Origin of the sequence: Labilibaculum filiforme (assembly GCF_002843315.1) — a bacterium.
In the GTDB taxonomy this organism is placed as follows: Bacteria; Bacteroidota; Bacteroidia; order Bacteroidales; family Marinifilaceae; genus Labilibaculum; species Labilibaculum filiforme.
This window is the reverse complement of record NZ_MVDD01000001.1, coordinates 346,029-576,714: the sequence shown is the minus strand read 5'-3', so window position 1 is coordinate 576,714 and position 230,686 is coordinate 346,029. Positions and strand designations below refer to the sequence as shown.

Below are 230,686 nucleotides of genomic sequence, written 5' to 3'. Positions count from 1 at the left end.
TCCATTTGCCGATCATCAATTTCCAACTCCATCGGGCAAAATAGAATTGTATAGCGAGCAGGCTCCTAACTTGTGGGGCATTGATGCTTTGCCCGATTATGTGCCATTGCCTGTTCAACATGAATTTCCTTTGCAGTTGATATCCCCCAATTCTAAAAATAGAATTCATTCGCAATTTGGAAATTTAGAGGTCATCAAACAATTCGAACCTGAAGCCTATTTGTACGTTCACCCCTTGGATGCAGAGGACAGAGGAATCTCGAATTTAGAGCAGGTAGAAATGTTTAACCATCAAGGAAAGTCGAAAGTAAGAGTGCAGTTCGATTTGGGTTTACGGCAAGGAAATGTGGTGCTTACCAACGGACATTGGGGCATAAATGGTGCCGCTCCGAATTTGTTCACCACAGGAAAAGAAACAGATATTGGGCACGGAACAGCCTTTCACAATACTTGGCTTGAGATAAGAAAAATTAATAGGTAGTAATTAATAAGAGATCAAAGGTTTCTAAAGTTGATAATTGTTTCAAATATCCCGGAGGGATTCAACATAAATAGCCATGGGTGAAACCCGTGGTATTGTAGATGTAAATTAAATCGTCGCAATGGTAAATCTTAATAGTGGTTGTATTGCTGTATGCGACGAAATAGGTGGATCTTTTACAATGAAATGGAAGTAAAATAATATGGAAAAGAACTCATTCATATTTGACGTAAATAAATGTGTTGGCTGTATGGCTTGCGTTGCAGGTTGCAGCATCGAAAACGGCACAGATCTATTGGTGAATTGGCGGGAAGTAAACTGTCACAATAAAATTAAGCATCCTGGTTTACCAGTCTTTCATTTTTCATTGGCCTGCAATCATTGCGAAGATGCACCTTGCATGAAAAATTGTCCGGCACTGGCTTACAGCCGTGATGAAAAAACTGGCGCTATTATTCATCATGCCGAGGCTTGCATTGGTTGTACCTATTGTACTTGGGCTTGTCCGTACGATGCCCCAAAATTTAACGAAAGCACTAAAATTGTTGAGAAATGCAATTTTTGTGTCGATCGAATCTCTGAGGGAAAAAATCCAGCATGTGTAGATGCTTGTCCGGTTGGCGCCTTGTCGTTCGGCCGGGAAGATGTCATTGAGGAGAATTATCTTACTCCTGGTTTTGTAAATATGGGAATCAAACCATCCATTCAGCTAATTCCTTTGCGGGAAGAGCATTCTACTCCGGCAATAGAAAATATAGATGCAGTGGAAATTAGTGCGGAAAAATTAGAAAGTTATCTGCCAAAAATAAAATCGAAAGTCTCGTTAGATAAAGAATGGACACTGGTATTGTTCACCTTGGCCGTTGCCGGATTAGTGAGTTGGCAGGCAGCACATCTATTTGGAATGATAGAAATGCCATTAGTTCCTTTTGCTGTAATTTCGATTTTGGCTATCGCCTTAACCTCTTTGCATATTGGCAAGAAGTGGCGCATGTGGCGATTCATCCTCAACCTAAAAGGCTCTTGGCTAAGTCGTGAGATTTTCTCTTTCTCTGCATTCTTGGGATTAACAGGTTTACAAATCATCACTCAAAACCAGATGCTTGCTTATGTAGCCATGGCCTTTGGAATTTTCAGTCTGATTTCGGTAGATATGGTCTATAAATTCCTCACGCGAAAAGATGAACTTGTGGTTCATTCTGGAATGGTAAGTTTAACAGGAATCCTATTTTTTGCGTGGCTAATCGAAATGCCAATTTTAGTAGAATTGATTCTTCTACTAAAAGGAAGTTTATACATTTGGAGAAAAATAAGTTTGAGAAAGAAAAAGGAGAACTACTTTCCAGTTCTATCCAGCATACGAATTCTTTGTTTGTTAATTCCATATGTTCTTTTGGATTTGCAATTAGCATTGAGCTTGCCGGTTTCTTTAGTCATCTTATTTATTGGTGAAATCATCGATCGATCAGAGTTTTACTATGAATCGGATGTAATCACGCCAGAGAAAGAATTGAATGAATTGCTAAAGGAGAAAGGTAAAAGGGGTAAGGTAAAAGTAATAAAAAGATAGAGTTTGAGAGTTCTCCCTTTTTGATGGGAGATCCCGACAGGGAGAGGGGTGTTTTAAAGTTTCAATACCCCAAACCCCTAAAGGGGCTTAAAAAAGATAAATTGTTACCCAACTGGGATAGTCCCCTTCAGGGGATTTAGGGGTAGTTAGAAATTAATATACGTCAAACCACAATACAATGAAGAAAAAAGAAATCAACGCATCGCACACGCCACTTTACCGCGAAGCTGGCTTTAATTTACAAAACTCAAAACGAGCTCAGGCGGCTTTTTCTGCCGAAGCAGCAAATAATCATGAGCCAGACGACTATATCTATTCCAGATATAGAAACCCAACCGTTGTAGCTACCGAGAAGCAGATTATGGAGTTGGAAGGATGCAATTGGGCTTTGTTGGTAGAAACAGGAATGGCTGCTATTGATGTTGCAGTATCCGTTTTTCAGCAAGGAGCAGCAACTCGTCCTTGGCTGTTTTTTCATGAAATTTATGGAGGCACCAATTCCTTTATCGATACGGTTCTAATCAAAAGAAGAAATTTAGATGTACACCGCTTTTATGCCAAGGAAGGTTTATACGACTTTGTAGAACTCGAGCGAATGCTAAAAGAGATTCAACCAGAATTTTTGTATTTCGAAGCGGTCTCGAATCCAATGCTGATTGTTGCCGATGTAAAACGAATTATGGCTTTGGCCAAGCAGTACAAAGCGAAAATAATTGTCGACAATACTTTTGGAACGCCTTATTTATGGAAACCTTTGATGGATGGTGCCGATTTGGTCATTCATTCGGTAACTAAATATTTGAGCGGACATGGAAATATTACTGCCGGAGTAATTTGTGGTAACGATAAGGAGCTACTGAAAGAAGCCATCGAATATCGCAAATGGGCAGGTCACTTCTTAAGTCCTGATGATGCTTACCGGTTGGGAACACAACTAAAAAGTTTCGAATTACGCTTCGATCAACATTGTAAGAATGCTTTGGAATTGGCGCAGTTTATGGAGCAACATCCTAAAATTGAAACCGTTTTATATCCTGGATTAGAATCTCATCCAACCCGAAAAGAGGCTGTGGCTTTGTTTGCCGATAAAGGCTTTGGTGGAATGATTACCTTCGATATAAAAGGCGTTTCTGATGAGGATAAAAGAGAGAAATGCGATCGCTTTATTGCAGCTTTGGAAGAAACCATTCCATTGGTTCCAACACTGGGCGAAGTTGATACCATTTTACTGCCGGTTGAACCTGTTTGGGGAGCAAAATATCCACTGCCAGGTGTTATTCGATTATCAGTTGGTATCGAAAATATCGAAAAATTAAAAGGCTTAATTGGTGGTGCCTTGGAAAATATTTAATCTGTGAGGATGTCCAAAAAGTAAAATTTCACTCGAAAACGTCATGTTGAGCGAAGTCGAAACATCTGTTTTTCAAAGATAAAAATTCTTCGACAAGCTCAGAATGACAATAAGATTGAACTTTTTGGACATCCTTTTTTTTATGGAGATGTTTTAAGGGTATTGCTGGCTCCGACTCGTCGGGATTAATTGAACTAAACTATCAAACTGTGTATTATCGTCCCTGATAATTTCGTTTTTGCCAAGTGTTATTTTTTATCCTCAAATAACCGCTCCAAATCATCAAACAGAATTGAATCATTTTTTGCAGAATCAGGTAATGTCACTGGTTCTTTGGGGATTATAAGAGGTTTATAATAACCTTTATCAAAATAGATCTGATTCTTAATTTTCGCAATGAAGCGTGAAACGTCAATAATGTCCATTAGTCCGTATGTGAAAAGATTTAATGTGTCTTTTCTATTGTGAATTATTTCAAATCTTAAAGAAGGCTGATGGTCTGGAATAGTATGTTTTTGCAATTTAAAATAAAGGGTTTCAAAATTCAAACTGTCTGACTTATCATACTCGTATATTCGTTTTTCGTAATCAACGTTTCCATCAAAATCATCATTTATTGAAACTTGAATAAATACACTATCATTCTTTTTAGTTATAATGTCTTTCTCATATCGTTCACCATGGCATATACTCAAATTCGAGTAAACAATTATGGTGTCTAATTCCGTCATTAATTCAGAGAATTTTTCAATGTCTCGAACTAAATTAAATGATCTATCATTGGTTTGACTATAAACCAATCCACTTGAAATTGAAACAAATACGAATATGAAAAAAGCTTTCATTTTTGCAATTAATAATTATTGGTAACGTAAGTGTAAAGCACACCAATGCACTTTCCGCCAATGAATCTACAAAACAATAATCCCTAAACAAAAGAAACAAGTTGATTATTTTACATGGCTTTATTTTTTTTGCAAAAAGGAGAGTGATATTCGGAGTATTGCAACTGACTTTGGTATATTTTGGTAGGTAAAAACGAAAATTTAGAATGCCTATCGGGCGAATTGATTCCTGATGGATGCTTCTATACTTCTGTTGCTCGATTTGAGTCTTCTGTTGGTAAAATGGTGCTCCTGTTGCTCGATTTGAGTCTCCTGTTGGTAAAATGTTGCTCCTGTTGCTCGATTTGAGTCTCCTGTTGGTAAAATGTTGCTCCTGTTGCTCGATTTAGGTCTCCTGTTGCTCAATTTGGGTTTCCTGATGCATAAATGACCCTCCTGATGTAAAATCAGTCAGCAGATTTAGGGCTTACAGCACGTTTGCCTTTTATTTATTGATACAAAAAAAGGGTTACGACCCATCGCAACCCATTTTATATATTTTTAATAGCGTGAATTATTCAGCAATTGCTTCGGTATCGTTCATTCTATCGATTAAAGATTGAGGCAGTTTCTTTTTTACTTTGGCACCCAATTCGCGAATGTTTTCAGCTCTTCGAACCATGTTTCCGCTACCATCATATAGTTTTTTCATTGCATCCAGATAGCTTTTCTTCGAGGTCTCCATCTGGTTTCCCAACTTTATCATATCCTCCACAAAACCAACAAATTTGTCGTAAAGCAAACCACCTTGTTTGGCAATTTCCAGCACGTTTCTGTTTTGTTGTTCCTGTTTCCAGATCGAAGCAATAGTTCGTAAAGTTGCCAGCAAAGTCGAAGGACTCACAATTACAATTTTATTGTCCCAAGCATAGTTAAAAAGCTCCTGATCGTACTGAACGGCCATCGCAAACGACGATTCTATTGGCATAAACATCAATACAAAATCCGGAGAGTTTAAAGAACTCGAACTTTGGTAATGCTTTTCGGCCAATTCTTTCACATGAGCTTTCATCGAAACAATGTGTTCCTTTTGGAATTTCTCAGCATCCACGTCCCCAATCGAGTTTACATATCGCTCATAAGCAATCAGCGATACTTTCGAATCTACAATCACATGTTTTTCTTCGGGAAGATGAATAATTACGTCAGGCCGAATGGTTTGTCCTTCGCTGTTTTGCATCACCACCTCACGATCGTATTCCTGTCCTTTGGTTAAACCCGATCGTTCTAAAATTCGTTCTAAAACTACTTCGCCCCAATTTCCTTGTTTTTTTACATCGCCTTTTAAAGCTTTGGTTAGGTTATTGGCTTCATCACTAATTTTCGAATTCAGATCGTAAAGCTTTTTCACCTCTTCCTTCAAACTAATTTTATCGCGCAATTCGCGATCGTAAGTTTCCTCCACCTTTTTTTCAAACGACATTAGTTTCTCCTTAATCGGGCTCATTATATCGCTCATATTCTTCTGGTTCGAAGAAGTAAACTCTTTTGTGTTCTCCTTTAGTATTTTGGTGGCGATGTTTTCAAATTCGGTGGTGAATTTTTTCTGAAGTTCTTCCAGCTCTTGCTTTTGAGTCGTTAATCGTTCTTCCAAATTTTTTCGCTCGGTGGCGGATATAGAAACAGAGCGAGTCATATTTTCATTCTTTAGGCGCTCAACATTCACAGCCTCATTTAAGTCTGTTTTTTCTTTTAGCAGGTTACTGGCACGTTCTTCCAAAACCGAAAGTTGGTGCGAAAGCCCACTTTTTTCGGTAATAAAAGCATTCTCCTGTTTCAATAACTCTTCACGATGAAGCACTGCTTGATGCGCAACCCTTTTTCGCAAAATTAACCAAGCAATAATTAATCCTTTAGCAATTCCGATTGCGATGTATAATATTTCCATTTTTTATATTCTATTTGTAGCAACCCAGTATGCTACATCTTTACATTGGTTTATGAGATGAAGCGTTTTATTCTTTTTTGTCTTCGCGAAAACCCTTTGTGTTCTAAGTGTTTAGTATTTTGTTTTCCTTAGTAGCCAATTTTTGGTTTTTCGTACTCCTTCACTTCCATATTTTCGCCATCAAACACCGCATAGGTAAAATGAGTAACCCAATCGCCGGTATTAATGTATCTGCTTTTTCCATTCAAATCAACATCCGATGGCCAATGCCTGTGCCCAAAAACAAAGTAGTCGAAATGTTCTTTTTTCAGTTCATCCTTAGCAAAAAGCACCAACCATTCTTTGTCCTCTCCACGATAATCATCGGCCTCTACTTTTCCATCTCTAAGTCTGCTGTGTCCCGACCATTTGTGAGCTAACCAAATCGATAAGTTAGGATGAATACGGGCAAAGGACCATTGTAAAAAAGGACTGGTAAATATTTTCTTTAGAATTTTGTAATTTTTATCGAAAGGTCCCAGTCCATCGCCATGTCCAAGAAAGAATTTTTTGCCTTTAATTTCCGTTTTCACGATATCCCGATGAACAATTACGCCAACTTCGGTAGGTAAATAATCGAATACCCAAATGTCGTGATTGCCGGTAAAAAAATGCACAGGAATACCAGAGTCGGTAATTGCTGCAATTTTACCCAATACACGTGTAAATCCTCTTGGCACTGCACGCTTGTATTCAAACCAAAAATCAAAAATATCTCCCATCAGGTAAATGCATTCCGCATCATCTTTAACCCAATCGAGCCACTTTACAAATAGTTTTTCGCGTTCGCGATTGTTTCGTAAAGCAGGAGCTCCCAAATGTACATCCGATGCAAAGTATATTTTTTTCTTTTCGTTCATATCAAATATTCAAGTACTTAAAGTGCCTAAAGTACAAAAGTAACGAAATTTGGTATTTCTACTTAAAGGTACTTTAGGCACTTTAATATTTTAATTTCTTACTTCACGTATTGGGCAATTTTTTCCTCTAAAGCCAATCCGAAAAGGTTTTTTCCAACAATTTCTCCTTTTTGATCCAATAGGTAGTTTGCAGGAACTTGTTGAATGTTGTATAGTCTGGTAGCGTTTACACTACCAGTTTTCAAATCGCAAACATTGGTCCAGTTTAACTGATCTTGTTCTATAGCTCTGGTCCATAGTTTTTCATCCTGATCAACAGAAACCTGATAGATTTCCAATCCTTTTTTGTTGAATTTATCGTAAACCTTTTTCAAGTTAGCATTCTGTTTGCGAGAATTAACATCTTGTGATGCCCAAAAGCTTAATACAATAAATTTTCCTTGTAACGAGCTTAAACTCACTTCTTTTCCATTGGCATTTGGAAGGCTAATATCTGGAAAGTTACTTCCTTTTTCTTGAATCAGTTGAGACATTTTTAGGTTGCCCAAACGTTTTTCAAGATCCTCCAAATTACTTAAAATTGCCTTGGTGTAATCGTGTTCAGGATACAAAGCTTTCATCGATGAGGCAACAATCTTAACAAACTGAATGTCGCCGTTTTCATTCAAAGTAAAAGTCTTATCGTCTAACTTCTGATACAAAGCCATATAGCTCGATAGCGAAGTGGCATTTTTCATGATAAAATCAATAGAAAATTGTCTTTGACTTTGAAGAGTTTCAACATAGCTGGCCAACAAATTTTGTGAAATGCTAGAGTAATCTGCATCGTTTTTCTTTTCTTCCAAATCTTTACGGATTGATTCCAGCTTATCTTTGGTTTCGTTCAGTTTATCATTCAGCTCCTTTACTAATTTCGAGCCTTTTGAGCCTTCAACGATATAATCTTTCCCCATATTTTCGCTTTTGCTATAAACAAGAACGCTTTCGTTAGGCTCTGCTAATAAGGTAATTAATTTACCATTGGAAAGGCGCAATAAATAAAAATCGGGTTTGGTGCTTTCTTCTTTAAATCTAAATCGACCTTCTTCATCTAATGTAATTGAGTCTAATACTTCGGTACCAGAGGTATTTAATCGGTCGAAGTACAATACTTTACCTGCGGCATTATCAATTTTGCCTTCAACTTTAACTAGGTCTTTTTGACTACAAGCCCATAATAATAGAATTGGCAGGGCTAATAATAATTTTTTCATAGGAATAGTTTTCTGTGTTTACGTTCATTGGTTCTATTTGGAAACTAAGCGGGAAATTTACTAATAATTTCCTGTATAATCATTATAATTTCCGGCTCTGCATTAATTTGTTCCCCGCAAAATAGAAGTAGCTTACTTGCCTTATAAAGGCATCTTTTTTGGTCAATCATTTGTCCGAAATTTATTTCGCTGGGCTTAGGCTAAGTTTGTTCTTTAAATTTTCATATTTTTGCAGTAACAAATTAAGAGGTATTCTCAATTGATTAGCGATATTAAGCGATGCGATAGGGGGGAAGGAACGAGAATATTTTAATAAGATAATTTTGCCAGCACATGAAAATATATACGGATTTAAAAAAATTCTCCGCAATTAATCCAGTTGTAACTATTGGTACTTTCGATGGGGTTCACCTTGGACATCGCAAAGTGATTCGTCGCTTGCAGGAATTAGCGCAAAAAGTGAATGGCGAAACGGTAATTTTCACTTTTTATCCTCACCCACGATTGGTGCTAAATCCAGAGGATAATGGCTTGCGATTAATCAACACTTTAGAGGAGAAAAAGGTATTACTCGAAGCTGCTGGTATCGATCATTTGGTCGTTTTTCCGTTTACAAAAGAATTTTCCAAATTAACTTACGTTGAATTTGTTGAGAATATTTTGGTGAAACAATTGGGAATGAAATACCTGGTGGTTGGGTACGATCATCGTTTTGGGCACAACCGAGAAGGAAAATACGAAGACTTAAAGATTTTTGCCGATCAATTAAACTTCAAAATTGAGCGTCAGGATGTGCTCAATATGGATGCTATTAATGTAAGTTCTACGAAAGTTAGAACTTCGATTGCCGAGGGCGATATACAAATGGCGAATAAATATTTGGGGTATCGGTTTTTTATTAAAGGCGATGTTATCAATGGAAAAAAGTTAGGACGTACTATTGGCTTTCCAACCGCAAATATCGATCCACAGGAAAGTTATAAATTGGTACCCAAAGATGGCGTGTATGCTGTAAAAGTAGATGTGGATGACAAACGGTACTTGGGAATGTTGAATATTGGCGTACGACCAACTGTAAATAATCAATTGGATAATCGATCCATAGAAGTTCACATTTTAGATTTTGATAAAGATATTTACTTCAAAAATATCACGATTCATTTTTATCAGCGCATTCGAAACGAACAATTGTTTGCTTCTCTCGATGAGTTAAAAGCACAGTTGGCGAAGGATAAAATTGAGGTTGAGAGGTTGTTGGGTTAAAATATCATCAAATTTTCTTCGAAGTTTTTTAATATACCCCTTCCGAGAGGAGATAAAGGGGGGCTAGCCTTATAGCTGTTTCGTATTATTCATCTTTTTTTTTGTTTTATATTTACTTCTATTCAGGAAGAGAAGTAAAGGGTGAGGTTTTCTAAAAAAAATACTATCCATCAAAATATGACAGATTTTAGAGGGTAAGATCTTATTTCAACTCCCGAATCCTTCCTAAAATCAGGCTTTTAATATGAAAGATCGCAATTTTTCGAGAATGTGGATTTGACATTGAGTCCGGAGATCGGGACCCACTTAGTGAAGTATTCGTTAGAAATAAAAAGCTGTTGGAGCGTAGCGAGTTCTTTTTATTTAGAATACAAGCTATTTGTGGGTGATTGAGGACGTTGTCAATGATTTTTTGTTTACTTTTTCATCCAAGGAAAAAGTAAAAGCCTGTCCGGCTAAAGGACAAGCAAAAATAACAAGGTTCATCCCTTGTTATTGAAAAACTTTAACACTCGAAGCTATTCTAACTTTTATTTCCCAGATTTTTAACCTCCTACGATCTACTTTTTGCTATTCCGACGCAAACGAGAATTGCTTCCAAATATTTTTTACATGCGTTTACTGCCACATTAATATCCCAGGCTTGCATTCGCTGTACTCATTTACCCCAGGCAATCATATTTGAGCTCCCGATAAGGATCGGGACTGAGAAAAAAGTGATCACAAAGGACAATTGTAAAATACTTCCTTTTTCGGTTGACCAAAATTTATATCTGATTTTTAACAAGACCCAAAATAATCTCCTGATCCTTTTTAATCCCCCTTTCGAGAGGCGATAAAGGGGAGTGTGAAATTATTGGATAATATTCTCTTGTTTATCCTGTGAAAGGGCGACTTAAGAATACAAAAAAAAACATAAAATTAACCCCGAAGAAATTCTTCGGGGCTTTATCTGTATTTTTTTTACTTAGTTTTTACGCCTTTTACTGGAATTCGCATTCCGTAGAAAGAGCGGTACACAAAGAACAAACCAATTACTAAGAAAATAACTCCAATGTAAGGAGCGTAGTTCATTTCTCCGGTTTTATCCGACTGAACGATTAATTCAATAGCAATTTCGGCTGCCAACAATCCAAATAAGGTAGAGAATTTAATGATTGGATTTAAAGCAACCGATGAGGTGTCTTTGTAGGGATCACCAACCGTGTCGCCAATAATTGTTGCATCGTGCAAAGGCGTATTTTTTTCTTTTAAATCAACCTCTACCACTTTTTTAGCATTATCCCAAGCGCCACCAGCATTGGCCATATACATGGCCTGAAACAAACCAAAAATTGCGATAGAAATTAGATAGGCTACAAAAAAGTTGGGACTGAAAAAGGCAAATGCTAAGGTTAAGCAGAGTATAACAGCAAAAATATTCCACATTCCTGTTTGTGCATACTGCGTACAAATCTTCACTACATTTTTCGAGTCCTCAATGTCTGCTTCCGTTTTTTCTAAATTGATATTTTCCTTAATGTACTCCACCGCGCGATAAGCTCCAGTAGTTACTGCTTGCATCGATGCGCCCGAGAACCAGAAAATTACTGCACCACCGGTTATCAAACCAAGGATTACCGCTGGATCGGTCAATTGAATTTGCAATAAGGATTCGCCATTGGAAAGAATGGTTCCCTGCAGCAATAGAATAATTGCAAAAACCATGGTAGTTGCACCAATAACTGCAGTTCCAATTAAAACTGGTTTAGCCGTTGCTTTAAATGTATTTCCTGCAGAATCATTTTCTTCCAGATTGTGTTTTCCGGTTTCAAAATTTGGCTCGAATCCAAAATCTTTCAGAATTTCTTCTTTTATATTGGTAATTTTTTCGATCTGCGACAACTCAAAAACCGACTGAGCATTATCGGTTACCGGACCATAACTGTCAACAGCAATGGTTACAGGTCCCATTCCTAAGAAGCCAAAGGCGACCAAACCAAAGGCAAATATGCCCGGATAATCCCCAAATATTGCTATGTCCTGAACGGTATAAAATGCAACAGCCATTAAAGCCATCATTACCATCCCTTTCCAAAAAGCCGAGAAATTACCAGCTACCATTCCCGAAAGAATAGTTAAGGATGCACCACCTTCTCTCGAGGCGGTTACTACCTCCTGAACATGTCGGGAGCTCGAACTGGTAAATGCTTTTGTTAACTCGGGTATGACTGCTGCAGCAAGTGTTCCGCAAGAAATAATTGTGGAAAGTTTCCACCATAATCCATCGGGTAAATCCGATATTAGAAGATTACTAAGTGCATAGGTTACAATAATCGATATCATCGAAGTAATCCATACCAAAGAAGTTAATGGCGCTTCAAAATTAAAATGATCGGCTTGACTGTATCTAGCTTTTGCAATGGCTTGATTTATTAGATATGCGAAAACCGAAGTGAAAATCATGAGTACACGCATAGCAAAAATCCAAACAATAAGAGTGGATGCAAAACCTACATTTGGAATTAATCCAGTTTCTCCAAACATTAAAATAATAAAAGTAATTAATGCAACTCCAGTTACACCATACGTCTCGAAACCATCAGCAGTAGGACCAACGCTATCGCCTGCATTATCTCCAGTACAATCGGCAATTACACCTGGGTTTCTTGGATCATCTTCTCCAATTTTGAATACAATTTTCATTAAATCGGCACCAATATCAGCAATTTTGGTAAAAATACCTCCTGCAATTCGCAGTGCCGAGGCAGCTAATGATTCTCCAATTGCAAATCCTACAAAACAAGCACCTGCACTATCTCCAGGTATAAATAGTAGAATTGCAATCATCATTATTAATTCAATACAAATTAAAAGAAGACCAACACTCATTCCTGCCTGTAAAGGAATAGACATTACCTCGAAAGGCTTTCTTTTTAATGCAGCAAAAGAGGTGCGACTATTTGCGTAAGTATTTATTCTGATACCGAACCAAGCTACTCCATACGAACCTAATATTCCCAGTACAGTCCATAGCAGAATAAGCATGGTTTTGGGAATAGATACGTGAGCCAATCCTATAAAATAGTAGGATATCGCAATTCCGATAATCAGAAAAAGTATGATTAGAAATTTACCTTGTTGCAAAAGGTAAGTTTTACAGGTTTCATAAATAATGTTCGAAACCTTAGCCATCGAATGATGTACGGGAAGATTTTTAATTCTATTAAATTGAACCAGTCCAAATAGTAAACCCAGAATAATAACTACAATGCCATAAAATAGAAGGTTCCAACCATTTACACCACCTAGTCCGTAAAAAATACTCTGATGCAAATCGGGAACAACTAAGTCTGCTTCGCTGGCAAAGCTCGCGAAAGGAGTTAAGAATACCCCGAACACTAGTAGTAATAATGCTTTTTTCATAGGATAGGATTTAGATTAATTAGGTGAATTCCCTATCAAATTATGCATTATTATATAGTAAGTCAAGACTTTACAGATTTAAATCAATTCGGAGTGAACTTTATTATATTTTGATTGTATCCTTATTTTCTTATTTTTAAACTGTGAAACTTAGTGATGTGGTAAAGGATGCTTTTTTAATGAAATCAATTTAGTTGCTAACACTAAGGGTGTTGTTTCCAGAGGAATAACTGCTTCGATACTCTTTTAGTTGATATTCTGCAACCGAATTATTAAAAGGCCATCCGCCGGTTAAAAGACTAAATTTACTTTCACAAACAGGGCATTTGGCATAGGTACCGTCTATTTCGAGATGTTCTTCGGATTCTGGATCGTGAGTGCAGGAGGCATCGAATACAACAAATTGAGACGTGCTGGTTCTTACAACAATAAATCCATGTCCGTTATATCCTGTTGAAGCTCCTATTTCATCAAAGTAAAGGGCATTCCCAACAGAATTTAGTTCACTATAAAAATCCAGATAAATAGTCCCTTTCACGTAAGAATAAGGTATTATCTCATCTACATTCGTATCCTTACTGCACGAACAAAAAGTAGTATTGAACAGGAGGAAAAGAAAAAAATATTGTAAATTTGATTTATTGATTTTCATAGTCGTTTACTTTTTATAACGTAAGTGTTGTCGATATTAGTGTTGGCGACGGCAAAACTAAGTTTTTTTAACCATTCTAATTGTATCCGCATGGACGAAAGTTGGGGGAATATATTATACTATGTTTTTATAGCAATCTTTGTTATTGTTGGTGCGCTCAAAAAAAAGAAGCCGGTGGCTGTTCTTCCTCCCGATGATGGAGAAGTACTGCAGCAAGACCAAACGGAAAATCCGGGAGGATTGGAAACACTTTTTGAGAGCTTGCTGGGCAATGAAATACCTAAACCTTACGTTGAACCTATACAGGAGACAAGTCCCGAACCCGAGGAAACAATGATGCAGGAATATGCACGATTGCAAAAAAAGAAGGAAGAAGCTCGGATGGAGGCAAAGGGAGAGGAAAAAGAATCCGTCTTTTCCGATTTAAAATCGATTTACAATAAAAAAGTTGAGCAGGAGGAGTTGGAGATAGAGGAGGAAGAGGGAATTGATTGGCGACAAGCAATTATTTACAAAGAGATTTTAGATAGAAGGTACACCTAAAGCAAAAAAAAAGAATACTTTTATTGATTCGTGTTATTTGTTGCAGGCTAAGCTTCATTCTATGCGAAATTTGTATATTTGTAGCCGGAAGAGTTTCGAAGTATCGAAATTCTTTTTGTTTTTTAGATCATTGTTGATCAAATTGATTAGAATTATAAGAATTTAAATAGGAGGGAATTATGTCTGGTTATTCATATGTAACAGCCGAAGGACTAAAAAAACTAAGAGCAGATGTGGAATATCTTGAGACGATAGAGCGTCCTAATATTTCCAAACAAATCGGTGAAGCTATCGACAAGGGAGATTTGTCGGAAAATGCGGAATACGATGCTGCAAAAGAAGCACAAGGTTTATTGGAAGCTAAAATTTCACAATTAAGAGGTATTCTTGCAAACAGTCGAGTTATTGACGAGACGAAAATTGATACTTCAAAAGTGCAAATGATGACGAAAGTTACCATTAAGAATCAAAAAAATGGAGCGGTAATGACCTACACTTTGGTGTCCGAAACCGAGGCCGATTTTAAGAAAGGGAAGTTATCAATTAATACGCCAATTGCTAAAGGTTTAATAGGTAAAGTTATTGGTGATGTTGTTGAAATTCAAGTCCCTAATGGTTTAATTCCATTTGAGATTATCGATATTTCCTTGTAATTGCAAACAGTTTAAATACACAAAAATATGGCTTCAATTTTCACAAAAATAGTTAATGGCGAAATTCCTTGCCACAAAATTGCTGAGGATGAAAACTATTTTGCCTTTTTAGATATTAGTCCTTTGGCTTTAGGTCATACACTTGTAATTCCTAAACAAGAGGTGGATTATATTTTCGATTTGGACGATGAGGTTTTATGTGGATTGAATTTATTCGCTAAGCGTGTTGCGAAGGCAATTGAGAAAACTGTTGAGTGCAAAAGAATTGGAATTGCTGTTATTGGCATAGAAGTACCTCATACTCATGTTCATTTAGTACCTATAAATAATGTTGGCGATTTAAATTTTGCGAATCCAAAATTAGAAATCTCTGCCGATAAATTGGCAGAAATTGCCACTGAAATAAGAGGGAATTTTAAATAGATGTAATTCTTACAATTTAGATAGTAGCCACTTTATGAGTGGCTTTTTTTTGTCTTTAATTTTAAATTATTTAACCCTATCCGGGTTTTTTTTCACAAAGTCAGCCCAGGATTTTGGTTTACTGGCAGAGGTAATAGCGTTGGCCTGAAAAAAGTGGCACATTGCAATTGCAATAGCATCGGTTTCATCTAAATTTTGTGGAAATTCTTTCAGATTAAAAAAACGTTGCAGAACGGTTGCTAATTGTTCTTTGGAGGCAAGTCCGGTTCCAGTAATGGCAAGTTTAATTTTTTTCGGGGCATACTCAAAAATAGGAATGTTACGATGTAATGCTGCGGATATCGCAACCCCTTGAGCTCTTCCCAATTTCAACATCGATTGAACATTTTTGCCAAAAAATTGCGATTCAATTGCCAATTCGTCTGGTTTGTATTCATCAATTACCTGCAGTGTGCGTTGAAAAATTTTCTGCAGTTTAATGTAAGGGTCGCTAATTTTTTTGAGATCTAAGACACCAGAAACCAAGATTTGTGGTTTTTTGTCAACAATTCTTATTAGTCCGTAGCCCATTAAATTGGTGCCTGGATCAATTCCCATAATTATTCTGTCGTTACTCAATGGTGTTGGATTTTCGAATAAACTTCTGCAAAACGATACCTAAAATAATAAGTGTTAGACCTGCAAGAGTACTAAGATAGATAGATTCTCCGATAATTAAATGTACAAACAACAAGGAAACAAACGGGCTTAAAAAAACCAGATTGCTGATTTTATCGGTAGAACTTGTAATTTTTAATGCTTTTAACCAGAATACATATGCAATTCCGCATTCTACCACTCCAATATATACAGCAGCTAAAATACTTTTGTTATCTGGAATTTGAAAGTCGGAAAAAAGAAACATACAGATGGAAATGTAAATAAATCCGAATATAAAATTCAGAAAAAGCTTCTCTATTTCTTCTCGGTGGTCGCGAACATTATACAGCCAGAATAAAGCCCAGAACAGTGAACTAGACAGAGCTAGAACTACTCCAAAGGTATCTGGGGTTTGAATAGAGCTAAAAGAGCCTCTGTTAGCAATCACTAAAACACCCGAAAAACTTACTATTATGCATAAGATACTTTGCCATCCGATTTTTTGTTTTAGCAGTGGAATGGAAAGAAGTACCAAGCTGATTGGCCAGATATAATTGAGACTTAAGGCAAATTGAGCCGGTAGTATCGAGTAGGCTTTTAAAAGTACCAGATAGTATAAAAAGGGATTAAAAAAACCTAATCCTGCCGATCGAAGATAGTCATTCGCTTTGCCACGAAAAGCTTTTTGTAGTTGCGATTTGTATAGTAGTATGCTAGCTAGAAAAAGCATTGCCACTCCCGATGAAATTAGCAGAAGATGAAGAAAATCCATGCCATTTAGCGCAATCTTAAATGCGGTAGCCACGGTCGACCAGCAAAGAATTGCAGCTAAGGCGTAAATGTATGCTTTCTTCTGAGCTTCCAATTATTCGAAAATTAAGCTTCTTCCAACAAGGATGAAAAACTCATCACTTGGTTTCTGTATTTTGCTTCGAAAACCGCTTTGGTTCTAGGCTCAAAACTAGTATGATATTTAGAGAATAGTTCCTTATTTTTAAATAAAAGTTGAAGCGAATAGGTCAAACCTTCGCCTTCGGTTACCACCATTACTTTACAAAAATAATTGGAAGAAAAAGTCCCGGTTTCTTTTAGTAAAGGAATAAATTTGGTTTTCATCCATTCACAAAATTCTTTTTCCATCGAATTTTCAATCAAATAGCTTGTATTGTAGATAATCATTGTGCTCAATTTGTGTTTTGGCAAAGGTATTTAAATTTTATTTTCTTTGCTCACTTAATTTTTTCCGCGCCTCAACTGAGTAGATACTGTCTGAATATTCGGTAACAATATTTTTGTAGTTTGCCATTGCTTTGTCAGTTTCATCACGTTTCTCAAACATTTCTCCTTGTATGTATAATGCCTTTGCCGCAAGAATTTCGTAAGGATGTTCTTCTATAATTTTGGACAAAGCCAAAAGTGCTTGTTCAGGCTTATTGGTATGCTTAAAAATTTCGTATTGCAGAAAATAAACTTCGTCAGTAAGCGAATGTCCCGGATGATTTTTAAGCAATTCTTCTAGCTTAAGAATGGCTTGGGAATCTTTTGCCTGATACATCAGAAATTCGGCTTCTGCATAAGTCTTCATTGCAGTATAGCTGGTATCTAAGGTAGTGTTGTCGCTAATTAATTGCGATAGAGCAATAGCATCGTTGGCTATCAATTTCGAGGTACTTCCTTTGAGAGCATCCAGTTGAGCTTTCGCCCATTTTAATTCTCCCATATAGTAGGATACTCTTGCTTTTTTAAATTTTGCTTCGAAGCCAATCGTATTATTTTTGTCCGATTTTTCTATTTGAGAGTACAACAAAATAGCATCCCATTTTTCGTTGGTAAAAAGTTTTATATCCGCTAATTCAAGTTTTAACTCCGATTTATTTTGCTGACTAAGTCCAGAACCAGTCAATGCTTTTTCCAAGACTTCAATAGATTTAGCAGCTTGGTCTAAATAGAAAGAATTGATGTGTGCATATTGAATTAATGCAGAGCTGTTTAAGGAGGAACTATTTGCTTCCGAAAAGAATTTTTTATATTGTTCGGAAAGTTCGGTCCATGAAGTTTTCGGAACTGTACTTTGTTGTTGTAACAGAAGGTATTGTGTTTCCAATGCTCCCAAGCGGGCGTTTAAATAGTTAGGCGAATCGCTTCCTTTATCAACAACATGTTGATAACAGGTAAGTGCGGTTTCAAAATCATCATTTGTTTTTGCTGCAGTGGCTAAATCTAGCAAACGCGAACCATCTTCTTTTCCGATTAAATCGATGGCTCTTGCCTGGGTAAAAGCAGCTTTAAACTGTTTTTTTTGCATAAAATACCATTGCAACAATTCTTTAAAACTTACATTTTCTGTCTCGCTTTGTATTTTTTCTAATAATTGATTTTTTAAGATAGGATCTAAACTTGAATTAATATCCTGAATAAGTGCCGATTGTAAATGGTTTTGCACCAATTTAATTTGGCTTGGATCTACCGAAAGGGCAAGTAGGTATTCCGAAACCATTTTTTCAAAATCTCTTTGAGCCAGAAAAATAGTAGCCATTTCGAGGTGGAAAAGGTGTTCCTGTTGCAGAAGAATTTGTCCTTTTTCGTAAGTTTTTATAGCATATTCGTATTCGCGTTTTCGAACAAAGGCATTCGCAAGATTAGTAATTTCAGTTTTTACAGGAATTAGTTTCTCTAAAACTTCATTGTATTGCGCCACACTTTTAGTATTCTCGCCTGCAGTTTTGTACACAAATCCAAGGTCAATTAAAAAGCTTCGATCGTCTTGATTTTTTTTAATTTCTTTTTTGATGGCTTTTTCGGCTTCCTGATAATCTTCAAGTTGAAGTAAACAATCAATATAATAATTGAAATAAGTTCGCGATCGTGTTAGCTTGTGCAGATTAAAAAATAGGGAAGCGGCAGGTCGGTATTCTTTATCCCGAAAGTAGTTAAAAGCCAATTGACTTTCTGTTTGGATATTGTTTTGCGAATAAGCGTATTCAGATCCTAAAATAGAAAATAGAATAAAAATACTTACAATGAATTTTTTCAAAGCTGTTGAATTAAGAAGTTACCACAGTCAAAAATATAAAAAAAGCCCGGTTGTTTAGAACCAGGCCTTAAAATTAAGTAAATATCTTTTAGTCGATTAGCTCAAAACCAGTGAATGGGACTAATACTTTTGGTATTCTAATTCCTTCAGGAGTTTGATTGTTTTCCAACAAGGCAGCAACAATTCTAGGCAATGCAAGTGCACTTCCGTTTAGAGTATGCGCCAATTCGGGCTTCTTCATATCCTTGCCTTTGTATCGTAATTTTAAACGATTCGATTGATACGCTTCAAAATTAGAAACCGAACTTACTTCCAACCATTTGTCTTGTGCGGCAGAATAAACTTCGAAATCGAAAGTAAGAGCTGCTGTAAAACTAGTATCACCACCACATAAGCGAAGTAATCGATAAGGAAGTCCTAGTTTTTGAATCAAGCTTTCCACGTGTGCTACCATTCCTTCAAGAGCCTCATAAGATTTATCAGGATGCTGAAGTTGAACAATTTCTACTTTATCGAATTGATGAAGGCGATTTAAACCACGTACATCTTTTCCGTACGATCCAGCTTCTCTTCTAAAACAAGCAGAATATGCGGTATTTTTAACCGGAAAATCTTCCTCTTTTAAAATAACATCGCGGTAAATATTCGTTACCGGAACTTCAGCAGTTGGTATTAAATACAAATTATCTTCGGTTACATGATACATTTGACCTTCTTTATCAGGCAATTGTCCAGTTCCGTATCCCGAAGCTTCGTTAACAACCAATGGAGGGATAACTTCTTCGTAGCCAGCTTTTCGGTTTTCATCCAAAAAGAAATTGATTAAAGCTCTCTGAAGAATTGCACCTTTACCTCGGTATAGAGGAAAACCAGCTCCGGTAATTTTATTTCCCAGTTCGAAATCAATAATATTGTACTTCTTCGCTAATTCCCAGTGAGGAATTGCAGCATCGTGCAATTTTGGAAGTTCGCCACAAGTTTTTTCAATTACATTTTCATTTTCACCTTTTCCTGCAGGAACAGATGAATGCGGTGTATTTGGAATTTGAAGCAACAATTCGGTTAATTCTTGAATAGTATTATTCTGAATCGTAGTTAATTCGGCAATAGAATCCTTTAACTCTCCGGTTTTTTCTTTTGCAGCATTGGCCTCTTCAGCTTTTCCATTCTTAAAAAGCATTCCGATTTCTTTCGACAAACCGTTCATTTCAGCCAGAGTGGCGTCTAATTTTACTTGGCTTTCTTTTCTTTTTTCGTCAAGAACGATAATCTTCCCGATAATTTCGTTTGCATCGAAATTCTTGATTTTTAAAGCCTTAATGGCTTCGTCCTTATTCTCCTGTAGGTATTTGAGGCTTAGCATCAGTATCTTTTGTAAATGATTATATCTATAAGTTTCAGGCTATAAAAATAAAAAAATCTCCTGTCTTTATACGAAATAAAGCAGGAGATTTAAATATTTTAAAGCTAAATAATATCTACTCAGCTAAAGGTTCAATAGAAATAAAAGATTTATTATCTCTTTTCTTTTTAAAAACTACAGTTCCATTAATTAGTGCGAAAAGAGTATGGTCTCTACCAATACCTACATTCTCACCTGGATTGTGTTTTGTTCCTCTTTGACGAACAAGGATGTTTCCAGCTTTAGCAAATTGCCCGCCAAAAATCTTAACTCCTAATCGCTTACTTTCCGATTCTCTACCGTTTCTAGAACTACCGGCTCCTTTTTTATGTGCCATTTTGTTATATTTTTAAGGATTAAGCAACAATTTCTTCAATTTGAATTTGTGAAAGGTCCTGACGGTGTCCGTTCAGTTTTCTGTATCCTTTTCTTCTTTTCTTTTTGAATACTTTTACCTTATCACCTCTCATGTGAGATATAACTTTAGCAGTTACTTTTGCTCCTTCAACTGTTGGAGCACCAACTACGATCTCACCATCTTTATCCACTAAAAGTACTTTAGGGAACTCAACTTGTCCACCTTCTTCAGCAGAAAGTCTGTGAACAAAAATCTTTTGGTCTTTTTCAACTTTGAATTGCTGACCAGCGATTTCTACAATTACGTACATTATTTCTAATTTTACGATTTGTTCCAGGGGGTGGGCCATTTTAAACATTAAATTTACCTCTTGGTGAACCCCCGAAGAATTTTATTTCGGATTGCAAAAATAAAAAAGAATAATCGATAAACAAAGTTTTCTTCTTGTAAATGAACTCTTTTGCATATTTTTTTTTCAATTTGACGAAATAACAGCTTTATTTTATCAAATTTAAATGGGATATTCGAAAAGTTTCTCTAACTAGTTTTGGATTTTTTTGGCTATAATATGTATCTTCATAGGTAGGAGAATAGGAAGCCAATTATTGCTATTTTTTTGCGCCCTAAAAAGGAAAGAGATGTAGCAGATTTATTAGTTTTCAGAAGAATTATACTGGTTAAAGAGAGTAAAATAAGCGCGTAAAGTTAATTTTGAGTAATAAGCTCGGCTTATTGTTAATAGTCAATTAAAAACAATTATTATATTTGTTAATTGATAGCTGAAAAAAAGAGGAGTTTTTATGGGGAAGATAAAACTGAATGTTTTAGGATTGTCGTACAGTCAGACACAAACAGGAGCTTATGCACTTGTATTGTCGGAAGAGGATGGAGCTAGAAGAATACCTATAATTATTGGTGGGGTAGAAGCACAATCTATTGCGATTCAATTGGAGGAATTAGAACCTCCTCGTCCGTTAACTCACGATCTTTTTAAAAGTTTTGCAGAAGCCTTTGGAGTGAGTGTGGTCGAAGTAAATATTTATCGGTTAGAAGAGGGTATTTTTTATTCGGAATTGATTTGTGAAAAAGGACCTAGTCGAATTCGTATTGACTCCCGGACATCAGATGCTGTTGCTATAGCTTTACGTTTTAGATGTCCGATTTTTACCACCGAAGAAATAATTGAAAAAGCAGGAATCGTATTAAGTATTGAGGGAGAAGCGGAAGATCCATTGATTTCTAGTCAGCCGGAGAGTGAAGTCTCTAAGCCTGAGAAAAGGAGCCAGTTTACAGAATATTCAGTATCACAACTAGATGGTTTGTTGGAGGATGCAATTCGCGATGAAGATTATGAGAGAGCCTCTTTAATTCGTGATGAAATTGGTCGGAGAGGTGAATAGGTTGAAAAAAAAGTGATCTATAAATAACAAAAAAGGCAAGCGTAGGCTTGCCTTTTTTAGTATACTATCTATAATATTAATGGCTTATTTTGCCAAGTTCTTCAGGTTTGTGTTTGTGCTTAAATAAAATGGCGAAGAAAATAGCGATTACCAATGAGTAGATTGCAAATGAATTCCAAATATCCATCCAAACAAACTTTCCTTCACTATTTGTAAAGAATATACTAATAAGAAGACCACTTAACCAGGAACCAAGAATAGCACCAAATCCATTGGTCATCATCATAAATAAACCTTGAGCACTAGCTCTTGTACTTGCATCGCATTGTGTTTCTACAAATAAAGAACCCGAAATATTGAAGAAATCGAATGCCATACCGTAAATAATACAGGAAAGAATGATCATCCAAAGGCCACCTTCAGGATCACCATATGCGAATAAACCAAAACGAAGTACCCATGCTACCATTGAAATTAACATTACTTTTTTAATTCCAAATTGTTTTAGGAAGAAAGGAATGGCTAGAATAAATAATGTTTCTGAAATTTGAGAAATAGACATGATGATGGTAGAGTAGCGAACTACAAACGAATCGGCATATTGAGGTATTTCCTTAAATTCAGAAAGGAATAGATCTCCGTACATGTTGGTTAATTGCAACGCGGCGCCTAAGAACATCGAGAATACAAAGAACATCGCCATTTTAGAGTTCTTAAATAATTTAAAGGCGTTTAATCCTAATGTTTCGGTTAATGATGCTCCACTTTCACCTTGGTTTTGAGGTTTACATTGCGGCATTGTAAACGAATATACAGCTAAAACTATCGCGGCGAATGCTGCAATGTAGAATTGATGATGAGTAGCTTTAAATCCACTTAAATTAGTTACCCACATAGCTACAATGAAACCGATAGTTCCCCAAACTCGAATAGGAGGAAAAACCTTGATTACATCGTAGTTGTTATTTTTTAAAATGGTATAAGAAATAGAATTCATTAAAGCGATGGTTGGCATGTAACAAATCATTGCGACCAAAACAACCGAAATAAATACAGTGGAATCGTCAACGTAGGGTAATGCTGCCAGTGCAATTCCGCCAAACAAATGAAGAATACCGTATAATTTTTCTGCATTGATCCAGCGATCAGCAATAATACCAGTAAGTGTTGGCATAAACAGGGAGGAAATTCCCATGGTAGAGAAAACGGCACCAAATTCTGTTGGCGACCAATGTTTCGTTCCAAACCAATAATTTGCAATGGTTATCAACCAAGCTCCCCAAACAAAAAATTGCAGGAAGTTCATTACTATCAGACGATTCTTTATGCCCATAACGATGTTATTAAAAATAGGTTAGTATTTGCACAGTCTTACTGCTTATTGGTTGTTTTGTAGTATCAGTATGAGATTTATTTAAAGATTACTGAATAAAGATGAATAGCAGTCCTCTTTTGAAAACCAGAAGTGTCAAAACTAACTAAAAAATTAGATTCTTAAAACTCCAAGATTGCATTTTTATGACAATTACAAGTGAAATGAATAGATTCTATATAGTGTAGTCTTATTATTTTGTGAAGGAATTCGGAAATGTATCTGGAAAGGAGGACTATTAATTAATTGAAAAAAGTATTTTTGTATTTCATCCAAGTTGATTTAAAATGATTCATAAAAGTTCGGTTGAGACTCAAAATCACGTAGCGAAAGCTAAAGTTATTGCTGCCGTTAGGGAATCTATTCCAAAAGCTTACACTACCACAAAATGGCTTTTAAGTATTATGATTCCGGTTTCTTTTGGTGTATTATTACTTAATTACACGGGAATATTGGCTATGGTTTCGGCTTATCTTACTCCTGCATTCGAGTACATGGGTTTACCAGGCGAATCGGCATTTGTCTTGTTAACTAGTATTTTTACGAATATTTATACGGCTATTGCTGTAATTACCAGTTTAGAGTTGGAGGGAAGAGTAGTAACCATTTTGGCGGCGATGTGTTTAGTGGCACATGGTTTTGTTATTGAGACAGCAGTTTTAAAAAAAACCGGTTCATCGATGCTACGAATGATTCTATTAAGATTGCTGGGTAGTTTTGCGCTAGGTTTGTTTTTAAATTGGGCCTTACCGGCAGATTCTTTTCAAGCACATTCTAGTGTTTTGGTTCAGCAGGAAACCTTTACAGCGATGTTTATAACTTGGCTTTGGTCGTCATTGATTCTAAGTGTGAAAGTGATCGTTCTGATTACTTTATTAATGATTTTACAACGGATACTGGAAGTTTTTGGAGTCATAAAATTCTTGTCGCGAGTATTGGCACCTTTGCAGGCAATAATGGGATTGCCGAATTCAACCTCGTTTTCGTGGATTGTTGCCAATACTTTAGGATTAGCTTATGGTTCCGCCATTATGATTGAGCAAGTTGATAAAGGACAGATGACTAAATCGGATGCCGATTTGTTAAATCATCATATTGCTGTATCTCATTCGCAGTTAGAGGATCCACTGCTATTTGCCGCTATTGGCGTACCCTTGGGTTGGTTAATTATTCCTCGTCTGGTTTTAGGAATTATAGTGGTTTGGTTATATCGGTTCGAACTATATATCAGGAAGTCCTTAAATAGTTTTATCTTTAAAAATTAAAATTCGACAATTAGTTATGCAACAATATCTTCACTTATTAGAAAGAGTTCTCGAAGAAGGGAATAAGAAGGAAGACAGAACAGGAACCGGGACAGTAAGTGTTTTTGGACATCAAATGCGCTTCGATTTATCCAAAGGCTTTCCACTTTTAACCACTAAAAAGCTTCATCTTAAATCAATTATTCATGAATTACTTTGGTTTTTAGATGGAGATACCAACGTAAAATACCTTCAGGATAATGGGGTTCGAATTTGGAACGAATGGGCCGATGAAAACGGCGATTTAGGTCATGTTTACGGATACCAGTGGAGATCTTGGCCCAAAAGTAATGGCGAAGCTATCGATCAAATCACGCAAGTGGTGCACGATATTAAAAATAATCCCAATTCAAGAAGGCTAATTGTAAGTGCTTGGAATCCTGCAGACATCGAGAATATGGCTTTACCACCATGTCATGCGTTGTTTCAATTTTACGTAGCTAATGGCAAACTTTCTTGTCAGCTGTACCAGCGCAGTGCCGATATATTTTTGGGAGTTCCCTTTAATATAGCTTCCTATGCTATTTTAACCATGATGATGGCTCAAGTGTGTAATTTAGAGCCAGGTGAATTTGTACATACGCTTGGCGATGCACATATTTATTTGAACCATCTAGATCAGGTAAAATTACAATTGTCAAGAAAACCAAAAGATCTTCCGGTACTGAAAATAAATCCAGAAGTAAAAAGCATATTCGATTTTAAATTTGAGGATTTTAGTCTGGAAAACTACAATCCGCATCCGCATATTAAAGGAGCAATTTCCGTTTAAAACTATAAATTATGAATATATCCATTATTGTTGCCGTTTCTCGAAATCAGGTAATTGGAAAAGATAATCAGTTAATTTGGAAATTATCTGCCGATTTAAAACGTTTCAAAGCCTTAACAACCGGGCATACCATTATTATGGGACGAAAAACTTTCGAATCAATTGGAAAACCATTGCCAAATAGAACTTCAGTAATTATTACCCGTCAAGCGGATTATGCGGTGGAAGGTTGTGTGGTTGCTAATTCCTTAGAGGAAGCTCTTGCAAAATCTGCTGATCAGGAGGAAGTTTTTATAATTGGAGGTGGAACAATTTATAAGGAAGCGATAGCGATGGCTAATAAGGTTTACTATACAAAAGTTCATAAAAATTTTGAGGGAGATACTTTTTTTCCAGTGATGGATACAAAAGAATGGGAGTCAGTGAATCGAAAAGACTGTTTGCCAGATGAAAAAAATGAATTTCCTTATTCGTTTATTGATTACGTAAGAAAATAAAAATATATGAGGCGTTTTATTTTAGGAGTAACATTATCCATTGGTATTTTACTTGTGAATTCATGTTCTACAGGATCCGATCCGGAAGATGTTATTTTGGATGTATTTTCGGTTCCGGCAGAGCTTAGCTTGCAAATTGAAAATTCGTTTAACGATTTGGCCATGGATGTGAATGGTATTGTAATGCATAAATTGGCATTTGAAGGCGATTTTATCACTACAAATGTAGCAACCTGCCTAACGGCTTCGGTTCATCGGAATGCGACGACTTCGGTGCTCGATTCAGTGGTGTTGGATTATGGAACCTCTACCTGTTCGTCGAATGGTGCCGCTTTTAAAGGAAAAGTAGTGGTCGATCCAATTGATGAAACTTTAAAGACGTTTGATATTCGTTTAACCGATTTTTATTCCTATGGGTATAACATATCAGGAACAATATCGTTTCAAATAACTGGAAAAACAGATGGGAATGATTTTAGCATGACAATGGAAAATGCTAAAGTTTTAATTACGGGAACCGATGATGTGGTTTATACGATTTCAGTAGCGAACATTAGTAATGTGTATACTTTTTTAAAGAATGAAGACGGTTCATCTACCTATATTGATGATGTTTTTCAGTTTACAACCAGCCTTACCGGAGAAACTCCCGATGGGGTGACTTTTAACCTGGAAAGTAGCAGCGACTTAATTTATGCTTACTCTTGCAAGAATATTATAGGTGGGAAGGCTTCTTTAACTTTAAGTGATGTTGGCGATGGTGAAGTCAATTTCGGAGGAGGAGATCCTGAATTGGATTGTGATGCGAAAGTAAATTTAAGCGCATCAGGAGCAAATATTACAATTACATTATAAAGAAAAAAGCCGGATATTATCCGGCTTTTTCTATGCGACTTTTAAACGCTTGAGATTTATTTTTTCAAGTTTCTCACTTGCGTATTTTCTGTCAATATCAATTTTTTTCTGATCGCTTGTTGGTAATTCAAACATGGCATCAATCATGATGGCTTCGCAGATAGATCGTAATCCGCGGGCTCCAAGTTTAAATTCCAGGGCTTTATCAACAATATACTCCAAAGCATCATCTTCAAATACTAATTCAATATCGTCTATTTTAAATAGCTTGGTGTATTGTTTTAAAATTGCATTTTTTGGAACCGTAAGAATATTGCGTAATGCTTTTCTGTCCAAAGGCTCCAAGTACGTTAGAACAGGCAAACGTCCAATTATCTCAGGAATCAAACCAAAAGATTTTAAATCTTGTGGAGCAATGTATTGCAATAGATTATCCTGATCAATTTGTTCTTTTTCTTTGTTGGCATTAAATCCAACAATCTGAGTATTTAATCGTTGTGCAATTTTTCTTTGAATACCATCAAAAGCACCACCACAAATAAATAGAATGTTTTTGGTGTTTACAGGTATCATTTTCTGATCTGGATGTTTTCTTCCTCCTTGTGGCGGAACATTCACAACCGATCCTTCCAATAATTTAAGCAAACCTTGCTGAACTCCTTCGCCCGAAACATCTCTGGTAATAGAAGGATTGTCGCTTTTTCTGGCAATTTTATCTATTTCATCAATAAATACAATTCCTTTTTCAGCAGCTGTAATATCGTAATCCGATGCTTGCAGCAATCGTGTTAGGATCGATTCGATATCTTCTCCTACGTAACCAGCTTCGGTTAGTACGGTGGCATCAACAATAGTAAAAGGAACGTGAAGCATTTTGGCAATTGTTCGAGCCAATAAAGTTTTACCTGTCCCGGTTTCACCAACAAGAATAATATTTGATTTTTCAATCTCTATATCCTCGTCGTCTTTTTCTTGAAGCAATCTTTTGTAATGATTATATACTGCAACCGCAAGATATTTTTTTGCATCATCCTGTCCAATTACATATTGATCAAGAAAAGCTTTAATTTCTGTTGGTTTTAATAATTGAATCTCTTTTAGGTTGATATCAGTACGATTCTTTAATTCTTCCTGTACAATAGCGTAGGCTTGTTCGATACAGCTATCGCAGATATGACCGCTGATTCCAGCAATTAGAAGATTTGTATCTTTCTTTTCTCTCCCACAAAACGAGCATTTATCCATGTTTCTTATTTATAATACTAAAAATGCAAAGTTAAGAATTTAAATCTTAACTCTGCATTTTGTTATTCTGATTTCTATTTAGTTAGCTTATTGCTCACGAATAAGTACTTCGTCAATCATTCCGTACTCCTTTGCTTCCGCGGCTGTCATCCAATAGTCACGATCCGAATTTTTCTCTACTTTTTCGTAAGTGTTTCCCGAATGATCGGCAATAATAGTATAAAGTTCTTTTTTCAATTTTAAAATCTCGCGTGCAGTAATTTCGATATCCGAAGCTTGCCCTTGAGCACCACCCATTGGTTGGTGAATCATTACACGAGAGTGTTTAAGTGCCGAACGTTTTCCTTTTGTTCCTGCAGTTAATAGAACAGCTCCCATCGAAGCAGCCATTCCAGTACAAATAGTAGCAACATCACATTTAATGTATTGCATGGTATCGTAAATTCCCAAGCCTGCATGTACCGAACCACCTGGTGTATTGAAATAGATCTGAATGTCTTTCGACGGATCTGTTGATTCTAAAAACAGCAATTGCGCCATAATAATATTGGCAACGTAATCGTCAATAGGAATACCAAGAAAGATAATCCGATCCATCATAAGTCGAGAGAATACATCCATTGATGCAACGTTTAGTTGTCTTTCCTCAATAATAGTAGGAGAGATGTAGCTGTTGCTGATTGATGTATATCGATCTAAGTTTAGGCTGCTTATGCCCATATGCTTTGTAGCAAATTTATTGAATTCATCTTTTGGTATCATAGCAAAGTGATTTTATATTTCGTAGACCTAAATTAGTTAAATTTTCACCATTTGAAAAGAATGGCTTAACAAAATCGGTATTTTAAAGCCAAAAAGAAAACCACGCTTTTTAAAAGCGTGGTTTCGTGTCTTATTAAGCTGTACCCACTTATTCAAACATTTTGTTGAAATCTTCAGTAGTAATCTCTTTTTCGTCCAATTTAATGGTTCCTTTAATGTATTCAACAACTTTATCATCAGCTTTACGCTCATAAATTTTTCTTTGCTCGTCCTGATTTTGCATCATTTGTTGAGCATAGTTGTTTAAGTACTCTTCAGGTACATCCATCATTCCATATTGTTGGAATTGCATTAATGCTTGTTTTTTAGCAAATTCCATTACTTCTTCCTGACTAACTTTTAAGTCATTCTCTTGAATCAATCTGTTTTTGATTAATTGCCATTTGAACTCATCAGCATAGTTTGCAAAATCAGTTTCAACTTGCTCAGCAGTCATTTCTTTGTTTGTAGCAACAATCCAACGTTTCAAGAATACTTCAGGAAGGTCAATTTTTGCTTTTTTCACCAATTTAGCTTTGGCATCAATCAAGAATTTGTAGTCGCTATCGTTCTCTAATTGTTTTTCGATATCTTCTTTAATTTTATTCTTGAATTCTTCTTCTGAAGATACAGTACCTTCACCAAACACTTTATCGAACAATTCTTGATTCAATTCAGCATTAACAAATTTAGTGATTTCGGTAATTGTAAATTGGAAGTCAGCATCTAATGTCTCGGCCTCTTCTTTCGAAATATTTAGCATCGAAGCGATGTCAGATTTGTTCTCAAAAGCTTTCGCTGGATTAAAAACAATTGCATCCTCTTTCTTAGCGCCAACGAATTTTTTCTTAGCATCCTCGTCTTTCATGTATTCTAACGACATGGCAACATTTTCGCTAACAATTCCTTCTTCAGTCAGTTTTCCTTTTGCATCAACCTGAGCAAAGTTCCCTTTCAAAAGTTCTTTTTCCTCTACAACTTCAGTAGGATTGTTTGAGCCAAAACGACGAGAGTGCATATCAACACCACTTTGAATCATTTTTTCGTCAACAATAATTTTGAAGAAGTCGATTTTGTCTTTTTTGCTTAAGTTAAGCGTGTATTCAGGAGTTAAAGCAATGTCGAATGAGAATTCGAATTCAGTGTCTTTTTCCCAATTGATTTCTTTTTGTTCAGTTTCATTTGGAAGAGGCTCGCCCATGATATTTAAATCATTTTCGCGAATATACTTCATTAGCTCTTCGCTAAGAATTTTATTAATTTCATCAGCTAAAACAGGAGTTCCGTACATTTTTTTAATCACACCCATAGGTACTTTACCAGCACGGAAACCATTGATATTTGCTTTTTTACGATAGTCTTTCAACACATTGTTTACTCGGGTCTCGTAATCTTCTTGAACAATCTGTAATTTAATTACAGCATTTAAATCATCAATATTGGTTTTTGTAATGTTCATTTTTTAGCTATTATAGATAAAACCTCTTTAATTGAAAAAAAACCGCCTCACGATCGACACAAATCAGTATCGGAAGTACGGGCGGTTTAAGGTTATTCTTTTTATTGTGCGGATGAAGGGACTCGAACCCCCACGCCTCTCGGCACTAGATCCTAAGTCTAGCGCGGCTACCAATTACGCCACATCCGCGGGTTAATTGCGGTGCAAATATAGAGCTGTTTTTTATAATTTGCAATACCTGTTCGAAAAAAAATGAAGTTTTTTTCAGTAATATTTTAGGTCTTCATTTTATTCGAATTGCGAATTAATTCAATAGTCTTGAAAATGAGCTATTTTATAGGTTTACGAAGCTCGAAGTTCTTTCCTAAATAAACTCTTCTTACATCTTCATCGGCAGCAAGTTCTTCAGCAGTTCCTGATTTTAGAATATTACCTTCGAATAATAGGTAAGCTCTTTCGGTAATTGAAAGTGTTTCCTGCACGTTGTGATCTGTGATTAGAATTCCAATGTTTTTATCCTTTAAATGGCGAACAATTTCTTGGATGTCTTCCACCGCGATTGGATCAACTCCTGCAAATGGTTCATCTAAAAGAATAAATTTTGGTTTTATGGATAGTGCTCTAGCGATTTCGGTACGTCTCCTTTCACCTCCTGATAACTGAATGCCTAAACTTTTTCTGATTTTTTGTAAGCTAAACTCGTTCAGCATTTCTTCCAAGCGTTCTTTTTGGTATTCTTTCGAGAAATCCGACATCTCCAATACGGCCCTAATATTATCTTCTACACTTAGTTTTCGAAATACCGAGGCTTCCTGGGCTAAGTAACCAACGCCCAATTGTGCGCGTTTGTAAACCGGTTCATTAGTAATTTCTCTGTCATCTAAAAAAATTCGTCCGCCGTTTGGTTGAATCAGTCCAACAATCATGTAAAATGAAGTGGTTTTACCTGCGCCGTTAGGACCAAGTAAACCAACAATTTCACCTTGTTTTACTTCAACAGATACTCCTTTAACAACAGTTCTGGTTTTGTATCTTTTTATTAAATTTTCAGCTCTTAAAATCATCTTTATTCAATATGTTTAAGGATCGGAATGGTGCAAATATAGAAAAGATCTATGAGAATTGAACTTTGTACTTAGGTTCAAAACTGGTCAATAATTTCTTCAGATTATTAAAAAGTAAATTGAAACATTGCTCGTATGCCAAAATTTTCAAAATCTTGATAAGGATTGTCTTCCAAGTGATTTAATCTCCACATAGCATCAATTCGAATAAACTTAAATATGTTTTCAATTCCTACACTGGCTTCAAAGTAAGGTTTACTTACATCCGAAAGTCCATTTGGGAAAAGCATTTTAGCATCTGTATTGGCTAAAGAACCATTATTTTTGTCGCTTAGGCTACCAATTAATCCTTTGCCAGAGATAACTGTTCTCCATTTCAATTTTCGGAATAACGGGATTCTGTTCAGGATTAGTCCGTTAAAATGGTGTTCTACGAATAAACTAACGTATTGGTCACTAGCAAATTCGTAATAGTTCATCATGTTAAATGCATAGGGGTCAAAAGCGTATGTTTCATTTCCTTCGTGCATGTGAAGAAGAGGATAGGGAACTTTTCCAAATAGTTTGCCAGCGGTAACCAAATAGTATAAGTTTCCCAAAGGAGGTAGCTCTAAGGTGTGTTCAATGCTTAAATCTATTTTCTGATAATCGTGATCGGCACCCAAAACATCCTTCATGCCCATCGTAAGGTAAAGGTTGAATACAGGAAATGGTCCGCCAAAGTGAATTCTTTCAAATTCACCCATCACAATTTTTTCATTTTTGGTAAATCGGGTTCTTAGCTCCAATTCCGATGATGTAATTCCTGAAATAGGAATATTTCCACTTGCATCAGGAGCATTAAACGGAACATATTCGGTTGGTGTAATATCGCGATATCTAAATTTTAAAGTGTTCGAAAACCCTTGAAACCATTCTTTTTCGTAATGTGTTTCGAGTTGATTGACCATGGTCAATTTATTGTTTGGGTTTCGTTTTAGCAGTGAGGACAGGATATTTCCTTCGGTAAATGCATTGGGACTTTTCCCTAATTGCTGAATATCGTGCTTGTATTGTACCCCAAATGTTTCTCGGGGAAGCTTATTGATCATGTAAAGAAATCCCAGTCCGTACTTTAATTTATTATCCTTGTCGCCATATGCTAAATGACCGTTAAGCATTATTTTGGTACTAAAATCGTTCGAGGTTCTGCCTCCAAACATGAATCGGTTTCCCTCAATTTCGTTAAAACTGTATAGTTTGTAGTAGGGACCGTATTCAAATTTACCTTTCACGTAATAGCCAGTAACAAATGTTTGAATGACATCGATAATGTTTTTATATAAAGGTACATTTTGAATGGAGTCAACCATAGAGTAAATGCCGGCTTCTCTTTGTGATAATTGATAGGGTCGGGCATTGTCCCAATATTCCTTAGGTTGCTTTAGTGCCGTTTCCTCTACAACAACATTATTGTCGAGTTTAATTATTTCCTCCCTAAGTGGCTGATTTATTTTTACATTTTTATAAGAAATTGATTTTCTTCCAAAAAAGCCCATTTGTTTGGTGGAATCTTTTTCGGATATCATGAAATCGACAAAAAGATTTTGTTTTTTCAGGAACCAGGTGCTGTCGTTTAGTTTCTGATATTCGTTGTTGCTTACCAAGTCTTTCACCCAGTTTAGGTTAACGTCCTTAGCAATACGCATTTGCATGTTTTCGATTGCGAAAGTAGTGTCTGCCACCCAAAAATCTCCCACAAAAGTAGGTTCTTGTTTTCTTTTTGGTTTAAAGGATACGTGATAGCACCAATTGCCATCTCTATAAGCACTGTCGGTTAGGTAATACTTGTAGTAACGAAGCCCGCCATCAGCAATAGGACTTACAAAGCCCATATTGAAGAGATCAATAAAATTGTCGTAGATATTTACATTTTGATGAAGCTGACCGGTAAACTGTGCTAAGCTGGCATTGTCGTTAATGCCCGACATTTGTGATGCCTTAATAATTTCTCTTTCCACCTTCGGTTTCTTTTGAAAATGATAGTCGGAAAGTGATTCTGTAATGAAAACGGGTAAGTATGGTTTTCCAGTTATTACAGAAGTGTCGATATAATCAAAGACAAACTGGAATTGTCGCATGATTTTTTTGTCCTTAAAGTTATCTTTAATGTTATTTAAATCCATTTCCATTTTTGTGTAGGATTCGTATTGATACGAATCAAACCGGGAAGGATTATTGGACTCTTTTTTCGCAATAATTTTACGGAGCAATACATGTGCTGGGTTTTCTCCTGGAGTAACAACAATTTCGGCTAAGTCGAAAGCTTCCGATTTTAACTCTACATTAATAGTTTGAAAACTGGCTTTTTGAATTTCAAAGGACTGTTCTTTATATCCCACAAAAGAGATATGTAATAGATCCGATGGAGTTCTTGTCTCCAAAAAATACTGTCCATCAAAATCTGAAGTGGTACCAATGGTAGTTCCTTTAAAAGCAATGTTTACAAATGGAAGCGGTTCCTTTGTCTCCGAATCGATAATTCGCCCTCTAATTTTGGTGGCTTGAGCAAAGCTTGTGTGAGCAAAACCCGAAAATGCAAGAATAGCTGCTAGTAAAAATCCTTTTTTTATAATCTGCATCATTAATATACAATAGTAACTGTCCGGATAAAATAATATTCCAGACAATAGTTAAGTGAAAATACAAATAAACGGTAAAATTGTTTATTCTAAATTTGCTTGTTGATTTTTTTGAACTCGCTTTGATATTTTAATTCCTATTTCGTAAAGCAACATCAGAGGTAAACAAACCAAAACCTGACTAAAGATATCTGGAGGCGTAATGATGGCAGAAAGAATTAGAATTAAAACAACAGAGTGTTTTCTGTATTTTTTTAAAAATTCAGGGGATACCAGTCCGATTTTACTTAAAAAGAAAATAAGTACTGGAAGTTCAAAAATCACGCCAGAGGCTATAACAATTGATGTGATTGATGAGATGTAAGAAGTAAGGTTTATTTGATTCATAACCTGATCACTTATACTGTAAGATCCTAGGAAATGAACCGATAGTGGTGTTATTAGATAGTATCCGAAAAGAACTCCCAATGCAAATAAAAAGGAGGTGTAAAAAATAGATCCTCTTGCATGTTTTTTCTCGTTATCGTATAGAGCAGGCTTAAGAAAACTCCAGAATTCGTAAAATATATAAGGAAAGCTGGCAATTATTCCAATCACTAAAGAAACACTTATGTGTGTTGCAAACTGCCCCGCCATGTTAATGTTGATAACCTGAAAAGGATGTGTGTTAATTTTTAGCGACTCAATTCCTATGTATTCCGCAAAGCGGAAAAACATTCTATTTGTGAAGAATTCAGGGTTTTTAGGAGCAAGAATCAGTACGTTAAAAATAAAATCGTAAAAGATAAATGCAGCAATTGCAAAAACCATAATGGCAATAACCGATCGCATTAAATGCCATCTTAGTTCTTCAAGGTGTTCAAGAAAACTCATTTGATTTTCTTTGTTTGCTGCTTCTTTGTCTGACATGTGTGTTAATTTTCTAATTGCTCCAAGTTAGACAATTCCTTCTTTTAAGATATCATGCAAATGCACCATTCCTACATATTTTTCATTTTCCACTACCGCGAGTTGCGTTATATTATTGTCTTCCATCAGCTGAAAGGCTTTAATAGCAAGGGAATCTGGATCGATGGCCTTAGGCTTTGGCGACATGATATCTCGCGCAGTTAATTTGCTTACATCTTTATTTTGTTCTAACATTCTTCGCAGATCACCATCGGTAATTATTCCAACTAGTTTATTTTCTTTGGTAACTACGGCAGTAGCACCCATTCGTTTGGAGGAAATCTCAATAATAATCGGACGAATGCTTTCGTCTTCGGAAACTTTAGGTGCAAGATCGTTTTTGTAAAGATCGCTAACTCGTAAATATAATTTTTTACCTAGAGCTCCTCCTGGATGATATTTAGCAAAATCCTGACTGGTAAATTGTCGGCATTCGAGTAAGGATACTGCCAAGGCATCTCCAATAACAAGTTGTGCAGTAGTTGAATTTGTTGGAGCTAAGTTGTTTGGGTCTGCTTCTTTTTCTACAACAGCTTTCAAAACATAGTCCGATTCTTTAGCAAGAAAAGAATCCAACCCGGAGACCATTCCAATTAACGTATTTCCCATGTTTTTGATGAGTGGCACTAAAACTTTGATTTCTGGTGTGCTTCCACTTTTAGAAATGCAAATAATAATGTCATCCGGAAGAATCATCCCTAAGTCCCCATGAATGGCGTCGGCAGCATGCATAAATAATGCTGGTGTGCCTGTCGAATTAAGTGTAGCTACTATTTTGTTGGCGATGTTTGCACTTTTGCCAATGCCAGTAATTACAACCCTACCTTTGCTTTTTAGGATTAATTCAACAGTGTTAACAAAATCTCCATCAATGTGCTTTTTTAGCTGACTAATGGTTTTTTCTTCTTCTGCAATGGTATTTATTGCAATTTGCTTAATGTCGTATGTAGCCTTCAAATCTTGTGGTTTTTATTTCGAGTACAAAGCTAATTAAACTCATATAAATGAAAGTTCAATCAGGAGTTAAAATCTGTTAATTGCAGTTTTCGTTTTGAATTGTACTAGTGTTTATCTAAATTTAAAATACAAAAGTATCGAAATTTGTAATACGGGAATGAATGGTGATGTAAAAATTGCTATTTAAAAATTTTAGGTTGCTAAGTAAAATGTTAATTTAGCCGACCGCATATATTTTTGGGAAAAAAGCATATCAAGTAATAAACATGGGAAAGAACTTTGAATTATCAACTAATTTAAAGAAGTATTTTGGATTCGAAAATTTTAAGGGAAATCAAGAACCAGTAATTCAAAATATCTTAAGTGGTAACGACACGTTTGTGTTAATGCCCACAGGTGGGGGAAAGTCATTGTGTTATCAATTGCCTTCATTAATGTTGGAGGGTACAGCAATTGTTATATCCCCATTGATCGCATTGATGAAAAATCAGGTGGATGCAATGAGAAATTTTGGAGATGATGATGGCGTAGCTCATTTTTTGAATTCGTCTCTCTCTAAATCGGCAACCTTAAAAGTAAAAGAAGATGTTCTCGAAGGAAGAACGAAACTTTTATATGTAGCTCCGGAATCTTTAACCAAGGAAAGTAATATTGAGTTTTTGAAACAGGTAAAAATTTCTTTTTATGCTGTAGATGAGGCACATTGTATTTCTGAATGGGGACATGATTTTAGACCGGAATACAGAAAGATTCGCTCTATTGTGAATGAGATTGGGAGTGCACCAATAATTGCACTAACAGCAACGGCAACGCCAAAAGTACAACATGATATTCAAAAGAATTTGGGGATGTTGGATGCGTTGGTTTTTAAATCGTCGTTTAACCGTCCGAATTTATACTACGAAGTTCGTCCAAAGGTAAATGCTACCAAAGAGATAATTAAGTTTATTCGCGCCAATGCTGGCAAATCAGGAATTATATATTGTCTGAGTCGTAAAAAAGTGGAGGAATTAGCCGAAACCCTTCAGGTGAATGGAATTAAAGCTGTTCCTTATCATGCTGGAATGGATTCATCTACTCGTTCGGGCAATCAGGATAAATTTTTGATGGAAGATGTGGATGTTGTGGTGGCAACCATTGCTTTTGGAATGGGGATTGATAAGCCTGATGTGCGATATGTAATTCATTACGATATACCAAAGAGTTTAGAAGGCTACTATCAGGAAACCGGAAGAGCTGGGCGTGATGGCGGAGAAGGTCATTGTCTGACTTTTTATAGCTATAAAGATATTCAAAAGCTGGAGAAATTTATGCAGGGAAAACCTGTGGCCGAACAGGAGATTGGCAGACAGCTTTTATTAGAAACCGTTTCTTTTGCCGAATCGGCAATTTGTCGACGAACCATGTTGCTTCACTATTTTGGTGAAAATCATATCGATACAAATTGTGGTAATTGCGATAACTGTTTGCATCCGAAGAAAGAATTTCAAGGACAAGAATTCGTTATTAAAGCACTAAAGCTAGTTAAGCTGGTGAAGGAACGCTTTAAAATAAATCATTTGGTGAATATATTAACCGGTGAGCAGAATTCTTCTATTAAATCTTATAAGCACGATGAATTGGAAATGTTTGGTTGCGGTAAAGACCGGGATGCTCATTTCTGGAATATGGTTTTTCGCAGGGCCTTGGTTCATTGCTTAATTGAAAAGGATATTGAGCAGTATGGGGTGATTAAATTAAAACCTGAAGGGCGTAAGTTTCTGAAAAATCCAACGCCTTTTATGCTTACGGATGATCATGATTTTGAGGGGGTTGATTTGGAAGCGACGAAAGCTGCGAGTACAGCTACGGTTGATACTTCCTTGTTGGTTATGTTGAAGGACTTAAGAAGAAAGGTTGCTAAGAAAAAAGAGGTTCCTCCTTATGTTGTGTTTCAGGATCCTTCTTTGGAGGAAATGGCAATTCATTACCCAATAACTATCGAGGAATTGTCTCATATACAAGGTGTTGGTGCTGGCAAGGCGAAGCGTTTTGGAAAAGAGTTTGTTGGCTTAATAGCGAAGCATGTTGAAGAGAATGAGGTGGAAAGACCTCAGGATATGGTGGTTCGATCGGTAGTGGATAAATCTAAATTTAAGGTTTATATTATTCAGAGTGTAGATCGAAAAATGGATTTAGAAGATATTGCTGAAGCAAAAGGAATGGGCTTTTCTGATTTACTTGGGGAGATGGAAGCAATTGTATATTCGGGAACGAAACTGAATTTGAACTACTATGTAGATGAAACGATTGATGAAGATCGTCAGGAGGAAATTATGGAGTATTTTGATGAGGCCGAAACAGATAGTATTGAGCTTGCTTTAGAAGAATTGGGTGAAGAGGAGTTTTCGGAAAGTGATATTCGCTTAATGCGAATAGTTTATCATTCTGAAAACGGGTTGTAAATTGTTCATGAAAATAGTGCCAATTTAATTTCAAGATAGACTTTCATTTTATTTGACTTATTTTGATGTTAATTTGTTATCATACAAAGCTTGCCCGAAAGGGTAGGCTTTTTTATTTTATAATAACAGAGCGTTTGAACTCCTTTGTCTCATCAAATAGTTTTCGGTAGGTGTGATGGGTTTTGTAGATAGAAGCGCCAATGTGCTCCATTAAATGACTCATTCGGGGATTGAAATCGCCAATCCAATTCATTTCCAAATTTAAAAATGGAAAATTAGCGTCAAATCCCGATCGGGAAAACTCATAAATCATCGCGGCTTCTATTCCACGCTTTTGAAATTCAGGAATTACTCCAAATATTAATCCCAATGCATTCTTATTTTTTTGAATGTGTTTGTAGTAGATAAAACGAAGCTTTGCATAAAGAGTCATTTTGCCATTTATGTGTTGCAGTAATTCATTTAAATCTGGCAGCATAATGAAAAATCCAATTGGTTCGTTGTTGTGATACGCAAACCACATCAGTTTTTCATGCATTATTGGTTGTAAGGTATGGAATAAATCCCGAGCTTGTTGTTCCGAAATGCCATCAATTCCTGGTATTTCTTTTACCCAAGCTTCGTTGTAGATGTGTACAAAATCAGCAATTAATTTTTCCGAATTATTTTTTTGAAAGTGAACTACTTTGTATTCGCTGTTGTTTAAAAGTCGTTGCGCTTTCCATTTAATGATTTCACTTAAGCTGTCGATGCTAAATTTGGTGCGGTAAGTAAATTGTTTAAAGTAAATCTGGAATCCGTAAGCATCGAAAAATTCCTGATAGTATTTAAAATGATAAGGCATGCAATAAACTGGTCTATGATCTCCGTCTACATGAAGTCCCCACCATTGGTGTCTCTCACCAAAATTAATAGGTCCATCCATGGCTTCAATTTGTTTGTTTTCCAGCCAGTTTTTGCAGGTGTCAAATAATGTGAATGCGGCATGCTTGTTATTGATGCATTCAAAAAAACCAAAGCCTCCAGTTGGTTGCTCGTTTACGTTTTTTGCTTTGTGATCCACAAATGCGGCAACCCTGCCAATGGTTTTGTTGTTTTGATCTTGAAGAATCCAGCGAATACATTCGCCATGCGTAAACATTTTATTCTGTTTCGGATCAAAAACTTTTTCAATGTCCGAGTCAAGAGGTCGAACCCAGTTTTTGCACTTCTTGTAAAGTTGCACGGGGAATTCAATAAATTCTTTTATTGAATGAAGATCGTTAACTTCAATAATGGTAAAATCGATGCTCATCTCAAATTTCAGACTTTATTAATTTTGTATGATTGCGGTTTGCTATCGGTAGAAGAATTACCGATAGAGCACCTAATATAATTATCATTGCTGTTTGTGCGCCATGCACTACAAGAGCAAAACTTTTCGACATGGTTTCGATGTTGGTAACTTCGGGAAGATAAACCAAAAGCGTTCCTATCACCATAAAATGCCAAGCACCAATTCCTCCCTGAACAGGAGCAACCATCCCAAAGCTACCCATCACAAAAACGGTAAGTCCGGCAATGGCAGGAAGATTTGATGTAAATCCGAAACTAAAGAAACAAATGTAAGTCATTAAATAATACATGATCCAAATAAAGACAGTGTGGAAGGCAAAGGTCCATTTGTTGTCTAGTTGCTTTATGGCACGAAACCCATCCATAAAATTAGACAGTGTTTGGTCAATTTTTTTAAATACCAAAGTGTTTTTAAATTTTTTTCTTAAAAGCCATATTAGTATCGAGATGCCTGCAATTACGTACAAGGTGTTGGCCGATGCAAATATATTGGAAAGCTTGCGACTAACTTCGGGATTGTTGGAGAAGAAATGAGATATCACCGAAAATTGCGTTGACAAGGCAATTATTAGAAAAACAATTAGCATGATGATATCCAGCACTCTTTCAAGTACCACAGTTCCTACTAATTTCGAGAAAGAAATTTTTTCATATTTGCTAATTAAGCCACATCTTGAAATTTCGCCCATTCTAGGTAGTGCTAGGTTTGCAAAATAACCAACCATAACTGCAAGAAAAGTATTTATGGTTCGAGGCTTTTTGCCTAAGGATTCAATAAGCATGTTCCAACGGATTGTTCTGCTGATGTGACTTAGTAATCCAAAAAATAGAGAAAGAAGAATCCAGTAGTAGTTAACTTCATTTTTTAAAGTGAAAATTAGCTCAGAAGTATTTTGTCCACGATAAACGTACCAAAAAAGGAAGCAGCTAATTGAAAAGAAGATTAAAAATTTTATGATATGTATAAGCTTTTTCTTCAAAATTGATAATTTTAGAGTTAGGATTTAATAGAAAAAACTAACTAAGGTTAAATTTTCGGCAAGTTAAGCAATGTTTCTAGTATTAAGTCCTAAATTTGCCGAGCGATAAATCAGCTACAAAAATAAGTAAATGTTTGAAATCTCCTTTGAAAAGCCTCTGTTTTTAATTTTTGTTAATGGGAGGTGCTGAATTCAAGGGGGTTAATTGGAAGGATATGGGATACGTTAGGGCTAAGAAGAGTTTGGGGCAACATTTTTTGAAAGATTTAAATATTGCAAAAAAAATAGTTGCAAGTATGGAGGCTGATGGCATTTCTAAAGTGCTTGAAATTGGTCCTGGGATGGGAGTGTTAACCCAATATTTACTTAAGGAAGATCGGTTTGAGACTCATGTAGTCGAAATTGACCGAGAATCGGTAAGCTATTTGAAAGAAAATTTTCCTGAATTATCGGATCGTATAATTGGGGAGGATTTTTTAAAGTATGATTTATCTAGACTATTTTCGGAACCTTTTGCTGTAATAGGAAATTTCCCATACAATATATCTTCTCAAATTTTCTTTAAGGTTTTAGAGAATAGGGATCAAATTCCTGAGGTGGTGGGAATGATTCAAAAAGAAGTGGCGGAAAGAATGGCTGCGGTTCCAGGAAATAAAACCTATGGTATTTTAAGTGTGCTGATGCAGGCTTTCTACAATATCGAATATTTGTTTACGGTTAGCGAAACAGTATTCGATCCCCCTCCTAAAGTTAAATCTGCTGTAATTCGTATGAAGAGAAATACGACAGATAGGCTTGCTTGTGATGAAAAACTATTTTTTCGAGTCGTTAAATCCGGGTTCAATCAACGTCGGAAAACCTTGCGGAATTCTTTGAAATCGGTACTGGGTGATTATAAGCTGGAAGATGATATAATGGCATTGAGACCTGAGCAATTATCTGTAAATCAGTTTGTTTACTTGACCAATAAGGTTGAAGAATTAATACATACGGAATTAAGAGAATAAAAATCACACCTAAAATACATTGATATGCAATTTGAATTGACTCGCGAATACATCGATCAGTTAAAAAGAATTATCGAAGAAAAGGATGAGGCTGGAGCAGTTGGCATGATGGATGGATTGCATCCTGCTGATATCGCCGAAATATATGATGAGTTAAATACAGAGGAAGCTAAGTTTCTGTATTTACTTTTAGATATTGATACTGCCGCCGATGTGTTAGCAGAATTGGAGGAGGATGATCGGGATCGTTTTTTAAAGGTGTTGCCGGTTGAAGTTATAGCCAGACAATTTATAAATAGAATGGATTCTGATGATGCCGCCGATGTGATCGGAGGAATGTCGGATGAGCAAAAAGAGGAAATTTTAGCCCATATTGGGGATATCGAGCAAGCAGGGGATATTGTCGATCTGCTTCATTATGACGAGGATACTGCTGGTGGTTTGATGGCGAAAGAGTTGGTGATGGTGAACGAGAATTGGACCGTTCTAACCTGCCTTAGAGAATTAAGTCGTCAAGCAGAAGATATCGATGAAATTTACTACGTGTATGTTGTTGATGATGATGGTATTTTAAAAGGAACTCTTTCTTTAAAAATCATGATATTAAGTCCAACATCTGCAAAAATCAGTAATATCTACCAACCTGATGTGATGTCGGTGCATACCGATGAGCATGACGAGGAAGTTGCTCGAATTATGGAGAAGTATGACCTTGTAGCAATACCGGTTATTGATAGTATTGGCAGATTAATGGGGCGCATTACCATAGATGATGTGGTAGATGTAATTCGTGATGAAGCCGAGAAAGATTATCAAATGGCATCTGGTCTTACCGAAGATGTAGAGTCGAGTGACTCGGTTTGGATTCAAACAAGAGCTCGTTTGCCTTGGTTGTTAATTGGTTTGATGGGCGGACTTATTAGTGCTTTTGTGATATCAGGACATGAAGGTGATTTGGGTAATTATACTGCAATGGCATTCTTTATTCCTTTGATTACTGCTATGGGTGGAAATGTTGGTGTTCAGTCAGCAGCGATTATTGTGCAAGGGCTTGCGAGTAATTCCTTGGGTTTTGAAAGTACCTTTAGTCGATTGTTAAGAGAATTAATGGGAGCATTTGTGAATGGTATAATTTGTTCGGGATTGGTTTTTCTGGTTAATCTATTTATGGTTGGTCATTCTTTTAGTCTAACAATTAGCGTTTCGGTTGCATTGTTTGCAGTAATTATTTTTGCTTCGGTGTTTGGAACTTTAATTCCATTAACGCTTCATAGAATGAAAATTGATCCGGCTTTGGCAACAGGACCCTTTGTAACTACCTTAAATGATATTGTAGGTCTTTTTATTTACCTTTCAATTGGAGCTTATTTTTTAAGTCTTGTTTAGTCTGTTTTACAAGGCAAAATTGAATTGTAGCGGTAGTTGTAAGAAGGATAAATTCATTTTTTTCTACTCGATGTTGTGTGATATTATGATATAATGAAAAAGTTCAATAAAAATCTTTTTAAGACGGTGGTTTTTTTTAGGTTTTTCTTAACTTTGCAGGAGGTTTTTGCAAGGCTAATAAGTTGCTGTATTTAAAGTATTTATAGCTTTGTTTAAGCCAATTTCATTTTTTAGATGGAAATGAAATTTACACCATTTTATAAAATTACCCAAATAAGAGAATTATGAAGAGAGCGCTTATCAGTGTGTTTGATAAAACGAACGTAGTTGAATTTGCCCGAGAATTAACCAATTTAGGATGGGAAATCATCTCTACTGGAGGAACATCTGCAAAGTTTAAAGCAGAAGGAATTCCCGTGATGGATATTTCTGATTTAACGAAATTTCCAGAATGTTTTGATGGACGAGTAAAAACTTTGCATCCAAATGTGGAAGGTGGAATTTTGGCAATTCGCGATAATGAAAAGCACATCGCTCAAATGAAGGAATTGGGAATTGAGCCAATAGATATTGTTGTTTGCAATTTGTATCCGTTTAAAGAAACAATTTTAAATCCTGAGGCTGGTCACGAAGAAATTATTGAAAATATTGATATAGGGGGTCCAACGATGTTAAGGGCTGCAGCAAAAAATTATAAATTTGTTACTGTAATTACCGATCCTGAAGATTATTCAAAAGTAATTGAAGAATTAAAATCAGCTGGTGATACAAGTATCGAAACAAAAGAATATTTAACTGCAAAGGTGTTTGAGCATACGGCTCATTACGATGCTTTAATTTCTGGTTATTTTAACAAAAAACTGAAAATTACATCGCCTAAAACATTAACGATTACCTACGAAAAGAAACAAGATCTTCGTTACGGAGAGAACCCTCACCAGAATGCGACTTTTTACAGTCAAATTCAGGAAACTGAAGGAACTTTGACCGCAGCTAAGAAAATCCATGGTAAAGAACTATCTTACAACAATATTGGAGATACAGATGGTGCTTTGGAGACATTAAAAGAGTTCGAAGAGCCAACAATTGTTGCGGCAAAGCATGCAAATCCATGTGGAATTGGTAGCGCCAAAACAATATCAGAAGCTTTTCAGAAAGCTTACGATGCCGATCCGGTTTCTATTTTTGGTGGAATTGTAGCTGCCAATCGTGAAATAGATAAGGCAACAGCTGAAATCATGAGCGGTATATTCTTGGAAGTAATTGTTGCACCATCTTTTAGTAAGGAAGCTATTGAGGTTTTAACAGCGAAAAAGAATTTAAGATTGTTGGAATTGCCCGAAATTTTAAAAACAGATTATTCCTCCTTTAAAGGAAAAACAGTTTTAGGCGGTTTCTTAATTCAGGAAATGGATAAGGAATTAATTGGTGAAAAATTAGAGGTGGTTACTGAAAGAGAACCATCCGAAAAAGAAATGGAAGATTTGATGTTTGCATGGAAAACAGTTAAGCATGCAAAATCAAATGGAATTGCCATAGCAAAAAATAAAACTACAAGTGGTGTTGGTCCAGGACAAGTAAGTCGTATTTGGGCCTTAGAGAATGCCATTCGTCAGGGAGGGGATCGAATTGCAGGGAGTGTTTTGGCATCCGATGCATTTTTCCCATTTTCAGATTGTGTAGAGGCAGCTCATGCAGCAGGAATTACAGCGATTATTCAACCTGGAGGTTCGATAAGAGATAAGGATTCTATTGAAGCGGCTAACAAATTTGGAATTGCTATGGTGTTTACAGGAATGAGACATTTTAAGCATTAAAAATAAGATAACAGAGATTTAAACTACCATATGGGATTTTTTTCATTTTTAACTCAGGAGATCGCGATTGACTTGGGAACTGCAAATACAATTATTATCTGTAACGATAAGATTGTTGTTGATGAGCCATCAATTGTAGCTATTGATCGTCGCACCGAGAAAATGGTTGCGATTGGCGAAAAAGCACGCCAGATGCAAGGCAAAACTCACGGAAATCTAAAAACGATTCGTCCGCTAAGAGATGGCGTAATTGCCGACTTTAATGCCGCCGAACAAATGATTCGTGGGATGATCAAAATGATCAACAAAAAGCCTCGTTTGTTTCCACCATCATTGCGAATGGTAATTTGTATTCCTTCGGGAAGTACAGAAGTGGAAATGAGAGCGGTTCGTGACTCTTCAGAGCATGCCGGTGGGCGTGATGTATACATGATTTACGAGCCAATGGCGGCAGCTATCGGAATCGGAATTGATGTGGAAGCTCCTGAAGGAAATATGGTAGTGGATATAGGAGGTGGAACTACAGAAATTGCTGTTATTTCTCTGGGTGGAATTGTAACCAATAAATCGATTCGTATTGCGGGTGATGATTTAACTTCTGATATTCAGGAGTACATGCGGCATCAGCACAATATCAAAATTGGTGAAAGAACTGCTGAAGAAATTAAAATTCAGGTAGGATCGGCTTTGTCTGAATTGGAAGAGCCACCAAATGATTTTCGCGTTCAAGGACCAAATCAGATGACTGCACTACCTATTGAAGTGCCGGTATCTTATCAGGAAATTGCACATTGTTTAGAGAAATCAATCTCGAAAATTGAAATCGCGATCTTAAGTGCATTGGAACAAACACCTCCAGAATTATATGCCGATATTGTAAATAGAGGTATTTATTTAGCTGGTGGAGGAGCCTTGCTTCGAGGATTAGATAAGCGATTAACAGATAAAATAAATATTCCATTTCACATTGCCGAAGATCCTTTAAGGGCTGTAGCTCGTGGTACTGGAATAGCATTAAAAAATGTAGATAAGTTTTCCTTCCTGATGAGATAATCAGGAAGGAAACTTATTTTGGTTTAACAGGATTTTGATTTTTTGAATGAAGAATTTATTACATTTTATCGTAAGATTTCATTTTACGATCCTATTTATTGTAATTGAAATTTTTTGTATGTTATTGTTAGTTAGCTACAATAACTATCAAAAAACCGAATTCCTAAATTCGAGTAATGCGGTTAGTGGAAATTTATACAAGCGGGTTTCATCAACAACTGATTATTTGGCATTAGCAAAAATCAACGAAGATTTAAACAAAGAAAATGCTCGTTTAAAAAATCTTTTAGGTGACTCCTTTAAACTATCTGTTGATTCTTCCTTTCTTTATCATGATTCCATTTATCAACAGCAATATCTTTATCGAACAGCTAAAATCATTAATAATTCCGTAAATAAGCAATTGAATTATATTACTTTAGATAAAGGTAGATTGCACGGTATTCGACCCGAAATGGCAGTGGTTACGGATCATGGTGTAGTTGGTGTGGTAAAAGGTGTTTCTAATAATTTTTCCACCGTAATTTCCTTATTAAATAGTCGAATAAGTGTATCGGCCAAGATTAAGAAGAATAACTATTTTGGTTCTCTTACTTGGGATGGCAAAGATTACAAAACAGCACGATTGTACGAAATTCCAATTCACGTGTCTATTCAAACAGGCGATACAATAGTTACTAGTGGTTACTCTTCCATTTTTCCGGAGGGTTTGTTGCTGGGAACAATACAGGAAATTTTACCAAGTTCAGGAGGTAATTTTCATGAAGTGATAATCGCCTTTACAAATGATTTTAGAAGCATATCGTATGTGAAAGTGATTGGAGATTTGATGAAGTCGGAACGGTTAGAATTGGAAAAGGAGGAAACAGAATGAATCAGATCATAAAAAATACCTTAAGATTTGTGGTTCTTGTGTTTATTCAGGTAGCCATTTTAAATAATATTCAGATTAGTGGATTTTTAAATCCTTACCTGTATGTTTTATTTATATTATTGCTTCCGTTCGAGACACCTAACTGGTTGTTACTAATGTTGGCTTTTTTTCTTGGTTTAAGTGTTGATGTTTTTTCCAACACTCCAGGAATGCATGCTTCTGCTAGTGTTTTTATGGCCTACTTGCGTCCGTATATATTAAATTATTTATCGGTACGAGATGGATATGAACAAGGAACAACTCCAAGTATTCAGCATTATGGATTCGGATGGTTTTTAAAGTATTGTATTCTATTAGTGGTAGCGCATCATAGTTTTTTATTTTTTATAGAAGTATTTTCATTTTCCAATTTTAGTGAAACTATTATTCGAATCATTTTTAGTACATTCTTTACGCTAAGTTTACTCATTACATCACAATTTTTGTTGTTTAAAAAATAGTTTAATTACTACTTAAATGAATAATTTCTCGAACCGAAAATATATTATTGGCGGAATATTCATTCTGGTTGTGCTAATTTTTATTATTCGTTTATTTAACCTTCAAATAATTGACGACACCTATAAATTGTCAGCAGAGAATAACTCTCAACGTCAGGTAACACAATATCCGGCAAGGGGATTAATTTATGACCGTAATGGGAAATTGTTGGTGTACAATCAAGCGGCCTACGATTTAATGTTAATTCCTAAACAACTAGATGTTTTCGATACAACTGACTTTTGCCAATTGTTGGGAATCGAAAAGCTGGAGTTAATTAAAGGAATTGCGAAAGCAAAACGTTATTCTTATCGAAAAGCATCTATTTTTTTAAAACAGTTGTCCTCCGAAAGATATGCTGTTTTGCAGGAGAAGTTATATAAGTATCCAGGCTTTTTTGTTCAAACCAGAACCTTGCGTAAATATCCATTAAACAGCGCCGCTCATGCATTAGGATATTTGAGAGAAGTAACCAATCAGGAAATTAATAGTGACCCTTATTTTCGACAAGGAGACTATATTGGGAAAAGCGGTATAGAGCGGATGTACGAAAAGGAGTTGCGTGGTGAAAAGGGTGTGAAAATTTATTGGGTAGATGTTTTTAACCGAATTAAAGGTTCTTTTCGCGACGGTAAATTTGATAAACAAGCGGTATCAGGTAAAAATTTACACAGTAGTTTGGATATTGATTTGCAACAATATGGTGAATTGCTAATGCAAAATAAAAAAGGTGGAATTGTTGCCATTGAACCTCAAACAGGGGAGATATTAGCAAAAATATCGAGTCCAGGTTACGATCCAGAAATGTTTGTGGGACGAGCAATGAATAAGAATTATCAAATGATGGTTCAGAACGATTCCTTAAAGCCTTTATTTGATCGCACGATGTTGGCGCTTTATCCTCCGGGTTCTATTTTTAAACTCGTTAATGGATTAGTTGCTCTTCAAGAAGGTGTAATTAGTCCTTCTACCCGATTCGAATGTCAGCATGGTTATCATGCTGGTAATTTTACCATGAAATGTCATGCCCATTCTTCTCCACTTGATTTACGACAAGCAGTACAGCAATCTTGTAATGCCTACTTTGCGAATGTATTTCGCTATACTTTAGAGAGTCCTAAGTTTGGATCTGTTCAAAATGGCTATACCAAATGGAGACAACATGTTATCTCTTTTGGGTTTGGAGATAAGTTGGGTGTGGATATTCAAAATGAAAAATCAGGATCCATTCCTACGAATGAATATTATCAGAACAAGTATCGAACCAATTGGAGGGCTTTAAATGCAATTTCGCTTGCAATTGGACAAGGAGAGTTGCAGATTACACCGATGCAAATGGCAAATATGGTTGCGGCAATTGCTAATAAAGGATACTATTATATTCCCCATATTGTTAAAGGCGTTGGGGAAGATAATTATTTGGATAATAAGTATTTAGAGAAACATTATACGACCGTTGATTCTTCTCATTTCACGCCTATAATTGATGGAATGGAGATGGTTGTTTCTGGTGGAGCAGGAAGTACAGGAACATTGGCTGCAGTAAAGGATATTCGGGTGTGTGGTAAAACGGGAACGGTACAAAATTCTGATGAGGCAGACCACTCTGTTTTCGTGGCATTTGCACCACGCGAAAATCCAAAGATTGCTATTGTAGTGTATGTTGAAAATGGCGTATGGGGAGGTAGATATGGAGCACCAATTTCTGGTTTAATGATTGAAAAATATTTAAAAGGAGAGATTGCAGAGAGCAAAAAATGGATCGAAAAAAGGATGCTTGAGGCTGATTTAATCAATCAGGTTGCTGCTCCTAGTCCTGGAGTTGTTGAATAAATAAGAAAGTTGGAATGACAAGAAAGGTAAATTTGTTAAAGAATCTGGATTGGTGGACAATTTTTTTATATGTTCTGCTTGTTTTCTTGGGATGGATAAATATCTACGCTGCCGTTTATAATGAAGAACACCAAAGTATTTTTGATATTAGTCAGAGATATGGAAAACAATTGATGTGGATTGGTGCGGCTTTTTTCCTCGCAATGGTTATTCTGTTAATCGAAGGAAAATTCTTTTCGGCATTTGCTTATCCCACCTATCTACTCATGATTTTTCTTCTAATAGCCGTTCTGATTTTTGGAAGAGAGGTAAATGGAGCACGATCGTGGTTCGAAATTGGTGGTATTCGTTTACAGCCAGCCGAGTTTGCTAAATTTGCTACTTGTTTGGCTATTTCCAGGTACATAAGTCAGTTTAATTTTAAGATTCATAAGTTTAAGTCCTTATTTATATCGGGAGTAATACTATTTACCCCTGCGGTTCTGATTATTTTGCAACGAGATGCTGGTTCTGCCTTGGTATATATTGTTTTTATATTAGTCTTGTATCGCGAAGGTCTTTCGGGAGTGGCCCTGTTCGTTGGAGTTTTAGCAGCGGTATTGTTTATAATTACCTTGCTAATGCCCGAATTATATGTACTCTTAATTATTTTAGCCTTTGCATTTATCTCCTTAAAATTTATTGGAACACGTTGGAAACAAGTTGGAATTGGGGTTACGGCTATTCTTATTGGATTTGCATTGGTTTGGGGAGTAGTTCAGGTGATGGAATTAAAACTATCGGCTTATACGATTTTGAATTTATCAATAGCTTTAAATTTTATTCCCTTCTTATATTATATTTATAAAGAACGTCTTAAGCATGCAATTTGGGTGCTTCTTATTGCAGTGGGAAGTCTGTTTTTTACCTTTTCGGTAAGTTATTTGTTCGAAAATATTTTAGAGTCTCATCAACAGGAACGGATTAACGATTTGTTAGGAATTGAATCGGATCCTTCGGGTGCTGGATATAATGTAGCTCAATCAAAAATTGCGATTGGGTCTGGAGGATTTGCAGGAAAAGGCTTTTTGAATGGAACGCAAACAAAATTTAAGTTTGTGCCAGAGCAAAGTACCGATTTTATTTTTTGTACTGTTGGCGAAGAATGGGGTTTTGTTGGCTCTACAGCTGTTTTAATCTTTCTGATGTCATTAATAATTCGCTTACTGTTTTTGGCGGAACGACAACGATCTCCTTTTAGTAGAATTTATGGATACGGAGTGGCATGCATTCTGTTTTTTCACCTAGCGATTAATGTAGGAATGACTATTGGGCTTGCACCGGTGATAGGAATTCCATTGCCATTTTTTAGTTATGGTGGATCTTCCTTATGGGCATTTACAATTTTGTTGTTTGTTTTTCTTCGTTTAGATGCGAATCGTTTGGAGTTATTACGATAATCTGATGTTCGGTACGAACGTAATCAATAAGATCGGTCATAAACAAATCAAATTCATTTTCAATATCACTATACTGATCGATTAAAGTTTTTATAGCATAATCGGTTTGGGCTGGTAAACTGGTTCTGCGTGCCATAATTTCTAATGCTGCTTGTAATCCATCCATGCTCGAATAGCTTTCTAATCTTCTGCTTTGAATTAAAAAGGGAAGGAATAACTTTACCTTTGCAGGAAGAATTAAAAAGTTTTTCACAAGAATCTCGTGAGATTTATTGACAAAACGGGAAATGGATTGGGTGTGATATTCATCCCATTTGCGAGCTAAAAAATGATCGTAAATCACATCAATAACAACACCGGAGTACCTTTTATATCCTTTTTTAAATCGATTCGAGCTTTGTAAAACGATAGGGTGATGATCGGTGAAGTGATCAATGTTACGATGAAGGAGAATTCCTTTCTGAACCTCTGGAGGATAATCCTGATATTTATTTCCTTTAATAAAGTCACCAATAAAGTTTCCAATCTTCACTTTGTCCGATTCTCCGGAAAGATATTGATGTGCTAAAAAGTTCATGTTTTTGCGGTTCTGGTTTCTCGAAAATAAGGAATAAATGCTATTTCCCATTCTCTTTCTGCTATCTTTTTTTTGCGGTACAGGTACTAGTCTATTTTTAAAAGTAGCGAAAAACCTACTTGTCTGGAGAATGTACTATTATAAATGTTGCTAATTTTACTGTTTACCAATTTGCTAAAGGAAATATGGAGATTAAAATATTGGGTTCGTTTTAGGAAGGCTTTAGTGGATGGCAGATCGTAAGTGTTCTTTCATGGAACAAAGACTGCAGTAAGTTGTGTATCAGTACTTTTTTTTCATGTTGAGTAGCAGGTTTTCTTGAGTTATACCGATATAGGATGTTGGTTTGTTGTATTTCGTTCAACGGTTAAAATTAGTTTGGAAAAGATGGATGGGATAAAAACTAAATAAGTTAGAACAGTTTTAGGACAATGTCAATTTTTATTGTCGTGTTAAGAAACAGACTTAATGACTTCAACTTAAGTGATTTAAACTTAGGTTAAGTCCTTAAAATTTTTAATTTTATGTACTCATACCTATTACTAATTTTAACTTAAGAACAAAAGTTATGGCTAAAAAGAATGTCATTATTATTGGTGCTGCAGGTCGTGATTTTCACAATTTCAACACTTACTTTCGAGACAACTCGGAGTACAATGTAGTTGCTTTTACAGCAGCTCAAATTCCTGATATTGATGGAAGAAAATATCCAAGTGAACTGGCGGGTTCGTTATATCCTTCGGGAATTCCAATTTATGCCGAAGCCGATTTGGTGAAATTGATCAAAGAACATTGTGTAGACGATTGTATTTTCTCCTATTCGGATGTTCCCTACAAACGAGTAATGAATATTAGCGCAATTGTAAATGCGGCAGGTTCCAACTTTAAGTTATTAGGTCCGGGCGATACCATGATAAAAAGTAGTAAGCCCACTATTGCGGTGGTTGCAACTAGAACGGGATGTGGAAAATCTCAAACCTCACGAAAAGTGATTGAAGAGTTAATGGATAAAGGTTTAAAAGTGATAGCAATACGACATCCGATGCCTTACGGCGATTTAGTTGCCCAAAGAGTACAACGTTTTGCAACAGTGGAAGATTTAAAAAAACACAAGTGTACTGTGGAGGAAATGGAAGAGTACGAACCACATGTTACTCGTGGAAATATTATTTATGCGGGAGTAGATTATGAGGCTATTGTTCGCGCAGCAGAGAATGATCCGGATGGTTGTGATGTTATTCTGTGGGATGGAGGAAATAACGACTTCTCTTTTTACAAGCCAGATTTAACCATTACGGTGGCAGATCCGCATCGTCCGGGAGCAGAAGTGAATTACTATCCTGGAGAAGTAAATCTGCGCTTGGCAGATGTAGTGGTAATTAATAAAATGGATTCTGCATCGCCAGAAGGAATTCAAACCGTTCGCGAAAATATCGCTATGGTAAATCCAAAAGCTATTGTTATCGATGGTGCTTCTCCAATTTCGGTTGATCATCCTGAATTGATTCGTGGAAAACGAGTTTTAATTGTAGAAGATGGACCAACTTTAACACATGGGGAAATGAAGATTGGTGCAGGAACTATTGCGGCTAGAAAATTTGGCGCAGCAGAGGAGGTTGATGCGCGACCTTATTTGGTTGGTAAATTGAAAGAAACCTACCAAATTTACCCTAACATTGGGAATATTCTTCCTGCAATGGGCTATTCCGATCAGCAACTGAAAGATTTGGAAACAACTATTAATAATAGCGATTGCGATACCGTTATTATTGGTACTCCTATCGATTTAAATCGAATTATTACAACTAAAAAACCAACTACAAGGGTTTATTATGATTTAGAGGAGATTGGTTATCCAAAATTAGCTCACGTAATCAACCAATTTACGGAAAAACACCATTTGAATAAGGAAATGGCTTAGTTCTGAAACAGATGATTTTTTTTATTGTAAAAGAGTAGACAAGGTCTACTCTTTTTTTGTGCTCTAAACCTATAGGATGTTGAGTTTTTCGTAACTAAATTTCACTAAAAAACACAACCTTATAAACGAAATTGGTGTATACCTTTTTTTAGATGAGTGAACTACTACGTTTTGGCTAACCAGAACTACGAATTTAAAATTAAGACTATTTTGTTTTTATGAATAATTCCATCATTATAGGTTTAATACAGAATATGGCAATTTTGTTGTCATTTAGTATGCTGTACGATTATTTGTGGGTGAGGCGTACCGATTTAAAATCTATATGGGATCAGGTTTTGGCGGGACTTTTGGTGGGTAGTACCGGTATTATTTTAATGCTTTCGTCCTGGGAACTTTTACCAGGCGTTGTTTTTGACACTCGCTCGGTTATTCTTTCTATTTCGGGATTATTTTTTGGAGCTGTTCCTACTATAGTCGCGGTACTAATTACTGGTATCTATCGTTTCATTTTGGGCGGAGAGGGAATGCTTATGGGAATTGCTGTGATAGTAAGTTCAGGACTTATTGGTATTTTCTGGAAACAAATATGGTCTAAAATTGGGTATAAACCTTCTTGGGTAAAATATTTATTACTAGGGGTAAGTGTTCATTTGGCAATGATTGCTTGTACATTATTTTTGCCAGCAGAAAAAGTGATACCAACCCTCCTTAAAATTTCCTGGCCTTTATTAACAATTTATCCACTAGCCAATATGTTATTGGGTTTAGTAATGAACAGGCAGTGGCAAAATAGGGAGAATAAAATTGCCTTAAGCGCAACGCAGGAAAAATATTCTCGTTTGTATGAAAGTATGAACGATGCATTTGTGGTGATGGATTTAAATTTTAATGTGATTGAATTTAATACCGCCTACAAAGAAATGTGGGGTTACACTTCTAATGAATTGATTGGTATGAATTGTCATGCTGTAACTCCTGTCAAATGGCGGGAGTTTGAGAAAAGAATCATGGAGGAGGAGGTACTGGTAAACGGAAGTTCGGAAGTATACGAAAAGGAATGTACTCGGAAAGATGGGACTTTAATTCCTGTGGAACTCCGTATTTATTTATTGAAGGATGAAAACCAACAACCTAAAGGGTTTTGGGCAATGGTTCGCGATATTTCTATGCGGAAAAAGGCTGTTGCTTTAGTGGAAAATGAACGTTCTCATCTAAAAATATTGATAGAAACAGTCCCCGAGATGATTTGGTTGAAAGATCCTAATGGAATTTATTTAACCTGCAATCGTAAATTTGAGCAATTTAACGGAGTACAGGAAAATTCACTAATTGGAAAAACGGATCATGATGTTTACCCGAAAGAGCTTGCTGATTACTATGGGGAAAAGGACAAGGAGGTTTTGATCAGCAAAAAAGTTGTGCGATTTACTACCTGGTCTATTTCTGCAACAACGGGAAGTAGAATATTAACCGAAACCATTAAAACACCAATGTACGATGCCGAAGGTAAATTACTTGGAGTGTTGGGTGTATCTAGAGATATTACAGAGCTAAAGTTGGCCGAAAAAGAGCTGTTAAAAGCAAAAGAGAAGGCGGAGGAAAGCGATAAGTTGAAATCTATTTTCCTGGCTAATATGAGTCACGAAATTCGCACCCCTATGAATGCAATTATGGGCTTCTCGGAATTGTTAGTTAGTACTGATCTCGACGAGGCGGAAAAGTCGCAGTACGTAAATATTATTCAAAATTCGGGAAGTAGACTATTGCAATTGATTGATGATATTGTGGATATTTCTAAATTAGAATTAGATCAGGTAGTAGTACATAGAGCCGAAACTAATTTGCACGATTTATTTATAGGTAGTGTGGAGTTAGCGAAAAGGACCGAGTTGTGGGAGAAAAAAAACAATCTTAATTTGGTTGTAAACTTGCCAGCTAAGGAGGGCAAACTTGCAGTATTTACCGATGTAAATCGTTTTCATCAGATACTCGATAACCTGATAAACAATGCAGTAAAGTTTTCCGAAAACGGTACAATTGAAGTAGGTTACCATTTTAAGAAGTCTGTAACCGAAACGGTTATTGAAGTGTATGTGAAAGACGAAGGTTGCGGGATTCCTAAAAGTAGACACTCTATTATTTTTGATAGTTTTAGACAAGGGGACGAAGAGAGTTTTAACGACGGAACTGGTCTGGGTTTAAGTATTTCGAAAGGACTTGTAGAGCTTCTTGGAGGGAATATTTGGTTCGAATCGGAGGTAGGCAAAGGAAGTACATTTTATTTTACACTGCCATATTCTAAAAATGAAACGATTGATATTAATGATTCTCAGGTGGTAATGCCCCAAAAGTCTTTAGGATTGAAATCGGTTTTGATTGCAGAGGAAGATTACAATTCTTTTCTTTACCTGCAAAAGTTATTTGATGGGACTAATTTTGTGATTTCTCATGCCTCTAATGAAAATATCATGATAAATATGGTGGACAAAGAGAATCCAGATTTACTGATATTGGATGTCAATATTCAAAATAAATCGTCGATAGATTGTTTGGCTTTTGTAAAAGAGAGAAATAGGGATTTAAAAGTAATTGCTCAAACAGCTTTTGCTGTTAAAGGGCAACAGGAGCAATGGATAACTGCCGGTTGCGATGGTTATATTAGCATGCCAATTACCAAAAATGATCTTTTAAGCGAAGTAGCCCGGGTTTTCAATTAAAATTATTTGTTTCGAATATCTCCTACGGTAATCAATACGATGCCAAAAATGATAAAAATTCCACCTAATAGCTGATTACCAGTTGGTAAAATATTCATAAAAAGGAAGGCTCCTAATACAATAAAGAAACTTCGTAAGGTGCAAATTAAGGTAGTGATAGAAGCGTCGACATATTTTAAGGAGGCAAATGTGAGGGTAACTCCCAAAAATGGACCTAAAATAGATCCTATACTGATGTAAAAAAGAGAGCTGGCTGTGTAGTGCGGTAGTTCAAAAGTAAGGAGATTATACAATCCAAATCCCAGAAACAAAAACAAGGACCGAACTACCGTAATTAGGCTAGAGGGAATGGTTTTAATTTCGGATCGGGCAAGCACCAGGCTAACTCCATAAAACAAGGCAAAAACAAGTGCTGCTATACTCGCCGGAGAGGCAAAACTTGCCCAATCGAGGCTGTTATGATAGTTGATTAGGGCAACACCACCAAGAGTTACTACAATGCCCGCCACGGCCAGTAAATTGTACCGTATTTTCAGGAAAACAAATCCAATAAAAATGACAAAGATAGGACTGGTATTTGCAAGAAAGGAAACCACTGCGGGGTTTTCGGTAAGTTTTATCGAGAAAAAAAAGGCTGTCATGGATATTACTTCTGAACAGCCAATTACAAATAAAATGAATTTTGATTTGTTAGCTAGTGTATCAATTTTCTTCCTTTCGGTAAAAAAGTAATAGTACAAGAAGTTGTAGAAAAAGGCAAAGGCAAACCATAGCATGCCAAAGGAGGCCAAACTAACATCTTTCATTGCCAGTTTACTGAAAATATAGATGTTCGAAAAGCTGATGGTGGCCAATAGTGCCAAAGCACTTCCCTTAAATTTATTGCTCCAAATCATTGTTCTAAACTATTTTATTTCTTCACAAATGTATTGAATTTTGGGAAGCATTCGGCGCTATTAAATCCGATAATCCTTTGATTTTGTACTAAACTAAAGCGAAGGTTTAATAAGCAATTGATTCGATAAAATGGGTGGGAGTAGTATCCTGTTATAGAGTAGATTAATGTGGAAAATATTTCTGGTAAGTATAGGCTGGTAAGAATAGATATTGTAACTTGTAGCTAAGAAGTAGCTAATAGGAATACAAATTTATGAATTCAGATTTTAGTTCTACCGGAAAATAGATTTTTGATAATAAATAAGACACCAGAAATACCTAGTTGTAGATGAGTAATATTTACTAAGAAGAAATAATCAGAGTTTAGTAGGGGGAAATAAAGGGGAAGAAAGAGTAGAATGGGAGTAGGCATATTGAAATCCACGAAACGGGTAAAAAGATCTTGTTAGGAAGATGGTTTGTTTTTAGAAGGCAAATAAAATCACCGGAAGGAGAAAATAAAAATACCAGACACATGGGAAAAATGTATAATAAGTATCGTTTGGAGGAACTACCAATTGTGGCAGATCTGCTCTTACAGTTAATGAACAGGGATTTGCACCATTTTGCTTCCTTTTCGGCGGAGTTTAATGAGGATTACCTAAAAAGGGTGCGCGAGGAAGTCTCGAAAACCCAACGACTTACTTCGGTTCAAACAATAACCGCGGAAAAATCGAAGTTGACAAGTGTTCGTTATGCGGTGATGATAAAGATTAGCTATCTTTTAGATCGGGTGGATGCGTACGCTACTCGTGCGGCAGATCAGTTACAAGTGCTTCCTGCCGATTTTGGAGTGCGGGAAGCAAAACAGGAGCTTAAAAGGAAAAATGTGGAAGGAAGTTGGATGCGAATAAAAGAGGTGGAAAAAAATATCGCCACTAATTTAGTTGCGCTTCAAGCTAAGGGATATCCTGCAGAGCTGGGGCTCGAATTACATGAGTTAACTGGTAAAATGACAAGAATGAATTTGCAAAAAGTAGAAATGATTAGTCGCAGAAAACAATTGGTTATTCAGAATCATATTCAATATCAGCGATTATGGCAGTATATTCTCGAAATTTCCGATATCGGAAAATTGGTAATGCGACCAGAGCGCGGAAAAGCAAGTGAGTATCAACTCTGTAATCTGTTAAAGCATATTCGCAAGCCAGTCTTAGTGGAAGGTTCTTCTTCTATACCGGAGTAGAATCAAAAGGAAGATGAGAATTCAGATATTATTAATATATTCGTTTGAATGGAACTAAATTTACTTTTTGCAGCACTCTCCACTTTTGTTTTGAATGTCCCTTTTGGTTACATCCGACAAGGCTTTAAAAAATTCTCGGTAATGTGGTTTGTCTCCATTCATGCACCAATTCCTTTTGTTATTTTATTTCGACATTTATTTGGTTTGGGCTTTCAGCTATATACTTATCCAATTATGGTGAGTGCTTTTTTTTTGGGACAGTTTATTGGGAAAAGAATTCGAATCCGCCGGGATATTAAAAAGAAATTGGAGCGAAAGCTTCGGGCAAAAAGCATAAAAAAAGATCAACCCTAGGTTGATCTTTTTTATAGTACAAGCTAGCAATTACTGCTACAATCTTTCTTTTATTTTCTTAGTTTCCTCTTCGAATCCTGGCTTTTCAAGCAAAGCAAACATGTTACTTTTATAGGCTTCAACACCGGGTTGATCGAAAGGATTTACATCCAGAATATAGCCACTAACGCCACAAGCTATTTCAAAGAAATACAATAGTTCACCCAAAAAGAATTCATTCAATTGAGGCATTTCAATTCTTAAATTGGGAACACCACCATCAACGTGAGCCAATTGAGTTCCTAATTCTGCCATTTTATTTACAGCATCAATTCTTCTTCCTGCTAAAAAGTTCAGCTTATCCAAGTTGTCTTTATCTTCAGGGATAAATACGGTGTGGTTCGGTTTCGCTATGGAAATAACAGTTTCGAATATATTTCGTTGTCCTTCCTGAATGTATTGTCCCATAGAGTGTAAGTCGCTGGTGAAATCAACACTTGCAGGGAAAATACCTTTATTTTCTTTTCCTTCGCTTTCGCCGTAAAGTTGTTTCCACCATTCGGCAACATTGTGCAGTTTAGGATTGTAATTGGCTAAAATTTCAATTCCTTTTCCCTTTGCATAAAGCGCATTACGAGTAGCTGCATATAACAAGGCAGGGTTTTCTTCGAAAGGAGTTGACAAGGCATATTCCTGCATCGATTTAGCACCTTTTACCAATTGCTTGATATCGTTGCCTGCAACAGCAATAGGAAGAAGTCCTACTGGAGTTAATACAGAGAATCGTCCTCCAACATCATCTGGAATAACAAATGTTTTATAGCCTTCCTGAACGGCAAGTGTTCTTAGCGCACCTTTCGAAGCATCGGTAATTGCAATAATTCTTTCACGAGCTTCTTCTTTGCCTACATTTTCTTCCAACAATTCTTTTAACAAGCGAAAAGCAATTGCAGGTTCGGTAGTTGTTCCCGATTTAGAAATTACGCAGATACCAAACTCAAGGTCTTTTAAAATATCCATTAATTCAAACAGATAATCCTCGCTAATGTTTTGTCCGGCATATAATACTAATGGATTTTCGTTATCGATATTCAGTTGATCGAAACTATGAGCCAAAGCGTCGTTTACTGCTTTTGCACCTAGGTACGATCCTCCAATACCAATTACCACTAATACTTCTACTTTTTCTTTTAAGGATAAAGCAGTTGCTTCGATATCATTCAACTCTTCTTCGGTAATTTTAGAAGGTAAATCTACCCATCCAACATAATCATTTCCCTTACCGGTTCCTTCTCGAAGAGCAGTTACATGTTTTTTACTCTCTTCTTTAAATTTGAAAATCTCTTCTTTACTTACAAAGCTTAACGATTTTTCAAAACTCAACTTGATGTGTTCCATTATTTTCAAATTAAGGTGTAAAATCCATACCTGTCAGAACCGATACCCCCTCAGAGCGAAAGACAGAAATGGGTTTAATGTGTATAATTAATTAACGTATCTTAAAATTAAATAATTGCAGCATGTGCTATTTGTGTACATTCTTGCAATGTGTATTTTTTTCTTTTCGAAAAACGAAGTGTTTTCGATAGGCAAATTTACAATAGAAATAGAACTTTAACGTAAATCCTCTGTTAATAATTTAATTTCCATTGCTGGTGATATTTTTTCGTATAGGATATTATAAACAGCCATAGTTATTGGCATGTGAACCATGTATTTATCATTTATTTCCTTAATACAACTTACGGCATAATATCCTTCGGCAATCATGTGCATTTCTAATTGAGCAAATTTTACAGAGTAGCCTTTCCCAATCATGGTTCCAAAGGTTCTGTTTCTACTAAATTGAGAGTAGCAGGTAACCAGTAAATCGCCTAAATAAGCAGAGCTTTTAATATCTCGGGTAATAGGATGAACGGTATCTACAAAACGTTTAATTTCCTGAATTGCGTTGGAGATTAATACGGCTTGAAAATTGTCACCATAACGTAGCCCGTGACAAATACCCGAAGCAATAGCGATAACATTTTTAAGAACAGCAGCATATTCGGTTCCATAAATATCATCCGAAATGCTTGTTTTAATATACGCACATTCCATTTTCAGAGCCAATTCTCTTGCTTTTTTGGTATCCTGAGATGCAATTGTTAGGTAAGATAATCGTTCCAAAGCAACCTCTTCGGCATGACAAGGCCCTGAGATTACTCCGATATTATCGATAGGCACATCGAACTTTTCGTTAAGGAACTCCCCAATAATCATATTCTCATCGGGAACAATACCTTTAATTGCCGAAACAACAAATTTATCCTTAATACTTGCCGTCAAATTTTTGAGTGCATTTTTTAGGAAGGCAGATGGTATTGCAAAAATAATAATGTCAGAATTGTTTACGATTTCATTAATATCCGAAGAGAAATTAATTTTGTCGGTTTCGAATTCGGCACTGGTAATATAACGTGGATTATGTCCCAACTCTTTAAATTGATCAATGGTTTCGGGGTTTCGCATGTACCAATTGATCTCAGAAACATTTTCCATAAGGATTTTTGCAATAGCCGTTGCCCAGCTACCACCTCCAATTATGGCAATTTTTGAGGATTTATTCATGAATTTATGCTTAAGTCAGGTGTGATTAGATAAATATTTCTGTAACTATCAGATCTCTAATTTACTAAATATCGGAGGAAGGGAAAAATTCCCGACCTCCGATATGGAAAATATTATTAGAAGAAGCTTAGGATAACCAAGCAGCTACTTCCTCTTGACTAGGATTTTTTAATCCCATTTTTAGTTTTTTATTCCAGCCACAAATATCTTGGTGAAGTTTTGTCGGCTTCTCCTCTTTTAAATTGGCAACGGTTAAAAATCCAGCTTTACGAATAATTGGCATCCATTCGGGAGCAATTCCTAATGCAACAAATTTTTCATCGCTATCAACAGCAGCTTTCTTTTCCGGTCTCATTTGAGGGAAGAAAAGTACATCCTGAATCGATTGGGCGTTGGTCATTAACATGGTTAAACGATCGATACCAATTCCCATACCCGATGTTGGAGGCATACCATATTCCAAAGCGCGAACAAAGTCCATGTCAATAAACATTGCTTCGTCATCTCCCTTTTCACTTAATTTATTTTGTTCCTGAAAACGCTCCAACTGATCAATTGGATCGTTTAGCTCCGAATAAGCATTACAAAGCTCTTTTCCGTTTACCATTAATTCGAAACGTTCGGTTAACTCAGGATTATCTCTGTGTTTTTTACATAGCGGTGACATTTCAACCGGATAATCAGTAATGAAAGTTGGCTGAATGTAATTTCCTTCACATTTCTCGCCAAAAATTTCATCGATTAATTTTCCTTTTCCCATGGTTTCGTCGGCTTCGATATTCAGTTTTTTACAAACTTCACGAAGTTGAACATCATCCATTCCATTGATATCGATTCCTGTAAATTCAAGAATAGAATCCATCATGGAAATACGTTTATATGGACGTTTGAAATCAATTTCTTTATCGCCAACCATTAATTTGGTTTTTCCATGAAGATCCAGTGCTACTTTCTCAATCATTTCTTCCGTAAAGTCCATCATCCAGTTGTAATCCTTATAGGCAACATAGATTTCCATTACGGTAAATTCAGGATTGTGAGTACGATCCATTCCCTCGTTACGGAAATCTTTCGCAAACTCATAAACACCATCAAATCCTCCAACAATTAGTCTTTTAAGATATAGTTCGTTCGCAATACGCATGTACAAAGGAATATCCAAAGCATTGTGATGTGTTTCGAACGGACGAGCAGAAGCACCACCAGGAATTGCCTGTAAGATTGGAGTTTCTACTTCTAAATAATCTTTGCTGTTGAAAAGCTCACGCATCGAGTTAATGATCTTTGTTCTTTTCAAGAAAACATCTTTAACGCCTGGATTTACAACTAAATCAACATATCGCTGACGGTAACGCATTTCAGGATCGCTGAATGCATCGTATACTTTTCCATCTTTTTCCTTTACAATAGGAAGTGGACGAATCGATTTCGAAAGAATGGTCATTTCGGTTGCATGCACCGAAGTTTCTCCTACCTGAGTAACAAACACGTATCCCTTAATACCAATAAAATCGCCAATATCAGTCAGTTTCTTAAAAACTGTGTTGTATAGAGTTTTATCTTCACCCGGGCAAATATCATCTCTGGTAATGTACACCTGTATTCTTCCTTTTGAATCCTGAAGTTCCAAAAAGGAAGCTTTTCCCATAATTCTTCTACTCATAATTCTACCCGCAATACAAACCTCTTGAAGGTTTTTCTTTTCAGGATCGAAATCTTTCAGAATATCTGAAGAAAAGTTGTTTACATGATATTGTGCTGCAGGAAATGGATTGATACCCATCGACTGCATTTCTTTAAGGGAATTCCTTCTAATGATTTCTTGTTCACTAAGTTCTAACGCATTCATCTTAATCTCAATAAAGTTTATTCGGGTGCAAAGATAATATAATCTGTCCAAATAATTAATTTCAATAGCTTTACTTATCGGATTTATTGCTATTTGCGATGTTAAAAGCCGAAAAGTATGGAGCCACGACTAGCTTTTACATTTTACTGGAGTTCTTAAATCGCACTGAGTTTTACTTTGCGGATAAAATTCTAATTCCGAACCCAAAAGGATGTTATTTGCAATGCCATTGTAAAGCGAAAAATATTTGGTAATATTGCAGGATGTTAATGGTATTTAGATTGAATAAACATAACGAAAGACACATCAAACTAGCAAAAAGATGAGGTTTTTCATGAAAAGTTAAATTGTTTCGAATACCTTTGCGTGAATTTGTTTTTAGAGAAGAATTAATTTTTTTTTGTAGTGTTTGTTGCTGAAAATCAATCGCTTCTTTTTAACGTATTAATCGTTTGTATAGTATTGATATAAATACGGGAAGAAGCTTGAATCATCAGTATAAAATAAAGCGGTAATGAAAATGAATACAAGAAGAAAACCAGATTGGTTGAAAATTCAGTTGCCGAAGGGTGACGATTATGCATATATAAATGGAATTGTAAAAGAGAATGGATTACATACCATTTGTTCGAGCGGAAAATGTCCGAATGTTGGAGAATGTTGGGGCAATGGAACTGCTACTTTTATGATTTTAGGAAATATTTGTACACGAGCCTGTAAATTTTGTAATGTTCCAACAGGAAAGCCTTTAGAAGCAGACTGGAAAGAACCAAAACGTTTGGCCAGATCGATTAAATTGATGAAGCTAAAACATGCTGTGATTACTTCGGTAGATCGCGACGATTTAGAAGATGGTGGATCGGGAATTTGGGCAGAAACAATTAAGTGTATCAAAGAGGTAACTCCAGAAACTACTTTAGAAGTGTTAATTCCCGATTTTAACGGAAAAAAGGAAGATATTCAAAGAGTAATTGATAAGAATCCGGAGGTGATTTCTCATAACTTAGAAACGGTTCGAAGATTAACTCGCGAGGTTAGAAGCAAAGCAAAATACGATCTTAGCTTGCAGGTTTTAAAACAAATTTCGGCTTCGGGTATTGTTGCAAAATCAGGAATAATGCTTGGTTTAGGTGAGAAAGAGGAGGAAATTTATCAGGTAATGGATGATTTGTTGGAAGCAGGAGTTCGTGTAATGACGATTGGTCAGTATTTACAACCTACCAAGAATCATTTGGAAGTGAAGGAATATATTACTCCTGAGGTATTTAAAAAATATGAAACTGTTGGTTTGGAAAAAGGCTTTGCATTTGTAGAAAGTACACCTTTGGTGCGTTCTTCGTATCATGCAGAACGCCATGTAAATGCTTTGAATCTAAAAAGAAGTTTATCAAATGATTAAGACTGTATTTCGCGATCTGGGATCGATAGACTATAAAGAGGCATGGGATTATCAGGAGAATTTGTTTAACGAAGTACTTGCATCGAAACAAGCAAATGCTGATCTTCCTGCCGATCAAAAAAAATTATCGAACAATTACTTACTTTTCTGTGAACATCCGCACGTTTACACTTTAGGAAAAAGCGGAAAAGAGCAAAATATGCTGCTCGATTTGTTGCAGCTACAAGCAAAGGAAGCAACTTTCCATAAAATTAACCGCGGAGGAGATATTACCTATCATGGTCCGGGACAAATTGTTGGTTATCCAATTTTAAATTTGGAAACCTACGATATGGGAATCAAATTGTACATTGAAACATTAGAGCAGGCGGTTATTAATTGTATTGCTGATTATGGAATTGTTGGTACGCGTTTAGAGGGAGCTACCGGAGTTTGGTTAGATGTTGGAAAACCAACGGTTCGAAAGATTTGTGCAATTGGTGTGCGAATTAGCAGATGGGTAAGTATGCATGGTTTTGCATTTAATGTAAATACCGATTTAAAATATTTTGAGTACATCAATCCATGTGGATTTGTTGATAAAGGAGTAACATCCTTAAAAAAAGAATTGGGCAAAGAGCTTGATATAGAAGAAGTAAAACATAATTTGAAGAATCATATCAGCAAACTGTTTGATATGACGCTTGAAATTGACTAATTTAGCTAGCCAAATTCTAGTATATGGAAAAGAGATGGGTAATCAATGAGCCGGGAAATGAAGAAACGGTAAAAACACTAATGGATTCGCTAGGTGTTGATCGTTTAATCGCTGATTTACTGGTGCAACGCGGGATTACTACATTCGACATGGCAAAGAAATTTTTCCGCCCCAGTTTGGAAGATTTGCACGATCCTTTTCTGATGAAAGATATGGATAAAGCTGTGGAAAGATTAGAAATAGCCATCCAGAAGCAGGAGCGAATAATGGTTTATGGAGATTATGATGTGGATGGAACTACATCTGTTTCACTTGTTTATATCTACCTAAGAAAGCATTTCGACTTTATCGATTACTACATTCCAGATCGTTACTCGGAAGGATACGGAGTTTCAACTGCTGGAATTGATTATGCGGCAGAAAATAATTTCAGTTTAATAATTGCCTTAGACTGTGGCATTAAAGCGGTTGGTAAAATTGCTTACGCCAAAGAAAAAGGCATCGATTTTATTGTTTGCGATCATCATACGCCAGGAGAAATTCTACCCGATGCAGTTGCCGTTCTCGATCCTAAAAGATTGGATTGTAACTATCCATGCGATGCATTGTCGGGTTGTGGTGTTGGTTTTAAGCTGATGCAGGGTTTGGCACAAAAAATGAATTGGCCTTTTGAGGATTTAATTCCATTGCTGGATTTACTTGCAGTTAGTATTGCTTCTGATATTGTTCCTATTACCGGTGAAAATAGAGTGCTTACCTATTTTGGTTTGCAACAATTAAATAATTCACCAAGATTGGGTTTAAAAACAATTTTAAATTTAGCTGGTGTTGACAAGGATTTAACGGTAAACGATATTGTTTTTAAAGTTGGACCAAGAATTAATGCGGCTGGCAGAATTCAATCTGGAAATAGAGCGGTACAATTACTCATTGCAGATACCGAGGAATCGGCCATATTAATTGGAGATACCATTGATGTGATGAATGAGGATCGCAAGGAGTTGGATCACAATATTACCGATGAGGCACTAGAGAGAGTTGCGAAAAGCAGTGCTCTTTTAGCTAAAAAAAGCACCGTTCTGTTCGATCGTAGCTGGCACAAAGGTGTTATTGGTATTGTTGCTTCCCGAATGATAGAGAATTATTACAAACCAACGGTAATTCTTACCGAATCGAATGGATTCGCAACTGGTAGTGCGCGTTCGGTAGATGGCTTTGATTTATACAATGCTATTTCGGAGTGCAGCGACTTGTTAGAGAATTTTGGTGGGCACAAATATGCTGCTGGTCTAACTATGAAAATCGAGAATGTTGGCGAGTTTCAAAAACGTTTCGAAGATTATGTAGTGAATAACATTACCGAGGATATGTTGGTTCCTCAGGTGAAGATTGATGCAAATATAAAATTATCGGACATTACACCTAAGTTTTTCCGAATCATTAAGCAGTTTGAACCTTTTGGGCCTAAAAACATGACTCCGGTTTTTGTGAGTGAGCAGGTTCTCGACTACGGTTACAGTCGCCCGGTAGGGAAAAATAAAGAGCATCTTAAGCTTTCGGTTGTCGACGACATTCGCGAAGGAGATGTAAAAGCAGGTATTGCATTTTCGATGGGGAAGTTATTTCCCCGAATTTCAAGTGGTGTGCCATTTGATGTATGTTACTCGCTTCAGGAAAATGAATACATGGGGAAAGTTGAAACTCAATTAATGGTTCGCGACATTAAATTTTAAACAGGTGCTAGTATTCTCATTTTAACCCTGCAGTAATAGTAAACAGATTGTTACAATTCCATTCGTTTGCACTTTTTTTTAGTTTTTTTATTTTTTAGCTGGATGGTTTGATGCACTTGAATTTATTGAGTTTGTATCTAACATTAGTAGGAGGAATCTATCCAAAAATGCCTATTCAAATTTGATCTTCGAGGCATACTTGCTATATTTGCGCCAATTTGTAAAAAATCTAAACCAATTTTATGATCCTATCTCAAGAAACCAGCGCGCCGAACTTTGATAGTCCCGCGAAAAGAATTATTATCGGGATTCAGTTCTTGTTTGTTGCTTTTGGAGCAACAGTCCTCGTCCCTTTATTAGTCGGAATTGACCCATCAGTCGCATTATTTACAGCAGGAATCGGAACCTTGATTTTTCATTTAATCACAAAAGGTAAGGTTCCTGTTTTTTTAGGCAGTAGTTTTGCCTTTATTGCTCCTATTGTAGCTGCTACAGAATTGTATGGTATGCCCGGAGCTCTCTCAGGTCTAATTGCTGTTGGTCTGGTGTATGGCATTGTTTCCGCAGTAATTAAAGTATGGGGATTACGTGTTATCGAAAAAATATTCCCTGCTATTGTAGTTGGTCCAGTTATCATGATTATTGGACTTTCGCTTGCCCCGGTTGCTGTAAATATGGCAAAAACAAACTGGGTAATTTCTTCAGTTTCCTTATTAACTGCCGTAATAATTGTGGTTTATAGTAAAGGAATGATCAAACTAATACCCATTTTTATTGGGATAGTAGTTGGTTATATTCTTTCTGTAATATTGGGTGCGGTTGACTTTCAAGTGATAAATGACGCGGCTTGGTTCGCATTGCCTGATTTTGTTCGTCCAGAATTAAACTGGAGTGCAATATTGTATATGCTTCCGGTTGCATTTGCACCTATTATTGAACACGTTGGCGATATGTATGCTATTGGAGGAGTGGCAAATAAGAAGTTTGTGAAAGATCCTGGTTTGCACAGAACTTTACTTGGTGATGGTATTGCAACAGCTTTCGCTGGATTTTTTGGAGGACCACCGAATACTACTTATTCAGAGGTGACCGGAGCAATTGCATTAACTAAAGTTACCGATCCTCGTGTTCTTCGTATTTCTGCGGTTACAGCAGTGGCGTTTTCTTTAATTGGTAAGGTAAGTGCATTCTTGAAAACCATACCACAAGCCGTTTTGGGTGGAATTATGTTATTGTTATTTGGTATGATAGCCAGTATTGGAATTAAAACCTTGATGGATGCAAAAACCGATTTTTCGAAGACTAGAAATCAAGTTATTATTTCGATTGTTTTAACTGTTGGAATTGGAGGAGCACAAATTTCATACGGAACTTTCTCCTTGGCAGGAATTGGTCTTGCTTCGTTGGTGGGAGTTATTTTGAATCTAATTTTGCCAGATAGATCAAAACCGATTAAAGGAAGTAAGGTAAAATAAATTAGACAACTTTATATTATACATGCAAAGAAAGCCTCAATTGAGGCTTTCTTTTTGTTTAACACTAACTAATACCAAATTAACATCAAAATAAGTATATATAAAATGTTTTTTTCAGCTATATCTTCGTTAAAAAGATGCGCAGTTACTTGGCTATGCTTTACTTTTTGGCCTCATACAGCTAAAAATTAATGCATTTGAAAGTCTATTCTGAAATTAAATTGATGTAATTACCATTTATGCATCAATAATTGATTGGTTTAGTTTCTTTTTCTAAACGAATACCTTCCAAATTCGAAATTGGTAACTTCTCCATTTTGTGTATAATATCCTTTATTGTCGCACATTCCATCGCCAAAGTTGTAGAATATCGTTTCGGTTTCAACTTGAAATTCGGTTTCGCCGGATAAAATGAACTCACACGCACGACTTATTAACAATGGTGTTGATATCTTTGAATTGTATTCTCTATTTTCAGAATTGATTCCGTGACATTCGCCATATATTAAAAATTGATCATCCCAAAGGTCTTCAGGAGTATCATATCCGCTTATCCATTCCTTTGTTTTAGTTCCTGATATACTGTATTTTAATCCATTTTCAGACACTAGTAGAATGCTATCGTAAGAAATTGTAAAGCTAAGTTGCTCATAATCGTTGAAACCATTCGATATGATTTCTATTTTCCCTTCTATTTTAATATCATTAATGCAAAAATCCTCGAAGCGAATATTTTGCCGAGTTCCATTGGTCAGGTATCGTCCTGTAATTTCATTATGGATTTGTCCGCGTTTATGCCTTCCTAAATGATCAACTTGATTGTTAGAGCCGTAGTCGATACTGATGGTTTTTGTTGAGGATCTATATTTTTCATCACCACTTATTTTAATCATAGGGATGGAGTCTTGTTTAGTATTGCTTGCAATATTTGTGTTATTATCAGCAAAGATCACATTTTTTTCTACCTCCGATAATATATCTTCTAAAATGCAATTTACCATGGCATTTTCTTCAATATTCACCGAATTTGTGATTTGCATTTCCATATTCATTTCCTCTTCGGAATTGGAACAGGATATTGTTCCTAGTAAAATAAGAATTCCCCAAATTGTTACTCTCATCGCTCTCATATCTTTCTTTTTTCTTATTCCCATACATATTCTTTAACGAAGAATATGTAATAAAGTTTGGATGAGTGGCTAAAAAACGGTGACGAAAAAGCATTATGGTGATGTTAAGATGTGTCAGGGCTTGTCTTTTTCCAGGAGTTGTTGGCATAAAAAAATCCCTCCTACAAAGTAGGAAGGATAGTAATTATTTTGGAGATATTTTATTACTCACCAATATTGTAAACGTATTTTAAAACAAATATAAAGGCAATACAAATCATGGCAATGTTTAGCTCTTTGTAACGACCAGTTAACACTTTTAAAATAACGTAAGAAAGCATACCGAATGCAATACCTTCTGCGATGCTGTAGGAAAGAGGCATCATAATCATGGTAAGGAAAGCCGGAATAAATTCGGAGTAATCCTCAAAGTTAATTTTGGTAATTGGACTCATCATGAAAATACCGATGATAACAAGAACAGATGAACTTGCTGCAGCAGGAATCATAGTGAATAAAGGAGTGAAGAATAAAGCTAGGAAGAACATGAAAGCTACAACCAATGAAGTCATACCAGTTTTTCCACCTTCAGCAACACCTGCAGCACTTTCCACATAAGTGGTAACAGTTGATGTTCCTAGAACCGCACCAGCAGTAGTTCCAATTGCATCGGCAAAAAGAGCTTGCTTTACACGAGGTACTCTTCCTTCTTCATCCAAAAGATCAGCTTTCGAAGCTACACCTACCAGAGTTCCTACAGTATCGAACATATCCACAAAAAGGAAAACGAATAGGATAGAAACAAATTTCCAGGATAGAATTTCTTCAAATCCCACAAATTGGAAGAAAATAGGCTTAAGAGATGGAGGAAGACTTACTAGAGCACCATCTTTCGGAAGATTTGTGATTTCTAATCCAGGAATTAATCCAACTACAGTGATAATAAGAAGACCAATTAAGATTGCGCCTTTTACTTTGCGAATTAAAAGAACACCAATAACGATAATTCCTAAAATACAAAGTAGTGCACCAGGAGCATGAAGATTACCTAAATGAACAGGTATTCCTTGTCCTTGAACAATAATTGCAACATCTTGATGAGCCAATCCAATAAATGCAATAAATAAACCAATACCTACCGAAATGGCATGTTTGATATTGGTTGGAATAGAATTAATAATGGCTTCGCGGACATTAAAAAATGTAAGCAAAAGGAAGATGATTCCTTCTGCAAATACTGCAGTAAGAGCTAATTGCCAGCTACATCCCATTACACCACACACAGTGAATGCAAAAAATGCATTTAGTCCCATTCCAGGAGCTAAAGCGAAAGGAAGTTTAGCAACCAATGCCATCACTAAAGTGGCAATAACTGCTGATAATGCAGTTGCTGTCATTACGGCACCGTAATCCATACCTGCAACAGATAGAAAATATGGATTTACAGCAAGAATATATGCCATGGTAGCAAAGGTGGTTAAGCCAGCGACAATCTCTGTCTTCATGCTTGAACCTTGCCCGGTAATATTAAAAAACTTATCTAACATGATTGTTTGTTTTTAATTCGGTTTGGATTAAAAATTCCATTTTACAGCAAGAGTAGGACGAACTTCGAAGTCGTCGCCAGCAAAGTTGTTAGAGATTTCAATTTCACTACCAAGGGATAAGTTTTTTGTAGCGTTATACCAAATTTGAGGCTCGGTTAAGAACACGGTGTCGTCCGACAATCCGTTTTCTGTCCAAAGATCAGCAAAACCAGAGAATGTCATTTTTCCGTCTAAAAAGTTAACATACCATGTTCCTGTTACTTGAAAGTTAGCTTCGTCAGCATCTTTAATTGCTTTGTAACCTGCGTAAGCAGAGAATCCCGATTGAGCACCACCTTTAGCATAGTTTAAACCGAAAATCCAAGCATTGTTAATTGTGTATCCAAAGTTCATATCCGGAGTTTCAAAACTTCCAACACCGCCATTGTATTCAATGTGAATTCCGATAGGCATTTTTTCTGTTTTCAATACACGAGCAATCTCAAAATAACCTTGGTTGATTCCATTTTCTGCATCGTAATCAAAATCAACAAAGGTAAAAGTGTTACCCCATTTGTCCATTTTAAACATTTCGAATGTAGATGTGAACTGATCACGGTCTAAATCGCGATGTAATTGGAAGTTTTGTGCGCTAGCCGCGAATGAAACAAGAACCGCGAAGATTACAATTAGTTTTTTCATCTTTGTAAGATTGTTTTAGTAAATAAAATAGGTTGTTTAAAAAATAAAAATGGTTGTTTAATTCTTTATAATATCGTTAAGATGATTGACCACTATGGGGCAACCAGTCTGTTTTAATTTTGTAATAGATTGATGTCCTGCCGCTATTAATATGCATTCACATCCTAATTCTTTGGCCACTTCGTAATCGTGGCTTGTATCTCCCAAAAGACAAACCTCTTTAGGACTTAGCTGGTGATTTTCGATCATTTTTATTCCATTTGCAATTTTCGAGCTGGCAAAAATGTTATCAATACCCGAAATTTCGGAGAAAAACTTGCCAATATTTTCATTGGCAACCGAATTGTTCAGCATATTTTGTTCCATTGCCGATAGAATAAATTGTTGTTTTCCTAAGGATGAAAAATGCGAAAGAAGCTCAATGGCTTCAGGAAAAATGGTAGATTGAGGCAGTAGATTTGTGTAATTTGAAATAAATTCTTTTGCTGTAAGATTCCAATCTTCTTTAGCGAAATCGAATCCTACCGATTCGTAATATTTTTTAACAGGAAATGTAAAAAGTTCTCGATAGCTATCTTCACTTAAAACAGGAAGTTCTCTTTTTGCAAGCATTGTATTAATACATTGCACTCCAATCGAAAGATCATCTAAAAGTGTTCCGTTATAATCCCAAATAATAGCCTTGCTGTTTATCATGCTAACGAAGATTTAGGAGTTGATAGATTGCCAGTTTTGGCATTGGTTACTTTTTGAATATCCTGAGGTTTCACCTTCAGTTGTTTACCTCTTAAGCCTGCGCTAATTAATATGTGATCTAGCTTAAAAGCACTTTCGTCGATAAAAAGGGGGAAATCTTTTTTCATGCCAAGAGGAGAACAACCTCCACGAATATAACCAGTGATTTCCAGAATATCTTTCATGGGAAGCATGGCACATTTTTTATTACCACTAAGTATTGCGAAAGCTTTTAAATCAAGTTCGGATGCTCCGGGAATGCAAGCTATGGTTGTGCCTGTTTTATCTCCGGTAAGGACAAGTGTTTTGTAGATAAATTGAATGTGTTGACCAGTTTTTTCGGCTACACGCTCTGCACCCAATTCTATTGGATCCACGTCGTAGTCGATAATCTCATATTCAATTTTTGCCCGATCTAAAATGCGTGCAGCATTTGTCTTTTTCATCCTTTTGTTTTTTGGCCGGTGCAAGAAAATATTGGTTTTTTTTCTTACCGGATACTACCAGTTTCCCAGATGATACTTTTACTAATAAGGCGCAAAAATAGTAAATTTTTTAAATTTCAAACTTTTAAATCGCTTAGTCTGTGTTTTGAAATACTGACATCTATCAGAAACAAAGGTTTGCGCGATATTTTATTTTTGTTATTTTAATTTGTTAAGAATTAAAATTAGAGGCGCAATTAAAGAATAACTAGTGGGTTAATGCTTTTTGTGTTGTAAAATAGAATAGTTTTTGGCTAAGTTTAAAAAAGATAAGCCGGATGTATCTTTATTTTGTTTTATCTTTCAGAGATAGAAACTCAAATTAAAATATTGTGAAAGTAATCGAATCGCATATTGTTCCGGAAGGTATAAGTGATATTCGTTTGCAGGATTATGCTCCTTCTGTATTCGTTTCCATATCCTCTTATCAGGGAATGAAAAAAGCGATAAAAAGAGGGCGGATTCTGGTAGATGGAGTTCTAGGAAAAACTGCTTTGTGGGTTCAGTCGGGGCAACGAATTGAATTGTGCGATTTGGAGTTGCCACCAGCAAAGGTTTATGAACTGCAGTTAGAGATTGTTTATGAAGATGAGCATATTGCGGTAGTTAATAAACCTGCGGGAATTTCGGTAAGTGGGAATATGTATCGCTCTATTCAAAATGCCTTACCATTTAATTTAAAATTATCGTCCTGTTTGGATGCCTTGCCAGTTTTTCGACCGGTTCATCGTTTAGATAAACCTACTTGCGGTTTGCTATTAATTGCTAAAACATCCCAAGCCATTGGTAATTTGGGAGTGCAATTCGAAAATAGAGAAGTAAATAAGCAATATACTGCCGTGGTTATTGGCAGTTTGCCTGATAAAGGGAAAGTGGATATGCCTGTTGATGGAAAGGATGCCGTTAGTTCTTTTCAGGTAATTCGAAGGAATAATTCAATTCGTAATCAATTTTTAAGCATGGTTCACTTGTTTCCCAAAACAGGACGAACTCATCAGCTAAGAATTCATATGGCAGGCATGGGAACTCCAATTCTGGGAGATAAATTGTATGGTAGCGAAGGGGAGATTCTTCGCAAAAAGGGTTTGTTTCTTTGTGCAACAGCAATTCAATTTCATCATCCATTTACCAACGAGTTGATGGATATTTCAATAGATCCTCCTTATAAGTTTGGACGTTTTATGAAAATGGAAGAAAAACGATGGCTGAAATACAAGGACGATCTTGGTTTGGACTAATACTATTCGTAGAATGCCTCAATACCAGGGTATCCAAACTTTTTCTTGGCCATTTCGGGTGGAAAAATCATGTATTGAACTTCGGCTTCAGAGCAAACTTTTCCAGTTTCATCTAGTATTTCTGCGTGAATGTTCGCAAACTTTTTTTCTTTAGATATTAATCTTGCTCGAACGGTTAGCAATCCATTATCCGTAAAGGCAGTACCTCTAAATTTTGCATTTAAGGCAGTGGTAACGCCACTGGTTGCGCATTTCACAAAAACTACCCAGCAGGCAATTTCGTCGAGAATAGTGGTTTGAATTCCTCCGTGTAATACATTTTTGAAGCCAGCCAAATGTGCTTTTGGATTCCAATTAGAGACTATAAAATCGCCATCCTCGAAGAATTCCATTTGTAAGCCTTGTTCATTTTTTGGAGAGCAACCAAAACAGTTTCCATTTTCGGTTGTTATATACGGATTAATTATTTTTTTCATAGGAAATAGGTTTGGGTTTCGAAAATAAGAAAGGATTCTTAGAAACCGAAATTATTACAAACTTTATAAGCGGATTTTAAGTAGGAATTTAATTTCTGATCTGGTATTTCCAGTTATTTCGGAGTTTCCCGAACCAATACTTGATTGATTGGCATATTTTGTTTGAGCATATTTTACATACAGTTTAAAGTTCCGATTTATTTCCCAATTAAAGTTGATGTAAACTCGATTTCCCTTTCCATAATAAGCAGGTACCGAATAGGCGTAAAGAATGTCGTTTTCGTAGGCGTAGATTCTCGAATTAAATGAATCGGTTTCGAATAAAGCATATCGAAGATTCATGGAAATGGGAAGATTTGTGCAATGATAGATTAAATCTTGATAAAGTAAATATCCATTTTCAGTATTGTTTTCTTTTTGGAACTGCGAAATTTCGATGCGATTTCGAATTTCCCAATTTTCATTCATTTGGGCAGATAAATGAAGTCGGTATTGATTTTTCTTTTGCTTAGCCAGATTTTTAATCACATTGGAGCTATTATTTGTGGGTTTATTCTCCTGCTTGTATCTAAAATAAATCGACACCGAATTGTTTGGTGTAAATTCAAGTTGCGAAAAATATTCATGCCCCTCGCTAGGTGAATTGGCGGTATATCGTAACCAAGGAAATTCAAATTGATCGTAGTATGCTTTTACAGACCATTTTGGGTAGGGATGAAATTCAACTCCCATGTAAAAACCTTCTTCGTTTTGAGTTTTACTTTGCTCTGCAAATGCATTAGAGAATAAAGCGTGATAATCAGGATCGTATTTTCGGTAAGTTAGCTCAAAATTCAGTTGTGGATGAGCCTGTATATTTGCTCCCTGCAAAAAGGCTCTTCCGCCCGATTTACTTTGTGCGATTTCTCCATATAAATGAATGGAACGAAATAAAGTTTCGTAGTAAAGGCTAATGTTTTGATTATTACTTCCTTTAAATCCGTAAAGGTTGTAGGTGGCATCAGTTCCCTTTATTTCGGGTGTGTATTTTGAGTGTAAATAGGAAATTCCCACTTCTATATTTTTAAGATTGGCCGATAAATAGGAGCCGAACAGCGTTTCTTCCAATTGGTGTTTTTTATCGAATTCACTACTGTTTCTATGTAATCCTGTATTTATAATGCTCGATACAAATTCGGAAATCGAGTCCGACTGCAGGCTTCCATCTTTATTTTTTAGGGAAGCGAAAACTGCTAAGTTTATATTTTTAAGAGGCTCTGTAATTACAGATAATCCGCGAAGAAATTGGTTTTCGTCGGTCGATTTATAACCTTTAATTCCTTGAGATTTGTAGGCGTTATGAGTGGTTAAAGCGGATTTCCCACTTCCAAGTCCCGACCATATATTTAAGCCTTGTCCGAATTTAATTTGATAATCCCCTAGATTTAATTGCTTTAGAACTCCTTTGGAATTGTATTGAAGGTAGCCAGAGTAAAAATCGAATCCATTTTTATTTTCATTTTCGAAAAATGGCTCCCCTTTGTCCTTCTCGGATGTAAAACCAAAAAAGAGTTTGTTTTTAGCAGATTGGTATTGGTAGCGGGTGTAATATTTCCATGGATTTCCCAAGTATTTTGAGTTGTTATTTTCTGTAGAATAAGCTAGTTCGTTTTCAATTGTTCTCTCCGATTTTAAAAGTAGAAGGTGTTTTGCTTTTTTTCGTTGGCTTATGCTGTCGTTAGTGATTTGCTGCAGACAAACAAAAGGAGCTATTGTTCTAATAATTTCGGATGAAAAACCGGGTATTACTTGTAATTCGTAAAGACTAAATATTTGTCCAGAACTTGCTCGGTACTGAATAAATTTATCGATCTGATTTTTATTGAGGATAAGTAGCTTGTTGAGTTCTTGCTCGTTAGCACTATTTAGGTTTATTGGATCTATTAGTAGTAGGTTAAGTTCGTCGAGTAAATTCGAATAATCTACTTCTTCTTCATTTTCTTCGGCAATTGCTTCTATCAAATTTTCAATTAAGTCGCTTTGTGTTGTTGTGTTTTGCGATTGACAAATCAGTGCGAAACAAGAAAAAAACGAGAGTGTAATAATTTGTTTGAAGGAATACATAGGAACAAACTAAAAGATGATGTTTATTGCTGCAGAAGGAGTGTAGCCCAATACTGGATGTCGCGAAAAGGAGATATTCGCTTTCAGCATTTTAAAAGAAAATCCCATTCCTAAACTAATCGTATTTGGGTGATTGTATACTCCTGCACGCAGAGATATTGTTTCGCTAATACCATATTCAATTCCAAATTTGGTTCTGGTATCGTAATCCAGATTTTTTTCAATTTCGGAAGTAATAATAGTTTGGTCCGATAATTTCCACGAAAGACCAAGCCGTGCAATGCAGGCTATTTTATCGTCGTAATCAACCGTTGTGAAATTTGTTTGACTAGGGTTAAAAATATGAAAACCAAGCTGTATATCTGGAAATATTTCTGCAAGAATTCCAGCTTCGAAAGTGTATTTATTTTGAGAGCCGAAGGATTGATTTAATTCTTTTTTTATTTGATCGAATTGCAAGCCTGCCCAAAAGTGTTTTCCTAAAGCGCGGGAATAAGCGATTCCAATTTTTGATTCTTTATATAGATTGAAACCAAATTGTTTGTAGGTCATGCTAAAGGTACCTAGTGAAGTGGGGTAGTTAAAATGAAATGCTTTGGTACTTAATTCTTTTACTTCGAAACGATTTTCGTAGTAGGCTCCAAAAGATATTTTATCCAATTTGGCAAGAATTGCCTGATTATGAAAGCCAGCCCATACATCTAATAATGCAACGCTAGAATTTCCCATGGCATGAGATCGTGCTCCGGCTAAATGATTTTCATTGGATGCAAATAAATGAATTGGAAATAAAATAAGGAGTAGTAAATAGGTTTTTTTCATTTAGGGTTTATTATCTAAATCATAAAAAATGAAAATATTTTATAATTGTAATTGCCGGTTTCATTAGGGTTTTGGTATGTTTTTAATTGTAAAGCGAAATGTATTATTGTTGGAAAAAATGTTTTCGAACTATTGGCTTCTAGCTGTTGATTATGTGTTTGTTTGCACATTTACAGTGGTATTTATAATAAACAATAGTACAAAGTTGTTAAATGTAATAAAAAAACCACAATACATGATTATGTATTGTGGTTTTTCACAGTGTTTTTTATTTTGTTTTCTAGTTGGTCTTGAATTCGTATTTGATAGAAGCTAATTCTTCGTTTGCTTTCACCATTTTTTCTTTAAGACTTTCTTTGAAAGCGATTACGTTTTTTTGTAATTCACTATCGCCAATGGCTAGTATTTGACCAGCAAGAATACCTGCATTCATTGCCCCATTAATACCAACAGTTGCAACAGGAATTCCTGGAGGCATTTGTGCAATACTTAATAGTGCATCCATACCATCTAACGATGCGTTAATTGGCACTCCAATTACAGGAATAGGTGTCATTGCTGCAATTACTCCTGGTAAATGTGCAGCCATTCCTGCGCCAGCAATAATTGCTTTTATGCCACGATCGAAAGCACCTTTTGCAAATTTTTCAACTTCTTCAGGTGTTCGGTGAGCAGATAATGCATTAATCTCGAAAGGGATTTTGAAGTCGTTTAAGACTTTGGCGGCTTTTTCCATAACCGGAAGGTCCGAGGTGCTTCCCATTATGATACTTACTTTTGCTTTCATATGGTTTTATTCGTGGATTTGGTAAATAAAATGACAAAAAATTGTACTTTTGCAGCAAAATTTAAGGAATTGTTTTAATTCCAAGCTTGCTTGCATCGCTTACTATTTTTCAAGCGTAAATTTGAAAAAAAAATATGTATGTAACACGGTGGAATTGAAACATTTTTTATTTCTAAATTTTTAAGCGAGACATAATTTTATTTTACGATATTTAGGGCATTGCCTTAAACGCCCGATATTTCAAGGGAAACCTTGTAGGGGGAAAATCGGACAACGAAGACAAAAATTGAATCAATGAAAACTGTAAAACTTCTGGATCGAGAATTTAGAGTGTCTATTCCTGCTAAGGATATCGACCATGTAATTACTCAAATGGCTGAGAAAATGAATAAGGACCTTGCGGGAACAAATCCTTTATTTATTTGTATTTTAAATGGTTCTTTCATGTTCGCATCGGATTTGATGAAACAAATTACTGTTGAAAATGCTCAGATTACATTTATGCGATTGTCCTCGTACGATGGAATGGGAACAACTGGCAAGGTGAAAAAATTAATGGGCTTTACAGAAGACTTAAAAGACAGAACAGTTGTTTTGCTTGAAGATATCGTGGATACAGGAATTACGATCACCAATACGCTGGATCAGATTAAAGATTACGAAGCGAAAGAAGTTTTGATTGCAACCATGTTGTTCAAGCCAGATGCCTTAATTCGTGACGTGAAATTAAATTATGTGGGTATGGAAATACCAAATGATTTTATTGTGGGACGAGGATTAGATTACGATGGAATGGGTAGAAATCTTCCAGATGTATATACTGTAATTGATAAGTAAATGTTGAATATCGTTTTATTTGGACCTCCAGGTTCTGGAAAAGGAACTCAATCGGAGTTGCTTCAGAAAAAATACGGATTAATTCACCTTTCTACGGGTGATGTGTGCAGAGAAGAAATTAAACTTGCAACACCGGAAGGATTAGAAGCAAAAAGATTGATTGATGGAGGAAATTTTTTTCCAGATAAATTGGCGTATCGAATTGTTGAGAAATTTTTAGATAGCAATAGCAATGCAAAAGGTTTTGTGTACGATGGAATGCCTCGTCACGAAGGGCAGATTGACGTGTTTGATGGAATGCTTGCCAAACGAAATAGCCTTGTTGATATTGTTATTGAATTAAAAGTGGAAGAAGAAGAGCTGATTCAACGACTTTTAAAAAGAGGAGAGTCTTCCGGTCGTCCAGACGATGGAGGAAGGGAAGTGATTGAAAAACGCCTTCGGATTTATGAAGATGTTACTGCTCCAATTGCAAAGCGATATAAAGAAAAGGGTGTATATCACTCTATCGATGCAATAGGATCATTAAATGATGTACTTGAAAGAATTAGTTTCTTGCTGGAGAATTGTTTAAAGGAACAATTGGTTCCTGTTGAAGTACAATAGATTAAAAATATATATTATGGCTGGGTCTAATTTTGTTGATTACGTAAAAATATTTTGTCGTTCTGGTGCTGGTGGTGCTGGGTCAACTCACCTTTTCAGGGATAAGTTGACAATGACCGGTGGACCGGATGGTGGTGACGGTGGTCGGGGAGGACATGTGATCATACGTGCAAATAAGCAACTTTGGACTTTGGTGCATTTAAAATATAGTCGCCACGTATTCTCTGGTGATGGTGGTGATGGTAGTCAGAGTAGGAGTACTGGTCGCGAAGGGCAAGATAAGGTGATTGAAGTGCCTTTGGGTACTGTTGCCCGCGATGCCGAAACTGGTGAAGTTATTTTTGACGTTACCGAGGATGGGGAAGAGAAAATTTTAGTAAAAGGTGGCCGCGGTGGTCTGGGGAACTGGAATTTTCGATCGTCGACGAATCAAACACCTCGTTACGCTCAAACCGGAGAAGAAAGAGTGGAAAGGCCTGTAATTCTCGAACTAAAGGTTCTTGCTGATGTTGGTTTGGTTGGTTTTCCTAGTGTGGGTAAATCTACTTTACTTTCTGTAGTATCGGCAGCTAAGCCTAAAATAGCCGATTATCCTTTTACCACATTGGTTCCTAATTTGGGGATTGTGTCTTATCGAGATAATCGCTCTTTTGTGATGGCTGATATTCCTGGTATTATTGAGGGGGCGCATGAAGGTCGTGGTCTTGGATTGCGTTTTTTACGACATATTGAACGAAATTCAGTACTTCTATTTATGGTAGGCGCCGACAGCGACGATATCCATAAAGAATACAAAATTTTATTGAATGAGTTAAAACAGTTTAATCCGGAACTTCTTGATAAACAACGATTGTTAGCAATTACGAAATCCGATATGTTGGATCAGGAACTGATTGATGAAATGAAGCTGGATTTACCAGAAATTCCATATGTATTTATTTCTTCAGTAGCTCAAAAAGGACTTACAGAACTAAAAGATATGCTTTGGAAAGCGATTAACGAGTAGTTTTTGCTTGTTTTCAAATAATTTATAGCCTCTTTCTTCATCTACACATGGGAAAGAGGCTTTTTTTATTCCTTGAATTGCAAATTGTCTTTTGCGCTTAAATACTCTGGTTTTGCTCAATTTTTAGGTGTAAATCGTGTCTGCACAAAGTTGGAGAAGAGGAATGCTGTTAAGTTTTTCAATCTGTTTTTTATTTGTGTTTGTTCTGAATTACTTCCGATAAGAATATCTATTTGTATTGATTTTTAATGAAATAGGAATTGCTGTGTTTCTTGAATCACTGTTGATACTAGGCTATTTCAACAGGCTGTTGATAAACTACTTTATCACGAATGGTTCTTTTAACTATATTTGTAAAAACGCGATTTTTCATGACTGCAAAATATTCTGAAGACTCAATCCGCACATTAGACTGGAAAGAACATATTCGAAAACGCCCCGGAATGTACATCGGGAAGCTTGGCGATGGCTCTTCTCATGATGACGGTATTTACATTTTATTGAAAGAAGTAATTGATAATTCTATTGATGAGTTCGCTATGGGAGTGGGCAAATCGATTGAGGTTAGTATTTCTGACAGGAACGTTACTGTCCGGGATTTTGGGCGAGGAATTCCTTTGGGAAAGGTAATTGATGTTACTTCCAAAATGAATACTGGAGCCAAATACGACTCGGAAGTATTTAAAAAATCAGTTGGACTTAACGGGGTTGGTATAAAAGCTGTAAATGCTTTGTCCGACCAGTTCGTTATTGAATCTTTTCGTGAAGGAGAGGTGAAAAAAGCAATTTTCTCAAGAGGGGTTCTTGTGGAGGACTATGAAATTGAGCCTAGCGAGGAAAAAAATGGTGTGAAAATTGTTTTTCATCCCGATGAGGAGTTGTTTTCAAATTACCGATACATTTCGGAATACGTTGAAACGCTGCTTAAAAATTACGTGTACCTTAATTCGGGACTGTCTATTTATTTTAACGGACAAAGATTTTTCTCAAAAAATGGATTGCTCGATCTTTTGAATGAAAATATGAATTCGGAAGGTTTATACGAGATCATTCATTTAAAAGGAGAGGATATTGAGATTGCAATGACGCATGGCCGACAATATGGAGAGGAATACTATTCCTTCGTAAACGGACAGCATACTACTCAAGGTGGAACTCACCTTGCTGCGTTTCGGGAGGCTTTGGTAAAAGGGGTTCGCGATTTCTTTAAAAAGGATTTTGATACTTCAGATATCAGAACTTCTATTATTGCAGCAATTAGTATAAAGGTACAAGAGCCGGTTTTTGAATCGCAAACGAAAACAAAGTTAGGATCTAAAGATATTGGTCCGGAAGGACCATCGGTACGAAATTTTATCATGGATTTTGTAACTTCTAATTTGGATAATTACCTGCATAAAAATCCAAGTGTTGCAGAGGCTATTCATCAGAAAATTATAGAGTCGGAGAAGGAAAGAAAAGCGATTTCGGGAATTAAGAAAATCGCTAAAGAAAGGGCAAAAACGGCTAACTTGCATAATAAAAAGTTGCGCGATTGTCGCGTTCATTTCGATTCTAAACACGAACAAAAATCCGAAGCTTCTCTGTTTATTACCGAGGGTGATTCTGCGAGTGGTTCTATTACTAAATCTCGTGATGTAAACACTCAAGCTGTTTTTAGTCTAAAAGGAAAACCTTTAAATACATACGGACTAACCAAAAAAATTGTTTACGAGAACGAAGAATTCAATCTGCTGCAAGCAGCCTTAAATATTGAGGATGGTTTGGAAGGCTTACGTTATAATAACGTGATTATTGCTACCGATGCCGATGTGGATGGAATGCATATTCGTTTACTGTTGATTACATTCTTTTTACAGTTTTTTCCCGATATCGTTCGAAGTGGACATTTGTATATTTTACAAACGCCTCTTTTTCGAGTTCGAAATAAGAAAACAACTCACTACTGTTATTCCGATGAGGAAAGAGTGAAGGCAATGAAAAGTTTAGGAGCCAATCCTGAAATTACACGATTTAAAGGTTTGGGGGAAATCTCGCCAAGTGAGTTTAAACACTTTATTGGCAAGGATATTCGACTGGATCCTGTTGTGATGAAAAAAGAGGATTCTGTTTCGGGCATGCTCGAGTTTTATATGGGGAAGAATACACCACAAAGACAAGAGTTTATTATTGGCAATTTGCATGTTGAAAGAGATGATGTCTAAACAAACTTCATCAATTGTTTTTTTTAGAATTAAATAAACCCAAAAACCTCTATGAATAACGACGAGACAAATGATATGGAAATCCCAGAGGAAATGGAGAATGATGTGAATGGTGTACACTCCGAAGCAATGAGGAATGTAACATATCTTTCCGGGATGTATCAAAATTGGTTTCTGGATTATGCATCCTATGTGATTTTAGAACGAGCTGTACCCTACATAAATGATGGACTAAAGCCTGTTCAACGAAGAATTTTGCATGCCATGAAGCAGTTGGATGATGGACGATACAATAAGGTAGCCAATATTATTGGTAACACCATGCAGTATCATCCTCATGGAGACGCATCTATTGGCGATGCTCTGGTTCAACTGGGACAAAAAGAATTGCTGATTGATATGCAGGGAAACTGGGGAAACATTCTTACCGGTGATTCTGCAGCCGCACCAAGATATATTGAAGCACGTTTATCTAAATTTGCTTTAGAGGTTCTATTTAATCCAAAAACTACGAATTGGAAACAATCGTATGATGGACGGAATAAAGAACCAATAACACTTCCGGTTAAATTTCCACTTTTACTGGCACAAGGAGTGGAAGGGATTGCTGTTGGATTAGCATCGAAAATATTACCACATAACTTCAACGAATTATTGGATGCTTGTGTGTCCTATTTAAGTGGGGAGGAGTTTGAACTTTATCCAGATTTCCCTACTGCAGGAATGGTGGAGGTAAGCCGTTATAACGATGGTTTACGTGGTGGTGCAGTTAAGGTGAGAGCCAGAATTGAAAAGTTGGATAACCGAACTTTAAAAATCACCGAAGTTCCATACGGAAAAACAACATCAAGCTTAATTGAATCCATTATCAAGGCAAACGATAAAGGAAAAATTAAGATTAAAAAGATTGATGACAATACTGCCGAATTTGTTGAAATTCAGATTCATTTGGCAAGTGGTATTTCTTCCGATACTACTATTGATGCTTTGTATGCATTTACTGATTGCGAAATTTCTATTTCTCCGAATGCTTGTATTGTTGAGGATGATAAACCTAAGTTTATTGGAATTGCAGAAATTTTGCGACGTGCGGCCGATAATACGGTTGCTTTACTAAAGCTGGAGCTTGAAATACGCAAGGGCGAATTGGAAGAGGCATGGCATTATGCATCTTTGGAACGTATTTTTATCGAAAATAGAATTTACCGCGACATTGAAGAGTGCGAGAGCTGGGAAGAGGTGGTACAAACCATCGATACAGGCTTAAAGCCGTATACAGCAAACTTAATGCGTGCTGTAACTCGTGACGATGTGGTTCGATTAACCGAAATTAAAATTAAAAGAATTTCTAAATTTGATATCAATAAGGCCAAAGATTTTATTCAGTCTATTGAAGATGAGATTGCAGAAATCGAAGTTCATTTGGCGAATATTATTCCTTTCACGATCAAGTACTTTAAATCGATAAAGAAAAAGTTCGGAATGGGTCGCGAAAGAAAAACGGAAATTAGAAGCTTCGAAAATATTGTAGCTACTAAAGTAGTAGTTGCCAACGAAAAATTATACGTTAACCGAGAGGAAGGCTTTATTGGAACAAGCTTGAAAAAAGATGAGTATATCTGCGATTGTTCTGATATTGATGACATTATCGTAATTAGAAAAGATGGTACTTATTTTGTAACCAAGGTAGCTGATAAGTGTTTTGTTGGAAAAAATTTGTTGCATATCGCCGTATTTGGAAAGAACGACAAGAGAACCATTTATAATGTAGCCTATCGGGATGGTAAAGCTGGAAATGCTTACGTAAAACGTTTTTCGGTTACCAGCATTACTCGCGATAAGGAATACGATATTACCAAATCAACCGATGGATCACGAATTTTGTATTTTAGCGCAAATCCAAATGGAGAGGCTGAAATTATTCGGGTGGTTTTAAAACCAAAAGCTCGTTTAAAAAAGACAGCATTTGAATTTGATTTTGCCGAATTGGCGGTGAAGGGGCGTGCTTCTATGGGAAATATTTTGTCGAGAAACGACGTTCATAAAATTACTTTGAAACAAGAAGGTGTTTCCACTTTGGGAGGAAGAAAAATATGGTTCGATCCGGATGTTTTACGTTTAAATACCGATCAACGCGGCGATTTTATTGGAGAATTCACAGGTGATGATAAAATTCTTGTGGTAACAAGAGCCGATGCTTTTCATTTTACCAGCTTCGATTTAAGTAATCATTATCCCGATAACATAAGTATTATAGAGAAATACGATGAAGCAAAAGTTTGGTCTGCCGTATTTTTTGATGCTGATCAGGATTATTACTACTTAAAGCGATTTACCATGGAAGGAAATGGTAAAGAGCTAAGTTTTTTAGGCGAAAATCCGGAAAATAAATTGGTTTGTTTAACTGATGAGCAGTATCCAAGATTCGAAATATCTTATGGTGGTAAAAATGCCGATCGCCCTAAAGAAATAATTGATGGCGATGAGTTTATTGGAGTGAAATCTTACAAAGCTCGAGGGAAACGTTTATCTACTTACGAAATCGCTAAAATAGTAGAAATTGATCCTCTGCCCCGCGAGGAGGAGAATGAAAATAGGGAAGCGGATACGCTTGAAGAAACCGAAGATAACCAAGATTAATTTTCTAAATAAGATTAGGTTCTCGATTTTAAAAGACTACTAATGAAGGTATTTTTAATTGGATATATGGGATGTGGTAAATCACGATGGGGAAAACTTATTGCATCTCATTATGGGTTTCGTTTTGTCGATCTTGATACTTTGATTGAGGAGAGGGAGCAGTTAACTATACCCGATATTTTTGCTAAATATGGGGAGTCGGGTTTTCGGCAACGAGAAAACGAAGCTTTACTATCTATTTCTGAAACAGAAAATTTAATTGTAGCAACTGGTGGAGGAGCTCCTTGTTTTAAAAACAATATGGAGGAAATGAATCGCTTGGGAGCCACCTTATTTATTGAATGTAGTCCGGAATTGCTGCGTGAGCGAATTACTACTTCGGATACCGTGCGTCCATTGGTTAATAATTTATCTCAGGAGGAATTACTCGATTTCATAATAAGGCATCTAACAATTAGAATGCCTTTTTACGAACAATCGCAATACAAAATTATTTCAGGCAATTTAGAATTAGAGGACTTTACCTTAATTCTCGATCCGATTATAAACTTGTAAGCTGAGTAATCTCAAAGTCATTTAAACTACTAAGTGTTTTGTTGGCAATAACAAATTGATTAAGATTATAGGCATTCTTTTCGGGAACTGCGATACACTTCATACTTGCGGCAAGAGCCGAGATAACTCCATTTAAAGAATCTTCGAAAACGACACACTCCGAAGGATGAACTCCAAGTTGTTCTGCTGTCGAAATAAAAACCTGAGGATGAGGTTTGCCGTATTTTTCAAATTCTGCCGAATGAACAACTTCGAAATAATCCTTTAATTGCAGTTTTTCTAAAACAGCTACAATAATTTTCATTTTTGAGGACGAGGCCAAAGCGATCTTATAAGAACTATCCTTAAGTTGTTCCAGTGTATTATGCACACCGGGCAAACAAGCTCCTTTTTCAATTACTAAACGAATAACATTCTCAATAATATCTTCTACTACTTTTTCTTTCGCAACATGATTCCAAGGCGTCATTGCATACATTACCTCCACCACTTCGTCTATTCTTTTTCCCATGAACTGTTCAAATATCTTTTTGTTCACCTTTAGTCCAAGTGACGAGAATACTTTTGTTTCGCTCTCCTGCCAAAATGGTTCCGAATTGATCAACAAACCATCCATATCAAAAATTACTGCTTTAATCATAGTATTATTGTGAATTTAAGTGGCAAAAGTACCAATTTTAAGCGAAGGAGAAAGGAGTGGCTAATGTGCTGTTATTATTTTCTGTTAATATTTGTTAAATCGTTAGTAGTTAAGTTGGATAGATAGCGTTTTTCCTAAATTTGTTACATACAATTTGATTTTTCTTATATGGATATTGTTGTTGAACGTTTAACCAAAAGATACGGTCCTCAAAAGGCTGTAGATAATGTGTCTTTTCGGGTGAAAGCTGGTGAAGTATTGGGTTTTCTGGGTCCTAACGGAGCCGGGAAAACGACGACAATGAAAGCGATTGCCTGTTATATTAAACCTGAAGAAGGAGATATCTTGGTGGGAGGTTATTCTATTCATGAGCATCCCGAAATCATTAAGAAAAATATAGGATATTTGGCTGAAAATAATCCTTTGTATCAGGAAATGAATATTATCGATTTTCTGGAGTTTATTGCTAAAATTCATGGTATTCCAAAATATTTGATTCCAGAACGGATATTGGATATGATTAGAACTTGTGGATTGGAAGGCGAAAAGCACAAATTAATTGGAGAGCTTTCAAAAGGCTATCAGCAAAGGGTTGGATTGGCGCAGGCATTAATTCACGATCCCGATATTTTAATTCTCGATGAGCCCACAACAGGGCTCGATCCCAATCAGATTGTTGAAATACGTGAATTGATAAAACGAATTGGGAAAGAAAAAACCGTTATCCTAAGTTCTCATATCTTAGCGGAAGTAGAGGCTACCTGCGATCGTATTCTAATTATTAATAATGGGCGAATTGTAGTAGATGGAACTGCCGCCGAATTAAGAAAGCAGGCTCAGGGAAATGAAATCTTAAAACTTGGTGTGCAAGGAGGCAATATTGATGCCATTTTTGAATCCTTATTTGAGATTGAAACAATTGATTCTATTGATCTTCTAGATTCTGATAAACAGTTGTTTGAGGTGCAATCCTTACCAAGTACAAGTTCGGTAAAAGCAATATTTGATACTTGTGTTCGAAAGAATTATTATATTACTGAATTGACTCCTACCGAAACGAAGTTGGAGGATATATTTAGAGTCTTAACACTTCACTAGAGGTTTATGAAGCAAATTATACACATTGCAGGTCGAGAACTAAGTACTTTTTTTGATTCTTTAACAGCTTATGTTTTAATCGTTATATTTCTCGGATTTAGCGGGTTTTTCACGTGGATATATGGTGCCGACGTGTTTTTTGTGGGACAAGCGAATCTGAATACTTTTTTTACCGTGGCGTACTGGAGTTTATTTATTTTTATTCCAGCTCTAACCATGCGTTCCATCGCTGGGGAGTTAAAATCAGGCACACTGGAGTTGTTACTTACCAAACCAGTAAGCGATTGGCAATTAATTCTAGGTAAATTTTTATCTACTTTTCTGTTAATTGTAATTGCTTTGGCGCCAACCGTAATTTACTATTTTACTTTGTGGGCAATAGGTCCTGTTGACCATTCTGCAATACTTTTGGGATATATGGGTCTGTTGCTAATGAGTATGGTTTATATCAGCATTGGACTACTCGCATCTTGTGTTGCTTCAAATCCTATTATAGCATCCTTGGTTGCTTTGTCTGTAGGCATCTTTTTTCATATTATTTTTGATGTATTGGCAGCGAATTTTGTTGGGTTTTTAGGGAGTTTTTTTAGTTATTTGAGTCTGTCTACCCATTTTGAATCTATATCCAGAGGAGTGGTTGATTCGAAAGATCTTATTTACTTTTTTTCTATCGCTTTTCTTTGTCTTTTTACTTCTAAAATGATATTATCCAATCGTAATTTGTAAATCCTGGTATATGACTAAAAGAAGAAATATTATATATAGCAGTTTAGTTGTGGCTGGAATCTTAATCATCCTGAATTTTATTTCATCGGTTTTTTTCTTTCGTGCTGATTTTACTGAAGACAAGAGATATACTCTCGATCGTTCCACTAAACGAATTTTAAGAGAGGTAGAAACACCTATTATTATGACTTTGTATGTTTCTGACAATCTTCCTCCAGATGTTAACAGGACCGTTCAGGATCTAAAAAATCTTTTAACCGAGTATAATAATTACAGCAAGAAAAAAATCGACTTCGAATTTATTAATCCGAATACGAATGAGGAGTTAGAGCAGGAAGCTATCGAGGCTGGCATAAATCCTGTGCCATTAGAGGTTCGCGAAAAAGATCAGATTAAAGTGCAGAGAGTTTTTCTGGGAATGTCTATACAGGTTGGTGATAAATCGGAAATTATTCCGTTAATCAAGCCTGGAATAGTGATGGAATATACCCTGTCGACCTTAATTAAACGATTAACTATTAAGGATAAGCCTAAAGTTGGATACATTATTGGCCATGGCGAACCATCTTTAGATAAGCTAGAACAGGCTATGGATGAATTGTCCATATTATACGATGTTAAACCAATTCATTTATTATCGGAGCCAGATCTTTCCGATTATAAATCTTTATTACTGATAGGACCTATGGGAACTATTTCTACCATGCAATTAGCACGTTTGGATGAGTATTTAGCAGCTGGTGGAAATCTATTTATCGCTATCGAGCGAGTAAATGGAATGTTGAATGATGGTATTGGCATATCGGTAAGTACCGGACTGGAAAAATGGTTACAAACAAAAGGTTTATATGTGGATGATTCCTTTATTGTTGATAAGAAATGTGGCACTGTAACCGTTCAGCAACAAGGGTATTTCTCTTATCCGCAACAAATTAACTTTCCTTTTTTACCTGTAATATCAAAGTTTGCAGATCATACCATCACAGATGGCATTGAAGCAGTTGTTTTACAATTTGCTAGTCCAATTACTTTTTTAGGGGATAGCACCTTAACTTATCAACCGCTGGCTTTTACATCCGATATTTCGGGCAAGCTAAAAGCTCCTATTAGTTTTAATATTGGAAGAATATGGCGGGCACAAGATTTTCTTTATCCAGATTTAACGGTGGCAGCTGCAATTAGTGGAAATATGGGGGGCGAGAAAGAGGCTCGAATTTGCGTGGTAGGTGACGGAAATTTCATGGTAAATGGTCAAGGAACAAGTAAAATTGCTATTCAGCGAGATAATATAAACTTTTTAGCGAATGCTGTCGACTGGTTAAGTGATGATACCGGATTGATGTCCTTAAGAACAAAAGGTGTTTCTTCGCGACCTATCAACGAAATCAGCGATGGAAGAGTGTTCTTTTTAAAGTATCTTAATTTTTTACTTCCGCTTGTTATAATAGTTGCATATGGTTTGTTTCGATTCGAAAGAAGGCGCAGAAATCGGGCGAAAAGAATGAAACCTGGTTTTATAAAGTAGATAATTACTTAGGAAAAGAATTTATCCCGGCTTCTGGCAATTCCGGGAAAGAATATACCAGAAGCTTATTAGCATATCAATAAATCGGGATAAATAAATCAGAACGAATCTGATACTATTTACTTGAAGCAATTTAATTATATATTCCTACCTGATCAAAATTATTTTCCCATAACAAGATTAGTTTACTGGCTTTTAAAGATCATTCGTCTATAAAATAGGTGATTACATCCTTTTAAGCTGGAGTAATTTAAATAGGTTATAAATAAAGCGCTCCTTATTTTGTTAATAAATTGTTTAACATTGTTAATAAACTGCAAAAAAAAACGAAGCTAGAGCTTCGTTTTTTTCTTTATGCGTTGAATTGGATTGCTTTAGCTTTTGGGCTGAATCTTTATTTTTTGACCCACTTTAAGACTTCCATCATCCTTTATATTATTGATTCTCATGATATCAGAATTCGATATTCCTGGAAATTTTTTCGCAATAGTCCAAAAGTTATCTCCTCTTTTCACAGTATAATATACAAAAGGTGCGTTACTGTTACTTGTTGAACTAGTTGTACTTACGGTACTGCTTGAGCTTGCAACTGTTTTTCCTAATGTAGCTTGTTTTTCACTGTAACCCATTGTGTTAAAGTTACTATAGTAGGATTCTTTCCCTTTTGGTACATAAATAACTAATTTCTGTCCAACCTTAATTAGATTTCGTCTTACGTTGTTCCAATACCTTACATCCGATGTTCGAACGTGAAACCACGAGGCAATTAGTCCGATGGCATCACCCGATTTTACCTTGTAATATACCTTTGCTTTGTCCTTTGGAGTAACATGGGCAAATTTTTGATACCTGTCGCTTGGATTCACAACCTTATCCTTTATACTAAAATAAAACTCTTTTTTATAGGCAAAGATAGAATCTTGATTGTCGATGAATTTAGCAGAATATTGAAAAGGAACTTTTAAAGCGTAACCATCTTTACTTGCAGGTATGATATCTGCTCGGTATTGAGGGTTTAATTCTCTTAATTGTTCTTTTGATATATTAATTACGTTTGCAACCTGATCGAAATGAAGTTGTTCGTTAATTAATAAGGTGTCGCAAGCAACCGGAAGACTTGATGGTTGCGGAAATAACTGATGTGCTTCGTGATAATTAAAAGTATAAAGAGCAGCTATAAATGCAGGCACATATCCTCTTGTTTCTTTCGGAAGGTGAAAATAAATATCCCAATAATTTCTTTTGCCTCCACTTCTACGAATTGCTTTGTTCACATTTCCAGGTCCACAGTTGTAGGCAGCAATAACCAAATGCCAGTTGCCATAAACTTTGTACATGTCCTTCAAATATTTTACGGCTGCATAGCTTGCTTTTACAGGATCTCTTCGTTCATCTATGAAAGTATTTATGTCGAGCTTGTACATTCGTCCTGTTCCGTACATAAATTGCCACAAACCACTTGCTCCGGCACGCGAAAGTGCTGTTGGATTTAGAGCAGACTCAATAATTGGTAAATATTTTAATTCTTGAGGTAGACCTTCTTTGTCTAGAATTTCTTCGAAAATAGGGAAGTAGTATTCCGACAATCCCAACATCATTTCAACTTGTGATCTTCTTCTTTGCGAATACAATTCAATGTAGTTTCGAACAATTTTGTTGTACGATAAATCGATTAAGGAAGGAATATTCTCCAAACGTTGAATGTAAACAGAGTCAGGGATTGTTTCGGTAGATAGTTCGATTGGAGCTTGATGAGGCTTCTTTGTTTTTAAAGTGTTTTTAGCATACCAAGTATAAACAAGACTATCTAAATTGTTCGAGAAAGTGGTGTTGATCGTGTCGTTTAAATCCCAACGAACATCAACTGGATTAATCTCTAGAAAATCCAATGAGTCTTTTTCAACTTCATCAATTATATTTTCGCTTATTATCGATAAAGTATCAATGTCAGAAAGAACTTCCTGATCAATAGTTGATTCTGCCGTTTCGGTTGGTTCTGAAGCGGATGGCTTAATTGTACTACAAGCGATTGCCGTCCCTAAAAAGATAAGGGGTAAAATATATAATTTTTTTTTCATTCTTAGTCTTGTTAAAATGTGATTTGGCATCTAAAGCCAAGTGAATTGCCCGAAAAGGCAGAATAATTAATTGCAGGTTCTACCTTTATTGTCAAATCGTCGTTTACGTTATAATTGGTAAAATGAGCATCTACTGCTGCATCTATAATATTTAGTACGTAAACTCCTGCCAAAATGATATAGCTAAGGTCTCTATCGTGCTTAAAGGAGTCTTTTTTATTTTGAAGAATAGTTTTAAATTGACTCTGTTGCGATTGCCCCATACTTTCTATATCGTAATTTATAAGGTCGTTATAGCTTCTCGAGCTAGGTTCTTCAATAGGTGTTTCTAAATCGGTATCCTGATATTTCCAATCGTAATATTCGGAGAAATCTTGAAATCCTGATTTGTATTTTTTATAATTCTTGGTATTCCAGTTAATTGCATAAATGGTGGCACCAATACCTGCGTATAAAATTGGAATTTTCCAGTATTTTTTATTGTAGGCTTGTCCTAAACCAGGAAAAATAACCGAGTACATGGTTGCTTTATGGGCAGAACGAACTTTTACAATAGATTCAGCAGAAACTGTATCTGCTTCTATCCGCTGAGAGATTGCATTTTTACTTCCTCCAAGCACGATAAGAGAGATCAGCCCAAGGAAAATAATCAGGCGCAAATTATTCAATGTTTAAATTTTTTAAAGTTTCAACTAGCTTATGATTTCATCTGATCCAAAACAGCAAGGATACGTTCTAAATCATCATCGGATGTAAATGGGATAATGATTTTCCCTTTGCCATTTTTGGCGCGTTTAAGATCCACTTTAGCACTAAAATGATTTGCTAAATGATCTTTTAAAGATTCATACTCCTGAGGCAATGCTACAGCTTTTTCAGGGGTAGGTTTTTCTCCATTTGTGTTGTTGAAATTACGAACCAACTCTTCCACTTTTCGAACTGAAAAGTCATTTTCAACGGTTACTTGAAAAATTTTAAGCTGTGTTTTTGGATCATCAACATTGACCAGTGCACGTGCATGGCCCATAAGTAGTTTTTTCTCGCGAATTCCTTTTTGGATTTCGGCAGGTAGTCTAAGTAATCGTAAATAGTTCGAAATTGTTGAGCGTTTTTTACCAACACGGTCCGACAAACTTTCTTGAGTAAGTTTGCACTCCTCAATTAATCGTTGGTAACTAATTGCAACTTCAATGGAATCAAGATCCTCGCGCTGAATATTTTCAACCAAGGCAAGTTCCAGCATTTTATCATCCTCAGCCATCCTAACGTAGGCTGGAATTTTAGTTAGTCCGGCAATTTTTGCGGCTCTGTAACGTCTTTCTCCGGCAATAAGCTGATAGGAGTTATTATGAATTTTCCGCACAGTAATAGGCTGAACAATTCCTAATTCTTTAATCGATTGAGCTAATTCATTTAAAGCTTCCTCATCAAACTTGGTTCTTGGCTGATAGGGATTTGCTTCAATCTTCGAGATCTCGATTTCGTTACTTAAATCTCTTTCAGGTTTTGCCTGAACATCATCGATATCATTAATTAGTGCTCCTAATCCTCTTCCTAATGCGCTCTTTTTTACCATCTTACTGTTTCAATATTATTCGCTAATGAGTTTTGTTTTCGTGTTTGATTTTGCCAGGTTATTATTTTTCAATATTTCACGAGCCAAATTTAAATAGTTCACTGCTCCAGGCGATTCAGCATCGTAAAGAATTGCAGGTTTTCCGTAACTTGGAGCTTCCCCTAACTTCGTGTTACGCTGAATAATTGTTTCGAAAACCATATCCTGAAAGTGTTTTTTAACTTCACTTACTACTTGATTTGATAAACGTAAACGGCTATCGTACATGGTTAAAAGGAATCCTTCTATCTCTAGGTCAGGATTTAATCGATTCTGAATAATTTTAATGGTATTCAGTAGTTTTCCTAAACCTTCCAATGCAAAATATTCACATTGAACCGGAATGATTATTGAATGAGCGGCGGTTAAGGCATTCACTGTAATTAAACCAAGTGAAGGCGAACAGTCAATTAGTATAAAATCATAATCGGGACTCAATTTCTCAAGTACCTTTAATAAAATGTGCTCACGGTTTGCAAGGTTTAACATCTCAATTTCTGCACCAACTAGGTCGATATGAGAAGGAAGGATATCAAAACCTTCAATTTCACTATGCAGAATGGCTTCTTTGGGGTCAATTCCATCAACAATACATTCGTAAATGCTTTTTTCGATAGTTCGAACATCAAAGCCAATGCCCGAGGTTGAGTTTGCTTGCGGATCAGCATCAACAATTAAAACCTTATACTCCAAAACAGCAAGACTTGAAGCAAGATTTATTGCTGTTGTGGTTTTACCAACTCCTCCTTTTTGGTTTGCCAAAGCAATTATTTTAGCCATAAACAATTCTAATTATAAGGTTTTAAATTACTAAAAATGATCTCGTTCCAAAGATACTATTTTATAGCACATTTAAAATTTTGTAGCGATCTAAAATAGTAACAAAGGCAAGTAAATTATCAACATATTATTAGGCGCAATATCTGCAAGTATAAAGAATTAAAACTCCCTGTGAATGAGCGCTTTTCATAATCGGCAATTCGTTTGTTTAATTTTTACAGCTTATCAATTATCTTGCCGCTTTCTGCCAATAGTTGCTCTTTATTAATTGGAACAACAACAGGTATTTCACAAACAATCCCTCCTGCAAGGTTCGAAATAGCAGCAATTTGCCGAGCATTCATTCCTGTAGCCAAGCATAAAGTAGCAACACTAATTACTGTATCTCCGGCACCCGAAACATCTGCAATTTGTCGGACAACAGCAGGAATATGTTCATAAGTTTTTTCATTACTGATAAAAACTCCTAACTCGGATAAGGTGATGAATAGTTTTTTAATGCCCATTTCGTTCTGAAACTTTTTGGCTTCATCAAATAATCCCTGTATATCCCCTTTTTCAAGAAGAAGGTTCGATCCTTCTACAAACTCCTTAAAATTAGGTTTAAAAAGACTAACATTTTTATAGTCGTTGTAGTGACGTTTTTTAGGATCTACCGAAATTGGAATTGATTTACTATTAGCAAGATTGGTAATTTCTTCAATCAGATTTTTAGTGATTACGCCCTTGTCATAATCTTCAAAAATAATTGCATGAATTACCTGTTTTTCGATTAAACTTTTGATATGATTAATAAATTCTACTTCAATTTCATCTGCCAATTCATGAGTATCTTCTTCATCTACCCGAATAAGGTGTTGGTTGTCGCTTATGAATCTGGTTTTTACGGTTGTTCTGCGTTTATCACTAGCAACAATCCCGTAATTTTCCTCTTGTATTTCTGATAAAAGGTTTAGAAATTCTTTTCCTTTTTCATCTTCGCCAATTACCGAACAAAGAATAGGAGTTGCACCTAAGGATTTAATGTTTAGAGCAACATTGGCAGCTCCTCCTAATCTGCTTTCGCGTTTCACGCAAGAAACGATTGGCACCGGAGCTTCCGGTGATATTCGATCCACTTTTCCCCAAACGTAGGCATCGACCATAACGTCGCCAATAATTAGCACATTTAATTTCGAGAAGGATTCGAATATTTCTTCTAATTCAATTTTATTCACTATTTCTGGGTTTTTGAATTATGCTTGCAAAGATACACAAATTCGCGTGTTCACGAATATTTAGTGCCGTCCTTATGCATTTTTAACACTTAAAAAGTGCTCGTAGTAAAGCAAATTTGACCTTGTTTTCGCAATATTTAGTGAAGCTGTTGAGGGGCACAAGAGCCTTATTCTCTTAAGAAATTAGATATTAACGAGAGGAATGTGTGATTTTTAATGGTAATGAAAGATGATTACATTGGGTCTACGTCGAAATTTATTTGAATAGATTTAAATGCTTCCATTTCTTTTAAATAATTTGCTTGCTGATTTAAAATCCATTTTGCCTTCGAAGGGGAACTTTTCTTTTCTATTTTTAGGAGAATTGTTACAATATGAAAGTTTTGTATTCGGTTAATCACAGGAGCTTGCGGTCCAAGAATACGAATGCCAAAAATTTTGCGCAAAGATTTTGTTAAAACCACTGCAGCCTTATTTACTAAGTTCTGATTTTTGTGTTTTAAAGTAATATTAATTAATCTGTAATAAGGTGGATAAATATATTCTTTTCGTTCGGCCAACTGATTGGAATACATGGAAATATAATCGTTCTCAATTACATTTTTAATAATTGGGTGCTCCGGAGTGTAAGTTTGAATGAGTACTTTTCCTCGTTTCTTTTTACGACCAGCCCGACCCGAAACTTGAGCCATCATTTGGTAGCTACGCTCGTAGGCGCGATAATCCGGATAATTCAGCATTGAGTCGGCATTTAAAATACCAACCAAACTCACATTATCGAAATCGAGACCTTTCGAAACCATTTGTGTACCTACTAAAATATCTAACTCATGATTTTCGAATTTATATATTAACTTTTCGTAGGCCATTTTTTTTCGTGTGGTATCCAGATCCATTCTTGCAATACGCGCATTTGGAAAAAAACCAATTAATTCCTCCTCAATTTTTTCGGTTCCAAAACCTTTATCTTCCATTTCGTTAGAACCACAATGTTCGCAGGTACTTGGTGGATGAACGCTGTGTGCACAATAGTGACAAACCAGTTGGTTGTTGTATCGATGATAAGTAAGGCTAACGGCGCAGTTTGGACAATGAGGAACCCATCCACAGCTTTTACACTCCAGGTAGGGAGAATATCCTCTTCTATTTTGAAATAAAATTATTTGCTCCTTATTTTCTAAGCAAGTCTCCATCATTTGCATTAATTCGGGAGAGAACATCGATTTCATCTGCTTTTTACGTTTGGCTTCTTTTATATCAGCAATAATTATTTCGGGCATTTCCAGGTTTTGGTGGCGTTGCAGTAATTCTACCAAGCCATATTTGCCAGTTTTGGCATTGTAGTAGGTTTCTATTGCTGGTGTAGCCGTTCCCAATAAGGTTTTTGCCTGATGTAAATGTGCTAGATAAATTGAAGCATCTCTGGCATGGTATCGTGGTGCAGGATCGTATTGTTTGTAAGTGTTTTCATGTTCTTCATCAACAATAATTAATCCTAAATTTTGAAAAGGAAGAAATACCGAGGAGCGAACGCCTAAAATTACCTGATAAGCATTTGCTGTATTGTTTTGATGAATATTGTTGTAGATTTCAACGCGTTCGGCATCGTTAAATTTCGAATGGTAAACTCCAACTTTATTTCCAAATACACTTCGTAATCGATTAATAATTTGGGTGGTTAGTGCAATTTCGGGAAGTAGGTAAAGAACTTGTTTGCCTACTTCTAATTGTTCTTGAATTAGATGAATATAAATTTCTGTTTTCCCGCTCGAAGTAACACCATGAAGTAATACGCAGTTCTTTTCTTTAAAATCGCTACGTATTTTACTTATTGCAGTTTCCTGATACTCATTCAGTGCTTTAAGTCCCGAAGTTTCTGTTTCAGACAAATCGATTCGATCCAGTTTTTCCTGATAAATTTCAAGAATATTTTTTTCAACCAAACTTTTTAAAATTGTTCTGGATATATCTGTCGATTTTAGAAGTTCAAAAACGGAAACCTTCAAAGCAATTTCTTCAAAATAATGTTTGGAAAGATTAAGGTAGGAGAGTAGTGTTTCCTGTTGTTTTTTTGCTCTTTTTAAGCTAGTAATAAAGTCGCCTATTTCCGATTCACTATAATCAGATGCCAATCGAACAAATTCTTTCTTTTTTTCCTTGTAAGGATTAATAATTTGTTCTTCGATAGAAACAGCTCCTTTTTCGAGTAATGATTTTACTTGAGGCAAGGTGTTTTTTAATCCAGTAGCCTGATTTAAGGTTGCGATGTTTACATCTTTAGAATGCTTAAGTACATTCAAAATTTGCTCTTCGGTTTTGCTAAGAACTTCCTTGGTGCGGAATTCTTCGTTTGCACTTATTTTGGTCTGACTTTCTAGCTTTAATCCAGCTGGAAGGGCTGCTTTAAAAACATCACCAAGAGTGGATTGGTAATATTGGGCTATCCAATCCCAAAAATTAAATTGAAAGGAATTAATAATTGGATATTCATCCAAACAAGTAAGAATATCTTTGGTAGAATAATCTTTGGGAGGAATATTGTGGATATGTTTAACAATTCCGGTGTAGAATTTTTTGCTGCCGAAAGGAACAACTACCCTTTTTCCAATGGCCACATCAGCTTTTAATTCCTCAGGAATTGAGTAGGTAAAAAGCTGGGCCAATGGAAGTGGCAGTATGATATCTGCAAATTCGGTAGTCTTGTTCATTTTTGTGTGTATTTTGCTCAAAGTTATGAGTTCTAATTAGAATCTCATCATTTGTGCATGAAATCCTAATCGGAAAATACGCCGGAACAAAACCACCTTGCTTATCTCATTTAAATAGAAAGAATATCGTTAAGACTCATTAATGAATCTTTCACTTTCTTTTTGTTTTTAATGGTTTTGTTGAAGGAAACGTGTGATACCTCGCCGTTTACGATTCCTACCATTACACTTTTTTGATCGTCTAATAAAGCTTCAACAGCAGCAACACCCATGGTAGAAGCAGTAACACGGTCGAAAGCAGATGGAGAGCCACCTCTTTGCATGTGTCCTAAAACCGATACACGAATGTCGTATTCAGGATGCTCTTTTCCAATTTCTTTTGCAATGGTATAAGCACCACCCGATTTATCGCCTTCGGCAACAATTACAATACCGCTTGATTTGTGCTCTTTGTACCCTTTTTCAAGGTATTTTTGCAATTCTTGGGTGTGTGTTTCTTTTTCAGGAATTAGAATAGCTTCTGCTCCTGTAGCAATACCGCTTCGTAAAGCAATAAAACCAGCATCACGACCCATTACTTCAATAAAGAATAAACGGTTGTGAGCACTCGCAGTGTCGCGAATTTTATCAACAGCATCAATTACAGTATTAATTGCGGTATCGTAACCAATGGTATAATCGGTACCATACAAATCATTATCAATTGTACCTGGAATACCTACTACTGGAATGTCGTACTCTTGAGTGAAGATACGAGCTCCAGAAAATGTTCCGTCACCACCAATTACAATAAGAGCATCTATTTTGTTGGCAATCATTTGTTCATGTGCCTTTTTTCTGCCTTCAATAGTTCTAAATTCTTCACTTCTTGCCGAACGAAGAATAGTTCCACCTTTTTGAATAATGTTACTAACATCATGAGATTTCATTTTCTTAAAATCGCCATGAATTAATCCTTCATATCCTTGTAATACACCTACAACTTCAACTTTGTTATAGATAGCAGCACGAACAACCGCTCTAATAGCTGCATTCATTCCCGGAGCATCGCCTCCTGAAGTCAAAACTCCAATTTTCTTAATTTTAGACATGCTTAAATCGCTTTTATTTTCAAGTTTTATTTTTTCAATTGTTTCATTCATCAGCCAAGTGGGAGTAGATGTTGCTCCACTTACACCAACCGATTTTGCATTTTCAAACCAATCCATATTCAACTCCTTTGGGCAGGTGATGAAGTAACTGTTTTGGTTTGCTTTTTTACAGACGTCGAATAGTAATTTTCCATTCGAACTTTTTTCACCACTTACAAAAATGACTACATCGTGTTGATTTGCAAACTCTTTTAATAGGGGCACACGATTCGATACTTTTCTGCAAATGGTATCGTTAATTTTAAGACTGCTTTTGCATTCTTTTTTCAGGTATTCTGAAATTTCAGTAAATCCAGTAATGGTTTTTGTTGTTTGTGAAAACAAGACAACCGGTAAATCAAAGTTCACCAATTTAAGATCAGCTGTATTCTCAACAACAATAGCTTTTCCTTCGGTTTGCCCCACCAAACCATTTACCTCGGCATGACCTTTTTTACCGTATATAATAATTTGTCCGTTCGATTTCTGAATCTCGCGGTATGCTTTTTTAATTTTCTTTTGCAAGTTTAGAACTACAGGACAGGAAGCATCAATAATTTCAATATTTTGCTTTTTGGCTGTTTTATAGGAGCTTGGTGGTTCGCCATGGGCTCTAAATAATACTTTTTTGCCGGAAAGTTTCGAAAATTGATCGTGATTAATAGCTTGTAAACCTAGTGCGTTAAGTCGGTCAACTTCAATATTATTGTGAACAATATCACCAATACAAAAGAGAGTATTATCTTCTTTCAATATTTCTTCAGCTTTGTTTATTGCGTTTACAACACCAAAGCAAAACCCGGCATTAGGATCAATTTCAATATTCATTATTTGCACCTATCGGTTGATTACTTAAGCTCATTCATGCGTTTAACAATCCAGTTCAATTGCTCTTCGGGAGTTAAGTGGCTATTGTTTAGTACAATGGCATCACTTGCTTTTCGAAGTGGACTTTCATCGCGATTTTCATCGATAAAATCTCTTTTCGAAACGTTCTCTCTTATTTCATCTAGTGAAATGTTTTCGCCTTTATCTTTTAGTTCTTTATAGCGGCGAATGGCTCTTATCTCTACATCGGCAGTCATAAATATTTTTAGGTCGGCATTTGGAAAAACTACGGTTCCAATATCTCTGCCATCCATAATAACACCACCTTCTTTGCTTAATTCGCGCTGAAAAGCCACCATTTTTTCGCGAACAAATTTAATTTTCGCAATTAAACTCACATTGTTCGAAACATCCATTTTTCGAATTTCATCTTCAACCAATTCTGCATTTAAATAGGTTTCGTGACGTTGTTTTTCAGTATTGTACTGAAATGAGATGTTTACTTGATTGATTAAATGAGCCAACTTGTTCTCATCTACTTTGTCTTTAGAAATTAAGTTGTTTCTCATGGCAAAAAGAGTTACTACTCTGTACATTGCGCCACTATCAATATAAGTGTATTTAATTTTTTTTGCTAAATCCTTAGCAACAGTACTTTTTCCGCATGACGAATGTCCGTCGATCGCTATAATTAGTTTCTTTTCAGGTATATCCATTCTATTTATTGCTCGATTTTTTTGTGCAATTGAGTACAAAAGTATAAAGAAAATCCATCAAAATAGGAGATTTCGATCTAAAATTAGGAGGTGTGGAAGATTATAGTTTGTTGTAAACGATTGCAATGCGCAATTTTCATTGATTTTTTTTAGAAATTAAAGTCGCTTAATCGGGTGCTAATGGAAAAATGATTGCTTGTGCCTGCTAAATGGTACTTTGCGGAGGCAAAGTTTACATGAAAACGAGAAACTTTCACTCCAAATCCCCAGGTGAATCCAACGGTTGAAGTTTTTTCATCTACTTTAAGTTCTGATCTTCGCTGAAAGTTGTATCCCAATCGAATACTAAAGTTTTTGGAGGGTAAAAATTCAGTTCCTAGAATTAGATGTTTTAAAGCTTTGTCGGAAAAGTTGTCTTTGCTCGATTTTGAAAAGGAATCGTCGGTTTTGTTTAGTTCCGATTCGTAGCTTAAGTTGAATTCCTCGAGATGCTTGTAGGTAAGTGCAAAACGAAAAGGTGCGTGTTGAAGTTTGGTGCTGAATCCAACTAAAATTTCATTCGGAAGATCCTCCCGATGAGATCCGTAGTAAGCTTTTATCTGATAACCAAAATTTCGTGCTACTACGGAAGCTCTAAATAGTTTATTGGAGCTGTCGTAAAGTAAGGCCAAATCGGCAGCCAATCCAAAAGAGTTGTATTTTTCGAGCGAGGAATAAATTGGTTTTATGGAAGCTCCTACCCGAATATTTTCATTTATTTGCCGACCGTAACTAACAATCAGGGCATAATCGGAGGCTTTAAAACTTCCGGTTATTTCACCAAATTCATTAGCTTCGGTAAATTCTCCATAATTAACGTAATGTATTGCCAACGAAAAAGTCCCGGGTTTCTTATAGTCTTTTGTGTAGGAGGCATATCCGTAATTAATATCCGAAATGTAATTTACGTAGTTTAAAGCTACTTTTTGATCCAAATCAGCACATAAAGCTGCTGGGTTGTAAAAAGAGTAATCTGCATCAACATCAACCAATGCTATTTGATCTCCTCCTAAAGCTGCAACTCTGGCCGAACTTCCCAAATTTAAAAATTCGTAGATGTTTTCGCCACCGCTTTGGGCTTTCACCGAAAGAGCAACAAGAAGATAACTGAAGATTAGAATTACTGTTCTGTTCATGAAATTAATTCGTTGTACGTGCTAAAGATAAAAATCCGAAGGGAAAGTTTCTTGTTTACAGTTGTTCTTTTTTCTTTTTAAGACGATCGACTACTTCGTAAACTGCCGGACAATAATGAGTGTTTTTAATGGTGAGATCGAGTAATTGATAGAAGCGTTTCCGGTCGGTATGCGGATATTCGCGACAAGCACGAGGTCGATTTTCATAAACCATGCAGTAGTTATCTGCCATCAGGAACGGACAAGGTGTTTCTTTAAAAACATAGTCGTGTTCCTTGTCGAGGTATAAATATTGATGGATGAATTCGGAAGGTTTCATTCGAAACTGTTTTGCCAAACGCTCAATGTCTTTATCGATAACAATTGGGCTAATGCTTTTGCAGCAATTAGCGCATTCCAAACAATCTAGTTCTTCAAAAACTTCATGATGGAGCGTTTGAACGATGGAATCTAATTGTTTAGGTTTCTTTTTTTTCAACTTAGCGAATAATTCCTTGCTTGTAGCTTCGGTGTTTTTTGCATTTTGTTTTAGTTGCTCTAAATCGATTTTTATTTTGTTCATTGTTCTATTCGGGTAGTTAGAAAAAATAGTTTGGTTGCAATAAACGATCAAAATTTTGGTTCATCCTTTCATTAAAAACTAAATTAACACCAAAATTCAAGCTTCACAAATACCTGAATAGTATAGAACAATATTGTACTATAATTTTTAGGGAATTATTGTTTGACGAATTAGTTTTTAAAAATAGAAGTCGAAAATACCGTTATTATTCGAGAAAAAAGTGTTGGTAAATAAAATATACAGTTGGTTTATTTTCTGTACACTTTAAGCAAAACTTTTCATATCCAGATTGGTAAGCCAATATTCAGCACCCTCGGGAGTAGAAAAAACTTTAGCTTTGTATTTATTATTTTCGGATAGAAGTTTAAAGAAAAGGCTTAGTGCCGTTTCTACAGGTTTGTCAACAATGAGAGCATCTACAATGTAGTTGTAGTTTTTTAATGATTCGTTGTTGGCATTCACAATGGTTTCAATATCGTTGTGCCCTAATAACATATTAGCCTGACTGGCATCGGTTAAAATTCTTAAATTTCGGGGATAAGTAGTGTTGTCTTTTGTTGCGTCGATATAATCAAGGATATCTTTGAGCGTGATGTTGCCAATGTATTGAGCTTCTAAAATTCCAGTTTGATGATTGAATTTGGTTTTGATCATTAAAGAGTTGACTTTTTTATGGGATTAAGGATTAATTCGGCATAAAACTATGAATTAAAATTCAAGCCATCTTTTATTAAAAACTAATTTTAGTATATTTTTTATTAAAAAATAGTTGCTAGTTGCTAAGCGAACGATTAGTTTTGTGAAAGTTTAAATAAATTTATGGCAAGAAAGAAAGAATATATTGAAGAAGAAGTGATCGAAAAGGCAATGGTCTTGTTTTGGCGCAATGGTTATGAAATGACCTCGGTTCGGATGTTAGAAAAGGCTATGGGCATTAATCAATTTTCGATGTATTCAAGCTTTGGAAGCAAGCACGGGGTTTTTCTGGAAAGTATTAAGTGCTACTCGAAGAGAATGAGTGCTTTGATCGAAAAATTGAAAGCATCAAATAATGGGGTGGAAGGGATCAAGCAATTTTTCTACGATTCTATTTTATTTTCCAATGAAAAAGAAAATGAAAAGGGATGTTTGATTACTAACACTTCGAATGAATTTGCAGAGAGTGAAGATAAGATGATTAAAGAGCTGATTGTGAAGTTTACCACAAATCTGAAAGGGATTTTTATTGAGAAATTACGTGCGGATACTAGCAAAGATGAAGAAGTTTTGGCACAACAAGGAAATTATTTACTGATTGCTAAACAAGGCTTATCGGTAGCGTCAAGAGTATATGGTCAAAAAGAATTGAATGATTATATTGAAATGACATTTAAGAATTTGTAGTTTTTTTGCGCTATAGCTAAGCAGTAGCTTAGTTTCACTAGAAATAAAGTAATAATTTAAATACGGGAAAATGGATAAATTGAATATTCTTTGGACAACAACTAATGAGGACACGATTACGAATATGATTGCAATGTATTCGATCAATACTTTAAAAAAAGGATTGTGGAACGAAGTTAATATTATTGTTTGGGGAGGATCGGCAAAACTTTTGGGAGAAGATCAAGAGGTGCAAGCGGAAGTTCTTGGAATGATAAAGGGAGGTGTTTCCGTTCAGGCTTGCCAGGCTTGTTGTGAAAAATATGGGGTGAGCGAAAGTTTACGAAATTTGGGAATTGATGTTCGGTTTATGGGAGAACCTTTGACTACTATCATAAAGAATGGGGAAAATTTGTTGACTTTATGAGCAGTAAAAAAAAGATTTGTCGAAAGTGAAAAGAAGTATTTTCGACAAATCTGTTTAGTGCCACTAATGCGTTGGTGATAAGTAATATAACATTGTTATTTGATTCGTTTCGATTGCGTAGTAAAAGATAGTCCTTGTTGTCCCATGGTTGAATTCATAACCCCCTCGAATAATGGCTCAGGACAGTTTTTTGGGATTTTCCATTCGATAATAAAGTTGGAGCCAGTACCTCCTTCGGTATCCATTTCGTCTATTATTATTTCTGTAGTTTGCATTGGTGCTATATAAATCGGAGTATTGAAATAGGTTCTGATTAATTTTCCGTGAGTATCGAAATATTCTACTTTCAGCAAAAAGATAGTATCGGTATCGCTTGTGTTGCGCATGCTTGCCATTGCTGTTAAATTGTGCGTTTTATGCTCCGATTTACTATAAATTTGCGAGTAAATAGAAAGGTATGATTTTCCATATTCTAAGGAATCCATATTGCTTATATCGATGCTTCTTTTTATCCAGTTTTCAGGATTTACCGAGCTCATTTCTTTTTTATTACTGCATCCAAACGTGAATGTAATGACTAGTAAAAAGAGGATGTAATTTTTCATTTTTTTATTGTGTTAAATGGGATACGGTATCTGTATTTGTGGGTATAAGTGTATTCTACTATTTACTTTATCGGACAGAAATATTTCTATTTTTTTTATGGAAAAAGAAGCGTGCATTCGCCCCAATTTGCCTATAAACGAAATTACAAAATACAATTTTGGAAAACAAACTAGTTTTGGAGGTAAGAGATGGAAATAGAAACTTAAATTTTTGGTATAAAAAGCCAAGAAATGAAGAACTTCAATTAATGACAACTACAACTTCATTAATTCCAGCCATTCGACCGCAAAGCAATTACAAGGTGACTTTTGGAGTGATTAAAATTTACATTCCTAATGACGGGGAGCCATTCGATTACGGAAAAGTATATTTATACCGGTATTGGAGAAATGCTTTAGCTTCGTTTGATGAATTAATACAGGATTATAGGGAAAGAAACCCTTATGAAATGAAATGACAAATGGGTAATTTTACCGCTGTTTTCCTGTTTAAAATAAGCCTCTTGAAAATCAAGGGGCTTTGTTCATTTTAATCGGAATGCAAGGGATTTGTATATTAAAGAATATAATTATTTTTTTAATAAAATGCGTAAGGACTTCAAAACTTTAAACAGCTAATAGAAAAAAAAGAACATGAATAAAACATAGGGATAGCCCAATTATCCCAAAAAATATTTTGATGCTAAAAAAGAATAATGTAGTTCGAGTAATATCTTTTTGATCTCTAAAATGGTAAGCCATTTGCGCACCTTTTATATATTCAAACAAATCCACAATAAAATACAAGAAAAAACAAATTAAAGCTATCATTAAAAGTGTCTTTCCATTTAGATTAAAGCTTTGTTCTTTATAAGCAAGTCCAAAAACCGTAGCAATCAAACCGAATATTACTTTTCGTAACTCAGTACTTGCAATTGTTGTATATTCTTTTAGAGTTTCCATAAAATGTGTTCTATTTGAATCATTTTAATTTTATAGTTATAAGTTTTGAATCTTGTTTTCAAAACTACCTGTTATTGCAGGAGATAAGGACGTTAATTGTTTTAATTGTTGAATAATTCCATTTAGAATTAAATTGTTTTCATTATGCTGATACCAGCATTTTAACGTGTTATTTTTAAGAGGATTGCTTGAGAATAAAAAATTATTCATGACTGACTCAATACAGATAGAAGCTTCTATTTCATTTATGCTTTTTTTATCTTGGATTTTCGATAGTAGATAAAAACATGAAAGGAAACCTGAGCTAAAAAGAAGCCATGCATTGATTATTTCATTTGCTTTTTGTTTTTTTGTGCGAGTAAAACTAAGTGGTCCAATTTTTCTTCTAAAATCATAGAATACTATATTGCGATATTGCTTCATACCCACTGCAACGTTTATATCCAGCGGTATATATTGAGTATTGCCGATTCGTTGATTTAGATATGTACTATTGTCGATTGAAATTAACGGGTTTAAAAAATGAATCGAAGATTTAGAATCCGATGGATTCGGATTGGTTATCTTTCTTTTATTTTTTTTCTCTTCAAATCTTATAGTTGATAAGTAATATTGAGAATGGATTTCCTGTTTCAGATCAAAAATATTAACACTTTTTCTAGTTTTTTGATTGATAGGATGTGTTTGTCGAGGATTGTCAAAAAGATATTTAATAGTAATTTTCAAATCAGAACCCAACATTTTTATTATTTCCTCAGTTGACATCCTATTGGATTTCCTTCTGTAAAAATCGAGTACAATATAATACTGTCCAAATGTAGAATTGCCATAAGGAAAGTTTAAAGTTCTTTTTCTAACAGTAAAGCTATGTGTGGATGGCGTATATAGAGAGATTCCTCTTTTTAGTGAACATTCAGTAAACTGATTATTAAAATCCCCTAAACATCTTACAAATGAATTGTTTGTTTGTATTGCAGTCCATTCAGGTTTGTCTGTAACATATCTTTTTTGATTTATATGCAATTTTCTTAAATCTATAAACGGAAACACTAATCTTATTTGCATAACAGTTAGTATTAAAATTTAGATAAATTAAAACGAAAGCGCACGCACGAGGCAATGCGCTTTCTCACCACAATGAAGTGATGCAGCTAATTAGCGTTGCTAAATCTAGATTTTACCGCAACCTTTACTTAAAGTTAAGATCTTTTTAGAATAATTTCAATTTTTTTCTTTCAGTTAAGCAAGGTGTAAATTTGGCATTAAAGGTAGTAAATTGATATTCGTTGAATCTATTCCAAAAAACTACTGTAATCCTCTGGTAGCTCAACATCATTAACCCGAATGTAGTTGTAAATCGCCTTGCTTTCGTGCCCTGTGATAAGGCTTAATTGTTGAATTGTTTCGTGCTTAGAAAGCGATTTACGCAATTCAAGATAGATTTTGGTAATGTAGGTGTGTCGAAATGAATACAGCTTAAAATCTTTGCTAATTTCAAATTTATCTCGAAATCGAGAAAATCTTCTGGTAAAATATTTCCGTTTGTCTTCTTCTGGTAAATCCCAGTTCTCAATTTTATCAGGTTTGAATAAAAATCCTGTTTTTCCCTTTTGCAAATTCGGCTAATTCGTCAATCAATAATTTAGGAATAATTTTGGTTTTGCTTGATTTTGTTTTGGTTTCAAGCGAAATCGTATTTTTTTAAAAATGATATCTAATTCTTGAGTTAATTATAAAGAAAAAACGCAAACAACAGGAGTACTGCTATTTGCGTTTTAATGTAGGGTGAAAGACCGGTTTCGAACCGGCGACCTCTGGAACCACAATCCAGCGCTCTAACCAACTGAGCTACAATCACCATTTTTGCTCTAATGCGGTGCAAATATAGAGAAATCTTTAATTATTCTCCAAGTGTTTTGTGAAAAAAATGTAAAAAAATATTCTGTATTGATTATAAGCTCTACCTTTGCAGGCAGTTAACTAATTTTATAAAAATGGATTTTTTTATCGATAGAAAGGAAACAGAGGATTTGTTTCAGGAAATTTTCAAAAAAATTCAAATTCTTCGTAATGGTGAGACTCATCATGAAATGAAAAAATTTGGATTGAACTACTCAAAATCTTTGGGCGCAACCATTGTAAATTTACGCGAAATAGGGAAAGCGTATCAGCAGGATCATCTTTTAGCGCATAAATTATGGACGAAAGGTTTTCGCGAATCGAAAATTGTAGCAACACTTCTCGAGGAACCTGCAAAAGTGAACAAGGAGCAATTAGAGCGATGGTTTACAGAAATGGATTCGAATGAATTATTGGAACAAGCAAGTATGAATCTTTTTCAATACCTTCCAAATATAAACGAGCTTGCCTTAAATTGGATGAAAAGTGATGTCGCAACAAAGCAAGTGTGTGCTGTAATGGTTGTTGGACGATTGGCAATGGATCAAAAACAGGGAAATGACGATTTGTTTTTGAATTTTATAGAATTACTTCCAGCTAAGTTTACCGACGCGTACTTTTTAAATCAGGTAAAAAGAGCATTGGGAAAGATGGTTAGAAGAGGGGATGTTGTTGGAGATAAGGTAATTGCTGTGGTTTCTGAATTTAAATTGGAGGATGCAGATTGGCGAGATATTTGGGATGATCTTCAATACGAACTAAAGCTGTAAGCTTTTTTTTAAGATATTTTAAGGAGTGATAAGGCTTCTATATCTAGGAAAAGAAAATTAAACAAAGTAAATTTGAAGTCTATTTTAGTTGAATTTAAAAATTAGGTTTTAAAGATTAAGAGGTAATACATATGGGATATACAAAAAGTTCAAATCCTGTTTTAAGCGAAAAGATTTTTTCTGCAACAAGAAGTGAATCATACAGCGAAACAATGACAGTAAACGGAACCATCAATAAGATTGGTTTGTTACTATTTTTTCTGGTTGCAGCAGCTAGTTACACCTGGGGTTTGTATAATGAAGCAATGGATTCTTCGGTAGTTCTTCCTTGGTTAATTGGAGGAGCAATTGTAGGTTTAATACTTGCATTAGTAACAACATTTAAACCTGTTTGGTCTCCCTATACAGCTCCTTTTTATGCTTTAGCAGAGGGAATAATGCTTGGTGGATTGTCGGCAATGATGAATGCATCTTATCCGGGAATTGTAATACAAGCTGTTGGTTTAACTTTTGCTACTTTGTTTGCGATGCTTTTTGCCTATAAAACGGGATTAATTAAAGTAACTGAAAAGTTTAAGATGGGTGTTGTTGCTGCTACCGGTGGTATTTTTATATTTTACATGCTGAATTGGATTTTGGGAATGTTTGGAATAGGTTTCAACTTTGCAAATGATTCTAGCTTATTAAGTATTGGAATTAGCTTATTTGTAGTTGTAATTGCAGCCCTTAATTTGGTTTTAGATTTCGATTTTATTGAAAAAGGAGAGCAATCGGGAGCTCCGAAATATATGGAGTGGTATGGTGCATTTGGACTAATGGTAACATTAGTATGGTTATATGTTGAGTTATTAAGATTGCTTTCGAAGTTGGCCAGACGAAATTAATTTGCATTAAACACCAATATTAGAACTTAAATAAAACCAATCGAGTGAGGATAGTTGAAGTTTTAGATAAAAAGCAACAAAAAGATTTTTTAAATATTGCTAGAGTCATTTATAAAGATGACTCTAATTACGCATGCCCATTAGATCCTGAGATTGAAGGAATATTTAATCCGGAGGAAAATTCTTTTTTTAAGCATGGCGAAGCATGTCGTTGGGTATTACAAAACGAGGATGGAAAAGTAATTGGACGAATTGCTGCCTTCATCAATAAAAATAAAGCTTTTTCGTTCGATCAGCCTACTGGTGGATGTGGCTTTTTTGAGTGTGTGAACGACAAAACTGCAGCATTTACTCTTTTCGATACAGCTAAAGAATGGTTGAAAAATCGTGGTATGGAAGCCATGGATGGACCTGTGAATTTTGGCGAAAATGATAATCATTGGGGACTTTTAGTAGATGGCTTTATGCCTCAGGGTTATGGTATGCCATACCATCAGAAATACTACAGAGAATTTTTTGAGGAATATGGTTTTAAAGTCTTTTTCGAGCAATACAGTTATCATCTGGATATGACGAAACCATTTCCAGAAAGATTTTGGAAAATTGCCGGATGGATTGCTAAAAAGCCAGGATTCACTTTTGAGCATTTTACGTATAAAAACTCCGAAAAATATATTCAGGACTTAATTGCGATTTACAATGAAGCCTGGAAATTTCACGATAACTTTTCGCCAATCGACCCAGAGGATATTCGAAAAATGGTTCGGGATGGGAAAAATATAGTGGAGGAGGAATTCATTTGGTTTGCCTATCACGAAGGAAATCCAATCGCATTTTTTGTGATGATGCCTGATATCAATCAGATATTAATAAAAATGGATGGGAAATTCAATTTCTGGAGCAAATTGAAATTTTTGTACTATTTAAAAAGAAAAACAATTACCCGTGCCCGGATTACGGTAATGGGTGTAGCCCCAAAATATCAAAGGTTTGGTGTGGAGTCGGCTATTTTTTGGCACATGGATAAAGTGATGAAGCGAAAACCGCATTACAAAGAGGTGGAGCTTTCGTGGGTGGGAGATTTTAATCCGAAAATGGTTTCCATTTACGAGTCGGTTGGAGGCGTTAAAAAGAAGACACATTTTACGTATCGACACCTTTTTGATCCGAATAAACCTTTTAAACGGACACCTATTATCCCTCTGGAAAACAGAGGAACTAAGGCGAAAGAGAAAAAAGTTGTGGAAAGTGAAGAATAATTTATTTATTCTTTTGCAAAACAAATTACAATATTTACCTTTGCGACCTATTGGAAGTAGATTATAAGAAACTAAAGGTTATTAAAATGAAACAAGGAATACATCCGGAAAATTACCGTCTTGTAGCTTTTAAAGACATGTCAAACGACACTGTTTTTATTACAAAGTCGACAGCTAGAACTAAAGAAACTATTGAGTTCGAAGGTATTGAGTATCCAGTAATTAAGCTTGAGATCTCTAATACATCTCACCCTTTCTATACAGGTAAGATGACATTAGTAGATACTGCTGGTCGTGTTGATAAGTTCATGAATCGTTACAAAAAACACATGGACGGTCACAAGAAGTAAGATTAAAAAAATCTACCATATTAAGAAAAAGCCTCGATTATTCGAGGCTTTTTTTTATTTTTGATCATACATAAAAATCCTTTGGATTAAAATTACTACTACAATGAATTATATTCTTTTTGATGATGGGGCATGGAATGATTTGCGTCCACTCACATTTACACGTCCGGTAGCTGCAATTCGGGTTGGTATTTTAACTATTCATGAAAAATGGGAGAAATATTTAACCAGTAGCTTAAGTTATTTCACACAAGATTATTTAGCTGCAAAATTTCCTTGTTTAGTTAAAGAACAAAATGTATTGATTAATGGATCGGTTCTTCCCAGCGAGGAATTGAAAGATGCAATTTTGAGTTTGAAAGTTGGAGAATATCTTACAAAGGGAAATATTGTTCTGGCAGCAAACTTTTTGGAGGCCGATGTCGATTTAATCCATAAAGAAGGAATTGTTACAAAGCTTAAGGTGGAGTTTGAACAGGATGTATTTCGAATAGCCATGCCTTACGACATATTTCAAGCTAACGATAAGGCAATTCGCGACGATTTTGAATTGCTTACCAAAGGACGAAAATCGCAACCGATTAGCGATACGGTAAATGTTCTTGGAAAAGAGAATGTATTTATTGAAGAAGGAGCAAAAGTTGAATTTGCGACTCTTAATGCGAAGGAAGGACCAATTTATATTGGCAAAGAGGCAGTAATAATGGAAGGAGTATTGGTTCGGGGGCCGTTGGCAATGTGTGAGCATGCCGAGTTAAAAATGGGAGCCAAGGTTTATGGAGCTACTACTTTAGGTCCTTACTGCAAATGTGGCGGAGAATTAAATAATGTTGTTTTGTTTGGATATTCGAGCAAGGCACACGATGGTTTTTTAGGAAATGCAGTATTAGGAGAATGGTGTAATATTGGTGCAGACACCAATAACTCCAATTTAAAAAATAACTATTCGGAAGTAAAATTGTGGAGCTATACGAGTGAGCACTTCGAAAAAACAGGTCTTCAGTTTTGTGGAACTATCATGGGAGATCACTCTAAGTGCGGCATTAATACCATGTTGAATACGGGAACCGTGATTGGCGTTAGTGCTAATGTGTTCGGAGCCGGATTTCCGCGTAATTTTATTCCATCATTTGCAATAGGTGGTAATCATGGTTTTAAGGAGTATCGCTTAAAAGCGGCCTTTGAAGTTGCCGATTTGGTAATGCAACGAAGAGGTTTGGAATTTAACGAAACGGAAAAAAATATATTACAAAACGTATTTGAGATGACCACTGAATATCGAAAATCGTTTTAAATGAATTGTTAATTATTGTGAAATGAGTTCTTTCTTACAGTTGATAGGACTCATTTTTTTATTTTGGCATAGCTATTGCCAAGTAGATGGTGACCAATTTATTTTGGTGGAAACGGACATTTTGTCATTGAAGCAATGGTAGTTGTTTGTTTCTTGTATAGTGAGTAATGAGAACATGATAAGCGAAATAATGAGTAGAAAGATTGAAATCAATATAAGTGATATCGCATTAACGAATATGATGGATGAAGATTCAGATTTTATTCCAATTATAACAGATGAGGACGAAAATGCACTGGATGAACTAGCGGTTCCTGACAGTTTGCCAATTTTACCTCTTCGTAACACGGTACTATTTCCAGGGGTTGTAATTCCTATTTCGGTGGGAAGAGAAAAATCTTTAAAATTGGTTCGGGAAGTATATAGCAACAAAGGAATGTTGGGTGCGGCTACACAAATAGACTTAAGCGTTGAAGATCCGCATTTCGATGATATTTATAAAATTGGAACCGTTGCTCAAATTATCAAGATTCTGGAAATGCCTGATGGTTCTACCACAGTAATTCTGCAAGGAAAAAAGAGATTTGAGTTACAGGAAATGATTTCGGAAGAGCCTTACCATATTGCTAAGATAAAAACTCTGAAAGATATTCGCCCTGAAGAGGAGGATAACGAATTTAAAGCGTTGATATCTTCGGTGAAAGACATGGCGGTTAAGGTAATTAAACTATCGGCACATATTCCAAACGAGGCTAGTTTTGCAATCAAAAACATCGAAGGATCATCCTTTCTAATTAACTTTATTTCAAGTAATTCTGAGATTAAGCACAATCAAAAACAAAAATTACTCGAGATTGATGAAATTGCTGGCAGAGCAATGAAACTTTTGGAGTTATTGGTTCGGGAAGTGCAGGTTTTAGAGCTCAAGGATGATATTCAGACCAAGGTGAAAACCGATATGGATCAGCAGCAACGGGAATATTTGTTGCATCAGCAAATGAAAACCATTCAGGATGAATTGGGCGGAGGTCCAAACGATCAGGATGTGATGGAGCTGGAAGAAAAAGCACAAAACAAAAAGTGGACGGATGAAGTTGCTACTGTTTTCGAAAAAGAATTAACGAAGCTTCAACGTCTTAATCCTGCGTCAGCAGAATATTCGGTGCAGCTAAACTACTTGGAGGAGTTGCTTGATTTACCTTGGAGTGAATACACCAAAGATAATTTTAATCTGAAAAGAGCACAAAAAATTCTAGATCAGGATCATTTTGGTTTAGAAATAGTAAAAGACCGTATTATTGAACATTTGGCAGTATTAAAATTAAAAGGAGATTTAAAATCACCAATTTTATGTCTGTATGGACCTCCGGGAGTTGGTAAAACATCGCTTGGGAAATCTATTGCAAGAGCTTTGGATCGAAAATATGCCAGAATGTCTTTAGGTGGATTGCACGATGAGTCGGAAATTCGAGGTCACAGAAAAACATATATTGGCGCCATGCCTGGAAGAATTATTCAGGGAATGAAAAAAGCTGGTTCGTCTAATCCTGTGTTTATTTTGGATGAGATTGATAAGGTAAGCAATGATTTTAGAGGAGATCCCTCTTCGGCCTTGCTTGAAGTTCTTGATCCAGAGCAGAATAGTGCTTTTCACGATAATTTTTTGGATGTAGATTACGATTTGTCGAACGTGATGTTTGTAGCTACAGCCAATAATATTGGAGCAATTTCGGCGCCTTTGCGCGATCGTATGGAAATGATTGATGTGAGTGGTTACATTCAGGAGGAAAAGGTACAGATTGCTAAAAGTCACCTGATTCCAAAACAAATGGAGAACCATGGAATTACTGCCGAGAATATTAAAATTTCGAAAGAGGTAATTGCCGAAATCATCGATAAATATACTCGTGAGTCTGGGGTAAGAGCTTTGGATCAACGAATTGCTAAAGTAATGCGACGCATTGCCCGTAAGGTTGCAATGGACGAGGAGTACGATATTAATGTAAAAATGGAGGATCTGAAAGATCTTTTAGGGGCACCAATTTTTAACCGAGACAAATATCAAGGCAACGAATACGCAGGTGTTGTTACTGGTTTGGCATGGACTTCGGTTGGTGGCGAAATTTTATTCATTGAATCCAGTTTATCTGCTGGGAAAGGGAAACTTACCCTAACTGGGAACTTGGGTGATGTAATGAAAGAATCAGCCTTGTTGGCACAAGAATACTTAAGAGCACATTGTGGTGCATTGGGTATTAAAAAGGAAGTTTTTGATGAGTGGAACCTGCATGTACACGTACCCGAAGGTGCAATTCCAAAAGATGGACCATCGGCAGGTGTAACCATGGTAACAGCTATGGCTTCTATTTTTACGCAACGTAAAGTGAAAAAACATTTGGCCATGACTGGCGAGATAACGCTTCGCGGAAAAGTATTGCCAGTAGGAGGAATTAAGGAGAAAATTCTTGCTGCAAAAAGAGCTGGAATCAAGGAGATTATTCTTTGTAATCAGAATAAAAAGGATATTGAAGAAATTAAGGAGGTTTATTTGAAAGGACTTAAATTCCATTTTGTGGATGAAGTTATGGAAGTTTTAGATATTGCCTTGATGAAACAAAAGGTAGATAATCCTATAAAATTCTAAATAGTAATAAATTAGAAAAAGGCTTTCGAAAGAAAGCCTTTTTTTGTTTGGGTTCTTTGATACCATAAAATTTCTTACTTTTAAACTGTAATGCATTAATTCTTCGTGCTTGTAATTTAAGATACAAAACGGGCAAAATTATCGTATCCCTATGAATGGAAAAGGAAAATATTTTATTGTAGCTCTTGGTTTAATTCTACTAGGCCTATTGTTTTGGTATTTCAGTAATATTGTAACCTATGTATTGATTTCGGTTGTTCTTTCTTTTATAGGACGTCCGGTTGTCGATTTTTTAAATGGTTTAAAGTTTCGAAAATGGCATTTTCCAACGGTATTATCGGCGGCCATCACCCTCATTCTTTTGTGGATGGTTATGATTTTATTTTTTCGAACCTTTATACCAATGGTAGCATCGCAGGCACAGGAACTATCTAATATTGATGTGAATGCAGCGGTAAAAAGTTTAGAGGAACCAGTACAAAAAATAGAAGCTTTTGTCGTGAAATATTCCGCTAATGGCGAGAGTTTCGATCTGAAAGCAGTTATGGTAAAGAATATTTCCTCTTTTGTGAAAGTTTCCGATGTGTCGGATATTTTTGGTTCGCTGATTGGAACTTTAGGCAATGCTTTTATTGCTTTATTTTCGATCTCGTTCATTACTTTTTTCTTTTTAAAAGATAGTAGCTTATTTACCGACGGAGTTGTGCTGATGGTTCCGGCTCGTAACGAAGATGGGGTTCGACATGTATTGGAGCGGATTAAGAATTTGTTGATGCGCTATTTTGTAGGATTGTTTTTCGAAATAATACTGGTTGGCTTCATGATTACTATTGGCCTTACCATTGTTGGTTTGCCTTTTAGTACGGCAGTTGTAATTGGTTTATTTGCCGGAGTTATGAATGTGATTCCTTATATCGGACCAATTATTGGTGCTTGTTTTGGTTTAATTATTGGTATTGCTACCAACTTAGATGCTGATTTTTATACAGGAGTTGTTCCAATTTTAGGTTATATGGCAATTGTTTTTGCAGCCGTTCAGGTGATTGATAACATTTTGTTTCAACCTTTAATTTATTCTAATAGTGTAAATGCTCATCCTCTTGAAATATTTATTGTAATTATTATGGCAGGAAGTATGGCTGGTATTTTAGGAATGATGTTGGCAATTCCTGCATATACCATCATGCGTGTTATTGCAAAAGAGTTTTTCAATAAATATCGTTTTGTGAAAAAGTTAACCGAGAAAATATAATTTGGACGCAGATTGCGCAGAAATTTAAGATTTAAAAAGCTTTAGTGCCGTTTTAGTAGGCGTATAAAATGATTAAAAATAAAAAAAGCTTGATTCAGTTTTGAATCAAGCTTTTTTGTATCTAACAGAAGTCTTTCTATTTACTAGAAGCCTCGAAATGTGCTTTTAAAATTTTCAGTTCTTCTTCAAAACCTAATTTTTCTCCTTTGTACAGTTTCATAATTCGCTCATCAACAGCAACTAACTGTTGTGGTAATTCAAGGTGTTGGTTGGTAAAAATCATTTCCATGTCTGGATTTTGTGTTTGAATAACTTCTACAATATCCATAATCGATTTGTTGTATTCCACCAAATTATAAACTCCTGAATCTAATTTACCACCTAAAAGATTGGCTAAAATACTGCTTGTTTTCTCCAACGAAATAAAAGGGCGTTTTTGGTTTCCACTTCCGTGAATAGAAATACGACCCACAAAATGAGAATCGAAAAGTAAGCTGTTCAGAATTCCTTTCATATTCATGCTTACACCGTAACCAAAAACATTTCCTAAGCGAATAATTTGAGTATTTACCTTCGACATAATTCGTTCAACATGTTGCTCGCCTCGTAAAGTAGAGCTTCCTAATGAGGTAGTTGGCTCGGGAATAGAGCAGATATCAAATTCGTTATCGGAATAACCGTAAACAGCAGTCGAGCTAACGTATACCAATTGTTTTACATTACTTTCTTCAATAGCGTAAACCAGTTCGGCCGTTCCCCAGTTGTTCACTTGTTCGTGTAAATGATGAAGTTTATCGTTGTCCGAATTTTCAGCAGCAAGATGGTAAACCACATCTACACCTTTTATAATTTTATCAAGAGTTCTGGAATCCAAAAGTTCACCTTTAACAAATGTGAGTTTGCCAGGTTTTATTTGGGAGTGTAAAAACAGATTGAAGTTCGCCTGATGTAAATTATCCAAAACAATAATCTCTTTTACTTCAGGATTCTGATTCAATTTTATGCATAATTCGGTGCCAATATAACCTGCACCACCTGTAATTAGGACTCTCATTGTATCTGTGTTTTAATTTCGAGTTATTGCAATTTTTATTTATCTTTTTTAATCACCAAATCGGTATTTAAACCACATTCGGTTTTTTTCATCCCAAACCATCGTGCCGATCGATCATCACCTAAGGTCATTTTTCGGGTACAAGGCTCACAACCAATACTATCGTAACCTTTCGCTTCTAGCGGATGGCGAGGAAGATTGTGCTCTTTAATGTACTTATAAATTTCGGGTTTGGTCCAGTCTAGCATCGGATGAAAACGAATTACACCATGAGGAGCATCCTGTTCAATTTCCATGGCTTTACGCACTGCCGATTGATCGGCGCGAACACCATTAATCCAAACGTCGTGATCCGCCAAAACACCATCCAAAGGTTGCACCTTATTTAGGAAACAACAGTAATCGGGATCCGAAGTGAATAGAAAATTTCCTTTCGCATCTTTTTGTTGTGCTTTTGGAACAGACGATTTTGCATCGACGATGTTCAAACCAAATTCTTTTGCAATTTGATCTTTAAACTGAATTGTTTCAGGGAATAAAAATCCGGTATTAATAAAATATACCGGTATTGTATTGTCTATTCGGCTGATAATATGAAGTAAAACAAGACTATGCGATTGAAAAGAGGATGTGGTAAACATCGTTTTTCCTTCGGCTTTGTATTGCTCTAGTTTCTTTTTTATGCTTTCAAAATCCATTGTAATAATCCTTTTGCCTTACGAATACGAAGGCGTTTAAATGTGTATGTAAAGGATGGTAAAGATACTAATAAATATTCCAATCTGTGGAGATTTTTGCATGGGAGAGAAAGTGTTGAAGACAGGAAAAATAGGAGCTTGTGAAATATGGTTTAGTACAAGCGAGCAATTACTTTTATCAAAGTAAAATGTGAAATACAATTTACTATTTGACGAATTTAAAATATTTGATGTTTAGTGCTAATGTTAATATAATTGTATTGTTAACTTATTTGGTAAATTTGCAGGGGCATCCTTTTTGTCTTAAATTCACTTATTCAGAGGTTTGGTTTTTGAAGTGACAAAATAAGTCCGTTTTGTTTTTGTTCAGAAAGTGTAAGTTTTCTTATTGGTTTTTTAACATGCCTTATAGTTATTAATATGATTAAAAAAATTCTACTCTATTTTTTTGTAGTTATTCTGTTTTCGGAAGCTGAACTTAAGGCGGATGTTCAGAAAAACGAATTTCACGATTTAGATAGTTTAAAAACAGCTATTAATGAATTGATGAGTGTGGAGGGGAAAATGGAACAATCCGATAGTGTAATTGGATTTGTGGCTGATAATCGAAAAATTTTGAAAAGTGAATACCCAGTTTATTTGTTTCGATTGCTTCACAAAATAGAGGCCGATAAGGATACAATTGGTTTGTCGGAAATTTTTTATCGAATTGGAGTCAATCACCGATACACACATGGTTACGATTCTGCTAAATATTACTACCAAAAGGCGTTGCCATTCGCTCATAAACTGAAAGATTATTACAAATTAGGAAGAATATATAATGAGTTAGGAGTGGTTTGTCGGAAAACAGATCGAAACCAAGAAGCGGTTAATTACTTTGTTTCTTCAATAAATACAACAAAATATAGCAATAATTTTTATGGGAAGGCAATTGCCGAAAACGGAATTGGAAATATCTATCTGGTACAAAAAGAATACAAAAAAGCCTTATCCTATTTTCAGGAATCTTTAAAATATGGATTGAGTAGCGATAATAAGTACCATTTAGAGATTAGCTATGGCAATGTAGGGGAGTCTTATTTATACTTGCAAGAGCCCGATTCGGCTAACTTGTATATTAATAAGTCGTTAGAATTGGCGAGATTTCGTGGCAATCCAATTGGGGTAGGAATTTGCTATCAACTTTTAGGACAGGTAAAAATGTCTCAAAATGATTATGGCGAAGCTTATAAGTACTATGAAACGGCACTGAAATTACAACGGAAAAAAAACGATAAGAGATATTTAAGTACCATTTTAATTCAACACGGCGATGTTTGTTCCAAATTGAAGAAATATCAGGAAGCAGAGAAGAATTTATTGGAGGGAAGAGAATTATCGGAGGAACTGCATTCGGTAGACAATTTAATTCTAGCAAATAAAGTATTGTACGAGGTTTATTACGCTACCGGAAGATATAAGGAAGCAAGTGATGCATTGTTATTGAATAAGAATTTTACCGATTCATTGTACAATAGTGAGGCCGTACGAGTAATGAACGATTTGGAATTTAAATATCAGTCGGAAAACAAAACCCAGCAAATAGATCTTTTAAATACAAGAAATCAATTAATTGGGGATTCTAAAAAAATGCAACGAAATCAGTTTGGAGTTTTGTTATTACTCTTTGGTGGATTGGCCGCATTTTTCTATTATTTATATCAGAATAAGCAAAAGGTTACTAGGGAGTTACAAGGAATTAATCAGATGAAATCGAAATTTTTCAGTAGTATTTCTCATGAATTCCGTACGCCTTTAACCTTAATAAAAGGACCGGTAGAAAAGCATTTAAGTCGACCACACTGTAAAGAAGAGCAAGAAGAAATGCGACTTATTTTGCGGAATTCAGACCGTTTGCTTTCCTTGGTTGATCAGCTTTTAAACCTTTCGAAAATTGATGCCGGTCATTTCGAAATTTCTGCGAAGGAGGGAGATTTATCTAATCTTCTTAAAGGAATTTCAAACGCTTTTAATTATCAGGCTTCCGAGAAGGGAATCAATTATCAATTGGAGATTAATGAATCGGGCATTGTTTGGTTCGATCAAAATATTGTAGAGATAATTGTTACCAATTTGCTTTCCAATGCATTTAAGTTTGTACCTGGAAATGGCGAGGTAGAAATGAAGCTTTATGCATTCGAAAATTATTGCAAAATAACGGTGAGCAATTCTGGTTGTAGTTTAACAAGTAAGGAGTTATCTCATATTTTTGATCGTTTTTACCGTGCCGGAGAAAATGAAACGCAAGGAACAGGAATTGGGCTTTCGTTGGTAAAAGAGCTTTGTACTTTATACCGAGCACCTATTGCGGTTAGTTGCAGCAAAAGTAAACTAATAGAGTTTGATTTAGTATTGCCTACCACGAAAACACATTTTAAGACCGATGAAATTTCTCTTGAGCCAATGATGAAGGAGGAAAAATCAGCGAATGAATTAAAATCGGAATTGATTTGTGAGGAGGAAATGGAGGAAAAATTGACAGACTTACCCGTATTGTTGATTGTTGAGGACAATCCAGACATGCGAAAATACATCAAAACCTATTTTGTTCATCAGTATAAAATTTTGGAAGCCGAAGATGGCGAAGAAGGAATAAAAGTGGCGATGGAGACCATTCCTGATTTAATTATTTCGGATGTGATGATGCCCAAACTTAGTGGTGTTGAACTATGCACCTGTTTAAAAGAGGATGTAAAAACCAAGCACATTCCTATTGTTCTTTTAACTGCAAAAGTTGGCGACGATAATGAATTGGATGGTCTTAAAGCTGGAGCAGATGATTATATTGTGAAACCATTTAATGCACAGGCTTTAATTGTTAAGGTGGAACGCTTAATTGCTACCAGAAAAGAGATGCAGGAAAAGTATCGAAACGAGTTGGTAATTAATCCTTTAAACATTGTATTTCCATCCGAAGAAGAAAAATTTGCCAGAACCTTACAGCAAGTTTTGGAGGATCAATTAGCGAATCCCGATTTTAGTGTAGATCAGTTTTGCGAACTGGCGTTAATGAGTAGAACCCAACTTCACCGAAAACTAAAAGCATTAACCGGACTGTCGGCTACCGCTTTTATTCGAACTCAAAGGGTAAAAGTAGCAGCGGAAATGTTAGTACAGCCAGATGTAACTATTAGTGATGTCTGTTTTGCCACCGGATTTAACGACACCTCCTATTTTTCCAAATGTTTTAAAGAGATTCAAGGCTGCACTCCTTCTGAATATGTGAAATCACATAGCGAAACCTGTATTTAGCTACGGTAATCGAGCTTCTAGGCTCTATTTTCCACAAATATTTTAACACTAAGTGCGCTTGAATCCAGCAAGGAATCAAAAGCTTAAATAAAAAGGTTAAAACATTATTGATTACTATATGCTATGCTGTAAATTGTTGAGACAAAACAAGCATCAATAGCTTATCGTATTAGAATCTCTCCTTTTATAAAAAAAAGATGCAACAATTATGTGCCCTTTGATAGTATATCTTCTGCCATTATTCAAGCCAAATTTCAAATTTTAGAATAGCCTCTTTTTAAATGAAAAAAGTAAAATTTTTCGAAAAAAGATGTTTTTGCGAATTTTTTTATGCGATAATTCAAGCTTGTTAACTATCAAAATTACTTTTCTTAGTATTGTTAATTGCCACCAAATTAATGCATTAGGATATATTTGGAACATTTGTTTTACCTACTGGAACATTTGTAGTACTCTAATTTCTTTTTTTTCCACTTTTCCCATTCAACTTCTTCCTGTTTTAAAAATTTATTAAAATATTCAATAGTGCAAGAGCCCTATGTATAGGAGTTATTAGAGCTTTTTGATACTTGGATCTTATTGATGAATCATGTGCTGTTGAAACCTGTTTTGCATTTCGTTTTCGGGATTATTTGACGAATTAAATCTTTGTAATAAGATAAATTAAAAACTCGTAAGTTGTTATTAGACAGAGCGTAAAACATTTGTTTTTATTTTTGGAACATACATCCTATTTATGGCTTTGCTAAGAACCTACATTTACAATATAATCGAAACAAAAAAATTGAAGACGTGAAATTAGCCATTTAGAACTTTTCTGCACGAGTAAATAATAAACTGGCGAATTACATACAGCAACAACTTAAAATTATAAAGACATGAAAAAGTTAATATTCATAACATTATTGATGTCACTTTGCATCGCTTTAGTAGATGCTCAAGTAGTGGAGCCAGAAAAAGTAGTAAAGAAACAAGGAACTCGCCGAGCTAATAATAAAATAGAGCAAGGTGTTGATAAAGGCTTCGATAAATTAGAAGAAGGCTTAGGTAGCTTGTTTGGGAAGAAAAAGAAAAAGAAGAAAGAATCGAATGAGGAAGCTAGCACTTCGCAAGAAAACAATCAAGAAGTAAATCAGAATAATAATAGCAATAGTAATGAGCGAGCAGAAGTTAAAGATAAAGTTACTCATACGCCAAATGTAGTTTGGAATAAATTCGATTTTGTTCCTGGTGATGTTGTCATCTTTGAAGATAGTCCTGCAGTAACAGAAGAGAATGGCGAATTTCCTAGTCGTTGGGATTTAGTTGGAGGAAATGTTGAAATCGCTCAGGTAGATGGTGAAAATGTGATCTACTCTATAGAACACGGAACAATTGTTCCTTATTTAAAGAATTCGAAAGAGGATTATTTGCCAGAGGTTTTTACCATAGAGTTCGATGCATTTTTTAGTGCAGGTTCTTCAGGAAGATACTTTATTCGATTTTTTGATCATAAAAATCAGAGAAATAGTGGTCATGAAACATTGTATGTGTATGTAAACAGCTTAACCCTAGGTTCGAGTTCGGCTAATTATCCAGGGAAAAGCGCTGGTAATCATGATGCAGTTGGCGGTTGGCGTCACATTTCCATTGCTTTTACAAAAGGAAAGATGAAAGCTTATATGGATGACACTCGTTTAATTAATGTTCCGCATTACGAAGCGAATCCATCAGGATTAACGATTGAAATGGAGAAGTACTCATCGTCTGATTACGAGAAATACTTAAAGAATATTCGCATTGCAAAAGGTGGAGTGAAGTATTACGACCGTGTATTGCAAGATGGTAAGATTATTTGTAATGGCATTCGCTTCGATGTAAACAAAGCAAGTTTAAAGCCTGAATCCATGGGACAAATTAATGAGATTTTTGAATTGTTGCAGAAACAGCCAAGCTTAAACTTTAGTGTCGAAGGTCATACCGATAGCGATGGCGATGATTCCTTTAATATGACTTTGTCGAAAGAAAGAGCCGAGGTAGTAATGAAGAAATTAGTTCAAATGGGAATTTCATCGAACCGACTAAGTTCTACTGGTTTTGGAGAAAGTAAACCAATTGATAACAACAGCACTGCAGAGGGAAAAGCAAACAATCGAAGAGTCGAGTTTGTGAAAACAGAAGGAAATACGGCATCTGCAACTACCAATACGTCAAGTAATTCAGTTTTTAATTCTTTAGATCGTCAGGCGATCGATAACAAAATGAATTCTTTAAGCAACGGAAATATTCCAGTATCCAATCAATCAGGAATTCTTTTGAAAAATGGGACTACTATTATTTACGGTACATCGGATGGATATTTGGGTAAAATGGAGGTTTTAGATGTGGATGAAAATGACAACTACAAACTAACAGTTCGATACATAACCTACAATAATGATGGTTCTGTACACAGCAAATCGGATCGTTTGGAAATTGGTGGAACTTACACTTGCGATTTGGACAAAGGAAGTACCGAGGGAATGATAAGCTCAGAAGAAGACTTTTGGTTGAGTAGACCGGGAGCTAAAGAAACAACAATTGTAGAGAGGGAAAATACTGGATTTTACGTAGTTCCCAATTAATAAAAAGAAGTTAAGACACATTATTAACAGTTAATAAATAGAATGATGAAAAACATAGCAAAGTACCTAGGCATATTACTTTTTCTTACCGGATTTGTTTCCTGCGATAAGGATGATGATTTAACAAGTAAAGACATTAAAAGATACGGAGTAGAAACTGGAATTATACAGTTTGCAAGCTCAATTTCGGGTCCATATGTAAACGGATCGGGTACCAGTGATTTGTATTTCAAAAATTTTGGAGCTCTTGAAATTCGTTTTGAGGATAAATCGGAAACACTTACTATCATTAATGCACAAGGATTAGAGGAATCAACAACTACCAATGCTCGTAGTGCCTATAAAATTGATAATGAGAAAATTTACGTGGTGGATTATAGTAAAAGTATTATTTACACCAAAGAAGATCCTTTAATCGATTACATGCGTCAGAATAATCTGGATGCTATGGTAGCTGGACGAGAAGCTATGGTAAATGCTGGCAGTGTACAATTAGATAATGAAGAAGTGCTTGGTTACGATTGCGAAGTTTGGGAGCTTTTAGGTATTAAACAGTGGATTTACAAAGGCTTAACTCTAAAATCGGTAAGTAGCCTAGCAGGAATTACCATTATTGAAGAAGCTACAAGTATAAAATTCGAGGTTTCGGTAGCCAATAGCTATTTCGAGCTTCCTAATTTTCCTCACAAAGACATAAATGATCTGTAATAAAATGATCAAGTAATACGAGAGTATTTGTATTCATTATCACAAAAAATAAAGGTATGAAACAGGTTGTAGTCATCATCATTTGTCTTTTCACCAGTAGTGTTTTGTTCGCTCAAACAAAAGAGAAGACCAACGAAGGAGATAAGATTCAGGAAGCTTACATAAAGGCAAACAAAAAGTCGATTGATACTGCCAAGCCAATGATTGATTTTTTTCTAAAATACGATGAAAAGGATAGTTTACATGCTCCCAATCAAGTTGATTTTGATCAGATGTTGAACGAGATGGGCCTTATGGATGAGATTAAAAATGATAAGAGCGGATTGACAAAAGAGGATGCTTTTCAGTTCATCAATGCTTATATCAATGCCGATGATAATATTGGGAAAGAAAAACCTGCTCAGCCAAATTCTAATACCGAAAGTGAGTTACAAAAGGAGCTTAAAAAGGCCGAAGAGCTTTTAGAAAATGCGATGCCAGAGATGGAGAAGTGGATGAAGGAAGCTGAAAAGGAAGCTGAAAAAATGAATTTGAATCCGAATATTATTTCTTACGACGATTTTAGAAAAAGAGCCAAAGAAAAGCAACCAGACTTAAGCGAGAGTGAAATTAGGGACGCTTACAATGAAATGATAAAATCTTTTGAGTAAAGCAAACTAAACTTTAAGAAAATGAAAAAGTTAACATTTTTATTGCTGGCAATAGTTGTATTGATTTTTACTGCAGGAGCTCAAAAAATTGAGGGTTCGTGGTTAGTTACAAAAATAGTGGTGGGAGATAAAGTGGATGAGCCATTATTTGTAATAGACTACAACGCAGAAGGGCTTATTATGACTCAAGGAATTAACGTAGGAACCTGGACGCATAATCAAAAAGAAGAGAAGTTGATTATGGAATCGAGTATGGATAAAGATTTTGGAGGTGACTGTAAGATTACAAATTTAGATCAGAAGGAATTAAGTTTCGAAAAGAACGGCGAAAAATGGTTTTTATCTCGATTAAATATGGATGAAATAGCCAAGGGTAATTCAGAATCGGGCTTAATAGGTTCATGGGAATTTGCCGATGATACCAATGATGAGGTGACAAGAATCCTAAAGTTTGAAGCTCCAGATCAATTTACTTTTATCGAGAAAGAACCAGGAGTGCAATCCAAAAGTGGCGGCATGTGGATATATAATCAAAAAGAGAAAAGCTTGTTGCTGATTGGTCGAATTGGACAAATTAGTGGTAAAAACAGAATCTTTAAACTTAGTGATAAAGAATTTCTTTTAGAAAATGCCGGAGTAGAAATAGTCTTGCATAAATCAGAGGCTACTTCTCAAAAAATTGAAAGATTAACTTTTACCGAAGCCGATTTTTTCGATGAAAATGGAGATTACAAGTATGATGGGGAAGAGAACAAATTGCCTTGGACCGATCCTTTCGAAATGTTGATGTCTTTAGTGAATACAAGTCAATTGGAATATAATTTTTCGACATTGGTAGAGGGCACAGAAGTTTTTGAGACTAAGAAATTGACTGCCGATGTATCTGCCAATAAAGACGAACAAATTTTAAGTATCGATTTTATATTTTATGGATATGACCGATATAATCTTCCAGACGATGCAGAATTACCTCCCAATGTTTTTGATTTTAATTATGGAAGTAAATTATATCCATTACAAGATAATTCGTTTCGGGTAATTGGAAATGAAGAAATAAATACGGCTTCGGGAACCTACGAATGCACAGTTGTTGAGTCTGTTGGTTCTCGTGAAGAGTGCTACAAGTTGTGGATGATTACGAATAGACCAGGAGTATATGCCAAAATAATTGAAGACCGGAGCGGACGTTTTGGACATTACTATATCTATGAATTAAATAACATAATAGAAACAAATTAAGCTATGAAACGTCCATGTCAAAGCAATTTTAACACACAGGGAAATGATTATCCCAACATGGTAAGTTCCATATGGCAACTAAAAAACAAATTATAATCATATGAAAAAAACCACACTAATTTTATTCGCGATTACCATAGGATTCGCATCATGCGATAAAGTAAATGATTTGAAAACTAAAGACTTTTACGATATCGAATTGTCAAAAACAACACAGATTACGGTAAATACTGCTGACCAAGGTAGTATGAAAGTTGCGACAGCTTATCCGTTTTCAGAGACAATTAATCTCGATTTTGCATCTATCAGTGAAATTAAAGACTATTTGAACAAGCTCGAGGCTGTTGATGTAACGGCTGTAAATTGTAAAATAACCGATTTAACTGGAGGAGAGGTAAACTCATTAACCATTAGCGTACCTGATTTAAATTTCGATTTCGACATTCCTACAGTTTCAGAGAACCAATCTCTTTTCGTGAATTTCACAACTGTACAGTTAGAGGCAATAGCAAATACATTGTTATTGAATAAAACATTAAAACTTATTCTTACTGGCACAGTTACCGAACAACCAGTTAGTTTCAATATTGAAACAACAGCTTTGGTAGATGTGGAAGTAAAAGTTCTATAACCTTAATTAAATATTTTTAAAAACTAGTAAAACGAAACAAAATGAAAAACAAAGTAATTTTATTATTCGCAACCGTACTTTCTGTATGTTTTAGTCTAACAACACAAGCACAAGACTCAAAAATTATGGCCGGTGCAGGTCTTAAGTATGCAACAGATATCAGTACTATGGGTATTGAAGCTAAAGGGGTTTATTTAGCAAGCGACACTTGGGAAATTGCTCCCGCTTTCACCTATTATTTTAAGAAAAATAATGTGAATTGGTCAACATTAGATTTTGATGCACATTATGTGTTTTCTAGTGATGATAAAAGCACTTTTTATGCCATTGGAGGTTTAAACGTAACCTTTTGGAAATGGGATTTTGATGGTGCTGATTCATATGGCGATGAGTATGGTGAGTATTCCGATTTTATTGGAGATCTTATTACTGATGTAGACGATTCAGGCAACGATGTTGGTTTTAATATTGGTGTAGGTAGTCGTTTTGCATTATCCGATAAAATGTATTTCAATGCAGATTTAAAATACACAATTGGTAACACAGGTTACTTGTCTGCAGGAGTAGGTTTACTATATCATTTCTAGAAAAATATGTAACTACATACATTTAGTTAGGACTTCCTGTTTGGGCATTCAACCGATTCACTTTACAACCGTTCAACCATAGTAACACAAGTCCCAAACAGGAATTATTTCTAATTAAATAAGTGCGATGTATCTTTTGTTTAACCTGTTTATAGCATGTGCTTTTAACACAAATCCAAAAACTTATGAAACAAATATTTTTCATCCTAACATGTCTGATGATGGTGCAGGTAACTACAGCACAACAAAGGACTCAAAAATATGCCATTAAATCGGGGCATGTTGAATATCAGTTAAGTGGAAATACAACTGGCACCAAGTCTGTTTGGTGGGACAACTATGGGAACTCATCTTTTACAGAAACTAAATCGCTTAGTGTTACAAAAGTGTTTGGAATTAAAAGTGAAACTAAAACGCATACCATCTCAATTAATAAAGATGGCCAATTTTGGAATGCTAATTTAATTGAAAAAACAGGACAAAAAGGAACGATACCTTTTCAGGATATTACTGAAAATATGACCGAAGCAGAAAAGAAAAAGATGGGAAAAGACATTCTGGAATCATTAGGTGGTGAAATTGTTGGCACCGAGAATGTTTTGGGTAATCAATGTGAAGTAGTGAAGTTGATGGGCGCCACTTGTTGGGTATACGAAGGTGTTACCCTAAAATCGGAAGCCAAAATGTTAGGAATAGAAGCGAAAGAAACTGCTGTTAAGTTTGAAAAAAACAGTTCGGTATCGAGCTCCAAATTTATTCCTCCTACCTCTATTAAATACGTAGATCAGGATCAATATCAACAACAAATGTTTGGTGGCTTGAGCGAAGGATTTAGTGAGGCTGGTTATGAGGATGACGATGAGGATGTAGAGGATTTAATTCCGGTAAAGTATCCTTATGATAAGTTTCAGAAAATTGCAAATTCCTTTCACTCTAATAATTACCGAAAAATGATGGTAATGAATACCCAGGGAACCTATAGTGCCATGTTTATGAAAGGAATGAGTGAAAATTTAGCAGTTGCGGCTACATCACGAAAAAACGGCGATTTTTCGCAACAACAAAATCTGGAAGTATTTACGCATAGCGGGAAAAAATGTTTTTACGGTAAAATGGACGACGAAGATGGTATTTCTTTGATTGTTGATATTCCAACTTACGATACTTATATCATTCTTGTATCCAGCTCTGTTCAATCAAAATCGGAAATGCTTCAGCTAATGGATGCGTTTAATTTTTAAAAAACAGAAATTATGGAAAACAAACAAAGTTCACCCATTGCAACACTCATTTTTGCGGCTGTATTTATTATTGGTGGTTGGTTTTTTTACGAAAATATAAGTCAAACTTTAGTCGAAGAAGCAAATGCTTCTAAGTCTTGGCCAACTGTACAAGGTACAGTTACTTCGGCAACTATTCACACCTCGATAAGTGATGGTACGAAAATGTACAATTCCGATATTATTTACACTTATCTGGTGGAAGGAAAAGAATATTTAGGAACTCGAATCTCTACCACTGATGGAAGTACTAGTAATTCTTCGAGTGTTAAAAAAGAGATTCAGAAATATGCGGAAGGCCGTACGGTTACCGTGCATTACGATCCTGAATTTCCCGACGCTTCTTTACTTGAAGCTGGTCCAAATATTTTCACCTATTTAATTAGTTATGGCCCCTTACTTTTTTGTTTGATAGGAGTGCTTATGTTACTACAATTTGTGAAAAAAATCGCCCTATTGGTATTAGCTCTAATTGTTGGGGTTCGGGGTTAAATAATGACTAATAAATTAAAAATTATGAAATCACACGAAATAGACTATACAATTAAAGGACATGATATTCAATTGGTAGAAATTGAATTAGATCCAAACGAAACAGTAATTGCCGAGGCAGGTGCCATGTTGTATATGAAAGAAGGAATTGAGTTTCATGCGAAGATGGGCGATGGTTCTGAACCAGACAAAGGTCTTTTTGGGAAACTACTATCGGCGGCCTCCAGAAAAATTACCGGGGAGTCTATATTTATTACCCATTTTACCCATCGGGGAACGGGAAAAAGTCAGGTTGCTTTTGCGGCACCATATCCTGGAACCATTGTACCATTAGATTTGGAACAATTGGGAGGAAGTGTAATTGTGCAGCGCGATGCGTTTTTGTGTGCCGCATTGGGCACAAAAATTAGTATGCATTTTAATCGAAAGCTAGGAGCTGGATTCTTTGGTGGCGAAGGGTTTATTTTACAGAAATTACAAGGCGATGGTAATGCTTTTATTCATGCTGGCGGAACACTTATCGAACATGAATTAAATGGTGAGACTTTACGCGTTGACACTGGTTGCGTGGTTGGTTTTCAGGAAGGAATTGATTTTAGTATCCAACAAGCTGGTAATTTAAAATCTATGGTTTTTGGAGGAGAAGGTTTGTTTTTAGCTACCCTTCAGGGAACAGGAAAAGTATGGTTGCAATCCATGCCAATTAGTAAGCTAATCAATCAGTTATCAACAGGAGGCTCCAACAGTAAAAAAGAAGGTAGTAATGGGATTTTACAGAGTTTACTAGAGTCGTAATTAATAATCCTGATATCATGATAAATATTGAATATTTAATCGACAGAATAAAACTGATTCTTATTCAGCCCAAGCTAGCATGGGAAACCATTGGTAAGGAGCAAATAAATCGGAAAGATTTTTTACTGTCCTACGTGCTCCCTTTAGTTCTAATTCCTAGCATAGCATCTTTTATTGGTTATGGATTAATAGGCATGGGAAGCTATTTCAAAGTAGCCTCTCTTAGTTGGGGTTTACATCAAGCAATTCTTGCTTTTGTAGGAGCTTTTACAGGTGTTTTTGTAAGTGCTTTCTGTATTCATAAGTTGGCAGCTACCTTTAATACCGAGCTGAGTTTTACAAATGCAATTAAACTGGTAGCTTATTCTTATACGCCAATTTGGCTTGCAGGAGTTTTTTACATTCTTCCTAGTCTTTCTATTCTGGGCCTTATTGCGGGCATATATTCTTTGTATATTTTATACATCGGTTTTGTTCCCATAACAAAGGTAAGTGAAGAAAAAAAGACCAGCTACTTTATTTTAAGTCTAATTCTAGTAATCGGAGTATCTATTTTGGCCACCTTTCTTATTGGCGTTGTATTACTTTCGGCGGGCTTAGCTACTTATTAAAAAAAATCCGGAGGTGACAGCCTCCGGAAGTACATAATTAAAAAGGAATTAAACATCAAGTAAGATCTCTTTAATTCCATATTATTAATCATTTCAAATTTACAAAAAAAATGAAAACGAGTAAACTTTATTTTTTCGCAATCGCTTTTATAGCGCTAAGTATTTCTATGGTTTCATGTAGTGGCGATGATGGTGAAGCTGGATTATTGGGTCCAAAAGGGGATCAAGGAGAGCAAGGGATTGCCGGACCAGTTGGACCAGCAGGAGATGATGGAAGCATAATTTATAGTGGCGAGGGTATGCCTGCAGCTACTGTTGGTGCAGTTAGTGATTACTATCTGGATATTGCAACAGGAATGTTGTACGGACCCAAAGTAAATGCGGATAATTGGACCGATACAGATGGATTTTCGTTAATGGGAGCTGCTGGAACCAATGGTACTAACGGAACAGATGGAGCTGACGGAGCTGACGGTATTAACGGAACCAATGGTACTGATGGAACTAATGGAACTAATGGAACCAATGGAACCAATGGATCAAAAATTCTTTCTGGCGAAGGTGCACCAGGGAATACGATCGGAAATACTGGTGACTTTTATTTGGATAAAACAAGCAGTGTGCTTTACGGTCCTGCAGTAACGGATGACGAAGGGGATACCACTTGGGGATTAGGTTTAGAGCTAAAAGGTGCCGATGGAAATGCAAATGTACTAAGCTTCAAATTGACTGTATCGAATGAAGATTGGACAGAACATCAGAATGGAAATACTTATGAATACAAGTGGATCGATTTCAAACTTGAGTTTCCTGCTTTAACGAAAGATATTTACGACAATGGTTTCGTTTTGGTATATACTTCAATTGGTACTAGAACCTATCAACTTCCATGGTCTAGTCTAACTACAAAGCAAAACTTACTAACTAGAAATTACAATATCCAGTATACTGGTGATGTTTATAGTTTAGAATTTGTAAATACCTTAGAAGCACGAAACGATGTAACAGAACTATTAACTTTAGGTCAATACAATTATAAAATAATTGTTGTTTCGGGTCAAGCTGCAGTTCAATTAAAAGCAAATAAAGACAATCCAATTGAGTTTCAAAGATTGGTGAACGAACTTTAAGGAGAAAGAAAATTAGCAAAAATAGTTACGAGCATTCTTAAGTAGAATGCTCGTTTTTTGAGACGTAGGATTTAAAAAATAAGTAGTTAAAAAAAGATTTATTGCAGTTCTGCTTATTTTACTATTTTTATTCTTATAAAAGGGAAGCACTAGGCACTAGGCATTAGTCTTTATATTCAATAAATATCCACTAAAATATGTTATGCCTAGATAAAAGAAAAGAGCAAATCCTACAAATAAAAATAAGAATGCGAAGGTATTTCTATTGAAACGTTGGGTTTTGTTTAGAGATTTATATTCTTTTTCTAATCCCCATTTAGAAATTGCCTTTTTTGCTTTTCTTTCAATGTAAAAGGAAACTCCCAACATTACAATTTCTAGTCCAATGAATATAGGAGTAAAAGCTTTAAACTTATAATCAATTAGGCCTATAATGAGGTATAAGCCTGCGGATATAAATGCAAATGGAGTCGTGAAAATATGTAATGTTGCAGGTATTATTTATTGTGGCATTTTTTCATTCACCCATCTTTTGGCAAAACTGTAGTTTGCGGATAACAAATATTTAAATAGAAATTTCATTATTTTACTAAATATCCTTCTGTGAACTTAATAGTTAAATAGAAAAATAAAGCAAAATTTCCCCAGAAAAACAGAAATGCCAAAGTGTTTCTATTTTGGCGTTGAGCTTTATTTAAGTTTTTGTATTCTTTTTTAATCCCCCATCTTTCAATAGAATTTTTTGCTTTTTTTTCTATGTAAAGGGAAACACTAAGCATTACAATTGCTAACCCAATGAAAATTGGACTGTATGAATTAAACTTGTAATTAATAGATCCAATAAAGACAAAATATAAGCCTGCAGATATAAAAGCAAAAGGAGTTGTAAAGGTATGAAGAGCAGTAGGAATTACTCGTTTGGGTAAATTTTTATTAACGATCCATTTGGCAGCGCAATAATTGGCGGCGAGTAATGGTTTAAATAGAATTTTCATCATCAGTCTTTAAAATTTAGAGGTTTCATAAATTGTGGAGCTACATATGTATTGTCAATTCGGACTTCATTAAATAGAGGTGACAGTTCTGTAGGATAGCTTTCTATTGCTTGATTATTCCATAAACCAGACTCTCTGCCCATGAGGTCATCAATTCCTCCACTGATATCAAAAATAAGATCAAGTAGGCCATAAATTGCAATGCCTACAACAATAGGTGCTGAACCAACAGAAACTGCAATAATACTTACTCCTAATATACAGCCGTTCACAGCAGTATGCGCATCCCAAGTGTCTGTAAGAACTTCATATCCGATTGTGCCTGCTGTTAAAGTATTACCTAAAGGACCTAAGAATTTTGTGTTTTTTGAAAGTTTTTGTACTCCCTGAAATATTTTTCCTGATTTTCCTAATTTAGGGGCAATTTTTGACAGTTTGTAAGCATATCTTCGTGTAGTAGGTTTAGAGGCCAGGCCTAAGCAACTATTTAAATTGCTAAGGTTATTAACCCCTTTGTCGGTTATCCCGTATGTTTGTTCTCCCAATTGCATCCAATCCAGTTCTTCATCATTTAGTCTTAGGTTTTCACCTTTAACCAAAAGTTGTTCGTTGTCTACTAATGGTTTGTTGCCTTGGTATTGCTGGTAAGTTTCACTCGAGGTATAAGTAGCAGTATCGCCATTGTGACTAATTGTTACATTGAAGGAAGCCTGAACAGTACCTGCATAACTATCTGTTCTTGCATCGAAACGGATGTTGGCATCATTAGGAACCAGCACCCATTTATCGCCTACAAATACCTCCTTGTGATTAAATTTATGATTAGAGATTTTCACGAATTTGGTAAAATTGATAGAGTCTTGAGCATGATTTTCTTTGTCGAGTTCTTCTTCTGCTATTTGGTTTAAAAGCCTAGCTAGCTCACCGCTTCTTGCTTGTAAGGTGAATTCAAGATTTTGTCCAAATCCAGTAGGGTTTGGGTCATATTGAGAATTGTTTTGGTTTGCTCTCCAAGCAGTGTCGGCGGCTGTTTGCACGAACTGTTGCAGTTGATTTAATTTTTCAGACATGGTTTATTACCTATAATGGGAATTCTGTAGTAATAATAATTTTAAGTTTTATTGTTAATGAAAAACGAATTTATGAAAAATACAGATGTAAATCAATCAATGTGATATTTTTCACCTATTAAAGTTTATTTAGGTGTTTTTGATTGCATAATCATCTTCTAAACGACCTAAGAGCTTAAGTTTAAGCTTTTTCTCAAAAAAAAATCTGCAACATTTATTCTTTTCAAATTTATTTCTGAATTACATCTTTGCCACTTTTTTTTTAATAATCAGCTATCCTTAGAAAACAGTAATAAAAGATAAGTGAGTCTGTAACTATTCTTACTTCCATTTATATTTCATTATGTGAATGAATATGATTTCTTGGTTTAAATTATTATATTTGGTAGAGAGCGAGGAAGTTACGAAAAAAAGTTAGCTCGACTGCCTTAAGGATTGTAGGGATAGATAGTATTAAATTGGGAAGATAAGGTTTCGTATTTTGATTTGTATTTTCATTATAGGCGATATATATAACCTTAATCTGTACTAAATACCTAATTCTATGAGTAAACCCTACGGATTTTTTTATGCCCTGATTATACTTTTTCTGTTTATTTGTCCTCCTGCGCTTCTTGCAATTGAAGCAGATAGCTCGCATATTGCTGAAACAGAAGATCATCATTTCAACTATTTTTTAAATTCTGAGAAAAGAGGCGAGCGCTTGTTTAAAGGCCTAACCAGAATTAAAACAGATCTTACAGCCTGTGTGTCGTGCCACAATATTGACTATATCGATACGCTGAACTGGAATCCTTCCGCAACAGATATTTCAAAAACTTTTGCCGATAAATCAATAGCAGAATTCAAAGCTGTATTGATGGATCCATTAGGGAAAAAGATGGAAGCATCGCACGTGGGATATTCCTATTCCGATGAGGAGCTAGGTTATATTAAAGCCTATCTTTCTCAGTTAAAGCAAGAAACAATTTATACTACAAAGCCGAAAATCAACAATATATTAGTGTTCGTTTTTTTTGGCGTACTAATTACCATGGCTTTAATCGATTTAGTTTTCACCAAGAAAATTAAGTACAAACTCATTCCCATATTAATTTTTGCATTCGCCTTTGGCTATCAGATAAATATGCTTGCCGATGGAGCAATGGCTTTAGGTCGCAAGCAGAATTATCAACCAGCACAACCCATTAAGTTTTCGCATAAAATTCATGCTACCGATAATAAAATTGATTGTAGGTATTGCCATACAACTGCTGACGAAAGTAAATCGGCTGGAATTCCGCATGTAAATTTATGTATGAATTGTCATGTAATTGTGCGGGAAGGAACTAATTCAGGAAGATTTGAAATCAATAAAATACATGCAGCAATAGAAAATAATACCTCGGTGGAATGGGTTCGAATTCATCAGTTGCCCGATCATGTTTTCTTTAGTCACGCCCAGCATGCCAATGTAGGAAAAAGAGAATGCCAGGAATGTCATGGCCTTGTAGAGGAAATGCATGTAATTAAACAGGTGGAAGATTTATCGATGGGCTGGTGTTTGGATTGTCATGATAAAACTGCCGTTGATTTTCAAGCTAACGGATACTATTCCAGCGGATTTAAAAACTTACAGGAAGAATTGGCAACTGGGCTGAAAGATACTGTTCGAGTTACCGATATTGGAGGAAGGGAATGTGCCCGATGCCATTATTAGAATGGTGAAAGCCGATTTTTACCCGATTGCATTACGTTGTACCTATTGATAACCTTTTATCTATGAAGAAACATTGGAAGAGTCTTGCCGAACGTAAAAATGGATCAGATACCCCCGAGAAGCAAAGTTTGCCGAAAGGAAATCTGGAACAAATACTCGATATATTCGATAATGGGAATGAAAAAACGCAATCGAACCGTCGCGATTTTTTAAAGCTTTGTGGATATAGCCTTGCTATTGGTACTGTTTTGGCAAGTTGCGAGAATTCGGTTCAAAAGGCTATTCCCTATTTAATTAAACCCGAAGAAATCACTCCAGGAAAAGCAAACTATTATGCATCATCCTATGTAAATGGAAGTGAATATTGTAGCATTTTAATTAAAACGCGCGAAGGTCGACCTATAAAAATAGAGGGGAACGATTTATCCTCAGTTACTTATGGCGGAACTAGTGCAAGAGTTCAAGCTTCCATTTTAGAATTATACGATACCAGTCGCTATAAAAATCCGTCGAAAGACGAGCAAAAAATTTCGTGGGAGGAGTTGGATCAAGACATTCTTCAGCAATTAAATCACTTAAAAGAAAATAACGAGTCTGCGGTTTTGCTAACGCCTACAATATACAGTCCTAGCACAAAAGCAGTTATTAATTCCTTTTTAATAAGTTTTCCCAATGTTAATTGGGTACAATACGATAATCGATCTGCCACAGCATGTATTAAAGCGAACGAACTGTGTTTTGGGAAAGCAGGAATTTGCGATTACCGCTTCGATTATGCAGATTTAATTGTGAGTTTCGATGCCGATTTTTTAGGCAACTGGCTGATGCCGGTGGAACACATTCGTCAGTACACCAAAAAGCGGAAGTTGAGCGATGGAAACACGAGCATGTCACGGCACATTCAGTTCGAGTCGCGCATGTCCTTAACCGGAAGTAATGCCGATTATCGAATTCCTGTGAAACCTTCCGAGCAAGCCATGTTGGTTGCTCAATTGTACAATGAAATTTTAAAATTAAAAGGGATTGAATCCTATTCTATTTCGGTTGCTTCTGACGATATTCGGGAATTGGCTAAAAATCTTTGGGAAAATAGAGGGAAATCTTTAGTTGTAGCCGGTGAAAATGATGTAAACCTACAGATCTTAATTAATGCGATTAATTACGAATTAGAAAATTATGGAACAAGCTTGCGAATTGATAAGCAAATACTGACCAAGCAAGCAATCGATTCGGATATGGAGCAACTACTTTCCGATTTAACTACTGGTAAAACAAAAGCCCTAATTTCTTATGGGGTTAATCCGGTTTACGATTATTTTAAAGGAGAAGATTTTGGCAGGGCAATTAAAAAGTTGTCATTTTCGGTATCCTTGGATATGGCTCCAAATGAAACAAGTACTTTGTTTAAATATATTGCTCCAGATAATCATTTTATCGAAAGTTGGAACGATTTAGAACCTAAAACCAGTAGGTACAGTTTAATGCAACCAGGAATTCGGCCTTTATTTGATACCCGACAATTTCAAACTAGTTTATTAGCATGGTCGGGTCAGGAAACCGACTATTTGCAATTCATTAAAAAACATTGGGAAGAGGAATTGTATCCGCTTCAAACAAGCTATCCAAATTTCACCAGTTTTTGGAACAATAGTTTGCAACAAGGAGTCTTTGAAGCCCAAACTAAATCAGTTTTCGATACCAAATTTAAATTGAATGGCCTTGGTGAATTGATTGATACTATTGCAAATACGCCAAAATCTTCTGGTTTTGAACTTCAGGTATACGAAAGTGTTGCCATGGGCGATGGAAAAATGGCAAACAATCCTTGGATTCAGGAACTTCCTGATCCGGTAACGAAAATTTGTTGGGACAATTACCTGACCGTTTCGCCAAAACAAGCCGAAGAAATGGACTTGGAGACTGGTGACCTTGTAGCGTTGAATTCTGGAGTAAAATTGCCAGTTTATGTTTTACCCGGACAAGCTTACAATACGGTAGCTGTTGCTTTAGGTTATGGAAGAACTAATTGTGGGGTGGTTGGTAAAAATGTGGGTGTTAATGTTTCCAAACTATCTCGATTAAAAAATAATTGTCGTGTTGATTTTTCAACGGGGATTGAAATCAGCAAAACCGAAGAGAAGTACGAATTGGCAATGACTCAAACTCATCATTCTATGGAGGGAAGAGCAATTGTTCGAGAAGCTTCATTGGGAGACTATTTAAACGATCCGGCGGCTGGAAATGAAGCGAATCATGCCTACGAAAATGCGGGTATTTATAAGAAACCAAATTTCCCAAATCATCATTGGGGATTAGTGGTCGATTTGAATTCTTGTGTTGGTTGTGGAGCCTGTTCTATTGCCTGTCAGGCAGAAAATAATGTTCCGGTAGTAGGTAAAAAAGAGGTGATTCGTGCGCACGAAATGGCATGGATTCGTATCGACCGGTATTTTTCGGGGACCGATTTTAATCCAAGCGTAACCTTTCAGCCGGTAATGTGTCAGCATTGCGATAATGCACCTTGCGAGAATGTTTGTCCGGTAGCGGCCACTACACACAGCAGCGAAGGTTTGAATCAAATGGCCTATAATCGATGTATTGGAACACGTTATTGCGGCAATAACTGTCCGTATAAAGTGCGTCGTTTCAATTGGTTCGATTATACCAAAGCAGATTCTATTCCAAATAATTTGCACGATGTTGCCGAGATGACCATTGATTTAAAACGAATGGTTTTAAATCCAGATGTTACTGTTCGGGCGAAAGGAGTGATTGAGAAATGTTCCATGTGCGTACAGCGAATTCAGGAAGGAAAATTGAATGCGAAAATAGATGGTCGAAAGCTTCGCGACGGCGAAATTAAAACCGCTTGTCAGCAAGCTTGCCCTTCTGGTGCCATTATATTCGGCGATCTGAATGATAAAGACAGTCAGATTGCTAAAGAAACTTTGAGCAAGAGAAATTACCATTTGTTGGAAGAGATTCATACACTGCCATCGGTAAGTTATCTCACAAAGATTAGAAATACAAAAACGAACAATTCATAAAACCACGCTTATGTATGTGTCGCCAATTCGTGAACCATTAATCACGGGAAAAAAAACGTATAAACAGATTACTGATGAGATTTCTGCTCCAATAGAGGGAAAAGCAGGGAAGGCTTGGTACGCTGGAATAACTATTACGCTATCAGCATTGTTTCTTGGCTTAGCCATGATGGGATGGACCATTTGGCAGGGAATTGGAACCTGGGGATTGAATAAAACCATCGGATGGGGTTGGGGAATTACCAATTTTGTATGGTGGGTAGGTATTGGTCATGCGGGTACATTTATTTCGGCTATTTTATTGCTGTTTCGGCAAAAATGGAGAACGAGTATCAATCGTTCGGCCGAGGCAATGACTCTTTTCGCGGTGATGTGTGCCGGATTGTTCCCATTGATTCATATGGGACGACCCTTACTGGGTTTCTTTGTGTTTCCGTATCCAAATACGCGTGGTCTTTGGGTAAATTTTAACTCGCCGCTTTTGTGGGATGTATTTGCAATTAGCACCTATTTTAGTGTTTCTCTTTTATTTTGGTACGTTGGTTTAATTCCTGATATAGGAACCATTCGCGATAAAGTAAAATCAAAATTTAAAAAAGCCATTTACGGATTTCTAAGTTTCGGATGGACCGGATCTGCCAGACATTGGAGCAGACATGAAACCATGAGTTTAATATTGGCAGGATTAGCCGCTCCACTTGTATTATCGGTTCATAGTATTGTAAGTTCCGATTTTGCAACATCGGTAATTCCAGGTTGGCACACCACCATATTTCCGCCCTATTTTGTTTCCGGAGCCATATTTTCAGGTTTTGCGATGGTGCTAACCTTGTTAATTATTACCCGAAAAGTATTAAATCTGGAAAGCTATATTACGGTTGGGCATGTAGAGTCGATGAATAAAATTATTATCGCAACTGGTTCTATTGTTGGTATTGCCTATATCACCGAATTGTTTATTGCTTGGTATTCGGGTGTTGAATACGAGCAGTATGCTTTTTTAAATCGGGCAACCGGACCGTATTGGTGGGCGTATGCTATCATGATGACATGTAATGTGATCTCTCCACAATTGCTTTGGTTCAAAAAGTTGAGAAGAAATCTGGCATTTACTTTTGTACTTTCCATTTTCATCAACATTGGAATGTGGTTCGAACGATTTGTAATCATCGTTACCTCTTTGCATCGCGATTACTTGCCTTCCAGCTGGTCGATGTACGAACCTACTATTGTAGAGGTGGGAATATTTATCGGAACCTTAGGTTTATTTTTCACTTGTTTCCTCTTGTTTATTCGGGTATTTCCGGTAATCGCAATTGCCGAGGTAAAGACAGTAATGAAGAATTCAGGAGAGAAACTTGCAAACAGGGATAAAAACGAATAATCATGAAACGTCCATATATAAAGCTTTCTACACACACGAGAATGACTATTTGGCGAGTTCTCCCGATAAATTCGGGACAGGCTATGTGGCAAAAACTTAAAATTATAAACAGATGAAAAGATATATTTCAGCTTATTTTGAAGATGAGGAGAATCTTCTTCGTGCTACCAAGGAATTGAGAGCTAAAGATGTATCCATTCAGGATGTATTGACGCCTTTTCCGGTTCATGGATTGGATACCGCCTTGGGGTACAAACGATCCAATTTGCCAACGGTAGCTTTTATTTGCGGAGCAATTGGTTTGGCCATAGCTTTTGGTTTTCAAACCTGGGCTTTCACGGTCGATTATCCTTTGTTTATTGGTGGAAAACCTCATTTTTCCATTCCTTCATTTATTCCAATCACTTTTGAATTAACGGTTTTATTCGCCGCATTTGGAATGGCAATTGCATTTTTTATTCGCTCGAAACTTGGTCCTGGTGCGAATAATATAATTCATGATGAAAGAAGTACCAACGATCGTTTTGTGATTATAGTAGATTTGGATGAGGCCGGAAATCAGGATGCAATAGTGAAAAGTATTTTGGAAAAAGAAGAGGCACTGAACATACAAGTTAAGGAGATTGAATCGTAAACCACATAAACCATATGGTGATGGACAATAATTATACTTTTACCCGGAAAACTCAAATTTCGTTATTTGTAATAGGAGGACTCGGAATTCTATTGCTTCTGTTGGGCTATTTACTAGAAGCGCCTAATAGTCAAAGATTTTGGACAAATTTCTTGATTAACAACCTGTTTTTTCTATTTATAGCTTTGTTTGGAGGTGTTTTTCAGGCATTACACAAAATAGCCTATTCGGGTTGGCATACCGCTTTACAACGTATTCCCGAAGCTTTGGCCTCCTTTCTTCCCATTGCCGCTATCTTAATGTTTCTTTTGTATTTTGGGATGCACGATATTTATCATTGGTCGCACGAGGGATTGTACGATCCCATACTAGAGGGAAAAGCAGCCTATTTAAACGTTCCATTTTTCTTTATTAGAATGGCTGTCTATTTTGCAATTTGGATTTGGCTAACCCGATTATTGCGTAAAAATTCTCTACAGCAGGATTTATCTACCGATATAAAGTATTATAAAAAGGGAAAGTTATTGGCTGCTTTATTCATGGTCTTTTTTGCAGTTTCAAGTTCTACCATGAGCTGGGATTGGCTGATGTCTATCGATGCGCATTGGTATAGTACTCTTTACGGATGGTTTGTTTTTATTGGTCTTTTTGTGAGTGGTATCGCTACCATTATTCTTTTCATTAGTTTTTTGAAGTGGAAAGGCTATTTGGAATTTATTAACAAAGAACACATTCATGATATGGGAAAATACCTGTTTGCATTCAGCATTTTTTGGATGTATTTATGGTTTTCCCAGTACCTACTTATTTGGTACAGTCATATTCCCGAAGAAACAGCCTATTTTGCGCCACGCTTAAACGATCATACCGTTCTATTCTTCACCATTTTGGTGCTTAATTTCGTTCTTCCATTTCTGGGATTAATGACTCGGAATTCAAAACGAAATTTAAAATGGTTATCGCTTATGGCGGTGGTGGTGTTAATTGGACAATGGTTGAATTTATATCTTTTGGTGATTCCCGGAACAATCGGAAAATCTGCAACAATTGGATTCACCGAAATTGGATTTGTATGCTTGTATTTGGGCGGTTTTTTATTCGTCGTTTTTTCTTCTTTGGCCAAAGCACCTTTATTAAGTAAAAATGATCCTTTACTCGAAGAAAGTTTTCATTACGAGACCTAATTCCTTACCAAAAAAAAGAAATTGTTATGCAAAAAATCATTTCATATTGTATTGTTTTGTTGGTAGTTGTACTGGTGTTTGGATCTTGCGATAAAGATCGAAATCATCCGGGCTATTCTTATTTTCCAGATATGGCAGAATCGCGTGCCTTTGAACCTTATTCTGCGAATCCAAATTTCGAAGATGGATTGAGTTTGCGCTTACCAGCTGAGGGAACTATTCCTCGGGAGATGATTCCCTATCATTTCGAAAAAACTCCTGAAGAAAGAATTTGGGCAGGAGAAAACATTTTTAGTCCTGTAGAAATGAGCTCCGACGATGTAAAAAGAGGAAAAGAGCTCTTCGAGATTTATTGCATTAATTGTCACGGAGAGAATGGCGATGGCCAGGGATTTTTATTTACAAGTGGTAAATACCCATTTCCACCTAAAAGTTTGGTTACCGATGTAATGAAAGCAACTCCTCGAGGCGAAATTTTTCACGTAATATCGGTTGGTTTTGGAGTTATGGGTGCTCACGGTGCTCAAGTGAAACAATCCGACAGATGGAAAATTATTGAGTACATAAAAATGGATCTGCAAAAGCAAAAGTAGAGCTTGCCCTATACGTAGACTTTCTAAGTCATTGGTTTTTAGGAGCTACTTTTAGATAGAAGCTTTAGAACTCGAATTACTTTGTCTGAATCTTTTTTGTCTACGAAAATATGGTCGTGATAATAACCAGCGATTACATTGCAACTTAGCGGGGATTCTTGTACTCAATATTATATTTGTCAAATACTTTAGTTAAGGAGGGAATTCCACCTATTACTGCCATATTTCCTTCTTGCCCCGAAACGATTCCAACCAAATATCCATTTTTGTCTATCACGGGCGAACCACTTTTTCCTGCTGGATATGTATCTGTGCCTAGTGGTTTACTATAGAAATAATCGCCTAAATTTTTGAAACATTGCAATTTTAATAAAGCAGGCTTGCTATTATCTTTTTGGTTCATTCCCCATCCAACAGCATAAACAATCTCGTTGTTTTCAACTGGTGTATATCTAATTTTTAATGGATACAATTGACGATTCTGTTCTTCTAACTCAAAAATAATCCAATCACGAACTTTGAGCGTGTTAAACTGACCAATCTGTTCGTTTGGGTTCTTATTTATGAGGTGTTTTACGCTCACCGTTTTTTCTTTCTGATTTTTGGGGTACATCTTCCAATAATTAAATGTATAACCCAAATCAATACTATTCAATCCAAGTTGCTTCTCAAATACAATAAATAAATGTTTACACGAAACGCCAATGGTATCAAATTCAGTAGTTACGAGAAATGAGTTGGCAAGATCGGAATAGATTGTATCAGCAAAACTAATTTCATTACTTAATGCAAAATCAGGCCATGAAGAAAAAGGTTTTTCTACCCAAGATTCCTTAACAGACTGAGTGGAATGCTTGCACCCTAACAATAATATGCAACTAATTATTACTAATGCTAAATTCTTCATTATTTAGTTTTTATTAGTGGATAATAAATTATTGTTCGTTTCGATAGCCTACCGCCAGCTGTGAGATGTTTATAAACCATTGAACAAAGCAATTCGGATTTAAATATAGTGGTTTTAAGCATGGCTAAAAATTGAAAGTCCTTTAAATAGAAGGTGCAAATTAATAGATATATGGCTAGCTATTTATTATTGTATCTATTGCAGTCTGGCTTTAGTCCACTGAAATTAAATTATTCCAAGGATGATGTTTTTTGTATTTATTGAGTTTTCAAAACATCATTTTTTGCTTTCACTAAATAGTTATAGAGTGAAAACTCAAGTTTTCGTGCTTTCACTAAATAGTTATAGAGTGAAAACTCAAGTTTTCGTGCTTTCACTAAATAGTCATGGGGTGAAAACTCAAGTTTTCAGGCTTTCACTAAATAGTTATAGAGTGAAAACTCAAGTTTTCATGCTTTCACTAAATAGTTATAGAGCAAAAACTCAAGTTTTAGTACTTTCACTTAATGGGTAAAAGAAAAAAAACATCTTTAGTAACAAAGATGTTTTGTAAGGTAGTTCAGTTCAATCCATTTTACTCCTCAACAGTATAGCCAATAGTCTCAATTTGCTTGGCAATTTCTTCGCGCTTCACTTTATCTTTCACTACTTTAATTGTTACTTTACTGTTAGTATGCGAAGCTTCTACCTCTGCAACTCCATCCATTTGTTTTAACCCATTTTTTATGGTGTTTTCGCAACCCGTGCAGGTCATTCCGCTTACGGTAAGTTCTATGTTTTCATATTCAACAACTTGTGTTGATTCAGCTTTTGAATCGCCATCTGCTTTTTTTGTATTCGATTGGCAGGAAACAAAACAAGCGCTTACGAATAGTACGAAGAGAATTTTTTTCATGTTAATTTGGTTTAGTTGAAGTGTAAATGGGATAATTATAAATATCGCGATTTAAATTATTCTTTAGTAGTTGTTAAAAGCGGCTTAAAAATAAAGTTGATCGATACTAATTAGGATCATGATCATCAGGAAATAGAGATTTAATTGTAAAAATAATTTTCGAATGGTAATTCTATCGTAGTTCTTTAAAAGGATAAAACTGTTCGGAATAATCCATAAGGACATGGCCAGTAAGGACCAAATTAGGATTTTTGAGGAGAGCACATCAAATATGGGAAGCAGTAAAGCAACCATAATTGTTGCCAGCATCCAAATTAGTGTAATGTTATGAATTTGTTTTACGCTAAACACATCGGTAAGGACTTTAAAACCACCTTTTTTGTAATCCTCACCATAGAGGAGTAATAGCAACCAAAAATGCGGTATTTGTCCTATAAAAAAGAAAAAGGAAAGCGCTAATATTGGCCAATCAAGAAAAGCTCCGCCAGCAGCTACGTAACCAATTACCGGAGGAAAAGCACCACTCAATGCTCCCGGAACCACGGCAAATGCCGAAACCTGTTTTAAAGGAGTATATACCAAGTTGTACCAAAAAATGGAGAAAATGGCCAAATACAAACTCTCCGAGTTTCCTCCTAAAACCAGTAAGCCACAACCCGAAAGTAAGAAGAATACGCTCCATTTTACAGCTTCCGAAATACTTATTTTCCCCGAAGGAATAGGTCGAAACTTGGTACGATTCATTAAAGCATCTTTTTTGTGCTCCTGAATATGATTTAAAGCAGAAGCTCCTGCAACAATCAATAGAATGCCTAACACTACATAAGCCATGTCTAACGAAAATTCAGGAGAACACAACAAATATCCTGTGAAGCAGGAAATTGCTATTGGGATTGCTATTTTAATTTTTCCCAATTCGAATAGCGTTGTTAATTTTGAGGATATTTTCATGCTTTAAAATTCGTTTTTAATCTCTCAGAGTCTTCATGAATTCTATTATTTCACCTATATCGTCCTCGGTTAGTTCATTTTTGTAGGAAAGCATTAGTCCTTTGCTGTAACCATCAACGATATCATCATTAGGATTGTAAATAGAGTTTAGAACATAGGCACTATCCACAATTTGTTCGCGGGTTTGTCCTTTGGAGGTAACCATTTCGGTTTTGCCAAATAACCCCTTCCAACTAGGTCCTACTAGTTTCGATCCGTCTATAGAATGGCAAGCCAGACAACCATTTTTCTTTACAATGCGTAATCCTAAAGCACCCGGTCTGTCGGAAATAAGAGTAACTGTTTTTGTTGTATCAATATACCAAGCATCAAATTTGTCTTGAGGCATAACAATTACCGAGGTTTGCATGGAAGAGTGCTGTAGTCCGCAATATTCTGTACAGAACAAATCATATTCACCCTCTCGGCCAGGAATAAACCACATCATTTGTTCTTTTCCAGGAACTAAATCCTGTTTTAATCGAAAGGAAGGGATGTATAAACTATGCAGTACATCCAATGCCACTAAATCTAATTTCACCGCACGATCTAAAGGAACGTAGAGTGTATCTGTTTTTTTGCCATTCTCGTATTCAAATTGCCAATTCCACATTCTACCAATGCTCTTAATTACGAACGCATCATCAGGCACTTCTTTCATGGGTTTGTAGCCCATCCAACCGTAATAGAACATTACCATTACCAGAATAGTTGGAATCACAGTCCATAAAATTTCCAGCGGAACACTTCCGTGGATTTGGGTAGCTTTTGGATTTCTTTCTTTTCGATATCGAAACACAAAGTAGATCATTGTTGCTGTGATGGCGATGAGGAAAAAGAAAATTATCCCCAATATCACCTCGAAAGAGGTATCTACACCTTTCACAAAATTAGAAGCATCGGGTATCGTGGTAGAAGTCATAAGCTATCGGTATAAATAATCTAAGAACGTAATGAAAATAACACTGGCAAGTAGAATAAATACACTAGCTACCATAATGCCATAGAACTTATTATCGAATTTTAAATGCATAAAAATCAGCAATACTAAAACACACTTAATGCTTGCTAACAGTAACGCGCCTGCAACTGTGTATGGTCCTAAATTGATACTGGTTATAGCTACCGAAGCAAAGGTCATAAAGAGCAAAGCGATCAAAACGATTACATATGTTTTGTATTTTACAATGTGCGTATGTTGTTCTTTTTCCATAACAGTACAATTAAGTGATTAGGTAGAATAGTGGGAAAAGGAAAATCCAAATTAAATCGACTAAGTGCCAATACAATCCGCTATTTTCTAGAATTGTAAAATTGTCGTGTTGAACTTCGTCTTTAACTACCATTCTCATTACGTAGGCAATAAATGCAACACCAATTACAATGTGCAATGCGTGCAATCCAGTCATTGCGTAATACAAACCAAAAAACAGAATTTCTCCTTGGCTGGCTTCCATCAGTGTGGGACTTCCCGGATAAATTCCATGTGCAATTTTTCCGCTCCATTCAAAATACTTATTCACCATAAAAACAAGGGCTAAAAAAATGGTAATGCCCATTAACAGCAAGGTGAGTTTTTTGTTTTTGTATTGTATGGCACTAATCGACATGGCAATAGTCATACTGCTAACCAACAGAATTACAGTGTTCACAGTTCCAATAAACGTATCTAACTCTTCGGCAGCCAAATGAAAGGCTGCAGGGTTTAGGTATCGGTATACAGAATAGACAATAAAAAGTCCTCCAAAAAGAAGCAGCTCCGTAAATATGAAGATCCACATGCCTGTTTTGGCACCTTCATCGTCTCGGTGTTCATCAATGTGTGCGGAATTATTCATAGTCGTATGGTAGTTTGGTTACTACTGGAATTTCGGCGAAATTTTCTAATGTTGGAGGACTGGCAACGGTCCATTCCAATGTTTTTCCTTTCCATGGATCGGCTTCTGCAATTTCTCCTTTACGAGCCGAGCGAACTAAGTTGGTGATAATGATTACCAAGCCGGCAATCATCAGCATAGCTCCAAAAGAGGATACAATATTTGGACCGTGAAATTCTTCTACATAATCGTAATATCTACGAGGCATACCAATCATTCCTAAATAAAACATGGGAAGATAAAGCGTATTGAAACCTGTAAAGAAAACCGCCAAGCCGATATTTGCCCAGCCTTTATCATACATTCTTCCGAACATTTTAGGATACCAATAATGCAAAGCACCAAAAAAGGCATATCCGGTACCACCGAAAACTATAAAGTGAAAGTGAGCAACTACAAATGCCGTATCATGCAAATGAACGTTGGCCGATAAGGCTCCAAGTACCATTCCCGATAATCCTCCAATCATGAAAACGAAAAGGAAGCACAAAGCCCATAAAAATGGCGTTTGAATATCGATGGATGCTTTATGAAGGGTAGCTACCCAATTGAATATTTTAATGGCGCTGGGAATAGCAACCAGGAAGGTGAGAATGGAAAAAGTATACAAGGCTGTACCACTCATTCCGGATGTAAACATATGATGTCCCCAAACAAAGTAGCCTACAAATGCGATTGCAAGTGTCGATACCACAATTGCTTTGTATCCAAATATGGTTTTTCGGGCGAATGTTGGAATAATTTCGGAAATTACTCCCATAGCAGGTAAAATCATGATATAAACAGCGGGGTGGGAGTAGATCCAGAATAAATGCTGGTATAAAATAGGATCGCCACCCAAAGCAGGATCGAAAAATCCGATTTGCATGGTTCGTTCCAAAACAATCATTAAAAGAGTAACCCCGACAATTGGAGTCGCCAATACTTGAATCCAGCTGGTGCCATATAAAGCCCAAGGGAAAAGAGGCATTTTCATCCAAGTCATTCCTGGAGCTCTCATTCGATGCATGGTTACAATAAAGTTGATGCCAGTGGCAATGGATGAAAATCCTAGAATAAATGCTCCGGTTACTGCCGGAAGCATATTGGTTCCGGTTCTAAAACTATAAGGAGCATAAAAAGTCCATCCGGTATCTGGTGGTCCATCGCCAAAAAACTGAGCCGAAAGCGCAACAGCGGCTCCTAAAATATAAATCCACCACGATAAAAGGTTTAGTTTCGGAAATGCCACATCTTTGGCTCCAATCATTAAGGGGAGAAAGAAATTTCCAAACACAGCAGGTAATCCTGGCACTACAATTAAAAAGATCATGGTAATGCCGTGAAGGGTAAAAAAGCTGTTGTAAGTTTGGGCATCCATAATGGTTTTTCCCGGGGCAATTAACTCTATTTTCATTAATAACCCAAGAATAGCAGCGATACTAAAAAGCACCAGCATACTATATAAATACAACAAACCAATTCTTTTATGATCTGTTGAGAAAATCCATGCAAATATCCCTTTGTATCGTCCCTGATATTCAAGGTAATTTGGCTCATGGTTTCGAATTACGGTATCAGACATAAGTATAGTGTTAATTTTTTAGCTTAATAAGAACCACAGATTTCACGGATTTTCACAAATAACCTTATCCCACTAAAGGATAAAACGTTTGTATTGCAAACTGTTAGTCCCAAAATTTATTAGTAGTCCAATTCTTTTCTTTGTAGCCTTCAGATAGTTTAATATTTGAGCGGCGTGGATATCTTCTAGAGTTTTTACAGCTTTTAATTCTATAATAATTTCATCAAAACATAAAAAATCGGCCAAATAATATTTGCTTAATAAATTTCCTTTGTAGGAAATATCTATTTGGGATTCTCTTATATAAGGAATTGAATTTGATCGCAATTCTAATTCAAGAGCTTCTTGATAAACTGCTTCTAAAAAACCAAATCCTAGTTCAGAATGAACTGTCATGCAAGAGCCAATGATCTTAAAACATTCATTTTTATATAGGAAGTTATTCTTGTTCATATTTTTAGATTACTGATTTGTGTAAATTTGTGAAATTCGTGGTTTAGTTACTGTGGTTTCTTTCTAGGCTTCTTAAATATTAATAACAGGAATACGATCAGTCCCATTACTAATATAATGGTGCCGGTTACCTTAGTTACATTTAATACGTAGGCTTGTCCTACGGGATCGTAGGAGTAACAATATTGAAGTATTTTGTTGATCGTTGGTCCGGTCTGACCTTTAGAGGCTTCCATTATGGCCAGTTTGAATTCAAATGGTAAAAAGTAGGTGCCATTTAAGTAGCGAGTAATTTTGGCCTCAGGACTAGTTACAATTACCGTAGCGGCATGAGTAAATTCATTTCCTACTCGTTTGTATCTAAAGCCCATTGCTTTTGTGGCCAATGCAATGTTTAAACTATCGCCGGTGAAGAATTTCCATCCTTCCTGAGTATTTTTTCCTTTTATGAGTGATTTGTAGTTATTTTTCTTTTTAACTGCAAGATCGTAGGTTTCGGAAGGATCAAAACTAATGGTAATTACTTGGTAATCTTTTCCGATTTCCAAATCACTTTTTTGAATTACATCAGCCAAACCATCCATTAGGGGGCTACAAATTCCGGGGCAACGGAAATAGACAAAAACAATTGCGGTAGGCTTGTCAATCTGATCTTTTAAAAAGACCAATTCACCAGCTTCATTGGTAAGTTGTATGTTTTGAGGGATTGTGTCATCCAAATGTTCAATTACGCCAACTTCAAGGTCGTAATATAAATCTTTAGCATCTTGGCCAAATAGGAAAGTTGTATTCAGAATAAGCAGAAAACAAACGATTAGTTTTTTTTTCATAAATGATCCTCCATAGTTTAAGGGTTAGGGAGAGAAATGGGGCAATTATGTGATAATCATTACTCTGATCTATATAAATATATAAAAATATTTGATTGGTTCTTATGGTTAATTGCCTTTTTTTGCGATAGTTAGCTATTTAGACTGCTGAATAATTTTGATAATATGCTGTGTGTTTACTATTTTTACTAGATCTAAAAAAGAATAAGAACCATGAGTAGACTGAACGTAATATTTCTAATAATTTCCTTTTTTATGCTCTCTTGCGGAGGATCTGAAAAGAAAACGGTAAAGAAAGAGCCAGTGAGTACCGAAATATCGGTGAGTGATATGGAGAAAGGAGCTCAATTGTACCGATCTAAATGTATGAATTGCCATATGACAACAGGCGGAGGAATCGAAAAATTTTATCCTCCATTGGCCAATTCCGATTACCTGCAGAAAAATATTGAAGAGTCCTTAAAAATGGTAAAATTCGGGAGTAATAAACCCATTAAAGTGAATGGGGTTAAATACAATAGTTTAATGCCAGCTTCGGGTTTAACCGATAAGGAACTCGTAGTGGTCTTTAATTATATCCTAAATTCCTGGGGCAACGATTACGGTCAGGTTTCTTTGGAGCAGGTAGAGGCTGTAAAAAGATAAATAGGCTTTTGGCTCTGATAATTTGGTATTCCGAGAAAACCGATAGGAGCCAAAAGCTTCTTTACATCTAATGCCTTAGTGCACATCCGATTTTACTCGATAATACTCTTTGCGAAGTCGTTTTACACTGATAATTTTTATACTTTCCTCTCCGGTTGTTTCGCTAATTTTTTTAACAGCAAGTTTACTCTTTTTCTGATGGTCGGGGTAATGACATGCTTTGTATTTTTTACCGCTATTGCAGTAACACTTGTCGTTACGTTCAATTCTCACATAGTAAAAGCTATCATCATCTCCAGTGTTGAAAAATGTCAACAAATTGTTCAGGATTTTTTTCATAGTGTTCGAATATCTTAAGTTTAAACTTTGACTTGCTTTAAGTTACAAGATATCCTGATTGGAAACAATAAAAATAATTTGTCTGACAAGGTGTTTGTATTTAGCTAAATTAGAGCACTACTTTTTGAATTCCGGTGGGTTTTAATGACAGCAATCTGGTTTAGGTTTCGTCACATCTACCTGTTCGGTTGGCACGTGCATTGCTTTTTCGGGCGGACTAAGGAAGGGGATTCCTAGGCTCAAGCCACGAAGCACGAACAGAATACCAATAAATACAATGGCATAAGGAATTAAACGGGTAATTTTCTTTCTTAATTCTAAAGTGATTAAGTTACCAATAAGCGAAATGGCCAACATCATAGGAAGAGTTCCTAAGCCAAAAATGAACATGAAAAGTGCACCTCCGGGAGCCGATCCGGTAGCAATAGCAGCTGCAATTGCAACATAAACTAAGCCACAGGGAAGCAATCCGTTTAACAGTCCGATTAAAAACAGGGAGCTATAGCTACGTTGAGTAAATAATTTTCCGAGAGAGAGTTTTACTTTGCCTACAAAAGAGAAGATGCCTTTTTCAGCGTTGAAACGATTCTTGTAAATAGAGGGAGTGATTACGGATAAAATCATGATAGCACCCATAATAACCGAAACCCATTGCTGAAAGCCACTCATCACCAAGCCACGACCAAGTAAGCCAAATATGGCTCCCATCATGGCATAGGTAAGTGCTCTACCAATATTGTAGATTAGTCCGCCCGTAATTCTTGCCAACCACGAACTTGTTTTTAAGGGAATTGCCAACGCAATTGGGCCACACATTCCCACACAGTGAAAACTGCCCATAAGTCCTAATACTAATGCTGATAGATATACCATTGATTTTGTATTTTTATGCCTCTTTCTTTTTCCTCTGCTTTAGGAGAAGGGGATAGGAGCAGAGCTATTTTATTTATTTAAATAAACACTTTCTTCTTTATAGTATCCGATACCATTGTGTTCCCAATCTATTTTAATGGTGTACATTCCTTTTAAAAGTTGTTTGGTATCTAGTTCCTGCAAACCGTTTTCGTCAATTTCAATGTCTGTTTTAATATCGGATTCATAATCCGCCGGACGATAAAAAATAATTTCACCTTTCACCTGATTGTGCATATTAGCAGGAAATTGAATTTGAAGTTTTCCATTCTCTTGAATAATTTGAATGTTCTCCTTCAATTCTTTTGCATTCTTAAGCTTATTAATTTGTTGCTGATATTCTACCTCTTTTGGGTAGTAATCTTTCGATACTAAATTGATTTTTTGTGTGGTGCTAAATCCAACAAAAATTAGGATTCCGATAACATATATCGATGCTCCAATTGCTAATTTTGTCCCCCAGCTCATCTTTTTCATCTTTATTTTTTTACTTTATGCTTGTGACTTTTACTTTAGTTTGGTCCTACAAAAGTTAGTTTTACTTCTTCTATCAATCGATCATCGGCATATACGCCAATGGTTATTGGAATATTATCGCTTGTGATTTCTTTTTGAGGTAAAATTGCAAAAAATACGCCTTCTTTTATCGAACTTGCTTTTGCTTTTAATTCGTCGCCAATCACTTTAATATCACCTTCGTGATTCATAATTTTAAAATGAATAGGAAGCTCATTAGCAGTTTTGTTTACAAGTTTAAAACTGTACATATTACTAATTCCACCCTCTTGTGGTTGATATAGTAGGCCGGGAGTACGTAATATAATGGCTTCTAAATCGCTTCTCGAGCTAAAAAGTACTGCCACAATTCCTAATAGAACGCAAAGAACTACTGTGTAGGCAATTTTTCGCGTTGGCCATTTTTGTTTTTTGCCTTCGGCGATATTTTTTTCCGAATCGAAACGAATTAATCCCTTTGGTTTCCCGATCCATTCCATTACCGAATTACATTCATCGATACATGCAGTACAATTGATGCACTCCAACTGAGTACCATCACGAACATCAATTCCTGTCGGACAAACATCAACACATTGATAACAGTCTATGCAATCTCCTTTACCATCGGCAAGTCGATCTTCACCAGCTTCCAAGGGTGCTCTTTCTTCTCCTCGTTTATAGTCGTAAGCAACTACAATCGAATTAGAATCTAAAAGTACCCCTTGCAATCTTCCGTAAGGACAAATCATGGTGCAAACCTGTTCTCGTAATTTAGTAAATACAAAGAACATGACACTTGAAAATAACACGGCAATTGTAAAACCAACACTGTGTTCCGAAATGGGAGCCTTCATAATCTCCAATAATTGGTCAATGCCAATAATGTAGGATAAGAAAGCGTTCGTTATGGAAAAACAAATCGCGTAAAAAAGGATTAGTTTCAAGCTCTTTTTCCAGAATTTAGTGAAATTCATCGCCTGAGAATCCAGTTTTCGTTGTTGGCTTGGATTTCCTTCAATTAAATATTCAATTTTCCGAAAAATAAATTCTAAAAATATAGTTTGCGGACAAGCCCAACCGCACCAAATACGTCCGTAACTAACCGTAAATAGTACCACAAACACAAAAAGAGTGATCATGGAATAGAGAAAAAGATGAAAATCCTGAGGCCAGAATTGAACGCCAAATAAAATGAATTTTCGTTCCAGAATATTCAGCAGAATAAAAGGCTCTCCATTTATTTTCACAAAAGGAATTGCAAACAATAAGAATAGTAAGGTATAACTAACAATATTCCTATAATTGTATAATTTTCCTTTCGGTTTTTGTGCGTAAACCCATCTGCGTTTTCCAGTTTCATTCAAAGTTGCAAGCTGATCACGATAGCCTGTATAAGGATTTTTGGGAGCCATTGTTATTTTATTTATGGATTAGTCTCCAACTTCAAACTAAATTATTTGAAGCTTGTTATAGTAGCTTGAAACTTTACTATTATTCCACCAATTCACCTTGAGCTTCTTTTGCGTTTGGCGGATTTGTTCCCACAAGACTCATGGTATAGCTGGAAACCTGCAGCATTTGTTCTGGCGATAATTGATTTTGCCATGCTAACATGCCTTTCATTGGTTTTCCTACTTTAATAATGTGGTATACTTCTTTAAGACTACCACCGTTCAACCAGTACTTATCGGTAAGATTCGGACCAATTGCGTTTCCTTCTCCTAAAGTTCCGTGGCAAGCAATGCAATTTTTATCGTAAAGTTCTTTCCCTTTGTCTAAATCGGCCTTTGCGGTCATCAGCACAAGAGCATTTTCATCAAAAGCAGTTTTTGGTTTGTTTGCTTCGGCAAGAGCCATTTCTTTATTGTATTCGGCAATTTGTAAATCGTCGCCAAAAACATGATAACGGAACATGTAAACAGCCGCAAAAATTATTGTGATATAAAATAAATAGCGCCACCAAGTTGGCATCGGGTTATTTAATTCTCTAATTCCATCGTAATCGTGATCGCTGATTAGATGCTCATGTTCTTCTAAGAATTTATCTTTTTTTTCCATTTTATCTTGAATTTGGGGCCTGTTTATTCTTTTGCTTTAGACGATGGTAGCGCTCTATCCTCGTCAAGAGCATAACTTTCCATTTCTGTAAAGTAATCTTTGTTACTTTTTTTGAAAGTCCACCAAAGCATTCCTGCAAAAAACAGGAAGAAAATCAGTAGGGAGATGCTTGGAAAAAAGCCAACATCTGCAATGCCCTGTAGGTAATGACTAACTATTTTCATATGATTCTAATTTTAAGTTTTTGCCATATGGAACTTACCATGCTGGGATAATCATCTCCCTGTGTGTAGAAAGCTTTATACATGGACGTTTCATATGATTATTATTTGATTTTTAGTTGCCATATGGAACTTACCATGTTGGGATAATCATTTCCCTGTGTGTTAAAATTGCTTTGACATGGACGTTTCATATGATTCTAATTTTAGATGAGATAGGAGGTGAAATTACTTTGAAAGTAGGTTTTCTCCCATCTCCTATCTAGTTTTCTACTGAAATATCTCTACCTAAACGTTGCAGGTAAGCTATAACGGCTAGTATTTCTTTATCACTTGCTACTTCAACGCCTGAATTTTTAAGATCAGCAGCAATTTCTTCTGCTTGTTTCTGTAAATCTTCGTTGGCAATTAAATCGTAACCCTCTGGATATGGAACACCTAAAGTAGTCATAGCTCTAATTTTAGCCGGAGTAGATGAAATGTCCAATACATCTTTTATCAGCCAAGGATATGCTGGCATAATAGATTGAGCATTCATTTTTTGAGGATCCAACATGTGATTGAAATGCCAAACATTTGTTTTGTACATTTTTCCACCAGGCACACCTTCGCGAGCCAAATCGGGTCCAGTTCGTTTCGATCCCCATACGTGCGGATGATCGTAAACCGATTCGCCAGCTTTTGAATACTCTCCATAGCGTTCGGTTTCCGATCGGAATGGACGCACCATTTGCGTGTGACAGGTATTACATCCTTCGCGGATATAGATATCTCTTCCTTGCAATTCAAGTGGAGTATATGGTTTCACACTTTCGATAGTAGGTATATTCGACTTAATTAAATAAGTAGGAATAATTTCGAATGCTCCACCAATTAAGATGGCAACAGTAGCTAAAACCATAAATTGAACAGGTTTTCTCTCTAACCAACGGTGTAAACCTTCACTCTTACCACGTTTTGCATCGGTAACAATTGCCGGAGCCGAAGCTTCCTCATTATCAACGCATTTACCAGCAGATGCAGTTTTTAATAGGTTATAAACCATTAAGATCAGTCCAGAGAAATAAAGAAGGCCTCCTAAAACTCTAGCATGATACATTGGTAGTATTTGAGTTACCGTTTCCAAGAAGTTAGGATAAGCTAATAATCCATCTGGAGTAAATTCTTTCCACATAAGGGTTTGAACAATGGCTCCCCAATATAGTGGCAAGGCATAAAAGATCATTCCTAAAGTACCAAACCAGAAGTGAGTATTGGCTAATTTTTCGGAATATAGTTTGGTATTCCACATTTTTGGGAATAAATAGTATAACATTCCAAAAGTAAGGAATCCATTCCAACCTAAGGCTCCAATGTGAACGTGAGCAATGGTCCAGTCGGTATAGTGAGTTAATGAGTTTACCCATTTAAGCGACATCATTGGTCCTTCGAAAGTTGACATTCCGTAACAGGTAACAGCAACCACCATAAATTTAAGAGTTGCGCTGTCGCGAACTTTATCCCAAGCACCGCGAAGGGTTAATAATCCATTAAACATTCCTCCCCACGACGGAGCTAAAAGCATAATGGAGAAAGCAACTCCTAAAGATTGTGCCCAATCAGGTAAAGCCGTATAAAGCAGGTGATGAGGTCCGGCCCAAATGTAAAGGAAAATCAAAGCCCAAAAGTGAATTATAGATAGTCGGTAGGAATATACCGGACGATTAGCTGCTTTTGGCAAAAAGTAGTACATCAATCCTAAGTAGGGTGTAGTTAGGAAGAAAGCGACCGCATTATGACCATACCACCACTGCACCAAGGCATCTTGAACACCAGCATAAACAGGATAAGATTGAATCCAGCTATAGGGTAAAGCAATGGAATTACCAATATGAAGAACGGCAACCGTTACAAAAGTCGCGATATAAAACCATATGGCAACATAAAGGTGATCGGCTCTTCTTCTTAAAATGGTTCCAAACATATTCCATCCAAACACAACCCAAATAATGGTAAGGGCAATATCTATAGGCCATTCCAGTTCAGCATACTCTTTACTGGTAGTGAATCCTAAAACAAAAGTAACTGCAGCCGATACAATTATGGCTTGCCAACCCCAAAAATGAATCCAACTAAGTCTGTCGTTAAACATTCTGGCTTTAAGCAAGCGTTGCAGGGAATAATAAACTGCAGTAAAAATACCATTACCAACAAAAGCAAAAATTACGGCATTGGTATGAACTGGGCGAATTCTACCAAAAGAAGTATAAGCCAGGTCGAAATTAAAAATTGGGAATGCCAATTGCAGCGCAGCCAAAAGCCCTACCAACATTCCCACTACTCCCCAAAGAATGGTTGCGTAGGCGAAAAATTTCACGATTTTGTTATCGTACGAAAAATGTTGTGTTTCCATTAAATTAAGATTTATGGTTTTTCTTAGTTGTTTCCTTTTCTATTTGTTCTTTTTTTTCTTCTTTCTGTGATTCTTTTTCCTGATCGTCGAACAATATTCGAACCGAGGGAGAATACGAATCATCATATTGTCCTTTTCTCACGGCCCAAAGGAATGCGATAAGAAATCCTCCGGCTACAAGCATGCTCACACCAATTAAAACGAACAATACACTCATTTACTTTTAATTTAGTTGAACCGTTTTTTTTAAGGAAGCAGTTGTTTTGCTTGCTTCAATATTCGATTCGGGTTTATTATTAATCTCTTTCGATTGAGCAATGTAGTTGGTTGTAAACGTAGCAAATGCCACCACCGAAATGGAACTGATTGGCATTAGTAAGGCCGCAACAATAGGCGATAAAATTCCTTGCACGGCGAAATACAATCCAAATATATTGTACAGAAAAGAGAGGATGAAACTTAGTTTTACTATTAAAACACTTCGTTTGGATACTTTTAGAAAATGTTGCAATTGTTGAAATTTGGAAGCCTCCAAAATGGCATCGCATGCGGGCGAAAAATGGTAAATATCATCTGCAATTGAAATTCCAACATCACTAGCTTTTAAAGCTCCAGCATCGTTTAAGCCATCTCCAATCATTAAAACACGTTTGTTTTCCTTTTTTAAATTGCTGATGTATTCTAACTTATCGTTTGGCGATTGGTTGAATCGAATGGTTGATTTGGCAGGGAATATTTGTTTTAGATTTTCCATTTCAGAATCATTATCTCCCGAAAGAATGTGCAAATCGAATTTTGGAGCCAAGTCATCTATTAATTCAGACAAACCAGTTCGGTATTGATTACTTAAGGAAAAATATCCTTTTACCTTACCATCTACCGAAAGGTAAACTTCAGTGCTTAAGGAGCTGCTTTCTGTTTTTCCTTCTCGGATAAATTTTGCCGAACCTAATTTAATTTGGCGTCCGTTTATAGTCCCCGAAATTCCCATTGAGGGCAGTTCTGCATAGTCAACCACAGTTTCGGGAGGTATATTTTTGTAAAATTCATACAAACTAGAGCTCAAAACATGGGTGGAATGCCTGGTTAACGATTTTACAGCAACTTTATCTTCCTCCTTTAATGTATCTCCATGAAAATTCACCTTCACCTCGTCGGCTTGGGTTATTGTTCCTGTTTTATCAAAAACAATGGTAGTGATGTAGTTTAGTTTTTCGACTACGGCTGCACTTTTTAAGTAAATACCCATTCTTCCCATTAAGCGCATGGTGTTTCCTAAAGCGAAAGGAGCCGAAAGAGCTAAGGCACACGGACAAGCAACAATTAAAACCGATGTAAAAGCAAAAACAGCTTTGCTTGAATCATTCAATAGCCAATAAATTCCTGCAAACATGCCAATGGCAATAATCACAATGGTAAAATATTTACTAATCTGGTCGATTAAAGAGTTTAGTTTGGTGCCGGAAGCCTCTCCACCTTCAAATTGATTCCATAATTGGGTTAAACGACTTTGAACCACATCTTTTTCGATGGTGATTTCGATAGCGCTTCCCATTTGTTTTCCTCCAGCAAATAAGGAATCACCAGATTCTTTAAAAACAGGTTTCGATTCTCCGGTAACGAAACTGTAATCAATTTGAGCCTCGCCTTTCATTAAAATCCCATCGGCAGGAATCAATTCCTGATTACGAATTAATAGAATATCTCCTTTTTGCAGTTTTTCAATCGGCGTGCTGATTTCCACTCCATTTTCTAGTTTGCTTACAGCAACCGGGAAATAGGATCGATAATCTCGTTCGAACGAGAGCGCTTGGTACGTTCTGTTTTGATACCATTTTCCTACTAAAAGAAAAAAGATTAATCCCGTAAGGGAATCCATGTAGCCAGAACCGCTACCTGTAAATATTTCAATACTGCTTTGAATAAAAAGCATGAGTATTCCCATCGAAATAGGAACATCGATATTAATAAATTTGTGTTTTATTGCCTTGGCGGCAGATAACAGATAATCACTTCCGCTGTAAAAGAAAACCGGTAGCACAAGAAGGAAATTCATCATGCCAAAGAATTCCTTAAAATGGGTTTCCAGATATTCATGTCCGGGTACGTATTCGGGTAAGCTTAGTAGCATGATGTTCCCAAAACAAAATCCAGCAATGCCAATTTTATAAAGAAGCGATTTATTTACTTCTACATTTTGCTTTTCCTGAAGTTTATCGAGTGTAATTTCGGGTACATAGTGAATAGAGGAAAGTAGTTCCGCCAATTCTTTAATGGATATTTCGTCGGAATTAAAGGTGATAGCTACTTCCTTTTTTACGAAGTTAACCATCGATTTAATAACTCCTTTATTTAAAATATTGAGATGTTCCAACAGCCAAATACACGAACTACAATGGATGCTTGGAATATAAAAACTTACTTTTCGGATATTTCCTTCGGCAAAATCATACAGTTGGTCTGCAATTTCTTGATCGTCTAAAAAAGCAAATTTTTCCTTGTATTTTCCGGCGTCGATCTTAATTCCAGGATTGGATTCAAAATCGTAGTAGGTACAAAGTTCATTTTCGTGCAGAATTTGGTATACAGTAGAGCAACCGTTGCAACAAAATGGTTTATCATCCCAAATTACGGGATGTGAACCACAGTCGTCGCCACAGTGTACACAAATGTGATTTTTTGTTTCTTCCTGCATTTTAACCATCTTGCAAACCTTACAGTCTTAGATTATTTAATATGAAATCCGATTCAACGCTTATTTATATTGTTGCTGGAATTACGGCTCTTCATTTTTTAGTTGGGATAGGATACCTGCTTTATAAGCTAGGACGACCATCGAAAAAAAAGAAAGAGAATAATTCTGAGTAGTACTACTCTTTGTTTTTTGCCATTTTAGGCAATTGAATAAGTTGAAATAGTACCAAAAAGATAACTCCCCAAATACTAATTACTCCGCCAACATAGCTTAAAATAATCCATATTGGAGCATTTGCTCTGGTTCCCCACATGGCTCTTTCATCCAAAGGGTTTACCGGATCGGTTGGTAATCCAATGCTGGAAATTCTATCTACACTTACTTCACCATAGTAGGCGTCATCAGTTACTTTAACCAATAAGTTTACATGACCTTCGCGATCGCCTGGTAAATCGGCGGGAAATTGAATAGTCACGTTTCCTTTTTCGTTGGTGTAAGCATCGTCGCCCGAGATATCTAAATAGCCAAAGCTTCTTTTCACTTTTATACTTAGTTCAATACCTTGTAAGGCTACTCGATCTCCTTTTTCGGTAACACCGCTAAGATTTGCGTTTATTTTTTTCTCTTCGTTGTTGATATCTAAAACCAGATTTACATCGCTTACTTCAGGATTTACTACTTCGGCAACTTGCTTACTTTCTTTTTTATTTTTATCGAAGGATCGCAGATAGGTAATTACCATCCATTTATCTTCGTCGCTTAAGGTTTTTTCGAAAGTAGGCATTGCCCCTTGTCCTTTGTTTATTTTGTAATAGATTTCTCCATCGCCTTGTATTAAAAATGCCTGCGATCCCAAGTCGGAAGGAGCAACGGGTTGTAAAGGCAACATGTTTCCCATACCCGCATCGCCATGGCAGGATTTACAGTTAATGTTATAAATCTTTTTTCCTGAGCTGATATTTTTAGTGCTAGCCTCGTAAGGATTTTGCTTATTTTTAGCCGATGCAGGAACATTCCAATCTTGCCCCTTAGCAACAGAAGCTGTGAACACAAAAAGGAGAAACAAACTGGCAATTATTTTGATAGTATTCTTCATTGTTTGTATGTTTTTAGGCTTCAATTTTGTATTTAATTCCTTTATTATCTGCGGTTTCGCATATCGGTACAACCGGAAATATTTTGGCTAAAACGGTGATAATTAAAAGAGCAAGAGCAAAACTAAATACAGTAACAGAAATTTCAATTGCCGAAGGAGAGTAGTTTACAAAATTCTCAGGTACATTTTGAATTGGTAAATGAGGATGAAGTAATGTTGGGATAACAATTACATATCTCTTAACCCAGGCTCCAGCTAAAATGAATAAAGATATAATCATGATAGGGAGAGGTTTACGGAATTTTTTAGTCACTAATAGTATAATTGGAATAATATTACCCAATAGTTGCGACGACCAGAACATGATCGCCCAATGCCCTGTAAATAATTCTTTTAAATGAATATCATCGCCGGTTTTCATTTTGTACCCAGGCACTAAAAATTCATTTAAGTTAAAGTAAAGGTAAACCAAACAAACAGCTACCATTAATTTGCCCATTTTATCAAAGTGCAAATCGGTAATGTAATCTTGTAATTTATAGTTTACTCTAAAGAAATACATTCCTACAATTAATGCCGCGGCACCAGCAACAAATGCACCAGCAACAAAGTAAGGACCAAGAATTGTAGTATCCCATCCATTTCGTAATGTCGATGCAAAAAGCCATGATGTTACCGTATGAATTGCCAAACCAACCGGAACAATAAGAATCATTAATGTTCGAATCATTTTGTGCAAATGCTTGTGCTGACTAGGTGTGTTAATGTATCCGAAAGAAAGAATGTTGTATACTTTTTTAAGAATGGGTGATGTTTTCTTGAGTTCCTTCTTGCAGATTGCCAAATCAGGAATCATTGGTAATATCAGTAATAAAAGACTGATGGTTAGGTAGGTGGTGATTACGGTCACATCCCATAAAATCGGGGATTGAAATCGACCATGAATCATCACATTAATAACCCTGTCGGGGCGTCCCATATCCATAACAATTACCAAACCAGCTACAGCAACAAAAGCAACAGCTATTATTTCCGCAATTCGTGATATGGGAGTGATCCAATCGATTCGGAGCAAACCCAGAATCGATGATATTAACATACCCACTAAACTAACAGCAACAAAAAACACAAAGTTGGCAATGTATAGTCCCCAGGATACATAATCGCGCATTCCGGTAACTCCTAACCCATCACGCAATTGCACATAGTACGCCCAGGCGCAAACACTTAGCACAGTTAATAGGAAAGCAATCCAAAGTTCTAATCCTTTGTGATTTTGCATGGGACGTAGAATGTCTTTTTTTATCTTTTCAAACGAAAGATTCGTTTCTTTCTGTTCTGGTAAGTCATTCATAAGATTAAATTATTTAGGCAAATAAAATCGGTTTATTTATTCTTTTAATGATAGTAGAAATACTGGTTTTAATGAAGATTCTCTTCGTTTAAAAGATCACCGTTAAACTCAAAAGCTCTATTTTTAGGAGGCAGGTAGTAAACACGAGGTTTTGTTCCTAATTCGGGCATTAAAGTATATCCTGCGTTTTCTTCAATCAGTTTCGAAAAGCGAACTGTTTCGTGAGTGGTACCATTGGTAACGGCATCTTCATTCTGATCGCCAAAATAGTATACCCCATTCGGACAAGAGGAAACACAAGAAGGAAGTTTGTCTTCTCGAAGTCTATCGGCACTAAATAAACATTTGCTTATTGTTCCTTTCTTTTGAGGAACATTAGCTTCAATATTGTAGGTAAGGTCTTTATATTTTTCAGGATCCTTAGGTTCGGTCCATTGGAAAATACGAGCGGAGTAGGGACAGGCAGCAATACAAAATCTACAACCAATACATCTCTCATTGTCAATAAGAACAATTCCATCCTGACGTTTAAAGGTAGCATCTACAGGGCAAACCTTGGTACATGGCGGATTGTCGCAATGCTGACATGGTTTAGGCATAAAGTAAGGAGCAGTATGTTCTGCATCCTGCATTTGAAGAACATTAATATGATGCTGGTCTGGTCTAAGTTGGTGATGATTTTGACAAGCATCCATACATTTTCTAGCATTTCTACATTTACTAAGGTCAATAACCATTACAAACGACTTTCCAGCTATCCCTTCACGACCCCTTTTTTGTAATTCGGTAAGAGGTTCGGTTACTGTTGGGCGCAATTGATCTTTATCAACTTGAACTAGTTGTCCGTCTTGTGTTAACAGATTTACAGTTTCTCTAGGTTCTTGAGCTGCAGCTTTCGCGGCACCAAGAAGAGAAAATCCACTAACAACACCTGCTGCACCAATTGAAATTCCAACACTCTTCAGGAATTTTCGTCTGCTGTTGTTTGATGTTTCTTCTTTCATTATGCAATTAGGTTAGTTTTCTGTTTGTGTACATCTATTTTGTTGTATGGAAAGCAATTAAAACAGCAGGTAAAAATAGTTTTTAAAAAGATTCTAAATAAAGATTGTAAACTTCTGTATTTATTGTTCTTAGGCTGTAATAGTTTAATTCTTTTATGTTTCACATACGATTGCGTATTAATTCAAATATAATTAAATAATTTCATTTGTAAAGACCTATCCTATTGCGAATCTACTAAGCTGATTCAATTATTTTTTTGTCTGTTGAACGAGTTTTGGATTGTTAATGAGTTGATAACGTGAACTATAAAATGTGCAATTTAAATTTTTAAGCTTTTAGGAGATAAAATATAGGAATTAATAATAAGGACTTGTATCTTATTAGATACCTTTAAAATCAATGAGTTTGAAGCTGTTTTATCTTTAGGAGTTATTTTAACTAATTGTAAATTAAATGTTTATTGATTTTTTAGATCAGCTTATAAAATCTATCTATAAGCAATTTTGTTAATGCTTCTTAAATAAGTTTACCTTTGATTTGTATTTTGATAAGTAGAAAAAGACATATTGGTCTTTTATTATTTTCAAAAAGTTAGAGGGATTCACTAAAAAAAAGTTCTTGGCGCAATGAATAATGTACTATCTAAACTAATAGAATTGCCAAAAAAGGTGTGGCGGTTTTATTATGAGGGTTTCCGAAATCAAGCGAAATGGGGGCGCCAGCTCTGGCTCGTTATTTTGATTAAATTATTTATTATGTTCTTCGTTTTGAAACTTTTTTTCTTTCCGAATTTTTTAAACACTAAATATACGAACGATCAGGAGCGTAGCGACTATGTGATTGATCAATTAACTAATCCTAAAAATCAATTAAAATGATTGAAAATTTTGATCTTTCATTAGTCGATTGGTCCAGGGCACAGTTTGCACTTACTGCAATGTATCACTGGATTTTTGTTCCCTTAACCTTAGGAATGGCTTTTATTATCGCGATAATGGAAACCATTTATGTGAAAACCAACAATCCGGAATGGAAAAAGATTACTAAGTTCTGGATGACTCTTTTTGGAATCAATTTCGCCATTGGTGTAGCTACCGGAATAATACTCGAATTTGAGTTTGGAACGAACTGGTCTAATTATTCCTGGTTTGTAGGTGATATATTTGGTGCACCGCTTGCTATCGAAGGAATTATGGCCTTCTTCCTGGAATCAACCTTTATAGCGGTGATGTTTTTTGGGTGGAACAAGGTTAGTAAAAGGTTTCACCTGCTTTCTACCTGGTTGGTTGCGGTTGGCTCTAACTTATCTGCATTGTGGATTTTGGTTGCCAATGGCTGGATGCAAAATCCGGTAGGAATGAAATTTAATCCGGAAACGGCACGTAATGAAATGGATAACTTTTGGGAGGTTTTGTTTTCTCCTACAGCAATAAATAAATTTTTGCACACTATTTCGTCGGCATATGTATTGGGTGCTGTTTTTGTAATTGGAGTTAGTGCTTGGTACCTGTTAAAAAAGAAAGAGGTAGTTTTTGCGAAGAAAAGTATTGTAGTAGCAGCTGTTTTTGGTTTGCTTACTTCCTTATTTACAGTAATGACTGGTGATAATTCGGCTCGGGAAATTGTTCGCGACCAACCAATGAAGTTTGCCGCTATTGAAGGACTTTATAATGGTTCAAGAGGTGCGGGTTTGGTAGCTTTGGGTTTTATGTCGACTACCGAAAGCGATGAAGCGAACGAGAATATGAAGGATTTTAGTTTTAAAATTGAAATTCCTAACATGCTTTCTTATATGGCATATTTAGATGGAAATGCATTTGTGCCCGGGGTACACGATATTGTTAATGGATATACCGATAACAATGGGGAAGTTCATCCTCCCGTTAGTGTGAAAATGGAAATGGGACGCAAAGCAATTGCAGCTTTAAAAGCGTTTAAACAAGCAAAGAAAACGAATGATGAATTGGGGCAAGAAGAAGCTCAAAAAGAACTCGAAGCTAATTTTAAATATTTCGGGTATGGCTATTTTAATGATCCTTACGATACGGTTCCGCCTATTTCCATGTCTTTTTATAGCTTTCATATAATGGTTGGTTTGGGAATGTATTTTATTCTACTGTTTGTTTTGTGTTTGGTATTTATTTACAAGGAAAGTGTAGTAAATAAAAAATGGTTTCTACGTCTTGCTATTTGGAGTATTCCCTTAGCATATATTGCATCGGAATGTGGTTGGATTGTTGCAGAAATGGGACGTCAGCCATGGGTAATTCAGGATTTGATGCCTACAATGGCAGCAGTTTCGAATATTGATAGTATGTCGGTAAAAATTACATTCTTCTTATTTTTAGTAGTATTTACCGGACTGTTAATTGCAGAAATTAAAATCATGTTAAAGCAAATTAAAATCGGACCTAATCATGGAGGAAATTAATCATGTTTGAAAATTTATCGCATTTAGCATTACAACAATATTGGTGGATTATTGATTCTTTATTAGGTAGTTTACTTGTGTTTTTGATGTTTGTTCAGGGAGGTCAGACCTTAATCTATCGAATAGGAAAATCCGAATTGGAAAGAACGATGGTAATTAATGCCTTAGGACGAAAGTGGGAGTTTACTTTCACTACCTTGGTAACCTTTGGTGGCGCTATGTTTGCCTCTTTTCCTCTGTTTTATTCCACTTCATTTGGAGGGGCCTATTGGGTGTGGATGGCAATACTTTTTTGTTTTATTATTCAGGCTGTTGCTTACGAATTTAGAAGTAAACCTAATAATGTTTGGGGAGCTAAAACATTCGAAGCTTTCTTGTTTATTAACGGATTATTCGGAACCATATTAATTGGAACTGCCGTAGGAACCTTTTTTAACGGAGCTGAATTTACAGTGAATGATTTTAATCAATCGAAATGGGCAACGCCATACGGCGGATTGGAAGCTGTGCTTACTATTCACAATGTTGCTTTAGGATTAACAGTTTTCTTTTTGGCAAGAGTATTGGGTAGTTTGTATTTCATGAATAGCATTGAAGAGGATACAATTTATGCTCGCTCGAAAAAGCAATTGATGATTTCTGGAATTCCATTTTTGGTGTTTTTTCTATTTTTTGTTATTCGCTTGCTCTTGATGGATGGATTTGCAGTAGATCCACAAACAAGTATTGTGAGTATGGAGCCTTATAAATATCTTCATAACCTAATGGATATGCCAGTTGTGGCTGTTTTATTTTTGTTAGGCGTAGTTGGTGTATTGTACGGATTGGCGAAATCTTATTTGCTCGAAAAATATACGAAGGGAATCTGGTTTGCAGGTGCAGGAACGGTTTTAGTTGTTTTTTCTCTATTTATTTTAGCCGGATTAAATAACACTTCATTTTATCCTTCAATAGCTGATTTACAATCCTCTTTAACCATTCAAAATGCATCTTCGTCGCATTACACATTAAGTGCAATGGGGTATGTATCTTTAATGGTTCCGTTTGTTATCGCTTACATTGTTTGGACTTGGAGAGCAATTAATAGTAAAAAGATTGATGCTCAGGAAATAAGTGCCGAAGATCATTTGTATTAATTAAAATTGTAAGACATGTATACATCCTCGATAATATGGCTATTAACCTGGCCACTTTTAATTTTTATTTGTTATAAAACCATACGGTTTACCCTTAAGAAATTGAAAGCTCAAATAGAAAAGGAATAGTATTTCTTTCATTGGCATCCATCTTAGGATGCCAATTGTGTTTCAACACATTTTACGATGTCATTTAAAAGTGTATTTTTGTGCGATTAATATCAGATATGATATTAAATAGCCTAAAATGAAGTTATGAGCGGATTGGAGAATTGCAAACCAATGAGTAGTTGGTTCAAGAGATTGGATACAAGACCGATAGTGATAAGTGGACCTTCAGTGGTAACGTCCGAAGAGCAATTGTTGGCTACTGCTAGAGAACTAAAAAATGTCGATCAGGTAAAAATATTTAAGGCTGGCGCCTGGAAACCTCAAACCACAGCCAAATCGTTTGGCGATAGAGGTTTGGATATTTTGCAATGGCTGAATCAGGTGAAGCAGGAAACTGGTTTACTTACAATGGTTGAAGTGGCTTCCCCCAAACACGTAGAAATGTGCTTACGGCATAATGTGGATATTTTATGGATTGGTGCGAGAACAACATCTAACCCATTTTCAGTTCAGGAATTGGCTAGTGCCTTGCAAGGAATGAGTGTTCCTGTAATGGTGAAAAACCCAATAAATCCGGATATCAATTTATGGATAGAGGCTTTGGAAACAATTAATAAAGCAGGAATATCGCGGTTGGCAGCTATTCATCGTGGGTTTTATCCGTTCGAAAAAACAAGACTTCGTAATATTCCGAAATGGGAAATTCCTATTGAATTAAAATCTCGATTTCATAATTTACCAATCATTTGTGACCCTAGCCATATTGCAGGAGCGATTAAATATATTCCAGAAATGGCGCAAAAAGCGATGGACTTAAATATGGATGGTTTAATGATGGAGAGTTATTCTAAAACGGGTGACGCACTAATTAATCAAGAACTACAATTATGTCCTGCTGATGTAAATCAAGTTTTAAGAAGCTTGGTATGCCGTTTGCCTTCTATTGATGATGTAGAAGAAAATTTGTTGGAAAAATATCGGAATCAAATTGATTCGGTAGATTCTCAGTTGATAGAACTGCTTGCGCAGCGAATGAATATAGTAGAAGGAATTGGAGAGTATAAAGCAGAGAAGAACATGACAATTCTTCAGCTTCAGCGATGGGAAAAGGTTCGGGAAAGAGGAATTGAATTAGGTACCTCTTTGGGTTTATCGGAAACCTTCCTAACACAATTATTACGTATGATTCATAAGGAAGCTATCTCCAAACAAAACGAGGTGATGAACCGGAAATAGGATCATCTTTAAAAAATATAAAAGGCTAAAATGAGGACTTCATTTTAGCCTTTTTTTGTGGTAAAAAAAGGGATGGTTCTTTGTAATAATTCTATATAAGATATTTTAAAGTGTATAAGGAATAAATTCATTTACGATATAAATGTATTTTGTTAACTTGACATGCCTAATTGTATGTCTATGAAAAAATTACAAGTTTTACTATTACTAACTGTCTTTCCTTTTTTATTAAGTGATTTAAGTGCAAAAGGAGTTCGGTTTGGTAAAATATCTAAGGAAGAGTTCGCACTAGAGAAATGTTCTTTTGAAAAGGAAGCAAACGCAGTTATTCTTAGCAGAACCTGTACTGTTGAGCTGAATTATTCTGTAATTCAATATTTTTATCATGTTCGGATTAAAATATTGAAAGAGGGTGGATTTGATCAAGCCAATATTAAATTGCCTTATTATCGGAAAGATAATTTGGAAAGTATTTCTGGTGTTAAAGGACAAACAATTAATTTGAATGATCTTGGTAAATCCGAAGTTAGTGAGGTTTCGAATAAATCTATATTCGATGTAGATGTTGATGAGGATTATGGAGAAGTACGATTTACAATGCCTAATGTGAAGGTTGGATCCATAATTGAATACAAATACACAACAAACTCACATTTCTATTCTTATTTGGACACTTGGTACTTTCAGGATGAAATACCGACTTTATATAGTTCGTTAAAAGTGAATATGCCAGAATCATTTCGATACAATATGGTGATGTTTGGAAGTAGAATACAAGCAAAATATCCCCAGTCTACGAATAATGAATGGATCATGACGGATATGCCATCAATAAAAGAGGAATCGTATATTAATAATTATCACGATTTTGTAGAGCAGTTGCGTTTTCAGTTAGCTGGGTATTTTACTCGGGAAAAAAATTCTAAGATAGGTACACCTATATTTGTTAACTCAATGACTACCTATGAACAACTTGCTAAGGAATATATCGAAAAAGTAGCCTTTTTAAGTCGCACAAATTTTGCAAAGAAGCAATTGGAAACTTTTTTAAATGGGAATGAAAATGAGTGGGAGAAGCTAGAGAAGATTTATGATTTTGTAAGAACTACTATAAAATGGAACGGAAAATATAGAATCTTTCCTGAAAATACTCCTCCAAATGTACTGGAAGGAAAAGTGGGCACAAATGCTGAAGTCAACTATTTTCTTATTTTGTTGTTGCAAGAGGCAGGTTTTGAATGTTATCCTGCTTTAGCTAGATCAAATACCCGGGGATTAATTCAAAAAACCTATCCCTTACTTAGTCAGTTCGATCAAGTACTTGCTTTTGTTGAGTTATATGGCAAGCAAATTTTATTGAATGCTACCTCCCCTTATCGGCCGTTCAATTTAGTTGCCGAAAATGACTTGAATCATTTTACATTTGTATTAAAAAGCGAAAAGCCTTTTTGGACTAAAATAGTACCAAATGACAGAAATACTCGTGACATAATGATGACTTATAATTATTCGGATTTAGAAAAGCCTGTTTGTAAACTTGGCGTGCGGGAAATGGGTTATTTTGCTTCCGAAAGTCGAAAGGAATTAGCTGAAAATGGAGTTGAATCGTGGATGTTGAATATCTTTGATTTGGAGAAATTTAACTTTCAAAAGGATTCTCTGTCCTTAACGAATGAGGATGATATAAGTGCTTCATTACAAATGGAATGTAATCTTAATTTAGAGAGTGGCTTACCTACAGATAATGATTATATCTATGTTAATTTATTTAACGCAAAAGATCTAAAACATCCTTTTCTGCAAGAAACAAGGCAATATCGAATCGACTATAATTATCCAAGAGCTACAACTTTTACAGTGAAGTTAATATTACCAGAGGAGTTTCAGTTTGAAGATTTCCCAAAAGGGAAGAAAATAAAGTTGCCTAATGATGGTGGCGAATTCACTCTCGTATCTAAAGGTATTGGTAAGGAACTTAGCCTTCGTTCCACTTTTTCAATAAACACCACTTCCTTTTCAAAAGAATATTATGGGAATTTACGTCAGTTTTATAGTGAAATGATAAAGACTATGGAAACGCAGGTTGTAATAAAAAAAGTAAAAAATATCTCAGAGAAATGAATCAAATAATTACAGAAACGGATGTAAAGGAAAGTCAGTTTGAATCTGAAGTAAAAATGGCTTATCCCAGCATTCAGCAAGGATGGGGAATTCTTGGATTATTTCTTTTAATTGTAATAGTCTATAGCATTCCCTTGGGAATATTGCAAATCATGGGAATTGAAATGGAAGGAGATTTATTATCCTTACTAAATTATGTAGTACCATTGCTTATTTTAATTTTTGTTACCAGAATAAGGTGGAAAAAAAATCCGCTCAATAAAGGGGTTTTAGCTTTAAATTCCTTCCCTATAGCTCTAATACCGATAGTAGTTGTAATGACCCTGGCATTTATGCTTGTAAATATGGAAATTACCAGTTGGGTTCCCATGCCTGAATGGTTGGTGGAGATGTTTAAAAATGCAATTAAACCAAATATTTATGGGTTTTTAACGGTTGCTATTGCTGCGCCAATTCTGGAAGAAGTGTTAATGCGTGGAATTGTTCTCGATGGTTTGCTACGAAATTATAAGCCTTGGAAAGCAATTTTATGGTCTTCCATCTTTTTTGGTGTTTTGCACTTAAATCCGTGGCAATTCGTAGTCGGATTATTAGTTGGCTTTGCACTTGGGTATTTGTACTGGAAAACCAAATCGCTCTATTTGTGTATTTTTATTCATTTTATAAATAACAGCATTAGTTTTTATTTAATGATGCGTTATCCGGATATGTCGAACATCTCCGATTTATATGAATTTGGAATCATAAGTCGAGTATCTATTTTTGCTCTTGCAATATTTATAATTTGGCAATCGTATCGGTTTTTCGAATCCTATTTTAAAGATCAAGTACCAAAAGAAAACTAGTTTCTGGCAATAGAAAAAGGCTAAGAATTGTACATGCAATCTTAGCCTTTTTTTTAATATCTAAAAGCTAAAGTCTTATTCCTTAGTTGTTAAATTTTCGATAAAGGAGAAAATAATATAAACAAAAAGAATCATTGGAATTACTAACCATTTAAAAAGTATTGCTAAAATAGCAAGTGTGAGTAGGAATAAATAGCGGATTTTATTTTCTTTCCAGGCAAGGCTCTTAATTTTTAGAGAAAACATAGGAACTTCGGTTACCAATAGGTATGAGCTAACTAAAATAGCACCAATAAGTACGTATTCGTTCGATAAGCACTCCTCAATAAATGGATAGTTGCCATAAAATAAAACTAGAGGAAGTGATGCCCAAAACATTGCATTTGCTGGAGTAGGTACGCCAATAAACGAAGAAGTCTGTCGGGTATCAATATTAAATTTGGCTAATCGTAAGGCTGAAAATATGGGAATAATAAATGCTGATAATAAAATTGCTATTTGTGAATAATTTAGCTCAGTAAGCACAATATCTGCCGAAGCACTGCCTAAAACAGCACTTTTTAAATAAGCCAAAGCAATAACTCCAGGAGCAAAACCAAAACTAAGCATATCGGCAAGAGAATCAAGATCTTTACCGATTGGTGAGTATGCTTTGAGTACTCGAGCAACTAAGCCGTCAAAAAAGTCAAACAGAGCGGCTAAAAGAATCAGAAAAGCCGCAGGAACTAAGTAGCCTTCCATTGCCATAAGGCTTGCAGTACATCCTGATAATAGGTTTAAACAAGTAATTGAATTGGGAATGTGTTTGATAATTCCTTTTGCTTCGGACATAAAATTCGTTTTTTGTATAGTAAGCCACAAAAATAATGGTTTTTTTTGAAACTTATGATTTCTCGTGACAGTATGCACAAGTTTAAAAAAAGCATACTATTTTTACCTTTCTATGAAAATTACCTATTTGCCCAGAATTATTGCATTTTTTATTTGCTTATGTGTTGCTGGTTCCGTGTTTGGTCAGACTTCGGCTCCAACATATAGTAATGAATTTCTGTCTATTGGAGTTGGTGCAAGATCTTTTGGAATGGGAAACGCAACCATTGCTTCGCAAAATAATGTGGAAGCTTCGTATTGGAATCCTGCTAATTTAGTCGATTTAAAGACAAAGTTTGATGTTTCGGTGATGCATGCTGAATATTTTGGAGGATTGTCGGCCTACGATTATTTAGGTTTTGGTATGAAAATTAATGAAAAAAGTGCTGTTGGCCTTAGTTTGTTCCGTTATGGCGTTGATGATATTCCGAACACACTCGAATTAATCGATAAAGATGGGAATATTCGTTACGATTTGGTGACAACTTTCTCGGCAGCCGATTACGCATTTCTTTTTTCTTACTCCCGAAAAACTCGTATTGAAGGATTGAGCGTTGGAGGAAATGTGAAAATTATTTACCGACACACGGGCGATTTTGCTTCGGCTTACGGATTTGGATTCGACCTTGCCGGAACATACCGAAAAGGGAAATGGCGAATGGGAGCTGTTCTAAGAGATGCCACTAGCACCTTTAATGCATGGGTGTTTAAAACCGGCGATTTGGAAGAGGTGTTTGAGTTAACGGGTAACGAAATACCTGAAAATTCTACCGAAATTACTTTGCCAAGATTAATTCTTGCAGTGAGTCGGGAGTTTACTGTTTCAGACAAATTTTCGGTTGTAACTGAGTTCGACATGGATATGACTTTCGACGGACAAAGAAATGTTTTAATTCAGGGAGATCCAATTAGTATCGATCCTCATCTTGGTTGGGAAGTTTCCTATAAGCAGTTTCTATTTCTACGTGCCGGAGTTAGTAATTTTCAGGAAGAAACGGATTTCGATCAAACTAAGTCATGGACCTTTCAGCCCAATTTAGGATTAGGCATTTGTTATAAAAATTTCCGGTTAGATTATGCCTTAACAGATATTGGTGATCAATCCATTGCAAAATATTCCAACGTATTTTCATTGTCCTACGCTTTCGAATAAAGCTTTTGCGCTGTTCTTTGCTGGTAAGGGGAAAAAACTTTTTTTTTTCATTTGTAAATGATAAACAATTATTATTTTCACTTGGTAATATAGTATTGTATGAAAAATTGGAAAGATCTTATAATTGCTCATCGCGGAGAATCTTTTGATGCTCCAGAAAATACACTGGCAGCAATCAATTTAGCTTGGGAGCGTGGAGCTTCTTCTGTCGAGATTGATATTCATATGACCAAGGATAAGCAGATTGTGGTGATTCACGATGAGGATACTGCACGGGTTTCCAATCGAAAAATGATTATTAAAAAATCTTTTTTTAAGGAGCTAAAAATGTTGGATACAGGTTCCTATAAAGATACAAAGTGGAGCGAAGAGCATATTTCCTCCTTACAGGAGGTATTAAAAACGGTACCTGAACATGGGAAACTGATTATCGAAATAAAAAGTAATTCAGATTTATTGAACCACTTAAAAAGTGATTTGGAGGCATCGAAGCTTCAAAACTCACAAATAGAAATTATTGCTTTTGAGAGTAGTACGCTTGCAAAAGCAAAAAAAATAATGCCCGAATATAGAATGCTATGGTTGTTGGATCTCGATTATTATTTGCCATGGTGGTTAATTTGGACCTCTAAAAAACGGCTGATTAAAAAGGTGAAAAAACTAAAGTTGGATGGAGTAGATGTTTGGGCGGGGAAAATGCTGACAAAAAAATTCATTAAAGCATTTCAAAATGCGGGCTTGCTAGTTTACACTTGGACTGTTAATAGTCCGCAAAAGGTTGAAATGCTAATTAGTTTTGGAATTGATGGGGTTACTACCGACCGTGCCGCATGGATCACGAAACAAGTAAATAAAAATTTACACAGTAAATAGGAAGAGTTAGTAATGGCAAATGTTATCATTCAAATTCATGGTTTAGGCAATAAACCACCAAAAGACTTACTGGAGCGTTGGTGGGAGCGTGCCATGATTGAAGGTCTAAAAAAGAATAATTACAAAGCTGATTTACCAAAACATGAAATGGTTTATTGGGCGGATATTTTGCATGATAAGCCCTTAAATCAGTTCGAAAAGGATAAAGAGAGTCCTTACTACCTCGACGAAATTTATGCAAAACCTAGTAAAGAGCCAGTAAGAGAGAATCATGATACAAGAAAAAAGATCATTGGTTTTTTAAATCGACAGCTAAACCGAATTTTTCTGAACGAAGATTTTACCTTAAACTATTCTTTCATTACAGATTCTATTTTAAGTAATTATTTTCAGGATTTAGAGAAGTATTATAAGGAAGAAAAACTCGAAGAACTAACAACAAGCACAAAAACAAAAGACCTGATAAGAGAAAGGCTGTTAAGAGTATTGGAGAAATATAAGTGCGATGATATTTTATTAATTGCGCATTCAATGGGGTCAATTATTGCTTTTGATGTGCTAACGTTTTTAGCCGAACACCTAAAAATTCATACCTTAATTACCATAGGTTCTCCTTTAGGTCTGCCAATTGTTGTTGGGAAAATTGCTGCCGAGCAAAGGCAAAAATTAAACGGGCAAAGTTTCATGGCTACACCTCCCTCGGTGGTGAAGTATTGGTATAATTTTTCTGATATTCTAGACAAGGTTGCGCTTAATTACCAATTAGCCGATGATTTTTCCGAGAATAAGTTTGGAGTGAAACCAATTGATTTCTTAGTGGTAAATAATTACGAAATAAATGGAGTTGCCAATCCTCATAAATCCTATGGTTATTTGCGATCTCCCGAATTTGCTAAAATATTAAACGAGTTTATTATTTCGGAACGCATCACATTTAAAGAAAAAATGAGCCGAAGAACGCATCAGTACCTTCGAATGACCAAGTTGAAACTATCCATTCAGAAGAGAAAATTTAAGTCATTCTTTCGCCAAAAAAGATAGTATGCAGTAGCTTGTTTTTTTTTGGTGTAGTTTACTAATCCTTCTCAATATTCATCGAAATAGTACAAAATGTTGCTTAAGGGCGTTGGTAGGTAGCTCGAGGGAGTGTAAATGTAGCTTAAGGGAGTTTGTATGTTGGTAAAGGGAATGCAAATGTAAGTCTTGAGAGTTGAAATGTAGCTCGCGGGAATCTGAATGTAGCTTAAGGGAGTGAGAATGTATTACAAGGGATTAATTCGAATGCTTCTAGTATGAAATTATTTGAATATTGATTCAGTACAAGTTGCTACTGTTTACTCATAATTTATTCAATTATGTCAGTCGTTTGTCTTTTAATTAATTAGATTTATCTTGTAAAGAAGTTTAATGGAAAACTGCACTTAATATTTAAACATCATGAAATACCTGGTAGTGAGTCTTTTGATTTTAATTGGGACCCTTTCAGTTTTTGCCCAAAAGGATATTATTGTTCTACATCCTGCCATTGGCGATACTATCGATTTAGCCGAGAAACAAACCTATTTATTGTTTGCCGATATTGAAGATTCTTCTTTCGAATCAGGTCAAATTATAAAACTAGACGATAAATATTTCTTAAAAGTGTATTATCAATCCGAGGAGGAGTTAGTTGAGGTCGATCGGTCGAAATTGGAAGAGTATCATATCAACATTCAAAAGTTATTGGCTTACTATAATTATTTGGAGAATCCCGATAAATTAAAAGTAGCACCTCTTGTAGTTGTAAATGAAAAAGATACTTGTGCCCTAGAAATGGATATTGAATATTTGAGTCCGAAAATGAAGAAAAAGTTGAGAAAGGATTCCTATCGATATCAAGTTTTAAAATCAGATGCTGAACGAATAGGCTATTGGGGTGATGATCAGGAAAATTATATCAAGACCGGGAGTCATTTTTTGATTTACGCATCAGATAAGAAAAAGAAATAATTAAAAATTGTACGCTATGGAATTCGTAAAGACAGTGCTTCTCAATACATTGATTCTTTTTGGGACCCTTTCAGTTTTTGCCCAAAAGGATATTATTGTTCTACATCCTGCCATTGGCGACACTATCGATTTAGCCGAGAAACAAACTTATTTATTGTTTGCCGATATTGAAGATTCTTCTTTCGAATCAGGTCAAATTATAAAACTAGACGATAAATATTTCTTAAAAGTGTATTATCAATCCGAGGAGGAGTTAGTTGAGGTCGATCGGTCGAAATTGGAAGAGTATCATACCAACATTCAAAAGTTATTGGCTTACTATACTTATTTGGAGAATCCCGATAAATTAAAAGTAGCACCTCTTGTAGTTGTAAATGAAAAAGATACTTGTGCCCTAGAAATGGATATTGAATATTTGAGTCCGAAAATGCGAAAGAAGTTAAAATATGATTCATCTCAGTATCAGAATAAAAAATCAACTGCCGAAGAAATGGAGTTCTGGGTAACGAGCAAAAGTAATTATATTCACACTTCCGGGTATTTTGAAATTCTCGATTCAAAAGGGAAGTAATAGGATAGGAGTTATTTAGAAATCAGTGATTCAGAAATTTGTATGTGAATTTTTCTCAGCACTATACTATAGCTTTGTTGAAGAGATGTATATATTCCCTCTGGGGGATAAACGGCTAATGCATGTTTAATTTTAATGCTACAACTCCTACAGAGTAAAAATAATGCGGTTGATATTGTATTTCTACAATACCTAATGCTCTACGAGCAATTTTGTGACTTATAATTTGAATGAGAAAGGTATTTTCTTAATGTAAATACTATTGCAGAAGAAAATAGAGGGCGTTTTTTTACAGCCTAGCGCTAATTGTATTGTAGAAAAAGATAGCGAAGGTGTAATTATTCTCTTTAAGGGGATAAACTCCTACTGCTGAATGGAAAATTTAAAATTGCCCATTCTAGCGAATTTGCATTTTTATACCGCGTAGCGGTTATTGTATTGTAGAAAAATATAAGGTAGATATAAATATTCCCCGTAGGGGATAAACAATAAAAATATGAAACCAGGAAGTTATACCCAATTGTATGTTCAATTAATTTTTGCTGTCAAATTTCGTGATTCTTGTTTGCGTAAAAATATTCGGGAAAGAGTTTTTGCTTATATATCTGGTATTATTCGAGAAATGAATCACAAATCAATTATTGTTGGTGGAGTGGAAGATCATATTCATATTTTAATTGGCGTAAATGCAAATAAATCTATTTCCGAAACGGTTCATGAAATTAAACGAACATCATCCTTATTTATTAATAAGGAGAAATTATGTATGGGCAAATTTGCTTGGCAAGAGGGATATGGTGCTTTTTCTTATAGTCGGTCACAATTAAATTCGGTATACAATTATATTCTTAATCAGGAAGAGCATCATCATAAAAATAGTTTTAGAAAGGAGTATATACAATTCCTCAAGAAATTTGAAATAGAATTTGATGAAAAGTTCCTTTTTGAATTTCACGATTAGCCACAACTCCTACGGAGTATAAATTAAGATATTCTAATTATGTTACAAAACCTAATGCTCTACGAGCAATTTTAAAGTTGTCCATTCTAGCGAATTTGCATTTCTATACCGCGTAACGGTTATTGTTTTTTAGAAAAAGAGGTTTTAAATATTTCTGAATAAGAAAAAACAAAACCCAAAGGACTCAATTCTTTGGGTTTTGTTTTTTATCCGTGTATTCCTAAAATCTGTCCGCCATCAACGCTAATAGTTTGGCCGGTAATATATCCCGACGAAGGGGAGAGCAGCCATGTGGCCAACTGACCTAAATCTTCTGGGTTACCCATTCGTTTCATTCGGATGCCCGCGGTAATTTTGTCTTTTGCTTCTTGAGAAGTAATATTTTCCTGCTCGGCTTTTTTGTCTGATAGTCGCTTAATTGCTGGGGTTTCATGATATCCTGGTCCAATAATATTTAGTGTAACTCCCGATTCAGCGATCTCCTGCGATAAGGTTTTAACAAAACCAACAACCGAAAGGCGAAGCGAGGTGCTTAGTACCAAATTATCGATAGGTTGTTTCACCGATGCGCTTTCCAGAAAAACCATTCTGCCATATTTCTCTTTCATCATAAGTGGAACTAAAGCTTGTGTTAATTCCACTTTCCATCGCAATAGCTGATGATAGGCATTATCCCAATCGTCAAGTTTTGTTTCTAAGGTTTTCATTGCTGGTGGTCCACCTGCATTTATAAAAGCACCAGAGAGCTTTCTGTTGCCAATTTTCTGCAATAATAAGTATATGCTTTCCGATTGAGTAATATCCCCGCAAAAGCTTTCCATCTGTATTGGGTTGGCTTTTTGTAATTGGTCTAACTTCTCTTGTCCGCGAGCAATCGCAATTACTTTTGCTCCATCGGCAAGTAAATTTTTTAAAACGGCATTTCCAAATCCCGATGTCGCCCCGCAAACTACAAATAGCTGATTTTTAATATGTAAATCCATAAGCTTACTATTTTAACCGATAGGCAGTTACCCGATTGTTGTGAAAGGTAGGAACTAAAATAATTTTCTGTTCGGGAATATAGCCTAAGTCGGCAGCATTAATTTGTTGCTCGGCCGAGCTTAGTAACTTTTTAATTTTTCCCGATTCAATGATCTGTACGTTACCAATCCAATCTGAAATGATCCAAGTGTTTTCATCAGTATTTAGTAAGCCATCTATACTTCCTGTGTTATCAACAAGAGTGTTAATTAATTTTGTATCGGTCTCAATTTTCAGAATTTTGTTGAGAACACCGGCACAAAGAAAGTCATCTTTAAAAGTGAGGCCATTTATACGTTCGAGTTGTACATCTTTTAGCCAGATATCAAACTTGCCATTTTTTAAACGATAAATACTAGAGGCTCTAGCGTCTGAAACGTAAATAGTTCCCGTTTTAGGATTTACAGTAACATCATTCAGAAAAATAGCTGTTGGGGCAGGATATTTCTTAACAATTTCACCCTTACTAATATCTATTACTACCAAATCGTTTATGTCGCTTACAAAAAGGAAGTTGCCATATTTTGCCATTCCTTTTGGGGCATCGAGTCCAGTAACCCATTTGTGTGTAATAATTTCACCTTTTAAGTTGAGTTTGGAAATGTAACCATTTCCGTCCTGACCGCTGGGGAAGCCTTTAATATTAGAAACATAGATGCAATTATTTGTGGCATCGTAAAAAGCCGATTCGGGAATTTCGAGCGTATTCTCACTTTCCCACACAAATTCAAGTTCCGAGCTCAAAAATACAGGAACATCTGTTTGTTGCCCAAAACTTGGCATAGCTTGTATGCAAATGAGAGCAATTGCAATAAATCGAATAATTTTTGTCATGATATTGGGTTAAAAGTTCGCAGACATGAAGTTACGACTTTTTACAGATCAGACCTGAAAAATTATTGATTATAACTAGAAAGTACGCTTAAATTTAATCGGAGAAACGACCAATGATTGTTTGCGAACCAGTTACTTTCTGGTTTAATTTTACATCAATTTTTGTTCCTAAAGGAAGATATAAATCAACTCTAGAGCCAAATTTAATGAATCCTTCCTGCTCACATTGAATTACTTTTTCGCCAACAACCGAATAGGAAACGATACGACGAGCTACTGCACCAGCAATTTGTCGCATTAAGATGGTAATTTTATCATCTTTTTCAATAACGATCGTTGTTCTTTCGTTTTCGGTAGATGATTTTGGCAACCACGCTTTTAAAAATAAGCCACTATGGTGTTTGCAATATTTGATGATTCCTTGTACTGGATACCAGTTAATGTGCACGTTTAATGGCGACATGAAGATAGAAACCTGAAGTCTTTTATCTTTAAAATATTCCGATTCTTCAGTTTCTTCTATAACAACCACTTTTCCATCTGCAGGAGCAATAATCAAATTATCTCCAACTACAGGAATTCGTTTTGGAACTCTGAAGAAGGAAACCACCAATAAGAAAAAAGCGATGGTTGCAACTAAAAATATATCGAGTAAAAGACCAGAACCAATCGTAAAATAAATTAGAGCATCTATGGCTGTAAGTAGTAAAAAAAACACTGCAATGATTCCGTATCCTTCCTTGTGAATTGTCATGTTTTGAATTTAAATTTTTGCAAATTTAATGAAAAAATTCCTTGATTACTTGCAAGAATACAAAAACCATTGGTGATACAAGTAAAATTGCATCAAAACGATCGAGTATTCCTCCATGTCCAGGGAGTATATTTCCCGAATCTTTAACTTGAATACTTCGCTTAAATAGAGATTCCACTAAATCGCCAATGGAACCGAAAAATACTACAGTTACACCAATTACTAAACTCTGAATTAGACTTAGGTCATTAAAGAAACTGGAGTAAAGCCATGCAACAACAAGGGTTATAATTGCTCCTCCAATACTTCCTTCCCAAGACTTTTTAGGCGAGATTCGTTCAAATAGTCGGTGTTTCCCAAAATTAACTCCAACCAAATATGCTCCTGTATCATTTGCCCAAATCATAACAAATACACCCAGAACAATTTCGTAATGAAATTGCTGATCATTAAATGGAAAAGCAAGATAATTTAGTAGAGAGAAGGGGAGTGCCACATAGATTATACCCAATAAAGTAAAAGCAATATTTGCAAATGGATTTTCTTTTTTTCGGTACAATTCAATAATAGGAATCATTACCAGTAGCACACCTAACAAAAGGAAAATACTTGTATTGTTAAAATAATTTGCGACAAAACAGCCTAAAAATAGTGTGCCAGAAGCAAGCATACCTGTAATTAATTGTGGTGAGCTATTTGCTTTTTTTGCCAGTTTATAAAATTCAAACACTCCCATTAGGGTAATTGCAAGAAATACGGCTAAAAAACCAATTGGGTGAAGGCTTATTCCTGCAAGTAAAACAATTGCAAAAACGGCTGCTGATAATGTTCTTATAATAAAATTCCCCACTTGATATATTTTAATAGTTGAATCTGTTTTTTACCTGCAGATTTTGCTTTCGTAGTTATTTGTTTTCAAAAATAGTATTTTTTCAGCACTTCTGACAATTGGGTTGTTATTCCCCTGTCTTTATTAAGTGAACTGAAAAAGTGCTATAAATAAAAAAGCTAAATCACTGAGTTTCCTCAATAATTTAGCGATTATATTTATTGTGATAAGGACTGGTTAAACAGCCTGATTTTCATTGTCTTCAATCTTGTTTTCGACCTCCGGATTTGGACTTACTTTTTTTGCAGTTAAACCTTCAGGTTCACCAAATTTTCTTGGTCCAAAAATAGCTTCCAAATCTTCACTAAAGATAACTTCACGTTCCAAAAGTAATTCTGCAAGCTTTTTGTGTTCTGCCATATTGTCAAGAAGCACTTGCTTGGCTCTTTTGTAACTATTCTCGATTAAGATCTTTACTTCCGAATCAATTAGCTCTGCTGTCTTTTCGCTGTATGGTTTCGAGAAACCATAATCCGATTGTCCCGACGAGTCGTAATAACTAACATTTCCTACTTTATCACTCATTCCGAAAATGGAAACCATGGCAATTGCTTGTTTGGTTACTTTTTCCAAATCGTTTTGTGCACCAGTTGAAACTTTGGCAAAAGTAATTTCTTCTGCAGCACGTCCACCTAAGGTAGAACACATTTCGTCGAGCATTTGCTCTTTAGTAGTAATGCTTCTCTCTTCTGGCAAATACCAAGCTGCACCCAGCGCTTTTCCTCGAGGAACAATAGTTACCTTTACTAATGGATGAGCATGTTCCAACATCCATGAAATGGTAGCATGACCAGCTTCGTGGTAGGCAATGGTTTTCTTTTCCTGAAGAGATATAATTTTATTTTTCTTTTCTAATCCACCAATAATACGATCGATGGCATCTAAGAAATCTTGTTTTTCAATAATTTCCTTTTTCTTTCTTGCAGCAATCAGAGCCGATTCGTTACATACATTTGCAATATCAGCACCCGAGAATCCCGGAGTTTGTTTCGCTAAAAATTCTTTGTCCAAATTTGGATCTAATTTTAATGGACGTAAGTGAACACCAAATATTTCTCTACGCTCGTTTAAATCAGGTAGTTCAACATGAATCTGACGATCGAAACGACCAGCACGCATCAAAGCACGGTCTAGGATATCAGCACGGTTGGTTGCGGCTAAAATAATTACACCTGAATTGGTGTCGAAACCATCCATTTCAGTTAGTAACTGATTTAAAGTATTCTCACGCTCGTCGTTCGAACCCATGTTAGGATTTTTACCACGCGCTCTACCAATTGCATCAATCTCATCGATAAATACAATACAAGGCGATTTTTCTTTTGCTTGTTTAAACAAATCACGAACGCGACTTGCTCCAACACCAACAAACATTTCCACAAAATCGGAACCCGACATGCTAAAGAAAGGAACGTTGGCTTCACCAGCAACTGCTTTTGCCAGCAATGTTTTACCAGTTCCCGGAGGTCCTACTAATAGTGCTCCTTTAGGAATTTTACCTCCTAGTTTGGTATATCTTTGTGGATGTTTTAGAAATTCTACAATTTCTTCAACTTCCTGTTTTGCTTCCGCTAAACCAGCAACATCCTTAAAGTTAACATTGATATTAGATTCTTTGTCGAAAACTTTTGCTTTCGATTTACCAACGTTAAAGATGTTACCACCTCCACCAGCTCCGCCCGAACCTTTGCTCATTCTTCGGAATACATAAAACCATATTCCAATAATTAAGGCAAACGGTAAAATCCAGCCAATAAAATCGCCAAAATAATTTTCCTGAGTGGTGTATTCCGGTTCAATTCTGTTCATATCAGAAACACCTTCCTGAGCCTCGTTTAATTGATCTGCAAATTGCTCAATAGAACCAATTGGGAACGTGTAATGAGGTCCTGCTTTCGAAGGAGAATCAAAACTACTTTCGAAAAGAGCTGGATATTTGTCCAGACTTTCCGATTTCAGGAAAACATTTACTTCAAGAAGATTACGAACTACAACAATTCGTTCCACATCCGAGTTGCGAATCATTTCGTTTTTCACCTTTTGCCAACTAGTTTCCTGTGCTTTTTGGCCAATGTTTAAAAGATTAAGAGCAATAAAAGCTACGGCAATTAATCCGTAAACCCAGTATGCATTAAATTTTGGCGGTTTTAACATACTGTTGCCATTCTTACCTTTTTGGTAAGGAGATTTATTTTGGTCATTATTTTCTGTCATTCTTTTTAGTTAAAGGTTATAGAATCGGCTAAGCGTTCTGAATTTTAGTAACAGCAGCATCTGCCCATAAGCTTTCAAGTCGATAAAAATCTCTGTATTCTTTCTGAAAAATATGAACTACAACATCAGCATAATCCAATAAAATCCATTGAGAATTTTGATATCCTTCCACTCTCCATAATTTTTCATTGATTTTTTCTCTCACGTATTCTTCTGCCGAAGCGGCGATTCCGTTTACATGAGTGGACGATGTTCCATGGCAAATAAGGAAATACTTACAAACCGAACTATCAATATTTCTTAGATCAATTTTAACAATATCAACTGCTTTATTTTTTTGTAATCCCTCAATTAAGGATTCAACAAGTTCTTCTGTTGTATTCCTTTGTTTTTCTGTCATTCGTAATATTTTAATTACAAAGATAATTTTTTTTCAAATGAATAAAATCGTTTTTTAAATTGATTTTAAATTGGACTAATATTTATTTAATTTTATAGTAGTCAGTTAATTATCTTTGTTGTTTTTTCGTTTTGTTTCCTCTTATTTCCTAAAAATTGTTTTTTTCGTTTTATTATATCTATAGTCTGCAATAAGGATATAGCTAAAGCAAAGTTTCACATTTTCTTTCATTATGCAAGGTAATGATTAATTTTACCAAAGATTAGCAAATTATCAATTGTTAACAGAACACCTTATATCTAGTCGAAATTAATAATTTTCATTTATGAATCGATGTTTATTTTCTCCCCAGCTATTAATACGCAAAAATGAAATACATTCTACTAACAATTTTGCTTTAGAGCTGATAAAAACTCAAAAACCGTCAGGTGGAACTGTCGTTTTGACATTAAGTCAGACAAAAGGCCGCGGACAGCGCACTAATGTTTGGGAAAGTGAATTAGGCAAAAACCTTACCATAAGTATCATTCTTACTCCAGAATTTCTACCAATTGCGCGTCAATTTCAAATTTCCTTGGTTATTTCCTTAGGGGTTTACGATTATTTGCGTAACTATTTAAAGAAGGTCAATATTAAATGGCCAAATGATATTTATGTTGAAGATGAGAAGATTGCAGGTATTTTAATCGAACATTCTATTATGGGATCGGTCTTAAGTCATAGTATTTGTGGTTTGGGTTTAAATATAAATCAAGTAAAATTTGTATCCGATGCACCAAATCCAACTTCATTGGCAATTTGTACCGGTAAAGAGTACGATTTGGATCAGGAACTGACAAAATTGTTGAACTGTATCGAAAATCGGTATTTTCAGTTGGAAGACAACAAATCAGACCAATTAGAAAAGGATTACCTGAACGCTTTGTATTGGATGAAGGAGAAGCATCAGTTTTCGGATGAAAATGGTCAATTTGAAGGAGAAATTATTGGGATTACCGAATATGGGCAACTACGAATAAAAGCGATGGATGAAGAGCGAATCTATAATTTTAAAGAGGTGAGCTTTATTCATTAGCTCACCTCTTGGTTCCTATTTTTTATAGTTGTATCGATATTTTAAGACTAATATTTCTTCCAGGATTATAGAAGTTTAATTGTTTTAGACTCGATAAGTGATCGGTATATACTTCATTAAAAAGATTGTTGGCACTCAATAGTACGCTTGCTTGATAATTGCCAAGTTTAAGATCGGTACCCGTCTGAATTCCAATTAAATTATAGGCAGCTGTTTTACTTTCGAATTTAGCCGGATCATTTTGTTCTAAGGCATGTTTCCAGTTGAAACTGATAAAAGGAGATTCGAAGGTTTTATTGCCTTTTGCAAAAAAGCGAACCGATGTCTGTAGTTTATGTTGTGGAATAAATGGCAAACGTTCTCCATTATCCTGTTTTGCAATCACCATTGAGTAATCGGTATGAAATTTTATAAAAGAAGCTGGAGCTACATTTATTGCCAATTCTCCACCATATAATTTGGCATTTTGCTGGGCATATGAATATACAAAACCAGTTCCTTCTGGAGCAGGTTCATCGCTTGGTGCCAAATAGATATAATCGTAAACTTTATTGTAGAAAACCGAAAAGTCGATGTTGTGATTTTGAGAATGGTAATGAACTCCCAAATCGGATTCTAAACTTCTTTGGGCATCAAGATTAGCATTTCCCTCCTCAAAACGGTTTCCGTGTAAGCCATGTTGTGTTAGTTCCGCCAAGTTTGGTGCGCGATACCCACTTGCAAAATTGGTTCGCATTAGTAGCTTTTCGGATAAATGAAATGTTGCTCCAAGCGATGCGTTTAGGTTATCGAATTGTTGGTTAATGTGCACCATTTCTTCTTCTTCATGTTCTTCCTCTTCATGTTCTTCGGGTTCTGCATGCGAATGACCGCCTGCTTCCTGTTCCGGAACGTATAAGGATCGATGATCATATCTTAGTCCCAATTGAACATTTACCGTATTAATTTCCTTTTTTAATAGGGCAAATGCCGAAAAATCGTCGATTTGAGCATCAGGAATAATATGGTTTGGTGCCTCATGATTGGTATTGGATTGATGCATTCCTTGAATTCCTACTAAAAATTCGCTGGTTTCAGAACTAGGGAAATACAATTTACTGTCATAAGTGAACGTGTTTAAGTCCATGTCTACTAAGCGAAAAACCGATGATTCTGGATTCCCGTTCAATCTTCTTTGGTTGAACTGATAAGCAGCATTCACTTCTAATTTATAGTTGCCAATAAATAAACGGTTTCTCGATGAAATTAAATGATGAGTCAGGTTTTGATACCATTGTCTATTTTTACGATCCCCGGCATTTACTAAATTGATGGACTCTTCATTAGTCATACCAAGTTTGGGTTGTAAATAATCATAGTAAATTTTAAAGCTTCCAACATCTTTAGTGATCCCTATTCCCAATTGTAGTCCATTGGAAGTAAAACGTGTATTGGGAACGTATTCGCCATTTCCATCTTTGTAATCTTTATGTGATTGTTGATTGGCACGAAGCATCCAAAACCAATTTTTTTGGGAAGCTTTTACGCCAACACTATTTGCAAATCCTTGTGTAACACTGTGGTACTCGCTAGTAATATCCGCTTTAAGCGTATTGGCAGGAGCAGGTTTTTCGTGAAGCATATTAATTACACCACCCATGGCATCCGATCCGTAAAGCAAGGAGGCAGGGCCTTTAATTACTTCGAAGTGGTCTGCTCCCTGATCATTAATTAAAAAAGGATGATCGGTAGAGAATTGGAAATTCTCCAGACGAACTCCATTGTTTAAAACAAGAATGTTGTTTAAGGATAAACCACGAATAACCGGAGTACTAACTCCCGGACTCCTGGAAATCACATCAACACCAGGTATACTGGCTAATTTTTCACCCAAGGAAGGGGTCGAAAGTTTTTTTAGATCTTCTTTTGCGAGTACCGAAATTTTAATTGCATTATCGTGTTGCGCAGAAGGAAAACCTCCCGAAACAACTACATCTTGCGTAGTAACCGAAGTAAAAGGCAAGTTGATATTTAGTTCCGAGTTTTCTTTTGTTATTGCTACTGTATTAATCGAACTTTCGTATCCAATGAAAGAAAATTGTATGGTGATTTTACCCGTAGGTAAATTTTCGAGCAAGTAGTATCCATCAGAATCGCTAACGGTTCCTTTTTGTAACTCGGGAATAAAAATACTTACACCGGGAAGAGCTATTCCATTCTCCGAATCGTGTATTTTTCCAGAAAGTTGATTGTTTTTTATTTCACCTAAGGCATAGGTGTATTGTGGCAATAGTAATAAAATTGCCAAGATATATCGTATCATAAAAACTCAGAGTTATATTGATTTATGTGATAAAATTTAAATTACATAGACTTAGTCGATGAGTTTAAAAAAACTTATCGACAGCTAATTACTGATTGCTATTCAATCAGTTAATAAATTGTATGAGACATAAATGGAGGAGCTCTAAGGCTATAATAAAGTGGGGTTTCTTGAAATATTTTTTGGATGGACTCCAGAACAGGAATTTCGAAATTGAAAATCGCAATGGCAGGAATACAAACAATAGTTGCTGGAGAAAAGAAAAAATAATCGAATTCCTGAATTTCACAAACATTCTCTACATCAGAGGTGTTGTGTGAGCACAGGTGTCCGTGATGCTCGTGGTTGGGAAACATCATGTGTTCTGCTTTTATTAAAATAGGCAGAACGAAAGCTATGCTTAATAGCCAAGCAAGAATTCTATTTTTCTTATTTAGAATCATTAAACGCAAAGCTATCTAAAAAAATGGATAACCAAAAAAAAGCTGTTGAAATTTTCAACAGCTGTGCAAGTAAATTTGTTATTCTATATTTTGAAGCATATTGTAAGGAATTTGGGTAAGGCCATCGGCCAGTTGATCAATTCCTTTCTCTAATTTCTTTTTCAACATCATTTTCATCATTGCATTTAGCTCAGCATGAACGGTTAATCGAATTCGAGTATCGTAAGCATCTTTTTCTACCAGCTGAATCCAAATGTAAAATTCGAAAGGACTTCTGCCATATCCTGTCATTTTTAGAACTTTATTTTCTTCCTTTTCTACAAATTCTAAACCTGCCTCACCAAAACCTTTTATCACGAAAGTGCAGTTGTTTTCGGTAGCTTCCCAATGCTCGATGTAATCTTTAAAATTTACTTTTTTCTTTGCCTGAGCTTCTATTTGTTCCTGAATTTGTGGATTGTTAGCTGCTAATTCGAATACTTTGGCAATTTTTCTGAAATCCGAAAAGAAACCATACACATCAGTTACTGTATGTGGAATCTTTTTTACTTCACTAATAATTTTTGTTGTCGACATTTGTCCCTTCCTCCTTTAGCGTGCAAAAGAGGGTATTCGCATGGGAATACTCTCTTTCGACTATTATTTTTTTATAAAAATGCGGCACTATTTTTTCCAGTTGGCCGGATCTTTTCTCCATTCTTTTAGTTGATCAACATCTTCTGCTTTCACGTAGCCAATTTCCTGAGCACGGTCAATCATTACGTTGTAATTACTCAATGTGTCTAATTTACAGTTTGCAACGGTAAAATTATCTGTTGCTGTTTGAAAACCGTAAGTGAAAATAGCCAGCATGCCCAACACTTCGCAATTAGCTTCGCGTAGTGCTTCTACAGCTTTTAAACTACTTCCTCCGGTCGAAATTAAATCCTCAATCACAACCACTTTTTGTCCGGCTTTAATTTCACCTTCAATTAGGTTGGTCATTCCGTGGGCTTTCGCCGATGAACGAATATAAACCATTGGTAAATTCATTTCTTCGGCCACTAAAGCACCTAAAGCAATGGCTCCAGTTGCAACACCAGCAATAACTTCCACATCAGGGTATTTCGCCAATACTGCTTCTGCAAAAGCTTTTTTAATGTAAGTTCTTACTTCTGGATAGGAAAGTGTTTTGCGGTTGTCACAATAAATTGGTGATTTCCATCCCGAAGCCCAAGTAAATGGGTTTGTTGGTTCTAGTTTTATTGCTTTAATTTGCAACAAATATTCAGCAACTTGTTTAGCAGTATCTTGCATTCTTTCAATGGATTTATGGATTGTTAAATGAATTCAAAAAGCGGAAATTCAGTTGATTGTATTTTCCCAAATCATTTTAAAATTCTAGCGCAAATGTATAAAGTATTTTTCAAAGATCGAACCATTTTTTTAGGAGATAAGAACGAGAGTGTAAATTTTGAAGGAATGGTTTATGCTTGGATAGAAGGGGAGTCGTTAGAAGGTCTCGTTCTTCAGTTTGATGAAGATGAAAGTAAGGAAGCCATTTTTATTGTTGCTGAAGAGGTGGAACTACTTTTTAAACATTTTACTACCTGTTTTAAATATATCGAAGCCGCTGGTGGAAAAGTATTCAATTCTAAAAACGAAATGCTGGCGATATACCGACTCGAAAAATGGGATTTACCTAAAGGAAAGGTTGAGAAAGGGGAATTGATTCGGCATGCTGCGCTTCGAGAAGTAGAGGAGGAGTGTGGGGTTACTAAGCTGATTATTGAAAAAGAGTTAAATTCTACCTATCATACCTATTGGTTGAAAGGGAAACACATTCTAAAGCAAACTTACTGGTATAAAATGAGTTATGCAGGCTCGGAAAGTTTGATTCCCCAAACCGAAGAAGACATACAGGAAGCAAGGTGGCTTTCGCTAGATAAGCTTGAGGAATTTAAAGCAAATACTTACGCTTCTATTTTAGATGTGATAAACGAGCAATAAGATCCTTTTATCCATTTTTAATAATCAATTCTAAACTTTCAGGTTTTAGAATATGAACGTGCTTATCTTTCACGGAAATAATGGCGTCGGTATGAAATTTTGCTAATGTATTTATAGTGCTTTCTTTTGAGCAACCTGCTAAAGAGGCAAGACCAATTCTCGTAACTGGTAAAGTAAATGTGGCACTTTTATAAATCTCGCTTAATTCAATTAGTATTAATGCGATAGAACCTTCAACGTTTTTGGTTCCCAATCTACTGGTTCGATGAACCATACTGTTTGTATTTAAAGACATATGTCGAATTAGCTTTAGTGCAAATTCTCCATTTTCCTTTATTAGGCTTAAAAAAATATCCATGTTTATCATCTTTATTTCGGTTTCTTCAAGAGCTACAGCCGAAAAATCTAGATTTTTACATGCAAAACTGCATACCATTCCAATAAATGAACCTTCGCCCAGAAGTTTTATGGTAGAAATTTTTGAATCATTTGTTACATCGAGTTTTGCGAGACCTTTCTCAATATATAGAATGTGAGATGCTACAAAACCTTGCTTTATAATAGTTTCGCCTTTGCTAAATTGAAGTAAGGTGGTGTAATTTTCCACCATTAATTTCTGATCAGAAGTTAAGGCGTTAAAGCAATCTTGCGCACTAACATGCTCTTCGTTAGTGTGATGCCTATCGGTTTGGTATTCTAATTTCACGAACAGATATTTTTTTGTTTAAAAGTACGTCTAAATTCAATGATTAATTACACCAAATATAATGAATCTATACTTCGAAAAAACTTTTAATCTCCTGCAAACTTGTTGCATTTTTAAACCATTACAATTTTTAAAATATTAAAATCAGAAAATAAATGGCAGATTTAAAGTTTAGAGTAAGTGCACATAGCGAAAATCCGACCAAAACTGTGGTGAAGGCACGAGGATTTGAAATAATTATTGATGAACCAGCCGATCTTGGAGGTACAAATGCAGGAGCGAATCCGGTAGAATATATTCTGGCAGCTTTTTGTGGTTGCGTTAATGTAATGGCACATGTAGTTGCGAAAGAAATGAGCATTGAATTGCGATCGCTTAAAATTAAAATGGCAGGAAATTTGAATCCTAATCGTCTTTTTGGTACTTCGTTTGATGAAAGAGCTGGTTACAAAGGAATTGATGTAGCTGTAATGCCAGATTGTGATGCTAGTGAGGAACAATTAGCAAAATGGTTGGAGGCAATTGAAGATAGATGTCCTGTTTCTGATAATTTAAGAAACATTACTCCGGTAAATTTAAAATTGAAATTAAAAAAGGCAACTGTCGCTTAGAGCGGGAAAGAATCACTTCCACTACATTTTATAAAGTAGTGGAAGTTTTCTAGTACTTATTTTCGGGAGGAATTTCTCACCGCATCTCGGGCAATTTTGATAAACTCCAATTGAATATTTTCTTTCGGTCCCTGCGCCGGAGCTTTAACTATTTTACCCTCGGGATTTATAAGAATATAGGTTGGAAAGGCTTTAATATTATACTCTCCAAGTAAATGTTGTTGATCGCCAATATGAACGATTGGCCAATCAATTGATTTTTTTGAAGTGAATTCAAGGTATTTGCTTACTTCCCAATCGCAGGCAATGCTTAAAAATTCGACGTGTTCACCAAACTGTTTTTTTAGTTTTGCTATTTCTTTAAAATCTTGTAAACAAGGATAGCTTTCGGTGTTGCAAAAATTCAGATATAAGTATTTGCCTTTGTAATTTGCTAATTTAAATTTGCCAATAGAAAAATCGGGAGCAAGGTAATTGCTTTGTAAATGGGTAATTTTGCGAATGTAATTTTCGCATAAGTCTTGATTGTATTGGTTGGTGCTATGCTCTTTTAATTGGGTTAGAATTTCGATGGTTTTGTTTTGGCTATAAAATTTTCGAGTGAACGCATCAAATACCGAGGTGGCAATAATTAACTCCCTAAATTGGATGTTTTTATAGGCTGGATAATTTCGCATCAATTCATAAATTTGGCGATACGTGTCTTCAGATTTTAAAGCAAGAGAAAGTTCAGAGGTTTCCACTTGACTAAAATATCCGGTAAGAAAATTACCATATTGTTTTTTATATAGACTTGTATAGGCAGAATTGTTGAGTTTGATTTCCTTGTTTTCAAAATATTTCTCTTCAATTTTCGAGAATAAGTTAGGATAAGCTAAGTAATCCAAAAATCCCAAACGATAGGTTAAATAATCTTGAAAAAACGGATTGCTTATCTCATTATATTCTAATCTTACTTCTTCCGAAAATGCAATTCCTACTGAGTTCTCCTTTTTTCGGTAAATCTTATGAAAGTTCTGATTTATAAAAGGATCGATCTTGTCGTCTAATGTGCGAATAGCAATATTAAGATCTTTAGTGTCTACATTCGCAACCCCAATAAGAAGTTCATCTAATTCAAAAAATGGGTTTAATTTCTGAACCGGACTTAGGTCTTTTTTGGGAGGTAATTTAATTTCATACTCTTTTCCAGGCTCTAAATAAAGGTAGCCTTTGTAAACGCCAAGAGGTAGAAATACTAAAGTAACTTCATTAATATCTAAATTGATTGAAAAGGAGCCATCCGCAGGAACCGTAAAATCGGTTAAGGTTTTTTCGGAGTAGGTAAATACATCAGTGTGGTATTTAATTTCAATTTTCGATCCAGCGTAAGTTTTGTTTGTACCATAAATTCGAACGGTATCGGCCAACGAAAGGTTTATTGAGATAAAGCTTAAAAATAATAGTAGAAATATTTTCATTGGAAAAATGCTAGTGATGGTTTTAGTTGATAATTTTTAGGGCAATGTCTACGTACTTTGGAATATCTAGAGTAATTGGCCCCTGTTTTATGTCGTCTTTGTGTTTTCCAAAACGGACAATAACTGCATTTTTTTCAGCAATACTATATATGTATTGGCCACGATGACCTCTCATGTAAGGAATATTCATATTCGAATAGGGAAGAATCCAATATTGAAGTCCGTAGAAATTTAAAGCTTCTGTTTTTTCTTCGTTTAAAAGATAAGAAGCAGCTTTTGTAGCTTCTGCGATATATTCTTCCGATACCAATTGAACTCCATTCCAGCTTCCTTTATTCAAAACTAATTGTCCGAAACGAGCAGCATCCCGGGCATTGGTGTTAAAGCAACAAAACGATTTTTCATCACCATCTTGTTTGTCTAAACTCCACAAAGCAGGTTGTACAGCCTGCATTGGTTTCCAAAGCATGCGTTCTGCATATTTAGCAATAGTTTCGCCAGTTGCTTCTTCTACAATAAATGCTAAAAGTTGAGTGTTTCCGCTTTGATACCTGAAACGAACACCTGGCTTTTCAGTTAAATGCTGACTGGTGGTAACTTTTCGTAGATCTTTTCCATAGTAGGCTTTTGTTGTAATGGATGTAGGACTGCTATATGCTTCGTCCCAATCTAATCCAGAGCTCATGTTTAGTAAATTTTTAATAGTTATATCGCCACGTTCGTCTTGCGAAAACTCTTTCAAATATTTTCCGATAGGATCATTAACAGAGCTAATTTTTCCTTGATCGATAGCGATACCAATGAGTAAACTAACAATACTTTTTGTTGCTGAAAAAATATTGGAGAGGGATTCCGTTCCGTAATCGTCCCAATATTCTTCGTATAAAACAGTACCGTTTTGTATCACCAAAAAAGCTACGGTTTCATGATCTTCTAGATATTCACGATCTTCCGAATCAAGAATGTATTCATTATATTCAGCATCTTCCTGCCAATCGTTCCCATTTTCGACGGCAACCTCCTTATTTTCAAAGATGGTATAGTCATCAAGATCGGCATACCAATAAAGTAAACTGGTTCTCAAGTAATTGGGAGCAAGAAACATCCATGCACTTGCTAAAACCAAAATAAAGACAAGTATTTTGACAAATTTTGACATTAGGTTAAAGGTTTAGTTTGTAAGCTTCTGGGTCATCTACCTTAGGTAAAAATTGGGCAACATCTCCACCATGACGAATAATATCTCTTACAATGGTAGAGGTAATTGGAGTATGTTCAGGGGTTGTTAATAAAAATATCGATTCTAATTCGTAAACCATTTTTTTATTGATTTGGGCAATGGCTCTTTCATATTCAAAATCGGCTGCAGTTCTCAGTCCGCGTAAAATAAATTTTGCATTTTTTGCTTGGCAATAATTCACAGTTAATCCGCTAAACGATTCTACTTCAATTTTTGGATTGTTGTGAAATGCTTCCTTAATCCATTGAATTCGTTTTTCGATTGGAAAAAACTGTTTTTTTTCAGAATTGTATCCGATGGATATAATTATTTTGTCAAATAAAGGTAAAGCTCGGGTAACAATTGATTCGTGACCTACTGTAAAAGGGTCGAATGAACCCGGGAATATTGCAATGCGTTCCATTAAATTAATTTTAAGTACTAAACAAAAATAGTAAGAATAATTGTAATGACTTTTGCTTTGGTTAAGAGTTTATTTTTAGAATTAAATCATTAAAATAGCTTGAGGCTTTTAGCAGATGAGATTCAAACCAGGAAAACATTTCCCCATCAACTAATTCTATTTTTGTATTGGGCAGTAAGCTCTGAATTTCAGGAATATGTTGCTGGCTAAAAGAAAAAGGTTCCGACGAAAGAAAAATTAAATCGGGATTTATTGCTTGAATTTCTTCTGGACTTAATTGAGGATATCTTGAATCATCATTTTCAATTGCGTTGGTAAATCCGCATTTTTCCAACATCGAATTGATAAATGTATCTCTACCTGCTACCATAAAGGGGTTTTTCCAGATTAAGTAGAGTACTCTTTGTTTTTTGTTTAGAATTGGTAATTGTGCAAAATTAGATTGAATGCGATTAGCAATTTCAAATGCTTTGGGTTCAGCACCAACCATTTTACCAACATTTAGAATGTTTTTAAGAGCTTCGTCGTAGTTGCGCACTTTGCATACATAAACAGCATACTCATCCATTAATAATTCTATCTGATTTTTGCTATTTTCTTCTTCGTTTGCAATAATTAAATCAGGAGCAAGTAGGTGAATCTTATCAAAGTATAAATCTTTTGGTCCTCCTAAATTTGGAAGTTTTGCAATTTTATCTGCCGGATATTTACAAAATTTTGTTTTGGAAATAAGTTGCTTACCAATTCCTAGATCGAAGAGGAATTCGGTAGTAGAAGGAACCGTTGATATAATTCTTTTAGGAGGGAAAGGAATTGTTATTTCCTTGCCTAAGTCATCTGTAATTGTAATATAATTATCCATTATTTAATATTTATTTCTTTATAAGAACTTACAAAGAGAATATTTCCCATGTCTTCGAAACCTGTAAATAATTTAGTTCCTTCTTTTTCTACTTCTTCATGATTAAAACCTAGAATACACAAATCTGCATCCATAGAATTTTGCATGATTACCTGCTTTTTATTGGTGTGGTCGGCATTTATTAGTTGCACATTACTTGGTGAAATAGGTAATCGTCCTGATTTAATTAAAACAAGTAATTTTTCTTTCTGGATGTCCATTTGATCTTCGGGGTAAACAGCGAAGATTTTTATTGTGCCTTTCTTCCAATCGGGATGCCCTTGAATTATGTAAGCCAATAAAATCATTAGGTTGGCATTCTCTAAATCTTCGGCCCCTATCCAAACATGCACTTCGCGATGGTATCCAAAACCTTTATAGGAGGTGTTTAGAATACAAACGTCGAAATGAGTCGATTTAATTAAGTTGTAATTATCTATTACATAGTTTAATCGGCTGGGTTTTGTTCTCGAAAATTCGAATAGAATGGTATTATAACCAGTACCTGATATTCCAGAAAGCTGCATAACTTGTGCAATCGCCGAGGTCATCGAAGGGCTGATAATTGTATCGAGATATACTCTGTTTTTGCTTCCCGATGCTAAGTTAATCAGGCGGTTCATTACTTTTTTCGATTCAAGATTAGTTTCTTCGTTTAAATACCCCTCCAAATAATGAATATAAGTGCCAAATCCGTATTTGTACGAAATCCAGCGGAGTAAATCAAAAGCAGAACGACGCTTAAAGGAATCTTCGGAAATACAAATAGCAAAAGGTCTCCAACTTAATTCTCGATCTCCTTTTTCGGCACGTTGTGCAAATATTTGTAGGTAGCGACTTAGCTGAAAAACAACTCCTTTAAATAATTTTGCGAGTCCTTTTTGTTCTTTCGAGCTTTGGTTAATTCCATAGTAAATGCCACCCATTATCAGTAAAGATAAAATAGCATAGGTCATGTTCATTTGAAACATGATCCAGATTGAAAGAATTGCTCCTAGTAAGGACAAATACCATTTGGAGCGAAAGGTTGGTCGGTAGGATGGATCTGCTGCAAAATGTTCTAAAAAAGAGATCATGCAAATGGCACCATAGGTAACCATAAAGAACATGGATATAATTTGAGCTACAAAATTTACATCGCCAATAAAAACAAATACAAAAGCAATAATTATTGAAATAACGGATGCATTAATTGGCTCATTATTCTTTTTGTTTTCAGTTTTTAGCCATTTATTTAATCCTTGCTGTGGGAATATATCATCCAAGCCAATGGCTTGCAAAGTACGCGGTGCTACCATAATAGAGCCTAAAGCAGATGATATGGAAGCTGCAGCTAAGCCAATAGGAATAATAGGACCCCAAACTGCAATTTTACGCATAATAAGCTGGTCGCTGGCTAAATCTTCAGGACTAGCAGATACGGTAAATTTATAGGCGGCAAACAAGTAAATGATGAGTCCTACAATGGTCGCCCAAATGGTTCCTTGAGGAATTGATTTTCGTGGGTTTTTTAAATCGCCAGATAGTCCTAGTCCTGCCGCTAATCCCGTAAATGCGGGAAAAATGATGGTGAAAACATAGAAGAAACTCTTTGGGTTTTCAATCGTAGCGTCCAAAATTATTTCTTTGGGAGCAGTATCGGGAGCACCAAGAAAAAATAGGACCAAAGCGACTCCTAAAATTCCAGCAACAATATATAGTGCTTTCATTCCCAAATTTGCTCCTCGGCTAAGAAATAATCCAGAAAGAAGAGCCATTGTTGGAATACTTATTGCTCTTTTGTCGTAAATAAGTAAGCCGTAATTGTCTGCGATCCATTGTATAAGTGGATCGAAAGCTTCAGCGAATGCTATTACATAGAAGGCAACAGAAATAGCTTGCGATAGATATAAAGTTATGCCAATGGCGGCTCCGATATTTAATCCGAACGATCGGGATATTATGTAGTAAGCTCCACCTCCTAAAACTTTTTGATTGGTGGCTATTTCGGCTACAGCCATTGCCGTTGGAATGGTAATTAGGTGTCCCAAAATAATGATTCCGATAACTCCAATAAAACCAACATTTCCTACTGCCCAACCAAAACGGAGGAATAGAATAGCTCCTAAAATAGTGGATATTGCAGTAAGAAAAACGGGGAAGGTGCCGAAATTAGCTTTAGACTTTAGTAAATTATCTGGCATAGAGAGTTAGTGTTTATTTCTATTATCAAACTCCTAAATATAGTTAATCAGAACTAAAATATACTCTTTAAGGCATTGAAACAAACTTTGCAAGTTCCGATACTAACAACTTGGTATCAAAAGCATCCTGATGATAAATAATTTGTCCTTTGTTATTTACAAGAAAGGCGTGAAATTGGCGGTTGAGATATTTAATAAGATCAACACTATTGTCAATGCTTTCTATTTCGGTGTATTGATGGGAAGAATCGGCAATAGGTCGCCACTGTTTCCAATCCTTTGTTCCAACTACAGGAATAAGATTGTAGGAGGAGTTTCGAATGATACTAACCAGTTCGATTCCATTCTCTTTACAAATAGTTTGTAAAGTATCCAATGCCTGATATTGTATTTCATTTTTATCTGGTGTCCATGCTCTCCAAATATAAAATAGGTGGTATTTATTTTTTTGTGCTTCAAAATGGTACGCTTTTTCATTTATAGTGGTGGAATTAAGCGCAGGGAATTCCTGTTTAATGAAAATTTGTTCAATCATTTCCACGCGCAGGTTTAAATTTTTCACATAAATACCATTAGGGTTTGCCATGTTAAGCGTTTTTAAGTATTCTTTTACATCATCAAGGCTACATTTGGCGCCAAAATACTCCTGAAATATTAAATAAGATACTACTGGAGAAGATGCGTAATTGTGAAAATATTCTTTCTTGAATTTATTAAGTCTTTTGTATTCGGCAAGAAATGTTTTCTTTTTAATTGAATCGGAATATACTTCGGGAAGTTCAAGATCATTGGCTATTTTTAATTTTTCCTGATTGTTTTTCTGAAGCTTATTTTGAAAATCTTCGTATCTATTTTGTGCTTCGGAACCAGTAAGTTTTTTTATCAGAAAATCGTGTTTAAACTCGTCCTGATGAGCTAATAAATTCATGGAAGAGGGAGAAATGAAAATTTTTGCCCGTCTATTTTTCGATAATCCGAGCTGTGCAACAAATGCATGATCGGTTTTTCCAGAGAATTGAAACTCTCCGTTTTTTGTTGTTACAGAGTCTAGCAGAATTACATTTTCGCCAGTTTCCTGATAAAGAAAGAGTGTTTCCTCCTGAATCCCACCAATCATTCCTTTAAGAACAAATTCTTTTTCTTGTGAGTAAACATTTAAAATACAGATAGAAATGAGGAGATATGCAACAAATATTTTTTTCATGTAAAAATCGTTTTATTTAAATATTACTATAAGTAATCAGACTTTGTATCTTCAATTTTTGCAAAAGGAGCAACTGCACGATTGTAAATTCCTTGAACATACGCAATTGCCATTCCGTAATTAGTAACTGGTATGCCAGCATCAATAGCAGGTTGAAGTCGATTGCCCAATTGTTTTGGGGTAATCATGCAACCACCACACTGAATTAAAAGTGCATAATCGGTAATATCACCAGGAATTTCATCTAAACCGGCGGTGACTATAAATTCCAGTTTTTTACCGGTAAAGTTAGAAATCCAGCGAGGAATTTTCACTCTTCCAATATCATCGCACGAACTGTGATGCGTACAACTTTCTAATAGTAGCACTTTATCGCCATCCAAAAGTTCAGAAATTTTTGGAGTTCCTTTTAAATACGCATTAAAATTTCCTTTAAAATGCGCCAGCATGATACTAAAGCTGGTGAAAGGAATATCGGAAGGAATGGAGGCTCCAGCTTTTAAAAATACCTGACTATCGGTAACAACCAAATTTGGTGTTATTCCTGTTTTTCGTAAAAAAGCATCTACTTCTCGTTCTTTTAAAACAATACAAACTGCGTCATTATCCAGAATATCTCTTATTGCCTGAACCTGTGGCAAAATCATTCTACCTTCAGGAGCTTCAATATCAATTGGAGTAATTAAAAGAACAATATCTCCGTAAGAGATTAAATCTCCCAAAAGGGAAGGAGTAGTGTATGCCGATTCGGGAATTGTTGTTTTTATGCTTTTAACGATTGGCTCGATATTGGCGTTGTTATTGGAAAAATGAAGAATGTCTTTTGAACCGTGTTGTTTTAGTAAGTCAGCAGTTTGTAGCTTTAAAATTTCAATATCTTCTTTGCTGTGTACGGTTATAAAGGGAACATTTTGTTTGTTGAAGAGATCGATAAGGCCCAATTCAAAATTGCCAAAGGTATTTTTGGTGATTACTAAAATGGCAAGATCGATTATTTTTATGGTTTGATTCGTTTTGTTAATTCGTTTCTGGCCCAACTCGCCAGTATCATCAATTCCTGCTGTATCAATTAAAATTACAGGACCAAATCCGGTAATTTCGAACGTTTTTTTTACCGGATCCGTAGTAGTGCCTGCAACATCCGAAACAATTGCAATATCTTGTCCGGCCAGGAAATTGATTAAGGTACTTTTCCCATTATTTCTTCTTCCAAAAATTCCAATATGAGGACGTCTTTCTCTTCCCATGTTTACTGTGCATTGTTTAAAGTTTCTCCAATCTGAAAACCCATTTTCAGCAGTTCTTCCGGTAATAGTAGTTGGTTCAGTAGTTTTTCGCTAAGCAAATTTAGTTTAGCATTTGCTTCACGAATGGATATTTGGTTGTTTTTCATTTCTTTAGCCAGCTTTGCGGCCTGATGATAACCAATATATGGTGATAAGGCAGTAGCTATCGAAGGATTTTTTAGGATAGTTTCGTCAATAGGATTGGTTTTTATTTCTAATTCGCGAAATAGATTCTTAACCAAGCTAGTATTTGCAGCAATAAGTAGTTTAATGCTGTCAAGCAAAGCATGTCCAATGGAAGGCAAATAAGCATTTAGTTCCAAACAGCCTTGTCCCGATAAGTTACTAATCATTAAATCGTTAGCGTATACTTTGTGGGCAACACTAATTACAAATTCACTTATTACCGGATTAATTTTTCCGGGCATTATGGAGCTTCCAACTTGTTTTTGAGGCAAATATACTTCACGATTCACAAATAAATCGGATCCTAGTAAACGAAGATCAGAAACCATTTTCTCCAAATTAACTGCATGTGCTTTAAGAGTGGCATGCACCTCAACAAAAGAATCCTGATTCGCAGTTGCATCCGATAGATTCTCCGATCGGGTAATTGGCAAACCGGTTAACTTCTGAAGATTTGGAACCACTTCCATAATAAAAAATCGAGGAATAGATAATCCAGTTCCAATGGCACCACCTCCTAAATTTACCTCTTTAATTCGCTCGAAACATTTCGAAACTCTCCACCAATCTCTCGAAAGGGCATTGTTATAGGTACTGAATAATTTATCGTAAGAAGATGGAACCGCTGCTTGCATTTGCGTGTAGCCTTGGCGCAATACATTTCTGTATTTACTCTCCGTTTTTTCCACTTCCATTCGAAGGCTGTTGATTGCTTCTTCCAAATCTTGCAGCAGACGAATACTTGCTACTTTTAAAGAAGTGGGAATTACATCGTTGGTAGATTGAAATACATTCGCGTGTTCAAAAGGATCTATATGTTGATAGGAGCCGATAGGTTTTCCAATTTTTTGAAGCGTGCGGTTGGTAATTATCTCGTTTACATTCATGTTGATACTGGTTCCGGCACCACCTTGAATTGCAGGGATAATAAAATGTTCGAAATGTTTTCCTTCATTAATTTCAATTGCAACCTGTTCTAATTCGCTAATTAATTGCGAGTCGATTAATTGAAATGGAAATTGTTTATTAGGAAATTTGTTTTGAATAGCTTGTAAAAAGCTAGTATAGGTTTGATAACAAGCTTGCTTTACAGCGCCTATGGCCATAAACCATTCTTGGTGAAAAGCAGTTTTATCAGGAAAATTTTCTTTGGCCCGAAGAGAATGAATTCCCCAAAGAGCATCTTTTGGAATTTCCCTTTGTCCAATAAAATCAGATTCGGTTCTCATGTTCAGCTGGAAGATTTGGTATAGGATTTTACATCCTCTACCGAAATTCTTTCTTGGCCTAGAATGATCAATCGTTCAATTATATTCCTGAATTCACGTATGTTTCCTGTATAGTTGATTTTTTGCAATTCGCTAATTGCATCGTCATCAATGCTTTTTTGTGGCACACCCATTTCTCCGCAAATGGTATCGATAAAATGATTTGCCAACATGGGTATGTCGTCGGTTCTATCGTTTAAGGGTGGCACGTATATTAAAATTACACTTAAACGGTGGTATAAATCTTCGCGGAAATTATTATTCTCAATTTCATGCGCTAAATTTTTATTCGTTGCAGCAATTACTCGAACATTTACCTTAATTTCTTTGTCGCCACCAACGCGGGTAATTCTATTTTCCTGTAAGGCACGCAAAACTTTTGCCTGCGCCGATAAGCTCATGTCACCAATTTCATCTAAAAAAAGAGTACCGCCATCAGCCAATTCAAATTTTCCTTTTCGTTGCTTAATGGCCGAAGTAAAGGATCCTTTTTCGTGACCGAAAAGCTCACTTTCTATTAATTCGGAAGGAATGGCGGCACAGTTTACTTCAATAAACGGGCATTTTGAGCGGTTACTTTGTTCATGAATTCGATGAGCAACAAGCTCTTTACCAGTTCCATTCGGTCCGGTTATTAAAACACGAGCATCGGTTGGAGCAACCTTATCAATCATATTATTAACCGATTCCAAAACTTCCGAAGAACCGATCATTTCATATTTCTTACTGACTTTTCGTTTCAGAACTTTTGTTTCTGTAATCAGTTTCGATTTGTCCATGGCATTGCGAATCGTGATCAAAATACGATTCAAATCCAAAGGTTTTTCAATAAAATCAAAAGCGCCTTTTTTAATAGAATCTACTGCGGTATCGATATTTCCATGTCCCGAAATCATAATGACCGGAGTATCCAATCCAAGTTCTTGAGTTTTTTCAAGAACTTCAATTCCATCCATTTTTGGCATTTTTATATCACATAAAATAACATCAAATTCATCTGATTTGGCCAATTCGATTCCTTCTAGGCCATTTTCGGCAAGACTAATTTCATAATCTTCGTAACTCAATATTTCTTTTAAAGTGTTACGAATACTTTTCTCGTCGTCGATGATCAGAATTTTTGACATGCTTATTTTTTTGATTCCATTGTTTTACCAGTGCCTACCAAGCTGCTATTTTTCTCAATATATTCAAAAAGAGCTCCTTCTTTTAATGCAAATGAAGATTGAAACAATTTACTAATTCCTGATTCTTTTACCAGATAATTAATGAAGATACTGGCTATTACAATTAATTCTACACGCACGGGATCCATTCCTGGCATTTGTTCTCTTTCTTCCAAAGTCGAGGCCAAAAATAACTGGTGTAGTTTAAAAAAGTCTTTTAGTTTAATTTCAAAATGGGTAGTTGGAAAACCATTAATTTCGGGCACGTTAGCAACCAATACTTGTTTAATAGTATCGAATGAACCAGACGAACCAATTAATGTTTTTACGGAATGAATATCTAGAGCTTCAAATAAATCCGCCATCTGAGATTTTAGATACTCTTCAATTTCCTTCACCATATTTTTATTGATAGGATTGGCAGGATTGAATTTCTCCAATAATCTGGTCATTCCTAACGGATAACTGTTTTTCCAAAATACTTTTTGATTATTGGCAATAATTATTTCGTTACTACCACCTCCAATATCAAGTATTGCAACTGGTTCGTGATTTAATTCGATAGCTTTTTTAGTTCCTAAAAAGATTAAATCGGCTTCTCGTTCTCCTGTAATGATATCAATACAGATATTGTATTTTTCTTCAATTAATTTTACAAAAGCATCCCCATTTTCGGCCGATCTAATTGCAGAGGTGGCGAATGCAAGGGTTTTAGATACCTCAAACTGATTCGATATTTCTGTTATTGAATCAAGGGCACTCTTAGCTCTTTCAATTGCTTCATCGGTAATTATATTATTATTGATGCCGCCTTTCCCTATTTTTGTTGCATATTTTGAACGATTCAGAATTTTTGGAATTCCAGTTTCATCCCACTCTGCAACAAGCAAATTAAATGTATTCGTTCCTAAATCTATTACAGAAATTCGCATGAATTACTATTTGGTTGTGTTAATTGTCTGATTGATTAGTCTTTCCTAAAAAAACTATTTAACTTTTTTAGGCTTCAATTCGAAACCGAAGATAGTAAAAACTTTGTTCTCGGGTTGTGTTTTTTGATAGCGAAGTTACGATGAATAAGTTTTTTTAACGTTTTAGCTACTTCCAAAAATTGTGTCGTTTCGCTTTTAGTGAAAAATGCCTCATAAAATGAGGCATTTACAACGTTTAGTAGCTATTCACCATTAATTATGATATCGTAGCCATTTCCAAATTTCTTTGTAGGAAACTTTTTTACCATACATTAAAATTCCGGTTCTATATATTTTTGCAGCTATCCAGGTTACTAAAAGAAAAGTTCCAATCAGTAGAAACATAGATAGGAGTAATTCCCATAATGGAACTCCGTAAGGAATTCTAACGAGCATTACAATTGGCGATGTTAATGGAATAATAGATCCCCAAAAGGCAAGACTTCCTTCCGGATTTTTTGCAACGGCAAAACCGATATACATAGCCATAATTAAAGGAATGGTAATGGGTATCATGAATTGTTGTGTTTCGGTTTCGTTATCAACGGCACTACCAACAGCAGCAAATAAGGCCGAGTAAAGTAAATATCCGCCAAGAAAAAAGAACACGAAAGCTCCTAAAATACCTGCAACATATGCAAAGTCGAATGTGCCTAATAGCTCTTGTGCCATTTTAAGTTGATCCGGATTTAAGGTCGCTGCACCTTCAGGTAGTTCGGAAAGAGTTTTAGCTTGTTGTAAGGATTCCATATCAACACCTGGCAGAACAACAGCCATTCCAACAGCAATAAGTACACCTGATAATATTACCCACATAATAAATTGGGTTAATCCAACCATGGCCACACCAACAATTTTTCCCATCATTAATTGAAATGGTTTTACCGACGAAATAATAACCTCGACAATTCGATTGCTTTTTTCCTCAATAACTCCACGCATTACCTGCACCCCATACATGAAAATAAACATGTAAATAATAAAGCTAGATATGAATCCAATAGCCATTGCTATTTCTGTAGAGCTTTGTTTTATTTCGCCATCTTCGCCAAATTTGATGGTTTTCATGGAAATTGGCGTTTTGGTTGCTGCTAATTTTTGTTCCAGATCGGGCATATTGGCTAAGGCAATTATTTCGGATCTCTTTAAGTTTTCGATATGATCTCTTAATTGCGAACCTGTTTCCGATTTAACCTCAATTGTAACTTGCTTAAAAGAAAATAGTTCAGCCATTTTGATTTCCATAATATTTTTTGGAATTACAAGAATAGCATAATAATTTTTCTCGTCCATTTGAGCTTTAGCTTCTTCAAAACTGGTGTTTTCCAGATATTTATAAGTAGTAAAGTCATGGCTGGCAACTGGTTCAACTAATTCCGACTCATTAATAACTGCAATAGTTCTGCTTTCGGTATCGTCTTTCAGCATCATCCATATCATGAATGCATAAATACCAGCGATTAATACAGGCGTAAGAAAAGTTAAAATAAGGAATGATCTTTTCTTTACTCGGGAAAGATATTCTCTTTGTATGATGATGAAAATTTTATTCATTTTTCTAGTTGTTTCGGGTTAGATTTTTTTGTTTTCATTCACTACTCGAATAAATATATCATTCATATTCGGAATGATCTCGGTAAAGGAAACGATATTTAAATAGGGGAGCACCTGCTTTAACAATTCATTGGAAGTAGAGCCGTTATTTAATTTCACTTTTATGGTATTGTATTCCGTCCCTTTTTCCTGATCAATTATTTCAAAATCAGGATTTAAAATTTGTTCTAGTTTGTCAAATTCGCCAGTGTAGGTTAATTGATAGGTGTTGGTTCTGTATTTCTTTTTAATTTGATCCACAGGACCGTCAAGAATTTTTTCCGATTTATTGATTAATGCTATATGATCGCAAATTTCTTCCACCGAACCCATATTGTGAGTCGAAAAAATAATGGTTGCTCCTTTGTCGCGAAGTTCTAGAATTTCTTTTTTTAGAAGATTCGCATTAATAGGATCGAAACCACTAAAAGGTTCATCGAAAATAAGCAGTTCGGGCTCGTGAAGAATGGTAACAATAAATTGAATTTTTTGCTGCATTCCTTTCGAAAGTTCTTCTACTTTTTTGTCCCACCACTGTAAAATGTCAAATTTATCGAACCAAACTTTTAACTTTTTGGTGGCTTCCTTTTGACTCATTCCTTTAAGTTGCGCCAAATAAACGGCTTGTTCGCCAACTTTCATTTTTTTGTACAAGCCTCGTTCTTCAGGAAGGTAACCAATTCGTTTTACGTCGCTTGGTTTTAGCGGAGTGCCGTTAAAAAACACTTCTCCTGAGTCGGGACCGGTAATTTGATTGATTATTCGGATTAGGGTTGTTTTTCCTGCACCATTTGGTCCAAGCAGACCAAAAATACTTCCTTTTTGAACAGAGATACTTACTTTATTTAAAGCTTTATGTCCTGCGTATTGTTTAACGATGTCTTTTGCTTCGAAAAATGCCATGTATATTTTGGTTTGGTGACACTAAAATTTCAATTGGAATCTAAAGTAGTCAATTTCGATAAATCCAACAGATAAAATCGATGTAAAGAAGATTCAACCTGTTATTATTTTAGTTTTATGCGATATAAATAAGAAGGATAAGTAATTATAGAACAGTTGAGTTAAATTTCATAAAGTTACTTTGTGTTTAACGTATAACTTTCTCTTTTCAGATTACCATCTTCCTTCTTTTATTGACATACGTTCCTGTTTGGGAAGAAAGTTTTGGATTATATAGGGGAATTTGTTTTTCGAATTCCTCGTGTGTACAGATACAAAAAGAGATCATCCGCTTGTGGATGATCTCTTTCTATATCAATATTATATTAACTTCTTAATCGAAAAAGTTTTTCACTTTTTTGAAAAAGCTTTTTTCCTGAGCGCTGGGCTTTGGAGTAAAACTTTCAGAAGCTTGTAATTTTTCTAAGATTTTCTTTTCGTCTTTAGAAACACTATTTGGAACCCAAACATTAATTTTAACCAGTAAATCTCCACGGCCATAACCATTAATATCTGGCAAACCTTTTCCACGTAAACGAAGAATTTTTCCTGGTTGAGTTCCTGCATCAATCTTCACTTTCACTTTGTTTTCGATGGTAGGAATTTCAACGGCAGTTCCTAAAATAGAATCAGGAATACTAACGAATAAATTGTATAGTAAATCGTTCTCATCGCGAACTAAATCGGGATGTTCTTCTTCATGAACAAGAATCAATAAATCGCCATTTACTCCTCCTCTACGGGCAGCATTGCCTCTTCCACTAACCGATAGTTGCATTCCTTCGGCTACTCCTGCAGGAATATTGATGGTGATTACTTCTTCGTCCTGAACAATTCCTTCACCAGCGCAACTGGTACATTTATTAGTGATAATTTTTCCTTCTCCGCCACAGGTTGGACAAGTAGATGCAGTTTGCATCTGACCCAAAATTGTATTTTGAATACGGGTTACCTGGCCAGAACCATGACAAGTAGAACAGGAGGAAAACGACGATCCGTCTTTTGCTCCAGAACCACTACAGGATTTACACTCAACATACTTTTTAACTTTAATTTTCTTCTCAACACCTTCCGAAATTTCTTTCAGGCTAAGTTTCACTTTCACCCTTAAGTTGCTGCCACGGTTTACGCGTCGTGAGCTACGACCGCCACCGCCAAATCCGCCCCCAAAGAAGGAGCCGCCACCGCCACCACCAAAAATGTCGCCAAAATGAGAGAAAATATCTTCCATGTTCATTCCGCCACCGCCGAATCCACCTCCAGCAGAGCCACTCATTCCCGAATGACCAAATTGATCGTATCGCTGACGTTTTTCAGCATTACTTAAAACTTCATAAGCTTCAGCAGCTTCTTTAAAACTCTCTTCAGCTTCTTTATTATCCGGATTTTTGTCCGGATGAAACTGAATCGCCTTTTTACGATATGCTTTTTTTAATTCGGCTTCCGAGGCTGACTTGGAAACTCCTAACACTTCATAATAATCTCTTTTCGACATCTTTTTCTCCGCTTAGATTTTGAATTTTTTATTCTCCAACAACAACTTTGGCAAAACGAATTACCTTATCGTGAAGGAAATATCCTTTTTCAACACAGTCAACAACTTTTCCTTTTAACTCCTCGCTTGGAGCAGGAATTTTAGTAATTGCTTCGTGGATGTCGGTATCAAAAGCCTCATTAACAGCTTCTATTTCTTTTATTCCGTTTTGAGAAACAAATTCCTTGAAATTACCGTAAATTAAATGAACACCATCTTTTATCGCATCAATGTCTTTTGCTGCATCGATAGATTGTAGAGCGCGTTCGAAGTTATCCATTACAGGAAGAATGTTGATAAGAATTTTTTCTCCGCCCGATTTGGTCAGTTCCATCTTTTCTTTTAACGTTCTTTTACGATAGTTGTCAAATTCGGCTGACAAACGTACATACTTGTCATTAATATCCTGAAGTTTGATTCCCAATTCCTCCAGTTCGTCTGCTTTCTTTTCCTTTGCCGATTTCTTGCTTTTCTTCGAATCTTTATTTTCTTCGACCCCTGAATCTTCTTTCTCAGTAGCTGTGTCTACTACTTGATCTTCAGTAGTTTCTATGTCTTTTTCGTTCAATTCTTCTTTTTTTGATTTGCTTTTATCTTTTGTCATTTTTCAATGATTTTTATCGTTCTAATTTTTATTACTCGCGAATAAATACAAATAGTCTGCCAATCTGCTGTATTCCGACAAATTGACACAAAGATAGAATTTGTAATTATAAATATTCTTTTTTTCTTTTATTAGGTAAAACGATGGGTATAGGAGGAATAAGTTGTTACGATGAATACGCCCGTTTGATAGCTTATATCTTGTTGTGCGACAATATTTAAGTAGATTTTAAATTTTCTAATAAAAAACTTAAATTTATTGAAACGTCATAAATGGAAGAAAAGGTACTTTACTGAAAAATTGTCGGAATGGGGATCGAATTTGATAATAAGGATTTTTGTATTCGAGTATATGCGAATGTAGCTTATCTCAAAGTAAGAGGAATGCAAAATGAGAAAGCTGCTCTTTTTTTCGCGGATGCAATAGATCATGTGTTGGATGGATATTCGTACAAAGATTTTGCTTCGGTTTGTGATTTAAGCGAACTAATTATTTCGTCGCCTAAAGTTGCTAAAATAATAAATGGAGCTATTCGAAAAATTACTTTTCAAGTAGACTATAAATATAATGCTGTTGTTATTCATCCAAAGTTTGGACAAATTATTAAAGCTTATCTTTTTTCTTTTTATTTACGAGATACAAATTTAAAAACAAACATATTTCGTGATGAGGATAAAGCTATTCGGTGGATTGAAAAAAAAGGTTTTAATGTAGTGGAAATGCGAGAGTTTTTAGGGAAATAAGGAAAAAAACGCCATTCACTTCTGTCATGAATGGCGTTTTTCTATTAATTGTGATATTTACTTTTTTTGATAGTACTGAAGAATTAGTTCTAATTTTTCACCTCTTAGGTTTTTCGCTAAAATAATTCCATCTCCATCAATTAAAAAGTTAGATGGAATCGAGCGAATTCCAAACTTGTTGGAAGTAGGCGAGTGCCATCCTTTTAATTCACTAACGTGATAATCCCAACTTAATTTATCCTTGGCTACCGCAGCTTTCCAATTGGCTTGTTTTGTGTCAAGCGAAAAACTATAAATAGTAAAACCTTTGCCATTTTTAAAGTTTTGGTTTTTAAATTTATCGTACGCTTCAACCATTCTTGGGTTTTCTGCACGACAAGGAGGACACCACGAAGCCCAAAAATCAACTAAAACCAATTTTCCTTCTAGCGAACTTAATTTTATGTCGTTTCCAGCTATCGATTTTGCTACAATATTTGGTAGTTTATCTCCAATTTCATAACCTTCTTTTACCGCTTTTCCATTAGCAGGATTTGCAGCTCCGGCAAAAGTGGAAAGGGAGATAAAAAAAGAAAATAATATCACGCCTAATTTTATTTTTTTCATAACTCAAATTTTAAACTTTTACTAACAATTTCTATTCCACTAAATTAATGAGTTCTCCTTGTTTATAGTGTTAATAAATAGTTAATTGCTAATTCTTTTAATACTTGCACCAATTGCATTTAATCGCAGGTCAATGTTTTCGTAACCTCTGTCGATTTGATCGATGTTGTGAATGGTACTTTTTCCATCTGCCGAAAGAGCAGCAATTAGCAGCGCAACCCCAGCTCTAATATCTGGAGAAACCATGGTGGTTGGTCGCAGTCCTTGACTTTGATTCAAGCCAATAACTGTTGCTCTATGTGGATCGCAAAGTATTATTTGAGCTCCCATATCAATTAGTTTATCCGTAAAGAATAAACGGCTTTCGAACATTTTTTGATGAATTAATACACTGCCTTTCGCTTGAGTGGCAACTACCAGAAACACACTGAGTAAATCGGGGGTTAGTCCTGGCCAGGGTGCATCTGCAACAGTTAGAATGGAACCGTCGATAAATGTTTCAATTTCATAATTTTCGTGTCGGGGAATATAAATATCGTCGCCTCTTAGCTCCATTTTCACTCCCAGGCGTTTAAATGCTGAAGGAATCATCCCCAGTTCGTTGTAGGCAACATTTTTTATTGTAATTTCTGATTTCGTCATTACTGCAAGTCCAATAAAACTTCCAATTTCAATCATGTCTGGAAGTACTCTGTGCTCACATCCTCCTAAATAGCTAACGCCTTCAATCGATAAAAGATTCGAGCCAACACCACTTATTTTAGCACCCATGGATAGTAGCATTTTACACAGTTGCTGAATGTAAGGTTCGCAGGCTGCATTGTATATGGTTGTTGTCCCTTTAGCCATTACTGCCGCCATAATAATATTTGCAGTTCCAGTAACTGAGGCTTCATCAAGTAGTAAATAGCAACCTTTTAGTTCGCTTGCTTCAACGCGATAAAAATTTTCATTGGGATTAAAATTGAATTTGGCACCAAGCTTTTGAAATCCTAAAAAGTGAGTGTCGAGACGGCGTCTTCCAATTTTATCTCCTCCTGGGCGTGGGATATATCCTTTTCCAAATCGAGCCAATAAAGGACCAATTATCATGATAGATCCTCGTAAAGAAGATCCCTTGCTTGCAAATTCAGGCGAATTTAAATAGTCAAGATTAATATTTTTAGCTTCGAAAGAATAGGTATTTGTAGATTCTTGACTAACGTTTACACCAAGTTCTGATAGTAATTCAATTAATTTATTAACATCTAGAATGTTTGGTATGTTATGTATGGTTACTTTTTCGGGAGTTAAAAGAGTGGCACATAAAATCTGAAGAGCTTCATTTTTTGCTCCTTGTGGGGTTAATTCTCCCTTTAACGATTTACCGCCTATAATTTCGAAAGTGCTCATTGGTAATTGTATTTGGTGTGTTTTTAAGGTTTAAAGATAATTATAAAAAGCATTTGGGAAAGTGAAATGAGATTGGTTTTGGCATAAAAAAAACCGGTAAGGAACCGGTTTTTTTATTTATATTCTTGGTTTTTTGAACTTTCGATGCTCGTTTTTATTATCGTTTCGATTATCAGTTCTTGGATTTTTTTTCTTTTTCACTTTCTGAACGAATTCTCGCTCTCTAACTTCTGCTAATTTTAAATGCTCCGGAATTTCGAGTTTCCCTTTCGATAAAGCAACCAAATCTTTGAATATTTTTTCGTCGGGCACACTATCCTTGTTCCAGTTAAGAAAGGATTTTTTCATGTGATTAGCGATCATTATTAGAAGCGCGTCCTTTTCTTTTTGATCCTCAATTTCGATAGCTTTAGCAATTAATGCTTCTACGGTACGTCCATAATGGCGATACTTTATTCTCTTATTATTATAAGGTAATCGATCTGGTTTTTCGGCTAACTTTTCTCTTGTTGGAGCTTCGTAAGGGGAATCGATGTCTAATTTAAAATCAGACATAATAGCGATATGATCCCACAGTTTGTGTCTAAAATCACTTACATCCCTAAGATGAGGATACATATTTCCCATAATGGCAATAATACTTTTTACCACATGGTTTCTCTCTGCCTTGTCTTCAACAGTTAAGGCAAAATCTACCATTTTGTGAACGTTCCGTCCATATTCAGGAAGAATAAGATGTTTCCTGCTTGAATTATAATCCATTTATTTTGTTGTTGTATTAATCTGGTAATAACTTTTTTTTATACGATAGGTAATTTGGCAAACTAATAAGAATGCAAAGCAATAGCACAAAAAAATGAAGATTGTTATAAGTACTATTGAAGAATCTAAGATTTCATCGGTTTTACTAAACGAAGTAGAAATGAAGCTTTAATGAATTGTTTATAACGATTTAAACAATTACAGAAAATCTTAGAACTCAAGGCAAATGTAACAGATTTCTTCTTTCAATACAAATAGTTAGCGCATTTATCCAACAATTTTAAGTTTTGCGAATTTTAATAGTAGTTGTTTTTGACCTACATTCTGAAAAAATACTGTTGCTTTAATATTTGGTTTACTTCCTTCTATTTGCAAAACTTTTCCTTTGCCAAAGCGTTGGTGCTCTACAATCATTCCCGATTGTATTTGTTCTGGCTTTGAAGGAATAAAGTTCGGATCGTTATCTTGACTACCTGTATTGTTACGTGTAATCGCCTGACTTAGTTTTGGTTTTGAAGAAAAACTTTGTTTTGCTTCGAATTTTCGTGGGCGATTTACGATTTCCGAGTCGGTGCGACTTTGGAGGTTCTCGTTTCTTGCACCAGAAAATTCTGGTTCCCTTTCATATTGAAGGTCTACATATTTCTCATCAATTTCTTCAATAAAACGACTTGGCCGGGGATAACTGATGTTTCCCCACTTGTATCTCGATTTAGCAAAGGAAAGAGTGACTTTTGTTTCAGCTCTGGTTATGGCAACATAAAAAAGTCTGCGTTCTTCTTCTAATTCCTGTTGAGTGCTGGTTGCCATTTGCGAAGGAAATAGATCTTCTTCTAATCCAACAATGTGTAGGTGCGAAAATTCCAAACCCTTTGCCGAGTGAATAGTCATTAAGGTTACTTTGTTTCGATCTTCATCATTGTCCTTGTCTTGATCGGTTAAAAGTGCAACATCTTCCAGATAGTTGGCTAATTGTAACTCATTTCCTTCTTCTAAAGAGTTTTGTGTAAATTCCTGAATACCATTCAACAGTTCCTGAATGTTTTCATGTCGGGAAACTCCTTCCGGAGATCGGTCATTGTAAAGTTCTTGCACAATACCTGTTGTTTTAGCAATATAGTTTGCTAAATCAATAGCCGAGTCGGTCTCTTGTCTTTTCTGAAAATCACTTATTAAAGTAGCAAATCTCATCAGTTTCGAAATGGTTCCAGAGTTAATGCCATATGGTCTTTGATTGAGACCACAAATTACTTCCCAAATACTGCATTCGTTTTGGGTTGCCGCATCTTGCAGTTTGCTAACTGTAGTATCCCCAATTCCCCTTTTCGGATAATTAATCACTCTCTTAATTGCTTCTTCATCATTCGGGTTTACCGTCATGCGGAAATAAGAAAGTAGGTCTTTAATTTCTTTTCTCTGATAAAAAGAAAGTCCTCCGTATATTTTATAGGGTAAATTTAATTTACGTAAGGACTCTTCAAAAATTCTCGACTGTGCATTGGTTCGGTATAGAATCGCAAAATCTTGATATTGAAGATGCTCACGCATTCGTTCTTCGAAAATAGCATTAGCAACAATGTAACCTTCTTCGTGATCGGTAAGTGCTTTTACAACTCTTATTTTTTCACCTTCTTCGTTTTCCGAAAAAGATACTTTTTTTATTTGCTCACGGTTTTTGTGAATAACACTATTTGCAGCATTAACAATATTTTGTGTCGAGCGATAATTTTGTTCTAGTTTATAAAGCTTGTAATTTGGATAATCGTTTTTGAAATTTAGTATGTTCTCAATTTTGGCACCACGAAAAGAGTAAATACTTTGAGCATCATCGCCAACCACACATACGTTTTTATGGTTTTCGGCAAGTTTTTTAACAATTAAGTATTGGGAGTAGTTAGTATCTTGGTACTCATCAACCAAAATGTATTTAAATTTATTTTGGTACTTGGCTAAAATGTCAGGTTTACTTTTAAAAAGGATGTTGGTTTGCAATAAAAGATCATCAAAATCCATCGCATTAGCCTGACGGCACCGTTGACTGTACTTTTTATAAATTTCAAAGATTAGCGGTCGACGATTACTCGAATCTATTTTTTGAATATTCGCGTTTTGAGCATACGCATTTGCCGTAACTAAATTATTTTTTGCAGAGGATATTCGATTCAATACTTCATTTGCTTTGTAAACTTTATCGTCTAATTGCATTTCTCGAATAATAGCTCGAAGTAAGTTTCGAGAATCCTGAGTGTCGTAAATGGTAAAGTTCGAATCAAAACCCAAATGTTCCGCTTCGTATCGTAATATTTTCGAAAATATAGAGTGAAAAGTTCCCATCCACAAGGATTGCGACTGTTGTAGATCAACTAGGTTGCCAATTCGCTCCTTCATCTCACGTGCGGCTTTATTGGTAAACGTTAATGCCAAAATAGAGTAGGCAGGAATTTTTTGATTTAGTAGATGAGCAATTCGATAGGTTAAAACCCTTGTTTTTCCCGATCCAGCTCCGGCAATCACCAAAGATGCTCCATTAATATTCTCAACGGCTTCTCTTTGTACCGGATTTAACTCATTTAAATATTCCATTTTTTCCCTTTCCAATTATTTCGAGGCTCAAAAATAATAATTGAACCGTAATTTCTGTCTTTTTTTTTAATATTAGTCCACAATTAATTCCTTAAAAAGCATTTAATGTGAAGTAAATCAGTAGGATGTTATGATCTTCGCAAGTTGGTTAAATTATTCTTTTATTGTTGCAGATTCTTTCTCTGTACGAATTTAACAAATAAAGATAATTGTTTAAGGTATAGAAAAAACGGCTTAATTTTTTTAATATTGTAATTCCAGATATATCATAAAACTATTCCATCATATAATATGAGAATCAAATCCATTTTATTATCATCGAGAACGCTTAATCGTATTTCACTGTTAGTGATATTAGCCTTGTTCTCTAATGTTGCTTTTTCACAGATTACAGCTGCAAAAGCATCTTTTCGAACACTAACAAATTATACCACAACAGTCAATGATTCTTTATATGTGTTTTGCGACAATATAGGAACAGGTATTGGGGAGTTAAAAGCAGCATCAAATGATGGAACATCGGGTTGGAATTTCACATGGACAAAGTGGGACTCTGGCACATCTGATTTTACAATACCTGTGAGTGTAGAGAATAATCAAGGGGAATCAACTTTGACTAATCTTTCTAACGGACTGTATAGAGTTGTTGTTGAAAAAGGATCGGAATCTTATACCGACCAAGCTTGGGTGTTGAATAATTCTAATACAAAGCCGAGTACTTTGGTAGTTTTAAATTGTGTAGGTGTTAATATTCGTTCATCCTTCACCCCAAACAGTTTGCAGTATACGAATATTGATTCTAAAGCACTTGTTAATGTTTTATCAGAAAATGATATTGTTTTTTGGTTGCAACGTAATAGTGAAAATGAATTTCAGAAGGCAACTTATGTTGGTGGCGAGGTGAGCTTTTTCGATTTAGAAGCATTCGAGGGCGAGTCAACATATTCTATTCGTGTTATCGATCAATACGGCTGTGTTTTTATTTCTGATAATGTTAGCACTGTAACTTATAAGGTTGAAGCAGCATTTTCTGTCGATCCAATGACTGGTGAAGCTCCTTTGGAGGTTCAATTCACGAATAAATCGGTAAATGCTGAGGATTTTGAGTGGTTTATTTATCAGGACTACGATCGTATTGTCGACGCTGTTTCGGTGGAAGATAGTTTATTGGTGGATGGAATCATTACAGATGAGGATCCACTTGCTTATACCTATATACATCCAGGAAACTATTTTGTGAAACTGATTGCATCCTCAAATAAAGGACCTGAAACCTGTTTTGAAGAATTCAATTTTAAAACAGAAGGAACACCAATCGTAGTAGATACTTCCCTAGTGCAGGTTCCTAATGTTTTTACACCGAATGGTGATGGTAGAAACGATGTATTTAGAGTAAAATCTCAATCTTTAAAATCTTTTCATGCTGTTCTTCTAAATAGATGGGGACGGGTGGTATACGAATGGAGAAATCCAGACGAAGGATGGAATGGGAAAGTAAATGGGAAATGGGCAACTCCGGGTACTTATTATTATGTGATTACTGCAACTGGAAGAGAGGAGCAAAAAAAGAAATATACGAAGAAAGGCTCTTTTATGCTGATCAGAAAATAAATGTATAGGAATGTAAAATGAAAGGCCTCTTAATAAATAGGAGGCCTTTTCGTTGTTATGCTTCAGCAGTTTCTTCTTGGTATGCTGCTAAAAGTTCAACCTGAACTTCGTTAGGAACTTTTTCGTAAGAGTCAAACTTCATGGTAAATTGAGCTCTACCTCTTGTTAATGAACTTAAGGTAGTCGAGTACTTATTCATTTCTTTCAAAGGTACTTTAGCCATAATTTTTTGGAATCCCTTTTCGGCTTCCATTCCCATTATCATAGCTCTACGAGATTGGAGATCACTCATTACATCACCCATTCGATCTTCAGGAACTAATACTTCAATATTATAGATTGGTTCTAAAATTTTTGGGCCGGCATTTTTAAAGGCTGCACTAAAGGCATGGCGACCTGCTAGTCTAAATGAAATTTCATTGGAATCTACTGCATGCATTTTCCCATCATAAACAACCACTCGAATATCTCTGGCATAAGATCCGGTGAGTGGTCCTTCATCCATCTTTTCCATAATTCCTTTCTGGATAGCTGGAAGAAATCGTGTATCAATAGCTCCACCAACAATACAGTTGCAGAAAACTAATTTACCTCCCCAACTCAATTTGGTAATCTCGGTACCTCGCAGGTTCACCTTCATGTCTTTGCCGTCAATTTTATACATTACCGGATCTGGCATGTCTTCGTAATATGGCTCAATAATCATGTGTACCTCACCGAATTGTCCAGAGCCTCCAGATTGTTTTTTATGACGATAATCTGCCTGTGCAAGTTTAGTGATCGTCTCGCGATAAGGAATTTTAGGAGTAAGGAATTCTATTTCTATATGATCGTTGTGGCTAAGCCTCCACTTAAGTGTATTCATATGAAATTCACCCTGTCCGTGCAGTATGATTTGTTTTAGTTCTTTTGAATATTCTATTAGTATGGTAGGATCTTCCTCATGCATTCTATGTAAAAGTTCGCCTAATTTTTCATCGTCAGCATCATCTTTAGCTCTAACGGCAGTTCTGTATTTTGGATCCGGGAATTGGATGTCTTTATATACGAAATCACAATCTTTGCAATTCAAAGTATGATTGTTTTTTGTGTTTTTTAATTTTACGGTGGCGCCAATATCTCCAGCAACTAGTTCATTAACTCTTTCTCGGTTTCTCCCGGCAATAACATATAACTGAGATACTCGTTCTTTAATATGATTATTAATGTTAGTTAAATCGTCTCCTTCCTTAATTTTACCCGATATAACTTTAAAGTAACTTACTTCTCCAATGTGTGGTTCAATAGATGTTTTAAAAACGAACACCGAAGTTGGAGCATTAGGGTCGCATTTTGCTTCTCTTCCACTAATTGTTGGTATGGCAGGCATTTCTGTTACAAAAGGAACAATGTTTCCAATAAATTCCATTAAACGACGTACCCCCATATCCTTTTTTGCAGAAACACAGAAAACAGGAAAGAAATCACAAGCGATCATTCCTTTTTTCATCCCAGTTCTCATTTCATCTTCTGTTAAAGTCCCTTTTTCAAAATAAAGTTCCATTAGGGCTTCGTCATTCTCTGCAGCAGATTCAACCAAGTCGTTATGTAATTGGTTTGCTTTGTCAATTTCTGTGTCTGGTATATCTAGTATTTCTGGCTTTCCTCCATCAGGTCCCCATTGATACATTTTCATTTTAAGTACATCAATAAGAGCATTAAAATTTACGCCAACGTTTACGGGATATTGTACAATTGAAATTTTATTTCCAAAATTTGTTTTCGCTGATTCAATGCAAAGTTCAAAATTTGCTTTGTCATGATCCAGTTGATTCACTACAAAAATCAAAGGTTTTTTTAAAGCAGCAGCTCTACGACCGATAATCTCAGTTCCTACCTCAACGCCGTTTAAAGCATTAATCAGCATAAGTCCGGTGTCCACCACATTTAATGCAGAAATTACTCCTCCCGAAAAATCATCTGCTCCAGGAGTATCTATAAAATTAATTTTCTTTCCTAACCATTCTGTGTAGAGAACTGTTGAAAATACAGAATTCTTATATTCGTGTTCCACAGCATTGTAATCAGAAACGGTGCTATTATCTTCCACGTTTCCGCGTCTTGTAATAACACCGCCTTCATATAGCATAGCTTCAGCCAGGGTAGTTTTACCCGAGCCGGCATTGCCAATGAGGGCGATGTTTTTAATTTCATTTGATTGATACACTTTCATAATGGTATTTTTTTTGGGTTTAAAAAAAATGTATTTGTCTTTTTCGAAGTTGAAAAACTTCTTTTTGGTTATAAGGTTTTCTAAATTAATTAACTTTTTAGTTAGATGCAATATACATAAAGAAATCCTTCGTTTAAAAAAAATAACAATTGCAAAATGCCATTCTTATACCCTGATTTTACTGAAAGACATGAATCTTTTTTTAATAAACTGAAATAGCTTATTTTTTTGATAGAGAATAACTTGTCTTTATAAAAGGCTTTTCCTACCTTTGTGCCCTGATTTCAAGGGGTTTTGTAAAATTACATGTCTGAATGGCAGATTTTATAAAATAAATAATACCTTTGCAAACCAAATTGTTAAAAGTATTTAATTAAAAAAGTAATTGTTAATATGCCTACAATTCAACAGTTAGTTAGAAAAGGAAGAACCAAGCTTATCGATAAAAGCAAGGCTCCGGCATTGGATTCTTGTCCACAAAGGAGAGGGGTTTGTGTTCGTGTGTATACGACTACACCTAAGAAGCCTAACTCGGCTATGCGTAAAGTAGCCCGTGTTAGATTGACTAACGGAAAAGAAGTGAATGCTTACATTCCAGGAGAAGGTCACAACTTACAGGAACACTCGATCGTATTGATTAGAGGTGGTCGTGTAAAAGATCTTCCAGGGGTAAGATATCACCTTGTTCGTGGTGCTCTGGATGCTTCAGGGGTAGAAGGTCGTAAACAACGTCGTTCTAAGTATGGTACTAAGAGACCAAAAGCTAAAAAGTAATTAATTCTAGTTTTTAAAACTGTGAGTTAATGTTTATGTGTTGTTCTCTATTAAGTTGAGTAAATGATCGTGAGATTTTTGAAGACTGAAAAAGGCAGCTACAACGGATAACTCGTAAACTAAGAGAAAATGAGAAAGTCAAGACCAAAAAAAAGGATTTTATTGCCAGATCCAAAGTTTAATGATGTTCTGGTAACAAGATTCGTAAATGACTTAATGATTGACGGAAAGAAAAATCTTTCTTTTAAAGTATTTTACGATGCTTTAGATATCGTTAAGGCTAAAACAGAAAAGCTTGAGAAATCTCCATTGGAGATTTGGAAAAAAGCTTTAGAAAATATTACTCCAGCTGTTGAGGTGAAAAGCCGACGTGTAGGTGGAGCAACTTTTCAAGTTCCTACCGAAATTCGTCCTGAAAGAAAAGTATCAATCGCTATTAAAAGTATGATTCTTTTTGCTCGCAAAAGATCTGGTAAATCTATGGCTGAAAAATTGTCTGCGGAAATTCTTGGTGGATATAATGAAGAAGGTGGAGCTTTCAAAAAGAAAGAAGATACACATAGAATGGCTGAAGCTAACCGTGCTTTTGCTCACTTTAGATTTTAATAACTGTTAAGCGATTCTTAAAGAATATGGCAAAGAGAGATTTAAAATACACCAGAAATATTGGTATCATGGCGCACATCGACGCCGGTAAAACAACTACAACAGAACGTATTTTGTATTATACCGGAGTTTCTCACAAAATTGGTGAGGTGCATGATGGTGCTGCTACAATGGACTGGATGGAGCAAGAGCAAGAAAGAGGTATTACAATTACTTCTGCTGCAACTACCTGTTTTTGGAATTACGATAGCGAAAAGTATCAGGTAAATATTATCGATACTCCAGGTCACGTTGACTTTACTGTAGAGGTAGAGCGTTCTTTACGTGTGTTGGATGGTGCTGTTGCATGTTTCTGTGCAGTTGGTGGTGTTGAGGCACAATCAGAAACAGTTTGGAGACAAGCTGATAAATATAAAGTTCCACGTATGGGATTTGTAAATAAAATGGACCGTTCAGGTGCAGATTTTTACAAAGCTGTTCGTGAAGTAAGAGAGAAATTAGGAGCGAATCCAATTCCTGTTCAAATTCCTATTGGAACTGAAGAGAGTTTTAGAGGTGTGGTTGATTTGATCGCAATGAAAGCTGTTATTTGGTACGATGATGAGAATGGAACTAATTATACATTAGAGGATATTCCTGATTACTTGGTGGAAGAAGCTAATGAGTGGAGAGAGACACTTGTAGAGGCTGTTGCAGTACATGATGAGGATATGATGGAGCGTTTCTTCGAAGATCCGGAATCTATTACTGAGCAGGAGCTTTTAAATGTGATTCGTAAAGCTACTATTGCAATGGATATTGTTCCTATGCTTTGTGGTTCCGCATTTAAGAATAAAGGTGTTCAACGTTTATTGGATGCAGTTATTACTTTCCTTCCATCTCCGTTAGATGTTGAAGCTATTGTTGGTAAGATTCCTGGAACAGATGATGCTATTTCAAGACAGCCTTCTGTTGAAGAGCCTTTAGCTGCTTTAGCATTTAAAATTGCTACCGATCCATTCGTAGGTCGTTTAGCTTTTACTCGTTTGTATTCAGGTTCAATTGATGCAGGGTCTTACGTTTATAATGTTAGAACAGGTAATAAAGAACGTATCTCACGTTTGTACCAGATGCACTCAAATAAGCAAAATGCAATTGATCGTGTAGAAGCAGGTGACATTTGTGCTTGTGTTGGTTTCAAGGATATTAGAACTGGTGACACATTGTGTCAAAAAGAAACCGCAATCGAACTAGAGTCGATGGATTTCCCAGAACCAGTAATCGGTATTGCTATTGAGCCTTTAACACAAAAAGATTTGGATAAAATGGGTATGGCATTGGCTAAATTAGCTGAAGAAGATCCAACATTCCATGTGAAAACAGATGAAGAATCAGGACAAACAGTAATCTCTGGTATGGGTGAACTTCACTTAGATATCATTGTTGACCGTTTGAAACGTGAATTCAAGGTTGAGTGTAACCAAGGTGCGCCTCAGGTTGCATACAAAGAAGCTATTACTGGTACAGTAAATCACCGTCAGGTATTTAAGAAGCAGTCTGGTGGACGTGGTAAATTTGCTGATATTATCTTCAATTTATCTCCAGTAGATGCTGATTTCGCAGGAGAAGGGTTACAATTTGTTGATAAGGTAAAAGGTGGTAATATTCCTAAGGAATTTATTCCATCTGTACAGAAAGGTTTCAAAGAAGCAATGAAGAATGGTGTATTAGCAGGTTATACTGTTGATTCATTAAAAGTTGAGTTGCTTGACGGATCTTTCCATCCAGTGGATTCGGATCAACTTTCTTTTGAATTGGCTGCTAAGCAAGGTTACAGAGAAGCTTGTGGAAAAGCAAAACCAGTACTTCTTGAGCCAATCATGAAAATTGAAGTTATCACTCCTGAAGAGTACATGGGAGATATTATTGGTGACTTGAATAAACGTCGTGGTCAGATTGAAGGAATGGAATCTAAGCATGGTGCACGTGTTGTAAATGCCATGGTACCATTATCAGAGCAATTTGGATACGTTACTGTATTGAGAACCTTATCCTCTGGTCGAGCAAATTCTTCAATGGAATTTGATCATTTTGCTGAGGTGCCAAAAGGTATTGCAAAAGAAGTGGTTGAGAAAGCCAAGGGTAAAGTTGAATTACTATAGTTTTATCGTATAACATTAAATAATATGAGCCAAAAAATTAGAATTAAACTGAAATCTTACGATCACAACTTGGTTGATAACTCAGCTGAGAAAATCGTTAAGACAGTTAAGGCTACAGGTGCAGTAGTAAGTGGTCCTATTCCACTTCCAACTCACAAAAGAATTTTTACCGTTCTTCGTTCAACTTTCGTGAACAAGAAATCAAGAGAGCAGTTTCAACTTTCTTCATTTAAACGTTTAATTGATATTTACAGTTCTACTGCAAGTACAATTGATGCTCTAATGAAACTAGAGTTGCCTAGTGGAGTAGAAGTAGAGATTAAAGTTTGATAAGCTGTTAGATTTATTTTTTAAAAAATAAAGAAAAATGCCAGGATTAATTGGAAAAAAAATCGGAATGACTTCCGTTTACAGTGCCGAGGGAAAAAATATTCCATGCACTGTCATTGAGGCAGGTCCATGTGTTGTAACTCAGATCAAAACTATTGAGGTTGACGGTTACGAAGCACTTCAGTTGGCTTTCGACGAAAAGAAAGAAAAGCGAACAACGAAGGCGCTAGATGGGCACTTTAAAAAGGCAAATACAACCCCTAAGAAAAAACTTGTTGAATTCAGCGATTTTGAGGCTGAGTACAAGTTAGGAGATGTTATTACAATTGATATTATTGGTGAATCTACTTTCGTAGATATTACAGGAATATCAAAAGGTAAAGGTTTTCAAGGGGTAGTGAAACGTCATGGTTTTGGCGGAGTAGGAGGACAAACACACGGTCAACATAACCGTTTGCGTGCTCCAGGTTCTATTGGTGCTGCATCGTATCCAGCTAGAGTATTTAAGGGCATGAGAATGGCCGGACGTACAGGCGGAGACACTGTGAAGGTGGAAAACCTTCAAGTTCTTAAGGTAATTCCTGAGAACAATTTATTATTAGTTAAAGGATCTCTTCCAGGGTCTAAAGGTTCATATGTAATTATTGAAAAGTAATGGAATTAGCTATTTTAAATACATCTGGAGAAGATACAGGCAGAAAAATTGAGTTGAATGACTTGGTTTTTGCAATTGAACCAAACGAACATGCTATTTACCTAGACGTTAAGCAATATTTAGCGAATCAACGTCAGGGAACTCACAAATCGAAAGAAAGAGCTGAGATCTCAGGTAGTACTAGAAAGATTAAGAAGCAAAAAGGTACTGGTACAGCTCGTGCGGGTAGCATTAAATCGCCTGTGTTCAGAGGAGGAGGACGAGTATTCGGTCCCCGTCCAAGAAACTATAGTTTCAAATTGAATAAAAAATTGAAGCAATTAGCTCGTCGTTCAGCTTTAAGTTTAAAAGCTCAAAATGATGGTTTGTTAATTATCGAAGATTTCAATTTTGAAGCTGTGAAGACAAAAAGTTTTGTTGAACTTCAAAAAAACCTGAAAGTATCTGATAAAAAAGTGCTTTTGGTTTTAACCGAAGATAATAAAAACATATATTTGTCTTCTCGTAATTTGAAGAATGTTGAAGTTGTACGTGTTTCTGATCTTGCAACTTACGATATTATGAAAGCTTCAACTTTGTTATTTGTAGAGAGCTCAGTAAAAGGGCTCGATGAAATGTTTAAACTAAATTAAGTTTAAAAGATGGAAATTTTAATCAAACCGATCGTTACCGAGAAGATGACAGCCCAAAGCGAAAAATTAAATTGCTTTGGATTTGTCGTGGATCGCAGAGCGAAGAAGATCGAAATTAAAAAGGCGGTAGAGTCAATGTACAACGTTAAAGTAGCGGCTATCAATACCATGAATTATCAAGGTAAAAAGAAAAGTCGTTTTACTAAAGCTGGTGCCATTGAAGGTAGAACTGCTTCTTTTAAGAAAGCGATCGTTACTTTAGTTGAAGGGGATAAAATAGATTTTTATAGCAATATTTAATTAGAAAATGGCTGTACGTAAATTAAGACCTGTAACTCCTGGTCAAAGGCATAAGATTCTTAATACCTTTGAGCAGGTTACTACAGACAAACCTGAAAAATCATTGTTAAGACCAATGAAAAAAACTGGTGGTAGAAATAACTCCGGTAAGATGACAATGAGATATATAGGTGGTGGTCACAAAAGAAGATATCGAGTTATTGATTTCAAAAGAGACAAAGATGGCGTTCCAGCCAAAGTGGTTTCGATTGAGTACGATCCAAACCGTACTGCACGCATAGCTTTGCTAGTGTACGCAGATGGTGAGAAACGTTACATCGTCGCACCAAACGGATTGGAAGTCGGGCAATCTTTGCTTTCTGGAAATAAAATATCTCCTGAAATCGGAAATTCAATGCCATTATCTGATATCCCATTAGGTACAATAATTCATAATATTGAATTAAGACCCTCTCAAGGTGCAGTAATGGCTCGTAGCGCTGGTGCATATGCTCAACTCGTAGCACGAGATGGCAAATATGCATCTATCAAATTGCCTTCTAGTGAAGTTAGAATGATTCTTGTAACCTGTAAGGCTACCATCGGAACCGTTTCTAATACTGACCATGCGTTAGAAAGAAGTGGTAAAGCTGGACGTACTCGTTGGTTGGGAAGAAGACCTAGAGTTCGTGGTGTGGTAATGAATCCAGTTGATCACCCAATGGGTGGTGGTGAAGGTAAATCTTCAGGTGGACATCCACGTTCTAGAACAGGTGTTTTAGCAAAAGGTTTCAAAACTAGAGCTAAAAAGAATGCTTCTAATAAGTATATTGTTGAAAGAAGGAAAAAATAATTTGATAATTAGATTGTTATGAGTCGTTCATTAAAAAAAGGACCTTTTATCGATTTCAAGCTGGAAAAACGAGTATTGGGACAAAACGAATCAGGGAAAAAAACAGTTGTTAAAACCTGGTCAAGACGTTCAATGATCTCTCCAGATTTCGTAGGTCATACGATCGCCGTGCACAACGGAAACAAATTCATTCCTGTTTATGTTACTGAAAACATGGTAGGACATAAATTAGGTGAATTTGCGCCAACTCGTACTTTTAGAGGACATGCTGACAAGAAAAAAAGATAAGCATGTTATTGGTTTTAATTAACATTTTGAATTTGTAAAAATGGGTGCAAGAAAAAGAATAAAAGCAAACCAAATAAAGGAGGAAAACAAGAGCAAAGCATTTGCTAGCTTGAGAAATGTTCCTACTTCACCTCGCAAAATGAGACTTGTTACCGATATGGTAAGAGGTATGGAGGTGAACCGAGCTTTAGATGTACTTCGTTTCAGTCCGAAGGAGGCATCAAACCGCGTAGAAAAACTATTGCTTTCAGCTATTGCCAATTGGCAAGCTAAGAATGAAGGGCAAAGAATTGAGGAGAGCGCATTGTACGTGAAAGAAATTAGCGTAGATTCAGCGAGAATCCTTAAACGTCTTAGACCTGCCCCTCAGGGAAGAGCACATAGAATTAAGAAAAGATCAAATCATGTAACTATATTGTTGGGCAGCAAAACAGCTGAAGCCGATAGTACTAAACAATAGTTAGAATGGGACAAAAAGTAAATCCAATTGGAAATAGACTAGGAATCATCAAAGGATGGGATTCTAACTGGTTTGGCGGAAAAAACTACGGCGATAAGCTTGTTGAAGATACCAAAATTAGAAAGTACCTTAATGCTCGTTTAGCAAAGGCAAGTATTTCTAAAATCATTATCGAAAGAACTCTAAAATTAATCACTATTACTGTGAACACTGCACGTCCGGGTATTATTATCGGAAAAGGTGGTCAGGAAGTTGATAAATTGAAAGAAGAGTTGAAGAAGATTACTGACAAAGAAGTACAAATTAACATCTTTGAAATTAAGCGTCCGGAAATGGATGCGGTAATCGTTGCTAATAATATTGCTCGTCAAATTGAAGGTCGTATCGCCTACCGACGCGCAATTAAAATGGCTATTGCTTCTACTATGAGAATGGGTGCAGAGGGAATTAAAATACAGATTTCTGGTCGTTTGAACGGTGCTGAAATGGCTCGTTCTGAAATGTACAAAGAAGGACGTACCCCACTACACACCTTAAGAGCTGATATCGATTATTGTTTAGCCGAAGCTTTAACAACCTACGGTTTACTAGGTATCAAAGTTTGGATCTGTAAAGGTGAAGTTTACGGTAAACGTGACTTAACCCCAAACGCAGGAATGCGCGATGGTAGAGCTCCAAAAGGAAAAGGTGGTTTTAATAGAAGAAAAAAGAAGTAGTCTTTAAATTTTAAAGAATTAGTACGATGTTACAACCAAAAAGGACAAAATTTAGGAGACAACAAAAGGGACGAATCAAAGGCAATGCCGGTCGCGGTACTGAATTAGCATTTGGATCTTTTGGGATCAAATCACTTGAAACTAAGTGGATCACTGGTCGTCAAATTGAAGCTGCTCGTGTGGCAGTAACCCGATATATGCAAAGACAAGGTCAAATCTGGATCAGAATTTTCCCAGATAAGCCAATCACTAAGAAACCTGCAGAGGTTCGTATGGGTAAAGGAAAAGGTTCACCAGAAGGATTCGTTGCTCCTGTATCACCAGGAAGAATGTTATTCGAATGTGAAGGAGTACCTTTCGCAGTAGCAAAAGAAGCTTTACGCTTAGCAGCTCAAAAATTACCTGTAACTACCAAATTTGTCGTAAGACGTGATTATGTTGAAAATTCAATTGATTAGTCATGAAGAATTCAGAAATTAAAGAGTTAACAACACAAGAAATAGTAGAAAAAGTAGATGCTGAAAGATCTACATTAACTCGATTCAAGCTAAATCACGCTATTTCACCTTTGGAAAATCCTTTGCAAATAAAGGTAACCCGACGTAACATTGCTCGACTTGTAACGGAGTTGCGTCACAGGCAATTAACTGATAAGTAAAAAGTGATGGAAAGAAATCTTAGAAAAGAACGTATCGGGGTTGTGGTAAGCAATAAAATGGAGAAATCCATAACTATTGTAGTGCATACCAAAGAAAAGCACCCAATTTACGGAAAGTTTGTGAACAAGTCGAAGAAATTCACTGCTCACGACGAAGAAAACACCTGTAATGAAGGTGATACCGTAAAAATCATGGAAACCCGACCTATTAGTAAAAATAAGAGTTGGAGATTAGTTGAAATTATTGAAAGAGCTAAGTAAACATGATACAAACAGAAAGTAGACTAATAGTTGCTGATAACAGCGGAGCCAAAGAAGTTCTTTGTATCCGTGTGTTAGGCGGTACTAAAAAGCGTTATGCTTCGATTGGGGACAAAATTGTTGTTACCGTAAAGAATGCTATAGCCGGTTCCGATATGAAAAAAGGAACAGTAACAAAAGCGGTTGTTGTTCGCACCAAAAAAGAGATTAGAAGACCAGACGGATCCTATATTCGCTTCGATGATAACGCATGTGTATTATTGAATACAGCTGGTGAAATGAGAGGAACCCGTATTTTTGGACCTGTTGCAAGAGAATTGCGCGATACTGATATGAAGATCGTTTCTCTGGCACCAGAAGTTTTATAATCTTTGAAAACCTAGAACAATGCGAAAAAAGTTACATATTAAAAAAGGTGATACCGTTATTGTAAACTCAGGGGAATCTAAAGGTATGGAAGGTAAAGTATTAGAAGTATTAGTAGATAAGCAACGAGCAATTGTTGAAGGAGCTAATATGATTTCTAAACATACTAAACCTAATGCTGAAAATCCTCAGGGCGGTATTGTTAAAAAAGAGGCAGGAATTCACATTTCTAATTTGAATGTGAAAGATGCTTCCACCGGAAAGGCTACCCGTGTTGGTAGACGTTTGGGTGATGACAATAAATTAGTTAGATACTCTAAAAAGTCAGGGGAGGAGATTAAGTAATGAGCTATATACCTACTCTTAAAAAACAATATTCAGAGGAAGTAGTTCCTGCTTTAATGAAGGAATTCAACTACAAATCTGTAATGCAAGCACCTAAATTAACGAAGATAGTAATTAATCAGGGTGTTGGTTCGGCTATTGCTGACAAGAAAATATTAGAATTTTCGGTAAACGAAATGACTTCTATCACTGGTCAGAAGGCAGTTCAAACTCTTTCTTCGAAAGATATTTCGAACTTCAAACTGCGTAAAGGAATGCCAGTTGGTACAACTGTTACTTTGCGTCGTGAGCATATGTACGAATTTCTTGAGAAATTAGTACGTGTTGCTTTGCCTCGTATCCGTGACTTTAAAGGTATTAACGGTAAATTAGATGGTAGAGGAAACTATACCTTAGGTATCGAAGAGCAAATCATTTTCCCAGAGATTATTTTGGATGAAGTAAACAAAATAATGGGTATGAATATCACCTTCGTTACTACAGCAAATACCGATGAGGAAGCGTTTGCTTTATTAAAGGAGTTTGGTTTACCATTTAAAAATTTAAAAAAATAAGACGATGGCTAAAGAATCAATGAAAGCTCGCGAAGTGAAGCGTCAAAAGCTTGTTGAAAAATACGCAGCAAAAAGAGCTAAACTTAAGGAGGAAGGCGATTACATCGGACTTAGTCGTTTGCCAAAAAACTCTTCTCCTGTAAGATTGCATAACAGATGTAAACTTACTGGTCGTCCTAAAGGATACATGAGACAATTCGGTATTAGTCGTATCACTTTTCGTGAAATGGCTTCTTCTGGATTAATTCCAGGTATTAAGAAGGCAAGTTGGTAAGCAGATTAGTTTGTAAAAACAATTTTGTTAAATATTGTCCCGAGCAATCGGGATCAATTTAATTTTTTTAAAATGACAGATCCAATAGCAGATTTTCTTACACGTCTAAGAAACGGGATTATGGCCAATCACAAAGTGGTTGACGTTCCTGCGTCTAACGTGAAAAAAGAAATGACAAAAATTCTTAAGGATAAAGGTTATATCCTTAATTACAAGTTTGTTGATGACGGAATTCAAGGCACAATTAAAATAGCTTTGAAATACAATCCAGAGACAAAAATTTCCGCAATCAAAAATCTTAAAAGGGTAAGTAAGCCAGGTTTGAGAAAATATTGTGGAGCAGCTGAATTACCACGTGTACTAAACGGTTTGGGAATAGCAATTCTCTCTACTTCGCAAGGAGTTATGACTGATAAGGAAGCTCGTCAGAAAAACGTTGGTGGCGAAATATTGTGTTACGTTTATTAATAAAGGAGGATAGAAATGTCACGAATTGGAAAATTACCTATCAATTTGCCTGCAGGAGTAAGCGTCACGGTGAATAAAGATAATTCAGTAACAGTTAAAGGGCCTAAAGGTGAATTAACACAACAAATTGATGCTGACATCAAGGTATCTGTTGAAGAAAATACAGTTGTATTAGAGCGTCCGTCTGAACAAAAAAGACATAAAGCCATGCATGGTTTGTACCGCTCTTTGATGAACAACATGGTATTTGGTGTTGCTGAAGGATATAAAACACAGCAAGAACTTGTAGGTGTGGGATTCCGTGCTACTTCCAACGGTCAAATTTTGGAATTAGCTTTAGGTTATTCTCACCTTATCCATATGGAAATTGCTCCAGAGGTAAAAGTAACTGCAGTAACTGAAAAGCGTGCCAACCCGATCATTACATTAGAAAGTTGTGATAAACAACTTATTGGTCAGGTAGCAGCTAAAATCAGATCATTCAGAAAACCTGAGCCATATAAAGGTAAAGGTGTTAAATTTGTTGGTGAACAGCTAAGAAGAAAAGCTGGTAAATCTGCGGGTAAATAATTTCTAAAAAAGTAAATTATGGCTTTAACTAAGCAAGATAGAAGACTTAGAATTAAAAGAAGAATTCGTAAGTCAATTGCTGGAACTGCTGAAAGACCTAGAATGTCAGTTTTTCGCTCTAACAAGCAGATTTCAGTACAAATTATTGATGATTTATCAGGACAAACTATAGTTGCAACTTCCTCTTTGATAAAAGAAATCACTGAGAAAACTACAACTAAGCTTGAACAAGCTGAGCTAGTGGGTAAAGCAATCGCTGAAAAAGCAGTTGCAGCCGGAATTACTAGTGTTGTATTCGATAGAAATGGTTATCTATACCATGGTAGAATTAAATCTTTAGCGGACGCTGCTCGTAATAGTGGCCTTAAATTTTAATAATTATGGCAGATAATAAGAACATTAAAACTAGCGATGCAGATCTTAAAGATAGGCTTGTAGCTATTAATCGTGTTACTAAAGTAACAAAAGGGGGTAGAACCTTCAGTTTTTCTGCAATTGTAGTTGTAGGAAACGAAAACGGATTAGTAGGTTGGGGACTTGGTAAAGCAAACGAAGTAACTACTGCTATTTCAAAAGGTGTTGATGCAGCAAAGAAAAATTTGATTAAAGTACCTGTTTATAAAGGAACTATTCCTCACGAACAGCTTTCAAGATTTGGCGGAGCAGAGGTTTTCATTAAGCCTGCTTCTCATGGTACCGGAGTAAAAGCCGGTGGTGCGATGCGTGCTGTATTGGAAAGTGTTGGGGTAACAGATGTACTTGCTAAATCAAAAGGTTCATCAAACCCACATAACCTTGTAAAAGCAACAATTGGTGCATTAGCTGAATTAAGAGATGCTCATACAGTTGCTGAACACAGAGGTGTATCATTAGATAAAGTGTTTAACGGTTAAGATAAAAGGAAATGGCTAAGATTAAAATTACTCAGGTAAAGAGCAAAATTGGAAGCACTGATCGCCAAAAGAAAACCTTGGAAGCATTGGGATTAAACAAGATCAATGCAACTGTTGAACATGAAGCTACACCACAAATTAAAGGTATGGTGGCTAAAGTACAACACCTTGTTTCCGTTGAAGAATAATCATTGTTAATATTTAGTATTAAATAGATATGGACTTAAGTAACTTAAAACCCGCAGAAGGATCAACTAAGACTTCAAAAAGAATTGGTCGCGGACAAGGATCTGGTAGAGGTGGTACTTCAACCAGAGGACATAAGGGTGCGAAGTCAAGATCTGGATACTCTAAAAAAGTTGGATTCGAAGGTGGTCAAATGCCTTTGCAACGAAGAGTTCCTAAGTTTGGATTTAAGAACGTTAATAGAAAAGAATATAAAGCTATTAATGTTGAAGTTTTACAAGCCTTAGCAGAAAAGAATAACATTACTACAATCGACAAAGAAGTATTGATAGCAGCAGGTATGGTGTCAAAAAACGACAATGTTAAGATTTTAGGACATGGAACTATTACTGCGAAGCTAGAAGTAAAAGCTCACGCATTCTCAAAA

219 protein-coding genes and 2 tRNA genes (2 of these 221 only partly in view) are annotated in these 230,686 nt (G+C 35.8%); 110 read left to right on the top strand and 111 right to left on the bottom strand.

The features are described 5' to 3' along the window. The 3 genes from BZG02_RS02580 to BZG02_RS02570 form a co-directional block, all read left to right on the top strand. Positions 1–481: the 3' end of a molybdopterin-containing oxidoreductase family protein gene (locus BZG02_RS02580; protein ID WP_101259840.1), read on the top strand. It extends 1,550 nt beyond the left edge of the window; only the last 481 of its 2,031 coding nucleotides appear in the window; its start codon lies off the left edge, out of view; its stop codon occupies positions 479–481. Between the two features lie 202 nt (positions 482–683). Further along, positions 684–2,051, top strand: a complete 1,368-nt coding sequence (locus BZG02_RS02575) for a 4Fe-4S dicluster domain-containing protein (protein ID WP_101259839.1) — start codon at positions 684–686, stop codon at positions 2,049–2,051. Between the two features lie 178 nt (positions 2,052–2,229). Next, a complete protein-coding gene (locus BZG02_RS02570) occupies positions 2,230–3,402 on the top strand; it encodes a trans-sulfuration enzyme family protein (RefSeq protein ID WP_101259838.1) in 1,173 nt (390 codons plus the stop codon). A 248-nt stretch (positions 3,403–3,650) separates the two neighbouring features. Here the strand turns inward: BZG02_RS02570 and BZG02_RS02565 are convergent, their stop codons facing one another. From BZG02_RS02565 to BZG02_RS02550, 4 genes are all read right to left on the bottom strand, one after another. After that, entirely contained in the window at positions 3,651–4,247 is a 597-nt protein-coding gene (locus BZG02_RS02565; protein ID WP_101259837.1) for a hypothetical protein, read from the bottom strand. Between the two features lie 553 nt (positions 4,248–4,800). Beyond that, entirely contained in the window at positions 4,801–6,174 is a 1,374-nt protein-coding gene (locus BZG02_RS02560; protein ID WP_101259836.1) for a DNA recombination protein RmuC, read from the bottom strand. Positions 6,175–6,302: 128 nt separating this feature from the next. Then, positions 6,303–7,073 carry a UDP-2,3-diacylglucosamine diphosphatase gene (locus BZG02_RS02555; protein WP_101259835.1) on the bottom strand — a complete coding sequence of 257 codons (771 nt, stop codon included), beginning with the start codon at positions 7,071–7,073 and terminating at the stop codon, positions 6,303–6,305. Positions 7,074–7,171: 98 nt separating this feature from the next. Next, complete coding sequence (locus BZG02_RS02550; RefSeq protein ID WP_101259834.1) at positions 7,172–8,326, bottom strand: TlpA disulfide reductase family protein; 1,155 nt, start codon at positions 8,324–8,326, stop codon at positions 7,172–7,174. A 333-nt stretch (positions 8,327–8,659) separates the two neighbouring features. On the opposite strand from BZG02_RS02550, the gene BZG02_RS02545 reads away from it, so the two are divergent. Continuing rightward, the gene (locus tag BZG02_RS02545) at positions 8,660–9,589 is read left to right on the top strand and encodes a bifunctional riboflavin kinase/FAD synthetase (protein ID WP_101259833.1); all 930 of its coding nucleotides are present in this window, start codon (positions 8,660–8,662) and stop codon (positions 9,587–9,589) included. A 963-nt stretch (positions 9,590–10,552) separates the two neighbouring features. On the opposite strand, the gene BZG02_RS02540 is transcribed toward BZG02_RS02545, so the two are convergent. Then, a complete protein-coding gene (locus tag BZG02_RS02540) occupies positions 10,553–12,994 on the bottom strand; it encodes a sodium-translocating pyrophosphatase (protein ID WP_101259832.1) in 2,442 nt (813 codons plus the stop codon). A 190-nt stretch (positions 12,995–13,184) separates the two neighbouring features. Next, positions 13,185–13,646: a Rieske (2Fe-2S) protein gene (locus tag BZG02_RS02535; protein WP_101259831.1), complete on the bottom strand. Its 462-nt coding sequence runs from the start codon at positions 13,644–13,646 to the stop codon at positions 13,185–13,187. A 90-nt stretch (positions 13,647–13,736) separates the two neighbouring features. Between BZG02_RS02535 and BZG02_RS02530 the strand changes: the two genes are divergently transcribed. From BZG02_RS02530 to BZG02_RS02520, 3 genes are all read left to right on the top strand, one after another. Next, positions 13,737–14,189, top strand: coding sequence for a hypothetical protein (locus BZG02_RS02530; RefSeq protein WP_101259830.1), 453 nt, complete (start codon positions 13,737–13,739; stop codon positions 14,187–14,189). 179 nt (positions 14,190–14,368) lie between these two features. Continuing rightward, entirely contained in the window at positions 14,369–14,842 is a 474-nt protein-coding gene (gene greA, locus BZG02_RS02525; RefSeq protein ID WP_101259829.1) for a transcription elongation factor GreA, read from the top strand. Positions 14,843–14,869: 27 nt separating this feature from the next. After that, positions 14,870–15,265, top strand: coding sequence for an HIT family protein (locus BZG02_RS02520; protein ID WP_101259828.1), 396 nt, complete (start codon positions 14,870–14,872; stop codon positions 15,263–15,265). A 66-nt stretch (positions 15,266–15,331) separates the two neighbouring features. Here the strand turns inward: BZG02_RS02520 and ruvC are convergent, their stop codons facing one another. From ruvC to rplU, 7 genes are all read right to left on the bottom strand, one after another. Further along, entirely contained in the window at positions 15,332–15,883 is a 552-nt protein-coding gene (gene ruvC / locus BZG02_RS02515) for a crossover junction endodeoxyribonuclease RuvC (protein ID WP_245868047.1), read from the bottom strand. Next, positions 15,876–16,769 (bottom strand): DMT family transporter, encoded by an 894-nt coding sequence (locus BZG02_RS02510; protein WP_101259826.1) that lies wholly within the window; start codon positions 16,767–16,769, stop codon positions 15,876–15,878. The genes ruvC and BZG02_RS02510 overlap by 8 nt, the downstream gene beginning before the upstream one ends. A gap of 11 nt (positions 16,770–16,780) precedes the next feature. Next, positions 16,781–17,083: a DUF4286 family protein gene (locus BZG02_RS02505; protein WP_101259825.1), complete on the bottom strand. Its 303-nt coding sequence runs from the start codon at positions 17,081–17,083 to the stop codon at positions 16,781–16,783. 37 nt (positions 17,084–17,120) lie between these two features. Next, positions 17,121–18,938, bottom strand: a complete 1,818-nt coding sequence (locus BZG02_RS02500) for a tetratricopeptide repeat protein (protein ID WP_101259824.1) — start codon at positions 18,936–18,938, stop codon at positions 17,121–17,123. Between the two features lie 88 nt (positions 18,939–19,026). Next, positions 19,027–20,301 (bottom strand): serine--tRNA ligase, encoded by a 1,275-nt coding sequence (gene serS / locus BZG02_RS02495; RefSeq protein WP_101259823.1) that lies wholly within the window; start codon positions 20,299–20,301, stop codon positions 19,027–19,029. A gap of 115 nt (positions 20,302–20,416) precedes the next feature. Next, entirely contained in the window at positions 20,417–20,677 is a 261-nt protein-coding gene (gene rpmA / locus BZG02_RS02490; protein WP_101259822.1) for a 50S ribosomal protein L27, read from the bottom strand. A 19-nt stretch (positions 20,678–20,696) separates the two neighbouring features. Further along, on the bottom strand, positions 20,697–21,008 hold the full coding sequence (gene rplU, locus BZG02_RS02485; RefSeq protein WP_101259882.1) for a 50S ribosomal protein L21: 312 nt from the start codon (positions 21,006–21,008) through the stop codon (positions 20,697–20,699). Positions 21,009–21,498: 490 nt separating this feature from the next. On the opposite strand from rplU, the gene BZG02_RS02480 reads away from it, so the two are divergent. Next, the gene (locus tag BZG02_RS02480; RefSeq protein ID WP_101259821.1) at positions 21,499–22,098 is read left to right on the top strand and encodes a bifunctional nuclease family protein; all 600 of its coding nucleotides are present in this window, start codon (positions 21,499–21,501) and stop codon (positions 22,096–22,098) included. 76 nt (positions 22,099–22,174) lie between these two features. Here BZG02_RS02480 and BZG02_RS02475 read toward each other — a convergent pair whose 3' ends face one another. Beyond that, entirely contained in the window at positions 22,175–23,431 is a 1,257-nt protein-coding gene (locus tag BZG02_RS02475; RefSeq protein ID WP_101259820.1) for a nucleoside permease, read from the bottom strand. 326 nt (positions 23,432–23,757) lie between these two features. Between BZG02_RS02475 and BZG02_RS02470 the strand changes: the two genes are divergently transcribed. The 4 genes from BZG02_RS02470 to BZG02_RS02455 are packed head-to-tail and all read left to right on the top strand — an operon-like array spanning position 23,758 to position 26,898. Continuing rightward, a complete protein-coding gene (locus tag BZG02_RS02470) occupies positions 23,758–24,735 on the top strand; it encodes a nucleoside recognition domain-containing protein (RefSeq protein ID WP_101259819.1) in 978 nt (325 codons plus the stop codon). 16 nt (positions 24,736–24,751) lie between these two features. Further along, positions 24,752–25,546, top strand: coding sequence for a thymidylate synthase (locus tag BZG02_RS02465; protein WP_101259818.1), 795 nt, complete (start codon positions 24,752–24,754; stop codon positions 25,544–25,546). Between the two features lie 11 nt (positions 25,547–25,557). After that, on the top strand, positions 25,558–26,043 hold the full coding sequence (locus tag BZG02_RS02460) for a dihydrofolate reductase (protein WP_101259817.1): 486 nt from the start codon (positions 25,558–25,560) through the stop codon (positions 26,041–26,043). Positions 26,044–26,049: 6 nt separating this feature from the next. Beyond that, positions 26,050–26,898 carry a hypothetical protein gene (locus BZG02_RS02455; RefSeq protein WP_101259816.1) on the top strand — a complete coding sequence of 283 codons (849 nt, stop codon included), beginning with the start codon at positions 26,050–26,052 and terminating at the stop codon, positions 26,896–26,898. Positions 26,899–26,928: 30 nt separating this feature from the next. Here BZG02_RS02455 and clpX read toward each other — a convergent pair whose 3' ends face one another. The 8 genes from clpX to BZG02_RS02415 form a co-directional block, all read right to left on the bottom strand. Then, a complete protein-coding gene (gene clpX, locus BZG02_RS02450; RefSeq protein WP_101259815.1) occupies positions 26,929–28,143 on the bottom strand; it encodes an ATP-dependent Clp protease ATP-binding subunit ClpX in 1,215 nt (404 codons plus the stop codon). Between the two features lie 87 nt (positions 28,144–28,230). After that, on the bottom strand, positions 28,231–28,905 hold the full coding sequence (gene clpP, locus BZG02_RS02445) for an ATP-dependent Clp endopeptidase proteolytic subunit ClpP (protein ID WP_101259814.1): 675 nt from the start codon (positions 28,903–28,905) through the stop codon (positions 28,231–28,233). A 148-nt stretch (positions 28,906–29,053) separates the two neighbouring features. After that, a complete protein-coding gene (gene tig, locus BZG02_RS02440) occupies positions 29,054–30,403 on the bottom strand; it encodes a trigger factor (RefSeq protein ID WP_101259813.1) in 1,350 nt (449 codons plus the stop codon). A gap of 107 nt (positions 30,404–30,510) precedes the next feature. Continuing rightward, positions 30,511–30,592, bottom strand: a tRNA-Leu gene (locus BZG02_RS02435). A gap of 140 nt (positions 30,593–30,732) precedes the next feature. Continuing rightward, a complete protein-coding gene (gene lptB, locus BZG02_RS02430) occupies positions 30,733–31,467 on the bottom strand; it encodes an LPS export ABC transporter ATP-binding protein (RefSeq protein ID WP_101259812.1) in 735 nt (244 codons plus the stop codon). A 107-nt stretch (positions 31,468–31,574) separates the two neighbouring features. After that, positions 31,575–34,091 carry a DUF5686 and carboxypeptidase-like regulatory domain-containing protein gene (locus BZG02_RS02425; protein WP_101259811.1) on the bottom strand — a complete coding sequence of 839 codons (2,517 nt, stop codon included), beginning with the start codon at positions 34,089–34,091 and terminating at the stop codon, positions 31,575–31,577. 81 nt (positions 34,092–34,172) lie between these two features. After that, positions 34,173–34,997: a twin-arginine translocase subunit TatC gene (tatC, locus tag BZG02_RS02420; RefSeq protein ID WP_101259810.1), complete on the bottom strand. Its 825-nt coding sequence runs from the start codon at positions 34,995–34,997 to the stop codon at positions 34,173–34,175. A 27-nt stretch (positions 34,998–35,024) separates the two neighbouring features. After that, a complete protein-coding gene (locus BZG02_RS02415; protein ID WP_101259809.1) occupies positions 35,025–35,993 on the bottom strand; it encodes a KpsF/GutQ family sugar-phosphate isomerase in 969 nt (322 codons plus the stop codon). A gap of 266 nt (positions 35,994–36,259) precedes the next feature. Here BZG02_RS02415 and recQ point away from each other — a divergent pair, with 266 nt between their 5' ends. Then, positions 36,260–38,437, top strand: coding sequence for a DNA helicase RecQ (recQ, locus tag BZG02_RS02410; RefSeq protein ID WP_101259808.1), 2,178 nt, complete (start codon positions 36,260–36,262; stop codon positions 38,435–38,437). Positions 38,438–38,549: 112 nt separating this feature from the next. Here the strand turns inward: recQ and BZG02_RS02405 are convergent, their stop codons facing one another. Next, a complete protein-coding gene (locus tag BZG02_RS02405) occupies positions 38,550–39,731 on the bottom strand; it encodes a hypothetical protein (RefSeq protein ID WP_101259807.1) in 1,182 nt (393 codons plus the stop codon). Position 39,732: 1 nt separating this feature from the next. Beyond that, positions 39,733–40,752 carry a lysylphosphatidylglycerol synthase transmembrane domain-containing protein gene (locus BZG02_RS02400; RefSeq protein WP_101259806.1) on the bottom strand — a complete coding sequence of 340 codons (1,020 nt, stop codon included), beginning with the start codon at positions 40,750–40,752 and terminating at the stop codon, positions 39,733–39,735. 215 nt (positions 40,753–40,967) lie between these two features. Here BZG02_RS02400 and rsmA point away from each other — a divergent pair, with 215 nt between their 5' ends. The 8 genes from rsmA to rodA all read left to right on the top strand — a co-directional run bounded on the left by rsmA (position 40,968) and on the right by rodA (position 50,701). Beyond that, complete coding sequence (rsmA, locus tag BZG02_RS02395; protein ID WP_101259881.1) at positions 40,968–41,759, top strand: 16S rRNA (adenine(1518)-N(6)/adenine(1519)-N(6))-dimethyltransferase RsmA; 792 nt, start codon at positions 40,968–40,970, stop codon at positions 41,757–41,759. 24 nt (positions 41,760–41,783) lie between these two features. Continuing rightward, positions 41,784–43,145 carry a magnesium transporter gene (gene mgtE / locus BZG02_RS02390; RefSeq protein ID WP_101259805.1) on the top strand — a complete coding sequence of 454 codons (1,362 nt, stop codon included), beginning with the start codon at positions 41,784–41,786 and terminating at the stop codon, positions 43,143–43,145. Between the two features lie 284 nt (positions 43,146–43,429). Beyond that, entirely contained in the window at positions 43,430–44,962 is a 1,533-nt protein-coding gene (gene purH / locus BZG02_RS02385; protein WP_180335598.1) for a bifunctional phosphoribosylaminoimidazolecarboxamide formyltransferase/IMP cyclohydrolase, read from the top strand. Between the two features lie 30 nt (positions 44,963–44,992). Next, on the top strand, positions 44,993–46,015 hold the full coding sequence (locus BZG02_RS02380; protein ID WP_101259803.1) for a rod shape-determining protein: 1,023 nt from the start codon (positions 44,993–44,995) through the stop codon (positions 46,013–46,015). A 46-nt stretch (positions 46,016–46,061) separates the two neighbouring features. Further along, on the top strand, positions 46,062–46,889 hold the full coding sequence (gene mreC, locus BZG02_RS02375) for a rod shape-determining protein MreC (protein ID WP_101259802.1): 828 nt from the start codon (positions 46,062–46,064) through the stop codon (positions 46,887–46,889). Further along, on the top strand, positions 46,886–47,389 hold the full coding sequence (mreD, locus tag BZG02_RS02370; RefSeq protein WP_101259801.1) for a rod shape-determining protein MreD: 504 nt from the start codon (positions 46,886–46,888) through the stop codon (positions 47,387–47,389). Before mreC ends, mreD begins: the two co-directional genes overlap by 4 nt. A gap of 16 nt (positions 47,390–47,405) precedes the next feature. Further along, positions 47,406–49,262: a penicillin-binding protein 2 gene (gene mrdA, locus BZG02_RS02365; protein ID WP_101259800.1), complete on the top strand. Its 1,857-nt coding sequence runs from the start codon at positions 47,406–47,408 to the stop codon at positions 49,260–49,262. 14 nt (positions 49,263–49,276) lie between these two features. Then, the gene (gene rodA / locus BZG02_RS02360; RefSeq protein WP_101259799.1) at positions 49,277–50,701 is read left to right on the top strand and encodes a rod shape-determining protein RodA; all 1,425 of its coding nucleotides are present in this window, start codon (positions 49,277–49,279) and stop codon (positions 50,699–50,701) included. Here the strand turns inward: rodA and BZG02_RS02355 are convergent. Next, complete coding sequence (locus BZG02_RS02355; RefSeq protein WP_180335597.1) at positions 50,640–51,278, bottom strand: acyl carrier protein phosphodiesterase; 639 nt, start codon at positions 51,276–51,278, stop codon at positions 50,640–50,642. The two genes, rodA and BZG02_RS02355, sit on opposite strands and share 62 nt — an antisense overlap. A gap of 568 nt (positions 51,279–51,846) precedes the next feature. On the opposite strand from BZG02_RS02355, the gene BZG02_RS02350 reads away from it, so the two are divergent. Both BZG02_RS02350 and BZG02_RS02345 read left to right on the top strand, forming a co-directional pair. After that, positions 51,847–53,199, top strand: coding sequence for a cyclic 2,3-diphosphoglycerate synthase (locus BZG02_RS02350; RefSeq protein ID WP_101259797.1), 1,353 nt, complete (start codon positions 51,847–51,849; stop codon positions 53,197–53,199). Between the two features lie 218 nt (positions 53,200–53,417). After that, entirely contained in the window at positions 53,418–55,919 is a 2,502-nt protein-coding gene (locus BZG02_RS02345) for a PAS domain S-box protein (protein WP_101259796.1), read from the top strand. A gap of 2 nt (positions 55,920–55,921) precedes the next feature. On the opposite strand, the gene BZG02_RS02340 is transcribed toward BZG02_RS02345, so the two are convergent. Next, positions 55,922–56,815, bottom strand: coding sequence for a DMT family transporter (locus BZG02_RS02340; RefSeq protein ID WP_101259795.1), 894 nt, complete (start codon positions 56,813–56,815; stop codon positions 55,922–55,924). A gap of 515 nt (positions 56,816–57,330) precedes the next feature. Here BZG02_RS02340 and BZG02_RS02335 point away from each other — a divergent pair. Next, a complete protein-coding gene (locus BZG02_RS02335; RefSeq protein WP_101259794.1) occupies positions 57,331–58,041 on the top strand; it encodes a hypothetical protein in 711 nt (236 codons plus the stop codon). Between the two features lie 48 nt (positions 58,042–58,089). Further along, positions 58,090–58,395, top strand: a complete 306-nt coding sequence (locus BZG02_RS02330; protein WP_180335596.1) for a hypothetical protein — start codon at positions 58,090–58,092, stop codon at positions 58,393–58,395. A 36-nt stretch (positions 58,396–58,431) separates the two neighbouring features. Here BZG02_RS02330 and BZG02_RS02325 read toward each other — a convergent pair whose 3' ends face one another. From BZG02_RS02325 to lysS, 3 genes are all read right to left on the bottom strand, one after another. Beyond that, complete coding sequence (locus BZG02_RS02325; protein ID WP_101259793.1) at positions 58,432–59,772, bottom strand: glucose-6-phosphate isomerase; 1,341 nt, start codon at positions 59,770–59,772, stop codon at positions 58,432–58,434. A 216-nt stretch (positions 59,773–59,988) separates the two neighbouring features. Continuing rightward, a complete protein-coding gene (locus tag BZG02_RS02320) occupies positions 59,989–60,984 on the bottom strand; it encodes an NAD(P)H-dependent glycerol-3-phosphate dehydrogenase (protein WP_101259792.1) in 996 nt (331 codons plus the stop codon). A 127-nt stretch (positions 60,985–61,111) separates the two neighbouring features. Further along, positions 61,112–62,833 carry a lysine--tRNA ligase gene (gene lysS / locus BZG02_RS02315; protein WP_101259791.1) on the bottom strand — a complete coding sequence of 574 codons (1,722 nt, stop codon included), beginning with the start codon at positions 62,831–62,833 and terminating at the stop codon, positions 61,112–61,114. 514 nt (positions 62,834–63,347) lie between these two features. Here lysS and lipA point away from each other — a divergent pair. The 4 genes from lipA (at position 63,348) to BZG02_RS02295 (ending at position 68,137) form a co-directional block, all read left to right on the top strand. Then, positions 63,348–64,232 carry a lipoyl synthase gene (gene lipA / locus BZG02_RS02310; RefSeq protein WP_101259790.1) on the top strand — a complete coding sequence of 295 codons (885 nt, stop codon included), beginning with the start codon at positions 63,348–63,350 and terminating at the stop codon, positions 64,230–64,232. Further along, entirely contained in the window at positions 64,225–64,929 is a 705-nt protein-coding gene (gene lipB / locus BZG02_RS02305; RefSeq protein ID WP_101259789.1) for a lipoyl(octanoyl) transferase LipB, read from the top strand. The genes lipA and lipB overlap by 8 nt, the downstream gene beginning before the upstream one ends. 23 nt (positions 64,930–64,952) lie before the next feature. Beyond that, positions 64,953–66,662, top strand: coding sequence for a single-stranded-DNA-specific exonuclease RecJ (gene recJ, locus BZG02_RS02300; protein WP_101259788.1), 1,710 nt, complete (start codon positions 64,953–64,955; stop codon positions 66,660–66,662). Between the two features lie 242 nt (positions 66,663–66,904). Then, positions 66,905–68,137 carry a uracil-xanthine permease family protein gene (locus BZG02_RS02295; RefSeq protein ID WP_101259787.1) on the top strand — a complete coding sequence of 411 codons (1,233 nt, stop codon included), beginning with the start codon at positions 66,905–66,907 and terminating at the stop codon, positions 68,135–68,137. Positions 68,138–68,397: 260 nt separating this feature from the next. Here BZG02_RS02295 and BZG02_RS02290 read toward each other — a convergent pair whose 3' ends face one another. The 5 genes from BZG02_RS02290 to ybaK all read right to left on the bottom strand — a co-directional run bounded on the left by BZG02_RS02290 (position 68,398) and on the right by ybaK (position 72,655). After that, positions 68,398–69,291: a hypothetical protein gene (locus BZG02_RS02290; protein ID WP_101259786.1), complete on the bottom strand. Its 894-nt coding sequence runs from the start codon at positions 69,289–69,291 to the stop codon at positions 68,398–68,400. 179 nt (positions 69,292–69,470) lie between these two features. Beyond that, complete coding sequence (locus BZG02_RS02285) at positions 69,471–70,793, bottom strand: NCS2 family permease (protein WP_101259785.1); 1,323 nt, start codon at positions 70,791–70,793, stop codon at positions 69,471–69,473. Between the two features lie 27 nt (positions 70,794–70,820). Further along, the gene (locus tag BZG02_RS02280; RefSeq protein ID WP_101259784.1) at positions 70,821–71,474 is read right to left on the bottom strand and encodes a DUF5020 family protein; all 654 of its coding nucleotides are present in this window, start codon (positions 71,472–71,474) and stop codon (positions 70,821–70,823) included. A gap of 57 nt (positions 71,475–71,531) precedes the next feature. After that, the gene (locus BZG02_RS02275) at positions 71,532–72,170 is read right to left on the bottom strand and encodes an HAD family hydrolase (RefSeq protein ID WP_101259783.1); all 639 of its coding nucleotides are present in this window, start codon (positions 72,168–72,170) and stop codon (positions 71,532–71,534) included. Next, positions 72,167–72,655 (bottom strand): Cys-tRNA(Pro) deacylase, encoded by a 489-nt coding sequence (ybaK, locus tag BZG02_RS02270; protein WP_101259782.1) that lies wholly within the window; start codon positions 72,653–72,655, stop codon positions 72,167–72,169. The genes BZG02_RS02275 and ybaK overlap by 4 nt, the downstream gene beginning before the upstream one ends. Positions 72,656–73,026: 371 nt before the next feature. Here ybaK and BZG02_RS02265 point away from each other — a divergent pair, with 371 nt between their 5' ends. Next, the gene (locus tag BZG02_RS02265; protein ID WP_101259781.1) at positions 73,027–73,932 is read left to right on the top strand and encodes an RluA family pseudouridine synthase; all 906 of its coding nucleotides are present in this window, start codon (positions 73,027–73,029) and stop codon (positions 73,930–73,932) included. Between the two features lie 2 nt (positions 73,933–73,934). Here the strand turns inward: BZG02_RS02265 and BZG02_RS02260 are convergent, their stop codons facing one another. From BZG02_RS02260 to purE, 4 genes are all read right to left on the bottom strand, one after another. Continuing rightward, positions 73,935–74,408, bottom strand: coding sequence for a PaaI family thioesterase (locus BZG02_RS02260; RefSeq protein ID WP_101259780.1), 474 nt, complete (start codon positions 74,406–74,408; stop codon positions 73,935–73,937). Between the two features lie 63 nt (positions 74,409–74,471). Then, positions 74,472–76,511 (bottom strand): ComEA family DNA-binding protein, encoded by a 2,040-nt coding sequence (locus tag BZG02_RS02255; RefSeq protein WP_101259779.1) that lies wholly within the window; start codon positions 76,509–76,511, stop codon positions 74,472–74,474. Positions 76,512–76,520: 9 nt separating this feature from the next. Then, positions 76,521–77,333 (bottom strand): PorV/PorQ family protein, encoded by an 813-nt coding sequence (locus tag BZG02_RS02250; protein ID WP_101259778.1) that lies wholly within the window; start codon positions 77,331–77,333, stop codon positions 76,521–76,523. 280 nt (positions 77,334–77,613) lie between these two features. Further along, on the bottom strand, positions 77,614–78,120 hold the full coding sequence (purE, locus tag BZG02_RS02245; protein ID WP_101259777.1) for a 5-(carboxyamino)imidazole ribonucleotide mutase: 507 nt from the start codon (positions 78,118–78,120) through the stop codon (positions 77,614–77,616). A 294-nt stretch (positions 78,121–78,414) separates the two neighbouring features. Between purE and BZG02_RS02240 the strand changes: the two genes are divergently transcribed. From BZG02_RS02240 to BZG02_RS02215, 6 genes are all read left to right on the top strand, one after another. Then, positions 78,415–78,957 (top strand): phosphoribosyltransferase, encoded by a 543-nt coding sequence (locus BZG02_RS02240; RefSeq protein ID WP_101259776.1) that lies wholly within the window; start codon positions 78,415–78,417, stop codon positions 78,955–78,957. Continuing rightward, the gene (locus BZG02_RS02235; protein ID WP_101259775.1) at positions 78,958–79,563 is read left to right on the top strand and encodes an adenylate kinase; all 606 of its coding nucleotides are present in this window, start codon (positions 78,958–78,960) and stop codon (positions 79,561–79,563) included. Positions 79,564–79,579: 16 nt separating this feature from the next. Then, the gene (gene obgE, locus BZG02_RS02230; RefSeq protein ID WP_101259774.1) at positions 79,580–80,569 is read left to right on the top strand and encodes a GTPase ObgE; all 990 of its coding nucleotides are present in this window, start codon (positions 79,580–79,582) and stop codon (positions 80,567–80,569) included. 371 nt (positions 80,570–80,940) lie between these two features. Beyond that, entirely contained in the window at positions 80,941–82,773 is a 1,833-nt protein-coding gene (locus tag BZG02_RS02225) for a DNA topoisomerase IV subunit B (RefSeq protein WP_101259773.1), read from the top strand. A 51-nt stretch (positions 82,774–82,824) separates the two neighbouring features. Beyond that, entirely contained in the window at positions 82,825–85,413 is a 2,589-nt protein-coding gene (locus BZG02_RS02220; RefSeq protein ID WP_101259772.1) for a DNA gyrase/topoisomerase IV subunit A, read from the top strand. Positions 85,414–85,455: 42 nt separating this feature from the next. After that, complete coding sequence (locus BZG02_RS02215; protein ID WP_101259771.1) at positions 85,456–85,968, top strand: shikimate kinase; 513 nt, start codon at positions 85,456–85,458, stop codon at positions 85,966–85,968. On the opposite strand, the gene hxpB is transcribed toward BZG02_RS02215, so the two are convergent. Next, complete coding sequence (gene hxpB, locus BZG02_RS02210) at positions 85,955–86,608, bottom strand: hexitol phosphatase HxpB (RefSeq protein WP_101259770.1); 654 nt, start codon at positions 86,606–86,608, stop codon at positions 85,955–85,957. The genes BZG02_RS02215 and hxpB overlap by 14 nt on opposite strands. Before the next feature lie 168 nt (positions 86,609–86,776). Between hxpB and BZG02_RS02205 the strand changes: the two genes are divergently transcribed. Genes BZG02_RS02205 through BZG02_RS02195 form a run of 3 tightly spaced genes read left to right on the top strand, consistent with a single transcriptional unit; the run spans position 86,777 to position 89,957 of the window. Further along, positions 86,777–87,706, top strand: a complete 930-nt coding sequence (locus BZG02_RS02205) for an ATP-binding cassette domain-containing protein (protein ID WP_101259769.1) — start codon at positions 86,777–86,779, stop codon at positions 87,704–87,706. A gap of 6 nt (positions 87,707–87,712) precedes the next feature. Continuing rightward, the gene (locus BZG02_RS02200; RefSeq protein WP_101259768.1) at positions 87,713–88,432 is read left to right on the top strand and encodes an ABC transporter permease subunit; all 720 of its coding nucleotides are present in this window, start codon (positions 87,713–87,715) and stop codon (positions 88,430–88,432) included. Between the two features lie 10 nt (positions 88,433–88,442). Then, complete coding sequence (locus BZG02_RS02195; RefSeq protein WP_101259767.1) at positions 88,443–89,957, top strand: GldG family protein; 1,515 nt, start codon at positions 88,443–88,445, stop codon at positions 89,955–89,957. Positions 89,958–90,331: 374 nt separating this feature from the next. On the opposite strand, the gene BZG02_RS02190 is transcribed toward BZG02_RS02195, so the two are convergent. The 11 genes from BZG02_RS02190 to BZG02_RS02140 form a co-directional block, all read right to left on the bottom strand. Then, positions 90,332–92,035: a lytic transglycosylase domain-containing protein gene (locus BZG02_RS02190; protein ID WP_101259766.1), complete on the bottom strand. Its 1,704-nt coding sequence runs from the start codon at positions 92,033–92,035 to the stop codon at positions 90,332–90,334. Positions 92,036–92,046: 11 nt separating this feature from the next. Further along, positions 92,047–92,703, bottom strand: a complete 657-nt coding sequence (locus BZG02_RS02185) for a DUF5683 domain-containing protein (protein ID WP_101259765.1) — start codon at positions 92,701–92,703, stop codon at positions 92,047–92,049. 29 nt (positions 92,704–92,732) lie between these two features. Further along, the gene (locus BZG02_RS02180) at positions 92,733–93,611 is read right to left on the bottom strand and encodes a ParB/RepB/Spo0J family partition protein (RefSeq protein WP_101259764.1); all 879 of its coding nucleotides are present in this window, start codon (positions 93,609–93,611) and stop codon (positions 92,733–92,735) included. A gap of 15 nt (positions 93,612–93,626) precedes the next feature. Continuing rightward, the gene (locus tag BZG02_RS02175) at positions 93,627–94,430 is read right to left on the bottom strand and encodes a ParA family protein (RefSeq protein WP_101259763.1); all 804 of its coding nucleotides are present in this window, start codon (positions 94,428–94,430) and stop codon (positions 93,627–93,629) included. A 215-nt stretch (positions 94,431–94,645) separates the two neighbouring features. Beyond that, positions 94,646–95,647, bottom strand: coding sequence for a bifunctional heptose 7-phosphate kinase/heptose 1-phosphate adenyltransferase (locus BZG02_RS02170; protein WP_101259762.1), 1,002 nt, complete (start codon positions 95,645–95,647; stop codon positions 94,646–94,648). Positions 95,648–95,880: 233 nt separating this feature from the next. After that, entirely contained in the window at positions 95,881–98,355 is a 2,475-nt protein-coding gene (gene priA / locus BZG02_RS02165; protein ID WP_101259761.1) for a replication restart helicase PriA, read from the bottom strand. 110 nt (positions 98,356–98,465) lie between these two features. Then, positions 98,466–100,313, bottom strand: a complete 1,848-nt coding sequence (gene pfkA / locus BZG02_RS21180) for a 6-phosphofructokinase (protein ID WP_101259760.1) — start codon at positions 100,311–100,313, stop codon at positions 98,466–98,468. Between the two features lie 20 nt (positions 100,314–100,333). Next, a complete protein-coding gene (cmk, locus tag BZG02_RS02155) occupies positions 100,334–101,029 on the bottom strand; it encodes a (d)CMP kinase (protein ID WP_101259759.1) in 696 nt (231 codons plus the stop codon). Positions 101,030–101,178: 149 nt separating this feature from the next. After that, positions 101,179–102,204 carry a type IX secretion system protein PorQ gene (gene porQ, locus BZG02_RS02150; protein ID WP_101259758.1) on the bottom strand — a complete coding sequence of 342 codons (1,026 nt, stop codon included), beginning with the start codon at positions 102,202–102,204 and terminating at the stop codon, positions 101,179–101,181. A 55-nt stretch (positions 102,205–102,259) separates the two neighbouring features. After that, the gene (locus tag BZG02_RS02145) at positions 102,260–102,766 is read right to left on the bottom strand and encodes a YkgJ family cysteine cluster protein (protein ID WP_245868046.1); all 507 of its coding nucleotides are present in this window, start codon (positions 102,764–102,766) and stop codon (positions 102,260–102,262) included. Positions 102,767–103,030: 264 nt separating this feature from the next. Further along, a complete protein-coding gene (locus tag BZG02_RS02140) occupies positions 103,031–103,420 on the bottom strand; it encodes a hypothetical protein (protein ID WP_101259757.1) in 390 nt (129 codons plus the stop codon). A gap of 165 nt (positions 103,421–103,585) precedes the next feature. Between BZG02_RS02140 and BZG02_RS02135 the strand changes: the two genes are divergently transcribed. Together BZG02_RS02135 and BZG02_RS02130 are read left to right on the top strand one after the other, a co-directional pair. Continuing rightward, complete coding sequence (locus BZG02_RS02135; RefSeq protein WP_101259756.1) at positions 103,586–104,149, top strand: TetR/AcrR family transcriptional regulator; 564 nt, start codon at positions 103,586–103,588, stop codon at positions 104,147–104,149. 70 nt (positions 104,150–104,219) lie between these two features. Then, positions 104,220–104,555, top strand: coding sequence for a DsrE family protein (locus tag BZG02_RS02130; protein ID WP_101259755.1), 336 nt, complete (start codon positions 104,220–104,222; stop codon positions 104,553–104,555). A 95-nt stretch (positions 104,556–104,650) separates the two neighbouring features. On the opposite strand, the gene BZG02_RS02125 is transcribed toward BZG02_RS02130, so the two are convergent. Further along, a complete protein-coding gene (locus BZG02_RS02125; RefSeq protein WP_101259754.1) occupies positions 104,651–105,160 on the bottom strand; it encodes a DUF3124 domain-containing protein in 510 nt (169 codons plus the stop codon). 158 nt (positions 105,161–105,318) lie between these two features. Here BZG02_RS02125 and BZG02_RS02120 point away from each other — a divergent pair, with 158 nt between their 5' ends. After that, entirely contained in the window at positions 105,319–105,618 is a 300-nt protein-coding gene (locus BZG02_RS02120; protein WP_101259753.1) for a hypothetical protein, read from the top strand. A gap of 148 nt (positions 105,619–105,766) precedes the next feature. Here BZG02_RS02120 and BZG02_RS02115 read toward each other — a convergent pair whose 3' ends face one another. The 4 genes from BZG02_RS02115 to BZG02_RS02100 all read right to left on the bottom strand — a co-directional run bounded on the left by BZG02_RS02115 (position 105,767) and on the right by BZG02_RS02100 (position 107,961). Next, positions 105,767–106,102: a hypothetical protein gene (locus BZG02_RS02115; RefSeq protein WP_101259752.1), complete on the bottom strand. Its 336-nt coding sequence runs from the start codon at positions 106,100–106,102 to the stop codon at positions 105,767–105,769. Between the two features lie 36 nt (positions 106,103–106,138). Beyond that, complete coding sequence (locus tag BZG02_RS02110) at positions 106,139–107,167, bottom strand: hypothetical protein (protein ID WP_101259751.1); 1,029 nt, start codon at positions 107,165–107,167, stop codon at positions 106,139–106,141. A gap of 227 nt (positions 107,168–107,394) precedes the next feature. Continuing rightward, positions 107,395–107,718: a site-specific integrase gene (locus BZG02_RS02105; protein ID WP_101259750.1), complete on the bottom strand. Its 324-nt coding sequence runs from the start codon at positions 107,716–107,718 to the stop codon at positions 107,395–107,397. A 167-nt stretch (positions 107,719–107,885) separates the two neighbouring features. Beyond that, positions 107,886–107,961 (bottom strand) — tRNA-His (locus BZG02_RS02100). Between the two features lie 135 nt (positions 107,962–108,096). Between BZG02_RS02100 and BZG02_RS02095 the strand changes: the two genes are divergently transcribed. The 7 genes from BZG02_RS02095 (at position 108,097) to BZG02_RS02065 (ending at position 116,454) form a co-directional block, all read left to right on the top strand. Further along, entirely contained in the window at positions 108,097–108,771 is a 675-nt protein-coding gene (locus tag BZG02_RS02095) for a DNA alkylation repair protein (RefSeq protein ID WP_101259749.1), read from the top strand. A 131-nt stretch (positions 108,772–108,902) separates the two neighbouring features. Further along, a complete protein-coding gene (locus BZG02_RS02090) occupies positions 108,903–109,655 on the top strand; it encodes a Bax inhibitor-1/YccA family protein (protein ID WP_101259748.1) in 753 nt (250 codons plus the stop codon). Between the two features lie 44 nt (positions 109,656–109,699). Continuing rightward, complete coding sequence (locus tag BZG02_RS02085; protein ID WP_180335595.1) at positions 109,700–110,914, top strand: N-acetyltransferase; 1,215 nt, start codon at positions 109,700–109,702, stop codon at positions 110,912–110,914. A gap of 86 nt (positions 110,915–111,000) precedes the next feature. Then, positions 111,001–111,264, top strand: a complete 264-nt coding sequence (locus BZG02_RS02080; protein WP_101259747.1) for a type B 50S ribosomal protein L31 — start codon at positions 111,001–111,003, stop codon at positions 111,262–111,264. A 103-nt stretch (positions 111,265–111,367) separates the two neighbouring features. Then, positions 111,368–112,558, top strand: coding sequence for a GlmU family protein (locus BZG02_RS02075; protein WP_101259746.1), 1,191 nt, complete (start codon positions 111,368–111,370; stop codon positions 112,556–112,558). A 190-nt stretch (positions 112,559–112,748) separates the two neighbouring features. Continuing rightward, positions 112,749–115,202: an endopeptidase La gene (lon, locus tag BZG02_RS02070; RefSeq protein WP_101259745.1), complete on the top strand. Its 2,454-nt coding sequence runs from the start codon at positions 112,749–112,751 to the stop codon at positions 115,200–115,202. A gap of 151 nt (positions 115,203–115,353) precedes the next feature. Next, the gene (locus tag BZG02_RS02065) at positions 115,354–116,454 is read left to right on the top strand and encodes an AI-2E family transporter (RefSeq protein WP_101259744.1); all 1,101 of its coding nucleotides are present in this window, start codon (positions 115,354–115,356) and stop codon (positions 116,452–116,454) included. A 136-nt stretch (positions 116,455–116,590) separates the two neighbouring features. Here BZG02_RS02065 and BZG02_RS02060 read toward each other — a convergent pair whose 3' ends face one another. Together BZG02_RS02060 and BZG02_RS02055 are read right to left on the bottom strand one after the other, a co-directional pair. Beyond that, positions 116,591–117,508 carry an NAD-dependent epimerase/dehydratase family protein gene (locus BZG02_RS02060; protein ID WP_101259743.1) on the bottom strand — a complete coding sequence of 306 codons (918 nt, stop codon included), beginning with the start codon at positions 117,506–117,508 and terminating at the stop codon, positions 116,591–116,593. Positions 117,509–117,543: 35 nt separating this feature from the next. Continuing rightward, positions 117,544–118,206, bottom strand: coding sequence for a phosphoadenylyl-sulfate reductase (locus tag BZG02_RS02055; protein ID WP_101259742.1), 663 nt, complete (start codon positions 118,204–118,206; stop codon positions 117,544–117,546). 420 nt (positions 118,207–118,626) lie between these two features. Here BZG02_RS02055 and BZG02_RS02050 point away from each other — a divergent pair, with 420 nt between their 5' ends. From BZG02_RS02050 to BZG02_RS01990, 12 genes are all read left to right on the top strand, one after another. Beyond that, positions 118,627–121,500, top strand: a complete 2,874-nt coding sequence (locus tag BZG02_RS02050) for a tetratricopeptide repeat protein (protein ID WP_101259741.1) — start codon at positions 118,627–118,629, stop codon at positions 121,498–121,500. An 878-nt stretch (positions 121,501–122,378) separates the two neighbouring features. Then, positions 122,379–124,103 (top strand): OmpA family protein, encoded by a 1,725-nt coding sequence (locus BZG02_RS02040; RefSeq protein WP_101259739.1) that lies wholly within the window; start codon positions 122,379–122,381, stop codon positions 124,101–124,103. Between the two features lie 45 nt (positions 124,104–124,148). Further along, positions 124,149–124,811, top strand: coding sequence for a hypothetical protein (locus tag BZG02_RS02035; protein WP_180335594.1), 663 nt, complete (start codon positions 124,149–124,151; stop codon positions 124,809–124,811). A gap of 56 nt (positions 124,812–124,867) precedes the next feature. Next, on the top strand, positions 124,868–125,461 hold the full coding sequence (locus BZG02_RS02030) for a hypothetical protein (RefSeq protein ID WP_101259737.1): 594 nt from the start codon (positions 124,868–124,870) through the stop codon (positions 125,459–125,461). A gap of 21 nt (positions 125,462–125,482) precedes the next feature. Then, complete coding sequence (locus BZG02_RS02025; RefSeq protein ID WP_101259736.1) at positions 125,483–126,700, top strand: hypothetical protein; 1,218 nt, start codon at positions 125,483–125,485, stop codon at positions 126,698–126,700. A 100-nt stretch (positions 126,701–126,800) separates the two neighbouring features. Continuing rightward, entirely contained in the window at positions 126,801–127,331 is a 531-nt protein-coding gene (locus BZG02_RS02020; protein WP_101259735.1) for a hypothetical protein, read from the top strand. Positions 127,332–127,372: 41 nt separating this feature from the next. Continuing rightward, positions 127,373–127,918 (top strand): outer membrane beta-barrel protein, encoded by a 546-nt coding sequence (locus BZG02_RS02015; protein WP_101259734.1) that lies wholly within the window; start codon positions 127,373–127,375, stop codon positions 127,916–127,918. A gap of 185 nt (positions 127,919–128,103) precedes the next feature. After that, a complete protein-coding gene (locus tag BZG02_RS02010; RefSeq protein WP_143470406.1) occupies positions 128,104–129,159 on the top strand; it encodes a hypothetical protein in 1,056 nt (351 codons plus the stop codon). Positions 129,160–129,171: 12 nt separating this feature from the next. Beyond that, on the top strand, positions 129,172–129,690 hold the full coding sequence (locus BZG02_RS02005; RefSeq protein WP_101259732.1) for a DUF3592 domain-containing protein: 519 nt from the start codon (positions 129,172–129,174) through the stop codon (positions 129,688–129,690). A gap of 24 nt (positions 129,691–129,714) precedes the next feature. After that, positions 129,715–130,485, top strand: a complete 771-nt coding sequence (locus BZG02_RS02000) for a TIGR00266 family protein (protein ID WP_180335593.1) — start codon at positions 129,715–129,717, stop codon at positions 130,483–130,485. A gap of 17 nt (positions 130,486–130,502) precedes the next feature. After that, a complete protein-coding gene (locus BZG02_RS01995; protein WP_101259731.1) occupies positions 130,503–131,096 on the top strand; it encodes a Yip1 family protein in 594 nt (197 codons plus the stop codon). Between the two features lie 110 nt (positions 131,097–131,206). After that, entirely contained in the window at positions 131,207–132,226 is a 1,020-nt protein-coding gene (locus BZG02_RS01990) for a collagen-like domain-containing protein (RefSeq protein WP_101259730.1), read from the top strand. A gap of 581 nt (positions 132,227–132,807) precedes the next feature. Here the strand turns inward: BZG02_RS01990 and BZG02_RS01980 are convergent. After that, on the bottom strand, positions 132,808–133,224 hold the full coding sequence (locus BZG02_RS01980; RefSeq protein ID WP_101259728.1) for a hypothetical protein: 417 nt from the start codon (positions 133,222–133,224) through the stop codon (positions 132,808–132,810). Further along, complete coding sequence (locus BZG02_RS01975) at positions 133,224–134,291, bottom strand: hypothetical protein (RefSeq protein WP_101259727.1); 1,068 nt, start codon at positions 134,289–134,291, stop codon at positions 133,224–133,226. Before BZG02_RS01975 ends, BZG02_RS01980 begins: the two co-directional genes overlap by 1 nt. 544 nt (positions 134,292–134,835) lie before the next feature. Between BZG02_RS01975 and BZG02_RS01970 the strand changes: the two genes are divergently transcribed. The 6 genes from BZG02_RS01970 to BZG02_RS01945 all read left to right on the top strand — a co-directional run bounded on the left by BZG02_RS01970 (position 134,836) and on the right by BZG02_RS01945 (position 142,832). Further along, positions 134,836–135,990 carry a cytochrome c3 family protein gene (locus BZG02_RS01970; protein WP_101259726.1) on the top strand — a complete coding sequence of 385 codons (1,155 nt, stop codon included), beginning with the start codon at positions 134,836–134,838 and terminating at the stop codon, positions 135,988–135,990. Positions 135,991–136,052: 62 nt separating this feature from the next. Beyond that, positions 136,053–139,037 carry a Fe-S-cluster-containing hydrogenase gene (locus BZG02_RS01965; RefSeq protein WP_101259725.1) on the top strand — a complete coding sequence of 995 codons (2,985 nt, stop codon included), beginning with the start codon at positions 136,053–136,055 and terminating at the stop codon, positions 139,035–139,037. 10 nt (positions 139,038–139,047) lie between these two features. Then, positions 139,048–140,421 carry an NrfD/PsrC family molybdoenzyme membrane anchor subunit gene (gene nrfD, locus BZG02_RS01960; RefSeq protein ID WP_101259724.1) on the top strand — a complete coding sequence of 458 codons (1,374 nt, stop codon included), beginning with the start codon at positions 139,048–139,050 and terminating at the stop codon, positions 140,419–140,421. Positions 140,422–140,533: 112 nt separating this feature from the next. After that, entirely contained in the window at positions 140,534–141,055 is a 522-nt protein-coding gene (locus BZG02_RS01955) for a DUF3341 domain-containing protein (protein ID WP_101259723.1), read from the top strand. A 20-nt stretch (positions 141,056–141,075) separates the two neighbouring features. Then, on the top strand, positions 141,076–142,239 hold the full coding sequence (locus BZG02_RS01950) for a quinol:cytochrome C oxidoreductase (RefSeq protein ID WP_101259722.1): 1,164 nt from the start codon (positions 141,076–141,078) through the stop codon (positions 142,237–142,239). 26 nt (positions 142,240–142,265) lie between these two features. After that, positions 142,266–142,832, top strand: coding sequence for a c-type cytochrome (locus BZG02_RS01945; protein WP_101259721.1), 567 nt, complete (start codon positions 142,266–142,268; stop codon positions 142,830–142,832). A gap of 145 nt (positions 142,833–142,977) precedes the next feature. Here the strand turns inward: BZG02_RS01945 and BZG02_RS01935 are convergent, their stop codons facing one another. From BZG02_RS01935 to BZG02_RS01890, 9 genes are all read right to left on the bottom strand, one after another. Further along, positions 142,978–143,739 (bottom strand): trypsin-like peptidase domain-containing protein, encoded by a 762-nt coding sequence (locus tag BZG02_RS01935; protein ID WP_101259720.1) that lies wholly within the window; start codon positions 143,737–143,739, stop codon positions 142,978–142,980. A 574-nt stretch (positions 143,740–144,313) separates the two neighbouring features. Further along, entirely contained in the window at positions 144,314–144,634 is a 321-nt protein-coding gene (locus BZG02_RS01925; RefSeq protein ID WP_101259718.1) for a cation transporter, read from the bottom strand. An 84-nt stretch (positions 144,635–144,718) separates the two neighbouring features. Next, the gene (locus tag BZG02_RS01920; protein ID WP_101259717.1) at positions 144,719–145,585 is read right to left on the bottom strand and encodes a protoheme IX farnesyltransferase; all 867 of its coding nucleotides are present in this window, start codon (positions 145,583–145,585) and stop codon (positions 144,719–144,721) included. 16 nt (positions 145,586–145,601) lie between these two features. Next, positions 145,602–146,546: a cytochrome c oxidase subunit II gene (gene coxB, locus BZG02_RS01915; RefSeq protein WP_101259716.1), complete on the bottom strand. Its 945-nt coding sequence runs from the start codon at positions 146,544–146,546 to the stop codon at positions 145,602–145,604. A 3-nt stretch (positions 146,547–146,549) separates the two neighbouring features. Continuing rightward, positions 146,550–146,837 (bottom strand): cytochrome C oxidase subunit IV family protein, encoded by a 288-nt coding sequence (locus BZG02_RS01910; RefSeq protein WP_101259715.1) that lies wholly within the window; start codon positions 146,835–146,837, stop codon positions 146,550–146,552. A gap of 10 nt (positions 146,838–146,847) precedes the next feature. Next, a complete protein-coding gene (locus BZG02_RS01905; protein WP_101259714.1) occupies positions 146,848–147,462 on the bottom strand; it encodes a cytochrome c oxidase subunit 3 family protein in 615 nt (204 codons plus the stop codon). Continuing rightward, complete coding sequence (locus BZG02_RS01900; RefSeq protein WP_101259713.1) at positions 147,455–149,065, bottom strand: cytochrome c oxidase subunit I; 1,611 nt, start codon at positions 149,063–149,065, stop codon at positions 147,455–147,457. The genes BZG02_RS01905 and BZG02_RS01900 overlap by 8 nt, the downstream gene beginning before the upstream one ends. Positions 149,066–149,137: 72 nt before the next feature. Then, positions 149,138–149,518: a GxxExxY protein gene (locus BZG02_RS01895; RefSeq protein WP_101259712.1), complete on the bottom strand. Its 381-nt coding sequence runs from the start codon at positions 149,516–149,518 to the stop codon at positions 149,138–149,140. A 47-nt stretch (positions 149,519–149,565) separates the two neighbouring features. After that, positions 149,566–150,348, bottom strand: a complete 783-nt coding sequence (locus tag BZG02_RS01890) for an SCO family protein (RefSeq protein ID WP_101259711.1) — start codon at positions 150,346–150,348, stop codon at positions 149,566–149,568. A gap of 213 nt (positions 150,349–150,561) precedes the next feature. On the opposite strand from BZG02_RS01890, the gene BZG02_RS01885 reads away from it, so the two are divergent. After that, positions 150,562–150,993 carry a c-type cytochrome gene (locus BZG02_RS01885; RefSeq protein WP_101259710.1) on the top strand — a complete coding sequence of 144 codons (432 nt, stop codon included), beginning with the start codon at positions 150,562–150,564 and terminating at the stop codon, positions 150,991–150,993. Positions 150,994–151,068: 75 nt separating this feature from the next. Here BZG02_RS01885 and BZG02_RS01880 read toward each other — a convergent pair whose 3' ends face one another. From BZG02_RS01880 to BZG02_RS01840, 9 genes are all read right to left on the bottom strand, one after another. Next, on the bottom strand, positions 151,069–151,332 hold the full coding sequence (locus BZG02_RS01880; RefSeq protein WP_101259709.1) for an SEC-C metal-binding domain-containing protein: 264 nt from the start codon (positions 151,330–151,332) through the stop codon (positions 151,069–151,071). A gap of 141 nt (positions 151,333–151,473) precedes the next feature. After that, positions 151,474–152,205, bottom strand: a complete 732-nt coding sequence (locus BZG02_RS01875) for a sulfite exporter TauE/SafE family protein (RefSeq protein ID WP_101259708.1) — start codon at positions 152,203–152,205, stop codon at positions 151,474–151,476. Between the two features lie 69 nt (positions 152,206–152,274). Further along, complete coding sequence (locus BZG02_RS01870; protein WP_101259707.1) at positions 152,275–152,721, bottom strand: FixH family protein; 447 nt, start codon at positions 152,719–152,721, stop codon at positions 152,275–152,277. A gap of 35 nt (positions 152,722–152,756) precedes the next feature. After that, the gene (ccoG, locus tag BZG02_RS01865) at positions 152,757–154,154 is read right to left on the bottom strand and encodes a cytochrome c oxidase accessory protein CcoG (RefSeq protein ID WP_101259706.1); all 1,398 of its coding nucleotides are present in this window, start codon (positions 154,152–154,154) and stop codon (positions 152,757–152,759) included. A gap of 79 nt (positions 154,155–154,233) precedes the next feature. Further along, complete coding sequence (locus BZG02_RS01860; RefSeq protein WP_101259705.1) at positions 154,234–154,800, bottom strand: cbb3-type cytochrome c oxidase N-terminal domain-containing protein; 567 nt, start codon at positions 154,798–154,800, stop codon at positions 154,234–154,236. 23 nt (positions 154,801–154,823) lie between these two features. Further along, positions 154,824–155,024, bottom strand: a complete 201-nt coding sequence (locus BZG02_RS01855) for a cbb3-type cytochrome oxidase subunit 3 (protein WP_101259704.1) — start codon at positions 155,022–155,024, stop codon at positions 154,824–154,826. A 259-nt stretch (positions 155,025–155,283) separates the two neighbouring features. Continuing rightward, a complete protein-coding gene (gene ccoN, locus BZG02_RS01850) occupies positions 155,284–157,413 on the bottom strand; it encodes a cytochrome-c oxidase, cbb3-type subunit I (RefSeq protein WP_101259703.1) in 2,130 nt (709 codons plus the stop codon). Between the two features lie 4 nt (positions 157,414–157,417). After that, the gene (ccoS, locus tag BZG02_RS01845) at positions 157,418–157,630 is read right to left on the bottom strand and encodes a cbb3-type cytochrome oxidase assembly protein CcoS (protein ID WP_101259702.1); all 213 of its coding nucleotides are present in this window, start codon (positions 157,628–157,630) and stop codon (positions 157,418–157,420) included. Positions 157,631–157,636: 6 nt separating this feature from the next. After that, positions 157,637–160,108, bottom strand: coding sequence for a heavy metal translocating P-type ATPase (locus BZG02_RS01840; protein WP_101259878.1), 2,472 nt, complete (start codon positions 160,106–160,108; stop codon positions 157,637–157,639). Between the two features lie 41 nt (positions 160,109–160,149). Here BZG02_RS01840 and BZG02_RS21175 point away from each other — a divergent pair, with 41 nt between their 5' ends. Continuing rightward, entirely contained in the window at positions 160,150–160,281 is a 132-nt protein-coding gene (locus tag BZG02_RS21175; protein WP_281253624.1) for a hypothetical protein, read from the top strand. A 2-nt stretch (positions 160,282–160,283) separates the two neighbouring features. Here BZG02_RS21175 and BZG02_RS01835 read toward each other — a convergent pair whose 3' ends face one another. From BZG02_RS01835 to BZG02_RS01825, 3 genes are all read right to left on the bottom strand, one after another. Then, positions 160,284–161,204, bottom strand: a complete 921-nt coding sequence (locus BZG02_RS01835) for a c-type cytochrome (protein ID WP_101259701.1) — start codon at positions 161,202–161,204, stop codon at positions 160,284–160,286. 13 nt (positions 161,205–161,217) lie between these two features. After that, complete coding sequence (gene nrfD / locus BZG02_RS01830; RefSeq protein WP_101259700.1) at positions 161,218–162,558, bottom strand: NrfD/PsrC family molybdoenzyme membrane anchor subunit; 1,341 nt, start codon at positions 162,556–162,558, stop codon at positions 161,218–161,220. 68 nt (positions 162,559–162,626) lie between these two features. Continuing rightward, positions 162,627–163,562 carry a 4Fe-4S dicluster domain-containing protein gene (locus tag BZG02_RS01825; RefSeq protein WP_101259699.1) on the bottom strand — a complete coding sequence of 312 codons (936 nt, stop codon included), beginning with the start codon at positions 163,560–163,562 and terminating at the stop codon, positions 162,627–162,629. A 627-nt stretch (positions 163,563–164,189) separates the two neighbouring features. Between BZG02_RS01825 and BZG02_RS01820 the strand changes: the two genes are divergently transcribed. From BZG02_RS01820 to BZG02_RS01795, 6 genes are all read left to right on the top strand, one after another. Further along, positions 164,190–164,441: a DUF4492 domain-containing protein gene (locus tag BZG02_RS01820; RefSeq protein WP_101259698.1), complete on the top strand. Its 252-nt coding sequence runs from the start codon at positions 164,190–164,192 to the stop codon at positions 164,439–164,441. After that, positions 164,438–165,994, top strand: coding sequence for a cytochrome ubiquinol oxidase subunit I (locus tag BZG02_RS01815; protein ID WP_101259697.1), 1,557 nt, complete (start codon positions 164,438–164,440; stop codon positions 165,992–165,994). The genes BZG02_RS01820 and BZG02_RS01815 overlap by 4 nt, the downstream gene beginning before the upstream one ends. A 2-nt stretch (positions 165,995–165,996) precedes the next feature. Continuing rightward, the gene (gene cydB / locus BZG02_RS01810; RefSeq protein WP_101259696.1) at positions 165,997–167,130 is read left to right on the top strand and encodes a cytochrome d ubiquinol oxidase subunit II; all 1,134 of its coding nucleotides are present in this window, start codon (positions 165,997–165,999) and stop codon (positions 167,128–167,130) included. 255 nt (positions 167,131–167,385) lie between these two features. Beyond that, positions 167,386–168,477, top strand: coding sequence for a chorismate mutase (locus BZG02_RS01805; protein ID WP_218972115.1), 1,092 nt, complete (start codon positions 167,386–167,388; stop codon positions 168,475–168,477). A 180-nt stretch (positions 168,478–168,657) separates the two neighbouring features. Beyond that, positions 168,658–170,598 carry a DUF3857 domain-containing protein gene (locus BZG02_RS01800; RefSeq protein ID WP_180335592.1) on the top strand — a complete coding sequence of 647 codons (1,941 nt, stop codon included), beginning with the start codon at positions 168,658–168,660 and terminating at the stop codon, positions 170,596–170,598. Then, on the top strand, positions 170,595–171,443 hold the full coding sequence (locus tag BZG02_RS01795) for a CPBP family intramembrane glutamic endopeptidase (protein WP_101259694.1): 849 nt from the start codon (positions 170,595–170,597) through the stop codon (positions 171,441–171,443). The genes BZG02_RS01800 and BZG02_RS01795 overlap by 4 nt, the downstream gene beginning before the upstream one ends. A gap of 75 nt (positions 171,444–171,518) precedes the next feature. Here the strand turns inward: BZG02_RS01795 and BZG02_RS01790 are convergent, their stop codons facing one another. Continuing rightward, the gene (locus BZG02_RS01790; protein ID WP_101259693.1) at positions 171,519–172,274 is read right to left on the bottom strand and encodes a CDP-alcohol phosphatidyltransferase family protein; all 756 of its coding nucleotides are present in this window, start codon (positions 172,272–172,274) and stop codon (positions 171,519–171,521) included. A 112-nt stretch (positions 172,275–172,386) separates the two neighbouring features. On the opposite strand from BZG02_RS01790, the gene BZG02_RS01785 reads away from it, so the two are divergent. From BZG02_RS01785 to tnpA, 6 genes are all read left to right on the top strand, one after another. Further along, positions 172,387–173,466 carry a putative type IX sorting system protein PorV2 gene (locus tag BZG02_RS01785; protein WP_143470405.1) on the top strand — a complete coding sequence of 360 codons (1,080 nt, stop codon included), beginning with the start codon at positions 172,387–172,389 and terminating at the stop codon, positions 173,464–173,466. Positions 173,467–173,565: 99 nt separating this feature from the next. Next, entirely contained in the window at positions 173,566–174,339 is a 774-nt protein-coding gene (locus tag BZG02_RS01780) for a glycerophosphodiester phosphodiesterase family protein (RefSeq protein ID WP_101259692.1), read from the top strand. A gap of 12 nt (positions 174,340–174,351) precedes the next feature. Further along, the gene (locus BZG02_RS01775; RefSeq protein ID WP_101259691.1) at positions 174,352–175,380 is read left to right on the top strand and encodes an esterase/lipase family protein; all 1,029 of its coding nucleotides are present in this window, start codon (positions 174,352–174,354) and stop codon (positions 175,378–175,380) included. A gap of 396 nt (positions 175,381–175,776) precedes the next feature. Further along, complete coding sequence (locus BZG02_RS01770) at positions 175,777–176,328, top strand: hypothetical protein (RefSeq protein WP_101259690.1); 552 nt, start codon at positions 175,777–175,779, stop codon at positions 176,326–176,328. Positions 176,329–176,344: 16 nt separating this feature from the next. Next, complete coding sequence (locus BZG02_RS01765) at positions 176,345–176,899, top strand: hypothetical protein (protein WP_101259689.1); 555 nt, start codon at positions 176,345–176,347, stop codon at positions 176,897–176,899. 496 nt (positions 176,900–177,395) lie between these two features. After that, positions 177,396–177,860 (top strand): IS200/IS605 family transposase, encoded by a 465-nt coding sequence (gene tnpA / locus BZG02_RS01760; protein ID WP_101259688.1) that lies wholly within the window; start codon positions 177,396–177,398, stop codon positions 177,858–177,860. Between the two features lie 206 nt (positions 177,861–178,066). Here the strand turns inward: tnpA and BZG02_RS01755 are convergent, their stop codons facing one another. The 6 genes from BZG02_RS01755 to rsfS all read right to left on the bottom strand — a co-directional run bounded on the left by BZG02_RS01755 (position 178,067) and on the right by rsfS (position 183,974). Continuing rightward, a complete protein-coding gene (locus BZG02_RS01755; RefSeq protein ID WP_101259687.1) occupies positions 178,067–178,843 on the bottom strand; it encodes an SDR family oxidoreductase in 777 nt (258 codons plus the stop codon). 7 nt (positions 178,844–178,850) lie between these two features. Further along, complete coding sequence (locus BZG02_RS01750; RefSeq protein ID WP_101259686.1) at positions 178,851–179,717, bottom strand: NHL repeat-containing protein; 867 nt, start codon at positions 179,715–179,717, stop codon at positions 178,851–178,853. 94 nt (positions 179,718–179,811) lie between these two features. Beyond that, on the bottom strand, positions 179,812–180,471 hold the full coding sequence (locus BZG02_RS01745; protein ID WP_101259685.1) for a phosphatidylserine decarboxylase family protein: 660 nt from the start codon (positions 180,469–180,471) through the stop codon (positions 179,812–179,814). Between the two features lie 25 nt (positions 180,472–180,496). Further along, a complete protein-coding gene (locus BZG02_RS01740; protein ID WP_180335591.1) occupies positions 180,497–181,321 on the bottom strand; it encodes a phosphatidate cytidylyltransferase in 825 nt (274 codons plus the stop codon). Between the two features lie 216 nt (positions 181,322–181,537). Continuing rightward, on the bottom strand, positions 181,538–183,574 hold the full coding sequence (gene ftsH / locus BZG02_RS01735) for an ATP-dependent zinc metalloprotease FtsH (RefSeq protein WP_101259683.1): 2,037 nt from the start codon (positions 183,572–183,574) through the stop codon (positions 181,538–181,540). A 28-nt stretch (positions 183,575–183,602) separates the two neighbouring features. Continuing rightward, entirely contained in the window at positions 183,603–183,974 is a 372-nt protein-coding gene (gene rsfS / locus BZG02_RS01730; protein ID WP_101259682.1) for a ribosome silencing factor, read from the bottom strand. 325 nt (positions 183,975–184,299) lie between these two features. On the opposite strand from rsfS, the gene BZG02_RS01725 reads away from it, so the two are divergent. Further along, positions 184,300–185,049 carry a biotin--[acetyl-CoA-carboxylase] ligase gene (locus BZG02_RS01725; RefSeq protein ID WP_101259681.1) on the top strand — a complete coding sequence of 250 codons (750 nt, stop codon included), beginning with the start codon at positions 184,300–184,302 and terminating at the stop codon, positions 185,047–185,049. A gap of 22 nt (positions 185,050–185,071) precedes the next feature. Here the strand turns inward: BZG02_RS01725 and BZG02_RS01720 are convergent, their stop codons facing one another. The 4 genes from BZG02_RS01720 to pyrE form a co-directional block, all read right to left on the bottom strand. Continuing rightward, complete coding sequence (locus BZG02_RS01720; protein ID WP_101259680.1) at positions 185,072–187,351, bottom strand: TonB-dependent receptor; 2,280 nt, start codon at positions 187,349–187,351, stop codon at positions 185,072–185,074. A 110-nt stretch (positions 187,352–187,461) separates the two neighbouring features. Next, entirely contained in the window at positions 187,462–187,710 is a 249-nt protein-coding gene (locus tag BZG02_RS01715; RefSeq protein ID WP_143470404.1) for a hypothetical protein, read from the bottom strand. 162 nt (positions 187,711–187,872) lie between these two features. Continuing rightward, complete coding sequence (locus tag BZG02_RS01710) at positions 187,873–188,370, bottom strand: hypothetical protein (RefSeq protein ID WP_101259678.1); 498 nt, start codon at positions 188,368–188,370, stop codon at positions 187,873–187,875. Positions 188,371–188,457: 87 nt separating this feature from the next. Continuing rightward, a complete protein-coding gene (pyrE, locus tag BZG02_RS01705; protein WP_101259677.1) occupies positions 188,458–189,090 on the bottom strand; it encodes an orotate phosphoribosyltransferase in 633 nt (210 codons plus the stop codon). 93 nt (positions 189,091–189,183) lie between these two features. On the opposite strand from pyrE, the gene BZG02_RS01700 reads away from it, so the two are divergent. After that, positions 189,184–189,783 (top strand): NUDIX hydrolase, encoded by a 600-nt coding sequence (locus BZG02_RS01700; RefSeq protein ID WP_180335590.1) that lies wholly within the window; start codon positions 189,184–189,186, stop codon positions 189,781–189,783. A gap of 7 nt (positions 189,784–189,790) precedes the next feature. Here BZG02_RS01700 and BZG02_RS01695 read toward each other — a convergent pair whose 3' ends face one another. Continuing rightward, positions 189,791–190,489 carry a Crp/Fnr family transcriptional regulator gene (locus BZG02_RS01695; protein WP_101259675.1) on the bottom strand — a complete coding sequence of 233 codons (699 nt, stop codon included), beginning with the start codon at positions 190,487–190,489 and terminating at the stop codon, positions 189,791–189,793. A gap of 155 nt (positions 190,490–190,644) precedes the next feature. On the opposite strand from BZG02_RS01695, the gene BZG02_RS01690 reads away from it, so the two are divergent. Then, on the top strand, positions 190,645–191,100 hold the full coding sequence (locus BZG02_RS01690) for an OsmC family protein (RefSeq protein ID WP_101259674.1): 456 nt from the start codon (positions 190,645–190,647) through the stop codon (positions 191,098–191,100). A gap of 56 nt (positions 191,101–191,156) precedes the next feature. Here BZG02_RS01690 and BZG02_RS01685 read toward each other — a convergent pair whose 3' ends face one another. The 14 genes from BZG02_RS01685 to BZG02_RS01620 all read right to left on the bottom strand — a co-directional run bounded on the left by BZG02_RS01685 (position 191,157) and on the right by BZG02_RS01620 (position 208,041). Next, positions 191,157–192,560, bottom strand: a complete 1,404-nt coding sequence (locus BZG02_RS01685; RefSeq protein ID WP_101259673.1) for a TlpA family protein disulfide reductase — start codon at positions 192,558–192,560, stop codon at positions 191,157–191,159. A gap of 22 nt (positions 192,561–192,582) precedes the next feature. After that, the gene (locus BZG02_RS01680) at positions 192,583–193,719 is read right to left on the bottom strand and encodes a serine hydrolase domain-containing protein (RefSeq protein WP_101259672.1); all 1,137 of its coding nucleotides are present in this window, start codon (positions 193,717–193,719) and stop codon (positions 192,583–192,585) included. Between the two features lie 4 nt (positions 193,720–193,723). Continuing rightward, positions 193,724–194,203: a pantetheine-phosphate adenylyltransferase gene (coaD, locus tag BZG02_RS01675; RefSeq protein ID WP_101259671.1), complete on the bottom strand. Its 480-nt coding sequence runs from the start codon at positions 194,201–194,203 to the stop codon at positions 193,724–193,726. A gap of 61 nt (positions 194,204–194,264) precedes the next feature. Further along, positions 194,265–195,065: an ABC transporter substrate-binding protein gene (locus tag BZG02_RS01670; RefSeq protein WP_101259670.1), complete on the bottom strand. Its 801-nt coding sequence runs from the start codon at positions 195,063–195,065 to the stop codon at positions 194,265–194,267. After that, a complete protein-coding gene (locus BZG02_RS01665) occupies positions 195,065–197,287 on the bottom strand; it encodes an APC family permease (protein ID WP_101259669.1) in 2,223 nt (740 codons plus the stop codon). Before BZG02_RS01665 ends, BZG02_RS01670 begins: the two co-directional genes overlap by 1 nt. A gap of 67 nt (positions 197,288–197,354) precedes the next feature. Beyond that, complete coding sequence (locus tag BZG02_RS01660; RefSeq protein ID WP_101259668.1) at positions 197,355–198,491, bottom strand: DUF4369 domain-containing protein; 1,137 nt, start codon at positions 198,489–198,491, stop codon at positions 197,355–197,357. 26 nt (positions 198,492–198,517) lie between these two features. Beyond that, on the bottom strand, positions 198,518–199,738 hold the full coding sequence (hydF, locus tag BZG02_RS01655; protein WP_101259667.1) for a [FeFe] hydrogenase H-cluster maturation GTPase HydF: 1,221 nt from the start codon (positions 199,736–199,738) through the stop codon (positions 198,518–198,520). Positions 199,739–199,740: 2 nt separating this feature from the next. Continuing rightward, on the bottom strand, positions 199,741–201,192 hold the full coding sequence (locus BZG02_RS01650) for a lyase family protein (RefSeq protein ID WP_101259666.1): 1,452 nt from the start codon (positions 201,190–201,192) through the stop codon (positions 199,741–199,743). Between the two features lie 2 nt (positions 201,193–201,194). After that, on the bottom strand, positions 201,195–202,358 hold the full coding sequence (locus tag BZG02_RS01645; RefSeq protein ID WP_101259665.1) for a sigma-54-dependent transcriptional regulator: 1,164 nt from the start codon (positions 202,356–202,358) through the stop codon (positions 201,195–201,197). A 2-nt stretch (positions 202,359–202,360) separates the two neighbouring features. Further along, positions 202,361–203,329 carry a Ppx/GppA phosphatase family protein gene (locus BZG02_RS01640; RefSeq protein WP_101259664.1) on the bottom strand — a complete coding sequence of 323 codons (969 nt, stop codon included), beginning with the start codon at positions 203,327–203,329 and terminating at the stop codon, positions 202,361–202,363. 252 nt (positions 203,330–203,581) lie between these two features. Further along, positions 203,582–204,922: an ABC transporter permease gene (locus BZG02_RS01635; RefSeq protein ID WP_101259663.1), complete on the bottom strand. Its 1,341-nt coding sequence runs from the start codon at positions 204,920–204,922 to the stop codon at positions 203,582–203,584. Between the two features lie 18 nt (positions 204,923–204,940). After that, complete coding sequence (locus tag BZG02_RS01630) at positions 204,941–205,864, bottom strand: ABC transporter ATP-binding protein (RefSeq protein WP_101259662.1); 924 nt, start codon at positions 205,862–205,864, stop codon at positions 204,941–204,943. Positions 205,865–206,237: 373 nt separating this feature from the next. Then, positions 206,238–207,398 carry a molecular chaperone DnaJ gene (dnaJ, locus tag BZG02_RS01625; protein ID WP_101259661.1) on the bottom strand — a complete coding sequence of 387 codons (1,161 nt, stop codon included), beginning with the start codon at positions 207,396–207,398 and terminating at the stop codon, positions 206,238–206,240. Between the two features lie 28 nt (positions 207,399–207,426). Continuing rightward, a complete protein-coding gene (locus tag BZG02_RS01620) occupies positions 207,427–208,041 on the bottom strand; it encodes a nucleotide exchange factor GrpE (protein ID WP_101259660.1) in 615 nt (204 codons plus the stop codon). Between the two features lie 308 nt (positions 208,042–208,349). On the opposite strand from BZG02_RS01620, the gene BZG02_RS01615 reads away from it, so the two are divergent. Continuing rightward, positions 208,350–208,784, top strand: coding sequence for a hypothetical protein (locus tag BZG02_RS01615; RefSeq protein WP_101259659.1), 435 nt, complete (start codon positions 208,350–208,352; stop codon positions 208,782–208,784). Between the two features lie 57 nt (positions 208,785–208,841). Here BZG02_RS01615 and BZG02_RS01610 read toward each other — a convergent pair whose 3' ends face one another. The 4 genes from BZG02_RS01610 to BZG02_RS01595 all read right to left on the bottom strand — a co-directional run bounded on the left by BZG02_RS01610 (position 208,842) and on the right by BZG02_RS01595 (position 214,127). After that, a complete protein-coding gene (locus BZG02_RS01610; RefSeq protein WP_218972114.1) occupies positions 208,842–209,390 on the bottom strand; it encodes a TlpA family protein disulfide reductase in 549 nt (182 codons plus the stop codon). Positions 209,391–209,471: 81 nt separating this feature from the next. After that, positions 209,472–210,782: a UDP-N-acetylglucosamine 1-carboxyvinyltransferase gene (murA, locus tag BZG02_RS01605; protein ID WP_101259658.1), complete on the bottom strand. Its 1,311-nt coding sequence runs from the start codon at positions 210,780–210,782 to the stop codon at positions 209,472–209,474. Between the two features lie 117 nt (positions 210,783–210,899). Beyond that, positions 210,900–211,544, bottom strand: coding sequence for a DUF4290 domain-containing protein (locus BZG02_RS01600; RefSeq protein ID WP_101259657.1), 645 nt, complete (start codon positions 211,542–211,544; stop codon positions 210,900–210,902). 267 nt (positions 211,545–211,811) lie between these two features. Next, positions 211,812–214,127, bottom strand: coding sequence for an ATP-dependent helicase (locus BZG02_RS01595; RefSeq protein WP_101259656.1), 2,316 nt, complete (start codon positions 214,125–214,127; stop codon positions 211,812–211,814). A gap of 291 nt (positions 214,128–214,418) precedes the next feature. Here BZG02_RS01595 and BZG02_RS01590 point away from each other — a divergent pair, with 291 nt between their 5' ends. After that, positions 214,419–215,738, top strand: coding sequence for a T9SS type B sorting domain-containing protein (locus BZG02_RS01590; RefSeq protein ID WP_101259655.1), 1,320 nt, complete (start codon positions 214,419–214,421; stop codon positions 215,736–215,738). A gap of 55 nt (positions 215,739–215,793) precedes the next feature. Here BZG02_RS01590 and BZG02_RS01585 read toward each other — a convergent pair whose 3' ends face one another. Next, entirely contained in the window at positions 215,794–217,950 is a 2,157-nt protein-coding gene (locus BZG02_RS01585; RefSeq protein WP_101259874.1) for an elongation factor G, read from the bottom strand. Positions 217,951–218,343: 393 nt separating this feature from the next. Here BZG02_RS01585 and rpsL point away from each other — a divergent pair, with 393 nt between their 5' ends. From rpsL to rplO, 24 genes are all read left to right on the top strand, one after another. Then, positions 218,344–218,724, top strand: coding sequence for a 30S ribosomal protein S12 (gene rpsL, locus BZG02_RS01580; protein WP_101259654.1), 381 nt, complete (start codon positions 218,344–218,346; stop codon positions 218,722–218,724). 129 nt (positions 218,725–218,853) lie between these two features. Continuing rightward, complete coding sequence (gene rpsG, locus BZG02_RS01575) at positions 218,854–219,330, top strand: 30S ribosomal protein S7 (RefSeq protein WP_101259653.1); 477 nt, start codon at positions 218,854–218,856, stop codon at positions 219,328–219,330. 26 nt (positions 219,331–219,356) lie between these two features. Further along, the gene (fusA, locus tag BZG02_RS01570; RefSeq protein WP_101259652.1) at positions 219,357–221,471 is read left to right on the top strand and encodes an elongation factor G; all 2,115 of its coding nucleotides are present in this window, start codon (positions 219,357–219,359) and stop codon (positions 221,469–221,471) included. 24 nt (positions 221,472–221,495) lie between these two features. After that, positions 221,496–221,801: a 30S ribosomal protein S10 gene (rpsJ, locus tag BZG02_RS01565; protein ID WP_096428449.1), complete on the top strand. Its 306-nt coding sequence runs from the start codon at positions 221,496–221,498 to the stop codon at positions 221,799–221,801. Positions 221,802–221,838: 37 nt separating this feature from the next. Further along, positions 221,839–222,456 carry a 50S ribosomal protein L3 gene (rplC, locus tag BZG02_RS01560; protein ID WP_101259651.1) on the top strand — a complete coding sequence of 206 codons (618 nt, stop codon included), beginning with the start codon at positions 221,839–221,841 and terminating at the stop codon, positions 222,454–222,456. Continuing rightward, positions 222,456–223,088 (top strand): 50S ribosomal protein L4, encoded by a 633-nt coding sequence (rplD, locus tag BZG02_RS01555; RefSeq protein ID WP_101259650.1) that lies wholly within the window; start codon positions 222,456–222,458, stop codon positions 223,086–223,088. Before rplC ends, rplD begins: the two co-directional genes overlap by 1 nt. A gap of 9 nt (positions 223,089–223,097) precedes the next feature. Next, positions 223,098–223,388 carry a 50S ribosomal protein L23 gene (rplW, locus tag BZG02_RS01550; RefSeq protein ID WP_101259649.1) on the top strand — a complete coding sequence of 97 codons (291 nt, stop codon included), beginning with the start codon at positions 223,098–223,100 and terminating at the stop codon, positions 223,386–223,388. A gap of 7 nt (positions 223,389–223,395) precedes the next feature. After that, positions 223,396–224,220, top strand: coding sequence for a 50S ribosomal protein L2 (rplB, locus tag BZG02_RS01545; RefSeq protein ID WP_101259648.1), 825 nt, complete (start codon positions 223,396–223,398; stop codon positions 224,218–224,220). Positions 224,221–224,238: 18 nt separating this feature from the next. Next, positions 224,239–224,508 (top strand): 30S ribosomal protein S19, encoded by a 270-nt coding sequence (rpsS, locus tag BZG02_RS01540; RefSeq protein WP_101259647.1) that lies wholly within the window; start codon positions 224,239–224,241, stop codon positions 224,506–224,508. Positions 224,509–224,548: 40 nt separating this feature from the next. Further along, on the top strand, positions 224,549–224,968 hold the full coding sequence (rplV, locus tag BZG02_RS01535) for a 50S ribosomal protein L22 (protein WP_101259646.1): 420 nt from the start codon (positions 224,549–224,551) through the stop codon (positions 224,966–224,968). A 5-nt stretch (positions 224,969–224,973) separates the two neighbouring features. Beyond that, a complete protein-coding gene (gene rpsC, locus BZG02_RS01530; protein WP_101259645.1) occupies positions 224,974–225,684 on the top strand; it encodes a 30S ribosomal protein S3 in 711 nt (236 codons plus the stop codon). Between the two features lie 26 nt (positions 225,685–225,710). Beyond that, positions 225,711–226,142, top strand: coding sequence for a 50S ribosomal protein L16 (rplP, locus tag BZG02_RS01525; protein ID WP_101259644.1), 432 nt, complete (start codon positions 225,711–225,713; stop codon positions 226,140–226,142). Between the two features lie 2 nt (positions 226,143–226,144). Then, positions 226,145–226,342 (top strand): 50S ribosomal protein L29, encoded by a 198-nt coding sequence (rpmC, locus tag BZG02_RS01520; RefSeq protein WP_101259643.1) that lies wholly within the window; start codon positions 226,145–226,147, stop codon positions 226,340–226,342. A gap of 6 nt (positions 226,343–226,348) precedes the next feature. Continuing rightward, on the top strand, positions 226,349–226,603 hold the full coding sequence (rpsQ, locus tag BZG02_RS01515; protein WP_101259642.1) for a 30S ribosomal protein S17: 255 nt from the start codon (positions 226,349–226,351) through the stop codon (positions 226,601–226,603). Positions 226,604–226,605: 2 nt separating this feature from the next. Further along, complete coding sequence (gene rplN, locus BZG02_RS01510) at positions 226,606–226,971, top strand: 50S ribosomal protein L14 (RefSeq protein ID WP_101259641.1); 366 nt, start codon at positions 226,606–226,608, stop codon at positions 226,969–226,971. A gap of 19 nt (positions 226,972–226,990) precedes the next feature. After that, complete coding sequence (gene rplX / locus BZG02_RS01505) at positions 226,991–227,314, top strand: 50S ribosomal protein L24 (protein ID WP_101259640.1); 324 nt, start codon at positions 226,991–226,993, stop codon at positions 227,312–227,314. Further along, a complete protein-coding gene (gene rplE, locus BZG02_RS01500; protein WP_101259639.1) occupies positions 227,314–227,868 on the top strand; it encodes a 50S ribosomal protein L5 in 555 nt (184 codons plus the stop codon). The genes rplX and rplE overlap by 1 nt, the downstream gene beginning before the upstream one ends. 4 nt (positions 227,869–227,872) lie before the next feature. After that, the gene (rpsN, locus tag BZG02_RS01495) at positions 227,873–228,142 is read left to right on the top strand and encodes a 30S ribosomal protein S14 (RefSeq protein WP_101259638.1); all 270 of its coding nucleotides are present in this window, start codon (positions 227,873–227,875) and stop codon (positions 228,140–228,142) included. A gap of 72 nt (positions 228,143–228,214) precedes the next feature. Next, positions 228,215–228,610 carry a 30S ribosomal protein S8 gene (gene rpsH / locus BZG02_RS01490; RefSeq protein ID WP_101259637.1) on the top strand — a complete coding sequence of 132 codons (396 nt, stop codon included), beginning with the start codon at positions 228,215–228,217 and terminating at the stop codon, positions 228,608–228,610. A gap of 15 nt (positions 228,611–228,625) precedes the next feature. Continuing rightward, on the top strand, positions 228,626–229,180 hold the full coding sequence (rplF, locus tag BZG02_RS01485) for a 50S ribosomal protein L6 (RefSeq protein WP_101259636.1): 555 nt from the start codon (positions 228,626–228,628) through the stop codon (positions 229,178–229,180). A gap of 18 nt (positions 229,181–229,198) precedes the next feature. After that, positions 229,199–229,555, top strand: coding sequence for a 50S ribosomal protein L18 (rplR, locus tag BZG02_RS01480; RefSeq protein WP_101259635.1), 357 nt, complete (start codon positions 229,199–229,201; stop codon positions 229,553–229,555). Between the two features lie 5 nt (positions 229,556–229,560). After that, entirely contained in the window at positions 229,561–230,073 is a 513-nt protein-coding gene (gene rpsE / locus BZG02_RS01475) for a 30S ribosomal protein S5 (protein WP_101259634.1), read from the top strand. Positions 230,074–230,084: 11 nt separating this feature from the next. Next, entirely contained in the window at positions 230,085–230,261 is a 177-nt protein-coding gene (rpmD, locus tag BZG02_RS01470) for a 50S ribosomal protein L30 (RefSeq protein WP_101259633.1), read from the top strand. A gap of 29 nt (positions 230,262–230,290) precedes the next feature. Beyond that, positions 230,291–230,686, top strand: partial view of a 50S ribosomal protein L15 gene (gene rplO, locus BZG02_RS01465; protein WP_101259632.1) — the 5' portion only. Its footprint extends 51 nt past the window's final position; only the first 396 of its 447 coding nucleotides appear in the window; the start codon lies at positions 230,291–230,293; its stop codon lies off the right edge, out of view.

What these genes read in the sequence shown, in the direction of transcription:
- BZG02_RS02575 (WP_101259839.1), top strand. Translation starts at nt 684, where the DNA reads ATGGAAAAGAACTCATTCATATTTGACGTAAATAAATGTGTTGGCTGT.
- BZG02_RS02570 (WP_101259838.1), top strand. Translation starts at nt 2,230, where the DNA reads ATGAAGAAAAAAGAAATCAACGCATCGCACACGCCACTTTACCGCGAA.
- BZG02_RS02565 (WP_101259837.1), bottom strand. Translation starts at nt 4,247, where the DNA reads ATGAAAGCTTTTTTCATATTCGTATTTGTTTCAATTTCAAGTGGATTG.
- BZG02_RS02560 (WP_101259836.1), bottom strand. Translation starts at nt 6,174, where the DNA reads ATGGAAATATTATACATCGCAATCGGAATTGCTAAAGGATTAATTATT.
- BZG02_RS02555 (WP_101259835.1), bottom strand. Translation starts at nt 7,073, where the DNA reads ATGAACGAAAAGAAAAAAATATACTTTGCATCGGATGTACATTTGGGA.
- BZG02_RS02550 (WP_101259834.1), bottom strand. Translation starts at nt 8,326, where the DNA reads ATGAAAAAATTATTATTAGCCCTGCCAATTCTATTATTATGGGCTTGT.
- BZG02_RS02545 (WP_101259833.1), top strand. Translation starts at nt 8,660, where the DNA reads ATGAAAATATATACGGATTTAAAAAAATTCTCCGCAATTAATCCAGTT.
- BZG02_RS02540 (WP_101259832.1), bottom strand. Translation starts at nt 12,994, where the DNA reads ATGAAAAAAGCATTATTACTACTAGTGTTCGGGGTATTCTTAACTCCT.
- BZG02_RS02535 (WP_101259831.1), bottom strand. Translation starts at nt 13,646, where the DNA reads ATGAAAATCAATAAATCAAATTTACAATATTTTTTTCTTTTCCTCCTG.
- BZG02_RS02530 (WP_101259830.1), top strand. Translation starts at nt 13,737, where the DNA reads ATGGACGAAAGTTGGGGGAATATATTATACTATGTTTTTATAGCAATC.
- greA (WP_101259829.1), top strand. Translation starts at nt 14,369, where the DNA reads ATGTCTGGTTATTCATATGTAACAGCCGAAGGACTAAAAAAACTAAGA.
- BZG02_RS02520 (WP_101259828.1), top strand. Translation starts at nt 14,870, where the DNA reads ATGGCTTCAATTTTCACAAAAATAGTTAATGGCGAAATTCCTTGCCAC.
- BZG02_RS02505 (WP_101259825.1), bottom strand. Translation starts at nt 17,083, where the DNA reads ATGATTATCTACAATACAAGCTATTTGATTGAAAATTCGATGGAAAAA.
- serS (WP_101259823.1), bottom strand. Translation starts at nt 20,301, where the DNA reads ATGCTAAGCCTCAAATACCTACAGGAGAATAAGGACGAAGCCATTAAG.
- rpmA (WP_101259822.1), bottom strand. Translation starts at nt 20,677, where the DNA reads ATGGCACATAAAAAAGGAGCCGGTAGTTCTAGAAACGGTAGAGAATCG.
- rplU (WP_101259882.1), bottom strand. Translation starts at nt 21,008, where the DNA reads ATGTACGTAATTGTAGAAATCGCTGGTCAGCAATTCAAAGTTGAAAAA.
- BZG02_RS02480 (WP_101259821.1), top strand. Translation starts at nt 21,499, where the DNA reads ATGGGGAAGATAAAACTGAATGTTTTAGGATTGTCGTACAGTCAGACA.
- BZG02_RS02475 (WP_101259820.1), bottom strand. Translation starts at nt 23,431, where the DNA reads ATGGGCATAAAGAATCGTCTGATAGTAATGAACTTCCTGCAATTTTTT.
- BZG02_RS02470 (WP_101259819.1), top strand. Translation starts at nt 23,758, where the DNA reads ATGATTCATAAAAGTTCGGTTGAGACTCAAAATCACGTAGCGAAAGCT.
- BZG02_RS02465 (WP_101259818.1), top strand. Translation starts at nt 24,752, where the DNA reads ATGCAACAATATCTTCACTTATTAGAAAGAGTTCTCGAAGAAGGGAAT.
- BZG02_RS02460 (WP_101259817.1), top strand. Translation starts at nt 25,558, where the DNA reads ATGAATATATCCATTATTGTTGCCGTTTCTCGAAATCAGGTAATTGGA.
- BZG02_RS02455 (WP_101259816.1), top strand. Translation starts at nt 26,050, where the DNA reads ATGAGGCGTTTTATTTTAGGAGTAACATTATCCATTGGTATTTTACTT.
- clpX (WP_101259815.1), bottom strand. Translation starts at nt 28,143, where the DNA reads ATGGATAAATGCTCGTTTTGTGGGAGAGAAAAGAAAGATACAAATCTT.
- clpP (WP_101259814.1), bottom strand. Translation starts at nt 28,905, where the DNA reads ATGATACCAAAAGATGAATTCAATAAATTTGCTACAAAGCATATGGGC.
- tig (WP_101259813.1), bottom strand. Translation starts at nt 30,403, where the DNA reads ATGAACATTACAAAAACCAATATTGATGATTTAAATGCTGTAATTAAA.
- lptB (WP_101259812.1), bottom strand. Translation starts at nt 31,467, where the DNA reads ATGATTTTAAGAGCTGAAAATTTAATAAAAAGATACAAAACCAGAACT.
- BZG02_RS02425 (WP_101259811.1), bottom strand. Translation starts at nt 34,091, where the DNA reads ATGATGCAGATTATAAAAAAAGGATTTTTACTAGCAGCTATTCTTGCA.
- tatC (WP_101259810.1), bottom strand. Translation starts at nt 34,997, where the DNA reads ATGTCAGACAAAGAAGCAGCAAACAAAGAAAATCAAATGAGTTTTCTT.
- recQ (WP_101259808.1), top strand. Translation starts at nt 36,260, where the DNA reads ATGGGAAAGAACTTTGAATTATCAACTAATTTAAAGAAGTATTTTGGA.
- BZG02_RS02405 (WP_101259807.1), bottom strand. Translation starts at nt 39,731, where the DNA reads ATGAGCATCGATTTTACCATTATTGAAGTTAACGATCTTCATTCAATA.
- rsmA (WP_101259881.1), top strand. Translation starts at nt 40,968, where the DNA reads ATGGGATACGTTAGGGCTAAGAAGAGTTTGGGGCAACATTTTTTGAAA.
- mgtE (WP_101259805.1), top strand. Translation starts at nt 41,784, where the DNA reads ATGCAATTTGAATTGACTCGCGAATACATCGATCAGTTAAAAAGAATT.
- purH (WP_180335598.1), top strand. Translation starts at nt 43,430, where the DNA reads ATGAAGAGAGCGCTTATCAGTGTGTTTGATAAAACGAACGTAGTTGAA.
- BZG02_RS02380 (WP_101259803.1), top strand. Translation starts at nt 44,993, where the DNA reads ATGGGATTTTTTTCATTTTTAACTCAGGAGATCGCGATTGACTTGGGA.
- mreC (WP_101259802.1), top strand. Translation starts at nt 46,062, where the DNA reads ATGAAGAATTTATTACATTTTATCGTAAGATTTCATTTTACGATCCTA.
- mreD (WP_101259801.1), top strand. Translation starts at nt 46,886, where the DNA reads ATGAATCAGATCATAAAAAATACCTTAAGATTTGTGGTTCTTGTGTTT.
- mrdA (WP_101259800.1), top strand. Translation starts at nt 47,406, where the DNA reads ATGAATAATTTCTCGAACCGAAAATATATTATTGGCGGAATATTCATT.
- rodA (WP_101259799.1), top strand. Translation starts at nt 49,277, where the DNA reads ATGACAAGAAAGGTAAATTTGTTAAAGAATCTGGATTGGTGGACAATT.
- BZG02_RS02355 (WP_180335597.1), bottom strand. Translation starts at nt 51,278, where the DNA reads ATGAACTTTTTAGCACATCAATATCTTTCCGGAGAATCGGACAAAGTG.
- BZG02_RS02350 (WP_101259797.1), top strand. Translation starts at nt 51,847, where the DNA reads ATGGCTAAAAAGAATGTCATTATTATTGGTGCTGCAGGTCGTGATTTT.
- BZG02_RS02345 (WP_101259796.1), top strand. Translation starts at nt 53,418, where the DNA reads ATGAATAATTCCATCATTATAGGTTTAATACAGAATATGGCAATTTTG.
- BZG02_RS02340 (WP_101259795.1), bottom strand. Translation starts at nt 56,815, where the DNA reads ATGATTTGGAGCAATAAATTTAAGGGAAGTGCTTTGGCACTATTGGCC.
- BZG02_RS02335 (WP_101259794.1), top strand. Translation starts at nt 57,331, where the DNA reads ATGGGAAAAATGTATAATAAGTATCGTTTGGAGGAACTACCAATTGTG.
- BZG02_RS02330 (WP_180335596.1), top strand. Translation starts at nt 58,090, where the DNA reads ATGGAACTAAATTTACTTTTTGCAGCACTCTCCACTTTTGTTTTGAAT.
- BZG02_RS02325 (WP_101259793.1), bottom strand. Translation starts at nt 59,772, where the DNA reads ATGGAACACATCAAGTTGAGTTTTGAAAAATCGTTAAGCTTTGTAAGT.
- BZG02_RS02320 (WP_101259792.1), bottom strand. Translation starts at nt 60,984, where the DNA reads ATGAATAAATCCTCAAAAATTGCCATAATTGGAGGTGGTAGCTGGGCA.
- lysS (WP_101259791.1), bottom strand. Translation starts at nt 62,833, where the DNA reads ATGAATGCGTTAGAACTTAGTGAACAAGAAATCATTAGAAGGAATTCC.
- lipA (WP_101259790.1), top strand. Translation starts at nt 63,348, where the DNA reads ATGAAAATGAATACAAGAAGAAAACCAGATTGGTTGAAAATTCAGTTG.
- lipB (WP_101259789.1), top strand. Translation starts at nt 64,225, where the DNA reads ATGATTAAGACTGTATTTCGCGATCTGGGATCGATAGACTATAAAGAG.
- recJ (WP_101259788.1), top strand. Translation starts at nt 64,953, where the DNA reads ATGGAAAAGAGATGGGTAATCAATGAGCCGGGAAATGAAGAAACGGTA.
- BZG02_RS02295 (WP_101259787.1), top strand. Translation starts at nt 66,905, where the DNA reads ATGATCCTATCTCAAGAAACCAGCGCGCCGAACTTTGATAGTCCCGCG.
- BZG02_RS02290 (WP_101259786.1), bottom strand. Translation starts at nt 69,291, where the DNA reads ATGGGAATAAGAAAAAAGAAAGATATGAGAGCGATGAGAGTAACAATT.
- BZG02_RS02285 (WP_101259785.1), bottom strand. Translation starts at nt 70,793, where the DNA reads ATGTTAGATAAGTTTTTTAATATTACCGGGCAAGGTTCAAGCATGAAG.
- BZG02_RS02280 (WP_101259784.1), bottom strand. Translation starts at nt 71,474, where the DNA reads ATGAAAAAACTAATTGTAATCTTCGCGGTTCTTGTTTCATTCGCGGCT.
- BZG02_RS02275 (WP_101259783.1), bottom strand. Translation starts at nt 72,170, where the DNA reads ATGATAAACAGCAAGGCTATTATTTGGGATTATAACGGAACACTTTTA.
- ybaK (WP_101259782.1), bottom strand. Translation starts at nt 72,655, where the DNA reads ATGAAAAAGACAAATGCTGCACGCATTTTAGATCGGGCAAAAATTGAA.
- BZG02_RS02260 (WP_101259780.1), bottom strand. Translation starts at nt 74,408, where the DNA reads ATGAAAAAAATAATTAATCCGTATATAACAACCGAAAATGGAAACTGT.
- BZG02_RS02255 (WP_101259779.1), bottom strand. Translation starts at nt 76,511, where the DNA reads ATGTATTCCTTCAAACAAATTATTACACTCTCGTTTTTTTCTTGTTTC.
- BZG02_RS02250 (WP_101259778.1), bottom strand. Translation starts at nt 77,333, where the DNA reads ATGAAAAAAACCTATTTACTACTCCTTATTTTATTTCCAATTCATTTA.
- purE (WP_101259777.1), bottom strand. Translation starts at nt 78,120, where the DNA reads ATGAAAGCAAAAGTAAGTATCATAATGGGAAGCACCTCGGACCTTCCG.
- BZG02_RS02240 (WP_101259776.1), top strand. Translation starts at nt 78,415, where the DNA reads ATGAAAACTGTAAAACTTCTGGATCGAGAATTTAGAGTGTCTATTCCT.
- BZG02_RS02235 (WP_101259775.1), top strand. Translation starts at nt 78,958, where the DNA reads ATGTTGAATATCGTTTTATTTGGACCTCCAGGTTCTGGAAAAGGAACT.
- obgE (WP_101259774.1), top strand. Translation starts at nt 79,580, where the DNA reads ATGGCTGGGTCTAATTTTGTTGATTACGTAAAAATATTTTGTCGTTCT.
- BZG02_RS02225 (WP_101259773.1), top strand. Translation starts at nt 80,941, where the DNA reads ATGACTGCAAAATATTCTGAAGACTCAATCCGCACATTAGACTGGAAA.
- BZG02_RS02220 (WP_101259772.1), top strand. Translation starts at nt 82,825, where the DNA reads ATGAATAACGACGAGACAAATGATATGGAAATCCCAGAGGAAATGGAG.
- BZG02_RS02215 (WP_101259771.1), top strand. Translation starts at nt 85,456, where the DNA reads ATGAAGGTATTTTTAATTGGATATATGGGATGTGGTAAATCACGATGG.
- hxpB (WP_101259770.1), bottom strand. Translation starts at nt 86,608, where the DNA reads ATGATTAAAGCAGTAATTTTTGATATGGATGGTTTGTTGATCAATTCG.
- BZG02_RS02205 (WP_101259769.1), top strand. Translation starts at nt 86,777, where the DNA reads ATGGATATTGTTGTTGAACGTTTAACCAAAAGATACGGTCCTCAAAAG.
- BZG02_RS02200 (WP_101259768.1), top strand. Translation starts at nt 87,713, where the DNA reads ATGAAGCAAATTATACACATTGCAGGTCGAGAACTAAGTACTTTTTTT.
- BZG02_RS02195 (WP_101259767.1), top strand. Translation starts at nt 88,443, where the DNA reads ATGACTAAAAGAAGAAATATTATATATAGCAGTTTAGTTGTGGCTGGA.
- BZG02_RS02190 (WP_101259766.1), bottom strand. Translation starts at nt 92,035, where the DNA reads ATGAAAAAAAAATTATATATTTTACCCCTTATCTTTTTAGGGACGGCA.
- BZG02_RS02180 (WP_101259764.1), bottom strand. Translation starts at nt 93,611, where the DNA reads ATGGTAAAAAAGAGCGCATTAGGAAGAGGATTAGGAGCACTAATTAAT.
- BZG02_RS02175 (WP_101259763.1), bottom strand. Translation starts at nt 94,430, where the DNA reads ATGGCTAAAATAATTGCTTTGGCAAACCAAAAAGGAGGAGTTGGTAAA.
- priA (WP_101259761.1), bottom strand. Translation starts at nt 98,355, where the DNA reads ATGAACAAGACTACCGAATTTGCAGATATCATACTGCCACTTCCATTG.
- pfkA (WP_101259760.1), bottom strand. Translation starts at nt 100,313, where the DNA reads ATGAATATTGAAATTGATCCTAATGCCGGGTTTTGCTTTGGTGTTGTA.
- cmk (WP_101259759.1), bottom strand. Translation starts at nt 101,029, where the DNA reads ATGGATATACCTGAAAAGAAACTAATTATAGCGATCGACGGACATTCG.
- porQ (WP_101259758.1), bottom strand. Translation starts at nt 102,204, where the DNA reads ATGAACAGAACAGTAATTCTAATCTTCAGTTATCTTCTTGTTGCTCTT.
- BZG02_RS02145 (WP_245868046.1), bottom strand. Translation starts at nt 102,766, where the DNA reads ATGAACAAAATAAAAATCGATTTAGAGCAACTAAAACAAAATGCAAAA.
- BZG02_RS02140 (WP_101259757.1), bottom strand. Translation starts at nt 103,420, where the DNA reads ATGATCAAAACCAAATTCAATCATCAAACTGGAATTTTAGAAGCTCAA.
- BZG02_RS02135 (WP_101259756.1), top strand. Translation starts at nt 103,586, where the DNA reads ATGGCAAGAAAGAAAGAATATATTGAAGAAGAAGTGATCGAAAAGGCA.
- BZG02_RS02130 (WP_101259755.1), top strand. Translation starts at nt 104,220, where the DNA reads ATGGATAAATTGAATATTCTTTGGACAACAACTAATGAGGACACGATT.
- BZG02_RS02125 (WP_101259754.1), bottom strand. Translation starts at nt 105,160, where the DNA reads ATGAAAAATTACATCCTCTTTTTACTAGTCATTACATTCACGTTTGGA.
- BZG02_RS02115 (WP_101259752.1), bottom strand. Translation starts at nt 106,102, where the DNA reads ATGGAAACTCTAAAAGAATATACAACAATTGCAAGTACTGAGTTACGA.
- BZG02_RS02110 (WP_101259751.1), bottom strand. Translation starts at nt 107,167, where the DNA reads ATGCAAATAAGATTAGTGTTTCCGTTTATAGATTTAAGAAAATTGCAT.
- BZG02_RS02095 (WP_101259749.1), top strand. Translation starts at nt 108,097, where the DNA reads ATGGATTTTTTTATCGATAGAAAGGAAACAGAGGATTTGTTTCAGGAA.
- BZG02_RS02090 (WP_101259748.1), top strand. Translation starts at nt 108,903, where the DNA reads ATGGGATATACAAAAAGTTCAAATCCTGTTTTAAGCGAAAAGATTTTT.
- BZG02_RS02080 (WP_101259747.1), top strand. Translation starts at nt 111,001, where the DNA reads ATGAAACAAGGAATACATCCGGAAAATTACCGTCTTGTAGCTTTTAAA.
- BZG02_RS02075 (WP_101259746.1), top strand. Translation starts at nt 111,368, where the DNA reads ATGAATTATATTCTTTTTGATGATGGGGCATGGAATGATTTGCGTCCA.
- lon (WP_101259745.1), top strand. Translation starts at nt 112,749, where the DNA reads ATGAGTAGAAAGATTGAAATCAATATAAGTGATATCGCATTAACGAAT.
- BZG02_RS02065 (WP_101259744.1), top strand. Translation starts at nt 115,354, where the DNA reads ATGAATGGAAAAGGAAAATATTTTATTGTAGCTCTTGGTTTAATTCTA.
- BZG02_RS02060 (WP_101259743.1), bottom strand. Translation starts at nt 117,508, where the DNA reads ATGAGAGTCCTAATTACAGGTGGTGCAGGTTATATTGGCACCGAATTA.
- BZG02_RS02055 (WP_101259742.1), bottom strand. Translation starts at nt 118,206, where the DNA reads ATGGATTTTGAAAGCATAAAAAAGAAACTAGAGCAATACAAAGCCGAA.
- BZG02_RS02050 (WP_101259741.1), top strand. Translation starts at nt 118,627, where the DNA reads ATGATTAAAAAAATTCTACTCTATTTTTTTGTAGTTATTCTGTTTTCG.
- BZG02_RS02040 (WP_101259739.1), top strand. Translation starts at nt 122,379, where the DNA reads ATGAAAAAGTTAATATTCATAACATTATTGATGTCACTTTGCATCGCT.
- BZG02_RS02035 (WP_180335594.1), top strand. Translation starts at nt 124,149, where the DNA reads ATGAAAAACATAGCAAAGTACCTAGGCATATTACTTTTTCTTACCGGA.
- BZG02_RS02030 (WP_101259737.1), top strand. Translation starts at nt 124,868, where the DNA reads ATGAAACAGGTTGTAGTCATCATCATTTGTCTTTTCACCAGTAGTGTT.
- BZG02_RS02025 (WP_101259736.1), top strand. Translation starts at nt 125,483, where the DNA reads ATGAAAAAGTTAACATTTTTATTGCTGGCAATAGTTGTATTGATTTTT.
- BZG02_RS02020 (WP_101259735.1), top strand. Translation starts at nt 126,801, where the DNA reads ATGAAAAAAACCACACTAATTTTATTCGCGATTACCATAGGATTCGCA.
- BZG02_RS02015 (WP_101259734.1), top strand. Translation starts at nt 127,373, where the DNA reads ATGAAAAACAAAGTAATTTTATTATTCGCAACCGTACTTTCTGTATGT.
- BZG02_RS02010 (WP_143470406.1), top strand. Translation starts at nt 128,104, where the DNA reads ATGAAACAAATATTTTTCATCCTAACATGTCTGATGATGGTGCAGGTA.
- BZG02_RS02005 (WP_101259732.1), top strand. Translation starts at nt 129,172, where the DNA reads ATGGAAAACAAACAAAGTTCACCCATTGCAACACTCATTTTTGCGGCT.
- BZG02_RS02000 (WP_180335593.1), top strand. Translation starts at nt 129,715, where the DNA reads ATGAAATCACACGAAATAGACTATACAATTAAAGGACATGATATTCAA.
- BZG02_RS01995 (WP_101259731.1), top strand. Translation starts at nt 130,503, where the DNA reads ATGATAAATATTGAATATTTAATCGACAGAATAAAACTGATTCTTATT.
- BZG02_RS01990 (WP_101259730.1), top strand. Translation starts at nt 131,207, where the DNA reads ATGAAAACGAGTAAACTTTATTTTTTCGCAATCGCTTTTATAGCGCTA.
- BZG02_RS01980 (WP_101259728.1), bottom strand. Translation starts at nt 133,224, where the DNA reads ATGATGAAAATTCTATTTAAACCATTACTCGCCGCCAATTATTGCGCT.
- BZG02_RS01975 (WP_101259727.1), bottom strand. Translation starts at nt 134,291, where the DNA reads ATGTCTGAAAAATTAAATCAACTGCAACAGTTCGTGCAAACAGCCGCC.
- BZG02_RS01970 (WP_101259726.1), top strand. Translation starts at nt 134,836, where the DNA reads ATGAGTAAACCCTACGGATTTTTTTATGCCCTGATTATACTTTTTCTG.
- BZG02_RS01965 (WP_101259725.1), top strand. Translation starts at nt 136,053, where the DNA reads ATGAAGAAACATTGGAAGAGTCTTGCCGAACGTAAAAATGGATCAGAT.
- nrfD (WP_101259724.1), top strand. Translation starts at nt 139,048, where the DNA reads ATGTATGTGTCGCCAATTCGTGAACCATTAATCACGGGAAAAAAAACG.
- BZG02_RS01955 (WP_101259723.1), top strand. Translation starts at nt 140,534, where the DNA reads ATGAAAAGATATATTTCAGCTTATTTTGAAGATGAGGAGAATCTTCTT.
- BZG02_RS01950 (WP_101259722.1), top strand. Translation starts at nt 141,076, where the DNA reads ATGGACAATAATTATACTTTTACCCGGAAAACTCAAATTTCGTTATTT.
- BZG02_RS01945 (WP_101259721.1), top strand. Translation starts at nt 142,266, where the DNA reads ATGCAAAAAATCATTTCATATTGTATTGTTTTGTTGGTAGTTGTACTG.
- BZG02_RS01935 (WP_101259720.1), bottom strand. Translation starts at nt 143,739, where the DNA reads ATGAAGAATTTAGCATTAGTAATAATTAGTTGCATATTATTGTTAGGG.
- BZG02_RS01925 (WP_101259718.1), bottom strand. Translation starts at nt 144,634, where the DNA reads ATGAAAAAAATTCTCTTCGTACTATTCGTAAGCGCTTGTTTTGTTTCC.
- BZG02_RS01920 (WP_101259717.1), bottom strand. Translation starts at nt 145,585, where the DNA reads ATGAAAATATCCTCAAAATTAACAACGCTATTCGAATTGGGAAAAATT.
- coxB (WP_101259716.1), bottom strand. Translation starts at nt 146,546, where the DNA reads ATGACTTCTACCACGATACCCGATGCTTCTAATTTTGTGAAAGGTGTA.
- BZG02_RS01910 (WP_101259715.1), bottom strand. Translation starts at nt 146,837, where the DNA reads ATGGAAAAAGAACAACATACGCACATTGTAAAATACAAAACATATGTA.
- BZG02_RS01905 (WP_101259714.1), bottom strand. Translation starts at nt 147,462, where the DNA reads ATGAATAATTCCGCACACATTGATGAACACCGAGACGATGAAGGTGCC.
- BZG02_RS01900 (WP_101259713.1), bottom strand. Translation starts at nt 149,065, where the DNA reads ATGTCTGATACCGTAATTCGAAACCATGAGCCAAATTACCTTGAATAT.
- BZG02_RS01895 (WP_101259712.1), bottom strand. Translation starts at nt 149,518, where the DNA reads ATGAACAAGAATAACTTCCTATATAAAAATGAATGTTTTAAGATCATT.
- BZG02_RS01890 (WP_101259711.1), bottom strand. Translation starts at nt 150,348, where the DNA reads ATGAAAAAAAAACTAATCGTTTGTTTTCTGCTTATTCTGAATACAACT.
- BZG02_RS01885 (WP_101259710.1), top strand. Translation starts at nt 150,562, where the DNA reads ATGAGTAGACTGAACGTAATATTTCTAATAATTTCCTTTTTTATGCTC.
- BZG02_RS01880 (WP_101259709.1), bottom strand. Translation starts at nt 151,332, where the DNA reads ATGAAAAAAATCCTGAACAATTTGTTGACATTTTTCAACACTGGAGAT.
- BZG02_RS01875 (WP_101259708.1), bottom strand. Translation starts at nt 152,205, where the DNA reads ATGGTATATCTATCAGCATTAGTATTAGGACTTATGGGCAGTTTTCAC.
- BZG02_RS01870 (WP_101259707.1), bottom strand. Translation starts at nt 152,721, where the DNA reads ATGAAAAAGATGAGCTGGGGGACAAAATTAGCAATTGGAGCATCGATA.
- ccoG (WP_101259706.1), bottom strand. Translation starts at nt 154,154, where the DNA reads ATGGCTCCCAAAAATCCTTATACAGGCTATCGTGATCAGCTTGCAACT.
- BZG02_RS01860 (WP_101259705.1), bottom strand. Translation starts at nt 154,800, where the DNA reads ATGGAAAAAAAAGATAAATTCTTAGAAGAACATGAGCATCTAATCAGC.
- BZG02_RS01855 (WP_101259704.1), bottom strand. Translation starts at nt 155,024, where the DNA reads ATGAAAATAGTTAGTCATTACCTACAGGGCATTGCAGATGTTGGCTTT.
- ccoN (WP_101259703.1), bottom strand. Translation starts at nt 157,413, where the DNA reads ATGGAAACACAACATTTTTCGTACGATAACAAAATCGTGAAATTTTTC.
- ccoS (WP_101259702.1), bottom strand. Translation starts at nt 157,630, where the DNA reads ATGAGTGTATTGTTCGTTTTAATTGGTGTGAGCATGCTTGTAGCCGGA.
- BZG02_RS01840 (WP_101259878.1), bottom strand. Translation starts at nt 160,108, where the DNA reads ATGCAGGAAGAAACAAAAAATCACATTTGTGTACACTGTGGCGACGAC.
- BZG02_RS21175 (WP_281253624.1), top strand. Translation starts at nt 160,150, where the DNA reads ATGAAATCCGATTCAACGCTTATTTATATTGTTGCTGGAATTACGGCT.
- BZG02_RS01835 (WP_101259701.1), bottom strand. Translation starts at nt 161,204, where the DNA reads ATGAAGAATACTATCAAAATAATTGCCAGTTTGTTTCTCCTTTTTGTG.
- nrfD (WP_101259700.1), bottom strand. Translation starts at nt 162,558, where the DNA reads ATGAATGACTTACCAGAACAGAAAGAAACGAATCTTTCGTTTGAAAAG.
- BZG02_RS01825 (WP_101259699.1), bottom strand. Translation starts at nt 163,562, where the DNA reads ATGAAAGAAGAAACATCAAACAACAGCAGACGAAAATTCCTGAAGAGT.
- BZG02_RS01820 (WP_101259698.1), top strand. Translation starts at nt 164,190, where the DNA reads ATGAATAATGTACTATCTAAACTAATAGAATTGCCAAAAAAGGTGTGG.
- BZG02_RS01815 (WP_101259697.1), top strand. Translation starts at nt 164,438, where the DNA reads ATGATTGAAAATTTTGATCTTTCATTAGTCGATTGGTCCAGGGCACAG.
- cydB (WP_101259696.1), top strand. Translation starts at nt 165,997, where the DNA reads ATGTTTGAAAATTTATCGCATTTAGCATTACAACAATATTGGTGGATT.
- BZG02_RS01805 (WP_218972115.1), top strand. Translation starts at nt 167,386, where the DNA reads ATGAGCGGATTGGAGAATTGCAAACCAATGAGTAGTTGGTTCAAGAGA.
- BZG02_RS01800 (WP_180335592.1), top strand. Translation starts at nt 168,658, where the DNA reads ATGAAAAAATTACAAGTTTTACTATTACTAACTGTCTTTCCTTTTTTA.
- BZG02_RS01795 (WP_101259694.1), top strand. Translation starts at nt 170,595, where the DNA reads ATGAATCAAATAATTACAGAAACGGATGTAAAGGAAAGTCAGTTTGAA.
- BZG02_RS01790 (WP_101259693.1), bottom strand. Translation starts at nt 172,274, where the DNA reads ATGTCCGAAGCAAAAGGAATTATCAAACACATTCCCAATTCAATTACT.
- BZG02_RS01785 (WP_143470405.1), top strand. Translation starts at nt 172,387, where the DNA reads ATGAAAATTACCTATTTGCCCAGAATTATTGCATTTTTTATTTGCTTA.
- BZG02_RS01780 (WP_101259692.1), top strand. Translation starts at nt 173,566, where the DNA reads ATGAAAAATTGGAAAGATCTTATAATTGCTCATCGCGGAGAATCTTTT.
- BZG02_RS01775 (WP_101259691.1), top strand. Translation starts at nt 174,352, where the DNA reads ATGGCAAATGTTATCATTCAAATTCATGGTTTAGGCAATAAACCACCA.
- BZG02_RS01770 (WP_101259690.1), top strand. Translation starts at nt 175,777, where the DNA reads ATGAAATACCTGGTAGTGAGTCTTTTGATTTTAATTGGGACCCTTTCA.
- BZG02_RS01765 (WP_101259689.1), top strand. Translation starts at nt 176,345, where the DNA reads ATGGAATTCGTAAAGACAGTGCTTCTCAATACATTGATTCTTTTTGGG.
- tnpA (WP_101259688.1), top strand. Translation starts at nt 177,396, where the DNA reads ATGAAACCAGGAAGTTATACCCAATTGTATGTTCAATTAATTTTTGCT.
- BZG02_RS01755 (WP_101259687.1), bottom strand. Translation starts at nt 178,843, where the DNA reads ATGGATTTACATATTAAAAATCAGCTATTTGTAGTTTGCGGGGCGACA.
- BZG02_RS01750 (WP_101259686.1), bottom strand. Translation starts at nt 179,717, where the DNA reads ATGACAAAAATTATTCGATTTATTGCAATTGCTCTCATTTGCATACAA.
- BZG02_RS01745 (WP_101259685.1), bottom strand. Translation starts at nt 180,471, where the DNA reads ATGACAATTCACAAGGAAGGATACGGAATCATTGCAGTGTTTTTTTTA.
- ftsH (WP_101259683.1), bottom strand. Translation starts at nt 183,574, where the DNA reads ATGACAGAAAATAATGACCAAAATAAATCTCCTTACCAAAAAGGTAAG.
- rsfS (WP_101259682.1), bottom strand. Translation starts at nt 183,974, where the DNA reads ATGACAGAAAAACAAAGGAATACAACAGAAGAACTTGTTGAATCCTTA.
- BZG02_RS01725 (WP_101259681.1), top strand. Translation starts at nt 184,300, where the DNA reads ATGAATCGATGTTTATTTTCTCCCCAGCTATTAATACGCAAAAATGAA.
- BZG02_RS01720 (WP_101259680.1), bottom strand. Translation starts at nt 187,351, where the DNA reads ATGATACGATATATCTTGGCAATTTTATTACTATTGCCACAATACACC.
- BZG02_RS01715 (WP_143470404.1), bottom strand. Translation starts at nt 187,710, where the DNA reads ATGATGTTTCCCAACCACGAGCATCACGGACACCTGTGCTCACACAAC.
- BZG02_RS01710 (WP_101259678.1), bottom strand. Translation starts at nt 188,370, where the DNA reads ATGTCGACAACAAAAATTATTAGTGAAGTAAAAAAGATTCCACATACA.
- pyrE (WP_101259677.1), bottom strand. Translation starts at nt 189,090, where the DNA reads ATGCAAGATACTGCTAAACAAGTTGCTGAATATTTGTTGCAAATTAAA.
- BZG02_RS01700 (WP_180335590.1), top strand. Translation starts at nt 189,184, where the DNA reads ATGTATAAAGTATTTTTCAAAGATCGAACCATTTTTTTAGGAGATAAG.
- BZG02_RS01690 (WP_101259674.1), top strand. Translation starts at nt 190,645, where the DNA reads ATGGCAGATTTAAAGTTTAGAGTAAGTGCACATAGCGAAAATCCGACC.
- BZG02_RS01685 (WP_101259673.1), bottom strand. Translation starts at nt 192,560, where the DNA reads ATGAAAATATTTCTACTATTATTTTTAAGCTTTATCTCAATAAACCTT.
- BZG02_RS01680 (WP_101259672.1), bottom strand. Translation starts at nt 193,719, where the DNA reads ATGTCAAAATTTGTCAAAATACTTGTCTTTATTTTGGTTTTAGCAAGT.
- coaD (WP_101259671.1), bottom strand. Translation starts at nt 194,203, where the DNA reads ATGGAACGCATTGCAATATTCCCGGGTTCATTCGACCCTTTTACAGTA.
- BZG02_RS01670 (WP_101259670.1), bottom strand. Translation starts at nt 195,065, where the DNA reads ATGGATAATTATATTACAATTACAGATGACTTAGGCAAGGAAATAACA.
- BZG02_RS01665 (WP_101259669.1), bottom strand. Translation starts at nt 197,287, where the DNA reads ATGCCAGATAATTTACTAAAGTCTAAAGCTAATTTCGGCACCTTCCCC.
- BZG02_RS01660 (WP_101259668.1), bottom strand. Translation starts at nt 198,491, where the DNA reads ATGAAAAAAATATTTGTTGCATATCTCCTCATTTCTATCTGTATTTTA.
- hydF (WP_101259667.1), bottom strand. Translation starts at nt 199,738, where the DNA reads ATGGGAAGAGAAAGACGTCCTCATATTGGAATTTTTGGAAGAAGAAAT.
- BZG02_RS01650 (WP_101259666.1), bottom strand. Translation starts at nt 201,192, where the DNA reads ATGAGAACCGAATCTGATTTTATTGGACAAAGGGAAATTCCAAAAGAT.
- BZG02_RS01645 (WP_101259665.1), bottom strand. Translation starts at nt 202,358, where the DNA reads ATGTCAAAAATTCTGATCATCGACGACGAGAAAAGTATTCGTAACACT.
- BZG02_RS01640 (WP_101259664.1), bottom strand. Translation starts at nt 203,329, where the DNA reads ATGCGAATTTCTGTAATAGATTTAGGAACGAATACATTTAATTTGCTT.
- BZG02_RS01635 (WP_101259663.1), bottom strand. Translation starts at nt 204,922, where the DNA reads ATGAATAAAATTTTCATCATCATACAAAGAGAATATCTTTCCCGAGTA.
- BZG02_RS01630 (WP_101259662.1), bottom strand. Translation starts at nt 205,864, where the DNA reads ATGGCATTTTTCGAAGCAAAAGACATCGTTAAACAATACGCAGGACAT.
- dnaJ (WP_101259661.1), bottom strand. Translation starts at nt 207,398, where the DNA reads ATGTCGAAAAGAGATTATTATGAAGTGTTAGGAGTTTCCAAGTCAGCC.
- BZG02_RS01620 (WP_101259660.1), bottom strand. Translation starts at nt 208,041, where the DNA reads ATGACAAAAGATAAAAGCAAATCAAAAAAAGAAGAATTGAACGAAAAA.
- BZG02_RS01615 (WP_101259659.1), top strand. Translation starts at nt 208,350, where the DNA reads ATGGGGATCGAATTTGATAATAAGGATTTTTGTATTCGAGTATATGCG.
- BZG02_RS01610 (WP_218972114.1), bottom strand. Translation starts at nt 209,390, where the DNA reads ATGAAAAAAATAAAATTAGGCGTGATATTATTTTCTTTTTTTATCTCC.
- murA (WP_101259658.1), bottom strand. Translation starts at nt 210,782, where the DNA reads ATGAGCACTTTCGAAATTATAGGCGGTAAATCGTTAAAGGGAGAATTA.
- BZG02_RS01600 (WP_101259657.1), bottom strand. Translation starts at nt 211,544, where the DNA reads ATGGATTATAATTCAAGCAGGAAACATCTTATTCTTCCTGAATATGGA.
- BZG02_RS01595 (WP_101259656.1), bottom strand. Translation starts at nt 214,127, where the DNA reads ATGGAATATTTAAATGAGTTAAATCCGGTACAAAGAGAAGCCGTTGAG.
- BZG02_RS01590 (WP_101259655.1), top strand. Translation starts at nt 214,419, where the DNA reads ATGAGAATCAAATCCATTTTATTATCATCGAGAACGCTTAATCGTATT.
- BZG02_RS01585 (WP_101259874.1), bottom strand. Translation starts at nt 217,950, where the DNA reads ATGAAAGTGTATCAATCAAATGAAATTAAAAACATCGCCCTCATTGGC.
- rpsL (WP_101259654.1), top strand. Translation starts at nt 218,344, where the DNA reads ATGCCTACAATTCAACAGTTAGTTAGAAAAGGAAGAACCAAGCTTATC.
- rpsG (WP_101259653.1), top strand. Translation starts at nt 218,854, where the DNA reads ATGAGAAAGTCAAGACCAAAAAAAAGGATTTTATTGCCAGATCCAAAG.
- fusA (WP_101259652.1), top strand. Translation starts at nt 219,357, where the DNA reads ATGGCAAAGAGAGATTTAAAATACACCAGAAATATTGGTATCATGGCG.
- rpsJ (WP_096428449.1), top strand. Translation starts at nt 221,496, where the DNA reads ATGAGCCAAAAAATTAGAATTAAACTGAAATCTTACGATCACAACTTG.
- rplC (WP_101259651.1), top strand. Translation starts at nt 221,839, where the DNA reads ATGCCAGGATTAATTGGAAAAAAAATCGGAATGACTTCCGTTTACAGT.
- rplD (WP_101259650.1), top strand. Translation starts at nt 222,456, where the DNA reads ATGGAATTAGCTATTTTAAATACATCTGGAGAAGATACAGGCAGAAAA.
- rplW (WP_101259649.1), top strand. Translation starts at nt 223,098, where the DNA reads ATGGAAATTTTAATCAAACCGATCGTTACCGAGAAGATGACAGCCCAA.
- rplB (WP_101259648.1), top strand. Translation starts at nt 223,396, where the DNA reads ATGGCTGTACGTAAATTAAGACCTGTAACTCCTGGTCAAAGGCATAAG.
- rpsS (WP_101259647.1), top strand. Translation starts at nt 224,239, where the DNA reads ATGAGTCGTTCATTAAAAAAAGGACCTTTTATCGATTTCAAGCTGGAA.
- rplV (WP_101259646.1), top strand. Translation starts at nt 224,549, where the DNA reads ATGGGTGCAAGAAAAAGAATAAAAGCAAACCAAATAAAGGAGGAAAAC.
- rpsC (WP_101259645.1), top strand. Translation starts at nt 224,974, where the DNA reads ATGGGACAAAAAGTAAATCCAATTGGAAATAGACTAGGAATCATCAAA.
- rplP (WP_101259644.1), top strand. Translation starts at nt 225,711, where the DNA reads ATGTTACAACCAAAAAGGACAAAATTTAGGAGACAACAAAAGGGACGA.
- rpmC (WP_101259643.1), top strand. Translation starts at nt 226,145, where the DNA reads ATGAAGAATTCAGAAATTAAAGAGTTAACAACACAAGAAATAGTAGAA.
- rpsQ (WP_101259642.1), top strand. Translation starts at nt 226,349, where the DNA reads ATGGAAAGAAATCTTAGAAAAGAACGTATCGGGGTTGTGGTAAGCAAT.
- rplN (WP_101259641.1), top strand. Translation starts at nt 226,606, where the DNA reads ATGATACAAACAGAAAGTAGACTAATAGTTGCTGATAACAGCGGAGCC.
- rplX (WP_101259640.1), top strand. Translation starts at nt 226,991, where the DNA reads ATGCGAAAAAAGTTACATATTAAAAAAGGTGATACCGTTATTGTAAAC.
- rplE (WP_101259639.1), top strand. Translation starts at nt 227,314, where the DNA reads ATGAGCTATATACCTACTCTTAAAAAACAATATTCAGAGGAAGTAGTT.
- rpsN (WP_101259638.1), top strand. Translation starts at nt 227,873, where the DNA reads ATGGCTAAAGAATCAATGAAAGCTCGCGAAGTGAAGCGTCAAAAGCTT.
- rpsH (WP_101259637.1), top strand. Translation starts at nt 228,215, where the DNA reads ATGACAGATCCAATAGCAGATTTTCTTACACGTCTAAGAAACGGGATT.
- rplF (WP_101259636.1), top strand. Translation starts at nt 228,626, where the DNA reads ATGTCACGAATTGGAAAATTACCTATCAATTTGCCTGCAGGAGTAAGC.
- rplR (WP_101259635.1), top strand. Translation starts at nt 229,199, where the DNA reads ATGGCTTTAACTAAGCAAGATAGAAGACTTAGAATTAAAAGAAGAATT.
- rpsE (WP_101259634.1), top strand. Translation starts at nt 229,561, where the DNA reads ATGGCAGATAATAAGAACATTAAAACTAGCGATGCAGATCTTAAAGAT.
- rpmD (WP_101259633.1), top strand. Translation starts at nt 230,085, where the DNA reads ATGGCTAAGATTAAAATTACTCAGGTAAAGAGCAAAATTGGAAGCACT.